Origin of the sequence: Isoptericola sp. F-RaC21 (assembly GCF_038593535.1) — a bacterium.
GTDB lineage: Bacteria > Actinomycetota > Actinomycetes > Actinomycetales > Cellulomonadaceae > Isoptericola.
The window spans coordinates 56788-284168 of sequence record NZ_JBCFYX010000001.1; the positions used below are offsets into that span (position 1 = coordinate 56788).

At 72.8% G+C, this 227381-nt stretch carries 204 protein-coding genes, 4 tRNA genes, 1 pseudogene and 1 riboswitch (2 of these 210 only partly in view); of the genes and pseudogenes, 122 read left to right on the plus strand and 87 right to left on the minus strand.

Going from position 1 to position 227381, the window contains the following annotated elements; genetic code table 11:
• The 3 genes in view from AAG589_RS00250 to murQ are tightly spaced (each overlapping or abutting the next) and all read left to right on the plus strand, a layout consistent with a single transcriptional unit that may run on beyond the window.
• Nucleotides 1-209 carry the 3' end of a glycoside hydrolase family 3 N-terminal domain-containing protein gene (locus AAG589_RS00250; protein ID WP_430565248.1) on the plus strand. The gene continues 1342 nt to the left of window position 1, outside the view, so the window shows 209 of its 1551 coding nt (coding positions 1343-1551); its start codon lies off the left edge, out of view; its stop codon occupies nt 207-209.
• A complete protein-coding gene (locus AAG589_RS00255; RefSeq protein WP_430565249.1) occupies nt 206-1474 on the plus strand; it encodes an anhydro-N-acetylmuramic acid kinase in 1269 nt (422 codons plus the stop codon). The genes AAG589_RS00250 and AAG589_RS00255 overlap by 4 nt, the downstream gene beginning before the upstream one ends.
• Nucleotides 1471-2430 carry an N-acetylmuramic acid 6-phosphate etherase gene (gene murQ, locus AAG589_RS00260; RefSeq protein ID WP_430565250.1) on the plus strand — a complete coding sequence of 320 codons (960 nt, stop codon included), beginning with the start codon at nt 1471-1473 and terminating at the stop codon, nt 2428-2430. The genes AAG589_RS00255 and murQ overlap by 4 nt, the downstream gene beginning before the upstream one ends.
• A gap of 153 nt (nt 2431-2583) precedes the next feature.
• Here the strand turns inward: murQ and AAG589_RS00265 are convergent, their stop codons facing one another.
• Nucleotides 2584-3357 (minus strand): YggS family pyridoxal phosphate-dependent enzyme, encoded by a 774-nt coding sequence (locus AAG589_RS00265; protein WP_430565251.1) that lies wholly within the window; start codon nt 3355-3357, stop codon nt 2584-2586.
• An 87-nt stretch (nt 3358-3444) separates the two neighbouring features.
• Between AAG589_RS00265 and AAG589_RS00270 the strand changes: the two genes are divergently transcribed.
• Complete coding sequence (locus AAG589_RS00270; protein WP_430565252.1) at nt 3445-3843, plus strand: YccF domain-containing protein; 399 nt, start codon at nt 3445-3447, stop codon at nt 3841-3843.
• 14 nt (nt 3844-3857) lie between these two features.
• On the opposite strand, the gene ybaK is transcribed toward AAG589_RS00270, so the two are convergent.
• Nucleotides 3858-4361, minus strand: coding sequence for a Cys-tRNA(Pro) deacylase (gene ybaK, locus AAG589_RS00275; RefSeq protein WP_430565253.1), 504 nt, complete (start codon nt 4359-4361; stop codon nt 3858-3860).
• Between the two features lie 31 nt (nt 4362-4392).
• Between ybaK and AAG589_RS00280 the strand changes: the two genes are divergently transcribed.
• Nucleotides 4393-5148: a sulfite exporter TauE/SafE family protein gene (locus AAG589_RS00280; RefSeq protein ID WP_430565254.1), complete on the plus strand. Its 756-nt coding sequence runs from the start codon at nt 4393-4395 to the stop codon at nt 5146-5148.
• Nucleotides 5149-5167: 19 nt separating this feature from the next.
• Here the strand turns inward: AAG589_RS00280 and AAG589_RS00285 are convergent, their stop codons facing one another.
• From AAG589_RS00285 to AAG589_RS00305, 5 genes are all read right to left on the minus strand, one after another.
• Nucleotides 5168-5611, minus strand: a complete 444-nt coding sequence (locus tag AAG589_RS00285) for a hypothetical protein (RefSeq protein ID WP_430565255.1) — start codon at nt 5609-5611, stop codon at nt 5168-5170.
• Nucleotides 5612-5696: 85 nt separating this feature from the next.
• On the minus strand, nt 5697-8453 hold the full coding sequence (locus AAG589_RS00290; protein WP_430565256.1) for a DEAD/DEAH box helicase: 2757 nt from the start codon (nt 8451-8453) through the stop codon (nt 5697-5699).
• Nucleotides 8454-8568: 115 nt separating this feature from the next.
• The gene (locus tag AAG589_RS00295; protein WP_430565257.1) at nt 8569-9297 is read right to left on the minus strand and encodes a lytic polysaccharide monooxygenase; all 729 of its coding nucleotides are present in this window, start codon (nt 9295-9297) and stop codon (nt 8569-8571) included.
• 140 nt (nt 9298-9437) lie between these two features.
• Nucleotides 9438-10208 carry an aminoglycoside 3'-phosphotransferase gene (locus AAG589_RS00300; protein ID WP_430565258.1) on the minus strand — a complete coding sequence of 257 codons (771 nt, stop codon included), beginning with the start codon at nt 10206-10208 and terminating at the stop codon, nt 9438-9440.
• Nucleotides 10209-10241: 33 nt separating this feature from the next.
• Nucleotides 10242-11264 (minus strand): EamA family transporter, encoded by a 1023-nt coding sequence (locus AAG589_RS00305; RefSeq protein ID WP_430565259.1) that lies wholly within the window; start codon nt 11262-11264, stop codon nt 10242-10244.
• 39 nt (nt 11265-11303) lie between these two features.
• Between AAG589_RS00305 and AAG589_RS00310 the strand changes: the two genes are divergently transcribed.
• Nucleotides 11304-11837, plus strand: a complete 534-nt coding sequence (locus AAG589_RS00310) for a CGNR zinc finger domain-containing protein (RefSeq protein ID WP_430565260.1) — start codon at nt 11304-11306, stop codon at nt 11835-11837.
• A 143-nt stretch (nt 11838-11980) separates the two neighbouring features.
• Complete coding sequence (locus AAG589_RS00315; protein ID WP_430565261.1) at nt 11981-12433, plus strand: peptidoglycan-binding domain-containing protein; 453 nt, start codon at nt 11981-11983, stop codon at nt 12431-12433.
• Here AAG589_RS00315 and AAG589_RS00320 read toward each other — a convergent pair.
• Nucleotides 12411-13382: a 3-methyladenine DNA glycosylase gene (locus AAG589_RS00320; RefSeq protein WP_446719659.1), complete on the minus strand. Its 972-nt coding sequence runs from the start codon at nt 13380-13382 to the stop codon at nt 12411-12413. The genes AAG589_RS00315 and AAG589_RS00320 overlap by 23 nt on opposite strands.
• A 55-nt stretch (nt 13383-13437) precedes the next feature.
• Here AAG589_RS00320 and AAG589_RS00325 point away from each other — a divergent pair, with 55 nt between their 5' ends.
• Both AAG589_RS00325 and AAG589_RS00330 read left to right on the plus strand, forming a co-directional pair.
• A complete protein-coding gene (locus tag AAG589_RS00325; protein ID WP_430565262.1) occupies nt 13438-14292 on the plus strand; it encodes a PhzF family phenazine biosynthesis protein in 855 nt (284 codons plus the stop codon).
• Nucleotides 14293-14305: 13 nt separating this feature from the next.
• Entirely contained in the window at nt 14306-14899 is a 594-nt protein-coding gene (locus tag AAG589_RS00330) for a GNAT family N-acetyltransferase (RefSeq protein ID WP_430565263.1), read from the plus strand.
• Between the two features lie 4 nt (nt 14900-14903).
• Here the strand turns inward: AAG589_RS00330 and AAG589_RS00335 are convergent, their stop codons facing one another.
• On the minus strand, nt 14904-16088 hold the full coding sequence (locus AAG589_RS00335) for a heparan-alpha-glucosaminide N-acetyltransferase domain-containing protein (protein ID WP_430565264.1): 1185 nt from the start codon (nt 16086-16088) through the stop codon (nt 14904-14906).
• Nucleotides 16089-16179: 91 nt separating this feature from the next.
• Between AAG589_RS00335 and AAG589_RS00340 the strand changes: the two genes are divergently transcribed.
• Genes AAG589_RS00340 through AAG589_RS00360 form a run of 5 tightly spaced genes read left to right on the plus strand, consistent with a single transcriptional unit; the run spans nt 16180 to nt 20670 of the window.
• Nucleotides 16180-17091, plus strand: a complete 912-nt coding sequence (locus tag AAG589_RS00340; RefSeq protein ID WP_430565265.1) for a methyltransferase domain-containing protein — start codon at nt 16180-16182, stop codon at nt 17089-17091.
• Between the two features lie 9 nt (nt 17092-17100).
• The gene (locus AAG589_RS00345) at nt 17101-17883 is read left to right on the plus strand and encodes a fumarylacetoacetate hydrolase family protein (RefSeq protein ID WP_430565266.1); all 783 of its coding nucleotides are present in this window, start codon (nt 17101-17103) and stop codon (nt 17881-17883) included.
• Between the two features lie 2 nt (nt 17884-17885).
• Nucleotides 17886-18434 carry an NUDIX hydrolase gene (locus AAG589_RS00350; protein ID WP_430565267.1) on the plus strand — a complete coding sequence of 183 codons (549 nt, stop codon included), beginning with the start codon at nt 17886-17888 and terminating at the stop codon, nt 18432-18434.
• 51 nt (nt 18435-18485) lie between these two features.
• Nucleotides 18486-19910: a glutamate--tRNA ligase gene (gene gltX, locus AAG589_RS00355; protein WP_430565268.1), complete on the plus strand. Its 1425-nt coding sequence runs from the start codon at nt 18486-18488 to the stop codon at nt 19908-19910.
• Complete coding sequence (locus tag AAG589_RS00360) at nt 19903-20670, plus strand: HAD family hydrolase (RefSeq protein WP_430565269.1); 768 nt, start codon at nt 19903-19905, stop codon at nt 20668-20670. Before gltX ends, AAG589_RS00360 begins: the two co-directional genes overlap by 8 nt.
• Nucleotides 20671-20731: 61 nt before the next feature.
• Here AAG589_RS00360 and AAG589_RS00365 read toward each other — a convergent pair whose 3' ends face one another.
• On the minus strand, nt 20732-21880 hold the full coding sequence (locus tag AAG589_RS00365; protein ID WP_430565270.1) for a YeiH family protein: 1149 nt from the start codon (nt 21878-21880) through the stop codon (nt 20732-20734).
• A 69-nt stretch (nt 21881-21949) separates the two neighbouring features.
• Here AAG589_RS00365 and AAG589_RS00370 point away from each other — a divergent pair, with 69 nt between their 5' ends.
• Nucleotides 21950-22858, plus strand: a complete 909-nt coding sequence (locus AAG589_RS00370; RefSeq protein WP_430565271.1) for a LysR substrate-binding domain-containing protein — start codon at nt 21950-21952, stop codon at nt 22856-22858.
• An 11-nt stretch (nt 22859-22869) separates the two neighbouring features.
• Here AAG589_RS00370 and AAG589_RS00375 read toward each other — a convergent pair whose 3' ends face one another.
• Nucleotides 22870-23067 (minus strand): hypothetical protein, encoded by a 198-nt coding sequence (locus tag AAG589_RS00375; RefSeq protein WP_430565272.1) that lies wholly within the window; start codon nt 23065-23067, stop codon nt 22870-22872.
• Nucleotides 23004-23678, minus strand: a complete 675-nt coding sequence (locus tag AAG589_RS00380) for a class I SAM-dependent methyltransferase (RefSeq protein ID WP_430565273.1) — start codon at nt 23676-23678, stop codon at nt 23004-23006. The genes AAG589_RS00375 and AAG589_RS00380 overlap by 64 nt, the downstream gene beginning before the upstream one ends.
• A 152-nt stretch (nt 23679-23830) precedes the next feature.
• On the opposite strand from AAG589_RS00380, the gene AAG589_RS00385 reads away from it, so the two are divergent.
• The 3 genes from AAG589_RS00385 (at nt 23831) to AAG589_RS00395 (ending at nt 24190) form a co-directional block, all read left to right on the plus strand.
• Nucleotides 23831-23902: transfer RNA gene (locus AAG589_RS00385), tRNA-Gln, on the plus strand.
• A 78-nt stretch (nt 23903-23980) separates the two neighbouring features.
• Nucleotides 23981-24053: transfer RNA gene (locus AAG589_RS00390), tRNA-Glu, on the plus strand.
• Between the two features lie 64 nt (nt 24054-24117).
• Nucleotides 24118-24190 (plus strand) — tRNA-Glu (locus AAG589_RS00395).
• 96 nt (nt 24191-24286) lie between these two features.
• On the opposite strand, the gene AAG589_RS00400 is transcribed toward AAG589_RS00395, so the two are convergent.
• From AAG589_RS00400 to AAG589_RS00410, 3 genes are all read right to left on the minus strand, one after another.
• Nucleotides 24287-25075, minus strand: a complete 789-nt coding sequence (locus AAG589_RS00400; protein WP_430565274.1) for a PH domain-containing protein — start codon at nt 25073-25075, stop codon at nt 24287-24289.
• Between the two features lie 19 nt (nt 25076-25094).
• Nucleotides 25095-25262 carry a hypothetical protein gene (locus AAG589_RS00405; RefSeq protein ID WP_430565275.1) on the minus strand — a complete coding sequence of 56 codons (168 nt, stop codon included), beginning with the start codon at nt 25260-25262 and terminating at the stop codon, nt 25095-25097.
• 166 nt (nt 25263-25428) lie between these two features.
• Entirely contained in the window at nt 25429-26148 is a 720-nt protein-coding gene (locus AAG589_RS00410) for an IclR family transcriptional regulator (protein ID WP_079574616.1), read from the minus strand.
• A gap of 176 nt (nt 26149-26324) precedes the next feature.
• Here AAG589_RS00410 and leuC point away from each other — a divergent pair, with 176 nt between their 5' ends.
• Together leuC and leuD are read left to right on the plus strand one after the other, a co-directional pair.
• Entirely contained in the window at nt 26325-27800 is a 1476-nt protein-coding gene (leuC, locus tag AAG589_RS00415) for a 3-isopropylmalate dehydratase large subunit (protein ID WP_430565276.1), read from the plus strand.
• 28 nt (nt 27801-27828) lie between these two features.
• Complete coding sequence (gene leuD / locus AAG589_RS00420) at nt 27829-28467, plus strand: 3-isopropylmalate dehydratase small subunit (protein ID WP_430565277.1); 639 nt, start codon at nt 27829-27831, stop codon at nt 28465-28467.
• 36 nt (nt 28468-28503) lie between these two features.
• Here the strand turns inward: leuD and AAG589_RS00425 are convergent, their stop codons facing one another.
• A complete protein-coding gene (locus AAG589_RS00425) occupies nt 28504-29376 on the minus strand; it encodes an LLM class flavin-dependent oxidoreductase (RefSeq protein ID WP_430565278.1) in 873 nt (290 codons plus the stop codon).
• Between the two features lie 83 nt (nt 29377-29459).
• Between AAG589_RS00425 and rnhA the strand changes: the two genes are divergently transcribed.
• The 3 genes from rnhA to AAG589_RS00440 all read left to right on the plus strand — a co-directional run bounded on the left by rnhA (nt 29460) and on the right by AAG589_RS00440 (nt 32038).
• Nucleotides 29460-29933, plus strand: a complete 474-nt coding sequence (rnhA, locus tag AAG589_RS00430) for a ribonuclease HI (RefSeq protein WP_446719660.1) — start codon at nt 29460-29462, stop codon at nt 29931-29933.
• A 67-nt stretch (nt 29934-30000) separates the two neighbouring features.
• Nucleotides 30001-31404 (plus strand): dihydrolipoyl dehydrogenase, encoded by a 1404-nt coding sequence (lpdA, locus tag AAG589_RS00435; protein ID WP_430565279.1) that lies wholly within the window; start codon nt 30001-30003, stop codon nt 31402-31404.
• A gap of 157 nt (nt 31405-31561) precedes the next feature.
• Nucleotides 31562-32038 carry a hypothetical protein gene (locus AAG589_RS00440; RefSeq protein WP_430565280.1) on the plus strand — a complete coding sequence of 159 codons (477 nt, stop codon included), beginning with the start codon at nt 31562-31564 and terminating at the stop codon, nt 32036-32038.
• A gap of 25 nt (nt 32039-32063) precedes the next feature.
• On the opposite strand, the gene AAG589_RS00445 is transcribed toward AAG589_RS00440, so the two are convergent.
• The gene (locus AAG589_RS00445) at nt 32064-32552 is read right to left on the minus strand and encodes a DUF4188 domain-containing protein (protein WP_430565281.1); all 489 of its coding nucleotides are present in this window, start codon (nt 32550-32552) and stop codon (nt 32064-32066) included.
• A 69-nt stretch (nt 32553-32621) separates the two neighbouring features.
• Between AAG589_RS00445 and AAG589_RS00450 the strand changes: the two genes are divergently transcribed.
• Nucleotides 32622-33287 (plus strand): MerR family transcriptional regulator, encoded by a 666-nt coding sequence (locus AAG589_RS00450; protein ID WP_430565282.1) that lies wholly within the window; start codon nt 32622-32624, stop codon nt 33285-33287.
• A 33-nt stretch (nt 33288-33320) separates the two neighbouring features.
• On the opposite strand, the gene AAG589_RS00455 is transcribed toward AAG589_RS00450, so the two are convergent.
• Nucleotides 33321-35126 carry a SpoIVB peptidase S55 domain-containing protein gene (locus tag AAG589_RS00455; protein ID WP_430565283.1) on the minus strand — a complete coding sequence of 602 codons (1806 nt, stop codon included), beginning with the start codon at nt 35124-35126 and terminating at the stop codon, nt 33321-33323.
• Between the two features lie 103 nt (nt 35127-35229).
• Entirely contained in the window at nt 35230-36021 is a 792-nt protein-coding gene (locus tag AAG589_RS00460; RefSeq protein ID WP_430565284.1) for a hypothetical protein, read from the minus strand.
• Between the two features lie 166 nt (nt 36022-36187).
• Between AAG589_RS00460 and AAG589_RS00465 the strand changes: the two genes are divergently transcribed.
• On the plus strand, nt 36188-39094 hold the full coding sequence (locus AAG589_RS00465; RefSeq protein WP_430565285.1) for an ATP-binding protein: 2907 nt from the start codon (nt 36188-36190) through the stop codon (nt 39092-39094).
• 14 nt (nt 39095-39108) lie between these two features.
• On the opposite strand, the gene AAG589_RS00470 is transcribed toward AAG589_RS00465, so the two are convergent.
• A complete protein-coding gene (locus tag AAG589_RS00470; RefSeq protein WP_430565286.1) occupies nt 39109-39381 on the minus strand; it encodes a DUF4242 domain-containing protein in 273 nt (90 codons plus the stop codon).
• Between the two features lie 165 nt (nt 39382-39546).
• Nucleotides 39547-40851 (minus strand): MFS transporter, encoded by a 1305-nt coding sequence (locus tag AAG589_RS00475; RefSeq protein ID WP_430565287.1) that lies wholly within the window; start codon nt 40849-40851, stop codon nt 39547-39549.
• A 205-nt stretch (nt 40852-41056) separates the two neighbouring features.
• On the opposite strand from AAG589_RS00475, the gene AAG589_RS00480 reads away from it, so the two are divergent.
• From AAG589_RS00480 to AAG589_RS00500, 5 genes are all read left to right on the plus strand, one after another.
• Nucleotides 41057-42403, plus strand: a complete 1347-nt coding sequence (locus AAG589_RS00480) for an MFS transporter (protein ID WP_430565288.1) — start codon at nt 41057-41059, stop codon at nt 42401-42403.
• A gap of 47 nt (nt 42404-42450) precedes the next feature.
• A complete protein-coding gene (locus AAG589_RS00485) occupies nt 42451-43290 on the plus strand; it encodes a class II fructose-bisphosphate aldolase (RefSeq protein WP_430565289.1) in 840 nt (279 codons plus the stop codon).
• A 10-nt stretch (nt 43291-43300) separates the two neighbouring features.
• Nucleotides 43301-44746: an FGGY-family carbohydrate kinase gene (locus tag AAG589_RS00490; RefSeq protein ID WP_430565290.1), complete on the plus strand. Its 1446-nt coding sequence runs from the start codon at nt 43301-43303 to the stop codon at nt 44744-44746.
• A 52-nt stretch (nt 44747-44798) separates the two neighbouring features.
• On the plus strand, nt 44799-46238 hold the full coding sequence (locus AAG589_RS00495) for an FGGY family carbohydrate kinase (protein WP_430565291.1): 1440 nt from the start codon (nt 44799-44801) through the stop codon (nt 46236-46238).
• Nucleotides 46239-46336: 98 nt separating this feature from the next.
• Entirely contained in the window at nt 46337-47662 is a 1326-nt protein-coding gene (locus AAG589_RS00500; RefSeq protein ID WP_430565292.1) for an FGGY-family carbohydrate kinase, read from the plus strand.
• Between the two features lie 42 nt (nt 47663-47704).
• Here AAG589_RS00500 and AAG589_RS00505 read toward each other — a convergent pair whose 3' ends face one another.
• The gene (locus AAG589_RS00505) at nt 47705-48457 is read right to left on the minus strand and encodes a GntR family transcriptional regulator (RefSeq protein WP_430565293.1); all 753 of its coding nucleotides are present in this window, start codon (nt 48455-48457) and stop codon (nt 47705-47707) included.
• Nucleotides 48458-48606: 149 nt separating this feature from the next.
• Between AAG589_RS00505 and AAG589_RS00510 the strand changes: the two genes are divergently transcribed.
• Nucleotides 48607-49608, plus strand: a complete 1002-nt coding sequence (locus AAG589_RS00510; protein ID WP_430565294.1) for an alcohol dehydrogenase catalytic domain-containing protein — start codon at nt 48607-48609, stop codon at nt 49606-49608.
• A gap of 52 nt (nt 49609-49660) precedes the next feature.
• On the opposite strand, the gene AAG589_RS00515 is transcribed toward AAG589_RS00510, so the two are convergent.
• Nucleotides 49661-50488: a DeoR/GlpR family DNA-binding transcription regulator gene (locus AAG589_RS00515; protein ID WP_430565295.1), complete on the minus strand. Its 828-nt coding sequence runs from the start codon at nt 50486-50488 to the stop codon at nt 49661-49663.
• A gap of 227 nt (nt 50489-50715) precedes the next feature.
• Here AAG589_RS00515 and AAG589_RS00520 point away from each other — a divergent pair, with 227 nt between their 5' ends.
• From AAG589_RS00520 to AAG589_RS00545, 6 genes are read left to right on the plus strand one after another with little or no spacing between them, the layout of a single operon-like run.
• Complete coding sequence (locus AAG589_RS00520; RefSeq protein WP_430565296.1) at nt 50716-51987, plus strand: ABC transporter substrate-binding protein; 1272 nt, start codon at nt 50716-50718, stop codon at nt 51985-51987.
• A 46-nt stretch (nt 51988-52033) separates the two neighbouring features.
• Complete coding sequence (locus tag AAG589_RS00525) at nt 52034-53002, plus strand: carbohydrate ABC transporter permease (RefSeq protein WP_430565297.1); 969 nt, start codon at nt 52034-52036, stop codon at nt 53000-53002.
• Between the two features lie 2 nt (nt 53003-53004).
• Complete coding sequence (locus AAG589_RS00530) at nt 53005-53904, plus strand: carbohydrate ABC transporter permease (protein WP_430565298.1); 900 nt, start codon at nt 53005-53007, stop codon at nt 53902-53904.
• 27 nt (nt 53905-53931) lie between these two features.
• Nucleotides 53932-54798 carry a ketose-bisphosphate aldolase gene (locus AAG589_RS00535; RefSeq protein WP_430565299.1) on the plus strand — a complete coding sequence of 289 codons (867 nt, stop codon included), beginning with the start codon at nt 53932-53934 and terminating at the stop codon, nt 54796-54798.
• 47 nt (nt 54799-54845) lie between these two features.
• A complete protein-coding gene (locus tag AAG589_RS00540) occupies nt 54846-56048 on the plus strand; it encodes an ADP-dependent glucokinase/phosphofructokinase (RefSeq protein ID WP_430565300.1) in 1203 nt (400 codons plus the stop codon).
• Entirely contained in the window at nt 56045-57073 is a 1029-nt protein-coding gene (locus AAG589_RS00545; protein WP_430565301.1) for a class I mannose-6-phosphate isomerase, read from the plus strand. Before AAG589_RS00540 ends, AAG589_RS00545 begins: the two co-directional genes overlap by 4 nt.
• A 43-nt stretch (nt 57074-57116) precedes the next feature.
• On the opposite strand, the gene AAG589_RS00550 is transcribed toward AAG589_RS00545, so the two are convergent.
• From AAG589_RS00550 to AAG589_RS00565, 4 genes are all read right to left on the minus strand, one after another.
• Nucleotides 57117-58568 (minus strand): MATE family efflux transporter, encoded by a 1452-nt coding sequence (locus AAG589_RS00550; RefSeq protein WP_430565302.1) that lies wholly within the window; start codon nt 58566-58568, stop codon nt 57117-57119.
• 134 nt (nt 58569-58702) lie between these two features.
• The gene (locus AAG589_RS00555) at nt 58703-59146 is read right to left on the minus strand and encodes a MarR family winged helix-turn-helix transcriptional regulator (RefSeq protein ID WP_430565303.1); all 444 of its coding nucleotides are present in this window, start codon (nt 59144-59146) and stop codon (nt 58703-58705) included.
• Between the two features lie 74 nt (nt 59147-59220).
• Complete coding sequence (locus tag AAG589_RS00560) at nt 59221-59676, minus strand: MarR family winged helix-turn-helix transcriptional regulator (RefSeq protein ID WP_430565304.1); 456 nt, start codon at nt 59674-59676, stop codon at nt 59221-59223.
• On the minus strand, nt 59673-60617 hold the full coding sequence (locus AAG589_RS00565) for an alpha/beta hydrolase family protein (RefSeq protein WP_430565305.1): 945 nt from the start codon (nt 60615-60617) through the stop codon (nt 59673-59675). The genes AAG589_RS00560 and AAG589_RS00565 overlap by 4 nt, the downstream gene beginning before the upstream one ends.
• 170 nt (nt 60618-60787) lie before the next feature.
• On the opposite strand from AAG589_RS00565, the gene AAG589_RS00570 reads away from it, so the two are divergent.
• From AAG589_RS00570 to AAG589_RS00595, 6 genes are read left to right on the plus strand one after another with little or no spacing between them, the layout of a single operon-like run.
• Nucleotides 60788-61870 (plus strand): LacI family DNA-binding transcriptional regulator, encoded by a 1083-nt coding sequence (locus AAG589_RS00570; RefSeq protein WP_430565306.1) that lies wholly within the window; start codon nt 60788-60790, stop codon nt 61868-61870.
• 52 nt (nt 61871-61922) lie between these two features.
• Nucleotides 61923-63257 (plus strand): ABC transporter substrate-binding protein, encoded by a 1335-nt coding sequence (locus AAG589_RS00575; protein ID WP_430565307.1) that lies wholly within the window; start codon nt 61923-61925, stop codon nt 63255-63257.
• Between the two features lie 9 nt (nt 63258-63266).
• Nucleotides 63267-63791 carry a carbohydrate ABC transporter permease gene (locus AAG589_RS00580; RefSeq protein ID WP_430565308.1) on the plus strand — a complete coding sequence of 175 codons (525 nt, stop codon included), beginning with the start codon at nt 63267-63269 and terminating at the stop codon, nt 63789-63791.
• Nucleotides 63792-64223: a carbohydrate ABC transporter permease gene (locus AAG589_RS00585; protein WP_430566198.1), complete on the plus strand. Its 432-nt coding sequence runs from the start codon at nt 63792-63794 to the stop codon at nt 64221-64223. It abuts the gene before it with no gap.
• Complete coding sequence (locus AAG589_RS00590; RefSeq protein WP_430565309.1) at nt 64220-65134, plus strand: carbohydrate ABC transporter permease; 915 nt, start codon at nt 64220-64222, stop codon at nt 65132-65134. Before AAG589_RS00585 ends, AAG589_RS00590 begins: the two co-directional genes overlap by 4 nt.
• A 48-nt stretch (nt 65135-65182) precedes the next feature.
• Nucleotides 65183-67339: a beta-galactosidase gene (locus AAG589_RS00595; protein WP_430565310.1), complete on the plus strand. Its 2157-nt coding sequence runs from the start codon at nt 65183-65185 to the stop codon at nt 67337-67339.
• A 103-nt stretch (nt 67340-67442) separates the two neighbouring features.
• Here the strand turns inward: AAG589_RS00595 and AAG589_RS00600 are convergent, their stop codons facing one another.
• Both AAG589_RS00600 and AAG589_RS00605 read right to left on the minus strand, forming a co-directional pair.
• Nucleotides 67443-68582 carry a tartrate dehydrogenase gene (locus AAG589_RS00600; RefSeq protein ID WP_430565311.1) on the minus strand — a complete coding sequence of 380 codons (1140 nt, stop codon included), beginning with the start codon at nt 68580-68582 and terminating at the stop codon, nt 67443-67445.
• A 99-nt stretch (nt 68583-68681) separates the two neighbouring features.
• Entirely contained in the window at nt 68682-69581 is a 900-nt protein-coding gene (locus tag AAG589_RS00605; RefSeq protein WP_430565312.1) for a LysR family transcriptional regulator, read from the minus strand.
• 121 nt (nt 69582-69702) lie between these two features.
• On the opposite strand from AAG589_RS00605, the gene AAG589_RS00610 reads away from it, so the two are divergent.
• Both AAG589_RS00610 and AAG589_RS00615 read left to right on the plus strand, forming a co-directional pair.
• Nucleotides 69703-71340, plus strand: coding sequence for an SLC13 family permease (locus tag AAG589_RS00610; RefSeq protein ID WP_430565313.1), 1638 nt, complete (start codon nt 69703-69705; stop codon nt 71338-71340).
• Nucleotides 71337-72554 carry a glycerate kinase gene (locus AAG589_RS00615; protein WP_430565314.1) on the plus strand — a complete coding sequence of 406 codons (1218 nt, stop codon included), beginning with the start codon at nt 71337-71339 and terminating at the stop codon, nt 72552-72554. Before AAG589_RS00610 ends, AAG589_RS00615 begins: the two co-directional genes overlap by 4 nt.
• Here AAG589_RS00615 and AAG589_RS00620 read toward each other — a convergent pair.
• Nucleotides 72476-73120, minus strand: coding sequence for a TetR/AcrR family transcriptional regulator (locus AAG589_RS00620; RefSeq protein ID WP_430565315.1), 645 nt, complete (start codon nt 73118-73120; stop codon nt 72476-72478). The genes AAG589_RS00615 and AAG589_RS00620 overlap by 79 nt on opposite strands.
• A 144-nt stretch (nt 73121-73264) precedes the next feature.
• On the opposite strand from AAG589_RS00620, the gene AAG589_RS00625 reads away from it, so the two are divergent.
• The 5 genes and pseudogenes from AAG589_RS00625 to AAG589_RS21225 all read left to right on the plus strand — a co-directional run bounded on the left by AAG589_RS00625 (nt 73265) and on the right by AAG589_RS21225 (nt 78644).
• Nucleotides 73265-74044, plus strand: coding sequence for a glucose 1-dehydrogenase (locus tag AAG589_RS00625; RefSeq protein ID WP_430565316.1), 780 nt, complete (start codon nt 73265-73267; stop codon nt 74042-74044).
• Nucleotides 74041-74517, plus strand: coding sequence for a nitroreductase/quinone reductase family protein (locus AAG589_RS00630; protein WP_430565317.1), 477 nt, complete (start codon nt 74041-74043; stop codon nt 74515-74517). The genes AAG589_RS00625 and AAG589_RS00630 overlap by 4 nt, the downstream gene beginning before the upstream one ends.
• A gap of 277 nt (nt 74518-74794) precedes the next feature.
• Nucleotides 74795-75199 carry a hypothetical protein gene (locus AAG589_RS00635; protein WP_430565318.1) on the plus strand — a complete coding sequence of 135 codons (405 nt, stop codon included), beginning with the start codon at nt 74795-74797 and terminating at the stop codon, nt 75197-75199.
• A 527-nt stretch (nt 75200-75726) separates the two neighbouring features.
• Nucleotides 75727-76364: pseudogene (gene mobF / locus AAG589_RS21220) on the plus strand (MobF family relaxase); the annotation flags it as partial.
• Nucleotides 76365-76820: 456 nt separating this feature from the next.
• Nucleotides 76821-78644, plus strand: a complete 1824-nt coding sequence (locus tag AAG589_RS21225) for an ATP-dependent DNA helicase (protein WP_446719678.1) — start codon at nt 76821-76823, stop codon at nt 78642-78644.
• Between the two features lie 111 nt (nt 78645-78755).
• Here AAG589_RS21225 and AAG589_RS00650 read toward each other — a convergent pair whose 3' ends face one another.
• Genes AAG589_RS00650 through AAG589_RS00660 form a run of 3 tightly spaced genes read right to left on the minus strand, consistent with a single transcriptional unit; the run spans nt 78756 to nt 84927 of the window.
• Nucleotides 78756-81842, minus strand: a complete 3087-nt coding sequence (locus AAG589_RS00650; RefSeq protein WP_430565321.1) for a helicase-related protein — start codon at nt 81840-81842, stop codon at nt 78756-78758.
• Nucleotides 81839-83632 carry a phospholipase D family protein gene (locus AAG589_RS00655; protein ID WP_430565322.1) on the minus strand — a complete coding sequence of 598 codons (1794 nt, stop codon included), beginning with the start codon at nt 83630-83632 and terminating at the stop codon, nt 81839-81841. Before AAG589_RS00655 ends, AAG589_RS00650 begins: the two co-directional genes overlap by 4 nt.
• Nucleotides 83632-84927: a DUF6361 family protein gene (locus AAG589_RS00660; protein ID WP_430565323.1), complete on the minus strand. Its 1296-nt coding sequence runs from the start codon at nt 84925-84927 to the stop codon at nt 83632-83634. Before AAG589_RS00660 ends, AAG589_RS00655 begins: the two co-directional genes overlap by 1 nt.
• A gap of 156 nt (nt 84928-85083) precedes the next feature.
• Here AAG589_RS00660 and AAG589_RS00665 point away from each other — a divergent pair, with 156 nt between their 5' ends.
• The gene (locus AAG589_RS00665) at nt 85084-85920 is read left to right on the plus strand and encodes a hypothetical protein (protein ID WP_430566199.1); all 837 of its coding nucleotides are present in this window, start codon (nt 85084-85086) and stop codon (nt 85918-85920) included.
• 59 nt (nt 85921-85979) lie between these two features.
• Here the strand turns inward: AAG589_RS00665 and AAG589_RS00670 are convergent, their stop codons facing one another.
• Together AAG589_RS00670 and AAG589_RS00675 are read right to left on the minus strand one after the other, a co-directional pair.
• Entirely contained in the window at nt 85980-87044 is a 1065-nt protein-coding gene (locus tag AAG589_RS00670) for a 5-methylcytosine restriction system specificity protein McrC (protein WP_430565324.1), read from the minus strand.
• Nucleotides 87045-87046: 2 nt separating this feature from the next.
• Nucleotides 87047-89221 (minus strand): AAA family ATPase, encoded by a 2175-nt coding sequence (locus tag AAG589_RS00675; protein ID WP_430565325.1) that lies wholly within the window; start codon nt 89219-89221, stop codon nt 87047-87049.
• A gap of 122 nt (nt 89222-89343) precedes the next feature.
• On the opposite strand from AAG589_RS00675, the gene AAG589_RS00680 reads away from it, so the two are divergent.
• From AAG589_RS00680 to AAG589_RS00695, 4 genes are all read left to right on the plus strand, one after another.
• Nucleotides 89344-92496 carry a PD-(D/E)XK nuclease family protein gene (locus AAG589_RS00680; protein WP_430565326.1) on the plus strand — a complete coding sequence of 1051 codons (3153 nt, stop codon included), beginning with the start codon at nt 89344-89346 and terminating at the stop codon, nt 92494-92496.
• A complete protein-coding gene (locus AAG589_RS00685; RefSeq protein WP_430565327.1) occupies nt 92493-95822 on the plus strand; it encodes a UvrD-helicase domain-containing protein in 3330 nt (1109 codons plus the stop codon). Before AAG589_RS00680 ends, AAG589_RS00685 begins: the two co-directional genes overlap by 4 nt.
• A gap of 274 nt (nt 95823-96096) precedes the next feature.
• Nucleotides 96097-96636, plus strand: coding sequence for a DUF4365 domain-containing protein (locus tag AAG589_RS00690; RefSeq protein ID WP_430565328.1), 540 nt, complete (start codon nt 96097-96099; stop codon nt 96634-96636).
• The gene (locus AAG589_RS00695) at nt 96633-97922 is read left to right on the plus strand and encodes a hypothetical protein (protein ID WP_430565329.1); all 1290 of its coding nucleotides are present in this window, start codon (nt 96633-96635) and stop codon (nt 97920-97922) included. Before AAG589_RS00690 ends, AAG589_RS00695 begins: the two co-directional genes overlap by 4 nt.
• A gap of 24 nt (nt 97923-97946) precedes the next feature.
• Here the strand turns inward: AAG589_RS00695 and AAG589_RS00700 are convergent, their stop codons facing one another.
• From AAG589_RS00700 to AAG589_RS00720, 5 genes are all read right to left on the minus strand, one after another.
• Entirely contained in the window at nt 97947-101078 is a 3132-nt protein-coding gene (locus AAG589_RS00700) for a restriction endonuclease (protein ID WP_430565330.1), read from the minus strand.
• The gene (locus AAG589_RS00705) at nt 101079-103079 is read right to left on the minus strand and encodes a site-specific DNA-methyltransferase (protein ID WP_430565331.1); all 2001 of its coding nucleotides are present in this window, start codon (nt 103077-103079) and stop codon (nt 101079-101081) included. It lies immediately after the preceding gene.
• On the minus strand, nt 103076-103840 hold the full coding sequence (locus AAG589_RS00710; protein ID WP_430565332.1) for a DUF4391 domain-containing protein: 765 nt from the start codon (nt 103838-103840) through the stop codon (nt 103076-103078). The genes AAG589_RS00705 and AAG589_RS00710 overlap by 4 nt, the downstream gene beginning before the upstream one ends.
• Nucleotides 103837-107019 carry a helicase-related protein gene (locus tag AAG589_RS00715; RefSeq protein WP_430565333.1) on the minus strand — a complete coding sequence of 1061 codons (3183 nt, stop codon included), beginning with the start codon at nt 107017-107019 and terminating at the stop codon, nt 103837-103839. Before AAG589_RS00715 ends, AAG589_RS00710 begins: the two co-directional genes overlap by 4 nt.
• A 105-nt stretch (nt 107020-107124) precedes the next feature.
• Nucleotides 107125-107637, minus strand: coding sequence for a hypothetical protein (locus AAG589_RS00720; RefSeq protein ID WP_430565334.1), 513 nt, complete (start codon nt 107635-107637; stop codon nt 107125-107127).
• Nucleotides 107638-108023: 386 nt separating this feature from the next.
• On the opposite strand from AAG589_RS00720, the gene AAG589_RS00725 reads away from it, so the two are divergent.
• Complete coding sequence (locus AAG589_RS00725) at nt 108024-108617, plus strand: hypothetical protein (RefSeq protein WP_430565335.1); 594 nt, start codon at nt 108024-108026, stop codon at nt 108615-108617.
• Nucleotides 108618-108786: 169 nt separating this feature from the next.
• On the opposite strand, the gene AAG589_RS00730 is transcribed toward AAG589_RS00725, so the two are convergent.
• Together AAG589_RS00730 and AAG589_RS00735 are read right to left on the minus strand one after the other, a co-directional pair.
• Nucleotides 108787-109194, minus strand: a complete 408-nt coding sequence (locus AAG589_RS00730; protein ID WP_430565336.1) for an ATP-binding cassette domain-containing protein — start codon at nt 109192-109194, stop codon at nt 108787-108789.
• Nucleotides 109195-109389: 195 nt separating this feature from the next.
• On the minus strand, nt 109390-109692 hold the full coding sequence (locus AAG589_RS00735) for an FtsX-like permease family protein (RefSeq protein ID WP_430565337.1): 303 nt from the start codon (nt 109690-109692) through the stop codon (nt 109390-109392).
• 205 nt (nt 109693-109897) lie between these two features.
• Here AAG589_RS00735 and AAG589_RS00740 point away from each other — a divergent pair, with 205 nt between their 5' ends.
• The 3 genes from AAG589_RS00740 to AAG589_RS00750 are packed head-to-tail and all read left to right on the plus strand — an operon-like array spanning nt 109898 to nt 112567.
• A complete protein-coding gene (locus AAG589_RS00740) occupies nt 109898-111028 on the plus strand; it encodes a 3-oxoacyl-[acyl-carrier-protein] synthase III C-terminal domain-containing protein (RefSeq protein WP_430565338.1) in 1131 nt (376 codons plus the stop codon).
• Nucleotides 111025-111729, plus strand: a complete 705-nt coding sequence (locus AAG589_RS00745; RefSeq protein WP_430565339.1) for an iron-containing redox enzyme family protein — start codon at nt 111025-111027, stop codon at nt 111727-111729. Before AAG589_RS00740 ends, AAG589_RS00745 begins: the two co-directional genes overlap by 4 nt.
• Before the next feature lie 10 nt (nt 111730-111739).
• Nucleotides 111740-112567 carry a DUF6999 family protein gene (locus tag AAG589_RS00750; RefSeq protein WP_430565340.1) on the plus strand — a complete coding sequence of 276 codons (828 nt, stop codon included), beginning with the start codon at nt 111740-111742 and terminating at the stop codon, nt 112565-112567.
• Between the two features lies 1 nt (nt 112568).
• Here the strand turns inward: AAG589_RS00750 and AAG589_RS00755 are convergent, their stop codons facing one another.
• Nucleotides 112569-113474, minus strand: coding sequence for a LysR family transcriptional regulator (locus AAG589_RS00755; protein ID WP_430565341.1), 906 nt, complete (start codon nt 113472-113474; stop codon nt 112569-112571).
• Nucleotides 113475-113604: 130 nt separating this feature from the next.
• Between AAG589_RS00755 and AAG589_RS00760 the strand changes: the two genes are divergently transcribed.
• Nucleotides 113605-114687, plus strand: coding sequence for a zinc-binding alcohol dehydrogenase family protein (locus AAG589_RS00760; protein WP_430565342.1), 1083 nt, complete (start codon nt 113605-113607; stop codon nt 114685-114687).
• A 139-nt stretch (nt 114688-114826) separates the two neighbouring features.
• Nucleotides 114827-114988: a hypothetical protein gene (locus AAG589_RS00765; RefSeq protein ID WP_430565343.1), complete on the plus strand. Its 162-nt coding sequence runs from the start codon at nt 114827-114829 to the stop codon at nt 114986-114988.
• A 22-nt stretch (nt 114989-115010) separates the two neighbouring features.
• Here the strand turns inward: AAG589_RS00765 and AAG589_RS00770 are convergent, their stop codons facing one another.
• From AAG589_RS00770 to AAG589_RS00785, 4 genes are all read right to left on the minus strand, one after another.
• Entirely contained in the window at nt 115011-115940 is a 930-nt protein-coding gene (locus tag AAG589_RS00770) for a D-isomer specific 2-hydroxyacid dehydrogenase family protein (RefSeq protein WP_430565344.1), read from the minus strand.
• A gap of 111 nt (nt 115941-116051) precedes the next feature.
• Nucleotides 116052-116546 carry a hypothetical protein gene (locus AAG589_RS00775; protein WP_430565345.1) on the minus strand — a complete coding sequence of 165 codons (495 nt, stop codon included), beginning with the start codon at nt 116544-116546 and terminating at the stop codon, nt 116052-116054.
• A 297-nt stretch (nt 116547-116843) separates the two neighbouring features.
• Nucleotides 116844-117623 (minus strand): hypothetical protein, encoded by a 780-nt coding sequence (locus AAG589_RS00780; RefSeq protein ID WP_430565346.1) that lies wholly within the window; start codon nt 117621-117623, stop codon nt 116844-116846.
• Nucleotides 117624-117859: 236 nt separating this feature from the next.
• Nucleotides 117860-118462: a DUF6318 family protein gene (locus AAG589_RS00785; RefSeq protein WP_430565347.1), complete on the minus strand. Its 603-nt coding sequence runs from the start codon at nt 118460-118462 to the stop codon at nt 117860-117862.
• Between the two features lie 390 nt (nt 118463-118852).
• Here AAG589_RS00785 and AAG589_RS00790 point away from each other — a divergent pair, with 390 nt between their 5' ends.
• Complete coding sequence (locus tag AAG589_RS00790; protein ID WP_430565348.1) at nt 118853-120769, plus strand: GmrSD restriction endonuclease domain-containing protein; 1917 nt, start codon at nt 118853-118855, stop codon at nt 120767-120769.
• Between the two features lie 36 nt (nt 120770-120805).
• Here the strand turns inward: AAG589_RS00790 and AAG589_RS00795 are convergent, their stop codons facing one another.
• Nucleotides 120806-121429, minus strand: a complete 624-nt coding sequence (locus AAG589_RS00795; protein WP_430565349.1) for a CGNR zinc finger domain-containing protein — start codon at nt 121427-121429, stop codon at nt 120806-120808.
• Between the two features lie 314 nt (nt 121430-121743).
• Between AAG589_RS00795 and AAG589_RS00800 the strand changes: the two genes are divergently transcribed.
• Complete coding sequence (locus tag AAG589_RS00800) at nt 121744-122256, plus strand: YybH family protein (protein ID WP_430565350.1); 513 nt, start codon at nt 121744-121746, stop codon at nt 122254-122256.
• Nucleotides 122253-123101 (plus strand): class I SAM-dependent methyltransferase, encoded by an 849-nt coding sequence (locus AAG589_RS00805; protein WP_430565351.1) that lies wholly within the window; start codon nt 122253-122255, stop codon nt 123099-123101. Before AAG589_RS00800 ends, AAG589_RS00805 begins: the two co-directional genes overlap by 4 nt.
• A 33-nt stretch (nt 123102-123134) precedes the next feature.
• On the opposite strand, the gene AAG589_RS00810 is transcribed toward AAG589_RS00805, so the two are convergent.
• Entirely contained in the window at nt 123135-123797 is a 663-nt protein-coding gene (locus tag AAG589_RS00810) for an SDR family NAD(P)-dependent oxidoreductase (protein ID WP_430565352.1), read from the minus strand.
• Nucleotides 123798-124054: 257 nt separating this feature from the next.
• Between AAG589_RS00810 and AAG589_RS00815 the strand changes: the two genes are divergently transcribed.
• A complete protein-coding gene (locus tag AAG589_RS00815) occupies nt 124055-124558 on the plus strand; it encodes a pyridoxamine 5'-phosphate oxidase family protein (RefSeq protein WP_430565353.1) in 504 nt (167 codons plus the stop codon).
• A 22-nt stretch (nt 124559-124580) separates the two neighbouring features.
• Here AAG589_RS00815 and AAG589_RS00820 read toward each other — a convergent pair whose 3' ends face one another.
• The 3 genes from AAG589_RS00820 to AAG589_RS00830 all read right to left on the minus strand — a co-directional run bounded on the left by AAG589_RS00820 (nt 124581) and on the right by AAG589_RS00830 (nt 127263).
• Nucleotides 124581-125984, minus strand: a complete 1404-nt coding sequence (locus AAG589_RS00820) for an MFS transporter (protein ID WP_430565354.1) — start codon at nt 125982-125984, stop codon at nt 124581-124583.
• A gap of 118 nt (nt 125985-126102) precedes the next feature.
• The gene (locus tag AAG589_RS00825) at nt 126103-126714 is read right to left on the minus strand and encodes a TetR/AcrR family transcriptional regulator (RefSeq protein WP_430565355.1); all 612 of its coding nucleotides are present in this window, start codon (nt 126712-126714) and stop codon (nt 126103-126105) included.
• A 33-nt stretch (nt 126715-126747) separates the two neighbouring features.
• Nucleotides 126748-127263 carry a GNAT family N-acetyltransferase gene (locus AAG589_RS00830; RefSeq protein WP_430565356.1) on the minus strand — a complete coding sequence of 172 codons (516 nt, stop codon included), beginning with the start codon at nt 127261-127263 and terminating at the stop codon, nt 126748-126750.
• A gap of 104 nt (nt 127264-127367) precedes the next feature.
• Here AAG589_RS00830 and AAG589_RS00835 point away from each other — a divergent pair, with 104 nt between their 5' ends.
• Nucleotides 127368-127949 carry a hypothetical protein gene (locus AAG589_RS00835; protein WP_430565357.1) on the plus strand — a complete coding sequence of 194 codons (582 nt, stop codon included), beginning with the start codon at nt 127368-127370 and terminating at the stop codon, nt 127947-127949.
• 16 nt (nt 127950-127965) lie between these two features.
• Here the strand turns inward: AAG589_RS00835 and AAG589_RS00840 are convergent, their stop codons facing one another.
• Nucleotides 127966-128445 carry a pyridoxamine 5'-phosphate oxidase family protein gene (locus AAG589_RS00840; protein WP_430565358.1) on the minus strand — a complete coding sequence of 160 codons (480 nt, stop codon included), beginning with the start codon at nt 128443-128445 and terminating at the stop codon, nt 127966-127968.
• Between the two features lie 144 nt (nt 128446-128589).
• On the opposite strand from AAG589_RS00840, the gene AAG589_RS00845 reads away from it, so the two are divergent.
• Nucleotides 128590-131265, plus strand: a complete 2676-nt coding sequence (locus AAG589_RS00845; RefSeq protein ID WP_430565359.1) for a right-handed parallel beta-helix repeat-containing protein — start codon at nt 128590-128592, stop codon at nt 131263-131265.
• A 101-nt stretch (nt 131266-131366) separates the two neighbouring features.
• Here AAG589_RS00845 and AAG589_RS00850 read toward each other — a convergent pair whose 3' ends face one another.
• The 4 genes from AAG589_RS00850 to AAG589_RS00865 all read right to left on the minus strand — a co-directional run bounded on the left by AAG589_RS00850 (nt 131367) and on the right by AAG589_RS00865 (nt 139355).
• The gene (locus AAG589_RS00850) at nt 131367-133856 is read right to left on the minus strand and encodes an amylo-alpha-1,6-glucosidase (protein WP_430565360.1); all 2490 of its coding nucleotides are present in this window, start codon (nt 133854-133856) and stop codon (nt 131367-131369) included.
• A gap of 88 nt (nt 133857-133944) precedes the next feature.
• Complete coding sequence (locus AAG589_RS00855; RefSeq protein ID WP_430565361.1) at nt 133945-135834, minus strand: right-handed parallel beta-helix repeat-containing protein; 1890 nt, start codon at nt 135832-135834, stop codon at nt 133945-133947.
• Between the two features lie 38 nt (nt 135835-135872).
• Nucleotides 135873-138314 carry a glycoside hydrolase family 95 protein gene (locus tag AAG589_RS00860; protein WP_430565362.1) on the minus strand — a complete coding sequence of 814 codons (2442 nt, stop codon included), beginning with the start codon at nt 138312-138314 and terminating at the stop codon, nt 135873-135875.
• Between the two features lie 303 nt (nt 138315-138617).
• A complete protein-coding gene (locus AAG589_RS00865) occupies nt 138618-139355 on the minus strand; it encodes a FadR/GntR family transcriptional regulator (protein WP_430565363.1) in 738 nt (245 codons plus the stop codon).
• A 201-nt stretch (nt 139356-139556) separates the two neighbouring features.
• On the opposite strand from AAG589_RS00865, the gene AAG589_RS00870 reads away from it, so the two are divergent.
• The 9 genes from AAG589_RS00870 (at nt 139557) to rbsD (ending at nt 148640) form a co-directional block, all read left to right on the plus strand.
• The gene (locus AAG589_RS00870) at nt 139557-140711 is read left to right on the plus strand and encodes a mandelate racemase/muconate lactonizing enzyme family protein (RefSeq protein ID WP_430565364.1); all 1155 of its coding nucleotides are present in this window, start codon (nt 139557-139559) and stop codon (nt 140709-140711) included.
• Entirely contained in the window at nt 140708-141727 is a 1020-nt protein-coding gene (locus tag AAG589_RS00875; protein ID WP_430565365.1) for a hydroxyacid dehydrogenase, read from the plus strand. Before AAG589_RS00870 ends, AAG589_RS00875 begins: the two co-directional genes overlap by 4 nt.
• A gap of 62 nt (nt 141728-141789) precedes the next feature.
• On the plus strand, nt 141790-143250 hold the full coding sequence (locus AAG589_RS00880; protein ID WP_430565366.1) for a hypothetical protein: 1461 nt from the start codon (nt 141790-141792) through the stop codon (nt 143248-143250).
• An 89-nt stretch (nt 143251-143339) separates the two neighbouring features.
• Nucleotides 143340-144614 (plus strand): ABC transporter substrate-binding protein, encoded by a 1275-nt coding sequence (locus AAG589_RS00885; protein ID WP_430565367.1) that lies wholly within the window; start codon nt 143340-143342, stop codon nt 144612-144614.
• 25 nt (nt 144615-144639) lie between these two features.
• Complete coding sequence (locus AAG589_RS00890) at nt 144640-145533, plus strand: carbohydrate ABC transporter permease (protein ID WP_430565368.1); 894 nt, start codon at nt 144640-144642, stop codon at nt 145531-145533.
• Nucleotides 145530-146384: a carbohydrate ABC transporter permease gene (locus tag AAG589_RS00895; protein WP_430565369.1), complete on the plus strand. Its 855-nt coding sequence runs from the start codon at nt 145530-145532 to the stop codon at nt 146382-146384. The genes AAG589_RS00890 and AAG589_RS00895 overlap by 4 nt, the downstream gene beginning before the upstream one ends.
• Before the next feature lie 42 nt (nt 146385-146426).
• Nucleotides 146427-147131 carry a deoxyribose-phosphate aldolase gene (deoC, locus tag AAG589_RS00900; protein WP_430565370.1) on the plus strand — a complete coding sequence of 235 codons (705 nt, stop codon included), beginning with the start codon at nt 146427-146429 and terminating at the stop codon, nt 147129-147131.
• A gap of 49 nt (nt 147132-147180) precedes the next feature.
• A complete protein-coding gene (locus AAG589_RS00905) occupies nt 147181-148146 on the plus strand; it encodes a ribokinase (RefSeq protein ID WP_430565371.1) in 966 nt (321 codons plus the stop codon).
• Nucleotides 148143-148640, plus strand: a complete 498-nt coding sequence (rbsD, locus tag AAG589_RS00910) for a D-ribose pyranase (protein ID WP_430565372.1) — start codon at nt 148143-148145, stop codon at nt 148638-148640. Before AAG589_RS00905 ends, rbsD begins: the two co-directional genes overlap by 4 nt.
• 29 nt (nt 148641-148669) lie before the next feature.
• Here rbsD and AAG589_RS00915 read toward each other — a convergent pair whose 3' ends face one another.
• Nucleotides 148670-149344, minus strand: a complete 675-nt coding sequence (locus AAG589_RS00915; RefSeq protein ID WP_430565373.1) for a DUF4287 domain-containing protein — start codon at nt 149342-149344, stop codon at nt 148670-148672.
• A gap of 239 nt (nt 149345-149583) precedes the next feature.
• On the opposite strand from AAG589_RS00915, the gene AAG589_RS00920 reads away from it, so the two are divergent.
• Nucleotides 149584-151224 (plus strand): DHA2 family efflux MFS transporter permease subunit, encoded by a 1641-nt coding sequence (locus tag AAG589_RS00920; RefSeq protein ID WP_430565374.1) that lies wholly within the window; start codon nt 149584-149586, stop codon nt 151222-151224.
• Nucleotides 151225-151287: 63 nt separating this feature from the next.
• Here AAG589_RS00920 and AAG589_RS00925 read toward each other — a convergent pair whose 3' ends face one another.
• A complete protein-coding gene (locus AAG589_RS00925; protein WP_430565375.1) occupies nt 151288-152640 on the minus strand; it encodes an MFS transporter in 1353 nt (450 codons plus the stop codon).
• Nucleotides 152641-152911: 271 nt separating this feature from the next.
• Here AAG589_RS00925 and murA point away from each other — a divergent pair, with 271 nt between their 5' ends.
• The 3 genes from murA to AAG589_RS00940 are packed head-to-tail and all read left to right on the plus strand — an operon-like array spanning nt 152912 to nt 156074.
• On the plus strand, nt 152912-154228 hold the full coding sequence (murA, locus tag AAG589_RS00930) for a UDP-N-acetylglucosamine 1-carboxyvinyltransferase (protein WP_430565376.1): 1317 nt from the start codon (nt 152912-152914) through the stop codon (nt 154226-154228).
• A 41-nt stretch (nt 154229-154269) separates the two neighbouring features.
• A complete protein-coding gene (locus AAG589_RS00935) occupies nt 154270-155028 on the plus strand; it encodes a lysophospholipid acyltransferase family protein (RefSeq protein WP_430565377.1) in 759 nt (252 codons plus the stop codon).
• Nucleotides 155025-156074 carry an NAD(P)H-dependent glycerol-3-phosphate dehydrogenase gene (locus AAG589_RS00940; protein WP_430565378.1) on the plus strand — a complete coding sequence of 350 codons (1050 nt, stop codon included), beginning with the start codon at nt 155025-155027 and terminating at the stop codon, nt 156072-156074. Before AAG589_RS00935 ends, AAG589_RS00940 begins: the two co-directional genes overlap by 4 nt.
• Nucleotides 156075-156101: 27 nt before the next feature.
• Here AAG589_RS00940 and AAG589_RS00945 read toward each other — a convergent pair whose 3' ends face one another.
• Nucleotides 156102-156806 carry an AMIN-like domain-containing (lipo)protein gene (locus AAG589_RS00945; RefSeq protein WP_430565379.1) on the minus strand — a complete coding sequence of 235 codons (705 nt, stop codon included), beginning with the start codon at nt 156804-156806 and terminating at the stop codon, nt 156102-156104.
• 83 nt (nt 156807-156889) lie between these two features.
• On the minus strand, nt 156890-158050 hold the full coding sequence (locus AAG589_RS00950) for a trans-sulfuration enzyme family protein (RefSeq protein WP_430565380.1): 1161 nt from the start codon (nt 158048-158050) through the stop codon (nt 156890-156892).
• Between the two features lie 115 nt (nt 158051-158165).
• Here AAG589_RS00950 and AAG589_RS00955 point away from each other — a divergent pair, with 115 nt between their 5' ends.
• On the plus strand, nt 158166-159125 hold the full coding sequence (locus AAG589_RS00955) for an aldo/keto reductase (RefSeq protein WP_430565381.1): 960 nt from the start codon (nt 158166-158168) through the stop codon (nt 159123-159125).
• 46 nt (nt 159126-159171) lie between these two features.
• Nucleotides 159172-159843, plus strand: a complete 672-nt coding sequence (locus AAG589_RS00960; protein ID WP_430565382.1) for an SHOCT domain-containing protein — start codon at nt 159172-159174, stop codon at nt 159841-159843.
• A 7-nt stretch (nt 159844-159850) separates the two neighbouring features.
• Here AAG589_RS00960 and AAG589_RS00965 read toward each other — a convergent pair whose 3' ends face one another.
• From AAG589_RS00965 to AAG589_RS00975, 3 genes are read right to left on the minus strand one after another with little or no spacing between them, the layout of a single operon-like run.
• Nucleotides 159851-161059, minus strand: coding sequence for an acyl-CoA dehydrogenase family protein (locus AAG589_RS00965; RefSeq protein ID WP_430565383.1), 1209 nt, complete (start codon nt 161057-161059; stop codon nt 159851-159853).
• 40 nt (nt 161060-161099) lie between these two features.
• Entirely contained in the window at nt 161100-162137 is a 1038-nt protein-coding gene (locus AAG589_RS00970) for a hemolysin family protein (protein ID WP_430565384.1), read from the minus strand.
• Nucleotides 162134-163552: a hemolysin family protein gene (locus tag AAG589_RS00975; protein ID WP_430565385.1), complete on the minus strand. Its 1419-nt coding sequence runs from the start codon at nt 163550-163552 to the stop codon at nt 162134-162136. Before AAG589_RS00975 ends, AAG589_RS00970 begins: the two co-directional genes overlap by 4 nt.
• A 231-nt stretch (nt 163553-163783) precedes the next feature.
• Here AAG589_RS00975 and AAG589_RS00980 point away from each other — a divergent pair, with 231 nt between their 5' ends.
• Together AAG589_RS00980 and AAG589_RS00985 are read left to right on the plus strand one after the other, a co-directional pair.
• Entirely contained in the window at nt 163784-165412 is a 1629-nt protein-coding gene (locus tag AAG589_RS00980) for an AMP-binding protein (RefSeq protein WP_430565386.1), read from the plus strand.
• A gap of 89 nt (nt 165413-165501) precedes the next feature.
• On the plus strand, nt 165502-166680 hold the full coding sequence (locus tag AAG589_RS00985; protein WP_430565387.1) for a D-alanine--D-alanine ligase family protein: 1179 nt from the start codon (nt 165502-165504) through the stop codon (nt 166678-166680).
• 27 nt (nt 166681-166707) lie between these two features.
• Here the strand turns inward: AAG589_RS00985 and AAG589_RS00990 are convergent, their stop codons facing one another.
• The gene (locus AAG589_RS00990) at nt 166708-167121 is read right to left on the minus strand and encodes a VOC family protein (protein ID WP_430565388.1); all 414 of its coding nucleotides are present in this window, start codon (nt 167119-167121) and stop codon (nt 166708-166710) included.
• A 44-nt stretch (nt 167122-167165) separates the two neighbouring features.
• On the minus strand, nt 167166-167651 hold the full coding sequence (locus AAG589_RS00995; RefSeq protein ID WP_430565389.1) for a DUF3515 family protein: 486 nt from the start codon (nt 167649-167651) through the stop codon (nt 167166-167168).
• Between the two features lie 53 nt (nt 167652-167704).
• On the opposite strand from AAG589_RS00995, the gene AAG589_RS01000 reads away from it, so the two are divergent.
• On the plus strand, nt 167705-168742 hold the full coding sequence (locus AAG589_RS01000; RefSeq protein WP_430565390.1) for a thiamine-phosphate kinase: 1038 nt from the start codon (nt 167705-167707) through the stop codon (nt 168740-168742).
• 18 nt (nt 168743-168760) lie between these two features.
• Here AAG589_RS01000 and AAG589_RS01005 read toward each other — a convergent pair whose 3' ends face one another.
• The gene (locus tag AAG589_RS01005) at nt 168761-169279 is read right to left on the minus strand and encodes a GNAT family N-acetyltransferase (protein WP_430565391.1); all 519 of its coding nucleotides are present in this window, start codon (nt 169277-169279) and stop codon (nt 168761-168763) included.
• 208 nt (nt 169280-169487) lie between these two features.
• Entirely contained in the window at nt 169488-169679 is a 192-nt protein-coding gene (gene rpmB / locus AAG589_RS01010) for a 50S ribosomal protein L28 (protein WP_069984843.1), read from the minus strand.
• A 157-nt stretch (nt 169680-169836) separates the two neighbouring features.
• Here rpmB and AAG589_RS01015 point away from each other — a divergent pair, with 157 nt between their 5' ends.
• The 3 genes from AAG589_RS01015 to rsmD are packed head-to-tail and all read left to right on the plus strand — an operon-like array spanning nt 169837 to nt 174458.
• The gene (locus AAG589_RS01015) at nt 169837-171558 is read left to right on the plus strand and encodes a DAK2 domain-containing protein (RefSeq protein WP_430565392.1); all 1722 of its coding nucleotides are present in this window, start codon (nt 169837-169839) and stop codon (nt 171556-171558) included.
• Nucleotides 171555-173810, plus strand: coding sequence for an ATP-dependent DNA helicase RecG (locus AAG589_RS01020; protein WP_430565393.1), 2256 nt, complete (start codon nt 171555-171557; stop codon nt 173808-173810). Before AAG589_RS01015 ends, AAG589_RS01020 begins: the two co-directional genes overlap by 4 nt.
• 27 nt (nt 173811-173837) lie before the next feature.
• Nucleotides 173838-174458: a 16S rRNA (guanine(966)-N(2))-methyltransferase RsmD gene (gene rsmD / locus AAG589_RS01025; RefSeq protein WP_430565394.1), complete on the plus strand. Its 621-nt coding sequence runs from the start codon at nt 173838-173840 to the stop codon at nt 174456-174458.
• Here the strand turns inward: rsmD and AAG589_RS01030 are convergent.
• Nucleotides 174398-175210 carry a GNAT family N-acetyltransferase gene (locus tag AAG589_RS01030; protein ID WP_430565395.1) on the minus strand — a complete coding sequence of 271 codons (813 nt, stop codon included), beginning with the start codon at nt 175208-175210 and terminating at the stop codon, nt 174398-174400. The genes rsmD and AAG589_RS01030 overlap by 61 nt on opposite strands.
• A 124-nt stretch (nt 175211-175334) precedes the next feature.
• Between AAG589_RS01030 and coaD the strand changes: the two genes are divergently transcribed.
• From coaD to mutM, 6 genes are all read left to right on the plus strand, one after another.
• Nucleotides 175335-175820 carry a pantetheine-phosphate adenylyltransferase gene (gene coaD, locus AAG589_RS01035; protein ID WP_430565396.1) on the plus strand — a complete coding sequence of 162 codons (486 nt, stop codon included), beginning with the start codon at nt 175335-175337 and terminating at the stop codon, nt 175818-175820.
• Nucleotides 175821-175868: 48 nt separating this feature from the next.
• On the plus strand, nt 175869-176438 hold the full coding sequence (locus tag AAG589_RS01040) for a hypothetical protein (protein WP_430565397.1): 570 nt from the start codon (nt 175869-175871) through the stop codon (nt 176436-176438).
• A gap of 173 nt (nt 176439-176611) precedes the next feature.
• Nucleotides 176612-177163 carry a YceD family protein gene (locus AAG589_RS01045; protein WP_430565398.1) on the plus strand — a complete coding sequence of 184 codons (552 nt, stop codon included), beginning with the start codon at nt 176612-176614 and terminating at the stop codon, nt 177161-177163.
• 2 nt (nt 177164-177165) lie between these two features.
• Nucleotides 177166-177360 (plus strand): 50S ribosomal protein L32, encoded by a 195-nt coding sequence (gene rpmF / locus AAG589_RS01050; protein ID WP_079574722.1) that lies wholly within the window; start codon nt 177166-177168, stop codon nt 177358-177360.
• A gap of 1 nt (nt 177361) precedes the next feature.
• The gene (rnc, locus tag AAG589_RS01055; RefSeq protein WP_430565399.1) at nt 177362-178105 is read left to right on the plus strand and encodes a ribonuclease III; all 744 of its coding nucleotides are present in this window, start codon (nt 177362-177364) and stop codon (nt 178103-178105) included.
• Nucleotides 178098-179069, plus strand: coding sequence for a bifunctional DNA-formamidopyrimidine glycosylase/DNA-(apurinic or apyrimidinic site) lyase (mutM, locus tag AAG589_RS01060; RefSeq protein WP_430565400.1), 972 nt, complete (start codon nt 178098-178100; stop codon nt 179067-179069). Before rnc ends, mutM begins: the two co-directional genes overlap by 8 nt.
• A gap of 61 nt (nt 179070-179130) precedes the next feature.
• Here the strand turns inward: mutM and AAG589_RS01065 are convergent, their stop codons facing one another.
• Together AAG589_RS01065 and AAG589_RS01070 are read right to left on the minus strand one after the other, a co-directional pair.
• Nucleotides 179131-179679: a hypothetical protein gene (locus tag AAG589_RS01065; protein WP_430565401.1), complete on the minus strand. Its 549-nt coding sequence runs from the start codon at nt 179677-179679 to the stop codon at nt 179131-179133.
• 108 nt (nt 179680-179787) lie between these two features.
• A complete protein-coding gene (locus AAG589_RS01070; RefSeq protein WP_430565402.1) occupies nt 179788-180726 on the minus strand; it encodes an NAD(P)-dependent oxidoreductase in 939 nt (312 codons plus the stop codon).
• 118 nt (nt 180727-180844) lie between these two features.
• Here AAG589_RS01070 and AAG589_RS01075 point away from each other — a divergent pair, with 118 nt between their 5' ends.
• From AAG589_RS01075 to AAG589_RS01085, 3 genes are read left to right on the plus strand one after another with little or no spacing between them, the layout of a single operon-like run.
• Nucleotides 180845-182323, plus strand: coding sequence for an APC family permease (locus AAG589_RS01075; protein WP_430565403.1), 1479 nt, complete (start codon nt 180845-180847; stop codon nt 182321-182323).
• 1 nt (nt 182324) lies between these two features.
• On the plus strand, nt 182325-182822 hold the full coding sequence (locus AAG589_RS01080; RefSeq protein WP_430565404.1) for a hypothetical protein: 498 nt from the start codon (nt 182325-182327) through the stop codon (nt 182820-182822).
• Nucleotides 182819-184219, plus strand: a complete 1401-nt coding sequence (locus AAG589_RS01085; protein WP_430565405.1) for a dipeptidase — start codon at nt 182819-182821, stop codon at nt 184217-184219. Before AAG589_RS01080 ends, AAG589_RS01085 begins: the two co-directional genes overlap by 4 nt.
• A gap of 28 nt (nt 184220-184247) precedes the next feature.
• Here AAG589_RS01085 and AAG589_RS01090 read toward each other — a convergent pair whose 3' ends face one another.
• The 6 genes from AAG589_RS01090 to AAG589_RS01115 are packed head-to-tail and all read right to left on the minus strand — an operon-like array spanning nt 184248 to nt 192116.
• Complete coding sequence (locus AAG589_RS01090; RefSeq protein ID WP_430565406.1) at nt 184248-185063, minus strand: ABC transporter permease; 816 nt, start codon at nt 185061-185063, stop codon at nt 184248-184250.
• Nucleotides 185060-185977, minus strand: a complete 918-nt coding sequence (locus tag AAG589_RS01095) for an ABC transporter ATP-binding protein (protein WP_430565407.1) — start codon at nt 185975-185977, stop codon at nt 185060-185062. The genes AAG589_RS01090 and AAG589_RS01095 overlap by 4 nt, the downstream gene beginning before the upstream one ends.
• Nucleotides 185978-186020: 43 nt before the next feature.
• Entirely contained in the window at nt 186021-187733 is a 1713-nt protein-coding gene (gene cydC, locus AAG589_RS01100) for a thiol reductant ABC exporter subunit CydC (protein ID WP_446719679.1), read from the minus strand.
• Between the two features lie 38 nt (nt 187734-187771).
• Nucleotides 187772-189526: a thiol reductant ABC exporter subunit CydD gene (gene cydD, locus AAG589_RS01105; RefSeq protein WP_430565409.1), complete on the minus strand. Its 1755-nt coding sequence runs from the start codon at nt 189524-189526 to the stop codon at nt 187772-187774.
• A gap of 16 nt (nt 189527-189542) precedes the next feature.
• Nucleotides 189543-190592, minus strand: a complete 1050-nt coding sequence (cydB, locus tag AAG589_RS01110; protein WP_430565410.1) for a cytochrome d ubiquinol oxidase subunit II — start codon at nt 190590-190592, stop codon at nt 189543-189545.
• A 24-nt stretch (nt 190593-190616) separates the two neighbouring features.
• Nucleotides 190617-192116, minus strand: a complete 1500-nt coding sequence (locus AAG589_RS01115) for a cytochrome ubiquinol oxidase subunit I (RefSeq protein ID WP_430565411.1) — start codon at nt 192114-192116, stop codon at nt 190617-190619.
• A gap of 457 nt (nt 192117-192573) precedes the next feature.
• On the opposite strand from AAG589_RS01115, the gene AAG589_RS01120 reads away from it, so the two are divergent.
• Together AAG589_RS01120 and AAG589_RS01125 are read left to right on the plus strand one after the other, a co-directional pair.
• Nucleotides 192574-196014 carry an Rne/Rng family ribonuclease gene (locus AAG589_RS01120; protein WP_430565412.1) on the plus strand — a complete coding sequence of 1147 codons (3441 nt, stop codon included), beginning with the start codon at nt 192574-192576 and terminating at the stop codon, nt 196012-196014.
• Between the two features lie 141 nt (nt 196015-196155).
• Complete coding sequence (locus AAG589_RS01125; RefSeq protein ID WP_430565413.1) at nt 196156-196740, plus strand: thymidine kinase; 585 nt, start codon at nt 196156-196158, stop codon at nt 196738-196740.
• A 15-nt stretch (nt 196741-196755) separates the two neighbouring features.
• Here the strand turns inward: AAG589_RS01125 and AAG589_RS01130 are convergent, their stop codons facing one another.
• The 3 genes from AAG589_RS01130 to AAG589_RS01140 all read right to left on the minus strand — a co-directional run bounded on the left by AAG589_RS01130 (nt 196756) and on the right by AAG589_RS01140 (nt 199463).
• Nucleotides 196756-197859 (minus strand): fatty acid desaturase family protein, encoded by a 1104-nt coding sequence (locus AAG589_RS01130; protein ID WP_430565414.1) that lies wholly within the window; start codon nt 197857-197859, stop codon nt 196756-196758.
• Between the two features lie 92 nt (nt 197860-197951).
• Nucleotides 197952-198794 carry an inositol monophosphatase family protein gene (locus tag AAG589_RS01135; protein WP_430565415.1) on the minus strand — a complete coding sequence of 281 codons (843 nt, stop codon included), beginning with the start codon at nt 198792-198794 and terminating at the stop codon, nt 197952-197954.
• Between the two features lie 51 nt (nt 198795-198845).
• The gene (locus tag AAG589_RS01140) at nt 198846-199463 is read right to left on the minus strand and encodes a protein-L-isoaspartate O-methyltransferase family protein (RefSeq protein WP_430565416.1); all 618 of its coding nucleotides are present in this window, start codon (nt 199461-199463) and stop codon (nt 198846-198848) included.
• Nucleotides 199464-199632: 169 nt separating this feature from the next.
• Here AAG589_RS01140 and AAG589_RS01145 point away from each other — a divergent pair, with 169 nt between their 5' ends.
• From AAG589_RS01145 to AAG589_RS01220, 16 genes are all read left to right on the plus strand, one after another.
• The gene (locus AAG589_RS01145) at nt 199633-199842 is read left to right on the plus strand and encodes a dodecin family protein (protein ID WP_430565417.1); all 210 of its coding nucleotides are present in this window, start codon (nt 199633-199635) and stop codon (nt 199840-199842) included.
• Nucleotides 199843-200063: 221 nt separating this feature from the next.
• On the plus strand, nt 200064-200372 hold the full coding sequence (rplU, locus tag AAG589_RS01150) for a 50S ribosomal protein L21 (protein WP_430566200.1): 309 nt from the start codon (nt 200064-200066) through the stop codon (nt 200370-200372).
• A gap of 84 nt (nt 200373-200456) precedes the next feature.
• A complete protein-coding gene (gene rpmA / locus AAG589_RS01155) occupies nt 200457-200714 on the plus strand; it encodes a 50S ribosomal protein L27 (RefSeq protein WP_430550177.1) in 258 nt (85 codons plus the stop codon).
• Nucleotides 200715-200809: 95 nt separating this feature from the next.
• Nucleotides 200810-202327 carry a GTPase ObgE gene (obgE, locus tag AAG589_RS01160; protein WP_430565418.1) on the plus strand — a complete coding sequence of 506 codons (1518 nt, stop codon included), beginning with the start codon at nt 200810-200812 and terminating at the stop codon, nt 202325-202327.
• Nucleotides 202328-202352: 25 nt separating this feature from the next.
• Nucleotides 202353-203480, plus strand: coding sequence for a glutamate 5-kinase (gene proB, locus AAG589_RS01165; RefSeq protein ID WP_430565419.1), 1128 nt, complete (start codon nt 202353-202355; stop codon nt 203478-203480).
• Nucleotides 203481-203575: 95 nt separating this feature from the next.
• Nucleotides 203576-205039, plus strand: coding sequence for an alpha/beta hydrolase family protein (locus tag AAG589_RS01170; protein ID WP_430565420.1), 1464 nt, complete (start codon nt 203576-203578; stop codon nt 205037-205039).
• Between the two features lie 43 nt (nt 205040-205082).
• Nucleotides 205083-206408 (plus strand): glutamate-5-semialdehyde dehydrogenase, encoded by a 1326-nt coding sequence (locus AAG589_RS01175; protein ID WP_430565421.1) that lies wholly within the window; start codon nt 205083-205085, stop codon nt 206406-206408.
• A 53-nt stretch (nt 206409-206461) separates the two neighbouring features.
• Nucleotides 206462-206617, plus strand: coding sequence for a hypothetical protein (locus AAG589_RS01180; RefSeq protein ID WP_430565422.1), 156 nt, complete (start codon nt 206462-206464; stop codon nt 206615-206617).
• 19 nt (nt 206618-206636) lie between these two features.
• Nucleotides 206637-207254, plus strand: a complete 618-nt coding sequence (gene nadD / locus AAG589_RS01185) for a nicotinate-nucleotide adenylyltransferase (protein WP_430565423.1) — start codon at nt 206637-206639, stop codon at nt 207252-207254.
• Nucleotides 207247-208362 (plus strand): hypothetical protein, encoded by a 1116-nt coding sequence (locus AAG589_RS01190; protein WP_430565424.1) that lies wholly within the window; start codon nt 207247-207249, stop codon nt 208360-208362. Before nadD ends, AAG589_RS01190 begins: the two co-directional genes overlap by 8 nt.
• Nucleotides 208359-208805 carry a ribosome silencing factor gene (rsfS, locus tag AAG589_RS01195; protein ID WP_430565425.1) on the plus strand — a complete coding sequence of 149 codons (447 nt, stop codon included), beginning with the start codon at nt 208359-208361 and terminating at the stop codon, nt 208803-208805. The genes AAG589_RS01190 and rsfS overlap by 4 nt, the downstream gene beginning before the upstream one ends.
• The gene (locus AAG589_RS01200) at nt 208802-209491 is read left to right on the plus strand and encodes a histidine phosphatase family protein (RefSeq protein WP_430565426.1); all 690 of its coding nucleotides are present in this window, start codon (nt 208802-208804) and stop codon (nt 209489-209491) included. The genes rsfS and AAG589_RS01200 overlap by 4 nt, the downstream gene beginning before the upstream one ends.
• A 92-nt stretch (nt 209492-209583) precedes the next feature.
• Nucleotides 209584-209656: transfer RNA gene (locus AAG589_RS01205), tRNA-Ala, on the plus strand.
• A gap of 169 nt (nt 209657-209825) precedes the next feature.
• Nucleotides 209826-209937: riboswitch (TPP riboswitch) on the plus strand.
• On the plus strand, nt 209931-210557 hold the full coding sequence (locus AAG589_RS01210) for an ECF transporter S component (RefSeq protein ID WP_430565427.1): 627 nt from the start codon (nt 209931-209933) through the stop codon (nt 210555-210557). It overlaps the preceding riboswitch by 7 nt.
• A 4-nt stretch (nt 210558-210561) precedes the next feature.
• Complete coding sequence (locus AAG589_RS01215) at nt 210562-212019, plus strand: ABC transporter ATP-binding protein (protein ID WP_430565428.1); 1458 nt, start codon at nt 210562-210564, stop codon at nt 212017-212019.
• A complete protein-coding gene (locus AAG589_RS01220) occupies nt 212016-212720 on the plus strand; it encodes an energy-coupling factor transporter transmembrane component T (RefSeq protein WP_430565429.1) in 705 nt (234 codons plus the stop codon). The genes AAG589_RS01215 and AAG589_RS01220 overlap by 4 nt, the downstream gene beginning before the upstream one ends.
• A 10-nt stretch (nt 212721-212730) precedes the next feature.
• Here the strand turns inward: AAG589_RS01220 and AAG589_RS01225 are convergent, their stop codons facing one another.
• The 3 genes from AAG589_RS01225 to AAG589_RS01235 all read right to left on the minus strand — a co-directional run bounded on the left by AAG589_RS01225 (nt 212731) and on the right by AAG589_RS01235 (nt 215572).
• On the minus strand, nt 212731-213492 hold the full coding sequence (locus AAG589_RS01225) for a DUF4389 domain-containing protein (RefSeq protein ID WP_430565430.1): 762 nt from the start codon (nt 213490-213492) through the stop codon (nt 212731-212733).
• Nucleotides 213489-214502, minus strand: coding sequence for an NAD(P)-dependent alcohol dehydrogenase (locus AAG589_RS01230; protein ID WP_430565431.1), 1014 nt, complete (start codon nt 214500-214502; stop codon nt 213489-213491). The genes AAG589_RS01225 and AAG589_RS01230 overlap by 4 nt, the downstream gene beginning before the upstream one ends.
• Nucleotides 214503-214627: 125 nt before the next feature.
• Nucleotides 214628-215572, minus strand: coding sequence for an NAD-dependent epimerase/dehydratase family protein (locus AAG589_RS01235; protein WP_430565432.1), 945 nt, complete (start codon nt 215570-215572; stop codon nt 214628-214630).
• Nucleotides 215573-215820: 248 nt separating this feature from the next.
• Between AAG589_RS01235 and AAG589_RS01240 the strand changes: the two genes are divergently transcribed.
• From AAG589_RS01240 to AAG589_RS01250, 3 genes are all read left to right on the plus strand, one after another.
• A complete protein-coding gene (locus tag AAG589_RS01240) occupies nt 215821-216558 on the plus strand; it encodes a TetR/AcrR family transcriptional regulator (RefSeq protein WP_430565433.1) in 738 nt (245 codons plus the stop codon).
• 61 nt (nt 216559-216619) lie between these two features.
• Nucleotides 216620-217228, plus strand: coding sequence for a class I SAM-dependent methyltransferase (locus AAG589_RS01245; protein WP_430565434.1), 609 nt, complete (start codon nt 216620-216622; stop codon nt 217226-217228).
• Between the two features lie 42 nt (nt 217229-217270).
• A complete protein-coding gene (locus tag AAG589_RS01250) occupies nt 217271-218485 on the plus strand; it encodes an MFS transporter (RefSeq protein WP_430565435.1) in 1215 nt (404 codons plus the stop codon).
• A gap of 24 nt (nt 218486-218509) precedes the next feature.
• Here the strand turns inward: AAG589_RS01250 and AAG589_RS01255 are convergent, their stop codons facing one another.
• Nucleotides 218510-219280 (minus strand): NAD(P)H-dependent oxidoreductase, encoded by a 771-nt coding sequence (locus tag AAG589_RS01255; protein WP_430565436.1) that lies wholly within the window; start codon nt 219278-219280, stop codon nt 218510-218512.
• Between the two features lie 115 nt (nt 219281-219395).
• Between AAG589_RS01255 and AAG589_RS01260 the strand changes: the two genes are divergently transcribed.
• Genes AAG589_RS01260 through AAG589_RS01275 form a run of 4 tightly spaced genes read left to right on the plus strand, consistent with a single transcriptional unit; the run spans nt 219396 to nt 224414 of the window.
• Nucleotides 219396-220451, plus strand: a complete 1056-nt coding sequence (locus AAG589_RS01260; protein ID WP_430565437.1) for a GlxA family transcriptional regulator — start codon at nt 219396-219398, stop codon at nt 220449-220451.
• 32 nt (nt 220452-220483) lie between these two features.
• Nucleotides 220484-221731, plus strand: a complete 1248-nt coding sequence (locus AAG589_RS01265; RefSeq protein WP_430565438.1) for an aspartate aminotransferase family protein — start codon at nt 220484-220486, stop codon at nt 221729-221731.
• A gap of 50 nt (nt 221732-221781) precedes the next feature.
• Nucleotides 221782-223029, plus strand: coding sequence for an ectoine hydrolase (gene doeA / locus AAG589_RS01270; RefSeq protein ID WP_430565439.1), 1248 nt, complete (start codon nt 221782-221784; stop codon nt 223027-223029).
• Complete coding sequence (locus AAG589_RS01275; protein WP_430565440.1) at nt 223026-224414, plus strand: aldehyde dehydrogenase family protein; 1389 nt, start codon at nt 223026-223028, stop codon at nt 224412-224414. Before doeA ends, AAG589_RS01275 begins: the two co-directional genes overlap by 4 nt.
• Nucleotides 224415-224428: 14 nt before the next feature.
• Here AAG589_RS01275 and AAG589_RS01280 read toward each other — a convergent pair whose 3' ends face one another.
• The 3 genes from AAG589_RS01280 to AAG589_RS01290 all read right to left on the minus strand — a co-directional run.
• Entirely contained in the window at nt 224429-226303 is a 1875-nt protein-coding gene (locus AAG589_RS01280; protein ID WP_430565441.1) for a rhamnogalacturonan lyase, read from the minus strand.
• 111 nt (nt 226304-226414) lie between these two features.
• Nucleotides 226415-226753, minus strand: a complete 339-nt coding sequence (locus AAG589_RS01285; protein WP_430565442.1) for a cupin — start codon at nt 226751-226753, stop codon at nt 226415-226417.
• A 29-nt stretch (nt 226754-226782) separates the two neighbouring features.
• Nucleotides 226783-227381, minus strand: the 3' portion of a protein-coding gene (locus AAG589_RS01290; protein ID WP_430565443.1) for an HAD family hydrolase. It continues 244 nt past the right edge of the window; only the last 599 of its 843 coding nucleotides appear in the window; the start codon falls outside the window, past its right edge; it ends in the stop codon at nt 226783-226785.

The following is a 227381-nucleotide window of genomic DNA, read 5'->3' on the forward strand; positions in this document are numbered from 1 at the left end:
CCCGCCTGGCGCGGCTGCAGCAGGGACGCCCGGATCTCGTCGTCGTGCACACGGGCACGCCGGCCGCGGGGGAGCGGTGGCTCGCCGCGCTCCCGGGCGGGCTGCCCGCGACCGTCCTGGCGTGCGGCACCGGCCGGGCCAACGCCGCGGCGGCCGTGGCGCTCCTCGCGGGAGAGCTCGAGCCAGAACCCACGGAGGCGGCACGGTGATCGTCATCGGCATCTCGTCCGGCACCAGCGTCGACGCGATCGACGCGGCGGCCGCGGACCTCGACCTGCGCCCGGACGGCACGCTGCACCTGCGGCCGCTCGGCCATGCCGAGTACGCCTGGCCCGACCACCTGCGCCGCCGGATCCTCGCCGCCCTGCCGCCCGCCCCCGTGGACCTGGGCGAGGTGTGCCAGCTCGACACGCTCGTCGGTCAGGAGCTCGGCGCCGCCGCCCGGCGCGCCGTCGACGACCTCGCGGGCGGCGACGCGGACCTCGTCGCGTCGCACGGGCAGACGCTGCACCACTGGGTGGTGGCCGGTCGCGCGCGCGGCACGCTGCAGCTCGGCAACCCGGCCTGGATCGCGGAGCGCACCCGGCGGCCGGTCGTGAACGACTTCCGGGTCGCCGACGTCGCGGCGGGCGGGCAGGGCGCGCCGCTGGTGAGCGTGCTCGACGCGCTCTGGCTCGGGCACGACGGGCCCGCGGGCACGGCGTACACCGCGGCGCTCAACGTGGGCGGCATCGCGAACGTGACGATCGTCGGCGCGCGCGACGAGCCCGTGCTCGGCTGGGACACCGGCCCCGGCAACTGCCTGCTCGACGCCGCCGTGCAGCGGCTCACCGGGCAGCCGTTCGACCGCGACGGGGAGCTCGCCGCCCGCGGCGTCGTCGACCGCGAGGCCCTCGACGTCCTGCTGGGCGACCCGTACTACGCCCTGCCCGTGCCGCGGTCCACCGGCCGCGAGCTCTACGACGCCGAGTACGTGTCGACGCGCCTCGCGGCCGCGGGCGTGCGGGCGGACCGGCTCAGCACCCCCGACCTGGTCGCCACGCTCACCGAGCTCACCGCCGCTACCGTGGCGCGGTCGCTCGCCGACCACGCGCCCGGCCCGGGGGTCGAGCGGGTCGTCATCTCCGGCGGCGGGGCGCGCAACCCGGTGCTCCGTGAGCGGCTGGGCGCGCTGCTCCCCGCCGGCACCGCGCTCGTGTCCGCCGACGACCTGGGCCTGCCCGCGGACGGCAAGGAGGCGTACCTGTTCGCGCTGCTCGGCTTCCTCGGCGTGCACGGCGTCCCCGGCACCGCGCCCGGCCCGCACCGGCGGCAGGCCACCGGCGCCCGCCGACCCGTCGTCCTGGGGTCGCTCACCCCGCCCACGCCGCTGCCCGTGGGCGCCGTCCGCGGCCCGGTGCGGCGCCTCGTGCTCACCACCGCGCCGAGCGCCCTGACCACTGCGCGCGACCTGACGAGAGGAAGCACCCGATGAGCGGAGCGACCGTCCCCGACCCCGCCGGCCCGCCGGACGACGTGCTCGCCGTCGCGCGCCTCGTCTCGCCGACGGAGGAGCGCAACCCGCGCACCACCGACATCGACCTGCTCCCCGCGGCCGACGTGGTGCGGCTGATCCTCGAGGAGGACGCGGGCGTCGCCAGCGTGGTGCGCGCCGAGCGGTTCCGCGTCACTCAGGCCGTGGAGCTGGCGGTCGAGGCGATCCGCGCCGGCGGGCGCGTGCACTACGCGGGGGCCGGCACGTCGGGGCGGCTGGGCGTGCTGGACGCCGTCGAGCTGCTGCCCACGTACGGCGTCGGCCCCGAGTGGTTCGACGCCCACCTCGCCGGCGGGCCCGACGCGATGACGCTCTCCGTGGAGGGCGCGGAGGACGACGCCGACGCCGGGCGCCGCGACCTCGACGACGTGGGCCCGCACGACCTCGTCGTCGGGCTCGCCGCCAGCGGGCGGACGCCCTACGTCGCGGGCGCGCTGGACCTCGCCCGCGAGCGCGGGGCGCGCACCGCGCTGGTCAGCGCCAACCCGGCCGCGCCGCTGGCCGACCGGGCCGACGTCGCGATCCTGCTCGACACCGGGCCCGAGGCGGTCACCGGTTCCACCCGGATGAAGGCCGCCACCGCGCAGAAGATCGTGCTCAACACGTTCTCGACCGCCACGATGATCCGGCTCGGCAAGACGTACTCGAACCTCATGGTCGACGTCCGGGCGTCGAACGCGAAGCTGCGCGCGCGCCTCGTGCGGCTGCTGAGCCAGGCGACCGGGCTCGCGCCGGAGGTCTGCGCGCCCGTGCTCGCCGACGCCGGCGGGGAGGTGCAGGTCGCGCTGGTCATGCTGCTGGCCGGGGTCGACGTCGAGCACGCGCGCGCCGCCCTCGACGGCGGCGACGGCGTCCGCGGCGCCCTGTCTCGCCTCGGCGCCGCCCCGCCGAGGTAGTCCATCTCTCCGCGAGGTAGTCCGGGCCCTGCCGAGATAGTTCAAAGTCCCGCGAGGTAGTTCACGGCTTGAACTACCTCGGCAGGATCCGGACTACCTCGCGGGACTTCGGACTACCTCGCGAGACTTCGAACTACCTCGCGGGGCTTCGGACTACCTCGCGGGGGTGGGGCGTGCGCCGAAGACGGCGGTGCCGACGCGGACGACGGTGGCACCCTCGGCCACGGCGAGCTCGAGGTCGCCGGTCATGCCCATGGAGAGCTCGCGGGCGTCGGAGGTGCCGGGCGCGCCGCTCGCGAGGACGTCGTCGCGGATCGCCCGCAGGCGGGCGAAGCCGGCCCGCACGAGCGCCTCGTCGCGCTGCTCGCTCAGGCGAGCGCCGATCGTCATGAACCCCGTGAGGCGCAAGCCCGGCAGGGCCGCGACGTCGACGGCGAGCGCGGCGGCGTCGTCGGGCGCGACGCCGGACTTGCTCTCCTCGCCGGAGACGTTGACCTGCACGAGCACGTCCAGCGTGCGGGCGTCGCGCTCGCAGCGGCTGGACAGGGCGCGGGCCAGGGCGAGGGAGTCCAGGGAGTCGACCGCGGTGGCGGCGCCGAGCACCTGGTTGACCTTGTTCTTCTGCAGGTGCCCGATGAGGTGCGCCTCGACCCGGCCTGCGGCGACGAGGCCCGCCAGGGCGGGGGCCTTGGCGACCAGCTCCTGGACGCGGTTCTCGCCCACCAGCACCGGGCGGTCGTCGCCTGCGGCCTCCGCGAGGTCGGCGGCGGCCCGCACGCCGGCGAGCACGGTCTCGGCGTCCTGGGTCTTGGTGGCCAGCAGCACGCGCACCTCCCGCGGGTCGCGTCCCGCGGCGCGGGCGGCGTCGGCGACGCGGTCGTGGACGGCGGCCAGGCGTGCGGGGATCCCGGGACGATCGGTGGGCATGGCGCCAGTCTACGAACCGGCCGACCAGGGTCGGCTCAGGGGTGTCCCGGGTGGTGCCGGGCTCGCGCGGCAGGGGAGGATGAGCGGGTGAAGGCCCTGCTCAACATCATCTGGCTCGTCTTCGGCGGCTTCTGGCTCGCGCTCGGCTACGCCGCGGCGGGCATCCTGTGCTGCATCACGATCGTCGCCATCCCGTGGGGCATCGCCTCGTTCCGGATCGCCGGCTACGCGCTGTGGCCGTTCGGCCGCACGGTCGTCGACAAGCCCGGCGCCGGCGGCTGGTCCGTGCTCGGCAACATCATCTGGATCATCTTCGCGGGCATCTGGCTCACCATCGGGCACATCACGACCGCCATCGCGCAGGCGATCACGATCATCGGCATCCCGCTGGCGATCGCCAACATCAAGATGATCCCGATCTCGCTGCTGCCGCTCGGCAAGGACATCGTCCCGAGCGACGCCCGGTACCCGACCTACCAGCACTGACGTCGGGCGCGGGCTCACGAGCGGGCGATGGGACCCGTCGTCCCGCCCGTGAGGCGCAGCAGGTCGTCGGGGGCGAGCGAGACGTCCAGCCCGCGCCGACCGCCCGACACGTAGACGACGTCGAACCCCGTGGCGGACGCGTCGAGCACCGTCGCGTGCCGCTGCTTCTGCCCGACCGGGGAGATGCCGCCCACCACGTACCCGGTGGCGCGCTGCGCCGCTGCCGGGTCGGCCATCGCGGCCCGCTTGCCGCCCACGGCGCGGGCCAGCGCCTTGAGGTCGAGGCTGCCGTCCACCGGCACGATGCCGACGACGAGCCGGCCGTCGACGTCGGCCAGGAGCGTCTTGAACACCTGTGCCGGGTCGGCCCCCAGCGCCTCGGCGGCCTCCATCCCGTAGCTCAGCTCCGACGCCGGGTCGTGCTCGTAGGTGTGCAGGCCGTAGGCGATCCCCGCCCGGTCGAGCGCGACGATCGCGGGCGTCCCGTGCGAGGCGTGCGGCTTTCTGTCCTTGGGCACGCCGCCGATTGTGCCTGAGTAGGGTGGTGCGGTGCTCCTCCTTCTCGTCCTCGCGATCCTGGTGGGAGGGGCTCTCCAGCGCGTCACGGGCATGGGCTTCGGCCTCGTCGCCGGCCCGTTCATCGTGCTCATCGCGGGTCCGCTCGAGGGCGTGCTGTTCGTCAACCTCGCCGGCGCCATCGCGGCCGGCCTCATCCTGGGGCGCGTCGCGCGCGACGTCGACTGGCGGCGGTACGCCTGGCTGGCCGCCACCTCGGTGGCGGTGATGATCCCCGCGGCCCTGCTGCTGCGCGGCGCCAGCACCGCGGCGCTGGAGATCGCGGTCGGCGCCTTCGTCGTCGTCGCGATGACGCTGGCGGTCGTCACGACCCGGCTGCGGCGCGGAGGCCACCACCCCGTGCGCCCCGAGGCGCGCGTGCCGCTCGTCGTCACCGGCGTCGCGAGCGGCGTCGGGAGCGTGGCCGCGGGCATCGGCGGGCCGCCGGTGGCGATCTACTCCGTGCTCAGCGGCTGGGACCCGCGGGGGTTCGCCGCCACGGCGCAGCCGTTCTTCGCGACCAACGCGCTCGCCGCGCTGGTCACGAAGCTGACCCTCACCGACGCGTCGTTCCCGCCGTTCGCCGTGTGGCAGTGGGCCGTGGTCCTCGGCGCGGTCGTCCTGGGCCTCGTCCTCGGCGACCTGCTGGCCCCGCGCGTCCCCGCCGCGGCCGTCCGGCGCGGGCTGATCGTGCTCGCCTACGTCGGCGGCGCCGCGACCCTCGTCCAGGGCCTGCTGCACCTCGGTTGAGCGGCCGGGGTCGCGAGCGTCAGGCCCGCTGCCCGCCCTCACCGCCGTGCCCCGGCGCGTCCGGCGGGCCGTCGGCACGGTGCTCCGGCGCGTGGGGGCCGTCGGGGTCCAGCTCGTCGGCGCGCCGGAGGCGTTCGTCGACGTCGGCCCGCCGCTCGTCGAGGCGCGCGTCCCGGGTGCGCGCCTCCTCCTGCAGCCGGGCGGCCTCGGCGGCCTTCCGGTCGGCCTCCGCCTGCGACATGCGTGCCTCGGCGTCGAGCTTGGCGGCGGCGGCCTCGTGCTCCTGCACGGCGATGCGGTCGTGCCCCGCCTCCCGCCGCAGCTCGGACGCCTCCTCGCGCCGCTCCTCGCGGCGGTGCGCCTCGGCGGCCCGGGACCGCCGCGCCAGCGCCGTGCCGATCAGCACCAGCAGCAGCACGACGACGACGGCGACGACGATCCAGACGATGGTCGTGGTGTCCATGACGGGCTCCTGACGTCGGGGGAGCCGGGATCGGCGCCCTGTCTCGATCACAGGGCGGGTCCGGGTTGCTTGCAACCGCCGCCGCTCAGATCCGCCCGACGTCCACCACGGTGAGGGCGACGGCCCCCGCCTCGTCGCTGGCGGCCAGGTCGACGACGGCGGTGATCGCCCAGTCGTGGTCGCCGTCGGCGTCGTCGAGCACCTGGCGCACCCACCACGTGCCCGCGGGCACCTCGGCGACCTCGACGCCGTCGCGCGTGGTCGTCGTGGCGCCGCCCGGGAGCTCGGCGCCCGCCTCGAGGATCGTCAGCAGGCCGGCCGCGCGGGCGGCGGGCCCGATCCCGACGGCGTCGTCGCCCTGCGCCTCGAACAGCGGGTCGAGCGCGGCGGCCCAGGCGTCGCCGTCCCAGCCGTGCGCGCCGTCGAGCGCGCCGAGCGCGTCGTAGTCCTCGCGGGCGGCGAGCTCGACGCGGCGGAACGTGGCGTTGCGGACCAGGCGGCGGAACGCGCGCGGGTTGCCCGTGACCGGGCGGGCCGGCGCCTCCGCCCCGGCCTCCGCGAGCTCACCCTCGACGATCGTGTCCGCGTCGTCGTCGACCGGGTTCTGCAGCCGCTCCCACTCGTCCAGCAGCGAGGAGTCGACGCCGCGCACCAGCTCGCCGAGCCACTCGACGACCTCCTGCACCTCCTCGGTGCGGTGCTCCTCGGGCACCACCTGGCGCAGCGCGCGGTAGGCGTCGGCGAGGTAGCGCAGCACGACGCCCTCCGTGCGCTCCAGCCCGTAGACGCTGACCAGCTCGCCGAACGTCATGGCCTGCTCGAGCATGTCGCGCACCACGGACTTGGGTGCGAGCTCGGCGTCGGCCACCCACGGGTTCGACCGCTTGTACGTGGCGAACGCGGGCTCGAGCAGGTCGGCGAGGGGCCGCGGCCACGTGACGTCCTCCAGCGCCTCCATGCGCTCCTCGTACTCCATGCCCTCGGCCTTCATCGCCGCGACGGCCTCGCCCTTCGCCTTGGACTGCTGGGCGTAGAGGATCTGCCGCGGGTCGTCGAGCGTCGCCTCGATGACGGAGACGACGTCGAGCACGTGCGTGGGGCTCTCGACGTCCAGCAGGTCCATCGCGGCGAGCGCGAACGGCGACAGCGGGGCGTTGAGCGCGAAGTCGCGCGGCAGGTCGACGACGAGCCGCACGCTGGGCCGGTACCCGGCCGGGCGCGACGGGTCGGGCACGCGGACCTTCTCGACGACGCCCGCGACGCGCAGCGAGCGGTAGATGCGGAACGTCTGGCGCACGTGCTTGGCCCGCTGCGTCTCGGTGTCGTGGTTGGCGACCAGCAGGTGACGCATGGCCTCGACGGGGTCGGCGTCCCGGCCGTCCGAGCCCGCGCGGGCGAGCACGTTGAGCACCATGGCGTGGTTGACGTGGAACTGGCTGGTCAGCGGCTCGGGGTCGGCGTCGCGCAGCCGCTCGAACGTGGAGTCGGTCCAGTTCACCGCGCCGGCGGGCGCCTTCTTGCGGACCACCTTCTTGAGCTTCTTCGGGTCGTCGCCGGCCTTGGCGAGCAGCTTGCGGTTCTCGATGACGTGCTCGGGCGCCATGACGAGCACCTCGCCCACGGTGTCGAAGCCCGCGCGCCCGGCCCGCCCGGAGATCTGGTGGAACTCGCGCGCGGTGAGGTGGCGCATGCGCTCGCCGTCGTACTTCACCAGCGACGTCATGAGGACGGTCCGGATGGGCACGTTGATGCCGACGCCGAGGGTGTCGGTGCCGCACACGACCTTGAGCAGGCCGCGCTGGGTGAGCCGCTCCACGAGCCGGCGGTACTTGGGGAGCATGCCCGCGTGGTGGACACCGATGCCCGCGCGCAGGAACTTGCTCAGCGTCTTGCCGAAGCCGGTGCCGAACCGGAAGGCGCCGATCTCGGCCGCGATGGCGGCCTTCTCGTCCTTGGAGGCGAGGCTCGTGGACAGCAGCGCCTGCGCGCGCTCGACGGCGTCCTTCTGCGTGAAGTGCACGACGTAGACGGGCGCGCGGTGCGTCGTGACGAGCTCGGCGATGACGTCCGTCAGCGGCTCGACGACGTAGGAGAACGTCAGCGGCACCGGCCGCTCGGCGCCCGCGACCTCCGCGACGGGGCGTCCGGAGCGCTCCTCGAGGTCCTCCCGCAGCCGGGTGGTGTCGCCCAGCGTGGCCGACATCAGCAGGAACTGCGTGCGCGGCAGCTCCAGCAGCGGCACCTGCCACGCCCAGCCGCGCTGCCGGTCGCCGTAGAAGTGGAACTCGTCCATGACGACCTGGGCGATGGCGTCGTCGTCGGCCGTGCCGTCCGCGCCGACGCCGTCGTCGTCGGCCCCGCGGCGCAGGGCCAGGTTCGCCAGGATCTCCGCGGTGCAGCAGATGATCGGGGCGTCGGCGTTGACGGCGGAGTCGCCGGTCATCATGCCGACGTTGCGCGACCCGAACGCGGCGACGAGGTCGAAGAACTTCTCGCTGACCAGCGCCTTGAGCGGCGCGGTGTAGAACGTGCGGCCGCCGCGGCCCGACCGGCGGTTCGCGAGCGCCGAGAACTGCGCGCCCATCGCGACCATCGACTTGCCCGACCCGGTGGGGGTCGCCAGCACCACGTGCGAGCCCGTCATGAGCTCGAGCAGCGCCTCCTCCTGGTGCGGGTACAGCGGTCGCCCGCCCGCCGCGGCCCACTCGCCGAAGCTCTCGAAGAGGACGTCGGGGTCCGGCGCGCCGCCCGTGGGCGCGGGCAGGTACGGCAGCAGGGTGCCCGCGGGACGCGGGGCGGGCGAGGTCGCGGGGGCGGAGCCGACGGAGGTGGGGGAAGTCATGGTCCGGCCATTGTCCCAGGCCGCGCCCGCGGGACCGGTACCCGCGGGTCGAGCCCGTCGAGACGCGGGTCTCGACGGGCTCGACCGGCAGGCTCCGGGCCGTCCCGGCCCGGTCTCAGCAGGCGCCGAGGTCGGTCCAGACCGCCCACTGGCCGGTCGAGGACGACGGCGTGTCGCCCTGCGTCCACCACTTGGCCTGGTAGGCCCGGCCGTCGTAGGAGACCTTCGTGCCTCCGGTGTAGGCCGACGACGGGTTCCAGGCCGCGTCCTCGCACTCACCGGGCTCGACCGGCGGGTCGGTGGGGTCGGGGTCCGGCGTCGTGCCGCCGCCCTCGCCGACGGTCACGTCGACGCAGGCGTAGAAGGCGTTGGCGGTGTCCGCCACGTTCCAGCGGGCGAGGATGGTGTGGTCGCCGGCCGGCAGGTTCTCGAGGGTGTGGCTGACCACGGCGTCGGGCTTGGCGCCGCCGTCGTCGAACGTGCGGTGCAGGACGCCGTCGACGAAGTACTCCCACGTGGACGTCGCATGCTGCGCGGTGAGCTTCCACTGCATCGTCACGCTGCTGCCGATCCGGGTGCGCGGCCACGGCTTGGAGTCGTCGTCGAGGACGGAGAACCCGCCGCCGCCCGAGCACTGCTTCGAGCCCTTCGGCGCCTCGACGCTCTGGGGCTCGTACTGGACGCCGCCGCAGTCGAAGGACACGGTGCCGGTGGCGCAGTGGTCCTGCCGGCTGGGCGGGTTGGTGACCCAGCCGTGGGCGGAGGCGGCGGGCGCCATGGCCACGGGCGCGAGGATCGCGGCGGCACCGACCGCCGCGGCGAGGAGGGTGGAACGCAGTCGCATCGTTGCTCTCCTGTGTTCGTGAGGGGACTGGACAAATTCGACGCTACGGCGTCGGTCCGGTCCGCACATCAGGGGAACCGCGTCATCCGGCCGTGATCGTCGCGGGCGTGCCTACGGGAATTCCCGTAGCCGCGGTGGGCTCAGCCGAGGTCCCACAGGTGCCGGTAGAACGCGATGCGCTCCGCGTCGGGCGCGATGCCGTAGGCGTCGAAGAAGGCGGGCTCGTAACCGTCGCCGTAGTTCCACTCCAGGCTGTAGCTCGCCACGGCGAGGTCGGCCCAGCGGTCGGCCACGCCGAGCGCGTCGAGGTCGACGTGCGCGGTCCAACGGCCGCCGTCGTCCAGCAGGGTGTTGGGGGCGCACGGGTCCCCGTGGCACACGACGAGCCGGTCGACGTCGGGCACGTCGCCCACCCGGGCGCGGGCGTCGGGGGAGAGGCGGGCGACCCGGTCGGCGACGCCCCACGAGAACGGGCAGTCGCCCACCGGAAGGGTGTCGTGCATCGCCCGCAGGCCGGCGCCGATCGCGCGCGCCGCCGTCTCCGGGTGGGCGAGCCAGCGCGGGTCGACGGCGGACGCGCCCGGGATGCCGGCGGTGAGCAGCCAGGCGCCGGCGTCGTCGGTGCCGCGGTCGAGCACCCGCGGGACGGGCGTGTACCGGACTGCCCACGCGAGCCGCTCCGCCTCGGCGTCGAGGTCCAGCTCGGGCGTGCCGGAGGGGACCCACTTCACGTACCGGTCGCCGCCGGCGATGCCGACCGGTGTCGCCGCCCCGGGCGGCGTCAGCCGGAAGGTCAGGCCCCCGAGCTCGTTGCGCCACACCGGCGTGACGTCGTCGTCGCCGGCGAGCCGGCGCACCCGCTCGGGCACGACGACGGGGTCGGACGGGGCGGCGGCGAGCACTCGGGACATGCCCAGATGGTCGCACCCGCCCGGCGCGGGGGGCTACGGCTTTCGTGCGGGGCCGGTCGACGGCGCGGCGGTGGGCTCGACGACGGGCTCGACGGTGGGCCCGTCCGTCGGCGTGCGTCGCGTCGCGGCCTCGCCCTGCTGCACCACGACGACCCCCGCCAGCACCAGGAGCCCGCCGAGCAGCTGGACGGGGCGCGGCAGCTCGCCCAGGAACACCCAGGCGAAGAACACGGCGCTGACCACCTCGAGCAGGCCGACGAACGACGCGGGCCGCGCGCCGAGCCGCCGCCCGGCGCCGACGCCGGTCACGTACGCGACGCCCGCGGTCACCACGCCCAGCGCCGCGAGCACCGCCCACGCGGGCACGACGCCGCCCGCGAGGGTCACGGGGTCGGCGGACGCGGTCAGCGGCATGACCCCGACGGCGCCGAGCAGCCCGAGCAGGACGGCGCCGACCACGAGACCGCCCGCCGCGAGGCTCAGGGGCGGCAGCCCGGTGTCCGTGCGGGCGTTGAGCAGGAAGTACGCGGAGACGCCCACCATCGCGCCGAGCGCCCACGCGACGCCGACGGGGTCGAGCCGGGCGCCGGCGAGGTCGAGCACGAGGACGAGTCCCGCGGCGGCGAGCGCGATGCCGGCGAGCGTCGTGCGGCCGGGGCGCTGGCCGCGGCGCAGCCACAACCAGGCGACGACGGCGGCGGGGGAGGAGTACTCGATGAGCAGCGCCGGGCCCACCTGCATGTGCTGCACGGCGGCGAAGTAGCAGAACTGCGTGGCGGCGACGCCCAGCGCCCCGTAGCCGAGCAGCAGCCGCAGGTTGCGGCGCACGGGCGACCAGTCGCCGCGCAGCGCGACGACGCCGAACGGCAGGACGACGACCGCCCCGACGGCGACGCGCACGAGGACGACGGCGCCCGGGCTCCAGCCGTTGGCGAACAGGCCGGCGGCCAGCGGGCCGGACAGGCTGAACGTCACCGCGGAGACGACGGCGAGCGCGAGGCCCGCGCCGAGCCCCGTGCGCGGCGTCGCGCGCGCGTCATGCGTCATCTCCGACATGGCTCATGACGCTACGGCCGCCTGGAGTAACGTGTCAACATGCCGTTCGCTCATGACACCGTGGCGGAGCTCCGGTCGGCCGTCGCCCTCGTGAACTCCGGCGAGCCGCCGGAGACGCTCGAGACCACGGCCGACCTCGACGCCTTCTTCCGCGAGCACGAGTACACGGGCCGCCACGACGGCACCACGCAGGAGCTCGACCAGGTGCGGGCGCTGCGCCCGCACCTGCGTGCCCTGCTCCTCGCGGACCGCGACGAGGCTGCCCGGCTGGTCAACGAGCTGCTCGCGGGCGTTCCGGTCCACCCGCGCCTCGTGCGGCACTCGGGCGAGGACTGGCACGTCCACGCCACCGCCGACGACGCCCCGTTCGCCACCCGTATCGTCGTCGAGACCGCGATGGCCATGATCGACGTCATCCGTGATGACGAGCACTCCCGGCTCGCGGTGTGCGCGGACGCCGACTGCCAGGGCCTCGTGCTGGACCTGTCGCGCAACCGCTCGCGGCGGTACTGCTCCACGGCGTGCACCAACCGCAACGCGCAGGCGGCGCTGCGAGCGCGCCGGTCTGCCTGAACGGCGGACGCGCCGGGCCGGCGTATCTGGCCGACCTATCTGCCCACGTATCTGGCCGCGGCCGGCGTGCTCCCTCCCCGCGAGGGTGCCAGGGCTTCCCGGGGCGACGACCCGCCCGGCCCGGACCCGCGAAGGAGGCGGCGATGTCCGTCACGACGAGCAAGGCCCTCGACCCCTGGCCGGTCGTCCGTCCCGGCGACCGGTTCCACCCCGTCGGCACGCTGCAGCACCTGCTCAACGAGCACGGCCACGACCTCGAGGTCGACGCCTCGTTCGGGTCGCTCACCGAGGCCGCGGTGCGCGCCTCCCAGCGCGACTTCGGCCTGGAGGTCGACGGCGTCGTGGGGCCCCGCACGTGGGGCGCGATCGTCGTCACCGTGCGCCACGGCAGCCGCGGCCACGCCGTCCGCGGCGTCCAGGCCGAGCTCGACACCCGCCCCGGCTTCGACCTCGTCGTCGACGGCGTCTTCGGGGCGCAGACGGAGGCCGCGGTGCGCGAGTTCCAGCAGGCCCTGTCGGCGTTCGGCGTCCTCGTGGACGGCGTCGCCGGTCCCGTGACCTGGCGGGCGCTGGTCAGCGGGATGGTCTCCCACTGACGCCGACGTCGCCCTCGCGGTCCGCGGGCAGCAGCAGGTCGCAGACGGCGACGAGCCGCGCGCGCAGCTCCTGGCCCCGCGCGGCGAACCCGCGCTGCCGTCGCACGTACTCCGCCTTGCCCTCCGGCGTCTCGATCGGCACGGCCTCGACGCCGTACGACGAGACGTCGTAGGGGGCGGCGGCCATGTCCGTGTACCGGATGTCGCGGGCCAGCTCGAACGCGTCCAGCAGCAGGTCGCCCGGCGCGGCCGGCCCGAGCTTGAGCGCCCACTTGTACAGGTCCATCCCGGCGTGCAGGCAGCCCGGCTGCTCCATGGCGGGCTGGCGCTCGCGGGTGGGGCGCAGCTGGTTGCGGCCGGAGGCCTCGGGCGTGAAGAACCGGTAGGCGTCGAAGTGCGAGCATCCGATGCGGTGCGACTCGACGACGGCGTCCGTGCCGTCGTGGCCCAGCCGCAGCGGCAGCGGGTGGCGGTGGTCGCGACCGGCGGCGCGGTCGCGGTACACCATCGCCCACTCGTGCAGGCCGAAGCAGCCGAAGGTGCCCGGGCGCCCCGCGGTGGCGGACACGAGCGCGCGGACGTAGCGGACGGTGTCGCCGCGGTCGGCGACGAAGGCCTCGACGTCGAGCGTCGCGCCCGTGCCGCCGTCCGGCACGTCCACCGCGCGGTACCAGCGCCACCCGGCGTGCTCGGCGGCGTCCGCGAGCACCACGCCCGGGCCGGGGTGCCAGCGGCGCAGGTGGCCGACCCGCGTCGGGTAGTAGGTGAACAGGAAGTCCTCGATCGCGTGCGTCGAACCCCGGTCGCGGGCGTCGCGCCAGACGGCGGTCAGCGCGTCGGCCCGCGCGGCGTGGGCGGTGGCTCGGGGCTCCCAGTCGGCGAGCGGGACCAGCGCGGGCGCGACGACGTCGGCGGGGGCCGCCGGGTCGTGGAGGGTCGTCGCGCGCACCCCACCAGGGTACGAGCGCGGCGAGCACGCCCCGTGCCGGGCTAGCGTGGGACTCGTGCCGCACACCCACGAGTTCCGTCAGGTCGACGTCTTCGCCACCGGCCCGCTCACCGGCAACCCCGTCGCCGTCGTGCACGACGCCGACGACCTCGACGACGCGCAGATGGCCGCCTTCGCGCGGTGGACCAACCTGTCCGAGACGACGTTCCTGCTGCGCCCCACGACGCCCGATGCCGACTACCGGCTGCGGATCTGGACGCCCGGGGGCGAGCTGCCGTTCGCCGGCCACCCGACGCTCGGCACCGCGCACGCGTGGCTCGAGGCCGGCGGGACGCCGCGCTCCGCGGAGCGCGTGGTGCAGGAGTGCGGCGTCGGGCTCGTCACCGTCCGGCGTGACACCGAGGACGGCACGAGCCGGCTCGCGTTCGCCGCGCCCCCTCTGCGGCGCTCCGGCGCCGTGGGCCCGGAGGACCTCGCGCACATCGCGCGCGGCCTGCGGGTCAGCGTGGCCGACATCGAGGACGCCGCGTGGGTGGACAACGGCCCGGGGTGGGTCGCGGCCCGCCTGCGCGACGCCGCGGCCGTGCTCGCCGTCGAGCCGGACCTCGGCGCGTTCGGCGGCCTGAAGATCGGCGTCGTCGGCACCTACGCGCCGGGCGAGTCGGACGCCGCCGTCGAGGTGCGCGCCTTCGTGCCCGACATCGGCGTCGCCGAGGACCCGGTGACCGGCAGCCTCAACGCCGGGCTCGGGCAGTGGCTGGCGGGCGGCCTGCTGCCCGCGTCGTACGTCGCCTCGCAGGGCACGGCCCTCGGCCGGCGCGGCCGCGTGCACGTCCGCCTCGACGCCGACGGCGCGGTGTGGGTCGGGGGCGCGGCGGTCACGACGGTCGCCGGCACCGTGGCGCTCTGAGCGGGGAGGGCCGATGACGTCCAAGGTCGTGCTCCGCGACGGCACCCCCGAGGCGGCCGCCGCGCTCGCCGCCGGCGCGCGGGTCGTCGCCCGGTCGTGGCGCGCCGGGCTGAACGTCGACGGGGGCGAGCCGCCGGTGTGGGGGCGGGCCCGGGCGGCGGTCGCGGACGTAGCGGTGCTGCGCGAGCTCACGCCCGACGACCGCGACGCGATCCTCCGGCTCGACCAGGACACGGCGACCGACTACCCGGGGGACGTGGCCACGACGCACCGCCCGCTGACCGCCGACGCCGCGACGCCGACGCCGTACCGGCGGGCGTTCGGGGCCGTCGTCGGGGCCGACCTGGTCGCGATGACGGTCGTCGACGTCGACGGCGACCGCGCGGAGACGGACTTCACCGTCGTGTCACGGTCGTGGCGCGGCCGTGGGCTCGCCGCGGCCGTCAAGGCGCTGTCCCTCGGCACGCTCGCCGCCGCGGGCGTGCGCCGGTTCCGCACCGGCGGGTCGTCGGAGAACCGGGCGATCATCGCGGTCAACGAGGCCCTGGGGTACGTCCGGGACGAGGAGTGGCTCACCCTCGTGCTCGACGCCGAGCAGACGGGCTGACGGATCACCGGGCAGGCGGTGTGCCCGCCGCCCGCTCCGCGACCGTCCCCACCAGCCGCTCCAGCGGCCCCCGACCGAGCAGGAACCGCCACGCCGTCGCCGCGGCGAGCGTGACCAGCACCATCACGACCAGCGGGCCGTTGGTCGTGGATCCCAGCAGGTCCCAGCGCCAGATCGCGACGATCTGCAGCGAGTACACGGTCAGCGCCATCGACCCGACGGCGGCCAGCGGGGCGAGCGCCCGGCGCCCCGCCCGGCCGACGTGCAGGCACAGGCCGACGACGGCCACCGCGAACCCGCCCGACGCGAACGCCTCGAAGGCGGTGTCGTCGTGCGGCCCGGCCAGGAGCAGGCCGGCCCCGCTCGGCCACGGGTCGTCCCACGCGAACGTCGCGCCGTCCACCGAGGTCGTCGCGTCGCGCTGGGCGACGACCGCGTCCTGACCGCCCGCGGCGTCCGTGAGCGCGCCGGAGGCGACGGAGAACGCCGCCCACGCCGCCAGCCCGCCGACGAGCAGCCCCGTGCGCAGCCGCTCGGAGCGCAGGTCGCAGCGGCCGATCGCCATCCCCGCCAGGACGTACGCCATCCACACGATGGCGGGGTACGCCCCGGTCAGCACGAAGTCCGTCGCGGCGCCGGAGCCGTCGCGCGGGAGGCGCAGCCCCGCCCGTGCGAGCGCCTCCGGCCCCCAGAACGCGAGCACCGGCCCCACCAGCGCGACCGTGACGGCGAGCGCGGCGAGCCGCCGGGGCCGCCAGCGCAGGAACGGCAGCGCGAGCACGAAGTAGCAGGCGTAGAAGCCGAGGATCAGCAGCACGCGCGTGCCGAGCAGGTCGAGCAGCGCGACGAGGGCGAGCAGCAGCACGGCGCGCACGAGCAGTCGGGTGCGGGCCCGGCGCAGGGGGTCGCCGTCCAGGGGACGCGGCCCGCCCGAGACGATCGCCACCGAGATCCCGGCCACCAGCGCGAACAGGATCGAGGACCGTCCGTGGGACAGGTCGAGCAGCCACCACGCCGGCCCGGCGTCGGGCGTCGTGACCCCGACGTGGGCGGTGAACATGCCCAGGACGGCGATCCCGCGGGCCACGTCGACGCCCGGGACGCGCTCCGGTCCGCCGACGAGACGGTGCAGGCCGGCGCGCAGGTCGGCGCGGAATCGAGAGGTCGGCACGCCGGTGGCCGCGGTCATGGCGCGATGATGCCACCGCGCGACGGCGCGCGTCGTCCCGGTGCGTGAGAACGCCACGGCCTGCGGGCCGCGCGGTCACTACGGTGGGAGCATGAGTGACCTCAGCGCGGAGCCCGCACCCCAGGGCGACCCCGAACCCGCAGGTGCCGACCTCAACGACGCGATCGAGGCACCGAGCACCCACCACACGGTGCCCAGCAAGGAGTCCGAGTCGTACACGCACGGCCACCACGAGTCCGTGCTGCGCTCGCACCGCAGCCGCACCGCCCAGAACTCCGCCGGCTTCCTGCTGCCGCACCTGCGCGACGACATGTCGCTGCTCGACGTGGGCTGCGGCCCCGGCACCGTGACCGCCGACCTCGGCCGGATCCTCGCCGGCGGCGAGGTCGTGGGCGTCGACGCGAGCCCCAAGGTGCTCGAGGCGGCGCGCGAGCACGCCGAGGCGCTTGGCTACGGCAACGTCCGCTTCGAGCAGGCCAACGCCTACGAGCTGCCGTTCGCGGACGACTCCTTCGACGTCGTGTACGCGCACCAGCTGCTGCAGCACCTGTCCGACCCGGTCGCCGCGCTGCGCGAGATGAAGCGCGTGGCCAAGCCGGGCGGCATGGTCGCCGTGCGCGACGCCGACTACGCGGGCATGGCCTGGTACCCCGAGACCCCGGGCCTCACCGAGTGGAACGAGCTGTACCACGAGGTGACGCACGCGTACGGCTTCGAGCCGGACGCCGGCCGCCGCCTCATGTCGTGGGTGCAGGAGGCCGGGCTGGACGGCATCGTGCCCTCGGCGTCGTCGTGGTGCTACGCCACCCCGACCGACCGGCAGTGGTGGGGCGAGCTGTGGGCCGAGCGCTGCGTGGAGTCCAACTTCGCGGTGCAGGCCAAGGAGTCCGGCCTCGCCGACGACGTCGCGCTCGAGCAGATCGCGCAGGACTGGCAGGCGTGGGCCCAGGCGCCCGACGGCTGGTTCGCCATCCTGCACGGCGAGGTCCTCGCCCGCGCGTAACCTGGGCGCGTGCGCATCGCGAGATTCACCACCGGAGACGACCCCCGCTTCGCCCTCGTCCAGCAGGAGGGGGAGAAGACGTTCCTCGCCGTCCTCGGCGGCGACCCGCTCTACATGCCGGCCATGCCGACGGGGGAGCGGATCGAGCTGGGCGACGGCGTGCGGCTGCTCGCCCCGGTGATCCCGCGCTCCAAGGTGGTCGCGGTCGGCAAGAACTACGTCGACCACGCCAAGGAGATGGGCGGCGAGGTGCCGGCCACGCCGCTGCTGTTCTTCAAGCCCAACACCGCCGTCGTCGGCCCCGACGACCCGGTCGTGCTGCCCGAGTTCACGCGGGAGGTGAGCTACGAGGCCGAGCTCGCGGTCGTGATCTCCAAGGTCACCAAGGACGTCGAGCCCGAGAACGTGCGGTCGTACATCCTCGGCTACACCGTCGCCAACGACGTCACCGCCCGCGACGCGCAGCGCACCGACGGCCAGTGGGCCCGCGCCAAGGGCTTCGACACGTCGTGCCCGCTGGGCCCGTGGATCGACACGGACCTCAACCCCGAGGACGTCGCCGTGCGCTCGCGCGTCAACGGCGAGCTCAAGCAGGACGGCCGCACGGCGGACATGGTCTTCGACGTGCCGTTCCTCGTGTCGTACATCAGCAGGGCGATGACCCTGCTGCCGGGCGACGTGATCCTCACCGGCACGCCCGCCGGCGTGGGGCGCATCGACCACGGCGACCGCGTCGAGTGCGAGGTCGACGGCATCGGCGTCCTCGCCAACCCCGTGTTCCGGCGCGACTGAGCGTGCCGCCCGACGGCGCGGGCGCCGACGCCCGCGAGGCGCTGCGGCGCATGCCCGTGGCCGGCGACGCGCAGCGCGCGCTGCGCGACCGGTTCGTCGCGCACCTGGACGCCCACCCGGACGGCGTGCTGCGCACCTGCCGCCCGGACCACCTCACCGCCTCCACGGTGGTGCTGTCCGCGGACGCGTCGCGCGTGCTGCTCACGCTGCACGCGAAGGCGGGGCGCTGGTTCCAGCTCGGCGGGCACCTCGAGCCGGGCGACCGCACGCTGGCCGGCGCCGCGCGGCGCGAGGCCGTCGAGGAGTCGGGCCTCGAGGTCGTCGTCGACCCGGTGCCCGTGCACCTGGACGAGCACGCCGTCCCGTTCTGCGGGCCCGACGGCGACGCGCACCACCTCGACGTGCGCTTCGTCGCCGTCGCGCCCGACGGCGCCCGGCACGCGGTGAGCGAGGAGTCGCTCGACGTGCGTTGGTGGCCGGTGGCCGGGCTGCCGAACCCCGACCTCGCCGACCCGGTGGCGCTCGCCGTCGCCCGGGTGCGGGGCCGCTGACGCCGCCGCCACCGGACGGCAGCACGCGCCCGGCCAACTAGGCTGTGCCCCGTGAATCCCGCTGCCGGCTCCGACGTCCGTGTCCGCTTCGCCCCGTCCCCGACGGGCATGTTCCACGTGGGCGGTGCCCGCTCCGCGCTGTTCAACTGGGCCGTCGCCAAGCAGCAGGGCGGCACCTTCGTGCTGCGGGTCGAGGACACCGACGCCGCGCGCAACAAGCCCGAGTGGGTGGACGGCATCCTCGACGCCCTGTCGGCGCTGGGCATGCACGCCGAGGACCCGACGTTCGAGGGCCCGTACTTCCAGTCGCAGAACGTCGAGAAGCACCGCGAGGCCTCGGCCCGCCTGTTCGAGGCCGGCCGCGCCTACTACTGCGACTGCACGCGCGACGACGTCGCAGCCCGCACCGGCAACGCGCACTCGGGCTACGACGGCTTCTGCCGTGACCGGGGCCTCGCCTACGAGCCGGGCCGGGCGCTGCGCTTCCGCACCCCCGACGAGGGCGAGACGCAGGTCGTCGACCTCATCCGCGGCAACCCGACCTTCCCGAACTCCGCGATGGAGGACTTCGTCGTCGCGCGCGGCGACGGGTCGCCCGTCTTCCTGCTCGCCAACGTGGTGGACGACCTCGACGAGGGCATCACGCACGTGATCCGCGGCGAGGAGCACCTGCCGAACACGCCCAAGCAGCAGCTGCTGTGGGAGGCGCTCGGCGCGCAGCCGCCGACGTGGGCGCACCTGCCGGTGATCGTCAACGAGAAGCGCCAGAAGCTGTCCAAGCGCCGCGACAAGGTGGCGCTCGAGGACTACCTCGCCGAGGGCTACCTGCCCGAGGCGATGGTCAACTACCTCATGCTGCTCGGCTGGGCGCCCGGCAACGACGAGGAGATCCTGCCGTTCGACGAGCTCGTCCGGCGGTTCCGCATCGAGGACGTCAACAGCGCGTCCGCGTTCTTCGACGTCAAGAAGCTCACCGCGTTCAACGGCGAGTACATCCGGGCGATGAGCGTCGACGACTTCACCGCCGCCGTCGACCCCTGGCTGCACGCCCCGAAGGCGCCGTGGACCGAGGAGCAGTACGACGCCGCCGCGTTCGCGAAGGTCGCGCCGCTCGCCCAGTCGCGCGTCGCGCTGCTGGCCGACATCACCGACAACGTCGACTTCCTCTTCCTCGACGAGCCCGTGGACGACGAGCGGTCGTGGGCCAAGGCGATGAAGCCCGGCGCCGCCGAGCTGCTCGCCGACGCCCGCGCGGCGCTCGCGGACCTCGCCACCTGGGAGGCGGAGCCGCTCAAGGACCTGGTGACCGCGGTGGGGGAGCAGCACGGCCTCAAGCTCGGCAAGGCGCAGGCGCCGGTGCGCGTCGCGGTCACGGGCCGCACGATCGGCCTCCCGCTCTTCGAGTCGCTCGAGGTGCTCGGCCGCGAGCGCACGCTGGCCCGCGTGGACGCGGCGCTGGTTCGCCTCGATGGTTGAGCCTGTCGAAACCCCGGTCACGTCCGGTGGCATCCATGGCGTCCTGCTCGACGTCGACGACACGCTCGTCGACACCAAGGGCGGGTTCGCCAAGGCGCTGACCGCCGTGGCCGTCGAGTACCTGCCGCACGTGCCGGCGGAGCGCTACCCGGAGCTGCTGGCGCACTGGCGCACCGACCCGGGCGGCTACTACAAGCGGTTCACGCGCGGCGAGACGGACGCCCTCACCCAGCGCCGGCTGCGCGCGGACCTGCTGCACCGGACGTTCGGCGGCGAGCCCGTCACCGAGGAGACGTTCGCCGACTGGGACGCCCTGTTCTGGGGCACGTTCGAGCGGTCGTGGGCGGCGTTCGACGACTCCGCGGCCGCCCTCGACGCGCTGCGGGCCTCCGGCGTCCGCATCGGCGTCGTGACGAACGCGTACACCGAGCTGCAGGAGCGCAAGCTGCGCGCCGCCGGGCTCGAGGACGTCCCGGTGCTGGTGGGGGTGGACACGCTCGGCTACGGCAAGCCGCACCCCGACGTCTTCGTCGAGGGCGCCCGCCGCCTGGGTACCGACGTCGCGCGCACGGCGTACGTGGGCGACGAGCCCACCACCGACGCCCGCGCCGCCCGCGACGCCGGCCTCGTCGGCGTCTGGCTCGACCGCCCCGGCGCCCGCCGCGACGACGAGCACCACGTGGACGCCGACGCCCTGCGCGCCGACGGCATCGTCGTGCTGCCCGGGCTCGCCGGGCTGCCTGCCGCCCTCGGCCTCTGACACCCCCGCGAGGTGTCAGAGCCACACGGGGGTATCGACCCGCCTGGCTCTGACAGGTCCGTCAGGGGGCGAGCAGCAGGACGGCGGCGAGCGCCAGTCCGGTCACGACGACGGTGCCCAGCGCGCCGAGCAGCAGCGGGCGACGCGCGGTGCGGGCCAGGCGCGGCACGTCGACGCCGGTGCCGAGGGCGAACATCGCGGCGACGAACAGGATCGTCGTGAGCTGCTGGGCGGTGTCGGTGACGACGTCGGGCAGCAGCCCCGTGCTGCGCACCAGCACCGCCGCGAGGAAGCCGAGCACGAAGCCGGGGACCAGCGGCGCGCGCCGCCCGGCAGCCGGCGCGGCGTCGTCCGGCGCGTCGTCGGCGGGGGCTGCGGTGAGCGCCGCGCGTCGCGAGAGCAGCGCGCCGGCGCCGGCGACGAGGGGTGCGAGCAGCACCACGCGCGCCAGCTTCGTCACCGTCGCCGTGGCCAGGGCGGCCGCCGAGACGGTGCCCGCGGCCGCGACGACCTGGGCGACCTCCTGGACGCTGGCGCCGATCCAGAGGCCCGCCTGGTGGTCGGTGAGGCCGAGGACGCCCGCGAGCCACGGCAGCACGAAGATGGCGACGGTCCCGTAGACGGTGACGAGGGCGAGCGCCGCGGCGACGTCGTCGCGCAGGCGGGCGGGGCCCGCCCCGCCGGCGCGCGGGTCGCGTTCGAGCACGCTCGTCATGGCGGAGACCGCCGCGGCGCCGCAGATCGAGAACCCGGTCGCGACCAGCAGGGAGGTCGCGCGCGGCACGCGCAGCAGGCGCCCGAGGCCGAGCACCGCCGCGAACGTGCCTGCCACGGTGACCACCACGACGGCGATCCCGCGCCAGCCGAGCGCCAGCACGTCGGGGATCGACAGCTGCAGGCCGAGCAGCACCACCCCGGCGCGCAGCACGGTCCGCGCCGTGCGGTCGGTGCCGGGCCCGACCCGCTCCGCGAACCGCGCCGCGCGCCCGCCCCGCGGGACGAACCGACCGAGCACGGAGCCGAGCACCGCGCCGGCCACGAGGGCGAGCACGAGCGGGGACAGTGCGCCCCCGGTGACGGGGGCGAGCAGGCGGGCGACGCCCAGGAGCACGACGGTCGCCGCGGCGGCCAGGGCGAGGCCGGGAACGAGACCGTGCGTGGCGCGGGCCGTCGAGGCGGTCGGGGCGGTGGTGGGGTGAGCAGCTGGCACCTGACCAGGCTCTCGGCCTGCCACGGTGCCCGGAAGCGCCAGGTGCCGATCGATCCATAGACTGACGCTATGGCAGAACGACCTCCGCTGGCCGCCCTCGAGCTCCTGGTCGCCCTCGACGCGCAGGGCTCGATCAGCGCCGCGGCCCGGGCGGCCGGGGTGTCGCAACCCACGGCGTCCGCCGGGCTGCACCGCCTGGAGCGCCGCCTCGGCCTCGAGCTCCTGGCCCGCGGGCCGCGCGGCACGGCCCTCACCGCCGTCGGGCGCCAGCTGGCGGAGGCGGCGCGCGCCGTGGTCGACGCCACGGACCGCTTCGAGGCCGCGGCCGCCGCCCTGCGGTCCGCGCCCGTCCCGGGGCTGCGCGTGGCCGCGAGCCTGACGATCGCCGAGTACCTGGCGCCGCGCTGGCTCGCCGCGTTCGGGCGCGGGGAGCGGGAGGCGAGCGGGGCGGCGCCCGACGTCGAGCTCGTCGTCCGCAACTCCCGCGAGGTCATGGAGCTCGTGCTCGACGGCGCGGTCGAGCTCGGGTTCGTGGAGAGCCCGACCGTGCGGCGCGGGCTGCGCTCGCGCACCGTGGCCCACGACGAGCTCGTGGCCGTCGTCGCGCCCGGTCACCCGTGGGCGCGACGCCGGTCCGTCGGCCCGGCGGCCCTCGCGGCGGGGCGGCTCGTGCTGCGCGAGTCGGGCTCGGGCACCCGCGACGTGCTCGAGGACGCGCTGGGCCAGGCGGGGGTGCGGCTGCCCGCCCACGTCACCGCCCTGGGCTCCACGGCGGCCGTGAAGTCCGCGGTGCGGCACGGGGACGGGGTGACCGTCCTGTCCGCGCTCACCGTGGCGGACGACGTGTCGGCGGGCCACCTCGTGACCGTGCCGATCGCCCAGCTCGACCTCTCGCGGCGTCTGCGCGTGGTGTGGCGCGACGGGGCGTCGCTGTCGGCGCCGGCGCGCCGGCTCGCCGCAGTGGCGGGCGCGCGCTGACGGTCGCGCGCTCAGCGCCGTCGGGCCCGGTACGCGTACGTGACGTAGGGCAGGTCCACCTCGGCGCGGCCGGCGAGGTCCGGGTGCGTGGCCGCCAGCGCGTCGACGTCGGCGAGCCGCGCGGCGCGCTCGTCGTCGGGGAGCGTCAGGAGGTAGCTGCGCGTGCCGGCGAGGGTGCGCAGCGCGCCGGCGGGAGCCGGTCGGACCACCGGAACGTGGCGCCCTCGACGGCGTCGAACGCCGCGCCGAGCTCCGGCCCGCGCGGCTCCGCCTCCACGGGCTCCAGGGCGTCCCCGCGGTGCAGGATGTCGCCGAACCGTGCGACCCAGTCCGCGGAGGTGTCCCGCACGTTCCAGACCACCCCGACCAGTCCACCCGGCCGCAGCACGCGGGCGATCTCCGTGGCGGCGGCCGCGGCGTCGAACCAGTGCCACGCCTGGCCCACGAGGACGGCGTCGACGGAGCCGTCGGGCAGAGGGATGCGCTCGGCGGTGCCCTCCCGGGTCGAGACGTCGGGCAGCCGCGCCGACAGCTCGCCCAGCATGGGCACCGACGGGTCGACGGCGACGACCTCCGTGCCTGCCGCGACCGCGCCGACGACGACCTCGGTGAGCTTGCCCGTCCCGGCGGCGAGGTCGAGGACCCGCCGCGCGCCCCGGGGCAGCAGCCACGCGACGGCGTCTCGCGGGTACGTGGGCCTGACCTGGGCGTACACGTCGGCGTCGCGGTCGAACGAGGCGGCGCGGACGGCGTGGTCGTGCGGGTCCTGCCCGGCGGGGGAGGGAGCGGACGAGGGCGGCGGAGGCGTCGGGGAGGTCATGCGGGGAGCCTGCCATGGCCGGCCGGCGGGCGTGACGCACGGCACCTCGCGCGCGTTTTGGCTGACGGGCACCCGTCCGGTAATGTTTTCCGACGTTGGGCCTGACGAGGGCGCTCCGACTGTGTCGGATTTGCCCGGAAGGTCTGATCCATTGGGGTATGGTGTAATTGGCAGCACGAGTGGTTCTGGTCCACTTAGTCTAGGTTCGAGTCCTGGTACCCCAGCGCAACGCTCTGCTCCCGCCTCAGGCGGTGTGTACAGTGTGCTCGGCACGGCGGTCCCTCGGGGCCGACGAGTCATAGGCCCCCATCGTCTAGCGGCCTAGGACGCCGCCCTCTCACGGCGGTAACGCGGGTTCAAATCCCGCTGGGGGTACGCAGGTCGTCCGTTCCGACGGGCGCCGCACGGTCCGGGCCTCGCGGCCCGCGACCAGTTCCAGGCCCCCATCGTCTAGCGGCCTAGGACGCCGCCCTCTCACGGCGGTAACGCGGGTTCAAATCCCGCTGGGGGTACACAGCAGGCAAGGCCCGGTCCACACGGACCGGGCCTTCGACGTTCCCGCGCCCGGTCTCGTCGCCGCGCCCGGTCGCGTCGTCGAGCGTCGGACGTCAGAGGAACGGGTCGGGCACGATCGCGCCGTCGCTGCGCGGCGGGTCGTAGCTCGCGCCGGTGGGCTTCCACGAGACCGGGTGCGCCCCGTCGCTGGGCTGAGCCTCAGGCGGGCGGGGCGCCGGGTTCGGCGGCTGCACGGCGATCGGCTGGGTGGTGGGGCGAGGGCCCTCGGAGGTCTCGCGGCCGGGCACCACGGTCGGCGCGCCGTCGGCCGGACGGGTGGGCCCGCCGCCCAGGTCGTCGTCATCGTCCAGGCGGGGCCCGCCCGGCGTGAACAGGGTGTCGCACAGCGTGCGGTACGTGGAGTCCGGGCGCGGGACGTACCTGATGGTGCGCAGGGCCTGGTCCTGGCCGGCGGACTCCATGTCGAAACGGCCGTAGCCGAGGACCTGGCCCGTGGGGCTGCGCGAGTACCCCATGTCGGTGACCTTTTTCATCGGCATCATCGCGACCTTGTGCACGACGAGCCCGTACAGCAGCAGCAGGCGCTTGTCGGTCGCGACGAACCACTCGTAGCGCCACGCGAGCCACTTCCAGGCGAGGCGGCCGGCCACGACGAACCAGGCCACCCACAGCCACCCCACGGTGGGGCGCACGTCGACCGGGGTGGACATGACGATCGTGCCGATCAGCAGGAACGCGGCGGCCGTCGTCGCGATCGGCTCGAGGAGCTGCGCCCAGTGGTGCCGCGTCGCGACGATCACCCGCTCGTTCGGCAGCACGTACCGGCGCAGGTGCGCGTGGGCACGCACGGCGTCGCGCTGGCGTCTCTCGTCGGTGATCACGTCGCGGTCCGGAGCGCCGTCAGTCGGTCAGGTTCGAGAAGAACTGCCCGAAGCTGGAGAAGGCGTTGGTGATGAAGTCCCAGATCGCCTCGACGATGTTTGCCGCACGCTCCGGGCTGCTCACGATCGCGTAGATCAGGAAGATCACGACGATCCAGATCAGCAGGGTCTTGGCCTTCGCGGGCATCAGGTCCTCACGCCTCTCGGGTCTCAGGGCAGGGCTGCCCCGTCAGCCAGGAGCGTACTGACCTGGGCGGGGGCCCGACAGCACCGGGCCCGGCGCGCCGCGTGGAGTCGCGGCGGGCCGGGCCCGGTGTCGGCGCTGGTGGTGCGCTTCGGGTGCTGATCGGCGCTCACTCGCCGGCGCGGCGCAGCACCTCGGTCAGTCGGTTGGCGGCGGAGACGACGGCGGCCGAGTGCAGGCGGCCCGGCTGACGGGTGAGGCGCTCGACCGGCCCGGACACGGAGACGGACGCCACGACGCGACCGGACGGCCCGCGCACGGGCGCCGAGACGGACGCGACGCCGAGCTCGCGCTCGGAGACCGACTGCGCCCACCCGCGGCGTCGGACGCCGGACAGGATCGTCGCGGTGAACACGGCCTCGCGCAGGCCGCGGTGCAGGCGGTCCGGCTCCTCCCAGGCGAGGAGGATCTGCGCCGCGGAGCCCGCGTGCATCGTGAGCGTGGCCCCGACAGGGATCGAGTCGCGCAGCCCGACCGGTCGCTCGGCGGCGGCCACGCAGACGCGGTGGTCGCCCTGGCGCCGGTAGAGCTGTGCGCTCTCGCCCGTGTGGTCGCGCAGCGCCGTGAGCACGGGATTGGCCGCGGCGAGCAGCCGGTCCTCGCCGGCCGCCGTCGCGAGCTCGTTGAGGCGCGGTCCGAGCACGAACCGGCCCTGCATGTCGCGGCCCACGAGGCGGTGGTGCTCGAGGGCGACGGCGAGGCGATGCGCCGTGGGGCGGGCGAGCCCGGTCGAGGAGACCAGCTGCGCCAGGGTGGCGGGACCTGCCTCCAGAGCGCCCAGCACGGACGCGGCCTTGTCGAGTACGCCGACTCCGCTAGTATCGTCCATAGGACGATATTGACGTCTCAGTCACTGAGATTGCAAGTCGAGGACCGCATCTCACGGGACGGAACCGTCTCACGGACCGGGCCCATCTGGGTTCGACTGACGGTATCGGCCCGGGATCGACCGGGACACAGCACACGCACGACGGCCGTGGGGACGCGGCGGACGAGGAGCACATGATGGCCGGCACGCTGGCGGAGAAGGTCTGGGAGGCGCACCTGGTGCGCCGTGGCAGCGACGGGGCACCCGACCTCCTCTACATCGACCTGCACCTCGTGCACGAGGTGACGAGCCCGCAGGCGTTCGAGGGCCTGCGGCTCGCCGGGCGTCCCGTCCGTCGTCCCGACCTGACGATCGCGACCGAGGACCACAACACCCCGACGCTCGACATCGACCTGCCGATCGCGGACCTCACGAGCCGCACGCAGATCGACACGCTGCGCAACAACGCCAAGGAGTTCGGCGTCCGCATCCACTCGCTGGGTGATGCGGACCAGGGCATCGTGCACCAGGTGGGCCCGCAGCTCGGCCTGACCATGCCCGGCCTGACCGTGGTGTGCGGCGACTCGCACACCTCGACGCACGGCGCGTTCGGCGCGCTGGCCTTCGGCATCGGCACCTCCGAGGTCGAGCACGTGCTCGCCACGCAGACCCTGCCGCTCGCCCCGTTCAAGACGATGGCGATCACGGTGAACGGCGAGCTCCCCCCGGGCGCCACCAGCAAGGACATCATCCTGGCGATCATCGCCAAGATCGGCACCGGCGGCGGCCAGGGCTACGTGCTCGAGTACCGCGGCGAGGCCATCCGCAAGCTCTCGATGGAGGCGCGGATGACCATCTGCAACATGTCCATCGAGGCGGGCGCCCGCGCGGGCATGATCGCCCCCGACGAGACGACGTTCGAGTACCTCAAGGGCCGCCCGCACGCGCCCGAGGGCGAGGACTGGGACGCCGCCGTCGAGTACTGGAAGACGCTGCGCAGCGACGACGACGCCGAGTTCGACGCCGAGGTCGTGCTGGAGGCCGCCGACCTCGAGCCGTTCGTCACCTGGGGCACGAACCCCGGCCAGGGCCTGCCCCTGTCGGCCTCCGTGCCGGTGCCGGCCGAGATCGCCGACGCGGGCGACCGCGTCGCGGCCGAGCGCGCCCTGGAGTACATGGGCCTGGAGGGCGGCACGCCGCTGCGCGACGTGAAGGTCGACACCGTCTTCATCGGCTCCTGCACCAACGGCCGCATCGAGGACCTGCGGTCCGTGGCCAAGGTGCTCCAGGGCCGGAAGAAGGCCGACGACGTCCGCGTGCTCGTGGTCCCGGCGTCGGCGCGCGTGCGCCTGCAGGCCGAGGCCGAGGGCCTGGACGTGATCTTCAAGGAGTTCGGCGCCGAGTGGCGCAACGCCGGGTGCTCGATGTGCCTGGGCATGAACCCCGACCAGCTCGCGCCGGGCGAGCGCGCGGCGTCCACGTCGAACCGCAACTTCGAGGGCCGGCAGGGCAAGGGCGGTCGGACGCACCTCGTGTCGCCGCTCGTCGCCGCCGCGACCGCCGTCCGCGGCACGCTGTCGTCCGTCTCGGACCTCGAGTTCGAGGGCGAGGTCGACCTCACGACGTTCGACGGCACCCCGCTGGCGCCGCTGTCCGCCCCGTCGTTCGTCTGAGCCCCGCGTCTTTCCGAGGAGTCCTGTCATGGAGAAGTTCACCACCCACACGGGCGTCGGGGTGCCGCTGCGCCGCAGCAACGTCGACACCGACCAGATCATCCCCGCCGTCTACCTCAAGCGCGTGACCCGCACGGGCTTCGAGGACGCGCTGTTCGCCGCCTGGCGCGGCGACCCGTCGTTCGTCCTCAACCAGGACGCGTACAAGGCGGGCTCCGTGCTCGTCGCGGGCCCCGACTTCGGCACGGGCTCGTCGCGCGAGCACGCGGTCTGGGCGCTCAAGGACTACGGCTTCCGCGTCGTCCTTGCGCCCCGGTTCGCGGACATCTTCCGTGGCAACTCGGGCAAGCAGGGCCTCGTGGCCGGCGTCGTCGCGCAGGAGGACATCGAGATCCTCTGGAAGATCCTCGAGACCAAGCCGGGCACCGAGGTGACCGTGGACCTCGAGGCGCGCACCGCGCACGCCGACGACGTCACCGTGCCGTTCCAGATCGACGACTACACCCGCTGGCGCCTCATGGAGGGCCTCGACGACATCGGCCTCACGATGCAGCACGAGGACGACATCCAGGCCTTCGAGGCGCAGCGCGCGTCCTGGCGGCCCAAGACGCTGCCGGCCAAGCACCTGCCGAGCGTCCCGATCGAGCCGGCGCGCCCGGTCGGCTGACCCGCTCGAACCGTCCGCGTCGGGGCCCGTCCATCCTCAGAGGGTGGGCGGGCCCTTGCGCGCCCGCTCGAGCAGCTGCTCGGGCGTCGCCGCTGCCGGGTCCCACCAGGAGTCGACGTACCACGTGGCGCCGGCGTCGGCGAAGGCGCGGGCCTGGTCGCGGGCCTCGCCCGCGTCGGAGGACAGCAGGCCGGACGCGACGACGTCGAACGGCCCGGCGTCGTCGTCCCGCTGCTCGGCGATCCACGCGGTGAGCTCGCGGACGGCGTCGGGCCCGGCCTCGGCCTCCTCGGGCGTGGCGCCGCGGGCCTGCACGACGATCCCGTCCCAGCGCAGGGTGCGGCGCAGGTTCTTCAGCGGGGGGTTCGTCGCGTCCCAGACGCCGACCGGCCACACGGGGATGCGGCCGTGCACCGGGGGAGCGGCGAACCGGAACGGCCCCGTGCGCACCTGCGCGCCGTCGGCCTCGAACTCCTCGCCCGACCACGAGCGCTCGAGCCAGGCGAGCGTCTCGTCGAGGCGCTGGGCGCGCTCGCGGAGGGCCGTCGGCTGGCCGGGGACGGAGGTGAAGCCCCGGTCGTCGAGCACCCCGACGCCCACCGGGAGCACGAGCCGCCCGCCGGACAGGTGGTCGACCGTCAGGGCGCGCTGGGCCAGCTCCCACGCCCGGTGCCGCGGCACCGCGAAGACCATGGCGCCGAGCGTGATGCGCTCGGTGACGGCCGCGGCGCCGGCGAGGACCGCGAAGGGGTCCCAGGTGGTGAGCGCGTCGCCGCCCCAGTCGGCCATGCTCATCCCGTCCCAGCTGAAGAACCCGTCCCAGCCGTGCTCCTCGCACTCGCGGGCCAGGGCGACGTTCTGCTGCGGGGTGCCGAAGCTCCCGACGAACCCGAACTTCATGCGCGACATCGCTGCGTCTCCTTCGCGTGGTGGGTGCCCGGTCGACGCTACGGGCGGCCACCGACACCGCGACCGAACCGTAGGGTGTGCACGTGCCTGCCGAGACGATCGAGACGCCCGTGACCGACGACCCGCCGCTGGTCGAGATGTGGACCGACGGGGCGTGCAAGGGCAACCCCGGGATCGGCGGGTGGGGCGCGCTGATGCGGTACGGCGAGCACACCAAGGAGCTCTACGGCGGCGAGACCGTCACGACGAACAACCGCATGGAGCTCACCGCCGTCGTCGAGGGCCTGCGCGCCCTCACGCGGCCCAGCACCGTGGTGATCCACGTGGACTCGTCGTACGTGATGAACGGCATGCGCACGTGGATCGCCGGCTGGAAGCGCAACGGCTGGACCACCGCGGCCAAGAAGCCCGTGAAGAACGTCGACCTGTGGCAGGCGCTCGACGCCGAGGTCACCAAGCACGACGTGCGCTGGGTGTGGGTCAAGGGCCACGCCGGCGACCCGGGGAACGAGCGCGCCGACGAGCTCGCGAACCTCGGCGTCGACTCCGTGCGCTAGCTTGCCGCGAGGAAGGTGCGACGGACGTCACGCCGCAACCGGTGGCGGGCGCTAATAGGCTGGGCCCATGGCTTCCCACTACGACGTCGTCCTCCTCGGGGCTGGCCCTGGCGGCTATGTCGCCGCGATCCGTGCGGCCCAGCTCGGCAAGTCCGTCGCCATCATCGAGGAGAAGTACTGGGGTGGTGTCTGCCTCAACGTGGGCTGCATCCCCTCCAAGGCGCTGCTGCGCAACGCGGAGCTCGCCCACATCTTCAACCACCAGGCCGACTTCTTCGGCATGTCCGGTGACGTGACGTTCGACTTCGGCAAGGCGTTCGACCGGTCCCGCGAGGTCGCGGACGGCCGCACCAAGGGCGTCCACTTCCTCATGAAGAAGAACAAGATCACCGAGTACGACGGCCGCGGCACCTTCCGCGACGCGAACACGATCGAGGTCGCGCTGAACTCCGGCGGCACCGAGACGGTGACGTTCGACAACGTCATCATCGCCACCGGCTCGCAGGTCAAGCTGCTCCCGGGCGTCGAGCTGTCCGAGAACGTCGTGACCTACGAGAAGCAGATCATGACGCGCGAGCTGCCGAAGTCGATCGCCATCGTCGGCGCCGGCGCCATCGGCATGGAGTTCGCCTACGTCCTGAAGAACTACGGCGTGGACGTCACGATCATCGAGTTCCTCGACCGTGCGCTGCCGAACGAGGACGCGGACGTCTCCAAGGAGATCGCTAAGCAGTACAAGAAGCTCGGCATCACGCTGCTGACCTCGACCGCCGTCCAGACCATCAAGGACAACGGCTCGTCCGTCACCGTCTCCTACAAGGGCGTCAAGGACGACAAGCCCGGCGAGATCGTCGTCGACAAGGTCCTGTCCGCCGTCGGCTTCGCGCCCAACGTCGAGGGCTTCGGCCTCGAGAACACCGGCGTCCAGCTCACCGAGCGCGGCGCCATCGCGATCGACGACCACATGCGCACCAACGTGCCGCACATCTTCGCCATCGGCGACGTCACCGCCAAGCTCATGCTGGCGCACGTCGCGGAGGCGCAGGGCGTCGTCGCCGCCGAGACCATCGGTGGCGCCGAGACCCAGACCCTCGGCGACTACCGCATGATGCCGCGCGCCACGTTCTGCTCCCCGCAGGTCGCGTCGTTCGGCCTCACCGAGCAGCAGGCCAAGGACGAGGGCTACGACGTCAAGGTCGCGAGCTTCCCGTTCATGGCCAACGGCAAGGCCCACGGCCTCGGCGACCCCACCGGGTTCGTCAAGATCGTCGCCGACGCCAAGTACAACGAGCTGCTCGGCGCCCACATGATCGGCCCGGACGTCTCCGAGATGCTGCCCGAGCTCACCCTGGCGCAGAAGTGGGACCTCACCGCCGACGAGGTCGCGCGCAACGTGCACACGCACCCGACGCTGTCCGAGGCGATCCAGGAGTCCATCCACGGCATCGTGGGGCACATGATCAACTTCTGACCGACAGCACCGTCGGTCGGGCGTCGACCGCCTGGCGAGGGGCCCGGGCCTGCGATCTTCCGCAGGCCCGGGCCCCTTCTCGTCTTCCGGCCGGGTGCAGGCAGGAGCGTCCGGCCCTGCGACATGATGAGAATGACGGGCCACCTGGGGAGCAGCGATGGAGCCATCGGACGGCGATCGACCACCGGCACCGGAGCGCTCGCGGCGTCTTGGGCTGCCGCTCTGGGTGGCCGTGGCGGCGCTGGGCATCGTCGCGCTCACCGTCGTCGCCGCCGTCGTGGGGCCGCGCTCGTTCGCCCCGCAGCAGGCGTGCCCGGCGATCGGCTACTCCAGCCTGCTCGAGGTGACGCTCGACGGAGCGACCTCCGAGGTGGCGGTCCTCCAGGTGCGCGACGGTGACCGGTGGCAGCCGCCGTATCCGCCGGACGCGGCGGTGCCCGCGATCCCGACGTCGCACGACGGCAACACCTGGACCTTCACGCTCTTCTCTCCACCGAACCCGATCGCGCTCCGCGCCCTGGACGACGACGGCGAGGTGCTCGAGCGGACGGAGGTGGACGTCGGCTGGGTGCGCGTGGGCGGCACCGCCGAGTGCGGCGGCCCGACGGAGGCGCACGTCGACTGGACGCTGTGACCGGTGCCTCGACCCGCGGCGGGCGCTACGCCGGCGCGACCGGGCCGCGCAGGCGCTCCTGCGCCGTGCGGCCGCGGCGGGAGCCGGGCACGCTCCCCGTGGCGCGGGCGAGCCCGAAGGGACGGGGCGCGTCGACGTAGAGGCTCTCGTGATGCCCCGCGGGGACGGCGTAGGACTCGTGCCAGACCTGGACGGCTCCGGGCACGCGGTGGGCGCGACGGTAGAACGCGAGCCAGGCGGGCCGGTGCTTGCGCTCGTCGGCGTTGGCGTAGCGGTAGATGTCCTCGATGCTGCGCCAGTACTGCACGACGGTGACGCCGCGCAGGTCGGCGTCGATCGTCGTGCGCGCGTGGAGGAGGCCGGCGTCGGGGTCGCGCGACAGCTCGGCGATCATCGGCCCCATGGCCGTGAACGCCGGGAGCCAGGCGTCCGGGCGCCAGAGCTTGACCGCCCGGGCGCCGATGAGAAAGACGGCGAGGCCGTCCTCGTGCTGGTGGGTCGTCAGCGCGGCCATGATGAGCTCCACTCAACTAGATAGTCTGACTCCCTAATATTGGGGAGTGCTACTCTCTAATGTCAAGAGGTGACGGACGGAGGACGCATGCGGATCTCGGGGCTCGCGGAACGGACCGGCGTGCCGGTCGCGACGCTGAAGTACTACCTGCGCGAGGGCTTGTTGCACGCCGGCACGGCCACGGCCCGCACCCAGGCGGTCTACGACACGACGCACGTCGAGCGTGTGCGGCTCGTGCGGGCGCTCACGGACTCGGCGGGCCTGAACCTGGGCGCGGTGCGGGAGGTCCTCGCCGTGCTGGACGACCCGCCACGCACCCGGCACGAGCTGCTCGGCGCCGCGCAGAAGGTCATGCTCGCGCGCGAGGAGGGCCGGCGGCCCCCTCAGGCGGACGCCGAGGGGGAGCCGCCGGCGCCCGACCTGTGGGTGGCCCGCGTCGCCGGCCTGGCCACAGACCGCGGCTGGTGCGACGCGGACGACCCCCTCGTCCCTCGCCTCGCCGGCCAGCTCCGGGCCGCCGAGGCCGCGGGCATCACCCTGACCGACGCGCACCTCGCCGCCCTCGCCGACGCCGCCGCCGTCGTCGCCGCCGCGGACGTGGCGTCCGTGCCCGCGGAGCGCGCCGGGGCCGTCCGGCAGGTCGTCGCCGGGACGCTCCTCACCGACCCCGTGCTGCTCACGCTCCGCCGCATGGCGCAGCAGGGTGCGAGCGCGGCGGTCGAGCCCGCGGGCTGACCGCCGGCGTGCCTCGCCAGGGGGTCGAACGGGTCAGGAGGTCACGCGGATCCGCAGGTACTTCTGCCCGTACAGGACGCGGGTCGTCGGGTCGGACCTGCGGGTCTGCTCGAACGCGGTCTTGCCCTCGCCGATGACGAGGCCCAGCTCGGCCTCGTCGTTGCGCAGGTTGCCTTGCAGGAGCTTCTGGACCCCGTCGAACGACGTCGGGCCGTAGAACTCCTCCTGGTCGTTGTTCCCGCCCACGACCGTGACCGTCCCGCTCGCGCCCTTGAGGCGCTTGGGGATCGTGAACTCCTCGCGGAAGAACGACCGCGTGACCCCCTCCGAGCCGACCACCTGGGTCCGGAGCACGAGGGTCTTGCCGGCGCGGATCTTCACGGTCTTGCCGGTCACGTCGACCCAGCGACCGCCCGTCCGCTGCTGGATCTTCGCCACCCTGTACCGGCGCCCGTTGTCGCCCACCTTGACGGCGTTGGTCACCCCGGTGACCTTGACGCTCGACAGGGACGAGAGCGTGGCCACGACGGTCGCGAGGTCGAAGGCCCCCGCGGAGCCGACGTCGTCGGCCGACTGGTACCGGTCGGCGTACCGCAGCCGGAACGGGGTCCCGCTACGGGTGCCGGTGATCGTCCAGGCCTGGATCTCCGCGCCGCCGATGACGCCGTCCACCACCCGGTCGTGGTTCGCCACGCCGGCGAGGAGGGTGACGTCGCCGAGGGCGGACGGGTCCAGCACCTGCGTCGTTCCCGTGCGCGACCTGCCGTGGTAGGACACCGTCGACCGGACCGGCGCCGACGTGGGGGAGGCGCCGAAGGTGCCCGCGATCCCGGCGAGACGGTCGTCGGTGATGGTGCCGCCGAGCGCGCCGAGGTTCGCCACCTTGAACGGCACGCCCAGCGGGTCCTCCTGGACGTAGACGGCGTCGGCGGCAGCCAGACCCAGCCGCGACCTGCCCGTGAAGGACATCGGGTGGCCGAACGCGACCACCCGGTTGCCGCACACCGAGGTCGCCGTGCCGATGCCCGCGAGGGTGATGTCGCCGTGCGAGAGCACCGCCGCGACGTTGCCGCCGGCGACCACGGTGTCGATGCCGGCGGCCGCCGTGCCGCTGGACCGCCCGATCCGGTAGGAGTCCGCGGTGACCAGCTCGCTACCGCCGGCGGCCTTGACGGTCGTGCGGGCGCGGGCCAGGTCCACCCCGCCGACGCCCATCGGCATCGGCAGCTGACGCAGGCCCTGGGCGGCCTCGGTCCGCGTCACGTCCGTCTCCGCGGCGATCCGCGTCGCCATCCGCGAACCCACCGCCACCTCGGGCGCCGCCTTCGCGGCGCCGAGGTAGCCCTGCATGTCCTCGTACGGCGTGATGCCGGCCACCGGAGAGCTCCCGAAGGCCAGGCCGTACGCCACCGCGCCGATCAGCCGACCGTCCTCCGCGTACACCGGGGACCCCGACATGCCCTGCCAGATGCCGCCCGCCGCGTCGATCGCGGGGGAGTGGAGCTCGGCGACGATCATGTCCAGGTCGGGGCCGATGCCGTCCGACAGCACGCCGAGCACCTCGCCGGTGAACGCCTGCGGGGTGGTGCCCTTGCTCACGGTCAGCCCGTTCACCGGTGCCCCGCTCGCTACGTCGGCGACCGGGAACGGCGCCGCGCAGTCGGGGGTGGGCGCCGCCGACGCGGCGGGGCCGACCGCCACCAGGCCCGCCAGCACCAGCGCGCCGGCCGCGCTCGATGCCGTCAGGCCGGCCGCGCGACGACCGCGAGCCGCAGGGTGTCCTTCGAGGGGGGAAGTGGGCGCCGTCGCCCGGCCGTTCCCCGCGGCAGTGTTCGACATGGCGACAGCATCGTCGACCGCGCGGTTCGGCGTTCTGGTGAACGCGGGTGAAATCTCCGCGCCGGTGCCCGGCACCGGGTGCCGGACACCGTCACGACGTCGCTCATCGGTTCGCGTACTCGAGCGGCGACAGGTTGTCGTCGATCCGTGCACCGGCCGGAACCAGCGACATCACCAGGTCGTCCATGGTGGCCAGGGACTCCCGGCCGTCGTCGGTGCCTCGCGGGGCCTGCGCCTCGATGAGGAAGTTGCCCCTGCCACGGGCGACGACGTAGACGCGCTCGACGGTGCAGGGCGTGCCCAGCACCACCTTCGCGTCGCCCTCGCCTGTCAGCGTGGCGCCGTTCGTCTTCGCTCCGGGCCACGGCAACGCCGTGCAGCCGGACGCCGTCGACCCCGGCCACGTCTCCTTCTGTCCCAGGGTGAAGGTCGACGACGGGTCGGCGTCGAAGACGACGAAGACGCCGGCCGGCCGCGTCACGTACCTCGCCGCAGCCGTTCCCGGGGTGTCGGCCAGTGCCGCCACGAGCACGGCTCTGCGGGGATCGCCGGCGTTGGCGCCGAGCGCGGCGTCGACGACGACGCGGACACGCGCGGGCCCTGCGACGAGCACGAGCCGGTCCGTCATGTCGGTGACGATCGACCACCCGCCGTCGCCCAGCTCGGCGCGGGACAGCGAGGCGCGGCCGTCGAGCACGGACCTCGGTCCGTCGCGCTCCTCGTCGTCGAACGGCCGCGCCCCGGCCGGGCCGGCCAGCGCGACCGACGTCCCGCACGCCGCCGCCAGGAGGCCGACGAGGGCCCCTCGGACGCCGTGCCTGGTCTTCCTGCTCCGCCTGCCCGACCTCGCTGCCGCGCCGAGGGTCGTGACCTGAGGCGGGTGCCTTCCGTACATGATCCGCTCCTTCGTGGTCGGGCCCGTCTCTGCGGGCGCCCTTACCAGCGACGCTAGGAGCGGAGCGGGGGCGGATCATGACCGGAACCGATCATCTTCCGGAGCCGTCGGGCATGGTCAGAACTGACCATCGCGGGTCACGAGCGCCGGGCGTAGCGTTGTTGGCGTGTCCGGGTGGACGGCTCGTGGGCGAGGGCGCCGGGGCGAGGCGACACAGAGCTGCTTCGTCGGACGTCGGGCCGAGCGAGCCCAGCTCCTCCAGGCATGGGACGGGGCCCGCGACGGAGCGCGCCAGGTCCGGTTCGTGGGAGGCGAGCCCGGGGCGGGCAAGTCGCGACTCCTGGCACAGCTCGCGGACGACCTGCCGTCCGACGCGGCCACCGTGCTCGCCGGCCGATGCCCGAGCACGCTCGCGTCGCCCTACGAGCCGTTCGTCGCACCGGCCGCCGCGCTGCGCACGGCGATCGCCGACGGTGAGCTCGCGCTGATGGCCAGGCCACCCGATGAGGGCGCCCGGGCCCGGACGGTGGCCCTTCTCGACACCGTCACGGGCGAGCGTGCGGCGGGCCGGGCGTCCCGGCGCGACCTGCTCGACGCCGTCGTCACGTCCGTGCGCTCGGCAGCCGCCGTCGAACCACTCGTCCTGCTGCTTGACGACGTGCACTGGGCGGGGGAGACGGCGTGGGAGCTCCTGTCGTATCTGGTGGAGCAGACGGCGGACCTCCGGCTGCTCCTCGTGGCGACCCAGCGCACGACCGCGACGGACCGGACCGACCGCCTCGTCGACCACGTCGCGAGCCTCTGCAGGGTCGACGGGGTGCAGCGCGTCGACCTGCCCCCGCTGGCCGCGGGCGACGTCGCGGAGTACCTCGTGCGGGAGGCGAGGGTGCCCGCGGCGCTGGCACGGGCCGTCGCCCCGGACCTGCGTGCCCGGACCGGCGGAAACGCGTACTTCGTGCGCGAGCTCGTGCAGACGCTGGGCGCTCGCGGCCCGGTCGGGTTCGTGCACCCTTCCGGGCGTGCTCCGCCGTCGGTCCAGGACGCGGTCGAGTCCCGCCTCGCCGCGCTGAGCACCGGGGTGCGCGCGACCGTCGAGCTCGCGGCCGTGATCGGCGACTCCTTCGACGCGGACCTGCTGGTCGCCACGGGAGGGACCACACCCGAGGAGACGCTCGGTCACCTCGACGCCGCGCACGACGCGCACCTGCTCGAGCCCGGCGACGACATGCCGACCGCGGTCCGGTTCCGGCACGCCATCGCCCGGGAGGTCGTCCTCGGCGCGATCCCGACCGCCCGCCGCGCCGCCCTCCACCTGCGCGTCGCCCGAGCGCTCGAAGCGCGCGGCGGCCGCAGCGCGGCGCACATGGCCCAGGTGGCCCACCATTTCGAGGCGGCCCACGTGCTGGGGTACCGGGACGAGGCGGCCCGCTACCTGCGTCTCGCCGGTGACGTGGCGGCCGACGGCCTGGCCCACGACGAGGCCGCCGACCTCTACGAGCGTGCCGCCGCGGTCGAGGACGACCGGGAGCGTGCCGACGACGTCGTCCTGCTCGCCGCCCAGGAACGCCTGCTCGTCGGCGCGTTCGTCCGATCGCGGGCGCTCGCGGAGCCGATCGCGGACGATGCGGCGTCGCCCCACCGGCTCCGGGCCGCCGTCCTCTTCGAGGAGGCCAACTGGCACACCAGCCTCGTCGCGGGCAGGGCGGTCGTGCTGCTGCAGGCCGCGCTCGACTCGGCGGCCGGCGACCGGGACGACGAGCTCCAGGTGCGCGCGCTGGCCGGCCTGGGCCGCGCGCTCGTCTTCGACGGCGACGACGACCAGGGACGCTTGCTGGTGGAGCAGGCGATCGAGCGCGCCCGAGAGCTCGGCGACGACGACCTGCTCCGGGAGACGCTCGTCGCCTCGCTCGTCCTCGGCAGCTCGGTCACCGACGCCGACACCAAGCTCGCGCGGGCGGGCGAGCTCACCGAGCTCTGCCTGCGGACGCACGACCTGTGGCGGCTGGGCCCGGCGGGCTCCTTCCGCACGCTGCTGGGCTATCAGCGCGGGGACCAGGTCGTCCTCCACGCCGGGCTCACCGACCTGCGCCAGGCGGTCGAAGGCACCCATCAGCCGTACTTCGGTTACCTCGCGGGCTGCGTCGAGTTCTCCCGACACGTCGCGGCCGGCCGCCTGGCACGAGCCGCCCAGGTCTCGGAGTCGCTGCTCGAGCTCGGCTCCTCCGTCGAGCTCGACGAGCACGTGGGTTCCGAGGGTGTGTACGGGGTGCAGCAGTTCGTGCTCCGCCGGGAGACCGGCGAGCTCGAGGCCGCCCGCGCCCTGCTCGGCGACGACGACTTCGGCGAACGATGGGTGCCCGGGCTGCTCGCGCTGTACACCGCGCTCGGCATGCACGACGCCGCCCACCGGGCCCTGTGGTGGGTGCTCGAGTCCGGAGCGACCGACGTCTCACCGGGCACCCGGGCGGGGGTCCTGGCCATCCTGTCCGACGCCGCGGTGGCCCTCGGCGACGTGGACGCGGCCAGGCTGGTGCGCACCGCCCTCGCCCCGTACACGGGTCTCAACCTCATGTTCGGCTCCCTCGTCAGCGCGATGGGAAGCGCCGACCGCTACCTGGGCTCCCTCGACGCCCTGCTCGGCTCGGCGGAGTGGGAGGAGGGCTTCGCGCGGGCGGAGGCGATGGACCGCCGGATGGGGGCGCACCTGCACGTCGCGCACACCCTCGCCGCGCACGCGACGGCGCACCTCACCACCGGCGCGGACGGCTGCGACGTCGGCGCGCTCGCGGCCGAGGCGCGGCGCATCGCCACGTCCCTCGGGTCGCAACGTGTCCTGCGCGCGCTCGACGTCGTCGACGGCGCACGAGCGCCACGCGCCGACGGGCTCACCGAGCGCGAGGTCGAGGTGCTCCGCCTCGTGGCGCAGGGGCTGAGCAACCGCGAGGTCGCGCGCTCGCTCGTCATCAGCGCGAACACCGCGGCCAACCATGTGCGCAGCATCCTGCTCAAGACGGGCTGCGAGAACCGCACCCGTGCCGCGCGGTACGCCGCGGACCAGGGGCTGCTCGACTGAATCGCGGCGTCCCGTCAGACGACCGGCTCGAGGGCGCCGGACGGCAGGATCCGGCCGACCACCTCGGTCACCCGGTCCGCGGGGAGGCCCGCGGCCGCTGCCGCGCTCAGGATCATCTCCGCCGACGGCGCCTCGTACAGGCAGTAGGACTTGCGGCGGTCGAGCGACAGGAAGGAGTACAGCCAGCGGATGCCCTCGTCGGCGTTGATCTCGTTGATCTCGTCGAAGGCGCCCAGGTACGGGTCGACGCGCTCCGCGTACTCGCGCTCGATGATGAAAAGCGGCACGTCGGACCCCCTTCGGTCCCCTCCCATTGTCACACCGCGTCCGGCCGGTCGTCGGGCGGGCGTGGGTGATTCCTGGGCGGCCCGCTGCGCAAGGCACCAGCCCGGCGTCGATCGTCCGATGACGGTCGACACCGGGCTGGGTTCGTGGGCACGGTCGTGGACGGCTCAGCGCTGCACGGCGGGTTCGGTCGCGAGGGCTTCTTCGGTCGCTTGTCCCGGGTCCTCGCTGCTGCGGAGGAACTGGCAGATCAGCGCACCCACGAGGTAGAGCGCGACGAAGACCCAGACGAGCACGGACATGCTGGCGGCACCACCGAGGACTCCGACCAGGACCGGACCGACGAACGAGGAGAGTCCCGCTGCGAGCGTGTACACGGCCAAGGCGCTGCCGCGATCGCGCGTGGGCACCATGGACGGGACGAGCGCGGTCAGCGGCACGAACCCGGCCAGGCCGATGCCGAACACCGCCCAGCAGAGGACGGTCACGGCGAAGTTCGGCCCGATGATCTGCGGGACGTAGAACAGCAGCAGCAGTCCGACGGCGCACATCACGCAGCCGAACCACGTGACGGTCCGCTTCCAGCCGAACCGGTCGCCGATGACGCCGAAGGCGAGGTTGGCGAAGATGTTCGCGGTGTAGACGATCGTCACGATCTGCAGGTACTGGCTCTGGCTGAAGCCGACCGTCTCGGTGAAGAAGAACGGCGCCACGACGAAGAGCGCGAAGTTCGGTGTCGTGTTGATCAGGCGGACGACCGCGCCCGCCGTGACCCGCGGGCGCAGCCAGATGATCGTGAGCCCCTTGCCGAGCTCGGCCCACCCGGCCGCGTCGGGCTCCGGGCCGGCGTGGCGCCGGTCGCGCACCCCGAAGATCGCCACGGCCGCGCCCACCATCACCAGAGCGGTGGCGAGCCAGAACGTTCCCACCTCGCCGATGACGGGGATCGTCGCGCTCGCGATGAGCGACCCGAGGGTCGGCAGGCCGGCGCCGAACACGAACCAGAACCAGCCGACCGAGGTGCCGCGCTGGTGGGGCGGGGTCGCCGTGTTGATCCAGACCAGGAACGCGTACGCGAAGAACGGGTAGCCGATGCCCCGCACGGTGTACGCGAGGACCGCGACCCAGTGGACGTCCAGGCCCACGCCGACGATCAGGAACAGCGCCTCGAAGGCCACCCAGTTGACTGCGCCCAGGGCCATGACCTTGCGAGGCCCGAGGACGGCGCTGAGAGTCCCGGCAAGCCATGAACCGATGGCCACGAACACGCCGTAGAGGCTGATGGTGAGGGCAGCGGCCTGCTCGCCGAAGCCCTCCTGGTCGACCAGGAACGGCGAGAGGTAGTTGGACTCGACGCCGTCGCCGATCATGAACAGCAGCACCCCGACGAAGCCGAGGAAGAGCGGGGCCGGCAGTCCCAGGCGGTCGAGCAACCGTGCTCCCGCGCTGGTGCCGGTGGCGGGATGACTCATGCGCATTCTCCTTCGAACTGCGGACGCGTGACTCGTCGCGACTGCGGCGAAGCAGGTGGCATCGTGGCACGGCCTGTACGTACTGTCCAGCGCGTCCGAACATCTGATTGACAGGCTGGTGCGGCCGGTCCAGACTGTCCGTACCAAACGCAGCGTCATGCGCAGATCGGCAAGGACGCATCACTCACAGGAACGAGGGGTTCGCGTGTCAGCGACGACAAACGTCCGCGCCTCCGGCTCGGCGAGCCAGGGCATCATCGAGAAGCTGGGGCTGCCTCGGCCGCTCATCTGGGGCTTCGTCGGCCTGCTGATCTTCATGATCGGCGACGGTGTGGAGTCCGGTTACATCGCCCCGTACCTGGCCGATCATGGCGCGGGGACGGAGACGAACGCCGCCGTCATCATCTCCGTCTACGGGCTGCTGGTGACGCTCGGGTCGTGGCTCTCCGGCGCACTGTCGGACGTGTGGGGCCCGCGGCGAGTCATGCTCATCGGGCTGGTCGTGTGGGTGGTGCTGCAGGTCCTCTTCCTCAGCGTGGCCCTCCCGACCGAGAACTTCATGCTCATGCTGGTCGTGTACGGGCTCCGCGGGATCGCGTACCCGTTCTTCGCCTACGGGTTCCTCGTCTGGGTGCTCGGCGCGAGCCCGGCGCACCGGCTCGGTTCGGCGGTCGGCTGGTTCTACTTCGCCTTCACCGGCGGACTTCCCACGCTGGGCTCCCTCGTGGCCAGCGGCACCGAGCCGATCATCGGCCAGTACGCCACGTTCTGGGTGGCGCTGGGCCTCGTGGTCCTGGGCGGGGTCGTCACGCTCGTGGGCCTGCGGAACGCCCAGGGCGGAGGGCGCCAGGCCCCGCCCGAGATCACGACCGGACGCAGCCTCGTGAACAGCGTGTCGATCGCCTTCACCAGCCCTCGGGTGGGCCTCGGTTGCCTCGTGCGCGTCGTCAACACGGCGCCGCAGTTCGGCCTCTTCGTCTTCTTCCCGACCGTGTTCGCCGTCGACCTCGGCTTCGGCACCTCGGGGTGGCTCCGGCTGGTCTTCATCCTCGGCGCCGCGAACATCTTCGCCAACCTGTTCTTCGGTGTCCTGAGCGACCGGCTTGGCTGGCACCGGACGCTGCGCTGGTTCGGCTGCATCGGGTCCGCCGTCGCCGTCCTGCTCTTCTACTTCCTGCCGCAGTACGTCGGCGACCAGTACTGGGTCTCCGCGGTCTGCGCCGCACTGTTCGGGATCACCCTCGCGGGCTTCACCCCGATCTCCGTCCTGATGTCCCTCATGGCCCCCGGTCAGAAGGGCGCCTCCATCGCGGTGCTCAACCTCGGCGCCGGCGCGGCGACCTTCGTCGGCCCTCTGATCGTCGCGATCTTCCTCGCCCCGCTGGGTGCCGGCGGGGTGACCGTCATCTTCGCCGCGCTGTACGTCCTGGCAGGCGTCGCGGTCCGCTGGCTGCAGGTGCCCGAGGAGGCGCAGCAGGCGGTCGAGGCGGGTGTAGCGCTCCAGACGCTCGTCGAGGACGAGACCACCACCGCGCCGCACCCCGGCCGCTGACTCCGAGCAGCGAACCCCTTCTAGCGCTCCAACCGAAAGGACACCTCATGCCTCTGGTCAGTGGCATCGACGTCATCGAAGCCTGCACCTCGCGGGGCCTCGTGGCCGGTGCGTTCAACACCACGAACATCGAGACGACGATGGGCATCGTCGACGCGATCGAGCGTGTCGGGGTGCCGACGTTCATCCAGGTCGCACCGACGAACGTGTCCTTGTCCGGGTACGAGTACATCTACGACATGGTCAGCCGCCGCCTGGCGACCACGGACGTCCCAGTCGCGCTCCACCTCGACCACGGCAAGTCGCTGGACGCGGTCGAGGCGGCGCTGGCCGCCCGGTTCACGTCGATCATGATCGACGCCTCCGAGGAGTCGTACGACGACAACGTCAAGACGTCGGCGCGCGCTTGCGAGATGTGCCCGGCCGGCATCGCCCTCGAGGCAGAGCTGGGCAGCATCGGCGGCAAGGAGGACGACGTCGAGCCGGAGTACGCCGACACGACCGACCCCCGCCAGGTGGGGCACTTCGTCGGCGAGGTCGGCTGCGACATGCTCGCGGTCTCGGTCGGCAACGTGCACGGGTACGCGCCGAACGCTCGGATCGACTTCGACCTGCTGTCCGACGTCCGTGACGCGAGCCCCGTCCCGCTCGTCGTGCACGGAGGCTCCGGCCTGCCGGCGGACCAGCTCGGCCGGCTGAACGAGTTCGGCGTGGTCAAGGTGAACGTCGCGAGCGACCTGCGCAACGCGATGATCCGTGCCTTCGGCGAGGCCTACGTGGCGAACCGGAACGAGACCTCGCTCATCCGCGTGTCCAAGTCGGCCGTCGTGGCCATCGCCGAGGTCGTGGAGCGGCGGATCCGCGTCCTGAACCCCTCGGTCGCGTAGCGAGGCCACGATGCTCCCCACCGTTACCGTCGACATCGGCACGACCAGCGTCAAGCTGTGCCTGTTCAGCGCCGAGGGCGAACCCCTCGACTCTGCGCGCCACCCCACCCCGACCCTGAAGGACGAGTGGGGCGACGTGTACGACCTGGGCGCTCTGACCGGCGTCGTCCTGCGGTACGTCCAGGACCTGGAGCCCGGCCTGCGAGCAACCGTGAAGCGCCTGGCGATCACAGGCGTCGGAGAGTCCGGTGGCCTGGTCCGCGAGGACCTCTCCTTGGCGTCGCCGATGATCCTGTGGCACGACCACCGCGGGGCAGACCACATCGCGTCGTTGAGCGAGGCGGGCCGCAGGCGGGTCTACGAGGTCACCGGCCTGCCGGTGAACGCCAACTACGGCCTCTCGAAGGCCGCATGGGCCGTGGAGCACGCTGACGGGGCGGCCGACGGTGCGCAGTGGTTGAACGTCGCCGAGTACCTCGCGGCCTGGATGACGGGGCGGCGCTGGTCGGAGCCCTCGCTCGCGAGCCGGACGATGGCTCTGGATCTCCGCCGCGGCGCGTGGTCCGCCGAGGTGTGCGGACTGGTCGGGCTCGACACCAGCCTCTTTCCGGAGCTGCGTCCGGCGTCGGAGGGATCGACGATCTCGCCCGGCTTCGCGACCGACGCGGGACTGGCCCCTGACGTTCGGGTGCACGTGGCCGGGCATGACCACATGGTCGGCGCCGTCGGTGCGGGGACGGGCCGGGGTGAGCTGCTGAACTCGACCGGCACCACCGAGGGGCTGCTCTTCCTGCGTGCCGCTCCGAGCCTGGACGTGGACGCCGAGAAGTCGAAGCTGGCGAACGGCCTGGCCTGTGCGGGGGAGGACTTCACGCTGTTCGCCTCCATCCCCACGGGAGGCGCCGCTTTCGCGGCACTGCAGGGGATGCTGGGGCTGACCGCCGACCGTCTCGCCGCCTGCATCGACCAGCTGCACGAGCGATACCTCCTGGGCCAGATCGACCTGACCAGGATTCCTCTGGTGCTTCCGCAGTTCCGCGGCAGCCCTCCGCCGACGAAGCACGCCTCGGCACGCGGTGTGATCTCCGGGATCGGCACCGACACGAGCATGGAGGACATCGTCTTCGGCTGCTTCGCCGGGATGGTCCTGCAGTTCCGCGACGTGCTCGAGCTCTTCCCGGTGGACGCGAAGGCCGTCAAGGTCATCGGGCCGGCGAGCCGCAACGAGCTGTGGCTGCAGCTCAAGGCGGACCTGCTGGGCGCCCCGCTGAGCGTCTCGCACTTCCCGGAGGTCGTGTCCCGAGGAGCGCAGGCGCTGGCCTCGCAGGCGCGTCTCGACTGGGAGGCGTGCCGACCCCGGGAGGTGCCGGCCGACGACCGGCGGGCCGACGACCTGAACCAGTGGGCCGCCGAGATGCGGCCGCAGTGGGACAGCCTCAAGAGCGTGGCCGGATGAGCGGCCGACGCCAGGGCGCACGATCCCCGCAGCGCAAGACAGGAGAGAGCGCATGACGCTCGTCGCAGGAATCGATTCGTCCACCCAGACCTGCAAGGTGACGGTGCGCGACCTGGCCACGGGCGTGCCGGTCCGGGAGGGCAAGGCTTCGCACCCGCCCCAGACCGTCGTGGATCCGGAGGCGTGGTGGGACGCGTTGCTCACGGCGGTTCGCCGCGCCGGAGGACTGGACGACGTGGCCGCACTCTCCGTGAGCGGCCAGCAGCACACACCGATCTTCCTCGGCCCGGACGGCGAGGTGGTGTGCGACTCCCCGCTGTGGAATGACACGGGCTCCCACCCGCACATGGTCGCCCTGAACGACGAGCTCGGCCGGGACGAGTGGATCCGGCGCACAGGGCTCCCGCTGACCCTCTCGGACACCGTCACGAAGCTGCGATGGCTGCGCGACGAGCGCCCGGACAGCGCGCGACGCACCGCCGCGGTCGCGATCGTCCACGACTGGCTCACGTGGCGGCTGATGGGGTTCGGCCCCGGCAACGCGGACCTCGACGAGCTGGTCACCGACCGTTCGGAGGCGAGCGGCACCGGCTACTGGTCGGGGGAGACCGGCGAGTACTGCCCCGACCTGGTGGAGCACGCGCTGGGGCACGGCGCGCACCTCCCGCGCATCCTGAAGCCGCTCGAGCGTGCCGGCGTCACAGGGCCGGGGATCCCGGGCGTCCCCGAGGGCATCCCCGTGGGGGTCGGCAGCGGTGACAACGCGGCGGCCGCGCTCGCGCTCGGTCTCGCGGAGGGCGACGCGGTGCTCTCCCTCGGCACCTCCGGCGTCGTGTACGCGCGGTCCGCCCGTCCGGTCCACGACTACGCCGGCTACGTGTGCAGCTACGCGGACGCCACCGGGGACCACCTGCCGATCGTGGCGACCCTGAACGCCGCCCGGAACCTCGACCTCGGCGCTGCGCTGCTGGGCTGCACTCACGCCGAGCTGTCCGAGCTCGCGCTGCAGGCGCCTCCCGGCGCGGACGGCCTCACCCTGCTGCCGTACTTCGAGGGGGAGCGGACGCCGGATCTTCCCCGTGCCCGCGGGTCCCTGCTCGAGGCGTCGCTGTCGAACTTCACGCGACCCAACTTCGCTCGTGCCGTCGTCGAGGGGACGCTGGCCAGCCAGGTCGCGATGCTCGACGCGCTCCGGGCGTGCGACGTGCGGCCCGGGCGCCTGATCCTCATCGGCGGAGCCGCGCAGAGCCCGGCCATCCGGCAGATCCTGACGCAGATGGTGGAGCTCCCCGTCGCCGTCCCCGACCTGGACGAGTACGTGACCAAGGGAGCCGCGATGCAGGCCGCGTCGGCACTCACCGGCGCCTTCCCCGACTGGCCGGTCGAGATGATCGACCTTCCGTCGGCGCCGCTCGAGGCGCGGATCGCCCGGCAGCACGAGGCAGGGAAGGCTGCGATGGGCTACCAGGAGGGCGCATCCGCCGGTCGATGACGCCCCCGTCGCGGGTCGCGACCGCAGGTCTTCGGCGGGGACACTCGCACTTAGGATGACGGTGCTCGAATCGCGAGGTATCGAAAGGGGTAGCGCGCGTGCGCAGCCCGAGGCGGCGTCCCGTCGTGTGCGGCATCGACATCGGGAGCACCAACTCCAAGGTCGTGGCCGTCGACGCTGACGGCGACGTCGTCGCTCGCGCCGCGCGGCCGACCGCACGCGACACCCCGGGGCGCTCGATCGACGTCCACGCCCTGGTCGGCACGATCGAGGAGATGATCCTCGAGGTCTGCGAGGACGGATACGAGGTCCACGCGCTCTGCTCGGCCGGCATCGGTGAGGACGGGGTCCTCGTCGACACCGCGCTCCGCCTGCTCACCCCCGCCCTCGCATGGTTCGACCCACGTCGACAAGGCGTCTTCGCGGCGCTGCGTCCGCGGCTGCACGACGACGAGACCTTCGACGTCGAGACCGACCCCGCGCGGGCCCTGGTCGGGTGGGCGTGGTCGCGCCGGCATGCCTTGTCGGGGGAGCCGAGCGCCTGGATCGCGGTCGCGGACCTCGCTACGGTGCAGTGGACGCGCCGCCCGTTCATCAGCGACACGCTGGCCTCGCGCACCGCCGCATGGCGTTCGGGTGACAGGTCGTGGGCGAGCGATCGTGTCGAGCTCACGCTCGGCTCGGCGGGCCTGCTGCCCGCGGTAGCGCGCGCCGGCGACGTCGTCGGCGAGGTGGAGTCGCCACGGTTGCGATCGGCCGGCGTCCTCGCCCCTGGCGCTGTGGCGGTCGCCGGCGGTCATGATCACCCGATCGGCGGCTGGGGAGTGCAGCAGCTCGTGCCTGGGGCCGTGGTGGACTCGATGGGCACGGCCGAGGTGGTGGTCGCGCAGTCGGCGCGCCGCGAGGCCGCCCGACAGGGCGCGATCGACGTCGCACCCGGGATCCTCTCGCACGGTTCCACCCTGCTGCGTGTCGAAGAGCTGGCCCGCAACGTCGCGTGGGCGTCTCAGGACGTCGAGGTCGGTCGGCGCATCCAAGGGATCCTGTCGGGCGCGCTCGAGCCGAGGCGTGTTCTCGACGCCGGGTTCTTCCTCCCCGGTCATCGCGGTGGCGGGAGCCCGTCCTACTCCTCGGACGCGCCGCGCGACCCGCACGTGCGCGCCTCCGCAGTGCTCGGGGCGCTCGCCCACACGGGGCGGCAGGCTGTCGACGCCGTGCAGGCCTGCCTCTCCGAGCCCGGCGCGCTTCGCCTCGTCGGCGGGTGGGCGCGCTCGCCCGGGTGGCTGCGGATCAAGAGCGAGGTGCACGGCTTTCGGGTCGTGCCCATCGTCGAGCCGGAGGTCACGGCGGTGAGCGCTGCCCTGCTCGCCGCGGCGGCGTGCGGATGGGCGGTGGACCCGGCGCGGGCCGTAGGAGGCGCCTGACCAGCCGGCCGGGCGGGGAGCTGGCCACCCTGGCCGCGAGTGTCAGCTCGCGGAGACGTCGACCTCGAGAGGCACGACGTCCGTGAGCACCCACGTCTCGTAGTAGTCGAACCGGAAGCCGCGGTGGTCCCACGACTCGGAGCGGACGCGCAGCACGGGCTGGTCCGGCCCGATCTGGAGGTGCGTGGCGACAGCCTCGGGGGCACGCATGGCTCGGATGACGCGGTGGGCGCCGCTCGTGACGAAGCCCGCCCCGCGGAGCGTGCTGTTCACCGAGCCGGTCCCGGCCAGCACGTCCTCGGCGGTGGACATCATCCGCCCGACGTCCTTGGGGAACCAGTTCGTGCTGAACATCGCGATCTTGCCGTCGAGCGAACGCACGCGCTGGAGCGCGAAGACCTCGTCGTTCCCCTCCACGCGAAGGGCCTCGGCGACGTGCTCCGGAGGAGTGATGAAACGCCCGTCGACGACCTTGGTGGTGATGCCCGTCCGGCCATGGCTGACCTGTGACTCGAGGAACCCCTGGGTGTCGTGGATGACCCATCCCGACGCCTCCCCCGGCGCGGAGGCGAAGACGCCTCGCCGGGCGACCCGACGGGCATAGCCCTCCTGCTCGAGCTTGGACAAGGTCTGGCGCACCGTCGCGCGCGACAGTCCGAACTCGCGGCACAGCTCGAGCTCGCTGGGGAACCGCTCGTCGGTCGGGATGGTCCCGTCGACGACGCGGTCCCGCAGGATGCCGAACAGCTGCTCGTAGTAGGGGACGGGGGACTCCCGCTCGATGGTCTGCGACACAGGTCACACTCCCTTCCGCGCGTCATCGTACAGGCTGCCTGTCCAGTCTTGCATGAGCAGTCTGTCCGTACAGCCTGGACATGCCGAACAGTGCGGGCTACGGTGTGCACCGAGGCAGGGTTGCCAGCAGTCGTGATTGGAGCCGTCAGATGACCAAGACCATGCGTGCCGCAGTCGCCGATGGGCGGGGGGACGTGGAGATCCGCGAGCTTGCGGTCCCGGAGGCGAGGAACGGGTGGGTCGTCATCGCGCCGGTCGGGACCGGCGTCTGCGGCACCGACCTCCACCTCGTGGAGGGGGACTATCCGCACGGTCGGTTCCCCGTCGTGCCGGGGCACGAGTTCGCTGGCTATGTCACCGAGGTCGGTCCCGGCGTCGCCGGCATCGCGGAGGGCGACTACGTCGGCGTCAACCCCAACATCTCCTGCCAGAAGTGCGCCTGGTGCGGCGTCGGCGCGACCAACCTGTGCGTGAACCTGCTCCCTGTCGGTGTCGCGGTCGACGGGTCGTGCGCCGAGTTCGTCGCGGTGCCCGCGCGGATCGTCCATGCGCTCGACCGTTCCATCGAGCACCGAGCCGCCCCGCTCATCGAGCCGTTCGCCTGCGTGCTGCACGCGCTCGAGCGCGTACCCGGCTGGCGCGACGAGGAGATGGTCGTCTTCGGTGCCGGATCGATCGGCCTGATGGCGATCATCCTCGGACGCGCCGAGGGCGCCGCGGGGGTGCGCGTCGTCGAGCCGAACGCCACGCGCCGTGCCGCAGCGCTCGAGCTCGGGGCCTTGGAGGCCGTGGCCTCGCCCGACGATCTGGACCGCTCGGTGTTCGACCTCGCCCTCGACGCCAGCGGGCACCCGGTCGCGATCGAGCAGGCGGTCGTCGCGCTCGGGCCGCGGGGTCGGCTCATCCAGATGGGCGTCGCGTCGCCCGCGGCGCAGGTCCCGGTGAGCCCGTACGAGGTGTTCGCCAAGGAGCTCAGCATCATCGGGTCGAACTCGCTGGCCGAGAAGTACCCCGAGTCGGCCGAGCGGATGGTCGACCTGCAGGGCCAGCTCAGCAGCCTCGTCACGGCGACGTACTCGCTCGAGGACTATGCGGAGGCTCTCGCGGCGGCCAAGAGCCCTGATCACATCAAGGTCCAGGTCGTGGCGTGATGACGCGCCGGTATGTCTTCAGTGGCACCGTCGCCGTGTCCACGGACGAGCTCTAGCGCCGAGCAATCATGAGCTCGACGCCCTCGGAGTCCAGCGCCTGCCGCAGCTCCGTCGGGGGCTCGGCATCGGTCACGAGGTAGTCGGCACGCCCGAGGCCGGCGATCGTCGCGAACAACCTCCGTCCGAACTTCGACTGGTCCGCGAGGATCGCGACCTTGTCGGCGCGGTCCATCATGTCGCTCATCATCGAGGCCTCGGCGACGTTGCTGGTCGAGTAGCCGGACTCGACCGAGACGGCGCCGACGCCGATCAGTGCGACGTCGCAACGGATGTCGATCTCGGGGCCGTCGGCGGTCGCGGGGATGCGAACCGGGCCGACGGTCGCCTGAGCGCTGTGGCGCAGGTTGCCGCCGAAGACGTAGAGGTCCCGGTAGACGGCGGGAGACAGCTCGGCCGCCAGGCGCAGGTTGTTGGTCGCGATCGTGAGGTTGCGACGCTCCGACAGCGTCCGGGTGAGGGTGAGCGCGGTCGTGCCCGCGTTGACGATGACGGCGTCGTCGTCGTGGACGAGCGTGGCGGCCAGGACGCCGATGCGCTCCTTGTTCTCGGCCTGCAGCCGCACGCGGACGTCGACACCCGTGTCGGGCTTGGGGATCGCGTCGATGCTGACCGCCCCGCCGTGGGTGCGGACGAGGACCCCCTCGGCGTCGAGGGAGTCCAGGTCCCGTCGGATCGTGTCCGTCGATACCTCGAACCGGTCCGCAAGATCGGCGACAGTGACCTCGCCCGTCTGTGCGACGAAGGCCGCGAGCTCCGCCTTGCGGCCTGCGGGCAGGCGCCGCAGGGAACTCCCGCTGACCTGCGTGGGTGTGGTCGTCATGCCAACAGATCTAGCACATATTTGCATTTTCGTGCCAGAACTTGCCGCGGAACGCGAGCCAAGCGCGCGCCTGACACGTGGTCCAAACAGCTGCGGTGCCCCGATGTCGCCGCGAAGGTCGCGGTTGACGATCCCGGGCGTGCCGCAGTAACTTGAGCGAAATCGCAGAGACGCGCATAAAGCCGCACGATGCGGCACTGGAGGGTTACATGGGCAACGGTGCTCGGATGAGACGAGGACTTGCCGCTGGCGTGGCGGCCGCGGCCATCGCCGCGGCCTCCGGCTGCGCCGGCGCGCTGCCGGGCGGCAGCGACGACGAGGATGGCGACGTCGTCATCGAATTCTCGCAGTGGTGGGAGTCGGAGCTTCCGGACGGCAAGCTCCGCGCCCTGATGGACGAGTTCGAGGCACGCAACCCGGGCATCCAGGTCGAGCTCCTCTCGGGGCCCTATGCCTCGATGAAGGAGCAGGTGATAGCCGGTGCCGCGGCCCGCATGGCCCCGGACGTCGTCGGTCTCGACGGGGCCTGGGTCAACGACTTCGCCCAGAAGGGCGTCATCGCCGACCTCTCGGAGCTGATGGACGATGCGGGGTACGACGACTCGAATCTCGTCAGCCAGACCAAGGTCGACGGGTCGACCTACATGATTCCCGCGGTGAACTTCGTGTACCCGATGTTCACCAACGACGACCTGCTGGCGAAGGCGGGCGTGGACACGCCGCCTCGCGACCGGTCGGAGTTCATGCGGGCGGCGAAGAGGGTCACGGCCCTGGGCGGCGAGACCCACGGGTGGACGCTGCCGCTGTCGCTCGAGGCGCCCAACGGTGTGCAGAACGACGTGATGTCGTGGGTGTGGGCGTCCGGCGGGTCGATGCTCGACGGCGAGCAGCCGAACCTGGTCGGCAACCCGGACGTCTCCAGCGGGATGTCCTTCGTCCAAGACATGTGGGATGCGGGGGTCGTCGCTCCCGGCTCCTTCACGATGAAGGAGCAGGACAAGGTCGAGGAGTTCTCGAACGGCCGCGTCGGGATGATGATCGACTCGCTCGCCCACGTGGACACCATCCGCGAGGCCAACCCGGATCTCGACTTCAGCGTCTCGGCGATCCCGGCCGCCGACGGCTACTCGGGCAAGCGGGGGATCCCGTACGCGTCTTGGGGCCTGGGTGTCTCCGACTCCTCGGAGCACAAGGCTGCCGCGTTCAAGCTGGTTCAGTTCCTCATGGGCAAGCAGGTGAACGCCGACCTGGCGTCGGCGGCGCATGCCTTCCCGGGCAACAACGAGTCCGTGCCGGACTTCGTCAAGGAGGACGAGGTCTTCAGCGCCGCGTTCGACATCTATCGGCAGGGGCGGCCCGAGAACGAGTTCACGGGGATGCCGGTCGCGGAACAGCTGATGCGTGACTTCAGCGAGGAGCTCCAGCGTTCGCTCGACGGCCAGCAGTCGATGGACGAGGCGCTCGAGGCGGCACAGGAGAGATGGGAGGAGGAGTTCTAGTCCTTCGGTCCGTCCGATACGGGAGGAGAAACCTGTGTCTACCACTGTGCACGCCGAGACCCCGACGCTGCCGTCGGAGGCCTCGCAACCCGCGGGCCCACCGCCCCCGACTTCATCAGTACCGAGGAGTCGAAGCGTCGCCCGGATCCGGGAGCGGCTCGCCCCCTACGGCTTCCTGAGCCCCGCAGGCGTCCTGCTCGTCGTCCTCATGGTCACGCCGGTCCTGATGGTCGTCTGGTACTCGCTGATGGACAGCGTGATCACCAACATGGACCCCCAGTTCGTCGGGTTCGACAACTACGCCGAGGTGCTGACGGACCCGGTCTTCTACGTCGCGGTACGCAACACCCTGGTGTTTACCGGCGCCTCGGTGGCCGCGCACTTCGCCATCGGGCTCGCCTTCGCGCTGATGCTCAACTCCCCGCTGCTGGGCAACCGGGGCAAGGCCCTGTTCCGGGTCCTGTACGTCCTGCCGTGGCTATTCACCGTCGCGATCGTCGCCGTGCTCTGGCGGCTGCTGCTCAACCCCAACGGCGTCGTCAACTATGTCCTCGGAGCACTCGGGCTCGGCAGCGGTCAGACCGAGTGGCTGTCCGACCCGTCCACGGCGCTGTTCGCCGTCACGCTGATCAACGTCTGGTGCGGATATCCGTTCTTCATGATCAGTCTGCTCGCCGGCCTTCAGGGGATACCCCGCGATCTGTACGAGGCCGCGAAGGTGGACGGGGCCTCCATCTGGCAGCAGTTCCTGAACGTCACAGTCCCGCAACTGCGACCGATCATCATCTCGATGACCCTCCTCGACTTCATCTGGACCACTCAGCAGTTCGCGCTGATCTGGATGACGACAGGCGGTGGTCCCATCACGTCGACCGAGATGCTCTCCACGTACACCTACAAGCTGGCGTTCACGACGTATGACTTCTCGGTCGCGTCGGCCGCCGCCGTCATCGTGCTGCTGCTGTCGATGATCCTCGGCGTCATCTACGTGCGTCACCAGAAGGGGAGGGACTGACGATGGCCGTGCTCACGCCGTCGGTCACGACGACCGCCACGCCCGCGGCAGGGGCTCTGCGGACAATGAAACCACCCCGCCGCACGCTCCAGAAGACCATGCTGCTCGTGGCGCTGTGCCTCGGGGCGTGCTTCTCGGCCCTCCCGGTCCTCTGGATGCTCGCAAGCTCCTTCAAGGCAAACTCGGAGATCTTCGCCCTTCCTCCCCGGCTCGTCACCGCCGGCTTCTCGCTGGACGCCTATACGACGGTGCTCACGGACCCGGTCAAGCTCCGGTTCTTCGCGAACAGTTACATCGTCGCGTTGTCGGTGACGGCGCTGACGCTCGTGGTGGCGGTGCTGGCGGCGTACGCGTTCAGCAGGTACGAGTTTGCGGGGAAGAAGTCCGTCAACGTCATCATCGTCGCGGTCCAGGCCGTGCCGCCGATCACGCTGCTGATCCCGTACTTCGGTCTCGTGGTCATTCTGCGGCTGTACAACACGTACCCCGGGCTGATCCTCACGTACATGATGTTCACGCTGCCTTACGCGATCATCATGCTGACGGGGTATTTCAACACCTTGCCGCGCGAGCTGGACGAGGCCGTCAAGGTGGACGGAGCCGGCCCCATGACTGCTCTCTGGAAAATCCTCGTCCCTATCTCAGTCCCCGGTCTCGTCTCGGTCGGCGTGTACACGTTCATGATCGCGTGGAACGAGTTCCTGTTCGCCCTCACGCTCACTCGTACCGACGAGATGCGGACCGTGCCCATCGGTATCCAGCTCCTGATGGGGCAGCACTCCTACGAGTGGAACGAGATGATGGCGATGAGCATTCTCGGATCGATTCCCGTGCTCGTGCTCTTCCTTTTCTTTCAAAAGTTCTTCATCGGCGGCATGACCGCCGGTGCGGTCAAGATCTGATCACCCACACCACGAAGGAGTAATTTCATGCTGATCGACGGGCGCGCCATTCTCGAGGTGGCCAACGCGAACGACTTCGCCGTGCCGGCGTTCAACATCAGTGACTGGGCGATGGGCAAGGGTGTCTTCGAGATCTCGGAGGAGCGCGGGGCCCCGCTCATCGTCGCCATCCACCCGGACGAGGTGAGCCACGTCGGCCACGACCTCCTCCCGGCGCTGGTGCAGCGCGCTCACCGCTCGAGCGTCCCCGTGGCGATCCACTGGGACCACGGCGGTAGCTACGAGCAGATGCTGACCGCGATCCAGACCGGGTTCACCTCGGTGATGATCGACGGGTCGCTGCTGCCCTTCGAGGAGAACGTGGCGCTCACGCGGCGCGTCGTCGAAGCAGCGCACGCCGTCGGCGTCTCCGTCGAGGGGGAGCTCGGGACGATCGGCAAGCTGGACGAGCACGCCGAGGAAGGTGTCGCGATGTCGGACATCGCCTACACCGTGCCCGCGGAGGCGGTCGAGTTCGTCGAGAGGACGGGCGTCGACAGCCTGGCGGTGGCGATCGGGACGGCGCACGGGCTCTACCCCAAGCACGTGAAGCCGGAGCTGCGGCTGGACCTGCTGGGCGAGCTCAAGGAGCTGCTGCCGATCCCGCTCGTCCTGCACGGCGGCTCGGGCAACCCGGACGAGGAGATCGGTCAGGCGGTCAAGCGGGGCATCAACAAGATCAACATCTCCAGCGACATCAAGGTCGTCTACCACCAGACGATGCGGCGAGTGCTGCAGGACCAGGGGCTGCGCGAGCCGAACGAGATCCAGCCCGCGTGCGTGGCCGCCATGAAGGAGGTCGCGGCGCAGAAGATCGAACTGTTCGACGCCGCGGGCAAGGCCTCGCTGTACTGATTCGTCACCGCCGGCGACGCCGTCGAGACAAGGAAGGAGCTGAAGGCATGGGTGCACGCTGCGTGCTCGGGCTGGGAGGAACGGTCGACTACGAGGTCGTGTGGGACACCGCGGTCGTGGAGAAGCTGGTGGCCGAGCACGGCATCGTGTGCGCCGACCTGGACGCTGGTCGGCCGATCGCGGACGAGCGCGACCTGCTGTGCACGATGCTCGCCTTCGCGCGAGACGGTGTCGGAGGCGAGCGCTTCGTCGCGTCCTCCGACACCGTGACGGCGTTCGCCCGCCACTTCGACGTACGGGTCACCCTGGGCGGCACCTGCGTCCGCGCGGCCATCGCGATGGACCGCGTGGGGCTTCCCAGCACCGTGCACCTCGTGAGCATCGACGACACGGTGCGCCGGCTGCTGCCGGCGTCCACCGACTACGTGTGCAGTGCGGACGAGGACTCGCTGGACCCGCACCTCGTGGTCCAGTTCCCCGCGGGCGAGCGGGTAGCGCTCGCCGACGGGGAGATCACCACGCCGCACGCCAACCGGATCATCTACGTCAACGACCCGCCCAACCGGGAGCTGGTGATCGACGAGGGACTCGGGGACGAGATCGCGGAGGCCGACCTCGTCATGCTCTCCGGGTTCAACGTCATCCAGGACCGTGACGTGCTCGAGTCCCGGTTGGCAGACGTTCGGCGCCACCTCGCCCGGAGGACGGAGGATTCGCTCGTCTACTTCGAGGACGCCGGGTACCACGTCCACGAGTTCTCAGCGCGCGTCCGCGACGCGCTCGCGGGCGCCGTCGACGTCTGGGCCATGAACGAGGACGAGCTGCAAGGCTGGCTCGGACGAGACGTCGACCTGCTGGATGCCGGTGGCGTGGCGGCCGCGCTGTACGAGCTCGCGGAGATCGTGCCCAGCCGGGTACGGATGGTGCATACCAAGCACTGGGCGATCGCGCACGGTGACGGCGCCGCCGACCTGCGTGCCGCGCTGCGCGGCGGTATCACGATGGCCGCGGCCCGCTACGTGCACGGTGACGTCTTCACCGTGCGCGAGCTCGAGGCGATGCGGGCGGAGTCGCCCGGCCCCAAAGCCGCAGCGTTCGCGGAGAGGCTTGCGGACGTCGATCCGGACCTGGTGTGCGAGGCGGCGCTCAGCCTGGCGGCGCCGTCCCCGACGACCATCGGGCTCGGCGACACCTTCGTCGGCGGGGTCCTCACCGAGCTGGCCCGCGGCGTCGGGGGAGGCCGGCGATGACGCGCGTCGCGGTAGACCTGGCGCGTCCGGTCGTTCTCGGGCCGAACCAGCCACCCGAACGGTTCTATCGCGGCGGCGACCGGATCGCCGCGTTCCGGGGGCGGCAGGCCGGTGCCGAGCGGGTGCCCGAGGACTGGGTCGGTTCGACCACCGCGTTGTTCGGCGACACCGGCCTGGGCCTCAGCACGCTGCCCGACGGGCGGCTGCTCGCCGAGGCGGTCGAGGCGGACGCGGTGCACTGGCTCGGCGCCGGGCACGTCGGTCGGTTCGGAGCCGACATCGGGCTCCTGGTCAAGCTCCTCGACGCGGGGGAGCGATTGCCCGTGCACGCCCACCCCGACGTCGCCTTCGCCCACGATGCGCTCGGACTGGGGCACGGGAAGACCGAGGCCTGGATCGTCCTCGAACCGGGCGACGTGCACCTCGGGTTCGCCCGCGACGTCGGGCGGGCCGAGCTCGGGGACTGGGTGGAGCGCCAGGACGTGCCCGCGATGCTCGGCGCGATGCACCGCCTCACGCTCTCTCGCGGTGATGCCGTGCTGGTCCCCGCCGGTATCCCGCACGCGATCGGCGACGGCCTGCTCGTCGTCGAGCTGCAGGAGCCCACTGACCTCTCGATCCTGCTCGAGTGGGACGGGTACGGCATCGACGGACGGCGTGACGGCCATCTCGGCCTGGGGCACCCCGCGGCGCTCGACGCCGTCGATACCCACGGGTGGTCGGCGGCGGAGGTCCGTGGACTTGTCCGGGCGACCGCAGGGACCGACGGGCCGCTGCTTCCCGGCGGTGAGCCGTTCTTCCGTGCCGAGCGATGGCGCGCCCCGGGCGCCTGGGATGCGGGATTCGCCGTCGTCGTGGTGATCGATGGCACGGGCGAGCTCGTGGACCGGGACGGCCGGACGACCGACCTACGACGCGGGTCGACGGTGCTGGTACCGCACGCCGCGGGCGAGCTCGACCTCGTCGCAGGCCCGCGGCTCGAGGTAGTCCGCTGCCGACCACCGGCGCCCAGCCAGACGGGGTGAGCAGCGAAGAGCTGACCTTGAGGAGACTGGCCAGGCGCCGTGATCATGCCTCCGCCTGCTCCAGCATCGCCTCGGCGCGCTCGGGGCTGCCGTCGGCGAGGCCGTCCTCGATCCGGCGCCGCGAGGCGACCAGCAGCCCGGCGCCGATCAGGCACACGAGGACCTCGCTGACGGTGAGCGCCCAGATGATGCCGGCCAGCCCGAACCAGAGGTTGCCGAGGATCACGATGGGGATGAACAGCACGCCCTGCGACACGGACATGACGATCGCCGGCGTGGCCCGCCCGGTCGCCTGGAACAGCGACGTCATGAGCCCGGCGAATCCGTTGGCGATCATCGCCACGAGCTGGGCGGTGAGGATCGTGGCGCCGATCGTCAGGACGCCGGGGTCGGAGACGAACGCGGAGAACACCTGGTCGCGGAACACGATCACGACCGCGGAGAACAGCACCCCGAGGCCGCCCACGGTGATCGCGGAGACCCGCAGGGCCGCGACGAGGCGGCTGCGGTCGCCCTTGCCGTAGGCGTAGGCGAGCAGCGGCAGGATGCCGAGCGTCACGCCCATGAGCAGGAACTCGGGCACCTGCGCGATGCGGACGGCGACGCCCATCGCGGCGAGCGGGCCGTCGCCGTACGCGGCGGCGAGGTTGTTGAGCACCAGCGAGGTGACGATGAGGAACGACGCCTGCAGCAGCTCGCCGACCCCGACGCCGAAGACGGGCTTAAGCACCGCGGGGGAGAGGGTGAACCAGCGCGGCGCGAGGCTCATGTGCTCGCTGTGCCGGGTCAGCCAGGCGGCGAAGTAGACGACGACGCCGAGGTTCGCCAGCCCGGTCGCGAGGGCCACGCCCGCCACGCCCCAGTGCAGGACGAGGATGAACAGCACGTCGAGCAGCAGGTTCGCCACCGTGGAGGCGACGAGGCCGACCATGACCTGGCGCGAGGCGCCCTCGGCGCGGACGAGCTGCTCGAGGCAGAACGCCGCGGTGAGCACCGGGACGAAAGCGAGCATGACGGCGACGTAGGTCGTGGTGGCCGACGTCGCGGCGGCGTCCGCGCCGAGCAGCGAGACGAGCGGGCCGAGGAAGATCAGCCCGAGAACGCCGAGCACGACGCCGGTGATCACCACGCCCCAGACGGCGAACGACGAGACGTGCCTGACCTGGGCGGCCTGCGCGGGATCCTTCTCGGCCGCGCCCAGGAGGCGCGAGACGAGCGACCCTCCGCCGACGCCGAACACGCCGCCGACGGCCATGACGAGGCCGAGGATCGGGGTGCCGAGCGTGACCGCGGCGAGCAGCGCGTTGTCGTGCAGCGAGCCGATGAAGCCGGCGTTGATGACGTTGTAGACGGCGCCGACGATCATGGCCGCCGCCATCGGCACGCACAGGTGCACGAGGGCGCGGACGATCGGCGCGGAGGCGAGGTACCAGCGGTTGGTGCCGACGGCGTCCGCGGACGACGGGGCCGGGGCAGTGAGGTCTGTGGTGGTCATGGCGGCTGCTCCTTGTGGGCAGGCTCCAGCGCACGCCGACGGGACGCCGGCGCGGCGGAGCGGAACAGGGTGTGGGGGAGCGGCCGACGCGCGGTGCGCGGGTCGGTCGGGTCGGTCAGGTCAGGACGGTCGGGTCAGTCCCGGGTGGGCTGCGGCAGCTCCGCGACGATCTTGGTGAGGAGTTGCTGCAGGGTGGCGCGTTCTGCCGTGTCGAGAGGGGCGAGGATCGTCTCGTCGACGGCGACCATCGCCTCGGGGAAGCCGGCGACGAGCTCGGCGCCGGCCGGGGTGGCATGGACGCGCTTGACGCGCGCGTTGTCGGGTGCCGGGCGGCGCTCGACGAGACCGCGCTGCTCGAGCCCCTTGAGGAGGCTCGTGACGCTCGCGGCGCTGGTGCGGCTCACCGCGGCGATGTCGCGCTGGATTGCGCCGGGGTTCTGCACCAGGTAGCCGAGCACGAAGGCCTGCTCGTGGCTGAGCTCGCGCTCGCGGATCCAGTCCTCGCCGGCCTTGCGTTGCGCCCACGCGATCCAGCGGAAGAGCTCGAGGCTGCTGGTGGGCATGGGCTGCTCGGTCATGATGAGAACCCTAACCATTAGAGATCTAACTGTCAACGACTGGCGCACGCCCTGGGAGGAGCGAGGCCGCGGGGCTATCGCAGGGCGTCCGTGACGTGCTCGAGCCAGCGGGCCACGACGGCCAGCTCGTCGGGGCTGAATCCGTCGGTGAGGCGGTCGTTCAGGTCGTCCAGCGCGGCGCGGGCGTCGTGCAGCGCGGCGGCGCCGGCGGGGGTGAGGTCCAGGCGGACGGTGCGCCGGTCGTCGGGGTCGGCGTGACGGCGCACGAGGTCGGCGCGCTCCATGCGGGCCAGCAGGCCGCTGGCGCCGGCGGGGGAGGCCTGCAGCGCCGTCGTCACCTCGCCGATCGTCGCGCCCGGGTGGTCGGCGAGGTGGAGCAGCACCCCGGCGGCCGGGGCGCCGATGCCGTGCCCGTTCCCGGCGTCGCCGTCGTGCCTGCCGCCGCGCCGCGCGATCCATCGCCGCATCTGGCGCTCCGCCGCGGTGACGAGGAACACCAGCCGCGGCGGGCGACGTCGGGCATCCGTCATCGGCGCGGCTTCCTGGCACGGAGGCTGACGTTCCCGTCCTGCTGCGCCGGGGCGGCCTCGGCTCGGGCGTCGAGCCAGGCGAGGAGCTCGGGCCACAGCGTGTCGCGCAGGCCGCGGCGGAAGAAGCCCATGTGCCCGATCGTCTGCACGCCGCCGTCGGCGGGGCTCCAGGTACGTCGCTCGACGTGCGCAGCCGTCAGGTGGTCGGTGATCGCCTCGATCTGCGCGGGCGTGGCCCACGGGTCGTCGGTGAAGCCGACGGCGAGCACGTCGCCCGTCACGCGCGCGGCGTCCGCGGCGGCGTTCATCGTCGGGTCGTCGAAGAAGTACCCGGGCAGCCGTGACCAGCGGCTCCACTCCAGCATCGCGGCGGCGGGCATGTCCTCCCCGAGGCCCATCCGACGGCCGGGCACGAACCCGAGCAGTCGCGCCGTCGCGGGCCCCAGTGCCCGCAGGATCAGCGCGACGCGCGCCCGCTCGGCGCGGTCGGGGACGGTGGCCGTCACGCCGGCGTGCGACGCGACCGTCACGAACCCGGCCAGGCCCCGCGACCCATGACCCAGAGCCAGCGCGTGGCCGCCGATGCTGTGCCCGACGGCGAGCTGCGGCACGTCGCCGAACCGCGGGCGAGCCCACGCGGCGACCGCCGGGACGTCGTCGGCCATCCAGTCCCGCATGCGCAGGCCGCGATGCTCCCGGGTGCTGCCCGACCGGCCCGTGCCGCGGTAGTCGTACGTGACGGCGACGTACCCGCGGGAGGCGAGGAACTCCGCGAACCCCGTGTACAGGCGCTCGGGGACCGCCGTCGCGGGGTGGATCACGACGACGCCGCGCGGCGACTCGTCGGCGGGCTTCCGCACCGTGCCGACGACCCAGCCGCCCGCCGGGATCTGGATCCGCAGGTCCTCGGAGTCGACCGTCGTCGCGTCGTCACTTCGCATGCGAAATACCTTAGCGGCCGGCGCGGCGTCCTGCGACGAACCGCGGCCGGCTCCGCGGCGAGAGCGGTCGAGGACGACCCGACCTCTTGACTACGTAGTCAGTCGGTGCGAGGCTCCTTCACGACCACGAGGTGACTACGTAGTCAGACCGTCCGGCGAAGGAGCCAGGGATGCCCGAGAGAGCACGACGCGGCGCGCACCGCCCGCCGGCGATGGTCGACGTCGCGCAGCACGCGGGGGTCTCGCAGAAGACCGTGTCGCGCGTGGTGAACGGCGAGCCCAACGTCTCGCCTGCGGTCCGCGAGCGCGTGCTCGCCGCGATCGACGAGCTGGGCTTCCGCCCGAACAGCGCCGCGCGCGCCCTGGTCACCGCCCGGTCCCGCGTCATCGGCTTCGTGTCCACCGGCAGCGCGCTGTACGGGCCGAGCCAGATGGCCGTGGGCGTCGAGCAGGCGGCCCGCGCGGCCGGGTACACGGTCGTCGTCGTGCACACCCGCTCGGGCGACCCGGGGGAGGTGGGCGCGGCGCTGGACGAGCTCGCGGGCCGCGGCGTCGACGGCATCGTCGTGTCCGAGCCGGCCGACAGCCTGCGCCCGCTCGGCCACGCCCCGGCGGGCGTCCCCGTGCTCGCCCTCGAGCACCGCCCCGACGAGCCCGACGACTGGCTCCTGGTCGGGGCGGACGTCCGCTCGGGGGCGCGGGCCGCGGTGGAGCACCTGCTCGAGCTGGGCCACGAGACGGTCTGGCACGTGGCCGGGCCGGAGGGGTGGGGCACCACCCGCGACCGGCGGCTCGGCTGGGCCGACGCCCTCGCCGCGGCCGGCCGGCCGCTGCCCGACGTGCTGCGCGGCGACTGGAGCCCGGCCTCCGGCTTCGAGGCCGGCAGCGCCCTGGCGGACGTGCCGGGCCTGACCGCCGTCTTCGTCGCCAACGACGAGATGGCCGTCGGCGTCGTCCGCGCGCTCGAGACGTGCGGCCTCACCGTGCCGCACGACGTGAGCGTGGTCGGCTTCGACGACGTGGCCACCGCCGCGTATCAGCACGTGCCGCTCACCACCGTGCGGCAGGACTTCGCCGAGATCACGAGCCAGGGCATGGCCCTGCTGTTCGCCACGATCGAGGGTCGCCCCGTGCCCGAGCGGCGGGCCGCCGTGCCGCTCCAGCTCGTGGTGCGCGAGTCGACGGCCCCGCCGCACCCGGCCCGTGCCGCCGCTCCCGGCGGCCGGGGAGGGGAGGGCGACCCCACGACCTAGCACCACGAGCGGTACCCCCATCGCACGGCAGCCTCAACGAGGAGGACTCCCCATGACGATCTCCCGGCGCGACCTGCTCCGCAGCGCGCTCGTCCTCGGCTCCGCGGCCGCACTCGGCCCGGCCCTGGGCGGCTGCGCGACGAGCTCCGTCGCCGCCCCACCGGTCCGGTCCGGCGACGTCGACCTCTTGTTCTGGACCCACGACCAGGGCTACATCGACTTCTTCTCCGGCGCGGTCGGGCTCGCCGACCGCGCGACCTCGTACCACTACACGCTCAGGCCGTTGCAGATCGCGGCGGACGACCTCGTCACCAAGCTCATCGCGCAGGCCGTCGCCGGCCGCGGGACGCCCGACGTCGCCGGCCTCGAGATCGGCAACTTCGCCCGCCTGCTGCGCGGCGACCTCGCCCCCGAGCTCCTGGAGCCGCTGGACGACGCCGTCGCCGACGTGCGCGACGACCTCATCGAGGCCCGCCTCGCCCCGTTCTCGCGCGACGGCCACCTGTACGCCCTCGACTCCGACGTGCCGATGACCGTGTACTACCGCCGCGACGACCTGTTCACCGAGCTCGGCATCCCCACGGAGGTCGAGTCGTGGGAGGAGCTCGCCCGGATCGGCGCGAAGGTCCACGACAAGACGGGGCGGTCGCTCGGCACGGTCGTGACCGGGACCGACCTCGGCCAGGTCGTGCAGCAGTTCTGGATCCCGCTGCTCCAGCGTGGCGGCGGGCTGTTCGACGCCGACGGCGAGCTGAGCATCGAGACGCCGGAGGCGGAGGAGGTGCTGAGGTTCCTCGTCGACGGCGTGCAGTCGGGCTTCCTGTCGACCGTCTCGGACGTCTACGGGCCGGCCATGCAGGCGGCTCTCAAGCAGGGCAAGATCATCGGGCTCGCGATGCCCAGCTGGTACGAGTCGTACGGCCTCAAGCCCAACGTCCCCGAGCAGGCGGGCGCCTGGCGCATCGGCGCGCTGCCGCCCTTCGAGGGCGGCGGCGGGCGGACCAGCGTGGGCGGCGGCACCGGCTTCGCGGCGGTCGCCGGGTCGCCGCGCACGGCCGCGTCCGCGGACTTCGTCGCCGCCGCCTACCTCGACCCCGACCAGCAGGTGCGCCGCTTCACCGACCTCGGTTACCTGCCCACCCGCCGGTCGGCGTACCAGGACCAGCGGCTGCTCCGGCTCGAGGATGACTACCTGGGCGGGCAGCGGGCCTTCGAGGTCTTCGCCGACCTCGTCGACGAGGCGCCCGCCGTCTACCTCAGCCCGGACATCCAGATCCTCAACACCGTCCTCGCCGGAGCCCTCGTCGACGCCTACCGCGGCCGCAGCACGCCGGCGCAGGCGCTGACCCAGGCGGCCGAGACGTTCCGCAGCCAGGCCGACCGATAGGGGACACCGATGTCGTCTCTCGCTTCCGCAGTACCGACCGCCGTCGTCCGCGGCACGACGACGCCGCCCGGCGCCGCCCCGCGGCGCACCCTGCCGTCCGCCGCGACCCAGCGGGCGCCCTACCTGTTCATCGCCCCCTTCTACCTGCTGTACGTGCTGTTCATGATCGTGCCGATCGTGGCCGCGCTGTTCCTCAGCCTGACCTCCTGGGTCGGGCTCGGGACGCCGGAGTTCGTGGGGCTGGCCAACTACGGGAACCTGCTCGGTGACTCCAGCTTCTGGACCGCGGCCGGCAACTCCGGCCTCTACGTGCTGGTCGCCGTCGTCCTCGTCGTCCCGTGCTCGCTGCTCATCGCCCAGGCGCTCAACGCCCGGGGGCTGCGGGCCCGCGACCTGTTCCGGGTCACGTACTTCGTGCCGATGGTCGTCTCGCCCATCGTCGTCGCGCTGATCTTCTCGATGCTGCTCGACACCGAGTACGGGCTGCTCAACAGCTTCCTGCACGCGGCCTTCGGCCTGCCCGGCGTGGACTGACTGACCGACCCGAGCTGGGCCAGGGCGTCGGTGAGCTTCGTGCTCCTGTGGCGCTGGGTCGGCTACCTCACCATCTTCTTCCTCGCCGGGCTGCAGGCCGTGCCGCGCGAGCTCTACGAGGCGGCAGAGCTCGACGGCGCCGGGCCGGTGCGCAGCTTCACCACCGTCACGCTCCCGGCGATCAAGCCGGTCACCGCGTTCGTCGTCGTCACGTCGTTCATCAGCGCGGCCCAGCTCTTCGACGAGCCGTACCTGCTCACCGGCGGCGGCCCGGGGGAGTCGACCCTCTCGCTCGCGATGTTCGTCTACCGCGCCGCCTTCGAGCGCCAGCAGTTCGGGTACGCCGCGGCCGCCGGCGTCCTGCTGTTCGTCCTCGTGTTCGCCGTCAGCCAGCTGCTCAACCGGGCGCTGCAGATCGGGAGGGCCGCATGACCGCCGCCACCGTCACCAGCCCCGCCCGTCCGGCGACGCCCGCCGGAGCGCCGTCGTCGGCCCGTCGGCGCCGGCCGCGAGGCACCAGCCGCCTCACCCCGGGCCGCGTCGCGCTGTACGGCGTCCTCGTCGTGCTGCTCGCGGTGTTCGTGCTGCCGCTGCTGTTCGCGCTGTCGGGGTCCTTCAAGCCGCGGGCCGACATCTTCGGCGAGCCGTTGCGACTGATCCCGTCGTCCGTGACGCTCGAGAACTACACGAACCTGCTGAGCAGCCAGCCGTTCTGGAGCTGGTTCGGCATGAGCGTGGGCGTCGCCACCGTGGCCACCGTCGTCTCCGTCTTCGTGTGCGCCCTGGCCGGGTTCGGCTTCGCCAAGTACCGGTTCCGCGGCAAGCAGGTGCTGTTCTCCGTGATGTTCAGCTCGCTGGCCGTGCCGTTCGCCGTCATCCTCGTGCCGCTGTTCGTGCTGCTCGTCAAGACGGGGCTCGGCACGCCGTGGTTCGCGCTGGTGGTGCCCTGGGTGGCGCCGGCCTTCGGCATCTTCATGATGCAGCAGTACATCGTGCAGTCCGTGCCCGACGAGATCCTCGAGGCCGCGCGGATCGACGGCTGCTCGGAGTTCCGCACGTTCCTCAGCGTGGTGCTGCCGTTGCTGCGTCCGTCGCTCGGGGCGCTCGCCGTCTGGAGCTTCCTGCAGTCGTACAACAGCTTCCTGTGGCCGCTGGTCATCGTCTCCGACGTGAACCACTACACGCTGCCGCTCGGGCTGAACATCCTGTTCTCGTCCGAGAACCGCGCGATCGATCTCGTGCTGCCCGGCGCCGTGCTGGCGTCGGTGCCGATGATCATCGTCTTCCTCCTGCTGCGCAAGCAGCTGTTGGAGGGCCTGTCCGCCGGGGCGGTCAAGGGCTGAGGCCCCCGCTCCTGCCGTTCCACCGCACATCCCGACCCGAAGGACACCATGCCTGACCACGTGCCCGACCAGCAGACCGACTACCTGCCCCCGAAGGTCCTCTTCGGCGCCGCCTACTACCTCGAGTACCAGCGCACCCCGCGGCTGGAGGAGGATCTCGACCTCATGGTCGAGGCCGGCTTCTCCGTCATCCGCGTGGGGGAGTCCGTCTGGTCGACGTGGGAGCCCGAGGACGGCCGGTTCGACGTCGACTGGCTGCAGCCGGTGCTCGACGGCGCGCACGAGCGCGGCATCTCCGTCATCCTCGGCACCCCCACCTACGCCGTGCCGATGTGGCTCGCCCGCAAGTACCCGGAGATCGCGGGGGAGCGGTCCACCGGCGACCGCATCGGCTGGGGCGCGCGGCAGGAGGCCGACTTCACGCACCCGGCGTTCCGCTTCCACGCCGAGCGCGTGGTGCGCCGCGTCGTCGAGCGGTACGCCGACCACCCCGCCGTCATCGGCTACCAGGTGGACAACGAGCCCGGCAATGAGCTGTTCCACAACCACGGCGTCTTCCAGCGGTTCGTCGACGAGCTGCGCCGCGAGTACGGCACCGTCGAGCGGCTGAACTCCGAGTGGGGCCTGACCTACTGGTCGCACCGCCTGTCCACCTGGGCCGACCTGTGGACGCCCGACAACAACGCCCAGCCGCAGTACGACCTCGCCTGGCGCCGCTTCCAGGCGAGCCTGACCACGGAGCTCATCGCGTGGCAGGCCGACGTCGTGCGCGAGTACGCGCGCCCCGACCAGTTCGTCACGACCTGCATGGCGTACGCCCGGCCGGCGCTCGAGGACGACGCGCTCGCCGACGTGCTCGACGTGACGGCGGGCAACCCCTACTACCGGATGCAGCACCACCTCGCGCTGCCCGACCAGGCGCACGCCCGCACCGACCAGGAGTGGTTCACCACCGGCGCCTGGTCGGTGTACCGGTCGGCCGACCGCATGTGGTCGTCGCGGCAGGCGCCGTTCCTCGTCACCGAGACGGACGCATCGTCGATCTGGGGCTCGAGCCTCAACGAGACCGCGTACGACGGCCAGTGGCGCCAGGCCGCCTGGGCCCTGGTCGCCCGCGGCGCGTGCGCCATCGAGTACTGGCACTGGCACACCCTCCCGTACGGCACGGAGACCTACTGGGGCGGCGTGCTGCCGCACAGCAACAAGCCCGGCCGCGTGTACCACCAGATCGCCGAGCTCGGCGAGGACCTGAAGCGCGCGGGGGACGACGTCGTCGGGCTGACCCCCGAGGCCGACCTCGGCATCCTCTACGCCAACGACTCCAAGTGGGCGCTCGCGTTCCAGCCGCCGTTCGGCGGCACCCAGCCCGACCGCGGCTCCTACGAGCGCATCGTCGACGCCTGGTACCGCGCGGCCTTCGACGCCCGGCGCCAGGCGCGCGTCATCCACCCGCGGCACCTGTTCACGCGGACGCCCGCCGACGTCGTCGCGGACCTGCCCGTGCTGGTGGTGCCCGGGTTCTACGTGGCCTCCGACGAGCAGCTCGACTGGCTGCGGGACTACGCCGCCGCCGGCGGGCACCTGGTGCTCGGCATCCGCACCGGGTACGCGGACACCGAGGCGCGCGCCCGCGAGGACCGCCAGCCCGCGCGGCTCGCCGCCGCGGCGGGCGTCTCGTACGACGAGTTCTCCACCGTCGACGCGCTGCCCGTGACCAGCGCTGTGCTCGACCTGCCCGAGGGCGCGTCCGCCACCTGGTGGATCGACGGTCTCGTGGTCGACGACGGCACCGAGGTGCTGGCGTCGTACGAGCACCCGCACTTCGGCCGCTGGCCCGCCGCGACGACCCACGCGCACGGCGAGGGGCGGATCACCGTGGTCGGCACGCACCCGGACCCCGCGCTCGGCGAGGCGCTCGTGCGCTGGGCCGTGCCGACCGGGGCCGCCGACGCGTGGGTGGCCGCGACCGACCGGCCCGAGTCCGTGACCGTCACCGGCGGCCGCGACCCCGAGGGTGCGCACGGACCCGTGCGGTTCGTGCACCACTGGGCGTGGGGGGCGGCGACCGTCACCCTGCCCGTCGACGTCGAGGACCTCCTCGCCGAGCGCGGGGCCGGCGGCAAGCGGCCCGTCCTCGCCGCCGGCACCGAACTGACGCTCGGCGACTGGGACGTGCGCGTGCTGCGCGAGGTGACGGGGGCGTAGTCCCTCAGGTCCTTCGGCCGCTGCACGCAGCGTGCGTGAGCCGGTCACGGCGAAGGCGGATCGCGCGGGTGCAGGGCCCGCGCGATCCGCCTTTCAGTCCGGCTCAGACGGTCGCGGTGGTCGGCTGCCGGGTCTCGACGTCTGCGTCGTCCTGCCCCAGGTGGGCGATGACGGCGGCGGTGACGTCGTCGGTGGTGGCCGACCCGCCGACGTCGGCGGTCAGGGCTCCGGACGCCGTGGTGAGCTCGATCGCCCGCTCGAGGGCGCCGGCCTCGGCCTCGAGCCCGAAGTGGCGCAGCATGAGCGCGGCGCTGCCGATAGCGCCGATCGGGTTGCAGGTGCCGGTGCCCGCGATGTCGGGGGCGGAGCCGTGCACCGGCTCGAACATGCTGGGGTAGCGACGCTCGGGGTTGAGGTTCGCGCTGGCCGCGAGGCCGAGGCTGCCGGCGAGGGCGCTGCCCAGGTCGGACAAGATGTCGGCGTTGAGGTTCGAGGCCACGACGACGGACAGGTCCTCAGGCTTGAGCACGAACTTGGCCGACATGGCGTCGACGAGGACGCTCTCGGTCTCCACGTCGGGGTAGTCCTTGGCGACGCGCTTGAAGACGTCGTCCCACAGGACCATGCCGTACTGCTGGGCGTTGCTCTTGGTGACGCTGGAGACCTTCTTGCGCGGCCGGGTGCGGGCGAGGTCGAACGCGAACCGCATGATGCGCTCGCAGCCGGTCTCGGTGAACAGGGCGGACTGGATCGCGACCTCGCCGCCCTGGCCGCGTGCGGCCAGGTTGCGGCCGCCGAGGCCGGCGTACTCGCCCTCGGAGTTCTCCCGGACGACGACCCAGTCGAGGTCGGTGGAGTCGGCCTTGCGCAGCGGGCTCTGCACGCCGGGCAGGAAGTGCACGGGGCGCACGTTGGCCCACTGGTCGAAGCCCTGGCAGATCTTGAGGCGCAGGCCCCACAGGCTGACGTGGTCCGGGACGGTGGGCCAGCCCACGGCGCCGAAGTAGAGGGCGTCGAAGTCCTTGAGCTGGTCGAGGCCGTCGGCGGGCATCATCTCGCCGGTGCGCGCGTAGTAGTCCGAGCCCCAGTCGAACTCCTCCCACGCGAACGCGATCCGGCCGCCGGACCGGGCCGCGACGGCGTCGAGCACCTCGCGCCCGGCGGCGACGACCTCGGTTCCGACGCCGTCGCCGGGGATCGCGGCGATGCGGAAGGTCTGGGTGGTGGGCTGGGTGGGGGGCATGGACGGCTCCTTTGCTGCACGGGTGGTTCGTCATCGAGTGAACCCACCGGCGGGGTGCGCCGTCCAAGACCGGAATCTGATCCGGTCGATAGGCCGTCCCTATGAAGCGGCGGCCTCGGCGGCGTACTCCGTGACAGCGCGGTGGAACGCCCGGGCCGCCGGCGTGAGGGACGCCTTGCGCACCACGGCCGCGACGCGCAGGGCCGAGGTGGGCTCGATCTGGTGCACGACGGCGCCCGCGCGGCGCGCCAGCGGCGTCCACGACGACGGCATGACGGCATGGCCGAAGCCGGACAGCACCAGCGGGAGGATCGACGTGCGGTGCGCCACCTCGGCGACGATGCGCGCGTCGATGCCGGCCGCGAGGATCTCGTCGACGAGCCGGCGCATGAGGCTGCCCCGCTGCGAGACCACCATCCGCCGGCCGGCGAGGTCGGTGTGGTGCACCACCTCGCCGTCGGGCAGGCCCTCGGCGTCCGGGGGAGAGAGGAGGATGAGCGGCTGCTCCTCGATCGGGACGAGCACCAGCCCGGTCGTGTCGAGGCCGGCAGCGTAGCCGAGCAGTCCGATCTCCCGGGTGCCCGACCGGACGGCGTGGACCACCTCGTCCGGCGTGAACGCGGCGTCGACGTCGAGCACCACCCCGGGGTGCACCTCGCCGAACCGCGCCATGATCGTGGTCAGGGGCTCGATGCCGGGGCTCGGCATCGTCACGAGGTCGACGGTGCCGCGCAGCACCCCCTTGACGGACTGCACGATCGACCGGGCGGCGTCGAGGTCGCGGAGCACCTGCCGGGCGGGCTCGACGAGCTCGGCCCCGGCCTCGCTCAGCACCACCCCGCGCCCGACCCGGTGGAACAGCGGCACCCCGAGCTCGCGCTCCAGGCCCGACATCGCCTGCGACAGCGACGGCTGCGCGAGGTGCAGGTGCTCGGCGGCGCGGCCGAACCCGCCGTGGTCCACGACCGCGAGGAAGTACTTCAGCTGCCGGGCGTCCACGTCGACGCCTCCCCATCACTCATAGCCGCACCCTATGACGATCGTCGTCAAGGCGTCTTGGACGCCCGGCCAGCCGCGGGAGCATCGTTCTGGGCGAGCACACGTCGTCAAAGGAGATGTCATGGCTTTGAGCAGCCCACGGCTGTCCGCCGCCGAAGCACCCGCCCCCGGGCCGCGCCGCACCGACGTCGCGAAGGCCCTGCTGGGGAACAAGACCTACCGCAGCCTCAGCGAGCAGAAGCTGTCCCCGGCGGAGGAGAGGTTCGAGCGCGCCCGCCGCACCGCCGGCTTCGTCCTCGCACCCGTCGTCGCGATCGTCTTCGGGGTGCTTCCCCTCGGGATGGACGGCACTCAGCAGACCCTCGGGGCGGTGCTGCTCGGCGTCATCGTGATGTGGGTCTGCGAGCCCGTCCCCATCCCGATCGGCGGCCTCATCGGCGTGGCCGCCATCGTGCTGCTCGGCGTCGCACCCGCCGGCGACGTCCTGTCGTACTTCGGGTCGACGACGCTCTTCACGTTCATCGGCGCGTTCATCCTGGCGGCGGCGATGCTCAAGCACGGCGTCGCCCAGCGGCTCGCGTTCTTCGTGCTCGGGCTGCCCGGCGTCGGCCGCTCGACGCTGCGGATCGTCCTCGCGTTCGGCGCCGTGACCGCGGTCCTGTCCGCGTTCGTCTCCAACACGGCGACCGTCGCGATGCTCATGCCCACGGCCCTGGGCATCCTCGCCGTCATCGCGAAGCTCCTGCAGGAGCGCGGCGTCGTGAAGCCCGACTTCGACCCGACGCGCCTCAAGGTCGGCACCGCCCTCATGCTGATGCTCGCCTACGGCGCGAGCGTGGGCGGCCTGCTCACCCCGGTCGGGGCGCCGCCGAACCTCATCGGGCGCGGCCTCATCGAGGAGGCCACCGGCGAGCGGATCTCCTTCGCGCAGTGGACGTCGATGGCGGCGCCGATCTGCGCGGCCATGTTCGTGGTGCTCGGCGTCGTCGTGCTGCTGCTCAACCGCCCCGAGGTGCGCCGCATCGAGGGCGTGTCCGAGTACATCCGCGAACGGCGGGCCGAGATCGGCCGGATGTCCGCGGCCGAGCGCAACACCGTCATCGCGTTCTCCGTGACCGTCACGCTGTGGCTGGTGCCCGCCGTCGTCGGCCTCGTGGCCGGGACCGAGTCCGCCGCCTACGAGCTCGTCGACAACCGGCTCGACGAGGGGATCGTCGCCGTCATCGGCGCCTCCCTGCTCTACGTGCTGCCCACGAGCTGGCGCAAGCGCGAGTTCACGATGACCTGGGGCGACGCCGCCACCATCGACTGGGGCACCATCCTGCTGTTCGGTACGGGCATCATCTTCGGGGGCCTGCTGGCCGCCACCGGACTGGCCGAGACCATCGGTACCGCCGCCGCGGACGGCCTCGGCATCACCAGTGCGTTCGCGATCACCGCGTTCGCCGTCGTCCTGGCGATCCTGATCTCGGAGACCACCAGCAACACCGCCTCGGCCGCCGTCGTGGTGCCGATCGTCATCCCGCTGGCCACGGCCGCCGGCGTCGACCCGTTCGTCCCGGCGATCGCCGCGACCTTCGCCGCGTCGTTCGGCTTCATGCTGCCCGTCGCGACGCCGCAGAACGCCATCGTGTACGGCTCCGGCACCGTGCCGATCACCCGGATGATCCGCACCGGTGCGTCGTTCGACCTCCTCGGCGCCGTGCTGATCATCACGCTCATCCCCGTGATGGCCGGGCTCGTCGGGATCGGCGGATGACCCGGGTCCTCGTCGCCCCCGACAAGTTCAAGGGCTCGCTCGACGCCGCCGGCGTCGCGGCGGCCCTGGCCCGGGGGATCGCGGCCGCCGCGCCCGACGTCGAGGTCGCCTGCGCGCCCGTGGCCGACGGCGGCGACGGCACCCTCGAGGTGCTCGCGAACGCCGGGTTCGTGCCCGTCCCCGTCAGGGTGGACGGACCCACCGGTGTACGTCTGGACTCGGCCTACGCCCGGCGCGGCGACGTCGCCGTCGTCGAGCTCGCGCGGCTCGTGGGTCTGCAGGTCCTTCCCGGCGGTGAGCTCGCACCCCTGGACGCGTCCACCGTCGGGCTCGGGCAGGCGATCGCGCGGGCCGTCGAGGACGGGTGCCGCACCGTGCTCGTCGCCCTCGGCGGCAGCGCGGGCACCGACGGCGGCGCCGGGATGCTCCAGGCCCTCGGCGCGCAGGTGGTCGACGACGGCGGCGCGCCCGTGCCGCGGGGCGCTCGCTGTCTGGCGGGGGTGCGCCGGGCGGACCTCGCGGGCGCGTCGGAACTCTTGGACGGCGTCGAGGTGCACGCGCTGTGCGACGTCGACAACCCGCTGCTCGGGCCCCGCGGCGCGGCCGCCGTCTTCGGCCCGCAGAAGGGTGTGGCGTCGGACGACGTCGCCCGCGTCGACGGGTGGCTGGCCCGCTGGGCCGACGTCGTGGCGGCGAGTGTGGGGCGGGACCTGCGTGACGTTCCCGGGGCGGGCGCGGCCGGCGGCACGGCGTTCGCGCTGCTCGCGCTCCGGGCCCGGGTGCGGTCCGGCGCCGAGGCCGTGCTCGAGCTGCTGGGGCTCCCGGACGCGGTGCGCGACGCCGACCTCGTCGTCGTCGGCGAGGGCAGCCTCGACGAGCAGACGCTCGGCGGCAAGGCGCCGGCCGCCGTCGCGGCGCTGGCGCGGTCGGCCGGCGTGCCGGTCGTCGCCGTCGCGGGGCGAGCGACCCTCACGCCAGCGCAGGTCGAGGCGGCGGGGATCGCCGGCGTCCACCAGCTCGCCGAGCTCGAGCCCGACCCCGTGCGCAGCCACCGGCACGCGGCGGAGCTGCTCGAGCGGGTAGGGCGGCGGATCGGGACGGAGCGGTCTGTGCTCAGATCCGTTGGTGGCGGAACTCAGTCGTCGGTGGACGCCCCGGGTCCGGCCACGGCGTACCGGGCGGCGATGGTGCGGACAGCCTCGTCGACCACCTGAGCGGCGCGTTCGGCGCTCACCTCCCAGCCCGGCACGAGGAGCGTCGGCCAGATGACGTAGTTGGAGATCATGCCCAGGAACTGGGTGGCCGCGAGGTCCACGTCCTCGACCCGCACGGTGCCCGCCTCGTGCTCGGCCTGGAGGTAGCTGCGCACGGACTCGAAGTAGGGCATCTTCCCGTGTGAGAACTGCGCCTGGGCCAGCTCGGGGAACCGCGGCAGCTCGGCGATGACGATCCGGAAGAGGTCGGACATCTGCGGGCGGCCTAGTAGCGCGGCGTAACGGCGTCCGATGGCGGTGAGCCCGTCGACGACGTCGCCCGCCGGCGGAGGATCCTCCTCGTCACCGGTCGCCCAGGACTCGGTGACGATGGCGTCGAACAGGGCGGCCTTGGTCGGGAACTGCTTGAACAGGGTGGCCCGCGAGACGCCCGAGCGCTCGGCGATCCGCGCCAGCGACGTCCGGTCGTACCCCAGCTCGAGGAACAGTGCGGTCGCGGCCGTCACGATCGACGCGCGCTTCTCCTGGGCGACGCGCTGGTGATACGTCGTCACGACCTTGCTCATGGGCCATGAGCCTACGAGGTGAGTGGCTTGACTCACCACTGTTGCCGATCTAACGTCGAGGAGATGGTGAGTCGACCGGCTCACCACTGGCCGCGGGTCATCACGGCGATCCGGGTCAGTCCCCCCGTGCCGAAGGATCAACTGATGCCTCGCTTCGACAACCAGACCGTGCTCGTGACCGGTGGGAGCGGCGGCCAGGGCTCGAGTCACGTGCGTGCCTTCCACGCGGAGGGGGCGAACGTGGTCATCGGCGGCCTCGACGCCGACCGTGGCGCCGCCCTGGTCGACGAGCTCGGGTCTCGTGCTCGCTTCGCTCGCCTCGACGTCAGGGACGAGAGCTCGTGGTCCGACGCCGTGCACGCCGCCGAGAGCGCCTTCGGCGCCCTGAACGTGCTCGTCAACAACGCGGGCGTGCAGAACCCGCCGGCGACGATCGAGGACACGGACCGGGCCACGTGGTCGCGCATCCTCGACGTCAACCTCACGGGGACCTTCCTCGGGATCAAGGTCGCCGCGCCCGCTCTGCGCCGCGCGGCAGGGGGTGCCATCGTCAACATCGCCTCGACCATGGCCCTCGGCGGCACAGCACACTACGCGCCGTACGTCGCCAGCAAGTGGGCCGTGCGAGGACTCACCCGCACGGCAGCGCTCGAGCTCGGCCGCGACAACATCCGGGTGAACACCATCCACCCCGGGGTGATCGCAACCCCCTTCATCCACGAACCAGCGGCCGGCGCGACCGCGGCGATCGCCGACTTCTACTCACCCGAGCCGTTCGCCGTCCCGCGGCTCGGGGAGCCGGCCGACGTCACCCGGCTCCTCCTGTTCCTCGCGTCCTCGGACGCATCGTTCGTCACCGGGTCGGAGTACGTCATCGACGGTGGGCTCGCCCTCGGCCCCGCCCTCCAGGCCGAGCCCGCATGAGCCCCGCGGCCTCGACCGGGGCGAGCGACTCCGCATGGGAGACGTCCCTGTCCCACCTGCCCGACCACATCCGACGTGCCATCGCGATCGCCCCCGCCGCGGGCACCAGGGAACGGATCATCGACATCACGACGCGGGGGCGCCGCACCGGCCGGCCGCGCCGCATCGAGATCTTCTTCTACCGAGCTGCTGGCGCCACCTACCTGTGCAGCGGCGCCGGCGGCGCCGCGACGGACTGGCACGCGAACCTTCTCGCCGATCCCCGCTTCACGTTCCACCTCAAGAACGGTGTCCGCGCAGACCTGCCTGCACGGGCCACGCCGGTCACCGACCCCGCTGAACGCCAGGCCGTGCTGGCGGAGATCGTCGCGGACCTCAATCAGCCCCACGACCCCGGCGCCATCCGGCTGACCCGGCTCGACGACTGGGCTGACAGCCGGCTGATGCGTGTCAGTTTCCGCCAGCGGCCGTGATCGCCGATCCCTCGACAGATGACCTACAAGGAAGGATTCCGCGTGTACACGTCTGGCACCCAAGGCGGGACGTGGTGACGTAGATGAGGCGACTGTCGCGTGCCGGGCCAAAGGTGCTGACCCTGACTGCCGCCTTGGACGACCGGAGCGGCAGTGCTGTGGAGGTCAACAACCGACGCACAGCGACCCGAGATCCCAGGTTGGCTTCGGCGTGGCTACCCGGTCCGCCGTTCTAGCGAGGCGATTATGGATCGTGGATCTGACTCCAGTCTGGGCCGTGATCGGCGCACTCATCGGCGCGGCAGGCACGTTCCTCGGTGTCGTCGTGACCCAACGCGAGACGCTACGTCGAGAGCGTGAACTGCACCTCTGGAAGCAGCGAGCCGAGGCGTACGTCGACCTCGTGCGGTGGACTGCGTGGGTCCAGCACTGGTACCTCGTCGGTGCTCCAGACCCGTATGAGCGCCCTCGAACCGTGGAGATGGCGCGCACTGCAGCGAGAATCCGCGCCTTTGGTGACGACGAGACTGGCACAAAGGCGTTCAAACTCCTCGACCTGCTCCGGCCGCACGTGAGCGCGCAGGAGATCAAGGGCAAGCGCCCTCCACCTCCCGAAATCGAGACACTTACCGACGAACTTGCGGACCTGGCACGCGAGCGACTGTCACACGGCCCGCGGTAGTGGGCGCGCCCGTTGGGCCACCGGTTAACTTCGACCATCCCATCGCCCAGAAGGTTGCCGTCGGCTGGAGGCTTGCTCCCACCTGTCAGGTGTGACGGTATCGATGCGGGTGATCTCGGCTGGGCAGGGGTATGCCGACCTGCTGCGATCAGTCGTGATCGGCGACGGGAACGAGCCGCAGGCATCGGCGTGCACGCGGTACTTCACCGAGGCGGGCACGCCGCCGGGTGTGTGGATGGGGCGCGGTTCGAGCACCTGGGTGACGGCACGCTGCAGCCGGGGATGACGGTGACGCCGGCGCAGTTGCAGGCGTTGCTGGGCCACGGGGTAGATCCCGTCACTGGCGTGCCGCTGGGCCGCCCGTTCCGTGAGTACCCGACCGCGGCGGAGCGAGCCCCACGACGGGCCAAGGCCGTGATCGCACGCTTCCCGCGGCGGAGTTCGATGCCGAGGTGGCGCGGTTCCAGGCGCAGGAGGCGGCGCGCGGGAGTCAGGCTGCGACCGCGGGGTTCGATCTGACGTTCTCGGTGCCGAAGTCGGTGTCGGTGCCGTGGGGTTGGCGGACGCGACGACGCATGAGCTGATCGTCGCCGCCCACCACGATGCGGTCGCGCAGGTGCTGGACCTCCTCGAGCGGGAGGTCGCCGCGACACGGACGGGTCATGGGGGAGTGGCGCAGGTTCCGGTGGTGGGGGGGGTGGCGGCGACGGCGTACGACCACTGGGACTCCCGGTCGAACGATCCGCAGCTGCACACGCACCTGGTGATCTCGAACAAGGTGAAGGCCGCCCATGACTGGCGGTGGCGCACCCTGGACTCCCGCGCCCTACACCACGCCGTGGTCGCCCTGTCCGAGCACTACAACGCAGTCATGGCCGACCGGCTCACCAACACGTCCGGCATCGGGTGGGAGCGTCGTAGCCGTGGGGCCGATCGCTCGCCGCAGTGGGAGATCGCCGGCGTCTCCGAGGACCTGGTCGCGGAGTTCTCCTCGCGCAGCCGCGACATCGAGGTCGTCAAGGACCGGCTCATCGACGAGTCCGTCGCGACGCACGGGCGCCGGCCGTCGGCGCGGCAGATCGTGAAGCTGCGCGCGCAGGCGACGCTCGAGACACGACCCGAGAAGACCATCCACTCCCTGGCGGAGCTGACCTCGGACTGGCGGCGACGTGCCGAGATGTTGCTCGGCTCCGAGCCGACGGCGTGGACCCGGCGCGTGGCTCTCGGCTGCGTCGCGGGGGTCCTGAGCACGGATGCCGTCCCGCCGGACCTGGTCGACGGCGTCGCCGCTCAGGTCGTCGACGTCGTCTCGCAGAAGCGCGCCACCTGGACGCACTGGAACCTGTGGGCCGAGGCGTCTCGGCAGACAATGGGATGGCGGATGGCGACCGCCTCCGACCGCGAACAGGTCGTGGCGCTCGTGGTGGACGCCGCCACGCGCCGCTCCGTCCAGCTCACGCCCGGCGAGCTGGCCAGCACTCCCGCGGCGATGCGTCGGCCCGACGGGACGAGCACCCTGCGCCCGCTGCACAGCGAGAAGTTCACCACCCACGAGCTGCTGGCCATGGAGGACCGACTTCTTCATCTCGCAGACGACGCCCGCGGAGGGGTCGTCGACCGTATGAGGGCGTCGCGCGTCGTTGCTGGCCGTACCCACGGCGGTGGGCAGATCGACACTGAGCAGGCGCGCGCCGTCGCGCAGCTCCTGGCCTCGGGGCGGCGGCTGGACCTGCTCGTCGGCCCGGCCGGCACGGGCAAGACGACGACGATGCGGGCTCTGGCAGGCGGATGGACAGAGGCCTACGGGCAGGGCAGTGTCGTCGGGCTGGCACCGTCGGCCGCGGCGGCCCAGGTGCTGGCGGAGGATCTCGGCATCCGCTGTGACAACACGGCGAAGTGGATCTACGACCACCGTCGCGGGCGGGCGGATTTCGCGCCGGACCAGCTGGTCATCGTCGACGAGGCCACGCTCGCCTCAACCCAGGCCCGGGACATGATCGCGGCTCGCGCCGCGCAGGTCGGCGCGAAGGTGGTGCTCGTCGGCGACCCGGCACAGCTGCAGTCCGTCGACGCCGGCGGAGCGTTCGCCATGCTGTCCGCCGCGCGTGGCGACGACGTGCCACGGCTGACCGAGGTGCACCGATTCGTACACGACTGGGAGAAGACGGCGTCGCTGCGCTTGCGGGACGGCGACACGGCAGCCATCGACCAGTACGAGACGCACGGCCGCATCCGGGAGGGCAGCACCGACGAGATGACCGACGCCGCCTACACAGCCTGGCGCCGCGACATCGCAACCGGCCGCGCGAGCATCCTCGTCACCGAATCGGCGGAGAATGTCCGACACCTCAACGACCGTGCCCGCGCCGAACGCATCCGCACCGGCCTGACCTCGGCCGGTCGTGACGTCGTTCTGCGCGACGACGCCCGAGCGTCGGCGGGCGACGTGATCATCACCCGCCGCAACGATCGCCGCCTGCGCGCGGGGCCACACGGCTGGGTGCGCAACGGCGACCGCTGGATCGTCACTCACGTTCGGCGCGATGGTGGCCTCGAAGTCAGTCCCGAAGGGCGACGGCGGGGGAGCGTGGCGCTGCCATCGAGCTACGTGGCCGAGCATGTTGACCTCGGCTACGCCGTGACCGCCCACCGCGCGCAGGGACTGACCGTCGACACCGCGCACGTCGCCGTCTCGCCGTCGAGCACCCGCGAGAACCTCTACGTCTCGATGACCCGAGGCCGCCACGCGAACACCGCCTACGTGGCGTTGGACGAGCCGGACCCGCTGCACGCCACTCCGGCCGCCCCGGACGTCACCGCGTGCAGCATCCTGTTCGGAGTGCTGAACCACACCGGCGCCGAGCTCTCGGCACATCAGGTGATCGACGACGAGCAGAATCAGTGGGCGAGCGTCCGCCAGCTCGCCGCTGAGTACGAGACCATCGCCATCGCCGCCCAGCGTGGCCGTTGGACCCGGCTCGTTCGCCGCGCCCTACGTGATGCCGGAGGTCTTTCGCAGAAGGAGGCGGACCAGGCGGTTCGATCGGAGGCGTTCGACGTTCTCGCGGCGGGGCTGCGTCGTGCCGAGGCTTTCGGGCATGACGTCGACACCCCCCTGCCGCGGATCGTCGCCCAACGCAGCATGCTCGACGCCGACGATGTCGCCGCGGCCCTGGCCGCGCGCCTGGCTCGTGCGAGTGCTCGACCGAACCATGGTGCTGAGCCCGACCTCATCGCCGGCCGCATTCCCGCCGCCCGTGGTCCCATGCCGGAGGAGACAGTCCGCGCCTTGGCAGAGCGTCGGGGACTCATCGAGGCGCAAGCGCACGCTGTCCGCCCCCGTCCAATTGCCCGCCGCCACGGTCTCAAGACGAGCAGATCGCTGTCGGCAGGCCCGGGTCTTCGCAGAGCCGGTCGCACCGGACCTGGCGTGACGGTCCGGTGAGGAGTTCCGCTCCACCGACGAGGGCAGGGCACCGAAGGCAGGGGGCAGATCCGCCGTTGTCGCGGCCTGCGCGTGCGGGTAATTCGTGGTGCCGTGCGGAGCTGCCGCCCATCATCTGGCCGATGGAGCGAGATCAATCGAGATCGCATCGCGGACACGTTGTTGTTCCGCAGGGGACAGGCCCGCAAGAACTTCGAGCAGTTCGGACTGCCTGGGCTGGCCAAGAGTCATCCGGTAGAGGCTGGTGGCCCTGACGAGTTCCTGAAGGCGTGCGACCTCGGCGCTGAGAGGCAAGGTCGGGACAAGCCGTTCGATCGCAGCGTCGCCGGTGTACACCCACCATGGACGCATGTCGCCGGCGCCGTCGTCGGCGAGCTCGAAGAGCCGGGTCCACGGATCGTCCGACTCGACCACTTCTGCGGCGGCTCCGTGCGCGGCGGCGATGTTCTTCCGTACGGCGTGGTTCTTGTAACGGTGGACGCGGCCTTCCCGCTGCTCGAGGTCGACGGGGTTTTGGGGGAGATTCCAGTGGACGATCGCGTGCGCGTAGTGGTGGAAGTCGAGGCCTTCCTGCCCGACCGACGTCGAGGCGAGAACGAAGGGGCGTAAGGGTGAGTTGAATGCGTTGCGGACGTCGACCGGGTTCTCGCCGTCGGCCGTCTGGCCCTGTGCTTGGCCGAAGCGCATCGCGAAGTGCGTTCGGAGGTACTCGCGTTCCGGCTCGGCTCCGGGCTCGCCGGCTCCGAAGAAATCGGCCGAAACGCGGCCGTCTTGGAGGCGAAGCACCCGCACAATCGCTTCGACAAGCTTCCGGAGGACGCCTTCTGACGACGGCCCGAGCCGGCATTGGTCAGGCACGAGATGGAACCACTCGTCGACGACGCTGCCCAGGCCTCCGTCGAGGCTATGACGAAGGATCTGTGTCCAGTAGTCCCCGTGCGGGGACGAGCTTGTGATGAGTGCGTGGCTGGTGGCGGTGTCGAAGAAGCTCCGAAAACCCCAGCCGATGGCAGCGGCGCTGCTGCGAACGGCGACGTCATCGAACCCGCCCTGAAAGCGCCCTCGCAGGCGCGACAGGCCTCTCGCCGCCAGAACCGAAGGGCTACCAAGCGCCAAGTCGGTCAGCCTCTCGATCAGGTCGGCGGGAGCGGGGCCCCATCCGGTCGGGTCGCCCATCGCCGCCCGAAGCCCGTCGAGGTGGTCGGCGAGGCCGCGGCTGCCTTCGGGTGCCTCACCGAAGAAGGCCTCCGGACGGAGGTCGACCAATCCCGGGTCCAAGAATGCGAGTGCCGAGGCATACCAGATGTTCAGCGGGCGTCCGCTGGTCGGCGCTCGGTCGAGCAGTGGGCGCAGCTCTGCCTCGATGTCCGCGGAGACGTGCTCGCGCAACTGATCAACCGGGACGGGCAACGCCAGGCCACGGTCACGAGCGACGCGGAGCGGGTCGCCTAGCTCGGCGAGTTTCAAGCACGGCAGCAGGAGAGCGAGAGTGGTGTAGCGCTCGCTGGTCGCTTCGGAGAACACGGGAAGCGTGAGGCGCGAAACGTGCGGTTGGCGATAGGTCGCGTTGGCGCCGTGGTGGCGCCGTTCGAACTCGTAGGACACGAGTCCGGCAACGGCCTTGGGCACGACACCCCAACCGGAGAAGATCAGCCGCTTGGTGAACCTGACCGAGTCGGCGTATGCGCCGCGGAGCTCAGTCTGTGGCAGGGCGGGAGGCAGCCAGAGCCGATCAAAAGCCTTGTGCCGTTGAAGGTCGTCGATCAGCCATCGCGCGCGCCCGTTGCGAGGGTCTACCGCGCCGTACTGGGACAGCGTCGGCCAATCGAGCATGTGCTTGCCGTCGAGTGCCTTGACCACCTTGGCGTCGCCGTTCGCCCATGCTGCTTTCACCTCGGACTTGATCTTGTACTCGTCCATGAAGTTGAGCAGGTACGGTGCGGACTTCCAGTACTCGACGATGGAGGGCACCCGGTCGAGGACCTGCGTGATGCGGTCGGTCGCGATGAAGGCGTGGACATCGGCCTTCGTCACGGGGCAGGCGGGCTTGGTGCTGGTATCGAGCATGCCGTCGTGCTCGCGAGCCACCGCGAGGCGCTCGGTGCGGACCATCACCGACCGCAAGATCGATTCCGCCTCGCCCTTCGCCTGAGCAAGGCGGGCGGGGTCGCGGTGGCTGAGTACTCCCCGACGCATCTCGCCCAGTGCCGCGCGCAGGCGCTCGGCCTGATGCTCCTGCCCGGGGCCGAGCAGGAAGTTGACCGTCTTCTCGAAGCCCTCGAAGTGGCTCTCGTCATCGTGGGCGTTGGTCAGCATCTTGTAGGGCGTGGCTGAGAGCAGCAGCACCTTGGTGGTGGGCTGCTCGAAGAGCAGGCGAGCCAGTTCGGCATCCTCGCCGTGACCATGCATGATCTCGGTGAACCGTTGGAACTCGTCGAGGATTATCAGGTCCGGGGTGAGGAGCTGGATGCAGGCCTCCGCCAAGGCGCGGCGCAATCTTCCGACGAACGTTCCGAGCTCCGTCGTGTCGAAGTTGCGGCGGCCGTCAGAGTAGTAGTCGAGCTTCTCCAGCAGGGAGTCACGTTCGAGGATCGTGCGATATGCGGCGGCGACATGGTCCGGGAAGTGGACCCTGCGGGCCCAGGCATACTCGCCGTCGAAGCTCTTCTTCGCGTACAGCTCGAAGATTCGTGTCGCGCCGGAGCGCGACATCATCGAGCCTGCTGCTTTCGGGTGTGAAAGGAGGTGGAGCAGCATCGCCCGCTCTCCCACGCGTCCGCCAGCCTGCCCGAACTTCAGAGAGGTGTGCGGCGAGAACGCGACCACGTTGACAGGTGCCTTGGCCAGGTCGGCAAGTGCGCTGGGCAGCATCGTGATGCGGTCGACGCTGCGGGCGGTGGTGCCGATCACCCGAAGATCCTCGATGTTCTGACGCGCGATCTGGCTGTTCGAACAGATGTAGACGATGTCGATCCGGTCGATGTCGGCACGGTTCCACAGCCGACTGATCGTCTCTGTGACGACGCCCCTGGCGATCTTAGTCTTGCCGAGGCCCACCTCATCGGCGACCAGGAACCGCGGTCTGCCCTGCTCGTAGAGGGCTTCGACGACCGTTCGTATGGTCGCGTGCTGGAACTCCTTCAGGCCAGCGGTGGCCGCGTCGAGCTCTCGATCAGGGAGGGTTCCGCGCTTGCTCATCCGATCGCCCCCTTGCGGACGGCGTAGACGGCGTCCCAGAGCTGATGGAAGTCCTCCGGGACGATCTCGGCAACGTCGGAACGGTCACGGAGCTGCTTCAACGTCTGATCGAGCGATGCCAACCGGTCGGGGTTGCGTGACGCCGTGACGAGGAGGTTCTCAAGGACCCGGCTCGATCCGCCGCCGATCCAGCCGCCGGTGAACAGTCCTTCGCCCATCCCTGCGGAGCCGAACCCCTGCTCGGCCCCGAGGAGCGCGGCAAGGTAGCGAAAAAAGTCGTCTCGAGAAGCGATGGCGTTGGCGATCACGCTACGTCGACGGTCCTCGGGGTCGCCGACGAGTTGGGCGCGCACGAGCACGTGTCGTACCTGGCCGCCAACACGAGCCTCCAGCACGACGAATGGAGTAATCAGCGACAGCGGGATGGCAGGCCAGAAGGCACTTCCTTGGACCACCTCGACGCCCTGGTCTGTGCCGAGGGACAGCAGCCGGGCACGGACGGACACGCCTGCCGGGAGCTGCCACGGCGTGATGCCCAGCTCGGCATCCCAGTGTTCTCCGGCTGAAGTAAGGGTCAGCGTGACTTGGCCGGAGGCGACGTCGAAGGCGTGGCCCTCGAGCTCGCTGAGGCCCTCCTCGGCGTCGGAGTCCTTGCTGGTCTCCGGCAATGGATGCTCCTCGACGAACCACGACAGGTTGTTCTTCTGCGGGCTGGGCGAGAGGAGGGAATCCACCCCGACGTCTCCTACTGGTCCCGTCAATCGCACCAGCATCTCGACGTTCGTCGAGAACGCCCCGGCTGTCAGGTTGGCCGAGCCGATCCAGCACGATGCGAAATCGCCATGGTCCTGGACATACGTCTTCGCATGCAGGCCGCGCAGTTGCAGCATTGCTCCGCTGCCAGAGTCATCCGTGGCCGTTGTGTCGAAGGTGTCATCGATCGTGCGCTCAGCGTCGAGCACTGCGTCCTTCATGCGGAGCACGCGGTGGGCACCCCGCACCCCGTCGGCGGATGCGTCGAGTGCTGCTGGCCGCGCAATCACCACCGCTCGGTTGGTAGCCGTGTCGACGAACGACCGTGCGGCGTCTTCCGAGAGAAAGGGGGAGACGGCGAGGGCGTGGTCGCAAGTGCCGCGGAACGGTTGGCCGTCTCTGCGGCTCAGGAGGGGGGCGAAGGACCCAGATTCGAACGGAGTCGGGACGGCAAGCGTCGCGGTCGCCAGGGTGCTGCTGAGATCTGCCACCAGATTCGATTGGACCTCGGTGACGTCGCGCGCCGCGAAGGAGGGGAGCGCGCGGACGAACTCGACGACGCCCCCGTTGTCCATGGTTCGCACTGCGTCGGGTTCTTCATCGAGCCGGACAACCACGTCCCACGACCGGTCGAAGGTCAGGTTCCGGCTCATCACCAGGACCCGGTGGCTGTAGACGCCAGCCCTCGAAAAGCGGACCACCCAGATCTTCGGATGGAAGATCCCGCCGGGTGGCTTGCGGGCCTCCACCACGCTCTGCTCGACGAAGGTCAGTGCGGCGCGATACTTCGGAGGAACCGAGATCGCTCCGGCCTGACAGAACAGAACTGTGCGATCGGCGTGGCGTCGAACGACTTCCAACAGGTCTGCACTGTCGGCGCCGTCCTGTTCGCCGGAGGCGAGAGTGGCCGCGACCGGGATCGCCAGGAGCGCCGTGAGGTCGAGGGTGAACGTGGTTCCCACTGCGGCGTCGATCTCCATGCCGGCCGGCGGCTTCAATCCGTCCAGCAGGAGGGCGGTCTGATCGAGGCCCAGCATCAGGCAACCTCGTCTCTCATGCGTCGGGCGGTCCCGAGGCCGTCATCCTTGCCGTGACCGTGGATATCACCGCAGATCAGCATGGCGATCGACCAGTTGTAGTCGAGATGGAAATAGCCCGAATCGCCGGCCCAGGCACGCAGCAGCTCGGGGTTTCCGAGTCGCGCTCGGCTCTGCTTGAGCCAGGACTCGCGTTCTGTGAGCACGGCAGCAGCTTTCGGACTTGTGAGGACATTGCTGGTGCCGGTCACGGCTGCGAGCCACTTGCGGAGGAAGGCATTGGTGAGATCCCAGCGCTGGTGAGCCGCGGCCGGAGCCCGTGCGGCGGAGAGTGCCTGTCTTGCCCAGGTGTCGAGCTCCTTGAGCCGTGTGGGGGTGAAGAGGTGGGCCTGGATGGAGGCCCGCCAGTCGTCCATCGCTGCTTCGTACTTGGCGATCAGGTCATCGCGCTTCTCGCTCTGGTCCGGCCGGCCCAATGCACACAGGTAGTTGTAGGTGATCCGAGCGCTGTGGATGAAGGCGTCAAGGTCGCGCCCGAGGTACATGGCCTCAGCCGTGGCGACCGGAAACCTGTCCCGATCGGGGTGCTCCCAGGCGTTCGCGACGTCCGTCCACCAAACGTCACGTGCGGGGTCGAGCAGCCAGGACACCAGGGAACGCCGGTCGTCGGAACGGTCCTCGGAGGCGAGGAACCGGTGTCGGAGCCACTCCGCTTCGTCACGGCTGAGCGCGAAGCCGTCGAGCTCTCCTGAGGGCAGCTCCGCCCAAGGACCGGTATCAGCCTCGAGCACCTCGCCCTCCTCGTGCAGGGCGCTGCGTGCGGCGTGGTGCTTGGCCGCGTCGACCCGGCGACGGCAGTAGTCGGCGAGCGAGCCCGGCTCGCGCAGGATCCCCAACTGGCGTAGGAGGCTCCAGTACATGGCGCTCGGGAGTTGCTGGGTGAGCTCTCCCTGACGCCGGCCGATGATGCCAAAGTCGTCGCCGTCGTTCGGCTGGCCGCGGTAGTGATCGACGAGGGCCCTCATCGTTCGCGCCTCGGCGCGTCTGCCCTCGGCCAACATCTTCTCGACCGACGTTGCAGGAAGGCGCTGGTAGTCGCGGGGGATGAAGAGGAGGTACTTGGCCCGACGGTGCAGCACGGTCAATCCCGGATGGAGGGCGCGAGCGATCAGGTCTCGAATGATGCCCAATCCGAGCTCGTCTACCGTGCCCTGGCTTGAGAGAGCAGCGAGCATCAGCTGGGTACGACGCTGCTGCTCTGCATCGAAACTCAGCCACGCTACGCCGCTCGCCATAGTTCGGAGGCTACGAGACTCTGCCGCGAGATTCGCGCGGGAGCCTGCATCCGCGACGCCTGCCGCGATGACAGTTCACAGATCCCGCCGCCACCAATGGACACCGTTGCGAGGGCACGTCACGATCGAGGCGTGCTGACGATCATGTCGTGGAACATGAACCAGCGGGACAGCGCATGGCCGAGGTTGAACGCGCTTGCCGCCGAGCAGGATGTTTCGGTGGCCCTGCTCCAGGAGGCCCGCCGACCGACCTCCGCTCTCGACGGGTGGCAGGTGCACCCGCCCATCGGTGAGCAGGAGAGATGGCGCATCACGGTCCCGGGGCGGTACCGGGCGGCGGACGGCACGCTGAAGCCGACCCGGCGGAACTTCGCGTCCGCTCTCGCCAGCCGGGACGGTGTGGTGGTCCCGCGCGAACCCACGGAGCTCCACGACGTGGTCGACGGTGAGTTCGCCTGCAGCCACCCGGGACAGTTCGCCGTCGGAGACGTCGCGATCGACGGCGGTCCGCGAGTCACGGTGATCAGCCTCTACGGGATCTGGGACCGGATGCTCGACAGCGGCACGATGTTCCCGGAGGCGACGCTTCATCGCGCGATCTCCGACCTCACGCCGGTCTTCCAGGAGCGCGCGAACGACTACGTGCTCGTCGCCGGCGACCTCAACCTCTACTCCTACTCGGACGGCACCGTCTGGGGCCGCCGCGGGATGACCGTCTTCGAGCGGCTCGCCGCCTACGGGCTGGAGACGTGCGGACCCTTTCGTCGCGACGACGAGCCGCGCCTCGCACGGTGTCCGTGCCCGGACCCTGCCTGTCGGCACGTCCACACGTTTCTCTACCAGTCGAAGCCCACCAACCGCCCGCACCAGCTGGACTTCTTCCTCGCCACGCCGGCGCTGCGCGAGAGGCTCCGGGACTGCTGGGCCGACCCCGACCCGCACTGGCCACTGCACAGCGACCACCGCCCGATCTTCGCGGCCTTCGACCTGTAGGGAAACGTGCGCTCGAACAGGGCTCTCAGATGTTCGACCCGAGGCGTCGTTGCACCGCGTCAGCCGGCGGACAGGGCGGTGACAAAGCCCTCGGCGAGCGTGTGCGGATCCGCCGCGAGGTCCACGGTCGCAAACCGGATGCGGTGCCCCTGGACGACGACCTCCTCGTCCACGTGCTCGCCGACGGCGGGATGCAGCATGAGGCCCTCGGTGGCGACGTCGGGCTCCAGGCCCTCCTGAGACATGAGGTACGCGTAGATCTGGTAGACGTAGCCGCTACGCAGCGTCATCGCGCCGAAGTTTCCGGGCTTTGTGATGGACGTGAACTTCGTGTCGATGACGATGCGGCGCCGAGACTCGCCCGGCGTCATCGGAGCATCGAGCACCACGTCGAGCTGCATTCCCGGCAGGATCGCCGAGATGCCCGGAGAGGGCGACGACGTCTGCCACTTCAGCCTCGTCCCGTGAGAGACCTTCCAGCCCGCGGGTGAGAGGCGGTGCCGGTAGAAGCCGAACGCCGCATGCTCGAAGAGCCTTCGCAGGTAGGCGTCGTCGAGCAGCGGGGCGGGCAACAGTTTGTCGCCGGCGTGCGTGGAGGGGATCGTCAGGGTCAGCAGGAGCTCGGCCGCGGCGATCATGAGCCGGTCATGGGCCAGGAGTCGCTGACGTCGCATCGAGGGCACCGACCCGAGCGGTGGGCACGGGCCGACCACGCCGGCCGACCTGAGGCGAAGGGCCAGCGAGCGGTACCTGGGTTCGTCGGGGACCAGCCTGGCCGCCGTCTCCAGCGCGGCCCGGGCGAGCCGGTTGACCGGCACGTCGTGGACCACCTCGTCGAAGGTGCAGTTGATCTGGCCACGTCGCAACAGCTGGCGGCGCTCTGTGGTCAGCAGGTTGATCCGCCCGCGCACGCGGCGCACGTTGCGACCGGCAGCCCGGAATCCGACGGTGAGCCCCGTGTGGAGGCGGCGCTCCACCTCTTCGGCGAGGATCTGGGCGACGAGCCGAGGCAGATCCTCGGGGTTGTCCTCCGCCGCGACCACGTCGCTGCCAGCACTCCGGTACAGCGAGGACGCGAAGAGCTGGAGCAGCCACACGTTCCGGATCGGGATCGGGACCGGCATGGCTACCCGCCCAGGAGCTGCGTGACCCCGCTGGCGGCGAGGTCCGGGCGGTCGAACCAGTACTCCTCGAGCAGCGGCTGCACGGCTGTCTTCACGACGCGGCTCCACCACTCCTGCGTGGTCAGACCTGTCTCGTCGAGACGCGTTGCGGGGGTGAAGTAGCTGTGGCCGACGGCGTACTGCCGCCCGAGTGCGTTGTCGGCGGCGATCGAGTCGTTCAGCTTCAGGACCCGTGCGCCATAGACCTCCAGCAGGTCGCGGTCGTAACCCAGGCCGCTGACGTGCTCGACCCAGTCCTCGCCGAAGGACGGTGCCAGATCGACGAAGGCGAACCGGCGACGCAGCGCCATGTCCACGATGGCGAGCGACCGGTCCGCGACGTTCATCGTCCCGACGACGTGGAGGTTCGGCGGGACGAAGAACTGTTCGTCGCCGCGCGGGTACGCCAGCCGCATCGCGTAGTCGGGCGAGCGCTTGTCCGCCTCCATGAGGGTGAGCAGCTCCCCGAAGATCTGCGCGGGGTTGCCGCGGTTGATCTCCTCGATGACGAGGACGTACGGGTGCTCCGGGTCGAGGGCTGCTTGCCCGCACATGTCCAGGAACGGCCCGTCGGCGAGTTCGAGGCCTGTGGCAGAGGGGCGCCAGCCCCGGACGAAGTCCTCGTACGACAGCGACGGGTGGAACTGGACGACCTGCACTCGGGTGCTGCCGCGCTCGTCGCACAGCGCCCACGCGAGCCGTCGCGCCAGCCAGGTCTTCCCGGTACCCGGAGGGCCTTGCAGGATGATGTTCTTCTTCGTACGCAACCGTTCGAGCATCGTCTCCAGGTCGCTCGCCGTGACGAACCCTCCGTCCTCACGGATGGAGTCGATGCCGTAGGACTCTCCGGTGGTGGTGCTCGGGGCCGAGGGTTGCTCGACGGCCTCCGTTTCGCCGGGAGTCGACGTCTCGGCATTCCCAGGGGGCACGGACGCTGCCTCGAACGCCGCGTTCGAGAACTCGGCGAACGTCGAGAACGGGGTTCCCGGCTCGACGAGCCATGCAGCGAACGCCTCCGTGTTCGCCAGGAAGCTCTCGCCGTCGATGCGCGACCCGAGCGAGAGCCGGGCGGCCAGTTCGGGGAACTCCTGCTTCAGCAGTGAGGTGTTCAGCGAGTCGTATGCCCCGAAGCTCTCGGGCCTGGACCAGAAGATCCCCATGGTGAGCTTCCGGGTGCTGCCCGTGGCGCAGGCGTCGAACGCCGAGACCAGCCGTTCACGCGAATGTTCCGTCGCGGCTGCTGCGTACTCTGTGGCCGCGACGCAGAGCTCCCACAGGGCGGGAATCGCGTGCTCGTCGCGTTCGTCCTCCGGGAGGAAGAACCAGGATGCCAAGTTGTTGACCAGAGGCACACCCGGGAACGTCGTGGGCGACGGCGCTTGAACGCCGAATTCGTCCCCGAGAGCGCGCGCGATGTCGGAGCGAGCCTCCGGACGGATGCCGCGATTGAACGTGCCGAGGATGGTGAACGGGTCGACGTCGCGGATCGGGCCTCTCGTGCCGTCAACGTAGTGATCGGACCGGAGATACTTGAACAGCTCCTGACGTCCCGACGCCTGCGCCGCGTTCCACAACTTTTCCAGCAGCGTCGTCCGGTCATCTCGATAGGTGAGGAGCGCGTCGACCAGCGGCGCGTAGAACCGCGTCCACGCGAAGTCGGGCTCGTCGTCGTGCGCGGGTGCGCTCATCAGGTGCCCGATCTCGTCCGCACCGGTGCGGATGGTGAAGAGCGTGGTCGCGGAACCGAGCTCGTTCTGAGCCGCCGTCGACAGCTCCGTGCGGGGGACACCGGTGCGCACCCAGGACACCGGGCGCCAGTGCTGATGGACAGCGCTCTCGGGGTGGTGCTGGTAGGCACCGGTGACGGTGCCGATGTCGAGGGTGCTCGTCTTCCTGTTCGGGCACACCACGACGTCGCCGTCGTGCAGCTCGTGGACGAAGCGGTAGAGGGTCCCGGCAGCTGAGGGGATCTGAGGTTCGCCGACCTCGGGCATGCGGGCCGCGACGGCTGCCTTGAAGGCGTCGCGACTCGGCTCGATCAGCGTGAGGTCCCCGACCTCGTCCCAGCCGATCCGGACGGCGCCGTCCGCGATTGGGTCGATCTCCGGGCGATCGTTGTGCACACCCCACGTCGTCATGTCTCCCGAGAGTAGAGGTGACCGCACGAGAGCTCTCGACGACCGGTGTCCTGAACCATTCCCCGAGCAATCAGCACACCCCCGTGCTTGCATGACCTGGAGATCGACGCGAGGGAGGTCGCGTGCTCCGCACAGTCCGCACGCCGCACGGTGCGCCGGCGCTCGACGCGCTGAGAACGGTGGTCTCGGAGCTCAAGCACCACGACCCGATGACGCAGGTCGTGGTGGTGGCGCCGACGCATCTGGCAGGGACGGTCGCTCGCCGCCACCTGGCCCGCTACGGCATCGCCCGTCCCGGCGCACCATCCAGGCCCGGCATTGCCGGCCTCGAGGTCACGACCCTCACGCGGCTGGCCGAGCGACTCGCCGCCCCGTCGCTGGCGCCACGACGCCCAGCCACCGGGCCAGTGGTCGCGGCAGCATGGCGAGCAGCACTCACCCGTGACCCCGGCCTGTTCCACGAGGTCGCCGACCACACCGCCACGGTCGAGGCGCTCACCGCCGCGCATCGCGAACTGCGCGACGTCGACCCCGCGGACCTCGATGCCCTCGAGGCCGACGGCCCCGCAACCACCCGCGACCTCGTGCGGCTGCACCGCGACGTCACCGCCTTGCTCGCTTCGGACTGGTACGACGCCCGCGACCTCCTCGACGCCGCCACCGCCGGCGTCGGTGCGATCACCGAGCCCGTCGTTCTGTATCTGCCGCAGGACCTGACGCTGCCGGAGCGCCGGTTCGTCGACGCGCTCGCGGCCGCCACCGACGTCGTCGTCATCGCGGGGGAGACGGGCACGAAGCGCGGCGACGCCCACCTCACCCGCCTCGCGGTGGCTCAGCTCGCGGCCGACACCGAAGACGCGCCACACGTCCCTACCGCCACCCGCATCGCCAACGCCTCGGACTCGGACGATGAGGTTCGCGGCGCGGTGCGCGAGGTCGTCGCGGCCCTCCGGCGCAACAACGCACGCGCCGACCGCATCGCCGTCCTCTACACCGCCCGCGACCCGTACGCCCGACTGCTCCACGAGCACCTGGCCGAGGCGGGCATCCGTGTCAACGGCCCGGGCTCGCGTCCGGTCGTTGATCGGGCGCTGGCCCGCACTGTGCTGGACCTGCTCGCGCTCGGCCCGGCGGATGTCCCCCGCGCGGACCTCTTCCGCGCCCTGGCGGGCGCGCCGGTCCGTGACTTTGCCGGCGCGCGCATCCCGGTCTCGCGGTGGGAGCGGCTGTCGCGTGAGGCGGGGATCGTCGGCGGGCCGGACTGGGGCGGGCGGCTCGCGGACTTCGTCGCCGCCGCGGAGCGAATCGCCGCGGCCGACGAGGACGACGCCCGGCCCGGCGCAGTCGAGCGAGCGCGCCGACGCGCCGAGACCGGCGCCGAGCTGCTCGCGTTCACTACCCGCCTGCGCGACGAGCTCGCCCGCGGCGCTGAGATCGCGTCGTGGCGCGAGCTGTCGGTGTGGGCGCTCAACCTGGTCACCACCCTCATCGGCGACGGGCCAGCACTCCAGAAGCTCCCGCCCGAGGAGCAGTACGCCGCCACGGCGGTGACCAGCGTGCTGCGCGGACTCGTCGTGCTCGACGACGTCGGCGCCGACGCGTCGCTCGAGGCCCTCGCCGACGTGTTGCGCGCCGAGCTGGAGAACACGCGCCCCCGCGTCGGCGAGGCCGGTGACGGCGTGCTCGTCGCGCCACCGTCGTCCGCCGTCGGGCTGGACCTGGACACCGTCGTCGTGGTCGGCCTCAGCGAGGATCTGTATCCGGGTCGCCCCCGCACCGACGCGCTGCTCCCGGAGGTTGTGCGCACCGCCGTCGAACCGCTGCGCGCCCCGCGCGACCGACTCAACACGCAGTTCCGGCACCTCCTCGCAGCGTTCGCGTCCGCCCCGGACGCCGTTGCGTCGTTCCCGCGCGGCGACCTGCGGTCGTCCAGCCAGCGGCTGCCCAGCCGGTGGCTGCTCGCCTCACTGCGCGCCCTCGCCGACGACCCCACGCTGCCCGCGACCGGCTGGGAGGACGCCGACTACGGCGGCGCCATGGCGACCGCGCCGTCGTTCGCCGGCGGGCTCCGCGCGACGCCACGCCTCGCCACCGGCGGCGAGTGGCGGGTCCGCGCCGCACTTGCTGGCGGTCTCGACGACGACGTCGCTACCGCGGCGCGCGAGCTCCTGGCCGCGCGCCGGTCGCCCGCCCTCACCCGGTTCGACGGCAACCTCACGGGGGTCTCCGGCCTGCCGGACTACACGGCCCAGGAGCAGACGATCTCGCCCACCACCCTCGAGAAGTACGCCACCTGCCCGCACGCATTCTTTGTCGAGCGGCTGCTGAGCGTCCGCCCGATCGAGCAGCCGGAAGAGATCGTCACCGTCCGCTCGCTCGACGTCGGGAACATCGTGCACGGCGCGTACGAGCGCCTCGTCGCCGAGTGCCGAGACGCCGGCGACCTGCCCGGCCCCGGCGCGCCATGGCCCGAGCCGGCCCGCCGACGCCTCGCCGAGATCACGCGCGACCTGTGCGACGACGTCGAGCGTCGCGGCCTGTCCGGCCACCCGCGGATGTGGGACGACGAGCGCACCCGCATCGAGGCCGACGTCCTCGCTCTGCTGGACGCCGACGACGCCTGGCGCGCCGACCTCGGCGCCCGCCCGGTGGCCAGCGAGCAGCGGTTCGGGTTCGACGACGGTGACTCGGCGCCCGCGGTGGAGGTCGCAGTGACCGGGCCGGACGACGGTGCTCGAGGCCGCGTCCGGCTTCGGGGCAGCATCGACAAGGTCGACGTCGGCGCGGGCGGCATCGTCTACGTCACGGATATCAAGACCGGCTCTCGCACGAAATTCAAGGACATCAGGCCGGGCGACGAGCTCGTGGGCGGCAGCAAGCTGCAGCTGCCGGTGTACGGGATGGCGGCGCGCGACGCGTTCGGCGACGGGACGGCGGGCGTGGCGGCGTCGTACTGGTTCGTGCGCAAGGACCCGGGACGTATCGAGGTGCCGCTCACGCCCGAGCTCGAGGACCGGTTCGCCACCACGATCGGCGTGCTGACCCGGTCCATCGCGGCCGGCCTGTTCCCGCTCCGCCCGCCGGCCGCACCCGACTTCGCGTACACCCAGTGCCCCTACTGCAACCCCGACAGCATCGGCCATGGCGAGGCCCGCGGCCGGTGGGAGGGCAAGCGCCTCGCGCCGGAGCTGGCGGAGCTCGTGGGTCTCCTCGAACCCGACGCGCTGCCCGCGCCCGGCACGCCGGACGGCACGCCGGACGGAGGCGACACATGACCACCGCACCTGCCGTCGTCGACCAGGGCGCCCGCGACCTCATCGCCGACGCCACCGACCGCACGCTGTTCGTCAACGCCGGTGCGGGCTCCGGCAAGACGACGGCGCTGGTGCAGCGGGTGCGCACCCTCGTGCTGCGCGACGGTGTGCGGCTGCGGAACGTCGCGGCCGTCACCTTCACCGAGAAGGCGGGCGCCGAGCTGCGTGACCGGCTGCGGGTAGAGCTCGAGAAGGCGCGCCGCGATGCGGACGAGTCCGACGACTCCGAGCTCCGCCGTCGCGCCGACGACGCCCTCGACGACCTGGACGCCGCCGCCATCGGCACGCTGCACTCGTTCGCGCAGCGCATCCTCACCGAGCACGCGATCGCGGCCGGGCTGCCGCCGCTGCTGGAGGGGATGGACGAGGTCGGGTCGTCGGTGGCGTTCGAGGAGCAGTGGTCGGCGCTGCGGATCGCGCTGCTGGACGACGACGAGATCGCTCCGGCGCTGCTGCTGGCGCTCGCGGGCGGGGTCAAGCTCGACGACGTGCGGGCGCTGGCGAAGGCGCTCGGCTCCGACTGGGACCTCATCGACGAGCGCGTGCTGGTGGGGGAGCCGGAAGCGGTGGTGCGTCCGGTGGTGGACGACGTCACGCGTCGGGCGCGGGCGCTGCTCGCGCTGCGGGAGCACTGCACGAAGCCTGACGACAAGCTGCTCGCGAAGCTGGGCCAGCTGGAGGCGTTGCTGGGTGCGCTCGACGCCGCGGTGGACGACGGCGGCCGGCTCGCGGCGCTGCAGAAGATCAAGGAGCTGAAGTTCGGGCTCGGCGCCAAGGGGAACTGGGCGATCCCGGTCGACGAGGTGCGTGAGGCCGGGAGGGAGGTCGCCGGCGTTGCCGCCGTGGAGGCGAAGCGCGTCGTCGACCGGACGCTGCGCATCCTCACCCGCTGGACGGCCGAGCAGGTACTCGCCGCGGCGGAGGACCGCCGCCGGGAGGGGCGGCTGGAGTTTCACGACCTGCTGGTGCTCGCGCGTCGCCTGCTGCGCCGCGACCCCGAGGTGCGGGCGGCGTTGCACGACACGTACACGCACCTGCTGCTGGACGAGTTCCAGGACACCGACCCCATCCAGATCGAGCTCGCCACGCGCATCGCCGGGGGCCGTGACGCGTCGGCGGAGCGCTGGCAGGACGTCGTCGTCCCGCCGGGCCGGCTGTTCGTCGTCGGCGACGCGAAGCAGTCCATCTACCGGTTCCGGCGCGCGAACATCGCCACCTACCTGTCGGCACAGGAGAGGTTGGGGGAGCGGGTCAGCCTCACCACCAACTTCCGCACCGTGCCGGCGGTGCTCGACTGGGTCAACGAGGTGTTCGGGCATGTCATCGTCCCGGATGCTGACCGGCAGCCGGAGTACGAGCCGCTGGCGCACCACCGCCGGTTGAGCTTGTCGAAACCAAGCATGTCGAGACCCAGCGGCGTCGTCGTCCTCGGCGTGGAGGCGCACGCCGACAAACCGTCCGCGACCGTGCTGCGCGAGCGTGAGGCGGCGGACGTCGCGGGCGTCGTGCGCCGGGCGATCGACGAGGGCTGGCAGGTGCAGGACCGGTCCACTGGCGCGCACGGCAACGGCTGGCGGCCGGTGAAGCCGGGCGATATCGCCATCCTGGTGCCGGCGCGCACGTCGCTGCCGCAGCTCGAGGATGCGCTCGACCACGCGGGCGTGCCGTACCGGGCGGAGGCGAGCTCGCTGGTCTACGAGGCGGCGGAGGTGCGCGACCTGCTCGCGTGCGCCCGCGCCGTCGCGGACACGAGCGACGAGCTGTCGCTGGTCACGGCGCTGCGCTCGCCGCTGTTCGGGTGCGGCGACGACGACCTGTGGCGGTGGAAGCACGCCGGCGGGCGGTTCACGGTGTTCTCGACGCTGAAGGGCACGACGGCGCCCGGCGTCTCGGACGGGCCGGTGGCCAACGCGCTGGCATGGCTGCGCGACCTGTACTTCCGGTCGCGGTGGGCGACGCCGTCGGAGGTGCTGGGCGCGATCGTCGACGGGCGGCGGATGCTGGAGGTCGCGGCGCCCGATCCTCGGTCCCGAGACGTGTGGCGGCGGCTGCGGTTCGTCGTCGACCAGGCGCGGGCTTGGGGCGAGGTGTCGCACGGCGGGCTGCGCGCGTACCTCGCATGGGCGGCGCACCAGGGCACGGAGACCACACGGGTGGCCGAGTCCGTGCTCCCGGAAACCGACGTCGACGCCGTGCGCGTCATGACCGTGCACGCCGCCAAGGGCCTGGAGTTCCCGATGGTGGTGCTGTCCGGGATGACGTCGCGGTCCGGCGGGCGGCGCGGGTTGAAGCTGCTGTGGCCCGACGGCGGCGGGTTCGCGGTGCGGTTCCGCGCGGGCGTGGAGACGGACGACTTCGACGTGGTCCAGCCTGTCGACGAGCAGATGGACGAGCTGGAGAAGCGGCGCCTGCTGTATGTCGCGGCGACGCGGACGCGCGACCACCTGGTGGTGTCGCTGCATCGGGCCGACGGGAAGACGCGGTCGGCCGCGAAGTTGCTCGCCGACGAAGGCGGTGCCGGATCGCTGGGGGAGGAGCGGTTCGCGTCGGCGTCGGACGGCGGTGCCTCCGGCGGCGGGGGCGCTTGCGGTGCGCGAGAGGACGGCGGCGTCGGGCCCCTGCCGCCGTACGAGGAGTGGCTGGCGGGCGTGACCGAAGCGCAGGCGAGCAGCGAGCGGGACGCCGCGGTGAGCGCGTCCGGTCTGGAGGGTACGGAGCCGGCGCTGGTGCTCGCCGAGCCCGACGACGTGGCCGAGGGGCAGGCGAAGGGCGGCCGCGACCTGGAACTGCCGCCATGGTCGAAGGGCCGGTACGGGTCGGCGATCGGCCGGGCCGTGCACGCCGTGTTGCAGGCGGTGGACCTTGCCACCGGCGACGGCGTCGAGGAGGCCGTGGCAGCGCAGTGCGTAGTCGAGGGCGTGTTGGGCACCGAGGACCTGGTCGCCGCGCTGGTGCGGTCCGCGCTGGCCTGCGATCTGGTGCAGCGCGCGGCGCAGCGTGAGCACTGGAGGGAGACGTACGTCGGGACGGTCGATGATGACGGCGTCGTGCTGGAGGGGTACGTGGACCTCGTCTTCCACGACGACGACGGCACCTTGGCCGTCGTGGACTATAAGACCGACGCCGTGCCTGTGGGCGCGTACCCCAGCCGGGTGGAGTACTACGGCCCGCAGCTGCGGGCGTACGCCCGGTGCCTGGGCGACGCGACCGGCGCCGACGTGCGAGCGGAACTATTGTTCCTGCACCCGCGGCAGGCGGTGCTGGTAAGCGTGCCGCACGGCAGATAGCCGTCCTCAAGTGACCGGTTCGCGCCGACGTCAGAACCGGAGCCGGCGCACCGACAAGACGGGAGGTCGGGGTGCGACCAAGAAGAGATCAAGCGACAGCCTTGGCAGCCGTGCCCTCGATCGGGGAATCACCCGGCAACTCCGAGCCGCTGTCTGCGTGACAACGGGCGTCACCAGTAGCATGCCGAGGAGCGCGACGACCTTGAACGACCCGGGTGGCGGTGCCACGACGTGGCAGTTGATCGACTCGCGCACAGCACACGAAGGAGACTGGGTGTTGCCGCAGTCCGAGCTGGTCAAAGTCGTACCCAGGACGTTCACTGACGCGATGGAGCAGTTGCAGGAGGGGTACGTTACGTCCGTGGCAGCGACGGCGGGTGTGACGGTCCAGCACACCGACCGGGACATGCACAAGTACGACCTCGAACTAGTGCGGCAGCCTTCGGTAGATCAGGAGGAAGTGTCGGTTCGGCTCCAGCTCAAGTCGACCACGACGATCAGCGTGCAGCCGGGCGCGACGCACTTCAACTACAGGTTCGACTCTCGTGCCTCGTTCGACTCTCTGGCGATGCAACGCTCGACCGTGAAGCACATCCTGGTCGTGATGCTGGTCCATCCGGACCAGAATCGGTGGAGCTTCGTGCACCACCGGGCGATGCTGACTCGGCAGGCGTGCTACTGGGCATACCTGGAGGGACGGGCAGCTCTCGAGCGACCCCTGCGGCCGGTCGTGTCGGTGCCTCTTGGCAACATCTTTGACGCTAGAGCCCTCACAGGGATCCTCGACCGCATCGAAGTTGGAGGCACGCCATGACCTCCGAGCCGCAGGACGCGGGGAGTGTGAGTTCCGCTCGTCTCGTGCGGCTGCTTGAAGAAGCCCAGTGGATCCGTACAGGTGGGCGTGAAGGGCTGTACGTCCGGTACGCGCCGCCAGAGGCTGGGGACCTCGCAAGGCGGACTTCGCCGGTCATCGTCGGCCAGGGAATGGGTTCCGAGGCGCACGGGACACCGTCCATTCGTCGGACAGTTGTCGTGCCCCTTGACCCGAGCGCTCCTGACTACGCCGAACTCCTTGGCGATGCTGTCAACGTCCTCGGTCGCATCCCTGGTCCTTCCGGCGGCAACACGTGGCTCAGCCGTCTTACCGCGTCACCCACGGACCAGTTCTCCTTTTCCAAGGAGACTCAGGCGCCGAAGGGTTGGATCCAATGGGATGAAGGCGAGTCTTTGATATCCGCAGCGCGAGGTGTACTGGTCGCCGGCGCAAAGTCTGCACGTGAACGTCTCGCATACTTCGGAAATAAACATGGACAATTCGCCAATCGGTATCTTGGCGAGGTCATGATGGGGCAGACTGCAGTTGGAAGTTACGTGGTGCGAGCCTACGTCCCAACGAGCACGGAGATTCCGCTGAAGGGTAGCAGAGAAGCTTTGGAGGGTGTGCATTTTTCGGGAGTTGACGCATTGAGTAGTCGTGCGGTCTCGAAGGCTGTCGTTACCGGATTGTCTAACACGGTGGAAGCATTGGATCACTTTCGCTCGACGGCGAGCTTGTCTGCCTTCAGGGACCCCGAGCTTGGGATTTCATACGAAGCAGTGTCGGCTGTCAAGAAGCTCGCTGAAAACGCTGAGATGGCGAACGTCAACGTGTCATGGGATTCAGGATTGGCTGAATCTCTGCCAAGCGCTACGGAATTTAACTTCTCCGCAAGTCAGGTGCCTGTGCTGGAGCGCGCAGCGCATGAACTCGTGGCGCCGCAGCCGCAGCGTGAAGTGTCGCTGGAGGGGGTGGTTCACCTCCTGAGTCGTGAGGACGTTGACGGGCCGGGCGTCGTCGGAGTCACGACGGTCAGCGGTGCGCCGGCAAGGAAACTAAGGGTTCACCTGGATCCCGAGGATTACCATCGTGCCCTAGGCGCACATGATCGTGGCTCGATTATCCGAGTTGCTGGAAATCTCGAGCGCGAAGGCAATCTTTCGCACCTATACCAGGCGAGGATTACAGCCGTATCCGCGTCGAGCGAGACCGATCCGGCTCGCCTCAACGGGCCGGATTACGAAACTGGCGGCGAGGGCCGTCGCCCCGATGGCTTGTGGTAGTGGGCTTCTCGAGATTGCTTGCGCTCAGACCACAGTCCCATCTATGTAGGCACCGAGGTCCGCGACAGAGACGACGGGGTGTGTCGGGTAAACGAGGTCGGCGTAGGAGTTGGCAACTCTGACTGCCTCGAAGTGTTTGGTTGCGGAGTCGATCTTTTGCCGCTCGCTCGCACGCAGCTTGCTCTTGTCTGTCGTTCCCTTGGTCTCGACGACGAAGTAGAGGCTCTCTTCGCCCTCTCGGTCGATGACGGCCGCCCAGTCGGGGTTGTAGCTGCCGAGCGGAGTGGGGATCTGGAACCGCGACGGGAGCTTGACGAAGAGCTTGACCTCGGTCTGGTCCTCGAGTTGCTTGGCAAAGGCGCGCTCGACGTCTGAATCCGTCACGAGCGACTCGAAGACCGACTTGGCGAACTTTCTCGGCTCCCCATGCTCGTCGACGATGATGTTCCCGCCGTCGCCGACGTACCCGGCGAGGTCGTCGTCAGTGAAGATCTCCTGGGAGTACCACCGCTCGTCGTCGGGGCGGTCGGCGAGGATCGGCTCGTACTTCACGCCATCAACGAGGACCTTCTCCTTCGCGGTAGTGAGCGCGGCGCCTACCTCGTCGATGAACTTCTGGGGGTTGTGCCGGAACTGGTCGAGCTTCCCCGACTCGGTGAGGACGTGCGCCAGCGTGGCACGCGTGAGCTGCGTCCGGTCCGCGAGCACCGACAGGATGTCCGGCAGGTCGTTCGCATCGGCGTACTCGACCTTGGCGCGGGACTGTTGAGCGGAGCCCTCGGCGACACCCATCTGGTCGAGTTTGACCTTGGTGCTCACCCAGGATGCCTTGCGGCGCGGGACCGGAGGCATATCCACGACTGCCTGCACCAGGGCGGCGCGCAGATCGCCCTCGTCGACCTCGACCGAGTAGACCGTGCGGTGCTTGATCCGGTCCCACAAGGCGCGGAACTCGGGGCTTTCGAGCCGTTCCTTGACGAGTGGGACGTCGCGGCGTTCGCGAGCCTTCTTGATGTCGATCGGTCTGGCGACGCGGCGGATGGCGTCGAAGACCATCTTCACCGCAGCCTCGGGAACAGCAGACGCGATGGTCTCGACGAGTTTGTCGGGCTCGCTGCGGACCATCTCGCGCAGGGAGTCTTGGACATTGCCCTTGGCGTCGACATGGCCGGCGTCGCGCAGCGTTTTTACGAGATCCTTCGCGGTCTCCGCGCCGAGGGGTACCACCGCAGCACCTTCAGCGTCGCTCTCCTTGAACTTGAGTGCAGCAAGGGCGTCGACTGCGATGAGCCCGAACACCATACCGAGGTCTTCGGCGAGCTCCTTCTGCAGGCCGTCGGCGAACGTCGCGTAGTCCTCGTTCGCGATGACCGTGAGCCGGTTGATCATCTGGCCGTGGACGCGTTCGAGGTGCCCGTCAGGGTGAAGTTCCATCGCCAGGCGCAGGCCACGCCCGATCGACTGGCGACGCCACCGCTCGGTGCCCATGTTCCGCAGCACACAGATCTGGAAGACGTTCGGGTTGTCCCAGCCCTCCTGGAGCGCGGAGTGGCTGAAGACGAAGCGGATGGGAGTGCCCGGAGTGGTGAGCCACTCCTTGTTCTTCATGATCTGTTCGTAGGCCAGGGAGGCTTGCTGGCGGCCCTTGTCGGTCGTCTCCGCGGTGTCGACTAAGACATCCCCGCCCTTTTTGCTCCTGTCGATGGAGAAGTAGCCCTGGTGTGCCTCGGCGGCAACCTCCTGAGGAGACCTCACGGTGCGGAGGATTTGGTACTTCGACTCGGCCGTGATCTTCGCGTACTCCTCCTCGAAGATCCGCGCATACTCGCCGAGTTGAGCCTGGCCCTCCTCGTAGACGCGGTACTTGGAGACGGAGTCGACGAAGAACAGGCTGAGCACCTTGATCTTGGGAGCACCGGCCTTGGCGCGCTCGGCGAACTCGACCTCCTTAGCCAGGTGCTGGCGGATGGTCCGGGCGATCATCTGCCGGGCCCGCTCCTCAGCCGTCAGGTCGTCGCCGAGCGTCTCGCCGGCCCGTAGGGGCTTGGCAAGCGTGGATAGTTCGATCCACTGGTCGTCGCCAGCCCTGATGTTCTCGACGTCGAGGTGCCGGTAGCGCTCCAGGCCTGCCTCGTCAGCGAGGTTGTCGCCGACCTCGACGGTGATCGTCCTGCGCTTGGCACCCGAGGGGGGATCGACCTCGATCTTGGCGCGGAAATTGCCGCCCGTGCGAGACGTCGAGATCAGCTTGACGTAGGCCGAGGTCCCGGACGCCTCTGTCTCCAGGGAGTCGACCTCGATCTGCTTGACGAGCTGCTGGTCGTACGCGGCGATGGCGTTGAGCCGGTACACGAGGTTCGCCTTGTCACCCTTGGGGTGCGTGGCCGAGTACCGGACTGTGGCCAGCGCGTTGAACTCCTCCAGCGCCTTGCGGCCGGCACCCTTGCGCTTGCCAAAGCCGGCGTCCCCGTAGACCGACTGCGGTTCGTCGACGATGATGATCGGCCGCGTCGCCCTGATGAGGTCGATGGCGGCCTCCCCGCCAAGGGCTTCGGCGTTCTTGTAGATGTTGTTCGTCGTCTTGTTGATCGCCGCCACCGTCACGATCATGATCTGAATCGAGTCCGCGACGGCGAAGGACCTGATGCGCGACAGGTTCCCCGAGTCGTACTGGAAATGCTCCATCGCCGGGTTGCCGTGCAGCGAGCCGAGGTGTTCGCGCAGCTGGGAGATCGAGGTCTCAACGCCCTCCTTGATCGCGACCGACGGCACGACGATGACGAACTTGGTGAACCCGTATTTCTCATTGAGTTCGTAAATGGTCCGCAGGTAGACGTACGTCTTGCCGGTCCCGGTCTCCATCTCGACGGTGAAGTTCAACGACTCCAGGGAGTCTTCGGGCACAAGGCCGGTCGCGTCCTGGACCTTGTGAAGGTTGCCGAGGATGGACTCGTCGTCGAGGCGGAGCCGGTTGCCGACACCGAGGTCGGTCAGCTCATCGAAACGGGCCTGGACACCGGCGTTCGCGAGCACGGTGAAGTTCGAGACCATCGACTCCTGGCCTTTGAACAGGCCGGTGACGGCGTCGATGGCCTGGCGCTGGTACTCGAGGTCGGACTCGAACTTCCAGGAGCTCGACGATGCTGTAGTTGCCACTCAGATGCTCCGGAGATTGGTGATGCCAGCCTGGTTGAGCGCGGCCGCGAGGTTGAGCTTGGCGGCGGAGTCGGCGAAGCCGGTGTCGCGGACAACGACGGCGGCCTCGGTGACCGGGCCCTCCTCGTCGCGCCAGGTGCGGATCGCTTGAGCGATCTGCTTCGACTCTTCGACGGTGATGTCGGTCCCGAAGTAGGCGAACATCGTGCCGGCGCCCAGGTTGTACAGCGGAGATCCAGCGACATCCTGCTGCTCGACGGGCGTAGTCAACTCCAGGCCAAGGCGCAGCATCATCTCGACCAGAAGATCGTCGGTGGTGCGACCGGGCAGAAGGTTGTCGACGGCGGACGCAACGGCATCCTCAAGAGACTGCTCGCCGGTCGTGCCGTCCCACTTGCGAGTGTTGGACTCAGCAAGGCGGTAGGCGCGAAAGCCCAGATCGAGGTCACCCGCGTTCAGCCCCTGCGTATCCGCGATGGCCTTGCCCGCACGGCGGAGACGCTCCCGGGTGATGTCGGCGATGGTGGTGTACTCCGGGTGATCGACAGACTCGTCAAGTTGGACAAGCACGTACTGGCGATCGCCGCCGTCGGCCACGTTCAGGTCCATGACCGCATGTCCGGTTGAACCCGAGCCGGCAAAGAAGTCCAGCACCACCGCATCTCGGTTGCCGGAGCTTACAAGGTCGATCCATCGCGCCAAGACGTTGACATCCTTCGGGGCTGTGAAGGGGGCATTTCCGTCGAAAAGTGTGTTGAGAGCGACTGTCGCGACATTGCGGTCGCGCTCGAATACGGAGACTGCAACCTGGCGATCTAGCTCTTCGAGTCGATTCACCATTCCGGGCTGCGTCGTGTGATCCACTCCGAACGCGACGTTGCCTGCCAGGATTTCTCGCTGCATTGTCGCCGGGTCCGGGTATCTCCACCCAGGCGCGGGAACTACTACAGGCTTCTTCGTCACAGGGTGAAGGACGTCGTAGCGTGGGCCACCGCCCCCGGGCCACGAAATGTTGCCGTCATTGCGGACTGGGCGTCCGGTGCCGTCCAGCGTTGTGTACCTCGTCACTGCGTCCGTCGGAACACCGCTTGCCTTGAACTCCTTGAGCCACTTGCGCCAGCGCTTCTGCGCGTTCGCATGGTCCGCATTCTCCTCATCCCAGATGTGCTGTGCCATCTCAAGCGCTTCTTGTACGCCAGGCTTTCGCTCGCGCCAACGGACACTGTTCGCAGCGAGGATAGCCTCGTTCTTGGCGTAGATGAGCATGTAGTCCGCCCCGTTCGAGACGTATCGTGAGTCGTTCTTGCGTCCGCCCTGCCAGACCACGTCAGAGATAAAGTTCTCGGCACCGAATACCTGCTCGAGAAGCATGCGGAGGTGTGCGTGCTCGTCATCGCCGATAGCTGCGATGACGACTCCGGTGTCCTTGAGCAGGTCGCGCGCCGCCCACAGTCGGGGGTGCATCATGTCGAGCCACGCGGCGTGGCGTCGACCCGAGGCGTCAGTGTTCTTTACGAGCCGGCCTTCGCCATCGCGCTCGCCGACCTGGGTCTCGAACTCGTCCTTTGGCGTCACTCGAGAGTCGTGGTAGACGAGATCGCTGCCGGTGTTGTACGGCGGGTCGATGTAGATGACGTCGACCTTGCCCGCATACCCGCGGCGGAGCAGGCGGAGCACTTCGAGGTTGTCACCCTCGATGACGATGTTCTTGGTCGCGTCCCACTCGACGGACTCCTCGGGTCGCGGTAACAGCGTTCCCGTCGGAGGGAGCAGGGCGAGACGCCTCGATGCCGCCTTGCCCGGCCACGAGAGGCCGAACTTCTCGGCCGTCGACGGGAGTGCTTCCTCACCAACCAGTTGCTTCAGAGCCTCGAAGTCGATTCCGCTTTCGGTGACGGCTTCGGGGAACACCTCGCTCAGGATGCGTGCCAGAGTCTGTGCGTTGGCCTTTGCTTCGCCGGGCCCTGCGACGGTGTTGATGGGTTCGAACGGCTCTGTCATGATCCGGCTCTCGGTTCTGCTAGCGGCGGTTGTTGCTGGTGGTGAGCGTAGAGGAGGCCCCTGACATCCTCGATCTCGGCGCGCAGCGTCTTGGCCCGTGTGTTCAGGTCGATGCGCTTCGGAAGGGACTTTTCCTTCTGAGCCTGACGTGCGACTGTGGCGAGATCAGCTTCGAGGCCGTTCAGGCGGTGCCGATCGGCGATGGCGTGCGCGGCGTTCAGGTCGGGAGCCCCGTTGCCGTCGGTCGCGATCGCCTTCGCGAGATCCTGGTAGTACGCCCAGAGATCGGTGCGGACAAGCTGGCCGACGTTGAGTGAGCCCTCGGGTAGCGAGGCGAGGTCTCCGGCGATGGATGCCTCGACGACGGAGCGTGAGTCGTCGGTCTGGCTGACCCGGGTCAGTGCGGCGGAGATCGTCGCTCCGCCATCGGGTGCTTTGAGCAGGACGATTACGAGGCGTGGCATCGAGCGGTGCACGAGGCCGAGGACGCGCGCCTGGTCCTTCTTACTGACCTGGCCTGCGAGGATGAGCGAGATCACCGCGACGTCCTGAACACGCCGCCCGGGTTCGCGATGTTCGGCGATGCCCGTGGTGGCGGGGGTGAGCACCGCTTCGACGGTCGCGCTGGCGATGGCGTTGGTGATGAGTTTTCGGTCGCTGGCGGTCTCGGCGGCCATGTCGAGCAGGAGCTTCTTGGTGAGCCGCTCGCGGACGAGCGCGCGCTCGGGGAGCCCAAGGGAGTGGGCGGGGTCGGATGTCACGGGACGAGCGCCATCCACGCAATGAGGTCGACCGACGCCCGCCCGGCAGAGGCGCCGCCTTGACCGAGGAGCGAGGGGCCTGCGGTGAAGAGCGATGCCACGCGGTTCTCGGTGCCCTTGCCAGTCGCCGCGGTGATCGCGGCGTCGAGCAGGCCGCGGTAGTGGTCCATCCGCTCGCCGCCTCGTGTCCGCTTGGCAAAGTTCGCGACCGCTTCGGCATCGACTGAGGGCGCGTCCATGCCGTGTCGCCGCAGGACGTCGAGGGCGAACTTGGGCTCGTCGACCGCGTGGGCGACAGTGCCGTCGTCGGTGACGTAGAGCAGCAAGAAGGGGGCGAGCGGATAGGCCGGCGGGAGCGAGATCTCCTCGTCGCGGACGCGGAGCAAGAACACGGCCCCTGGGCCGAGGCCCTCGGCGTCGAGGGTGGCGTCGAACCGCGCGACTCCATGGAGGGCCTGGGGCCACTGTGCCAGTTCGGCGAGAGCGTTGGCGTCGCGGGCGGCAGCGTCCATGCGGAAGTCGGAGAGGGTGAGATCGGTGATGCTCAGCCCGCCGGCGAGATCCTCCATCGTCGGGGCGGCGGTCTGCATCTGCTCCAGCTGTTTGCGCCGGTACTCGAGGTCGTTCATCGCCTTCTGCTCGGCCTCGGTGAGGAGATTCTCCTCGCCAGTAGCGGACACGTCGAGCAGCGCCATGCGGCCCGAGACACGCTTCTCGAGGTTGATGTACGACTCCAGGTCGAGGTCCGGCCAGAAGTTCACGAGCTGCACGCTGGTGTTCTGGGTGCCGAGGCGGTCCACGCGGCCGAAACGCTGGACGATCCGAACCGGGTTCCAGTGGATGTCGTAGTTGACGACGGTGTCGCAGTCCTGGAGGTTCTGGCCCTCGGAGATCGCATCCGTGGCGATGACGAGATCGATCTGGTCGGCGGCCGGGTCCCCGGACTTCGACAGTGGCGAGAATGCTGTCAGGACGCCGAGCATGTCCGTTCGCGGCATCTTCAGCGTGGCCTTGGCCGTTGAACCCGTCACGAGCCCGACGTGGATGTCGAACTCCTTCTGCGCCCACAGAGCGATGTGCTCGTACAGGTACTCCGCGGTGTCGGAGAAGGCCGTGAAGATGAGGGCCTTGCGGTTGCCGGTGTTGTAGGGGCTCTCGATCTTCTCGCGCAGATAGTCCTTGAGCTTTGCGAGCTTGAGGTCGCGGGCAGGGGTGACGACCGAGATCTCGACGAGAAGCTCGCGGAGTGCGTCGCGGTCCTCTTCGAGCTCCTGGCGCCAGCGGGGGCGGTCGATGTCCGGCACGAGGACCTTCACGTTCGAGCCGACGACGGCGTCCTCGAACATTGGGTCGTCGAAGTTGAGGTCGTCCCAGTCGCGGCCCTCGATCTCCGCGAGCGAGATGGCGCGGGAGTGGTCGGCCTCGTAGGCGTCGAGCTTGTCGATCGTCGCCTGGACCGTGTGGAGCATCTTGCCGACGGTCAGCGCCATCGAGTTCACCGAAGACTCGAGCCGCTTGAGCAGGTTGACCCGCAGAAGGTGGACGACGTTGTTGTCGCGGTGCTCCTGGCGGAAGATGCGCTCGCCCGAGCCTGCGATCTTGTGATCGTAGAGCTGGGCGTACCGGTCACGATGGTTGGTCAAGACGTATGACATGGGCTTGTAAGAGGCGAGATTGAGCGCCAAGATCTTGCGGTTGATCTCGGCGAGCGCCATGAGTTGGTCGCGAGCGTCGATGGCCGACTTGATGTTCACCGGCTGGCGGCGATCGGGGAACTTCCCGACGTCGGAAGTGCCGTAGTACTTCTCGATGTGCTTGCGTGACCGGGCGATCGTGACGAGGTCGAGGAGCCTGATGTAGTCCAGGCCAAGGTGGCTCACGAGCGACTGGGCGGAGCGCTGTGCTTCGGGGGTGTCCTGCCAGGCGCGGAACCGGGTCTGAGCTTGCCGCAGGGTGGCTTCGATGCTCTTGATTCCCTCGCCGACCAGGGCGTCGTCGTTGCCCTCGGTGGCGAACAGCACCTGGTTCTTCAGGTCCGCCAGGCGTGTGTTCACCGGGGTCGCCGAGAGCATCAGGACCTTTGTCTTCACGCCTGCTTTGAAGACGTCCTCCATCAGCTTCTGGTAGCGCGTCTTCGTGTCGCGTTGAAGTTGAGGGTTGTTGCGGAAGTTGTGCGACTCGTCGATGACGACGAGGTCGTAATTGCCCCAGTTGATGTGGGCGAGGTCGATGTCTCCTGAGAACCCGTTGTCGCGGCTCAAATCGGTGTGGTTCAGGACGTCGTAGTTGAACCGGTCGTCGACCAGAGGGTTGCGCACGTCGTTGCTCTGGTAGATCGTCCAGTTCTCCCGCAACCGCTTCGGGGCGAGGACGAGGATGCGGTCGTTGCGCAGCTCGTAGTACTTGATGACCGCCAGGGCCTCAAACGTCTTACCGAGGCCGACACTGTCGGCGATAATGCAGCCGTTGTGGCGCTCGAGCTTCTGGATTGCGCCCAGGACGCCGTCGCGCTGGAACTCGTAGAGCTTCTTCCACACCTGCGTGTCGTAGAAGCCAGTCAGGCCGCGTCGGCGGGTGTCGTCCGCTGAGTCGTTGAGGAAGTCCTCGAACAGGGCCGTGATGATCCGCAGATACACCGACTCGGGGTCGTTGTCCCGGACGAGCTCGCGCAGCCGGTCGAGGAATTTGTCGGTCACGGGCGCGCCTACGGCACGGTCTCCCCACAGTTGCGCCATCTGCTTGGCGATGGGCGTGACCGCCTCGGCGCCCGTGTGCTCTTGGAGCAGATGGACGCTCTCAGCGGCGACGACACCCATGCTTTCGGCGTCGAACCCAGCACCCGTGAGTGCATACGGCGTCGGGCCATCGATCTGCACCCACGTCTCACGCGTCCTCCGCTTGAGCTCTCGCACTTCTAGATGTCGCTCGGCCCAGGTGAGGCACCGCTGTGCGACATGGTGCTGGTCGAGTCGTGACCGGAGCAGGTGTTCGCCATCGAATCCGTTGAGCGGCTCCTCGAGCGCACCGCGCCACAGAAGGAGCCGTGTGTCGGTGTCGGCGAGCAGGTCTTCGAAGGCCTCGAAAGCGAAGATCGAGAAGGACTCCGAGAGCGATGCGATCTCGCCGGCACCGGTCAGGTGCGCGCGGAGCCGTCCGATCGCGTCGTCGTCCTCCGTCACGAGTACCCCCCGCAGAGCTGAAGCGTCTGGGCCGTGTGTGATTTGCGTGCCCGTGAGAATGCTACCGATCGTGGGCGCTCGGGGCCGATCGTCAAGTGGCATGCCTCAGGCCGTTGTCTTGGTTCGGGCTCGGTACCAGCGCGTGTACGGATCGAGGTCGGTTGAAGTCGAGACGTGCGGGGTGAGTTCCTTCCAGAGGAGTTCGGCGTCACGCTCGGGGAGGTGCACGAGGGGGCGGCGGAGCCGCGTGGACCAGGCGGCCTCGACACCAAGAAACGACTCGAGCCTGGGCACGAGGGAGTGCAACTCGACGCCTGCACCCCAGGGTGCGAGCGGCCCGAAGCTTAGTTCGCAACCGACCGGGAACTCGCGGTCGCCGAACCGGACTGGCTCTGCCAGACGCTCGACCTGTGTACGGACAGTTGCAGCGCCGATGACGCGACCGCGGTCCCGCGTCGGGTTCTTGTACGCGCCGCGCGTCGTGTAGAGGAAGAGGTGGTCTCCCACGTCGAGCGCGGCCACCTCCCGGCGAGATGCGGTCGGGAACGCCATCCGCTCGGCGCTCAGGATCCAGCCGAGGGCCTCGCGGTCGCCGATAACGAGGAGGTAGGAGGGCATACGCCTACTTTGCCAGGCGGCGACGCCGCCGGCGAGCAATCCATCGCCTCTCTGTGAGGCGGCCTGAACCTTGCGACGATCGCGCTTGCGAAGCTGCAAGGGGCTGGTGGCGTGAGGGATGCGCGAGGAGGCCGACTGCCGCTGTGACGTCTACGCGAGTGCTGGCTATGGATCCTTCAGCACTCGCCCCTTCTTGTTCGCGTGTCTACATTGGGTATGTGAAGCGAGTCGACATGCGAACTGACGTCCCCTACGCGGTTGTCACAGCTCCCAGCTACCGCCCGGGTGAGCGGCCTCATCCGGGGGACGTTCGCCCATGTTGGGTGCTGGACCGGGACACATCGCAAGTGTCACAAGAACGCCTTGGGTACGTTGCAGATGCTTACGTGCCGAACACGCCTGCAGCCGTGATGTACCTTCGCGAGAATGCCGAGATATCAGTAATGGAATTTATCGGCGAAAGGAATCATTTCGCGACGTCCATTCTCGCGCCCACACTACTCGCTTTCCATACTGACGCCGAGCGACGCAATGCGTTCGAACGTCTAGATGCACAAGTTATGGAAAGTTGGCAACGGCGACTCAATGGGGAGAATGAGACCCTTCGCAAGGCTGCAGAGAAGCGCCTGAAGCGCATTGCCAGCGGTGAGTCAAAGGGCAATCTGCAGAGCTATGAAAGGCATCGCAAGTTCATTGAGTCCTGCGTGTTCACTACTAGGCCACTGTATGCGATACTTGCACCGTGGGCCAAATATCTTGATGCTCAAGTCGAGCGGGCGCGCATGAATCTGCTCCTGGCTGAAGCGTCTGATGTATCCGCTGACAGTGAGCCAAACTCGATTCGAGCGCTGCGACTGTTCGCGCAGAGGGGTGTCGCGCTCGACCCCTCCCGCACCTTCGAAAGTGAAATCGTGATCACCTACGACGAACTGTTCGCCGCGTTTGGGGGCGATGAGGGCTCAGTTGAGGGAGAGCTCTGAACTCGCAATCCCGCAGCTATCGATCGTGACTCTGGTTTGCGGTGGGCGCCCCGGACGGACGCTTGCGCGCCGTCGATCAATCGCACCGCGGTGTCGACGGAGGAGAGCGTCGAGGCGTCGTGCGACACCAGCAGCGTGGCCACCGACATCTCCCGCGCCAGCCGGGTGATCAGTTCCACCACCTGCGTGCTGCGCTCGTGATCCAGAGCGGACGTGGGCTCGTCGACCAGCAGCACCTCGGGCCGACCGACCAATGCCTGTGCGATTGCCACGGCTGTCGCTGGCCGCCGGACAGCTGCGCGGGCCGCTTGTGCGCGTGGTTGGCCATGCCGACGGGGTCGCGCAGATGCATGGCCCGCCCGCGCACGCTGGATGGCTGGCGCCCGCGCTCATGGGCGTGCAGCTCCAGCTGCTCCATGGCGATCAGCGATCCGAACAGCTGCGGCGACTGGAGCACCATACCGATGCGCTCGAGCCGCACGCGGGTCGCCTGCGCCACCGTGGTGTCGGACGTGAAGACGGCGTCGCCGCCGATGCGGACAGTGCCGCGTGTCGGCCGGGTCAGGCCGGCCGCCACGGCCAGGAGGCTGGACCTGCCGGGCCCCCGACGGGCCGAGCAGGGCAGTGGTGGTCCCCGCGGGGACGGCGAGGTCGACGTCGTCGACGGCGGTGAGGGTGCCGTCGCCGTCGGGGTAGACGAGGGTGATGTGCTCCAGGTGCAGGTCCACAGCAGTTCCTTCCGGAAGGTCAGCGGGCAGGGTCAGCGAGCAGGTCAGCGAGCAGAGAGCGCCGCGTGCGGGTCGATGCGGGTGATGCGTGTGACGGAGACGCCGGCGCCCACCAGGCCGAGCAGCACGAGGCCCGCGGCGGGCAGCAGCGTGGTGGCGGTGGTGACGACGACGGGGACGGCGTCGGGCAGCAGCGCTGCGGCCGCCGCGGACAGCCTGGCGCCGACGGCGACGCCGCCCACCAGCAGCACCGCCGCCTGCCCGAGTGCATCGCGCAGCAGGCACCGGGTCGAGGCGCCGAGCGCCTTGAGCGTCGCGATGTCGCCGGTGCGGCTAATGGTCCACACGGTGAAGGGCGCGCCATCACCAGAGCGGAGATCACCAGCAGGACCGCCCGCTCGGCACGCCGTCGCGCACCGAGGCGGCCGCCGTCGCCCGCGAGCGCGGGATGCTGTGAGGCGCTGCGATGTCGCGAAGACGTCGCGGGAATTCGCACCGAGCCGACTGGTGCGTCCCCGCGACGTGAGTGCGGAGGTGTGGCTGAATACCCCCATGCCAGCGACCGCGTACGTGACCGGCCTGGGCCGGTATCTCCCCGGCGAGCCGGTGTCCAACGACGACGTGGCCAGGCGCCTCGGCGGCGTCGACAAGCGCACGGACGGTCTGCGGGCCCGCATCCAGCGCGCCAACGGCATCCGGCAGCGCTACTACGCGCTGGACGACGAGGGCCGCACCACGGAGCTGAACGAGGAGCTCGCCGTCCACGCGATCGAGGACGCGCTGGCCGACCGGGGGATCACCGCCGCCGACCTGGGCATGCTCGCCTGCGCCACGACGCAGGGCGACCTGCTGGTGCCGGGTTTCGCGTCGATGGTGCATGGGCGCCTCGGCGGCGGCCCGATGCAGGTGCTGACGGCGAGCGGCGTGTGCGCGTCGAGCATCGCCGCGCTCGACGCGGCGGTGAGCAAGGTGCGGCTGGGCGACCACCCGCGGGCGGCGGTGGTGGGGTCGGAGCTGTCCAGCCGGTGGCTGCACCAGAGGCGCTTCGAGGGCGTCGAGGACCATCTGGACGCGCACTTCCTGCGGTGGATGCTGTCCGACGGCGCGGGCGCGGCCATCGTGGAGTTCCAGCCGCGACCGGATCGGCCGTCGCTGCGGGTGGACTGGGTGCGGCAGGTCTCGCTCGCGCACGAGCACGAGGTCTGTATGCGCGCCGGCCTCGACGGGCCCACCGCCGTCGCGGGCCGCACCTGGCAGGACTACGACGACGTCGCCACCGCCGAGAAGGCGGGGCTGCTGCAGATCCGGCAGGAGACGGCGGTGCTCGACGAGCTCGCCGCGGCCGGGCTGGCGCAGTTCGAGGAGCTCGTGGACCGCGGCCTGGTAGACCTGAAGAAGCTCGACCACGTGCTGTGCCACTACAGCACCAACGCCTTCCGCGACGTCGTGTTCGACGCGCTCAGCGCGCGCGTCCCCGGCATGGACACGAGCCGCTGGTTCTCCAACCTGGAGACCTGCGGCAACACCGGCGCCGCGAGCATCTTCATCGCGCTGGAGGAGGCCTGGCGCACCGGGCGCTTCGCGCCGGGGGACACGATCCTCCTCGCCGTTCCCGAGTCCGGACGGTTCTCGTTCGGCTTCGCCCACCTGACCGTCGTCGAACCGCGAAGGAGCACGAAATGACGACAGAGACCGTCGAGGGCTACCGCCCGCCCCAGCCGGACCGCACGTCCGGGCTGCTCGCCCGGCTCGCCGACGTCTGGACGGACTTCGAGGCCCGGCTGGCCGACGTCCCGATCCTGCGGGCGCTCGACGACGGCGACGTGACGGTGGCGGACTACCAGCGCCTGCTGCACAACCTGCGCCAGCAGGTGGTGGACGGGTCGCTGTGGATCGCGCGGGCGGCGTCCAACTTCGACGTGGACCACTTCGACCTGCGCTCGGCGGCCATCTCGCACGCGCTGGAGGAGCACCGCGACCACCTGCTCCTGGAGCGCGACTACGTCGCCGTCGGCGGCTCCCTCGAGGCGCTGCGCGCGGGCCGGAAGAACCTTGGCTCGCAGGCGTTGTCGGGGTACATGTTCCACGAGGCGAGCCGGCCGAACCCGGTCGGGTGCCTCGGCGCGATGTTCATCATCGAGGGCCTCGGCGCGCAGAAGGCGGGGGCGTGGGCCCGGCGGTTCCAGGAGGTGCTCGGGCTGGCGGACAACCAGGTGCACTTCATGGCCTACCACCAGGACGCCGACACCGAGCACACCGGCACGCTGGACGCCATCCTCACGTCCGACCGGATCGACGACGACGCGGCCGACGCCATCGTCACCTGCGCGCGGGTGGTGGCCCGGCTCTACGTCATGCAGCTGACCGAGCTCGACGAGATCTGAGGGCGCCGCCGTGGCTGTGAGGTCCGACCCGAGCATGTGGGAGGCGATCTACGCCGACCCCTCCGTCCCGCTCGACAAGCCGCTGGTGCGGATGATCATCGAGGACCAGCAGCGGCCCTCCCGGCGGCTGCTGTACCCGGTGGCGCGGATCGTCTCCCGCGTGCTGGTGGCGGTGCTCTCGGTGGTGAAGCGGGCAGTGCCGCGCCGGTGGATGTCGCTGACCACGATGGACGCGCTGTGCCTGTGGTTCCTGCGCCGCTTCGTGGCGCCGGACGCCGTCGAGCTGCTGATCCGCCACTTCGTGGTGGAGACGAACCTCGTGAACTTCATCCTCCGCAACACCCCGGCCGCCATGGAGCCGGTCACGCTGCGGCCGACGACGCTGTCCGGGCTGGGCGACAACGCGGTGGTCGAGCACGACGTCAACGTCTACGACGTGCTCATCGCGCTGGAGGGGGTGGACATCGCCGCGCCCGAGCGCCTGAACTTCGCCCAGCTCGACGTGCCGGCCATCGACCCCGAACGCCGTCGTCGCCGGCTGCTGAACCTCGACATCCAGACCGCCCTGTGCCTGATGAACATCCCGTTCTGCATCGCACTGAGCCTCGAGGAGTTCCGCCGCGCGATCCACTCGCTGCGCTTCGACGACTCCTTCCTGAGCATCCTCGCCGTGCTGACCGACGACGAGACGTTCGAGCACTGGAAGATGGGTGCCCTGAGCCTGTGGATGGACACCAACGTGGACGTCCCGCAGCTCGTCTACCGGCACGCGCTGGTGTGCGAGTACGCGCACGCCCACCTGGTCTCGATCGCCCAGGAGCGGACCGAGGGGGAGTAGGTCAGACGGCCGAGGCGCCGGTCGCACGCAGCGCGGCGCACACGGCCTGGACGGCGGGGGAGGGCCGGCCGGGCAGCCGCGCCACCACGCGGCGGCGGACCTCCGGCGGCACACCCTCGACGCGGACGAGCGCGACGTCGGGCACGAGCTGCGCGGCGACGGGAGACCCGACCGTGGTGACACCGTGGCCGGCGGCGACGAGGCGCAGCTTCGTGAGCCAGTCGCGCACGCTGTGGGTGACGCGCGGGGGTCCGGACAGGCCGGGCCAGACGCCGAGGAGCGGCTCGCCCGCCCGCGACGGGCTCGCGATCCAGTCGACGTCGGCGAGCTCGTCGGCGTGCACGGCGTCCCGCCCCGCGAACCGTCCGGTGCGCGCCACCGCGACGCGCAGCTCGCCCTCGTCGATCGTCTCGACGTGCAGCGGAGGAGCCTCGTCGTCGGGGGAGCGGTGTGGGGGGCGCGAGGTCAGGACGGCGACGTCGAGCGACCCGGACCGCAGCGCCCGCGCCAGCGCCGGCGTCGTGCCCTCCCGGGACGTGACGCCGACGAGCGGGTCCGTGTCGGCGAGGCGGGCGAGCACCTCGGGCAGCAGGTCGAACCCGCCGCTGACGTAGACCCCGAGCCGCACCTGCTCCACGGCCGCCGGCCGCCCCGCGAGCTCGCCGGCCGCGGCATCGAGCGCGTCGAGGGCCAACCGGGCCCGGCCGAGCAGGACCAGCCCGGCGCTCGTCAGCCTGACGCCGTCGTGGCCGCGCTCGAACAGGTCGGCGGCGGCGGCGCGCTCGAGCGCCGCGGCCTGGCGTGACACCGCCGACTGCGTGTACCCCAGCCGCTGCGCCGCGGCGCTGAAGCTGCCGGTCTCCGCCACCTCGCGGAGCGTGCGCAGCCCGACCGTGGTCACGTCCATGCGGCCGGAGCATACCCATGCTGCTCAACTGTCGCTTCACGCATGGCCGGGCGGTCGCTAGCGTCGCACGGGACCCCACGGAAGGAACGATGTGCGAGCAGCAGTCTTGGAACGGTTCGGAAGTCCCCTCGTGGTCCGTGAGCAGGACGACCCGGTGGCGCACGGCGGCGAGGTGCTGGTGCGGGTGCTGGCGACGTGCATCCTGCCGTACACGGCCGAGGTGTTCAGCGGCCGACGCCGGTACCCGTTGGTGCCGCCGGTCGTGCCGGGGGCCGGCGCCGTCGCACGCGTCGTGACCGTCGGGCGCGACGCGACCCGGCTGCGTCCCGGCGACCTCGTCTGGTGCGACCCGACGGTGCGGTCGCGCGACGACGCCCGGACCCCCGACATCGCGCTGCAGGGGCTGAGCTCGCGCGGCGAGGGCGGAGCCAGGCTCGCCGAGCACCTGCACGACGGCGCGTTCGCGGAGCTGATGCGCGTGCCCACCGAGAACGTCTACCCCCTGCCCGAGGCCGCCGCCCAGGACCCGGCGCGCTGGGCCGCCCTCACGGTGCACCTCGTCCCGTACGGCGGGCTGCACGCCGCCGGCCTCGAGGCCGGCGAGACCGTCGTGGTCAGCGGCGCGTCCGGGAACCTCGGCGGCGCGGCGGTCGCCGTCGCGCTCGCGATGGGGGCGGCGCAGGTCGTGACCCCGGGCCGGAACCGGGCCGCGCTGGACGCGCTGGTCGCTCGGTTCGGCGACCGGGTGCGACCCGTCGTCCTGACGGGGGACGAGGACGCCGACCGGGTGGCGATCGTCGCGGCCGCCGACCATCCGGTCGACGTCGTGATCGATCTGCTGCCGCCCTGGGCGCCCAGCACGGTCGTCCGCACGGCGGCGATGACCGTGCGGGAGCACGGCCGGGTGGTGCTCATGGGCGGGGTGGGCATGCTCGGCGGTCCCGACCTCGCCCTGCCCTACCCCTGGCTCATGCGGAACTCGGTGACGGTGCGTGGGCAGTGGCTCTCCGGCCGCGCGGACAACGTCGCGATGATCCGCCTGATCGCCTCCGGCGCCCTGGACCTGGCTCCCGAGATGGTCACGACCTTCGGGCTCGACGACGTGAACGACGCCGTCGCTTTCGCGGCGGACCACGGCGGCGCGTTCGACCGGACCGTGCTCGTTCCGGGCGGAGCGGCGGGCCGACAGCCCTCCCGGCCGCCGGTGGGGTAACCATCGGGCCCGTCGGAGGCCGGCCTCATGGCCGAGCCCGGCGCGGGGCCACGACGGTGGAGCCATCTCTCGTCAGCCCCGGGGGCGACCGGGCCTCGTTCGGAGCCCTGACCGTCGCGCGCTCTCGTGGATCCAGTGGATGCTCGACGTCGCGCTGTTCCTGGCCGAGCGGCTGCGGGGCGGGGTCGTGTCCGCGGTGCTGCTGCACGCCGCCTGGAACGTGGCCGACGCGCTGATGCCGCCGACCGGAGCCGCGGGCGCCGCCGTCCAGGTCGTGGTGATGGCCGCGACGGCCAGGTGACGTCGTCGCTCACGGGGTCACGTCAGTACCCGGCGACCGGGTCGACGACGGCGTCGAGCGGCCGGCCCGCGACGAACCGGCCGAGGTTCTCCTCGACCCGCGCGCGCAGCAACGGCTCGACCATCTCCGCGGTGTCCGCGGTGTGCGGGGTGATCAGCGCGGTGGGCAGGTCCCACAGCGGGTGGCCGTCGGGCAGGGGCTCCGGGTCGGTGACGTCGAGCGCCGCGCCGCCCAGGTGGCCGGAGTCGAGCGCCGCCACGAGGGCGTCGGTGTCGACGAGCCCACCGCGCGCGATGTTGACTAGCACGGCGCCGGGCTTCATGACGGCGAGCTCGGCGGCGCCCAGCAGCGCGCGGGTCTGCGTCGTCAGCGCCGCGGCGACCATGACGACGTCGGCCCGGGCGAGCTCGGCCGTCAGGTGCTCGGTGGTGACGGTGCGCTCCGCGCCGGGCACGGGCTCTGCCCGACGACGGACGACGACGTTGCGCGTGCCGAACGGCGCCAGGAGGTCGAGGTACGTGCGGGCGATGCCGCCGGCGCCGAGGACGAGCACGCGGGCGCCGAACAGCGACGTCCCGGCGGACCTGCCCCACGACCGGGCACGGGCGCGCTCCGGCAGGTGTCGCAGCGTCGCCAGGGTCAGCGCGAGGGCGTGCTCGGCCACCGGCCGCGCGAAGGAGCCCTTCGCGGAGGTCCAGGTGATGCCGGGCGCCTCGAGCAGCCCGGCGTCGGCGTAGGAGTCGACCCCGGCCGACGGGAGCTGGACCCAGCGGGTTCCCGGCGCGGACGCCAGCGCCGCCCGCAGGTCGGCGAGGTCGCCGCCGAACCAGAGCAGCCCCGCCGTCTCCGGCCCGGTCGGGACCAGCCTGGCGTCGGCCGCCGCTACGGCCTCCGCCACCCATGCGGGGCCTTGGCGGGCGACGCTCACGCCGGGGGACAGCTCGCTCATCATCAGTTCGGCCTCACCTTCACCTCTGGTGCGGACCTCGCGCCCAGCACCCTCGACATCTTTGACCATCCGCCGGCCGACGTGCCGAGCTGCCCGCGGTGTGACCGCGCCGCCTCACCCGAGAGCCGCCGTCCAGAGGTCGTTGCTCGCGTAGAACTCGGCGACCTCCTCGAGGTCGACAGACGGGGCGACGTCGCCCGCACCGACGGCCGACGCCACCCACCAGTCCGCGCCGGGCAACCCGGCCGAAGTGTAGGCGCGCACGCCCGGGTCGAGGCGGCGACAGCCGGGCCGCCGGCGTGCGAGGACCTCGCCGTGCGCCGGCTCCCACAGGCGCACCGACCCGTCGGCCTCCTCGCCGAGGACGACGGCGTCGTACCACCGCCACACCACGACGTCGGGCCCGGCATCGCGCCCGGCGATCGCGACGAGGTGGCCGGGGGAGACCCGTTCGGTGCGCGGCACGGGCACGGTCGGGGCGAACGCGACGGCGGCGACGGCACCGTCGCTCCAGACATCGCACGTCTCCTCCGTGACACGCAGCACCCGCGCGGTGCGGAGGAAGGGGGTCGTGCCGGGCACGTCGTCCCGGCTGTCGTCGGATGTCATGTCCGGGAGTCTGGCAGGGCGGCCCGACCTGGGCGAAGGGATACTCCGCGGGCCACTTCGCCCCGGTCGAGCAGCGCACCGGCGAATCCGACGAGGAGTCGGCGGCCGAGACTCGTCCACTAGACGAGCCGCTGCGGGGCGAGCCCGTCACGGCCGAGAAGGGATCCGATGACGTGCTACTCGTGATCAGCCGCGCGTTCTTCCCGCGAGCTGAGCAGGGCGCACCGGGGCACCGGCGCGGGGGCTCGGCGCCGTCGTATCGACCTCGGGCGTCGCATCGACCTCGACGGCCAGAGCTCAGCAGGTTGCGGCGCCCCCGAGGTCCTCGCAGACCAGGCGGGTGCGGGCCTCCGTGACGGTCGTGGGGTCGGTGGTGCTGGTGGTCGAGATGGTGCCGGCGATGTCGGTCCACGTGCTGGTGCCCTGGACGCGGAAGCGGCCCTGCCACGTCGTGGTGAGCGAGACGGCGACGCCGGTGCGGTAGGCGTTGCCCTTGTCATCGACGGCGGTGCCCGCGTCCTGACCGGGTGTGCCGAGGCGGCTGTAGGTGTGCCCGACCCAGCTCGTGTCCGGGGTCGGGTCGCCCTCGTGCCACGGGCGGCCGGGGTCGGTGGTCATCAGCGTGCTGCCGCCGGGGGAGTACGGGTCGTCGAAGTCCCACGTGTACTCGGTGGGCTCCGCGCGGATGACGACCGGGACGCCCAGGAGCGAGACCGTGCGGTCCTGCGTCGTGGCCGTCGTGTAGGCGGGGTAGTGGACGTTGACCACCATTGGCGGGTTGCCCTGCACCGTCGCCTCGGGTGCTCGGATCTTCATCGACTTGAACTCCCGCTGCGCCTCGGCGGCGATGTCGGCGGGCGTGATGCACTCGTCGTCCGTGACCTGCTCCGGGTCGCCGTAGGTGCCGTCGTCCTGGACGCGCTGGACCCAGAGCGCGTCGAGGGCGTACTCACCATCGTCGCACTCCATCGTGATCTCGGCGACGTCCTTGCCCTCGGGGCACGCGCCGGGTGCGGTGACGAACCCGCTGATGGCATCGATGCTCTCGCCCAGCGTCGCGCAAGTCACCGCGTCCATACGGGCGTAGCGGTCCTTCGGCTTGCCGTCGTCGGCGGGTTCGCGACCACCCGATCCTTGCTTCCAAGCGCTGCCAATGCCTTCCGTCCCGATCGAATCGCGCCCATCGTCGGCCGCTCCGGCGATCGATACGGGCGGTTCCGTACTAGCCGACGGTGCCCGAGTTGAGCTCTCGATTGAACTAGAAAACGCCACAACAATTGCAATTGCGGCAGCGAGACCGGTTTGGATGGCAATCATGACTTCGGTTGATCCGCGACGCCAACGACCTGCCACTTACCCTTGGCTTTGGCGATCTCAACTCGGTACTTAGTGCGAGTCTGTGGATCCGCGAATACCTCATCGCCCGAAGGGTCGGTTACCGATACGGCGGAGATGACCGCATCAATGTCGATTGGCCAGATACCCGTGACGGCGTCTTGCTCATAGGTGTGCGTGACCTCTGCCGTGACGGTTCCTCCATCCCACGTCAGGTTTTCATCTGAAAGTTCCTTAGCTTGGTCCAGCCTGTTGGCGCAGAACTCGCAACTCTTGAGCGACATCGCCTTGTACTCGGTGGTGTCGCCGGTTCCCATGATGTACGGGTCGAGCTCGAGGAAGTACACGGCCGCGGCTTCGGCGCCGGCGGGCCCGTCGTCGTCCATGGCCTTGGGGCGCTCGGGCGCGACGACCACGGAGCTGGCGCTGGGCGACGCGGACGGCGAGGCGTCGGAGCCGGTGCTGCTGGCGCTGGGCTCGGGTGACGGTGTCGCTGGCGGGTCGTCGTCGCAGCCGGCGACGAGGAGCGCGGCGGCAGCGGCGATGGAGGTGGCGGCGAGAATGGCCCGGCTTCGGGTCATGACGGGGCTCCCTGTCGGCGGTGACGTCGGCGTCACTGTAGAGCAGAACGTCAGACAGTTGCCCGGGTGTCTGTGGACGACGGCGTCGGTGCAGGTCACGGCTTCGCCGGGCGCACCTGACACCGCGAGGTGACCGAGCGTCGTGTCGGACGTCAAATGGATCCGGCGCCGTGGTGACTGGAAAATAAATGACGGATCGCTGGTCGACGTCGCCAAAAGTCTACCTGGCGAGACGTCGACCGTCGCCGCCGCGACGAGCGCCCTCCGTCCTCGGGTGAGTTCGTCGGGGAGCGCGGGTGAATCGTTCCGTCGAGCGTTCCGGCAGGCGCGTCGGCCCACCACGATGAGCACCACCCGATCCGGACACCCCAGCACAGGAGAAGCAGCACGATGGCACGAGGTTCGAACCAGAGCTCCAGCGGCGCGGCCGTCTTCGGGGTGCTCCTGTTGATCGTCCTGCTCCTGTTCGCCGTGACGCTGCCCTACACGATCGGGGCGTCGCTGGCCGAGGCGATGGGCGCGGCGTCCCCGTCCGGCCCGCGCTCGGCACTGGGGTGGACGTTCGAGCTGCTGTTCCTCGCGCTCGTCGGCTGGGCCCTGCAGCGGGGGCTGGTCCGCCGCGCGAACAGGGCGCCCGTGGTGCCGCCGTTCGACAGGCGTGCGGCGCTGCGCGCGCTGGCCGTCATGGAGGGGAACGAGCGCGGTAACGCGGACGCGAGGATCCCGGCGACGGAGCGTGCGCTGATCCAGTTCCCGGGCGTGGCCCTGGTCGAGCCGCGGTCGCGCAACGGGGCCAGGGTGCCGACGCGGATCGAGGTGGGGGACCTGGTCGTCACGGACCGGGGCGCGCGGTTCCTCGGCCCGTCGAGGTCGAAGGTGTGGCGGTGGGACGCCGTCACGGGGATCAGGCACGACGGTGACACCGTGCACGTCGCCGTCTCGACCCGCCAGATGGTGTGCGGGATGGCGTTCCCCGCCGAGACGGCTGAGGTCGCGCGGGCGACGGTCGACTGGGCGGCGAACCGCGCCCGGTGCACCGTGCAGGAGGCGGCCTCCTACCCGGCGTACGTGCGGGGGAGGCTCGCGGAGGCGGACGCCGTCGCCTCGGCCGCGGCCGAGCACCCCGCCCCGCCACGGCTGCCCCGCAAGGTCGTCGCATGGGCGGCGGCGTCGGTGGCGGGCGTGCTGGTCGTGTCGACCGGGGTCACGGGCGTGGCGATCGGCACCGCACCCGAGCAGGCGAGCGTCGCGCAGTCCGCCGCTCCGTCGGTCGCGGCGCGGTCGGCCGACGAGCAGACGGTGAAGGAGCAGCCGACCGAGGACTCCGCCGCGGCCGCCACCGAGCCCGAGGCCGAGACCCCGACGCCGGAGGCGACGGCGTCTGCTGAGCCTCGTAGGCCCCAGAAGGACCTTCCGGCGGCAGCCGTCCTGGCCGGGGCGGGCGACGGCGACGACGACCAGGCCGTGCGGATCAAGGCCGGCAAGGGCACCGCGCTGGCGGCGCTCGCGGACCTCAAGGTCAAGGGCCGTGCCCCGAAGACCGGATACGACCGCGAGCTGTTCGGTGCTGCCTGGTCCGACGTCGACCGCAACGGCTGCGACACGCGCAACGACATCCTGGCGCGCGACCTGGTCGACGAGACCTTCAAGCCCGGCACCCACCGGTGCCTCGTGCTCACGGGCACCCTTGCCGACCCGTACACCGCGACCTCCATCGCGTTCCAGCGCGGGCAGACGACCAGCACAGCCGTCCAGATCGACCATGTCGTCGCGCTCTCGGACGCCTGGCAGAAGGGTGCCCAGCAGATCAGCGCCGACGACCGCCGGTCGTTCGCGAACGACCCGCTCAACCTGCTCGCGGTCGACGGCCCCGCCAACATGCAGAAGGGCGACGGCGACGCCGCGACCTGGCTGCCACGGAACAAGGCGTTCCGATGCCAGTACGTCGCGCGACAGATCGCGGTGAAGAAGACCTACAAGCTGTGGGTCACCAGGGCCGAGAAGGACGCCATGGAGCGCATCCTCGCCACGTGCCCCGACGAGCGGTTGCCGAAGGGTGGCCTCGCGCCCGCCGTCGCCGTCGTCGCGCACCAGGGCGACGACACCACGAAGAAGGCGACCGAGAAGTCCTCGTCGTCGTCCTCGTCTTCCAGCTCCGGCGGCGACTCCGTCGGCTCCGGCGGCGGCTCCGTCTACTACGAGAACTGTTCCGCGGCCCGCGCTGCCGGCGCGGCGCCGGTGCACTCGGGCGATCCGGGCTACGGCAGCCACCTCGACCGCGACGGCGACGGCACGGGCTGCGAATAGGCGCGGCCTCGACGGCGCCCGGAGCGCGTCGCCCGGTCAGCGTGGTGACGCGGCGTCGCCGTTCTCCGACTTGTGCCGCAGGTAGTACCGAGCGACGCGGGCGCGGTTGCCGCAGACGTCGGGCGTGCACCAGCGGCGCCGGGGGTTGCGGGGCAGGAACAGCATCACGCAGGCGGGGGCGTCGCAGCGGCGGACGTCGACGATGTCGGGCCCGCTGAGGAGCTGGACGGTGGCGTCGGCGAAGGCGGCCGCGAGGCGCTCGGCCGGGTTGCCGTCCCGACGCGCTCTCGTCACCACGGAACTGCCGCCCCACCGCGCGTGCGTGGTCACCGGTGCCGCGCGCAGGGCGTCGTTGAGCCCGGCCAGCGCGCGTGCTGGCGGCCGCTTGCCGTGGCGTGCGGGCTCGATGGCGGCCGCGGCGTGCTCGCGGACGCCCTTCAGCGCGGCTGCGGCGTCGTCGGTGAGGGTGGCGGTCTCGCGGCCGTCGGCGTCGAGCCGCGGGGCGATGGTGCGCAGCCACTCGTCGCGGTCGTCGCGACTGTCGAGGAGGTCGACCCAGGTCTCGGCGAGGTACATGTGCGTGTTGACCAGGTCGATCGGCAGCGGCTCGTCGAGCAGCACCCTGGCGATGCGCCGGGTCAGCGGTTCGGTCGATGTCACACCACTGATGGTAGGCGCTCCCTCGTTGGCGTGTGACTAATGGGTAGCAAGGGTCTTGACGTATTAGACGTGCTGTGGTGGCGTGGATGGCTACCAGTGCATCGGCGAGCGCCCGGGGCGGGCGCTCGGAATCGACGACGATGGGTCCAGACGATGACGACGATGACGGTGAGCACGAGGCGGCGGATCGGCACGGCAGCGTGCGTACTCGAGACCCCGGACGGCACCGGCGACTTCGCCGAGGGGCGCTGGGTCGCCTTGCGCGTCCTCCGCCAGGGCCTCTGCGGGGCCCCGTGGGTCCTCGGCAGGGCCTGATGGTGACGCGGACCGAGGGGCAGGTCGCCGAGTGGGCCGAATTCCAGGCCGCGCAGCGGTCGGCGCTGGCCGCGCTGGTGGCGGGCGACCCGCACGACTTCCAGCGGCTGTGGGACCACACCCCGGGCGTCTCGCTGCTCGGGGCGTTCGGGGGAGTGGCGCGCGGCTGGGACCAGGTGCGCGACCGCCTGGCGGCCGTGGCCGTCACGTACGGCAACGGCGTCTACCAGCGGCTCGACCAGCTCGACGAGCACGTGCACGGCGACATGGCGTACACGGTGCACGTCGAGGAGATCCACTCCCGACCGTCGGGTGGGGAGCGGGTGGTCCGCGAGCGCCGCGTCACCAAGGTGTACCGCCGCACCGGCGCCGGGTGGCGGATCGTGCACATGCACGCCGACCCGCTGGTGACCACTGCCTTCCCGGACGACACCGGAATCAACGACATCAACGACATCAACATCAACGACATCAACGAGATCGACGGAGACGACGAGAGGAACGTCCCATGACCACGCAGCCCGCGACGATCACGAGATACCCGTTCACGACAGGCGCGGTCGCTACCGACTACCTGTTCGACACGGCGTCGGACGCCGGCCAGGTGCAGGTGGACTGCCTCTCGCGCATGCTCGACGGCACGACGAGGGGCATCCTCGACGACGTCGGCGTGAGCGAGGGCTGGCGCTGCCTGGAGCTGGGCGCGGGCAACGGGTCGGTGGCCCGCTGGCTGTCGGGGCGGGCAGGCCCGACGGGGACGGTCGACGCCGTCGACATCGACGTCACGCACCTCGATCCCGGCCCGGGCGTGACCGTCCACCGGCACGACGTCGACGACGGCCTGCCCGTGGACGGCCCGTTCGACGTCATCCACGCCCGGCTGCTCCTCATGCACGTGGCACGGCGCGCGGAGATCCTCCGCCGGCTGGTGGATGCGCTGGCGCCCGGCGGGTGGTTGGTCGTCACGGACATCTCCGACCGGGTCCCCTTCACCTCGCTGTCGGCCGACCCTGACGACGGCGCGGTGTTCGACCACGTGCTCGAGGTCGGCACGACCCGCGTGACCCGCGCCGCCGGGATCGACATCGGGTGGGCGCGCGAGGTGGGCCGGCACATGCGAGACGCCGGGCTGGAGGACGTCCACGGCCTGGAGGACGTCTTCACCGCCCGCGGCGGCTCGCCGGCGCTCCAGTACTACGGCAGCCTGGTCTCGCAGATCGAGGGGCCGCTGCGGGCGGAGGGCGTCACGGACGCCGAGCTCCGGCGTTTCGGCGACCTGATGTCGGACCCGGGGTTCAGCGCCTGGTCCTACGAGTTCGTCTCCACCTGGGGCCGCCGCCCGGCGGCGCGGCACTGACCGCCGGGACGACGGCGCGCCGCCGCGGCGGCGTCAGTCCAGCGGCCGCACGAAGGTGCGGAACTCGCCGCGACCCGTGTGCAGCTCCCACAGCCGCTGGGCGAGGGCGTCGGGATCGTGGTCGGGCTCCCCGCCACCGATGCCGAGCGGGATGATCAGCTGCGCGACGTGGATGCCCTCCGGCGCCAGCGCGTCGTGCAGCAGCCGGGCGTAGGCGCTCTCGGCGGCGAACGCGACGGACGTGCCGGTGACGGCGTCCCGCGGCCGGACGGCGCTGCCTCCGTTGGGGAACAGCACGGTGCCGCGGCCGAGCTCGCGCATGCCGGGCAGCACGTGCTGGACGGCGGCGGCGGGGCCGAGCACGGACATCTCGAGCGGTCCGACGAGGTCGTCGGCGGTGGTCTCGAGCGTGGGCTTCATGAACTCGCGCGCGGGCACGGGGCTGTACTGGAGCACCTCGACGGGGCCGAGCTCGGCGGCCGCCCGGTCGAGGGCCGCGGTCAGCGCGCCGCGGTCGCGGGCGTCGGCGACGAACCCGGCGGCGGTGACGCCGTCGTCGCGCAGGCCTGACGCGAGGCGCTCCAGCTTCGCGGCGTCCCGGGCGACGAGCGCGACGGAGAAGCCCTCGCGGCCGAAGCGGCGTGCGACGGACAGCCCCAGCCCGGGGCCGGCGCCGATGATGGCGAGCGTCGTCATGTGATTCCCTCCCACGTGGCGGTCGGCGCCCGGACCGGCGCCGCTCGGTCTCAGTCAACGCCCCCGGACGCGCACGGGCGAGTCCCTGCCATGAGGTGTACCGCCAGGGCACCCCCGCGACTCCCGGCATGCCACCGGGCGCGGAGCGCGCCGCTGCGGTTCGATGTCGGGAGCGCGCGGATGTCGAGATGGCGTGGCCCGCTCCGTCCCCGGGGCGAGGCAGCGACCGGCGCCGCCACCGACGGAGGGACACCGTGATGGACCAGCAGGACATCGACAGCGAGCTGGCGGACGCGAGGGAGCTGCTCGACTCCCCGTCGGCGCTGCACCTCGCCTACACGGCGCTGGACGGCACGCCGCGGGTCGTCCCCGCGGGCTTCCTCTGGACGGGCGGGCAGGTCGTGGTCGCGACGGCGGCCACGGCGCCGAAGGTCGCCGCACTGCGGGCGCACCCCGACGTCGCCCTGACGATCGACGCGAGCGACGGGCCCGCGGGCGCCCACCAGCTGTCGGTGCGCGGGCGGGCCGAGGTGACGATCGTCGACGGCGTCGTCGAGGAGTACCTCGCCGCCTCCCGCAAGGGCATGGACGGCGCCGCCGCGGAGGAGTTCGAACGGGCCTGCCGCGAGTTGTACGACCGGATGGCGCGCATCGCGATCACGCCCCGCTGGGCGCGGTATTACGACTTCGGCACCGGCCGGATCCCGGCGTTCTTGCAGGAGCTCGCCGCGCAGCAGGCGGCCCGCGCCACCGGCCGGTAGACGTCCCGGAGCGACCCGGGCGTCACGCGGCGGGCCGCGCCGGGGCGAGCGATGCCAGCGCGGCGACGAGCGCGACGGCGGCGGCGAACCAGTACCCGGTGGCGAAGGTGTCGAACGCCGGCGCCACCAGGGCGGCGGCGGCGACGCTGGACACCGCGGACACGCCCGTCGCGGCGCCGAACTCGTGGAACGTGCTGAGCGCGCCGGAGGCGACGCCGGCCTCGTGCGGCCGCGCGGCGGAGAAGAGGCTCGCGGAGGCCGCGACGAACACGGCACCGACGCCGAAGCCGGCGACGGTGATGCCGGCCACCAGCACCGTCATCGAGAAGATCCCGGCGGCCGCGGCCAGCCCGACGGCGGCGACGAGCAGCCCGGCGACGGACACGGCGCGCACGCCGAGGCGGGGGAGGACGCGCCCGGCCACCGTCGAGCCGAGGACCGTGCCGACGGCGACGGGCAGGAACGTCAGCCCCGTGTCCAGCGGGCTGAAGCCGTGCAGCTGCTGCAGCGTGAACGAGCCGAGGAAGAACACCGAGATCATCAGCGCCGTGGCGACGAAGATCAGCCCGAGCCCGCGCAGCACCGGCCGCCGGGTCAGCAGCGCCGGGTCCACGAGGGGCGTGGCGGACGAGCGCAGGTGCCGCGCCAGCAGCGCGTAGCCGGCGATGCCCACGAGCAGGGCGACCAGCGTCGGGGCGCTGAGCCAGCCGTCGTCGCCGGCGGTGACCAGCCCGTACACGACGGCGGCGGTCGAGAGCGTGGCGAGCGCGGCGCCGAGCACGTCGAGCCGGCCGCCCGAGCCGGGCCACGGCCGCACCCACCGGAACAGGGCCAGGAGCAGCAGCGCCCCGACGGGGACGTTGACGAAGAACACCCACGGCCAGCCCGGCCCCGACGTGAGGACTCCGCCCACCAGGACGCCGACGGCGGCGCCCGCGCCGCCGAGCGCGGACCAGACGCCGAGGGCGCGCGACAGCTCGGGCCCGCTGAACGTGCGGACGATGACCGACAGCGCGGCGGGTGACATCGCCGCGGCGCCGACGCCCTGCAGCCCGCGGGCCACCAGCAGCAGCTCCGCGGAGCCCGCCAGCCCCGCCAGCAGCGAGGCGAGCGTGAACAGCGCGAGGCCGGCGAGCACGACGCGCCGGGGTCCGACGACGTCGGCGGCCTTGCCGCCGAGCAGCATCAGGCCGCCGAAGACGAGGGCGTAGACGCTGGCCACCCAGGTCAGCCCCGAGCGGTCGAGGCCGAGGTCCGCGCCCATCTCGGGGAGCGCGATCGCGACGACCGTGACGTCGACGATGAGCATGAGCTGGGCGACGCCGAGCAGCGCGAGGACGCGCCAGCGCCGGGGGTCGGGCGTGGGGTCCTGGGTCTGCTGTGCGGGGGTGGAGGTCTCCCGGTCGTTCTTCTCCGGAGTGGTCATGGCACGGTCCCTCGATGAGTCGAGCACGAATAAGTCGAACATGCCTGTTCGAGTAAATTAACTCGAACAGGCATGTTCGACAAGAGGAACGTGCGGGTGACTTTCCGGAGCGCCCGAGTCAGGCGGTCAGGGCGGCGAGGGCGGTGTCACGCACGAGCGCCGGGGCCTCGTCCGCGGTGATCTCGCCGCGGTGCACCGCGGCGGAGGCGCCGTGGATGATCGCCTGGATCACGCTGAGCTGCCATTCCAGCGGCATGTCGGCGCGCAGCTCGCCCGCTGCGCGCCCGCGCTCCAGCACGCTGCGCGTCCGCGACATCGGGCCCTCGTGGGCGCGCCGCAGCTCCTCAGGCGGCAGCACCTGGGTCCCGGCGATCACGATCGCGCCGAACCGGTGCGTGAGGTGCCAGGTCGTCTCGAGCAGCCGGCCGAGCGCGGCGCGCGGGTCGCCGTCGAGGTCCAGGTCGGCCAGTGCCGCGTCGGTCTGGGCCATGGCCCGGTCGACCACCTCCCGCACGAGTGTCGCCCGCGAGTCGAAGTGCCCGTAGAGCGTGACCCGCCCGACGCCCGCGGCCTTGGCGATGTCGTTGATGCTCGCGTCGGGATCCGCCGCCAGCACCCGGGTGGCCGCGGCCACGATCGCCTCGACGTTGCGGACGGCGTCGGCGCGCTTGGCCCGGTCCCGGCCGCCCCTGGCCGTCGTCTCCGTCGTCTGCGCGGGTGTCGTGGCCACGGGCTCCTCCAAGGTTGTACAGGGATGTCCAGGTTAACGGGCCGGGCTCACGAACCGATGGCAGTCCACCTCGACGTCGCCATCGGGCACGGGCGCCCGGTGCGCGAACCGGCCCTCGTCGACCCAGCCCTGCCGCGCGTAGAAGAGGCGGCCGGCCGCGTTCCCCGTCGCGACGGCGAGCCAGGCCCGCTCGTGGCCGACGGCCCGGATCGAGGCCTCGGCGTGACGCAGCAGCGCGCCGCCGACGTCGCCCCCGCGTGCGGTGCGGTCGACGTAGAGCTGGTCCACCTCGTCGCCGGCGACCATGACGAACCCGACGACGACGCCCCGGCGCGCCGCGACGGTCGTGTCCGCGACGCGCTCGCGGGCGCGCTCCGCGAACGAGCCCGGGGTGCGTGCCGCCGCGAGCGCGTCGGGCACGTGGCCCAGGTGCGCGTCCGCCCAGCCCTCCCGCCAGATCCGCGCGACGGCGGCCGCGTCGTCGCGCGTCGCGGGACGGAGCTCGACGGGCTCTGCGTGGCCGGTCGGGGGTGCGGTGGTCTGCGGCATCGTCGTTCACCCTTCCGCTAACTCGAACAGGTGTGTACAGTTTATCTCGCTCGATCGTCAGCGGTTCACCTCACGCGGTTCGCACGCACGAGAGCGAGAAGACCATGGCCCAGGATCAGGTGTCCGGCACGACGACGGCCGGGGGTGCCCGGCGGTCGACCTTCAGCAAGGTGTGGCCCGCGGCCCTGGGCGTGCTCGTCGCCGCGGGCACGATGTACGGGCTCGCCGACGCGCGCGACGTCGCGCCCGTGCTCGCCGCCTCCGGGTTCGTCTACCTGGCGGCCGCGGCGCTCGGCCGGCCGGGCGCCGCGTGGCCCGCGTTCGGCGTGACCTTCGTGCTGATCGGCGCCGCCAAGCTCACCGACCTCGACCCGGTGCCGTGGATGCTCGGCCTCGCCGTCGTGCTGGCGGTCGTCGGACTGGTGGCCGGTCGCGGCCGGCCGGCCTGGTCGCTGCCGCTGCAGGCCGCGGCCATGCTCGTGCTCGCCGCGGCGGCGCTGCTCGCCGTCCGGGCGGACCCGACCGTGGGCGGGCTGGTGGTGGCCGTCGGGCTGCTCGCGCACGCCGGCTGGGACCTCTACCACCACCGCACCCGCCGGGTGGTCAGCCTGACACTGGCCGAGTTCTGCATGGTGCTCGACGTGCTCCTCGCCGTCCTGCTCGGGGTGCTGGTGCTGACCGCGTGACGTGGTCGCCGCACGGCTACAGGTCGAGCTCGACCTCGCGCCGGACGTCACGGTCGGGCTCGAGCACGAAGAACCGCGACACGACGGCGTGGAAGAGGCGCAGCTCGGCGGGCGCGACCACCCGGTCCAGGGTCCACGGGCTCATGCCCTCGGCGCGGGAGCGGCGGTCGAAGATCGCGAGACAGCGGTCGCGGTCGGCCTCCGGCACCTCGCCGGCCGTGGCCTCGGCGTAGACCGCGCGCGGCCGCCCGTCGACAGGCACGGGGGTCTCGAAGATCACGATGCCCACCGTGGACCGCCCCGCGACGTTGGCCGAGTGCCGCGTGCCGAGGCGGGAGACCCACACGAGCTCGCGACCCTCGCGGGCGAACCAGACGGGGGTGGCCCACGGGTTGCCGTCGGCGTCGGCCGACGCGAGGACCAGGTAGCGGCCGTCGTCCAGGACGCTGCGGGCGAGCTCGGCGTCGTGCGCCGGGTCGTCGGGACGGGGCGTCATGGGGGTCTCCTTGCGTCGTGGGCGACGGTGCCACTCCGTGTGTACACCTGCGGGCCGACATCGGCGCGGCATCGCCCCCTTGCGGGCGTCCACCACGCTCCGCCACTATGAACATGTCATATGTCTGATCATTGGGGATCTCACATGCATGCTGGCAGGACGCTCAAGGGACTGGCCGCGGCGGCCGCGACCGCCGCCATGGTGGCGACGACGGCGGGAGGAGCGGTCGCGGCTCCGCTCGCCTCGGCGGCGGGCCGGGGGCCCGTCGTGTACGTCGCGCCGGACGGTGACGACGCCGCGGCAGGAACGAAGGACGCGCCGCTGCGCACGATCGAGGCCGGCCGCGACGCGCTCGCCGGCCGCACCAGCGCGGCCCGACCGGGCACGGTCGAGATCCGCGGCGGCGAGTACGTGCTCGACGACGCGATCGACCTCGAGGGCCGGGCGAACTCGTGGGTCACGTACGAGGCGTACGGCGACGAGGACGTCCGCGTGACGGGGGCGCACGAGCTGCCGGCGGACGGCTGGCAGCGGCTGTCCGACCTCACCGCGGACGAGCTGGCCGACCCGGCGCTCTCGTCGAACGCCCGTCTCGACACGCCCGGGCTGCGCGACGGCGTGTGGGTCTACGACCTGGGTGCCGCCGGCGTCGACCCGGGCACTCTCTACAAGAACGGGTTCAACTGGCTGCCGCAGCCGTTCGCCCCGGAGCTCGTCGTGGACGGCGAGACGCAGACGCTCGCCGAGTACCCCAACGGTGACGGGTGCACCGGCGCCGACGACGGCTGCTACCTGTACGGCAACGGCGCCAAGTGGAAGGTCGACGGGCAGGGCGACCTCACGCAGCCGGACCTGGTGGAGCGGTTCGGCGAGGAGAGCGACTGGGCCGGCAGCGGCACGACGCCGCGGGCGCAGTTCGAGGACAAGAAGCAGCAGCTGCCCGACCCGGAGCAGCGCGACACCTGGTCGCAGGACGAGATGCGGGCGATGACGCCGCCGCTGTACGAGGTGGGCGGCCGCCTGCTCGACGGCGACCGGTACCAGAGGTGGGCGCCGGAGGCCGTGCCGACGGTCGAGGACCGTGGCACGCGCGGGTTCGGCGAGTACTCCGACGTCCCGGTCCAGGCGGACCCGGCGTGGATCGACGACATCGACAACACCCGGTACGAGACCGAGGGCTGGCTCTCGGGCTACCTCGGCAACAACTACGCGAACGACATGGTGCGGATGCTCTCGTGGAGCGGCACCACGATGTACGCGAAGTACCCGTCGATGTACTGGCCGCGCGACGACTACACGAAGGTCAAGGCCGTGAACGTGCTGTCGGAGCTGGACGCGGAGGGCGAGTACTACGACGACCGCTACGACGACAACGACGTCCTGTACTTCAAGCCGGCCGGGGACTCCGTCGAGGGCAAGCAGATCATGCTGCGCGCCTTCGACGACAACCTGTTCCGCCTCGAGGGCACCACCGGCGTGACGATCCGCGGGCTCGGGCTGTCCGACTCGCTGGTCAGCGGCGTCCAGCTGCTCGACGCCGAGCAGACGCTGATCGACGACGTGGAGATCTCGAACGTCAGCATGGACGCCGTCCGGATCGGCGAGACCACCGAGTCGATCACCGCGCTGCCCGACTACGAGACGGTGCGCGGCGGGCACGCGAACGTCGTGCAGAACTCGTACCTCCACGACCTCGGCGGCGGCGGCGTGCTGCTCGGCGGCGGCGACCGCAGCACCCTGGAGCGCGGCGACAACGTGGCCCGGCACAACGAGATCGCCCGCTTCTCCCAGCTCGCGACGTACACGCCCGCCGGCTACCTCTACGGCGTCGGGAACAGCTTCGAGAAGAACTCCGTCCACGACGCGCCGCACATGGCGGTGCAGATCATGGGCAACGACATGAAGGTCAACGGCAACTACTTCGCCGACCTCGTGACGAACGCCGGCGACCAGGGCGTGGTGTACACCGGGCGCGACTACACCTACCTGGGCAACGAGGTGGCGTACAACTTCTTCGAGCGGATCGGCGGCTCCAACGACGCGTTCTACATGGACGACGGCGTCTCCGGCATGCGGTTCCACCACAACGTGGTGAAGGACGCGCACTCCGGCGTGTTCTTCCAGTCCGGCCACAGCAACACGGCCACGGACAACGTGTTCGTCGACGTCGACCGCACCGGCGACGACCAGCTCTACCACCGCAACGGCGAGCCCGGCCTGCCGGTGCCGAACGGGTGGGTGGTGCAGAGCCGCTTCAACGCCTTCCTCGACGTCCGCGAGGGGGAGAAGTACAGCGCCACGCCCGAGGACGTGGCCCGCTGGCACCGGCACTACACGGACGGCAAGGCCCGGTACTCCGACGGCACGCCGATGGTCTTCCCCGAGATCGACGACTGGTACGTGCCGCGCGTGGCGGCGACCGGCGTCGACTGCCAGGCGGCGGACTACGGCGTCGCGGAGGGCTGCGACCGTGCCACGGTCTGGGAGGACCCGGACTCGGTCTACGTGCCGGCGCGCAACGTCCTCGACCGTTCGGTGATCATCGGGGGCGGCGAGTACGAGTTCGGCCAGAGCTCGTTCTCGGACCCCGACGCCACCTACCGCCTGGACACCTGGAGCGACCGGATCAACACGAACCTCAGCAAGCCCGGCTCGGTCGAGGCAGCAGGCCTCGACCTGGCGACGCTGACGTTCTCGCCCCGGGGCGAGGTGGCGCGGACGCTCGGCCGCGACTGGGTCGCGACCTGGAACCGGCTCGTCTCGTTCGACGACGTCGGCCGACCCGGTCAGGACGTCAGGAAGACCAGCACGTCGCGGTAGCGCGCGCTCTCCACGGCGCCGCGGACGTCGTCGACCGCCTGGTAGGCGACGGCGCCCGGCCGTGACGGGTGGTCACGACCGGGCGCCGAGGTGCCGTGGCGTCACAGGCAGACGTGCGAGCTGCCCTCCCGCACCGTGGCGCGCAGGGTGGTGCCGGGGCGCGGCGTCACCTGCAGGCGCGCGGCGTCGGTGGCGTTGACGTCGAAGCACGCGCCGTCGCGGGTGAGGGCGAAGTCGCGCACGACGACGCGCCCGCCGGTCGCCCGGAACACCGTCCGCCCGTCCCGCTCGAGCGTGGTCGCGGCGGGGCTGACCGTCGCCGCGTAGGTGTGGTCGCCCACGCGGACGTCGTCCACGGTGTTGCGGCCCGGCAGGGCGTGCGAGCCGAAGGTCACCGACCCAGGGCTGCCCCACGCGTCCTCGGCGACCAGCTCGTGCACCGCCATCAGGGGCATGACGTTCGACCACGTGTAGTAGCGCCACGCGCTGTCCACCGCCGAGGCGTTGATGACCTGGCCCGGCTCGGGGTCGAAGTACTCGGGGAAGAAGCCGTTCTCGTCCCAGCTGTCGAGGTACATGCTCGTGCTCTTCGTGGCGAGCTCGCCCGCGGCCTCGTCGAGCCCGTACCGCTTGAGGCCGTCGTAGACGGTGGCGTTCATCGGCGGCCAGACGGCGCCGCGCCACTGCTCGCAGGTGTTCTCCTCGCCCCAGCCGACGTAGTAGGTGTACTCCGGGGACGAGGTCGCGGAGACGTCGCCGTTCGCGCAGTACTCCGGGTCGTCGCGGCTGATGCTCGGGATCGCGTGCTCGCCCCAGAACTGCTCCGGGTCGAGCAGGTTCTCCTCGACCGTCCGCCGGGCCCGCTCGGGCGTGGCCAGGCCGCCGAACAGGGGGTAGAAGATCGTCGGCGTGACGACGTTCCCCCACGTGCCGTCGAGGTTGCGGTCGAGGTACATGCCGCGCTCGTCGTCCCACAGCGTGTCGTTCGCGGCCCGCTTGGTCCGCTCCAGGACGGCGGCGAACCGGCGGGCGTCGTCGGGCCGGTCGAGGGCGGTGGCGAGCTCGGTCAGCGAGTCGGCCATCAGGGCGTAGTAGGAGGTCAGCGCGACGTCGGTGAGGTCGCTGTTGTCCCGTTCGTCGTCGCTGCCGCCCTCCTTGGCGATGCGGTCGGCCGCGAGGTACACGGGCAGGTCGTCGAGCCCGAGGTGGTTGCCCACCTTGCTCGGGTCCCCGTCGTACGGCGCCTCGAGCAGGCCGTCGTCGTTGACGTCCCACTCGGGCAGCTTGTCGAAGAACTCCACGAGCGCCGGGTACGCCTGCTCGACGAGCTCGCGGTCGCCCGTGGCGTCGTAGATGCGCTTGACGGCGTAGGCGTGCATCGGGCCCGCGTGGAGCTGGTCGTAGCGCGGCCCGCCGGAGGCGAAGAGCACGCGCTCGTGCTGGCGGGCCAGGTCCGGGTCCACCGTGAGCGCCGTGATCGCGTCCCAGGCGGAGTCCCAGCCGGTGAAGATCGTGTCGTTCTCCGACCCGCCCCGGCCCCAGCCCCACACGAGGAAGCTCTGGCGCGACTGCTCGTCGTAGTTCGCGTTGAGGGCCATGGCGCTGCGCATCGCGGTCGCCGCCCGCCCGGCCGGCCCGCTCCCGCTGAGGGTGCCGTCGTCGGCCTTCGCCCCGGCGCGGGCGAGGGTGCCGAGGATGCTGCCGCGGCCGGGGCGCGCCGTCGGCGGCTCGTCGTCCACGCTGGTGGTGAAGGTGATCGTCTCGCCCTCCTCCAGGTCGTACCGCAGGGCCGCCGCGGCGTCGCCCGGGTTGCCCGCGTCGCCCTGCATGGCGGCGACCAGGTCGTCCTCGGACGCGTAGGCCGCGGCGTCGTCCGGCGCCTGGTCCGGGAGCAGCGCGAAGTGGCCGACGGCGGACGGGTCGTCGAGCCCGGCGCCGGTGGCGCGGACGCCGCCGTCGGACAGCGCGTAGGAGTTCTCCTCCTCCCACGGGGGCGAGGCCTCGAGGAAGACGGTCGCGTCGGCGTCGCGCGCGGTGACCGACCCGACCAGGGTGTTCTGCGCGGTGCGCGCGAACCGGAGGAGGATCGTCTGCTTGTCGCGCTGCGTCTGGTCGTAGCGGTCCTGCAGGGCGGGCAGCTGCTCGCGTGCCTCCGCCACCTGCTCGGCGGACCACTCGTCGGGGTGGGCGAGGATCTCGCGCAGCGCCCCGAGGCGGTCGGGGGTGATCGTGCGGTCGTCGCTGCTGATCTCCACCTCGTAGTACGAGCCGTCGACGGTCACGGGTCCGACGTGGGCGACGTTGCCCAGCAGGCCCTGGTTCTCTCGCACGAGCTTGCCGGCGGACGTCAGCAGGTCGACGCGGAGGGCGAACCGGCTCTCGCCCTCGCCGACCAGGAGGGCGCCGTTGTCGTCCCGCTCGACGTAGCCGGGCAGGGCGAAGGGGCGCTGGAGCCCGACGTCGTCGGGTGGCCCGCCTGCGGCCGTGGCGCCCCCGGCGGGGAGGGCGACGGACGCGAGCATCGCGGCCGCGGCGCCGAGGACGACGGGCGCCCGGCGCAGAGTTCGGGTGGTGCGTGGACGGTCGATCATGGCGTGCTCCTTGGTGTGAGCGCTCACATGGATGGGGAGAGAAGGGCCGTGCCGCGCACGACGAGGTGCGCGGCACGGCCCTGGGGCGCTACTCGACGTCGAACGGGAACTCGTCGGTGACGCCGATCTGGTCGTACTTCATCCGGGAGGCGTCGAAGTCGTCCTCCCAGTTGGCGTTGGTGACCTCGTTGCACTGGTAGGACTGGTACGACTGGTCGGTGGTCTTGCCGACCTCGACGTTGCTGAACGCGAAGCCGCAGCCGCCGGCGTCCATGTGCACCCCGCGGGTGCCGCTGTCGGGCATGGCGCCGGCGGGGTCGGGGATGACGTCGCCGATGACCATCTGGTCCACGGTGTTCTGCACCGGGTGGGGTTCCTGGTTCTCGACGCCGTAGGTGTAGAAGGCGCCCATGTCGCCGGAGTCCAGGCCGACCTCGTCGATGCGGATGTAGCGGAACGTGTTGTTGTCGGTGTACTGGTCGCCGTCGACGACCTCGGGCCGGGACTCGAGGCTGATGCCGTAGCGGGCGGAGTGCTTGACGTTGACGTGCTCGACGAGGTTGTCCCCGGTGTCCATGAGCTCGATGCCGGATGCGTCGCCGGGCACGAGCTCCCCGACGTGGTCGATGTAGAGGTTGCGGAACGTGTGGTGGTGGGTCAGGTCGCCCTCCCCGGGCCAGCCGCCCTCGACCTTGATGCCGTCGGCGCCGAGGTTCTCCAGGAGCGAGTCCTCGACGGTCAGGTGGTCGTTCGCGAACAGGGCGTAGACGCCGGTGAAGCCGGTGTCGCGCAGGTGCATGCCGGTGAGCGTGATGTTCGAGGTGTTCTCGAGCGTGACGGCGCCGAACCGGTTGCGCGGCATCTCGATCTGGCGGTCGTACTGCGGGTACTTGTGCGGCTCGCCGGAGTCGCCCGCGCTGACCCAGCCCGCGCGGTACCAGTCGACGAAGTCGGAGTACTGCACGCCGATGCCGTCGAACGTGATGTCGTGGGCGCGGTCCTCGGCGGAGGTGCCCTTGACGTCGATGACGCGGTCCACGGTGGGCTTCATGATCGTGACGTCGTCGATGTCGCCGCGCGGCTTGTAATAGAGGTCGCCCGAGTCGCGGTCGATGTAGTACTCACCGGCCTTGTCGAGCAGCGGCAGCGCGTTCTGGATGAAGTACCGCGAGCCGCTGCGGCTGTTCATGAGCGCGTACCGCGGCCAGTACTTGAACGTGGTGAAGTTCTTGCGGTAGTCCGCGCCGCCGATCGGGATGGTGTCGGTGAACCAGCTCCACGAGCCGCCCGACCACACGGTGAGCTGCGCGTCCTTGAGCGGGTTGCTGTCCTCGGTGTCGTCCCAGGCGGGGTCCCAGTCACCGTCCTTCCAGTAGAGCCACTCGCGGACGCCCTCCTTCTCCGGCTCGCCGAGCACGGAGAAGAGGTACGGCGCCTGCGTGTCCTCGGACGTGCGGTTGGGGTGGCGCGCCAGCTCCGACCGCTCGCCGTCCTCGAACAGCGTGTAGAACTGGTCGCTCGGGTCCACCTTCGTCCTGTAGATGCCGTCCTTGTAGGGCTCCCAGCCCGTGACCGGCTCGGCGCCGACCAGGTTGGCCTTCCCCGGGCCGTCGGCGCTGCGGTAGATCACCTGGTGACCGTTGTTGCCCGAGTCCTTCTCGGTGAACTCGATGGTCTCGTCGACGGCGTACTCGCCCTCGGCGAGGTTCACCGTGATGTCGCACCGCATCTTCTGCGGATAGTTGAGCGCGCGGTCCTGGATGTACTGGCGGGCGTGGTCGACCGTGGCCCACGGTGCGTCGGCGGTGCCCTTCGCGGAGTCGTCGCCGTCGGGCGAGACGTAGAACTGCGGGCACTTGCCGGCGCCCTGCGTGACGGCCGCGTACGGGTCGGAGGCGGTGGCCCCCACCCCGAGCGCGGCGACGGCGCTGACCGCGACGACCGCCGCGGTGCCGGTCCTGATCCATCGTCTGGACATCGGTGTCCTCTCCTCGTGGGTGGTGCGGTGTGGGTGGTTCAGGCCGTCGGGTGGACGACGTAGGTGGCGCCGCGGCGCGTGGCGAACACGGCCAGGCCGTCCTCGGGATGCTCGACGGCGACCGGCCCGCCCGGTCCGGTGACGCGCACCGGTCCGTCGGTGCGCAGGCGCACGGTGCGGCCGAGCAGCGAGCGCACGCGTGCCTGCTCCAGCCGGCCGGCGGACCACTGCATCGTGATCTCGAATCCGCCGCGGGCGCGCAGGCCGCGCACGCGGCCCTCGGGCCACGACTCCGGCAGGCACGGCAGCAGCCAGACCTCTCCGGAGTGGGACTGCAGCAGCATCTCGTTGATCGCCGACGTGCCGCCGAAGTTGCCGTCGATCTGGAACGGCGGGTGCAGGTCGAACAGGTTGGGCGCCGTGCGGCCGGGGGAGAGGAGCTGCGTGAGGTGGGTGTACGCGGCCTCCTGCTGCAGCAGGCGGGCGCGGATGTTCATCTTCCAGGCCAGCGACCACCCGGCGGTCACGGCCGGGCCGCGCAGCTCGAGCGAGCGGTCGGCGGCGGCCGCGAGCTCCGGGGTGCGGCGCGGGGTGATCTGGTCGCTCGGGAACACGCCCCACAGGTGGGACACGTGCCGGCTGGTCTCGGTGGCCGCCTCCTCCCAGTCGATCAGCCACTCCTGGATCTGGCCGAGGTAGCCGATCTGGTTGGGGGGCAGCTTCTCGCGGGCGGCCAGGGCCGCGACCGCCGTCTCCCGGTCGACGCCGCCGAGCTCCTTCGAGGCCTTGTCGAACGCGGTGAACAGGTCGCGCAGGATCTGGCAGTCCATCGTCGGGCCGGCGCAGAGGCTCACGCCCTCGTTGTCGATGTCGTGGTGCTTGAGCTCCGGGGAGTGCGACGGGCTGGTCACCAGGTAGCCGGTCGCGTCGTCGACCACGAGGGTGTCGAGGAAGAACTCCACCGCGCCCCGGAGCACGGGGAAGTACTCGCGCAGCGTGTCGAGGTCGCCCGTGTACTCGTAGTGCTCCCAGAAGAGCAGCGAGAGCCAGGCACCGCCGGTCGGCCACACCCCGTAGAAGGCGTGGTCGACGGGCGCGGACCCGCGCCACAGGTCGGTGTTGTGGTGGGCCACCCAGCTGCGGGCGCCCCACATCTTCTGCGCGGTGCGCGCCCCCGACTCCGCGAGCTCCTCGATCATGGCGAACAGCGGCCGCCAGCACTCCGCGAGGTTCGACGGGCCGGCGGGCCAGTAGTTCATCTCGCAGTTGATGTTGAGCGTGTACTTCGACTGCCAGGCCGGCAGCATCTCCGCGTTCCAGAGGCCCTGCAGGTTGGCCGGCTGCCCCGGCGTCCGGGAGCTCGAGATCAGCAGGTAGCGGCCGAACTGGTAGTACAGCGCGGCCAGCTGTGGGTCGCCGCCGTCGCGGAACGCCGCGACGCGTTCGTCGGTCGGCAGGTCGACGGACGGCGACGTGCCGAGGTCGAGGTCCACGCGCCCGAACAGCTCCCGGTGGTCGCGCACGTGGGCCTTGCGCAGGACGCCGACCCCGCGGACCGTCGCGCGCTCGAGCGGCGGCCCGGCCTGCTCGAGCGGGTCGCCGCCGACGTCGAGGTAGCTGCGGTGGCTCGTGCCCATGGTGACGAGCAGCGTCACCGCGTCGGCGCCCCGCACCCGCAGCGACGACTCGTCGCACACGACGGACCCGCCCTCGGCGACGGCGCGTGCCAGGGCGACGAACCGCACCTCGCCCTCGAGGCCCTCGGCGTCGCCGGACCGCCCCTCGAGGGCGAGCGTGCGCCCGTCGTGGGCCAGGGTGGTCGTCTCCTGCAGCGAGGCGAACGTGGCGTCGAACGAGACGGCGCCGGGGGTGTCGGCGCGCAGCCGGACGACGACCACCTGGTCGGCGTGGCTGACGAACACCTCCCGCGTGTGCCGGACGCCGTCGGCGACGAACGCCGTCGTGGTCACGGCGGTGGTGAGGTCGAGCGACCGGCGGTACTCCGCGACGTCGTCGGTCAGTCCCGGGAAGGCGAGGTGCAGGTCGCCGACGGGCTGGTACTGCATCTGCTCGGTGGGGCGGCCCATGAAGCGCTCGTCGGCGAGCCGCTGGGCCTCGACCCAGCGCTCTTCGGCGAGGAGCCGCCGGATCTCCGGCAGGGCCTCGGCGCCGCCCGGGTCGGCGTAGTCGTGCGGGCCGCCCGCCCACACCGTGTCCTCGTTGAGCATGAGCGTCTCGGCCGCGACGCCGCCGAAGACCATCGCGCCGAGCCGTCCGTTGCCGACCGCGAGCGCCTCCAACCACTCGGCGGCGGGGCGGGAGTACCAGAGGCGCAGCGGGTTGGTCTCGGGTTCGTCGTCGGTGCCTGCGGCGGTGTCGGCCCGGGCCTCGCCCGGGCGCGCTCCTCCCGCCAGCACGACCGCACCGGCCGCCGCGGCGCCCGTCGATCTCAACAGGTCCCGTCGGGTGAACGAGGTCATCGCATCCATCCCTCTCGTCGTCCGTCTCGTCGTCGAGGTCACGAAAGGTCGAACGGCTGCCCGTGCGGCCGGGCGTCGTCGCCTTCGGTACCGGAACTGCAGGGTGTCGCTGGAGTGCTGTCGCGGCCGGTGGGGGCCGGGCTGCTCTGCCCGGCCGCCCTCGCGCCCCGAGGTGCTCAGGAGCGTGGTGCCGCGATGGATCGAATGTAGTACATCACATGTAGTACAAGTCAACAGGTCGAGAAGAGGCCCGGCGCTCCCGGTGGCGGTGCCACCACCGGGAGGGCCGGGCCTCTGCGGTCGCTACTCCCGAGGGCGCCGTCGCGCCCAGGACGACGTGATGTGCTCGCGCATCGCGGCGTCCGCGCCGGCCGCGTCCCCGGCGACGAGCGCCTCGAGGATCCGCGTGTGGCCCTCGTGCGTCGAGCGGACGTCGTCGACGCTGGGGGAGCCGCTGTACTGCGGGGTGTGCAGCGCCTTGCCCTGCACGCTGGACACGATCGCGCGGCCGAACGCGTCGCGCGACGCGCGGTGGATCAGCTCGTGGAACTCGACGTCGACCCGGGCGTAGGCGGTCGGGTCGTCGACCAGGTCGGCCAGCTCGTCGAGCTTGGCCGTGAGCGCGGCGCGCTGCTCGGCGTCGAGCAGACCGGCCGCCCGTCGCGCCATCGCGCACTCGAGGGTGGTCCGGATCTCGATGAGGTTGTCCAGGTAGACGAGCCGGTCCTCGCGCTGGAAGAGGGCGTCGAGGACGAGCGGGTCCAGCAGGCTCCACTGGTCCTGGTCGAGCACGATCGTGCCCCACCCCTGCCGGGAGGCGACGAGGCCCTTCTCCGCCAGGGCGGTGGTGGCCTCGCGGATCACGGTGCGGCTGACCTCGTACCGCTCGCACAGGGCGCCCGCCGGGGGGAGGGCGGTGCCCGGGGGGTACTCGCCGACGACGATCGCCGTGACGAGGCTCTTCACCACCGCGGCGGCGAGCGGCGGGCGGTGTCGCTGGGGGCGGGGCACCGCTCCGGCGGTCGAGGGCGTCGTTGTCATGTCGTCCGGGCTCCGTTCTGCGTCGCGGCCTGCGCTGACGGCCACCCCGAGCGTAGCCGAGGCTTGCGCACTCATCACTCGTATCATAAGTTATGACTCAGCCGTCAGGCTCAGCGAGGCGCGGGCACCCAGCCGTTGCACCTCCCACGACCGGCCTCGAGACGCGCGCCGACGGCGGCGCGCGCGGATCAGGAGCAGCGGATGCGCATCACGGGATACCGGACCCTCACCACCGTCCACCGATGGGGACGTCCGGTCGGTGACGTCAACGGCGTCGTCGCGGACGGGGTGACCGAGGTGCCGCTCGTGCTCCTCGAGACGGACGCCGGGGTCACCGGCGTCGGCCTCGGCGCGAGCGGCGATCTCGACCTCGTCTTCGGCGCCCTCGAGGGGCAGGACCCGCGCGCGGTGACCGCGCTCTACGACCGGATGCTCGCGTTCGTCTTCAAGTCCGGGCACGCGGGCAGCACCTTCGGCACCATCGGCGCCTTCGACATGGCCCTGTGGGACCTCAAGGCCAAGCTCGCCGAGGAGCCCCTGTGGCGCACCCTCGGCGCGTCCGACCGCTTCGTGCCCGCCTACGCCTCCGGCCTCGAGTACGCGCTGCCCGACGACGCGCTCGTGGAGCTCTACGAGCCCTGGGCCGAGCGCGGCTTCACCGGCGCCAAGGTCAAGGGCGGCCTCGACGTCGACCGCGACGTCAAGCGGCTCGCCATCGTGCGCGACGTCCTGCGCGAGAACACCGACCATCCCGACCTCATGTACGACGTCAACGAGGCGTGGGGGCGCCATCAGGCCGTCCGGTTCGCGCGCCGCGTGGAGGACCAGGTCGACATCATGTGGATCGAGGAGCCGGTGCGCCGGTGGGACGTGGCCGGGCACCGGGCCGTGGCCTCGGAGCTGCGCGCTGCGGTCGCCACGGGGGAGAACCTCACCGGGCTGGAGCAGTACGGGCCGCTGCTCGACCGGGACGCCGTGGGCGTCGTGCAGGCGGGCAGCGTCTGGGGCATCACGCACTTCCTGCGCGTCTCGGTGCTGGCGCTCGGCCGGGACCTGCCCGTGAGCCCGGTGGGCTACAACGCCAACCCGGTCGCGCACGCGTCGGCCGCCGTGCCCAACCACCTCGTCACCGAGGTGCAGGACCTGTCGTTGCCCGTGGGGCTGCACGTCGACCAGGAGATCCAGGACGGCGGGATCGTGCTGGGCGACGCGCCCGGCCTCGGCATCGAGGTCGACGAGGGGCTCATCGCCGCCAACCGGGAGTCGGGCACCTGGGCGGTGCCCTCCGGCCCGCACGTGCGGCCCGTCGACGCGGGGCTGCGCCTCGCGCGCCGTCGAGCGGGCGAGCGCCCGTGACCGGGACCCCCGAGCGGCCCGGCGCGCGGCCGCGCGCCGTCCTGGCCTTCGACCCGCCCGAGCTCGTGGAGCAGATCTTCGGGGCCGAGGGCCTCGCGCGCCTCGGCAGGGCGGTCGACATCGACCCGGAGGTGGTCTCCGAGGCGGCGACCCCCGGCGCCCGACGCCGGCTGGCCGCCGCCGAGCTCCTGGTCGCCGGCTGGGGCGCCCCGCCCGTGCCGGCGGACCTCGTGCCGGGGCTGCGGGCGGTCGCCTACGCGGGCGGCGTCGCGCGCACGTGCCTCGCCGACCCGGCGGCGCTCGCGGCCCGCGGCGTGACGGCGTCGAACGCCCGGGCCGCCAATGCCGTCCCGGTCGCCGAGTACGCGCTCGCCATGATCCTGCTCGCCAACAAGAGGGCGCACGCGGCCGAGCGTGCCTACCGCGAGCGGCGGACCGCGCCCGACGCCGAGCGCCTGCTCACCGGCGCCGGGAACTACCGGCGCACCGTGGGGATCGTCGGGGCCTCGCTGGTCGGCCGCCGCGTCGTCGATCTGCTGCGACCGTTCGACCTCGAGGTGCTGCTGTACAGCCCGGAGCTGGCGCCCGGCCCGGTGCCGGGCCTGCCCGGGGCTCGGGCGGCGGGCCTCGACGAGGTCGCCGCGCGCAGCGACGTCCTGTCCCTGCACCAGCCGCTCACGCCCGAGACGGCGGGGCAGATCGACGCGCGGGTCCTGGCGCTGATGCCCGACGGCGCCACGCTGGTCAACACCGCCCGCGGCGGCGTCGTCGACGGCGACGCCCTGCTGGCCGCGCTGCGCACGGGGCGGATCGACGCGGTGCTCGACGTCACCGACCCGGAGCCGCCCCCGCCGGACGGCGAGCTGTGGGACCTGCCGAACGTGGTGCTCACGCCGCACCTCGCGGGCTCCACGGGTGCGGAGCTGCGCCGGATCGGCGACTCCGTCGTGGCCGAGGTGGAGCGGTTCGCCCGCGGGCTGCCGTTCGCGCACCCGGAGGAGCTGGTGGCGGCGTGACGAGCACGGTGCGCGAGGATGCGACCCGCAGCAACGAGGCGAGCGACCCGGCAGGAGGACGCATGGTGGCAGGACACGCAGGACCCGACGTCGCGGCGCTCGCGCGCTGGATGCGCACGTGGGTGGGCGACGAGGGGCAGATCCGCGGGTTCCACAACCACAGCGTGTGGGGCACCAACCCGGCGACGTTCATCGACTTCACCAGCGGCCACCAGGCGTTCTCCGCCCCGGCCACCGCGGCGTTCGGCGAGGTGCTCGGCCGGTTCCCCGACGACCGCGGGCTCGACCTGTGGCGCCGGATGATGCTCTTCCAGGCGCGGACCGTGCAGGACGACGGGCAGTTCCGCCACATCGGGTTCCAGGTGGGGGAGTCGGCCACCGCGGGCCTCATCCACAACATGGTGGGCTGCCTCGGCCTGGTCGAGGGGCTGCGGCACGCGGGCCACCTGCTGCCCGACGGCGAGCGCGCCGAGGTGCTGACGTCCGTGCGCCGCAACCTCGACGCGTGCCGGGCGTACGGCGGCGGCCGCCCGACCCCCGACGGCACGGTGAACCAGGAGTACGCGCGGGTCTGGGCGAAGCTCCGGTACACGGAGCTGAGCGGTGACGACGTCTACGCCGCCGAGCTCGAGGACGACCTCGACGCCCTGGTGCGCCTCAGCCACGTGCGCGGCGTGCCCGACGAGGAGTCCGTGGGCGTGTTCCGCCAACCGACCGACCGCGACGGCGGCGGCATCCTCGAGCCCGCCGAGTACTACGGGCTGATGGTGGTGCCGCTGGTGCTGGGCGCTCGCCGGTTCGGCCGGCCCGACCTCCTCGAGGAGGCCGTCGCGATCTGCCGGCACGTCGCGCGCTCCGCCTGGTCCGACGACGCGGGCTGCACGCGGTTCCACCGCTACTGGTACGTGCGGGGCGACGCGCACCTGCTCTCGACCACGCCGATGCTGATCGCGGGGATGGGGCTGAGCCTGTACGGGATCGAGGAGGTGCTGGCCGAGGCCGACGTGCCCGAGCTGGGCGCGTTCCGCGACGCGTGCCTGCGGACCTACGCGCACTACCAGTCGCCCGCGGGCCCGTTCGTGTCCGCCACGGGCTGGCACCACGAGGCCGACGTCGCGCCGAGCACGGCGTGGCACGCGCACGACCTGCTGTTCCTGGCCCGGCACGCGCTGGCCCGGGGCGACGTCGACGCGTCGTTCTGGGACGAGGTCTTCGCCGAGCCCGAACGGCAGGCGGTGATCCTGTCGGACCGGGCGTTCTGGGCCGAGGACGGCGTGCACTGGTGCATCCTCAGCCCGTACACGGCCGGGGACCTCAGCATCTTCGGCCGCAAGGACCGCGACACGTTCGCCCGGTCGTACTTCTCCTGGACGGACAAGGAACCGCTGCCGGCCGAGCTGGAGTACCCCGGGGCGCCGGCGTTCTTCGTGGCGGACGACGGCATCTTCCGGATCGACGACGCCGACCGCCCCGCGGACGTGACCGTCGTCGGCCCCGTCCCATACCGAGGTCGGCTCGACTAGGGGCTGGCGACCCGCCACCTCTCACATGTAGCATGTATGACAAGTGGTCCTCGTGGTCGAGGACGACGCACCCACCCAGGGAGACAACGATGTCAGCAAGGTTTCGGCGCGGCGCGATCGGCGCCTCCGCGCTCGGGCTCGTCCCCGTCCTGGCCCTCACGGCCTGCAGCTCCGGCGACGGCGGTGGGTCGGGCGGCGGCGACCAGGTCCGCATGCTCGTGAACATCACGGACAACCTCACGCAGGCCAAGTGGGACGAGCTCGTCGCCCCCTTCGAGGAGGAGACGGGCATCGACGTCAAGATCGAGGGGCCGAGCGGCCAGTCGGTCGCCGAGACGTTCCCCACGCAGCTCGCGGCGGGCACGGCCCCCGACGTCATCCAGTCGATCTTCCCCACCGAGGACACGGCCCCCGAGATCCTCGACCTCTCGGACCAGGACTGGGCGCAGGACACCCCGATGGCCGACCTGTACTCCACGGACGGCACGATCAACGTGGTCGGCGTGGGCATGCAGGCCCAGTCGCTCCTGTACTACAACAAGGACCTCTTCGCGAAGGCCGGCATCACCGAGCCGCCCGCCACCTGGGAGGAGATGGACGCCGCCCTCAAGGCCCTCCAGGACGAGGGCGTGAAGAAGCCGATCGGGTTCGCCTCCGAGTGGGCCACCGGCGTCCAGGTGCAGGAGATCTGGCACCCGCAGCAGAACCTCACCACCCCCGGGTGGCAGCAGGCCGTGGCGGGCGGGTCCTCGACCCTCGGCGACCAGTTCCAGCCGATGTTCGAGCACGTGGCCGACTGGATCGACGCCGGCTACACCACGCCCGACGACGTCGCCACGGACAGCGGCACCCAGGAGGCGAACTTCATCGCCGGCGACGTCGGCATCTACCCGATGGGGTCGTGGTTCACCACGACGCTCGCCGCGTCGCCGCCCGACTTCGAGGTCGGCGTCTTCGCGCCGCCGGTCGACGACGCCGCCGACCAGCCCGGGCCGATGGGCGCCACGATGGCGTTCCCGTACATGGTGTGGAACGGGACGCAGGCCAAGGACGCGGCCACGCAGCTCGTGGAGTACCTCGTGACGGACGAGGACGCGATCGCCGCGCAGGCCCAGATGGACAACTTCAACCGCGAGGGCCTGGACACCGGCGACAACCCGTACGCGGGTCAGGTCCAGGAGCTGCTCGACGCCGCGCCGTCGCTCGTCGTGCCCGGCAACCAGACCGTGGGCGACTTCGCGCTGCCGGTGGCCGGGTTCAACGAGAAGTTCACCGAGGTCGCGCAGGGGCTGTGGCAGGGCACGTCGCCGGCGGACGCCGCCGCCCAGCTCACGTCCTGGTACGACGCGGAGGCAGCGGGCTGACATGGCTCGAGCGAGGACGGCACGCGTGCTGGGAAGGCGAGGCGCGCTGGGCCGGGGCCTGATGACGGTCCCGGCGGCGCTGATCTACATCGGGCTCATGGTGGTGCCGGTCGGGTACGCGGTCTACTACTCGTTCACCGAGTACAACGGCATCCCGAGCCAGTCGCCCGAGTGGGTGGGGCTGGAGAACTACACGCGGATCTTCGCCGACCCGACGGGCGACATGCACTCGTCCCTGTGGGTCACGGGGGTCATCGCGGTGGTGGGGGCGTTCGCCGTCAACGCGATCGCTCTGGGTCTGGCGCTGCTGCTGCGGCGGACCACGCCGTTCACCGCGTTCGCGCGGGTCGTGATGTTCTACCCGCACGTGCTGTCCGCGCTCATCGTGGGCTTCCTGTGGCAGGCGATCCTCGGCCCGCAGGGGGCGGTGAACAACCTGCTCACCGGCTCCGGCCGGTCGGCCCTGCCGTTCCTGTCCGACCCGGGCTGGGCGCTCGCGACGATGATCGCCGTCATCGTGTGGGCCCAGCTCGGCGTCCAGCTCGTGCTGTACCTGGCCGGGCTGCAGGCCGTGCCGGCGGACCTCCAGGAGGCGGCGACGCTCGACGGCGCCGGCAAGGTGCAGGTCTTCCAGCACGTCACGTGGCCGGCGCTCGCGCCCACCGTGACGGTGACGATCGTGACGTCGGTGCTGTCGCTGCTGAAGACCTACGAGGTGGTGCTGGGCCTCACGAACGGCGGGCCCGGCGACGCCACGCAGACCTGGGCCTACGAGATCCTCGCCGTCTCCTTCGCCAACAACAAGGTGGGGCTGGCGTGCGCGCAGGCGATGCTGCTCATCGTCGTCGCCGGGATCCTGTCGTTCACGATCATCGCGCTGCGCAGGCGCGCCGAAGAAGGAGCGGAGGCGCTGTCATGAGCGTGTCGGGCAGCCGGACGGCGAGGTCGCGCGCGACCGTGCGCACCGTGGCGATCGCGGTGCTGTCGGTGGCCATGCTCGTGCCGCTGTACATCGTCGTCGTCAACGCGTTCAAGCCGCAGCAGGAGATCCTGCTGTCCCCGCTCGGGCTGGACCTGGGCACCGCCACGACGCAGTTCCTCCAGGACGCGTGGACCAACCCGAACTTCCCGGTCGTCTCGGGCTACGCCGTGACGCTGTTCCTCGTCGTCGCGTGCAACGTCGTGGCGATCGGGGTCTCCGTCCCCACCGCGTACGTGATCGCCCGCACCCCGACCGTGCTGTTCCGGGTGCTGCTGATGTTCTTCGTCGCGGGCATGTTCATCCCGGCGCAGATCATCCTGGTGCCCGCGATCTTCGTGCTCAAGGCCCTGCACCTCATGGGGACGCTGCCGGGGCTGGTGCTCTTCATGTCGTCGACGATGATCCCGTTCACCCTGTTCATCTTCACCGGGTACATCCGCATGCTGCCGCGCTCGCTGGACGAGGCGGCGGCGATCGACGGCGCGAGCCAGCAGCGCGTGCTGTGGCGGATCGTGTTCCCGCTCATGAAGCCGATCGTCGCGACGGCGTTCATCCTCAACGCGCTCAGCGCGTGGAACGACTTCGTCAGCCCGCAGCTCATCCTCGGGCCCGGGTCGTCGTTCCGGACCATCACCACCGGCGTGTACGCGGCCGTGTCCTCGTACACCACCAACTACGAGATCGTGTTCCCCACCCTGCTGCTGGCGGTGGTGCCGATCCTGCTCATCTTCGTCCTCATGCAGCGGCACGTCATGAGCGGCCTGTCCGCCGGCGCGGTCAAGGGCTGACCCGCGCACCCCACCCGTCCCACACTCGTCCAGGAGGACCGCATGACCCTCGACTTCACCGACCCGGCGCAGGTCGCCCGCGCGATCCAGTACACGAACGTCAACCCCGACCTCACCCGCGACGGCGTGACGAAGCACCTCGAGACGTGCGCGGCCTACGGCTTCGACGCCGCGATGATCGCGCCCTACTGGGTGCCGCTGGCGAAGGACGTGCTCGCGGGCACCGGGGTCAAGGTCGCGTCCACGCTGAACTTCCCCATGGCCAACGACACGCCCGAGATGCGGCTGGCGGCGCTGCGGGTGCTGGTCGCCACCGGCGTGGACGAGTTCGACTTCCCGCCGCACCCGGGCCTGCTGCTCGGCGGCGACGAGGACCTCTACGCCCGCGACGTCGAGGACGTCGTCCGGCTCGCGCACGCGGAGGGCGTGGCCGTGAAGGTCATGCTCGAGTTCGGCTTCCTGCCCACGGACGACCTCAAGGTCCGCGCCACGCGGATCGCGTACGAGGCCGGCGTCGACTGGGTGAAGCAGTCGTCGGGCTGGGGCAAGGGTGGCCTGGAGGCCACCGAGCACGACGTGCGCCTGCTCGCCGCGACCATCGAGCCGCCGTGCAGGGTCAAGGTCTCCGGCAAGGTCAACTCGCTCGAGAAGATGCGGCGCCTGTTCGAGGCGGGGGCCGAGCTGGTCGGCACCAGCTCCGGCCCGGCCATCGTCGACGGGCTCGTCGGCGACCCGGACGCCTACTGACGCACGGCACGCACCGACGACACGGCACGGCACGACACGGAGGAGAGCGATGAGGCTCACGGTGGTGGGGAGCTACGCCAAGGCTCTCGTGATGACGGTCGACCGGCTGCCCGAGGCGGGGGAGACGCTGCTCGGGCGCGAGTACCGGGAGACGTACGGGGGCAAGGGCTCCGACATGGCCGTCCAGGCCGCGCGGCTCGGTGCCGAGGTGACGTACGTCGGGGCGGTGGGCGACGACGCGCGCGGCGCGGAGTTCCGCGCCCTGCTCGCGGCCGAGGGCATCGACGGCAGCCGGGTGACGGTCGACCCTGCGGCGCCCACCGGCGTGGGGTTCATCGTCAAGGACACCGCGGGACGCAACCTCATCGTCGTCGACAAGGGCGCCAACGACCGGCTCCTGCCGGCGCTCCTGGACGCGTCGGCCGACGCGCTGCGCGGCGCGGACGTCGTCCTCGCCCAGCTCGAGGTCCCGCTCGGCTCGGCGCTGCACGCGCTGGGCGTCGCGCGGTCCGCGGGCGTCACGACCGTGCTCAACCCGGCGCCCGCCGTCGACCTGCGCGGCGCCGACCTCTCGGCGGTGGACGTGCTGACCCCCAACGAGCACGAGGCCCGGGTCGCGCTGGGTCTGCCGCCCGGCGACCCGACGCCCGTCGAGGAGCTCGCCCGGCGGCTGCTCGCCCTCGGGCCGCGGGCCGTCGTCGTCACCCGCGGCGAGGACGGCGCGCTCGTGGTCGACGCCGCGGGCCCGACGGCGGTGGCGACCGCGGCGGTCGACGTCGTCGACTCCAACGGCGCGGGCGACAGCTTCAACGCGGCGCTCGCCGTCGCGCTGGGGGAGGGGCGCGACCTGCGCACGGGCGCCGCCTTCGCGAGCGTCGTGGCAGCGCTGTGCTGCGAGCACTGGGAGACGGTGCCGTCCTACCGGACGCGCGCCGAGGTCGAGGAGTTCCTCGACCGCACCGACGACCGTGCGAACAGGGCCGCGGAGCCGGCCGGGACGAAGGAGAGCGCATGAGAAGCGGACGGATCCTGCACCCCGGGCTCGCCGGGGCGCTGGCCACCCTGGGGCACACCGACGTCGTGCTGGTCACCGACGCCGGGTTCCCCATCCCGCGGGACGCGTACCGCGTCGACCTCGCGCTCACGCGCGGGCACCTCGACGTGCGGACGATCCTGCGGGTGCTGCTGGAGGAGGTCTTCGTCGAGGAGGTGCACCTCGCCACCGAGGTGAAGACGCACCACCCGCGGCTGTACGGCGACGTGCAGGACCTCTTCACCGGTTCGGGCGCCACGTTCCACGGCACGACGCACGAGCACCTCATCGAGCACTGGGCGCCGCGCGCCAAGGTCATCGTGCGCTCGGGCTCGTTCGAGCCGTGGGCCAACTTCGCGCTCGTCGCGTCGACCGCGCCGTTCGAGTGGTTCGCCGACGACGACGTGACGATCCTGCCCGAGTACGTCGAGCGGCGGCGGCTGATCACCGAGGGCGTGCGACCCGAGCTCGCGTAGCACGCCCCCGGCGACCGGCCGGGTGACCGTCAGGCGTCGCCGAGCGCCGCCAGCCAGTCGGCCCAGTAGGCCTTCCAGGTCTCGGCCTCGGCCGCGGACCCCAGCCGTTCGTGGGTGACCGTCAGCCGCAGCCGCGAGCCGGCCGGGTCCATGGAGAACATCGCGACGCCGTGCCCGCCGCCGTCGTCGGCCACCCCGAACCGCGGCCGCTGCACGCCCGGCCGCGACCGGGGCGTGAGGGTGAGGCCGGGCACGAGGTCGGCGCGGTCGGCGTCGTCGTCGAGCAGCGCCCGCAGCGCGGCGGGGTCGACGTCGAGCAGCCGCGAACGGCTGACCGAGAACGTGCCGTCCGGCCGCTGGCCCGGCACCCGCAGACCGGTGATGCGCTCGTAGCCGACCGTGACGGACTGGGCCCACCAGCCGGAGACCCCGTGCTCGTCGACGACCCAGGCGGCGATGGCGGTGTGCCCGGCGTCGCGGCCCGGCCCGGCGTCGACGAGCGCGACCCACTCGTCCCACCCGCGGCCGGTGTTCTCGCGGATCGCGTCGTCGGAGACGTCGGGCTCCGAGACCCAGGCGCGGGCGGGGGTGGTGCCGGGAGGTCCGGCCTGGGTGAGGAGGGTGCGGCGCGCGGCGCCGTACTTCTCGCCGGTGGTGGCCATGCGCGCGCGGACGCGCTTCTTGAACGACTCCTGCGTGGTCATGAGGACTCCTGCGTGCTCGCTCGGTGCGCCGCCCGCGGCTCGCGCCCGCCGGCCGGGCACCTTCGAACACGGTGTCCTGGCCACGTCGAGCACTCGAGGTCCCCTCTGCCCCCACCGCTCGCGCGGTCCCGGCGGCGCGAGCGCCGGTCCGGGGGTCGGGCGGGACGCGCCGCCCTGCCTGCCACGATAGAGGCTGCCCCTGACCGGCGCGCGTCGGCGGCCCGTGCGACTCTCGTCGCATGTCCACCTCTCCCGGGCGCGCCCCGGTGACCCCGCTCGTCGACCTGCACGGCCGGTCGGCGTGGAGCGTGCTCCCGCCGCTCATCCTCGGCTTCTTCATGATCATGGTCGACACGACGATCGTGAACATCGCCATCCCGACCCTGACCGAGCAGTTCTCCGCGTCCCTCATCGAGGTCGGCTGGGTCAACAGCGCCTACCTGCTGTCGTACGCGGTGCTGATGCTCCTCGCCGGCCGGCTCGGGGACCGTTACGGGCAGAAGGCGGTGTTCATCACCGGCCTGATCGTGTTCACGACCTTCTCGTTCCTGTGCGGGTTCTCCGGCAACATCGGCTCGGAGCCGGAGATCGGCTGGCTCATCGGCTTCCGGGTGCTCCAGGGCATCGGCGCGGCGCTGATGACCCCGCAGACGATGTCGATGATCACGCGCGTCTTCCCGCCCACCCAGCGCGGCGCCGCGATGGGGCTCTGGGGCGCGACGGCGGGCGTCGCGACGCTCGTCGGCCCGCTGCTCGGCGGCGTCTTCGTCGAGACGATCGGCTGGGAGTGGATCTTCTACGTCAACATCCCGGTGGGCGTCGCGGCCCTGTGGTTCGCGGTCGCGCGGCTGCCGCACCTGCCGTCGCACGGCACGACGATGGACCCGCTGGGCGTGGTCCTGTCCGTGGTGGGCCTCGCGGCCCTGGTGTTCGGCCTGCAGGAGGGCGAGAACTTCGACTGGGGGCACATCTGGGGGCCGTTCTCGGTGTGGACCGTCGTGGGCCTCGGGGTCCTCGTGCTGGCGGTGTTCGTCTGGTGGCAGCACCGGCAGGGCCCGCGGGCGCTGCTGCCGCTGCGGCTGTTCCGCTCGCGCAACTTCTCGCTCGCGAACGTGGACGGCATGGTCGTCACGTTCGCGATGATCGGCATCTTCTTCCCGCTGACGATCTTCCTGCAGTCGATCCTCGGCCTGACGCCGATCAACGCGGCGCTCGTGATGATGCCGGGGTCGCTCGTGTCCGGCGTCGTCGCGCCGTTCGCGGGCCGGCTGTCCGACCGGGTGCCCGCCAAGTGGGTGGTCGCGGCCGGGTTCGCCGCCATCGCCGGCGCGGTGCTGTGGCTCGCCGCGGTGATCGACCGCGACCTGTCCCCGTACGCGCTGCTGTGGCCCATGGCGCTGTTCGGCGTCGGCACCGGGCTCACGTTCTCCCCGCTGTCCAACCTGGCCACGTCGGGGCTCGACGCCCGCACGGCCGGCGCGGGCGCGGGGGCGTTCAACACCAACCGTCAGGTGGGCGGCGTCATCGGGTCCGCCGTCGTGGTCGCGACCCTCTCGGCGCGCCTCGGCGTCACCGTCCCGGCGGCCGCGCAGGACGTCGCCGCGCAGCTGCCCGAGCAGTACCGGCAGGCGTTCGTCGACGGCATCACGCAGGCGAGCGGCGGCCTGGGCACGACGGCGGTCGGGTCGGTGCAGCTGCCCGACTCGGTGCCGGCGTCGGTCGCCGAGCAGGTCGGGGCCGCGGCCCAGCAGGCGTTCTTCACCGGCTTCGCCGAGGCGGCGGCGCAGACGCTGCTGCTCGTGGGCGTGGTGCTCGTCGTCGGGGTGCTCTGCGCGGCGGCGATGTCGCCCGTGCAGCACCGCGAGCAGGAGGGTGCCTGATCGCTGGTTGAGCCTGTCGAAACCTGGCTCGCCGGGTGTCGACAGGCTCAACCAGCGGAGGTGTCAGGCCTTGATGTCGCCCGCGAAGTCGACGTCCTTGGTCTCCTTCTGCAGCCACAGCGCGACGAAGGTGACGATGCCCATCACCGACAGGTAGACGCCGACCAGGACGGGGGAGCCCGCCTTCTCCCACAGCCACACCGCGACGAACGGCGCGACGGCGGCGCCGAGGATCGACGCGAGGTTGTACGCCACGGAGGCGCCCGTGTAGCGCACGTTCGCGGGGAACAGCTCGGGCAGCAGCGCCGCCATCGGGCCGAAGGTCAGGCCCATCAGCATGAAGCCCAGGATGAGGAGCGACTGCACGCCCACGGTGCCCCCGGCGAACAGCGGCACGAAGAGCAGGCCGAACACGACGATCGCGCCCGTCACGACGAGCAGGAAGGGCCGCCGGCCGAACCGCTCGGTGAGCGGGCCGGACGCGAGGGTGAAGAGGCCGAAGAACACGCAGCCCACGATGAGCATCCAGAGGAAGTCGATCTTCTCGTAGCCCAGGCCGGCGGGGGCGGCGTCGGTCGGCGCGATGCCGTAGTTCAGCGTGAACGTGGTCATCAGGTAGAAGAGCCCGTAGGTCGCGAGCATGATGAACGTGCCCGAGACGATCTTGCGCCACGAGGTGCGGAAGACCTCGGCCACCGGCACCTTCGCCACGGCCTTGGCCTCGACCACCTTGGTGAAGGCGGGCGTCTCGATCAGCTTGAGGCGCACCCACAGGCCGACGATGACGAGGATCGAGCTCGCGAGGAACGGCACCCGCCAGCCCCACGACGTGAACTGCGCGTCGCTCAGCGTCTGGGACAGCCCGATGAACACGAGGTTGGCCAGGATGAAGCCGATCGGCGCGCCCAGCTGCGGGAACGTGCCCCAGATCGCGCGCTTGCCCGCGGGCGCGTTCTCGGTGGCGAGCAGCGCGGCGCCGCCCCACTCGCCGCCCAGGCCGAGGCCCTGGCAGAACCGGCACAGCACCAGGACGAGCGGCGCGAGGACGGCCCAGCCCGGGTTCGTGGCGGCGGGGATGAGGCCGATGACCACCGTCGCGATCCCCATCGTGAGGAGCGACGCGACGAGCGTCGTCTTGCGCCCCACGCGGTCGCCGAAGTGGCCGAAGAGCACCGAGCCGAGCGGGCGGGCGACGAACGCGACGCCGAACGCGGCGAACGACGCGAGCAGCGCCGTCGTCCCGTCCTGGTTCGGGAAGAACAGCGCCGGGAACACGAGCGAGGCCGCGGTCGCGTAGGCGTAGAAGTCGTAGAACTCGATGGAGGTGCCGATGAGCGACGCGACGATGACGCGGCCGCGCGAGTTGACGGCCGGCGTCGGCGTGCTGGGGGCGCCCGACGTGACGGAGGTGGTCATGGTCACCGACGGTACGACCGACGTCCCGCATCATGAACAGTTGTCTCAGGATACGGATCCGGCCCCGCTGCGTGCCGGTGCCCGCGGCGTGAAGGTGTGGTGAACGTGAATAAGGCCGCGGGGGCGGGTGTTGGCACCACCGTGCCGGGCGAGGCAGGATCGACGGCGCGCTGGGACGACGACCTCCGGTCGGCACCGACGGCACGCGAGATGGACGGCATCGGGCATCCCAGGACCACTGCATCCGTAACGACGGGACGAACACGACGACATGAACGATCTGCTGCACGTCAACGGCGGGACGCCTCTCGAGGGCACGATCACGGTGCGGGGGGCGAAGAACTTCGTCTCGAAGGCGATGGTGGCGTCGCTGTTGGGGGAGTCGGCGAGCGTGCTGCGGAACGTGCCGCAGATCCGTGACGTGGGGGTGGTCACGGGGTTGTTGGAGCTGCACGGGGTGACGGTGAAGTCGGACCCGGATGCGGGGATCCTGGACCTGGATCCGTCGAACGTGGAGTCGGCGCACGTGGCGGACATCGATGCGCACGCGGGCTCGAGCCGGATCCCGATCTTGTTCTGCGGGCCGCTCCTGCACCGGTTGGGGGAGGCGTTCATCCCGGACCTGGGCGGCTGCCGCATCGGTGACCGGCCGATCAACTACCACCTGGACATCCTGCGCCAGTTCGGTGCGGTGGTGGACAAGATGCCGAACGGGATCCAGCTGCGTGCGCCGCGCCGGCTGCAGGGCACGAAGATCTCGCTGCCGTACCCGTCGGTGGGTGCCACGGAGCAGCTGCTGTTGACGGCGGTGCGTGCGGAGGGCATCACGGAGCTGACGGGTGCGGCGATCGAGCCGGAGATCATGGATCTGATCGCGGTGCTGCAGAAGATGGGCGCGATCATCTCGGTGGATACCGACCGGGTGATCCGGATCGAGGGTGTGGATCGCCTGGAGGGCTACTCGCACACGGCGTTGGGTGATCGGATCGAGACGGCGTCGTGGGCGTCGGCCGCGTTGGCCACGGGCGGGGACGTGACGATCAAGGGTGCGACGCAGCCGGAGATGATGACGTTCTTGAACACGTTCCGGAAGGTGGGCGGCCGGTTCGACGTCGCCGAGGACGGGATCCGGTTCTGGCATCCGGGTGGGGATCTGGACTCGATCGTGCTGGAGACGGACGTGCATCCGGGGTTCATGACGGACTGGCAGCAGCCGCTGGTCGTGGCGTTGACGCAGGCGAAGGGTCTGTCGATCGTGCACGAGACGGTGTATGAGAACCGGTTCGGGTTCACCGAGGCGTTGCGGAAGATGGGTGCGACGATCCAGGTGTACAAGGAGTGCTTGGGGGGTCGGGACTGCCGGTTCGGGCAGCGCAACTTCCATCACTCGGCGGTGGTCTCGGGTCCGACGCCGTTGTCTGCGGCGGACATCGTGGTGCCGGACCTGCGGGGCGGGTTCTCGCACCTGATCGCGGCGCTGGCGGCGCAGGGGACGTCCACGGTGCGGGGGATCAGCCTGATCGATCGTGGATACGAGTCGTTCCAGGACAAGCTCGTCGCGCTCGGCGCGGACGTCACCCGCGGCTGAGGAGCATCGGCTCCCGGGACCGGGAGGTAGGCTCTGGCCCCGTGCCGATCGCCCGTCCTGACTCCCGTGGTTACCGCGTCGTCGCGCGCATCGTGCGGCCCCTGCTGTTCTCGATGGTCCGCTACGACTGGGACGGCGGCGAGGAGAACCTGCCCCGCGACGGCGGGTTCATCGCGGCGGCCAACCACGTCACCGAGTTCGACGCCCTGACGCTGGCGCACTACCTCTTCGACAAGGGCTTCGAGCCGCGGATCCTCGCGAAGCGCGGCCTGTTCACCGCCCCGGTCGTCGGCTCGGTGCTGCGCGCCACCCGGATGATCCCGGTGGACCGCGGCACCGCCGCGGCGGCCCGGTCGCTCGAGGACGCGGGCAGCCAGCTCGGCAGCGGCGCCTGCGTGGCGATCCTGCCGGAGGGCACCCTCACGCGGGACCCCGACCTGTGGCCGATGGAGGGCAAGACCGGCCTGGCGCGCATGGCGCTGGCCAGCCGGCTGCCGGTGGTGCCCGTGGCGCAGTGGGGCGCGCACAAGATCCTGCACCGGTACGGGCGCCTGCTGCGCCCGTTCCCGCGCAAGCGGGTGACGATCGTCGCGGGGCCGCCGGTGGACCTCTCCGACCTGTACGAGCGGCCGATCGACACGCAGACCCTGCGCGAGGCCACGAACCGGGTCATGGACGCGCTCACCGCGCACCTCGCGGAGATCCGGGGCGAGGCGGCCCCGCCCGTCCGCTTCGACCTGCGCAAGCATCCCGAGTACGAACGCAAGCAGACCGTCTACCCGCCCGTGGAGCGCCCATGACGAACCCGACCACCGCACCGTCGCCCGCGAAGCCGGGGGCACCGACCCGTGTCGCCGTCCTGGGCTCGGGGTCCTGGGGGACGACCTTCGCGATGGTCCTCGCCGACGCGGGCTGCGACGTCCGGCTGTGGGGCCGCGACCCCGCCGTCGCCGACGAGGTCACGACGCAACGCACCAACCGCAAGTACCTGCCCGACGTCGAGCTGCCCGCGATGACCGGCACCACGGACGCGGCCGCGGCGCTGGCCGGCGCGCAGATCGTCGTCGTGGCCGTGCCGTCCCAGGTGTCGCGCGCCACGCTGACCGGCCTCCGCGACCTGGTCGAGCCCGACGCCGTGATCGTCTCCCTGATGAAGGGCGTGGAGCTCGGCACCGACGAGCGCATGACCCAGGTCATCGTCGAGGCGCTGGACGTGCCGCTGTCGCGCGTGGCCGTGGTCTCGGGCCCGAACCTCGCGGCCGAGATCGCCCGCCGGCAGCCCACCGCCACCGTGGTCGCCTGCTCCGACGAGTCCGCCGCGCGGTTCGTCGCCGACGCCTGCTCGAACGCCTACTTCCGCCCGTACACCAACGACGACGTGGTCGGCGTGGAGCTGTGCGGCGCGGTGAAGAACGTCATCGCGCTGGCCGTCGGCATGGCCCAGGGACGCGGCTTCGGGTCGAACACGGTCGCGACCGTCATCACGCGCGGCCTCGTCGAGATCACCCGGCTCGGCCTCGAGCTCGGCGCGGACGCGGCGACCTTCGCCGGGCTCGCGGGCATGGGCGACCTGGTGGCGACCTGCACCTCGCCGCTGTCGCGCAACAACACCCTCGGCCGCCACATCGGCGAGGGGATGACGCTGGAGGAGGCGGTCGTCGCCACCGGCACGACGGCGGAGGGCGCCAAGTCCTGCCGCTCGGTGCTCGACCTCGCCGCCAAGCACGGCGTCGACATGCCGATCACCGCGGGTGTCGTCGCGGTGCTCTACGAGGGCCTCCCGGTGGAGGAGATGGCCCGCGGCCTGCTCTCGCGGCCGCAGAAGTCGGAGGGCGTCGACGGCTGACGGCCGGCTCCCGGCGGCGCGCGACGATCAGTCGTCGGCCGGGTCCTGCACGTCGACGACGACGCGTGCCGGGTCGTCCAGCGCGAACACGCGGAACGGCAGGCCCGGCTCGTCGACGCCCACGAACGCCGTCGTGTACCCCTCGAACCAGAACCGGTAGACGACCTCCTCGACCGACTCGGTCCCGTCCGGCTCGATCGGGTCGCCGGCGTACTCGGTGATGTCCGGCTCCGCGCCGGGCGTCGCCATCCCGGACAGGCGCACCTGCAGGACGCCGTCGCCGTCGACGCGCACCGGGTCGCCGCTGCCGTCGTCGGCGGCCGCGTCCACGTACTCCACGCGCCAGCCGGGGGCGCCCTCCCCCTCGAGGTCGAAGACCACGCGGTCGAAGCCGCTGTGCCGCCCGACCCGGACGTCCGTGACCACGAGCGCGGCGTCGGCGCTCGGGTCGGCGGTGTCCGGGGTGGGGTCGCCCAGGAACGGCTCGTCGGTCGCAGGCTCGTCGCCGGTGGTGTCGTCGAGTGGCACGTCGCTCGGGGACGCGGCCGGGGACGTTTCCGGCGAGGCAGACCCCTCGTCGGCCGGTGAGGGGGCGGGGGACGGGGTCTGCCCGGACCCGGGGCCGTCGATCTCGGGGCCGTTGTCGGCGCACCCCGCGAGCGCGAGGGCGAGCAGCCCTGCCGCGGCCGCCCCGGCGACGCGGCGACCGGCGGTGGTCCTGGTGCTGGTCACGGCGCCCTCCCGGTGCTCGGCCGCGGTGCGGCGGTGGCACGACGGTACGCACGCGCGCCCGAGCCTGCACCGCGTGGCGCCGGTCAGCCGGCGGCGGGGTGGGCCGCGGAGCGCAGCGCCTGGTCCAGCGCCTGATCGAGGTCGGCCCAGAGGTCCTCGACGTCCTCCACGCCCACGGACAGCCGCAGCAGGTCCTCGGGCACGGTGGGCGACTCGGTCGCGAACCTCCGGCGCCGCTCCAGCGTGGACTCGACCCCGCCGAGGGACGTGGCGGGCACCCAGAGGCGCACGGCGGCCACGACGGCGTCGGCCGCGGCGGCGCCGCCGTGCGGCCGGACGCCGAGGATCGCGCCGAAGCCGTTCATCAGGCCCGCCGCGCGCTCGTGCCCCGGGTCGGTGGGCAGCGACGGGTGCCGTACCTCGGCCACGGCGGGGTGCGCGGCGAGCCGGCGGGCGAGCTCCGCGGCCGAGGCGTTCGCGCGCTCCACGCGCAGGTGCAGCGTGCGCAGGCCGCGCAGGGCCAGCCACACCTCCAGGGGGCCGGGGATGGCGCCGTGCAGCGTGCGGTAGGCGCGCAGACCCGCGGCGAGGTCGTCGTCGCGCGTGACGGCGGCGCCGAGCACGACGTCGGAGTGGCCGGCCAGGTACTTGGTCACGGAGTGCACGACGACGTCGGCGCCCAGGTCCAGCGGTTGCTGGCCCAGCGGCGTCGCGAACGTGTTGTCGACGACGGACCGCACCCCGCGCTCGCGCGCCGCCGCGAGGATCGCGGGCAGGTCCGCCACCTCGAGCATGGGGTTCGTGGGCGACTCCGCCAGCAGCACGTCGGCGCCGTCGAGGGCCGCGACGACCTGGGCGGTGTCCGCGATGTCCACGCGGCGCACGTCGACGCGATGCTTCGCGGCCAGGTCGTCGAGGTAGCCCAGCGACACCTGGTAGGCGTGCCGCGGCACGACGACGGCGCCGCCGTCCGGCACGTCGCCGATCGCGGCGATCACGGCCGCCATGCCGGAGCCGAAGACGACGCCGTGCGCCGCGCCCTCGAGCGCCGCCAGCGCCTCCTCGAACGGGTGCCAGGTCTCCGTGTCCATGCGGGTGTAGAGCAGCTCGCCCGGGGCGGTCACCCCCTGGTTGACGTACGTGGAGCTGAGCACGACCGGCGGGTTCACCGGCCCGCCCTGGACGCGGGGCGGGCGGCCCGCCGTGACGGCGAGGGTGGCGGGGGAGAGCTGGTCGTGCGTCATGGGCGCAGGTTACGACGTGCGATCCCGCAGGCGCGCGGCCGGCTCGACCCGCAGACACCACGATCGGCGCCGGCGCCCCGGGAATGAACCTCCGGCCCGATCGCTTGTGCGACGTGTGACCCAGGCGACGAACTCTCCCCAGGCCGGCCCCGCGCTCGGCTCTCTCGACCTCGCCGGAGCGCCGCTGGTGCTCGGCGGCAACGTGTTCGGCTGGACGGCCGACGACCCGGCGTCGTTCGCCGTCCTCGACGCGTTCGCCGACGCGGGCGGCCGGCTCGTCGACACCGCCGACGTCTACTCGGCCTGGGTGCCCGGCAACTCCGGAGGCGAGAGCGAGCACACCATCGGCCGCTGGCTGGCCCGCACGGGCCGCCGGGACGACGTGCTGATCGCCACCAAGGTCTCGCAGCACCCGGACTTCCGCGGGCTCGCGGCGGGGACCGTGCGCGCCGCGGCGGAGGCGTCGCTCGAGCGGCTCGGCACCGACCGCATCGACCTGTACTACGCGCACTACGACGACGGCGCGACGCCGGTGGAGGAGGTCGCCGCCGCGTTCTCGGCGCTCGTCGACGACGGGCTGGTGCGCGAGATCGGCATCTCGAACTCGACGCCGGAGCGCATCGACGCCTGGTTCGCCGCCGCCGAGCGCGACGGCCTGCACCGGCCCGTGGCCCTGCAGCCGCACTACAACCTCGTGGAGCGCGGCTTCGAGCAGGACCTGCGGCCGGCCGCCGAGCGGCACGGTCTCGGCGTGCTGCCCTACTACGCGCTCGCCTCCGGGTTCCTCGCCGGCACCTACCGCGACGGCGAGTCGCCCGACAGCCCGCGGGCGGGCAAGGCCGCCACCTACCTCGACGACCGCGGCCGCCGCGTGCTCGCGGCGCTCGACGACGTCGCCGCCGCGCACGACGTGCCGGTCGCGTCCGTGTCGCTGGCCTGGCTGCGCGCCCAGCCCACCGTCGTCGCGCCCATCGCCAGCGCGCGGCACGTGGGCCAGCTCGACGCGCTGCTGCGCTCGATGACGCTGGAGCTCACCGCGGACGAGGTGGCCCGCCTGGACGGCGCCTCCGCCTGAGGCTCGGGCGGCGCCCGGCGCCGCCGCGCGCGGGGAGAATGGACCCATGCCCGAGCAGACCGACCCGTCGTCGCGCGCCCGCCCGCACGCCCTGGCCGACCCGCTGTTCGCCTCGCTGGGTCGGCGGTTCCGCTGGACGAACGACGGCCTCGCGGCGTTGCTCGCGCTGCTCCCCGCCGTCGGCGCCGTCCTGCTGCTGCACTACGGGGCCCGCGAGTGGAACCTCGTACGGTGGGAGTGCGCCGCCGCGAGCTGCGCCTCCGACGACTTCGCGGCCGGGACCCCGCTGCTGGGCGGCGGCATGCTGCTGGTCGCCGCCCTGATGAGCCGCCGCGCCACCCGGCGCGCGTCCTTCGGGCTGGCGCTCGTGGCCGGTGCCGGCGCCCTGCTGTGGGGCTGGCACGAGGCCGTCGCGCAGCACCTCGCGACGCCGGAGCAGGTGCACCTGCGGGTGGTCCTGGCCTGGGCGGCCGTGGGCGTCGGGCTCGTCGGCGCGGTGGTGGGGCTCGCACGGGGGCCGATGCCGGCCCGGCCCGAGCCCGCCGCGTCCCCGGAGGCACCGCAGCCGGCCGCGCCCCCGCGGGCGGCGGACGAGCCTCGGAGCAGTCGGGACGACGTCGTCGACCGGCTGGAGCGCCTGGACGCCCTGCACGCCGCCGGGTCCCTCACCGACGCCGAGTACGCGAGCGCCAAGGCGCGGGTGCTGGCGGACGGCTGACGGCTCGTCAGTCGTCGAGGGGACCGAGCACCGCCTGCGCGACGGTGGAGTGCGCGGACTCGTCGTCGCTGGGGTGGAAGATGCCGGCCAGCACGTCGCGGTAGAGCCGGCCGAGCTCGGACCGGTTGAAGTACGTGGACCCGCCGGAGCAGCGGATCGCCTCGTCCACCACCTGCCGCGCCGTCTCCGTGACGCGCACCTTGAGCCCCGCCGTCGAGCGGAAGAAGCCGGCGCCCTTCTCGACCTGGGCGTCGACCTCGCCCGCCACCAGGTCGAGCTGCGGCCACAGGCCGTCCAGCGCGAGCGCGGCGGTGCCGATGCGCCAGCGGATGTCCGGGTCCTGGGAGTACGCCTTGCCCGTCTTCATCGAGCGCCGCTTGTTCACGGTCTCGACGGCGAGCGCCAGCGCGCGGTCGGCGATGCCCAGGTACACGCTCGCCAGCAGGATCTCGAAGCTGGTGAAGATCCCCAGCACGTACGGGTCGATGCTGGGGCCGGGCGCGATGCGGCGCAGCACGCGGTCGGCGGGGGCGTGCGCGCCGTCGAGCACCGTGGTGCACGACTGCGACGCCCGCATGCCGAGCGTGTCCCAGTCGTCCTTGATCTCGACGCCGCCGCCGTCGCGCGTGACGAAGGCGTGCACGATGCGCGGGTCGTCCGGGTCGGTCGTGTCGTCGAGGCCCATGACGCCGAGGCGCGTCCAGCCGGGGGAGTTGGACGTGAAGATCTTGGTGCCGTGGAACGAGTACCCGCCCTCCGCGTCGGGGCGCGCCTCGGTGCGCGAGCCGAGCAGCACCAGGTCGTTGCCGGCCTCGGAGTAGCCGAAGCCGAACACCTCGCCGCGCGCCGTCTCCTCGAGCAGCCAGTCCAGGGAGTGGTCGCCGCGCTCGTGCAGGAACCGGGCGACGCCCACCCACACGTGGTGCATGTTGACGGCCAGCGCGGTCGCGGGCGCCGCGCCCGCGAGCCGGGCCTGCTCGCGCGCCGCCTCCCGCAGGGTCAGGCCGGCGCCGCCCAGGTGCTGCGGCACCATCGCCTGCAGGTACCCCGCGGCCTGGAGGTCGGCGAGGTCGTCCGCGAAGAACGAGTTCTCCCGGTCGTGCGTCGCCGCGCGGCCGCGGATGGTCTCCAGCAGCTCGTCGGTGAGGATCTGGCGGGGCTCGTCGAGGGGCGAGGGGAAGGGCGACGGCGCGGCGTCCGGCGAGGTCACAGGCATGGCCTCACCGTACGCCGCGCCGCCGCCCGGGCGCCCGCGCTCAGCCGGCGGTCGCCGCTGCCGGCTCCTCCGGCTGGGGCAGCAGGCGGCGCAGCACGTCCGCCAGCGTGACGACGCCCAGCGTGCGCCCGTCGCGGCGCACCAGCGCCAGCTGCTCGCCCGCCTCGCGCAGCCGGGCGATCGCCGCGTGCACGGTGGTGGACGCGTCCAGCACGAACGGCGCGCGCGCCACCGGCGCCACCGGGGCGTCGTCGTCGAGCGGCAGCGTGTCGCGGACGTGCACGACGCCGGTCACCTCGCCGTCGTCGCCGCCATCCCGCAGCAGGATGCGCAGGTGGCCGGAGGTCACGGACGCCGCCCGGACGTCGGCGGCGGTCGCGCCCGCCGGGACGGCCGTCGGGCGCGCACCGGGGGCCACGAGCGTGTCGACCGTGAGCGTCTCGAGCTCCAGCGCGCCCGCGATCTGCGCGGAGTACGCCGCGTCGAGGGCGCCGACGTTCGCCGAGTGCTCCACGAGGTGCCGCAGCGTGGTCGGGTCGTGACCCGCCTCGATGTGGTCCACCGGTTCGACGCCGACGGCGCGCAGGCACCAGTTGGCCAGGGCGTTGAGCCACCGCAGCACGGGCCGCGTGAGCCACATGAACGCCCGCATGGGCAGGGCGAGCAGCGTGGCGGAGGCCTCGGGGTGCGCGATGGTCCACGACTTGGGTGCCATCTCGCCCACCACGAGGTGCAGGAACGTGACGAGGACCAGCGCGAGCACGAAGCCCGCGACGTCGGCGGCCCAGTAGGGGGCGCCCCACGCCGCGAACAGCGGCGTGAGCCAGTGGTGCACCGCCGGCTTGGTCACGGCGCCGAGCGCGAGCGTGCAGGCCGTGATGCCCAGCTGCGACCCGGCGAGCAGCAGCGTCAGCTCGGACGAGCTGCGCAGGGCGGCCCGCGCCGACCGGCTGGTGGGCGCGGCGTCCTCCAGCCGGTGGCGGCGCGCCCCGAGCAGGGCGAACTCCACGGCCACGAAGAACGCGCTGAGCGCGATGATGACGACGGTCGCGGCGAGCACGACCCAGGGGCTGCTCATCGGTCGTCCTCCTTCGACGTCGCGAGGGTGCCGGGGGCGCCGGCGGCGGTCCCGGCGGTGCCCTCCGCGGCGCCCTCGAGCAGGCGCACGCGGACCAGGTGGGGCACGTGCCGCTCGACCGAGAGGACGTCGGCCTCGAGCCGCCGGGAGACGGGCTCGTCGTGGACGAGGTCCGCCGGGTCGGGCGGCAGCTCGACGACGACCGTGTCGCCCGCGCGGGGCAGCGCGCCGGTCTGCGCGATGAGCAGCCCGGCGACGGTCTCGTGGTCGCCGCGCGGCAGGTCGTGCCCGATGGCCCGTTCCGCCTCGTCCAGGTGCACGTCGCCGCCCATCACCCAGGCGCCGTCCTCCTCGGCCGTCACGGTGACGGGCTGGGCGGGGTCGTGCTCGTCGGTGATCTCGCCGACGAGCTCCTCGGCGAGGTCCTCGAGCGTGAGCACGCCCGCGAGGCCGCCGTACTCGTCCACGACGACGGCGAGCTGGTTGTGCGCGCGGTTCAGCTCGGTCAGCGCGTCCGGCAGCGACATGACGGTGGGCAGCACCACGACCGGTCGCATGAGGTCGGTGACGGGCGCGTCGTCGTCGAGCCCGGTCCGCAGCAGGTCGGTGAGCTGCACGACGCCGAGGGCGCGGTCCTCGTCGTCCACCACGGGGTAGCGGGAGTGCCCGCCCGCCATGAGGGTGCGCAGCTCGCCCACGGTGAGGGCGGGGTCGACCGTGCCGACCCGGGAGCGCGGGATCATCGCGTGCTCGACGTCGCGGGCCGGGAAGTCGAGGATGCGGTCGAGCAGCACCGACAGGTCGTCGGGCAGGTCGCCGCTGGAGCGCGAGTCCGCGACGATGTGCTCCAGGTCGCGGGCGGTGGCGGAGTGCTCGACGTCGTGCACGGGCTCGATGCGCAGCACGCGCAGCAGGGCGTTCGACGCCTTGTCGAAGACGGCGATGAGCCAGCCGAGCACGGTGAGGTACGCGGTCGTCGAGCCGGCCAGCCGCAGGGCGGTGGGCTCGGGGCGCGCGATGGCGAGGTTCTTCGGGAACAGCTCGCCGAAGAGCATCTGCACCAGCGTCGAGACGACGAGCGCCGCGACGGTGCCGACGGCCACGCCGACGCCGGTCGGGACGCCCACGCCGCCCAGCAGGGTGCCCAGCGCGTCGCCCACCAGGGGCTCGGCGACGTACCCGACCAGCAGTCCGGTCACGGTGATGCCGAGCTGGGCGCCCGAGAGCACGAAGGACGTGCGGCGCGTGACGGCGAGGGCCCGCTGCGCGGTCGCGTCACCGGCCTCCGCGCGGGCGGCGAGCCGGGAGCGGTCCACGGTCATGTAGGCGAACTCCTGGGCGACGAAGTACGCCGTCGCCGCCGTGATCACGAGGATCACGAGGATGCCGAGGAGGAGGGAGAGCGCGGCGGTCATCGGTGACGCACCGCCTCAGGGGCGAGAGGGGCGGGGGGCTGCGGGGAGCCCGGACTATGACTGGGGTCGTCGGCGGGCGCGGCGGCGTCGTCGGCCGCGGGGGCCGGGACGTCGAGCGTCGTCAGAGAGTTGTCCACGTCCGCCCCAACGTCGCCGCCACGCCGAGGGTTCCCGGCGCTACGCTCCGGTGCACACGGTCGACGAGGACCGTGCCGCACGAAGGGACCGCCCATGCCTGACACGCCGTCCGACACCAGCGCCGGCAGCGCCGCCGACCGCAGCCTCATCCGCAGCCCGCTCCCCGACGTCGAGATCCCCGACGTCAGCCTCCACGAGTTCCTGTTCGCCGCGCTCTCCGGCGCCGACCTCGACCGGGTCGCGCTGGTCGACGGCCCGAGCGGGGCCACGACCACGTACGGCGAGCTGCGCGCGCAGGTGGACGCGATCGCGGGCGCGTTCGCGGCCCGCGGGCTCGGCGTCGGGGACGTCGTGGCCCTGCACAGCCCCAACGTGCCGGCGTTCGTCGCCGTCTTCCACGGCCTGCTGCGGGCCGGGATCACCGTGACCACGATCAACGCGCTCGCGTCCGGGCGCGAGGTCGCCAAGCAGCTCGGGTCGTCGGGGGCGAAGGCGCTCGTGACGGTCTCGGCCCTGCTGGCCGCGGCCGAGGCCGGCGCCGACGCCGTCGGGATGGCGCCGGGCGACGTCGTCGTGCTCGACGGCGCGGACGGCCACCTGTCGCTCGGCGAGCTGCTCGCGGGCGGCCACCCGGCGCCCGACGTCGCGTTCGACCCCCGCACCCACCTCGCCGTCCTGCCCTACTCGTCCGGCACCACCGGGCTGCCGAAGGGCGTGATGCTCACGCACCGCAACCTCGTGGCGAACGTGGTGCAGACCGAGGCCTTCCTCCCGCTCGCGCCCGACGACGTCATCCCCGCCGTGCTGCCGTTCTTCCACATCTACGGCATGACGGTGCTGATGAACGGCGCGATCTACCAGCGCTCCTCGCTCGTCACGCTGCCGCGGTTCGACCTCGCCGAGTACCTGCGCATCGTCGAGCAGCACCGGGCCACCGTGCTGTTCGTCGCGCCGCCCATCGCGCTCGCGCTGGCCAAGCACCCCGCGGCGGCCGGCCGGGACCTGTCCAGCGTGCGGATCCTCATGTCGGGGGCGGCGCCGTTCGACGAGCACCTGGCCGAGGCGGTGGGCCGCCGGCTGCCGGGCGCGCGGGTGCTGCAGGGGTACGGGATGTCGGAGATGTCGCCGGTCTCGCACGTCGTGCCGGTCGACCGGACCGACATCTCGCCGGGGACCGTCGGCCTGCTGGTGCCGAACATGCTCGCCAGGATCGTCGACCCCGCGACCGGCGAGGCGATCGGGCAGCCCGCGGAGGGCGTCAGCGCGCCCGGCGAGCTGCTGTGCGCCGGCCCGAACGTCATGGTCGGCTACCTCGCTGACGAGCAGGCCACCCGCGACACGCTCGAGCCGGACGGCTTCCTGCACACCGGCGACATCGTGACCGTCGACGCCGACGGCGCCTTCACCGTCGTCGACCGGCTCAAGGAGCTCATCAAGCACAAGGGCTACCAGGTGGCGCCCGCCGAGCTGGAGGCGCTGCTGCTCACCCACCCCGGGATCGCGGACGTGGCGGTGATCGGGGTGCCCGACCCCGAGTCGGGGGAGGTGCCGAAGGCGTTCGTCGTCCGCGCGGAGGGCAGCACGCTGACCGGTGATGACGTGCAGGCCTTCGTCGCCGAGCAGGTCGCCCCGTACAAGAAGGTGCGGGCCGTGGAGTTCGTCGACGCGGTGCCGAAGTCCGCGGCGGGCAAGATCCTGCGCAAGGAGCTCCGCGCCCGCTGAGCCCGTCGCTGGTCGAGCTGTCGAGACCCGCCGGCGGTCTCGACAGGCTCGACCGCCGAGGGGGCGTTCCTCCGGTAGGTTGGGCGGCGATGTCCGACACCGCCGCTCTGTCCACGAGCCCCGTTCCTGTCGTCCCCGCCGCGGGCGACGGTGCCCCGCGCAAGACCCGCGTCGCCGTGCTGTTCGGCGGCCGGTCGGGGGAGCACGCCATCTCCGCCGCGACCGCCTCCGGCGTCCTGCGCGCCATCGACCGGGAGCGCTACGACGTCGTCCCCGTGGGCATCACCCGCGAGGGCCGCTGGGTGATCGCCGCCGACGACCCGGAACGCTGGCAGATCGCCGACGGGCGGCTGCCGGAGGTCACGGCCGACTCCGGCGCCGAGGTGGTGCTGTCCCTCACCCAGGGCGAGCGGACGCTGCGCGTGCTCGAGGCCGGGCAGGTGCCCGCGCTGCTCGGCGAGGTGGACGTCGTCTTCCCGCTGCTGCACGGCCCGTTCGGCGAGGACGGCACGCTGCAGGGCCTGCTCGAGCTCGCGGACGTGCACTACGTCGGTGCGGGCGTGCTCGCGTCGGCGGTCGGCATGGACAAGCACTTCATGAAGCTCGTGCTCGCCGGCCAGGGCCTCGCCGTCGGCCCCTACGTCGTCGTCCGTCCCCGGGACTGGGAGCGGGACCCCGCGGCCTGCGTCGCCGCGGTCGAGCCGCTCGGCCTGCCCGTGTTCGTCAAGCCCGCCCGCGCCGGGTCCTCCCTCGGCATCACGCGCGTCGACGACCTGGCCGACCTGCCCGCCGCCGTCGAGGCCGCGCGCCGGCACGACCCGAAGGTGATCGTCGAGGCCGGGATCGACGGCCGCGAGATCGAGTGCGCCGTGCTCGGCGGGCGCGACGGCGAGCCGGCGCGCGCGTCGCTGCCCGGCGAGATCGTGGTGGACCACGACAGCCACGCGTTCTACGACTTCGAGGCGAAGTACCTCGACGAGGCGCACGTCGACCTGCGGTGCCCCGCCGACCTGCCGCAGGCCGTCGCCGAGGAGATCCGCGACGTCGCCGTGCGGACCTTCGAGGCCGTCGAGGCCGAGGGGCTCTCGCGCGTGGACGTGTTCGTCACGCCCGACGAGCGGGTCGTCGTCAACGAGATCAACACCATGCCCGGGTTCACGCCGTTCTCGATGTACCCGCGGATGTGGGAGGCCTCGGGCGTGAGCTACCCGGAGCTCGTCGACGAGCTCATCCAGCTCGCGCTGCAGCGGCCCACCGGCCTGCGCTGACCCTCGCCGGCCGAGCCGGTCGAGACCTCAGGGCACCACCAGCTCGCCGAGCGGGCCGGGCGCGTGCGCCACCTCCCACAGGAACCCGTCCGGGTCGGTGAAGTAGCCGGAGTAGCCGCCCCACTCCCGCTGGACGCCGTCGCGCACGGTGGGCGCCCCGGCGCGCCGGGCGTCCTCGAGCACGGCGTCCACGTCGGCGGGGGCGCCGACGTTGTGCGCGAGGGTCAGCGGCGCGGTGCCGCCCCGCACCACGGGGCCGATCTCCTCGGTGGCGTGCGCCTCGTCCCACATCGACAGCACGACGTGCTGGCCCACCTGGACCATCAGCACCTCGCCGGGCGCCTCGAGCAGCGGTTCCCAGCCCAGGCCGTCCACGTAGAACCGCCGGGTGGCGGCGAGGTCGGCGACGACGAGGGTGACGAGGCTCAGGCGCTGATCCATCCCGTCACCGTGCCACGAGGCTCCGACATCCGCCTCGCCAGGGGTCAGCTGCACTCCGCGGTCGCCGGCACGTTGCTCACGGCCTGGGCGAGGTCGCCGACGAACGACGTCGAGTGGTCCTCGGTGACCGACGGCGGCACCAGGACCTCGACGGCGGGCTCGCGCCCGTAGGTGGTGAACCGCCAGGTGCCGTCCTCGCCGGCCTCGACGATCCAGTCCACGGCCCCCGCCGCCGACTCGACCCGCTGGCAGTCGGGCGACGGCCCGGGCGGCGTGACGCCGCAGCGCAGGGTCACGGCGGCCCCCGGCTCGCCCCAGGCGGCGGTGGCCTGGGCGTTCGTCTTCGCCTTGTCGAGGTCGCCCGCGAGCACGTCGGGCAGGGCCAGCATCACCGGAGCGCAGTCCGGGTTCGCGGCGTCCTCGGCGGGCGTGGCGCCGATGGTCGTGGCGCAGGCCGTCAGCGGGACGACGAGGACGCCCAGCGCGACGGCGCGGGCAGCACGGGACGACAGCGGATGACGACGGAGCACGGCGACCACGCTACCGGCCGGGAGCGGCCCGACGACCGCCTACAGTCGTCCCCGTGACCGACGCCACCCGCCCCCTCGTGCGCGACCTGTCCGAGGAGGACCTGCTCGCCCGCATCTTCCCCCTGCTGCCCGCCGGGTCGGCGACCGTCCTCGGCCCGGGCGACGACGCGGCGGTGGTCGCGGCCCCGGACGGGCGGTTCGTCGTCACGACCGACGTGCTGGTCGAGGACCGACACTTCCGCCGACGCTGGTCGGGCGGCGACGACGTCGGGGCGCGGGCCGCCACGGCGAACCTCGCGGACGTCGCCGCCATGGGCGCGCGCCCGACGTCCCTGGTCGTCTCGCTGGTGGTGCCCGGCGACCTCCCGGTCGACTGGGTGACCGGCCTGGCCCGCGGGCTGGCCGGCGCGTGCGCCCCGGTCGGCGCGGGCGTGGTGGGCGGTGACCTGTCCGGCGGGGACGCCGTCGTCGTGGCCGTCACCGCGCACGGCGACCTGGAGGGGCGCGCGGCCGTCACGCGCGCCGGCGCGCGGCCGGGCGACCTGCTCGCGTACGCGGGGCACCGCGGCCTGTCGGCGGCGGGCCTGGCGCTGCTCGACGCCGGTGCGGCGACCGCCGCGGACGCGACCACGGTCGACGACGCCGTGGATGCCGTGGGCGCGTGCGTCGCCGGCTACCTGCGACCGGTGGCGCCGCTGACCGCCGGCCCGGCGGCGGCGCGCGCGGGCGCCACCGCGATGCTCGACGTCTCGGACGGCCTCCTGCGCGACGCGGGCCGGCTGGCTCGCGCGAGCGGCGTCGGGGTGGACGTCGAGGCGGAGGCGCTCGCGCCGGACGTCGAGCGGCTGCTGCCCGCCGCCCGGGCGCTGGGCCCCGGGCGTCACGTCCACGCCGACGCCGCTCGGGAGGCCGCGCTGGGTTGGGCGCTCACCGGGGGAGAGGACCACGGCCTGCTCGCCGCGTTCCCGGGTGACGCGGCGTTGCCGGAGGGGTTCCGGCGGATCGGTCGCGTGCTCCCGGGACCTGCCGGCGTCACCGTCGACGGCGCCGAGCCCGGCGTCCGCGGCGGGTGGGACCACTTCGGCGGCTGAGCCCGCCGGGACCCGCGGTCAGCCGCGGCGGTAGCGCACCTCGGTGACGGGGGTGTCGCCGATGTCGTCCATGCGCTCGACGCCGTCGGCCTGGAAGCCGTGGCGGCGGTAGAAGTGCTGGGCGCGCTCGTTCTGCGCGAGCACCCACAGCGACATCGGCACGCCGTCGGGGACGTCCGAGAGCACGGTGCGCATGAGGTCGCGCGCCACGCCACGCCCCCAGGACTCGGGGTCGAGGTAGATCGCGTAGAGCTCGAGGTCGCCGTCCTCGGCGTCCTCGTCGCGCGAGGGGCCGTAGCTCGCGAAGCCCAGGAGCCGCCCGTCGCCCTCGGCGACGAGGGTCGTGCGCTTGCCCTCGCCGAGGATCTGCTGCCACTGCGCGGCGCGCTCGGCGGCGTCGAGGGAGTCGAGGTACTCGGCCGGCAGCACGCTGGCGTAGGCGCCCTTCCACGAGATGAGGTGCACCTGAGCGATCCGCCCGGCGTCGGTCACGGCGGCGGGCCGGATCTCCACGTCGCTGTCGGTCTGCACGATCATCTGCTCAGACTGCCACGTCCGCACCGCGCCGGCCAAGGCGGTTTGGTGAATCCTTCACGAATTCTTTGCCGCTGGCCCGGCGACCGGTCCGCGGGACCGCGCGGGTGGCCATGCGGGCGGCGACGGGGACGACGAGACGCCCGCCGGGAAGATCCCGACGGGCGTCTCGTGGAAGCGTCGATGCACCGAGCGCGCCCGGTGCGCAGGCTCAGGCCTGGCGCGTGACCTTGCCCGCCTTGAGGCAGGAGGTGCAGACGTTGACACGCTTGGGGGTGCCCGCGACCACGGCACGGACGCGCTGGATGTTGGGGTTCCAACGGCGCTTCGTGCGGATGTGGGAGTGCGAGATGCTGTGCCCGAAGCCCGGGCCCTTGCCGCAGACGTCGCAGTTGGCAGCCACGGTCTCTCCTGAATCGTCGTGACACGACCCGCGCCAGGGCAGCAGGACGTGAAGCTTGGTGGTTGGGGGAGCCCGGAACCAACCGGGCAACCACACGAGGATAGCCGATCGGGGGAGTGCTCCTCAACGTGGGGTGCCTCACCGCTACCGTGGGGGCGTGCACCAGCCCGAGCTCCTCGACGCCGCCGTCGTCCGCGCCTGGGTGGGCACCGCCGCCCGCGCACTGGCCGAGGCCCGCGTCGAGATCGACCGCGTGAACGTCTTTCCCGTGGCCGACGGTGACACCGGCACCAACATGTACCTCACGATCCGGGACGCCGCGGCCGCCGTCCGGTCCGCGCCCGAGGACGCCGGCGGGGCGCGGCTGCTGCGGCTGGCCGCGCGGGCCGCGCTGCTCGGCGCCCGCGGGAACTCCGGGGTGATCCTCAGCGAGTGGCTGCGCGGACTCACCGTCGCGGCCACGCGCGGCGACAGCCTCGCCATCGCGCTCGACGTCGCGGCCCGGACCGCGCGCCGGGCCGTCGCGCACCCCGCGCCCGGCACCATCCTCACCGCCGCTGAGTCGGCCGCGGCCGCGGCCCGGCAGGCCGAGGCGGGCGGCATGGTCGGTCCCGCCGGCGCGGCGGCGCGGCTGTCCACGACGGACGCGGCGTGCCGCGGGGCGCGGGAGGCGGCGCTGCGCAGCGTGGGCGCCCTGGAACCGCTGCGCACCGCGGGCGTGCTCGACGCCGGCGCGTGCGGGCTGGTGCTCGTGCTGCGCTCCCTCGCGGCGGCCCAGCGGGCCGTGTCGGACCGGGGGCGCGAGGGCGTGTCGGAGGCGGACGGCAGCATCGGCCCCGTGCTGCTGGACATCGACCTGCACGGCCACGCGCCGGACGCCGCGAGCGACGTCGACGACGCGCCGGTCGACCCGGGCGTCCCCCCCGACGGCGCCCTCGACGCGGGCCGGCACGAGCACGGCGGCGTGGCGACCGACGACGTCGAGCTCATGTTCGTGCTGGAGCGGTCGGCGTCCGCCGACGACTTCAGCCCTGGCGCGGTGGCGGACGCCCTGCGCGCGGACCTGGACGACGTCGGCAGCTCCGTCGTCGTCGTGGGCGGCGGCGCGGACGGGTCGGCCGGGCCCGCCGGCGACGACGCCGACCGGGCCCTGTGGCAGGCGCACGTGCACACCGCCGACCTCGACGCCGCGCTCGGCGTGGCGCGGCGCTGGGCGTCCCGCGGGGCGGTGTCGCGGGTGTCCGTGCGGCACCTCGCCGTCCCGCCGGACCGGTGGGCCGTGGTCGTCACGACCGCGGCGCCGGCGCTCGCCGCGGAACTCGCGCGCGGCGGCGCGGTCGTGGTCCTGGACCTCGACGTACCGCCCACCGCCGACGACCTCGCGGCCGCGGCCGTCGGCGCGGGGGCGCCGCGGGTGCTCGTGCTGGCGCCCGAGGCGCTGCAGGAGGAGCCCGCCGTCCCGGCGTCCGCGGACGGCGCCGACGAGGCGCCGGAGATCGTGCGGGTGACGGCCCCCGGGGACGTGCACCTCGTGGCCGGGATGTCCGCGCTGGCCGCGACGCTCGACGACCCGGGGGAGCAGGACGCGGGGGTCCCGGCGGCCGTCGGCGCGGTCGTCGCCGGGCTGCGTGTCGGCGGCGGACCGGCCGTCACCGTCGGCGCGATCGTCAAGCGGCTCGTGGCGGGCAGCCCGACCGCGATCGTCACGCTGCTGCCCGACGACGACGTCCCCGACGCCACGGTCGAGGTGCTGGCGTCTCGGGCGGCCGCCGTCTCGGGCGGCGCGGACGTCGTCGTCATGCGCACCGGCCGGCGCGGCGACCACGTGGCGATCGGGGTGGAGCCGCTCGTCACCGACCCGGCGGAGGAGCCCGCATGACCGGCCGCGAGGACGAGGCGCTGACCAAGGTGCTGGGGGCGCGCAGCGCGGGCCCGCTGGCCAAGCTGGGCCTGACCACCGTCGGCGACCTGCTGCGGCACTACCCGCGCCGGTACGGCGACCCGGGCACCCTCACGGACATGGACCGGCTGGCGCTCGGGGAGCACGTCACCGTGATGGCGCGTGTGGCCCGCGCCACCGTGCGGACGATGCGCTCTCGCGCGGGCGCCATGCTCCAGGCGGTCGTCACGGACGGCCGGCACGAGCTGGCGCTGACGTTCTTCGCCAAGCGCGCCGGGGCCCTGCGCCCGCACGAGGAGAAGCTGCAGCCCGGGCGCGTGGGCCTGTTCACCGGGGTGGTCAGCGAGTACCGGGGCACCCGCCAGCTCACGCACCCGGACTACGTCCTCGTGGGCGTCGACGCGGACGACGCCGAGGCGGCGATGTTCGAGGCGAGCCGCCCCATCCCCATCTACCCCGCGTCGTCGTCGGTGCCCTCCTGGCGCATCCAGCGCGCCGTGCGCACGGTCCTGGACCCGCTCACCGAGGGCGACGTCGACGACCCGGTGCCGCCCGAGGTCCGGGCCCGGCACGGGCTGCCGAGCCGGCTCGACGCGCTGCGCGCGATCCACCAGCCCGTCGACCAGCGCTCGTGGCAGCAGGCGCGCCACCGCTTCCGGTTCGAGGAGGCCTTCGTGCTGCAGGCCGCGCTCGCGCAGCGCCGCGCGCACGCCGCCGAGCAGGAGGCCACGGCGCGCCCGCTGCGGGGGCCCGGGGAGGCGAGCCTGCTCGCCGACTTCGACGCGGCCCTGCCGTTCACGCTGACGGACGGGCAGCGGTCGGTGGGCGAGGACCTGGCGCACGAGCTCGCGCAGGCCCGGCCCATGCAGCGGCTGCTGCAGGGCGAGGTGGGCTCCGGCAAGACGGTCGTCGCGCTGCGGGCGATGCTGCAGGTGGTCGACGCCGGCGGCCAGGCCGCGCTGCTGGCGCCCACGGAGGTGCTCGCGGCGCAGCACGCCCGCACGCTGCGTCAGCTCCTGGGGCCGCTCGCCGAGGGCGGGTTGCTCGGCGGCGCCGCGCACGGCACCCGGGTCGCCCTGCTCACGGGCTCGCTCGGCGCCGCCGCCCGCAAGGAGGCCCTGCTGCAGGCGGCGAGCGGGGAGGCGGGGATCGTCGTGGGCACGCACGCCCTGCTGGGCGACCAGGTGCAGTTCGCCGACCTGGGCCTCGTCGTGGTCGACGAGCAGCACCGGTTCGGCGTCGAGCAGCGGGACGCCCTGCGCGCCAAGGGGCGGGTGGCGCCGCACGTGCTCGTCATGACCGCAACACCCATCCCGCGCACGGTCGCGATGACGGTGTTCGGGGACCTCGAGACGTCGTCGCTCACCCAGGTGCCCGCCGGCCGCGCCGGGATCACGTCGCACGTGGTGCCGGCCGGCAATCCTCGGTGGATGGAGCGCACCTGGGCGCGGGTGCGCGAGGAGGTCGACAAGGGGCACCGTGCGTACGTCGTGTGCCCGCGCATCCACCCCGACGACGACCTCCCGGCCGGAGGCGGCGGCGCCGCCAAGGACTTCGACGACGTCCCCGACCTGCTCGAGCTCGTGGACGGCGAGGGGGCGGGCGACGGACGCCCGCCGCTGCGCGCGGTGCTCGAGGTGGCGGACATGCTGCGCGAGACGCCGGCGCTCGCGGGCCTCGACGTGGGCGTGCTGCACGGCCAGATGGCGTCCGCGGACAAGGAGTCCGCGATGGCGCGCTTCGCGGCCGGGGACCTGCAGGTGCTGGTCTCCACCACCGTGATCGAGGTGGGCGTCGACGTGCCCGAAGCCACGGTGATGGTCGTCTTCGACGCCGACCGGTTCGGCCTGTCGCAGCTGCACCAGCTGCGCGGCCGGGTGGGGCGCGGCACCGCGCCGGGGCTGTGCCTCCTGGTCTCGACGGCGCAGCCCGGCACCCCCGCCGCGACCCGGGTCGAGGCGCTCGCGGAGACGACGGACGGCTTCCGGCTCGCCACCCTCGACCTCGAGCTGCGCTCGGAGGGCGACGTGCTCGGGGCCGCCCAGTCCGGCCGCTCCAGCTCGCTGCGCCTGCTGCGCGTCGTGCAGGACGCCGACCTCATCGCCGACGCGCGGCGGGAGGCGACCGCCGTCGTCGACGCCGACCTCGAGCTCGGCTCCCACCCCGAGCTGCGCGCGGCGATCGCGGCGCAGCTCGACGACGAGCAGGAGGAGTTCCTCGAGCGGGCGTGACCCGTCGACTGGTTAGGCTCGGGGCCCATGACGAGGATCGTGGCCGGCCGGTTCGGCGGGCGCTCGCTGCAGGTGCCGCCGAAGGGCACGCGACCCACCAGCGACCGGGTGCGCGAGGCGATCTTCTCCCGGCTGGACCACCTCGACGTGCTCGACGGCGCGCGGGTGCTCGACCTCTACGCGGGCTCCGGTGCGCTCGGGCTGGAGGCCGCGAGCCGCGGCGCCGCCGAGGTCGTGCTGGTGGACGCGAACCGGCGGGCGGCGGACGTCGCCCGCCGCAACGTGGCGACCCTGGGGCTGCAGCGCGAGGTGCGGGTCGTGGCCGACTCCGCGGAGCGGTTCGCCGCGGGGGCCGTCCCGGCGCCCGGCGCGAGCACGGCGCGGGGGTTCGACGTCGTCTTCCTCGACCCGCCCTACGACCTGGCCGAGGACGCGCTCACGGCCGTCCTCGCGCACCTCGCCGCGCCCGGGGTGCTGGCCGCGGACGCCGTCGTCGTGGTCGAGCGATCCACCCGCAGCCCCGAGCCCGCCTGGCCCGACGGGCTGGCGGCGTTCGTCCGCAAGGACTACGGGGAGACGGCGGTGCACTACGCCGAGCCCGTGGAGGCCGCTGCGCCCGTGGGGCCGGTCGAGGCCGGCGGGGCGTAGCGCTCCGGGCCGTCGAGGACCGCGACGGGCACCGCGGCGAGCGCGTCCGCGTCGGCGGGGTCGACCAGCGGGACGCGGTCGCCGCCTGCCGCGTCGAGCAGCCGGCGCGTCGCCGGCTCGTCGGCCAGCGCCCCCTCGCAGGCGACCAGGTGCTCGACGAGGAAGCGGCGCACCGGGTCCGCCGGCAGCGACGCCGGGGCCGGCGGCGGCACGGTGCCCTCGGCCGGCGCGTCGCCGACGGCGAGCGCGACGAGCAGCATCGCGGGCACGCGCGGCGAGCCGGTCCCGCCCATCCCGGGCTGGAAGTAGGGCAGGGCGAGGACGCGCGCCCCGTGCCGGGCGTAGAAGCGCAGGCGGGCCGCCGGGTCGCCGTGCTGCGGGTGGGGTGCGTGGTGGCCGGGGTGCTCGACCTCGGCGAGCACCACGGCCGGCCGCAGCCGGGCCCGCCAGGCGGCGACCGACCGGTCCAGGAGGCGGCCGCCGACGCCCCCGCCGCGACCGCCCGGCGCGATGGCGAGGTAGTCGACGAGCAGCACCCGGGTGTCCGGCGACCACGAGGCGACGACGCCGGCGGTCACGCGCCCGTCGCGCTGCACGCCGTAGGCGGTCTGCTGCCCGGAGCGGCACCCGGCGCGCAGGTCCTCGAGGGACATCAGCTCCTCGGGCGGGAACGACGGCGCCAGCACGTCGCGCCACAGCGACGCGAGCTGGGCGTCGGACGTGAGGGGTGCGACGGCGGGTTCGTCGGTCATGTCCCCATGGTGCCGCGGGACGGGCCGACGGGCTCGGGACAGGCCGGGGCGGGCCCGCGACGGGCCCGCGACGGGCCCGCGTCGGCTCCCCGGGATCGCGGCAGCGCTGTACTAGCGTGACCGCGTGAGCATCGCCGTCTGCCCCGGGTCGTTCGACCCGATCACGCTCGGCCACCTCGACATCGTGCGGCGCACGCGCCGGATGTTCGACGTCGTGGTGGTCGGGGTCGCCCGCAACGCCGCCAAGAACGCGCTGCTGGGGCCCGAGGAACGGGTGGGGCTCGCCCGGGCCGCGCTCGCGGCCGACCCGGAGACCGCCGACGTGCGGGTCGAGGTGGTGCCCGGCCTCCTCGTCGACTTCTGCCGGGAGATCGGGGCGGTCGCGGTGGTCAAGGGCCTGCGCGGGGGCGCGGACTTCGACGCCGAGCTGCCGATGGCCCTCATGAACCGGCACCTGACCGGGATCGAGACGGTCTTCGTGCCGGGGGAGCAGCGGTACGCGCACGTCGCGTCGTCGCTGGTCAAGGACGTGGCCCGCTACGGCGGGCCGATCGACGACCTGGTGCCGGACGGCGTCGCGGACGCGGTACGAGCGGCCCTCGGCAGATGACGCCGGGCTGACGGGCCGGGCCAGACGAGCAGGATCGAGGAGCAGGGGATGAGCGAGACGACCGAGACCACCACCGGGAGCGAGCAGGGCGACAACCCCGCCGCCGGGCTCCTGGACATCCTGGAGGACCTGGCGGCGCTGGTCGAGAACGCGCGCTCGGTGCCGCTGTCGACCAACGTGAAGGTGGACCGCGACCAGGCGCTCGCGCTCGTCGACGAGCTGCGCGACGCGCTGCCCACGCAGGTGGCCCGCGCCGACGAGGTGCTCGCGGCCGCCCGCGACACCCTCGACGACGCGCACCGCCAGGCGGAGGAGATCGTGGCCGCCGCCCGCGCCCGCGCGATCGAGCTGGTGCAGGCCGAGCAGGTGGTGGTCCAGGCGCAGTCGCGCGCCGCGGAGATCGTCGCCGAGGCGGAGACCCGGGCGGCGGCGCTGCGCACCGACGCGGACGCGTACTGCGACGGCCGCCTCGCCGACTTCCAGCAGGACCTGGACGCCCTGTCGAACCAGGTGCGCGCCGGACGGGACAAGCTGGCCGAGCGCCTCGAGCGGGGGGCGCCGCGGGTGCGGTGGGACGCCGTCGCCGACCCGCGCTGGCCGCAGGAGCAGCGGTCCTGACCGGCGCGGCGACCGCCGCGTGAGAGACGGGTCACTCCCGGGCGGGCTGCACCCGGCCGCCGGGATGGCCTAGACTAGGTCGCTGGCCCGGCTACGGGCCGCCCCCTTTCCTGCCTCTCGGCCCACGTCTGTCATCGGAGCCTGCCATCGCCACCGCGAAGTCCTCGCCGCTCGTGCTCGACACGCACGAGCTGTCTCGGCGACCCGGTTCGATGGAGGAGGTCGCGCGCGTCGTGCCCGCTCCCGCGGACATGGGGACCGCCGTGATCGGCGTGCCCGAGGGTGACGACCTCACCCTGGGCCTGCGGCTCGAGTCGGTCATGGAGGGGGTGCTGGTGTCCGGCGTCGTGCGCGGCACGGCGGTGGGGGAGTGCGTGCGCTGCCTCGACCCGGTCTCCCAGCAGGTGACGGTGCGCGTCCAGGAGCTCTTCGCCTACCCCGAGAGGGCGCAGGCGGCGGAGGATTCCGGCGACGAGGACGCCGAGGACGAGGCCGTCCTGGTCGACGACCAGGCCGACATCGAGCCGGCGGTTCGGGATTCCCTCGTGACTGCACTACCATTTCAACCGCTGTGCCGTCCGGACTGCCCCGGCCTGTGCTCCGTCTGCGGAGCCCGGCTGGCGGACGACCCGGACCACCATCACGACCTCGTCGACCCCCGGTGGTCGGCGCTGCAGACCATGCTCGACGATTCGAGCGTGTCCGACGAGACGAAAGAGAGCTAGCCGTGGCTGTTCCGAAGCGCAAGATGTCGCGCAGCAACACCCGTGCGCGCCGTTCGCAGTGGAAGACCACCGCGGCGGTTCTCACGACGTGCCCGAGCTGCAAGGGGCAGAAGCTGTCCCACGCCGCGTGCCCCACCTGCGGTGCCTACAAGGGCCGCCAGTACGCCGAGGCGCTGCGCACCGAGCACGCGGGCTGACATGCCTGCACCCGGCACCCGGCAGCGTCCGGAGCCGACCGCTCTTCTCGAGAAGCTCGGGGTCCACCTGGACCCCGAGCTTCTCGTGCTTGCCCTGACGCACCGCTCGTTCGCGCACGAGGCCGGGGGCATCCCGACCAACGAGCGGCTCGAGTTCCTGGGCGACACCGTGCTGGGGCTGGTCGTGACCGAGGCGCTGTACCGCCGCCACCCCGACCAGTCCGAGGGCGAGCTGGCGAAGATGCGCGCGGCGACGGTGTCGCAGCGCGCCCTCGCCGCGATCGCCCGCCGCCTCGACCTGGGTGGCTACGTGCTGCTCGGCAAGGGCGAGATCCGCACGCGCGGCTTCGACAAGGACTCCATCCTGTCGGACACGGTGGAGGCGCTGATCGGCGCCACCTACCTCTCGCACGGCCTGGAGACGGCGCGCGAGCTGGTGCACCGGCTTGTGGACACGACGCTCGACGCGGCCGCCGGCCTGGGCGCCGGCCTCGACTGGAAGACGTCGCTGCAGGAGGCCGCCGCCGTGCGCGGCTTCGGCGCCCCCGTCTACGAGGTGACCGGCGAGGGCCCCGAGCACGCCCGCGTCTTCCACGCCCAGGTGACCGCCGGCCCGGTGCTGGGCCTCGGCACCGGCTCGGCCAAGAAGCACGCCGAGCAGGCCGCCGCCGAGGAGGCGTACCGCGCCCTGCAGCAGCTCCCCGTGCCCGGGCCCGACGGCGCGGACAGCACCGCCGGTGCCTGAGCTCCCCGAGGTCGAGACCGTCCGCGACGGCCTCGACCGCCTGGTCGTGGGCGCCGTCGTGCGCGACGTCGAGGTGTTCCGCGACTACTCCGTGCGGAGGCACGACGGCGGCCCCGCCGGGTTCGCGGACCAGCTCCGGGGGCGGCGCCTGGCCGCCGCCGTGCGCCGCGGCAAGTTCCTCTGGCTCCCGCTGGACGAACCCGCCGACCCCTCGCTGGTTGAGCTTGTCGAAACCCCGACCGACTCACCCGGCGGGGGCGCCGCTCTGCTCGCCCACCTGGGCATGTCCGGTCAGCTCCTGGTGCGCGACCCCGCCGTGGCGGGGGACTGGGCGCACCCGCACCTGCGCGCGCGGCTGCACCTGACCGGCGCCCCCAGCGGGGCGCAGTACCTCGACTTCGTCGACCAGCGCACGTTCGGGCACCTGTCCGTCGTGGACCTGGAGCCCACGCCGGACGGCGCGCCCGGCGGCCTGGGCAGCGACCTGCCGGCGGTCCCCGAGCCGGTGGCGCACATCGGTCGCGACCCGCTCGACCCGGCGTTCGACGCCGACGCCGTCGTCGCCGCCATCCGGCGCCGGCGCACCGGGATCAAGCGCGCGCTGCTCGACCAGACGCTGCTGTCCGGCGTCGGGAACATCTACGCCGACGAGGCGCTGTGGCGCGCGAAGCTGCACTTCGCGCGCGCCACGGACCGGCTGCGGCCGGTCGAGGTGCGCCGCGCCCTGGACGCGGCCGCCGAGGTGATGGCCGAGTCGCTGGTGCAGGGCGGCACGAGCTTCGACGCGCTGTACGTGAACGTCAACGGCGAGTCCGGCTACTTCGCGCGCGGCCTCGCCGTCTACGGGCGCGAGGGCGAGCCGTGCCCGCGCTGCGGAGCCCTCGTGCGGCGCGACGCGTTCATGAACCGCTCGTCGTACACGTGCCCGGTCTGCCAGCCGCGGCCGCGGCACGGTCGGTGGTGACTCGGTGGTGACTCGGCGGTGACTCGGTGGTGACACCGCGCGCTGGTAGCGGGCCCCGTCCCTACGTCGGCTTCGACCGGTGCTCGAGCTCGACGGGGATCCCCCGGCGCTCGAAGTCCGCGACCATCGAGTCGTACAGGTCGCGGTACTCGATCGCGGGGTAGGGGTTCAGCCGGACGGTCAGGCACGGCTCGCCGCGCCCCGTCGTGACCCGTGGCAGGTCCACCGGCCGCTCGAGCTGAAGGACGACAGCGCGGTTGAGGTCCGCCCGCTCCCACAGCGGCCGGATGTTGGCGGCGTTGCGGTAGTGGACGGCCACGACCCGGGAGACGGCGTCCCACGGGATCGTGCGACCCCCTCGCACCGTGAGGCCGTCGGCAGAGACCTTCAGGTCGATCGCCTCGTCGCCGCGTCGTCGCATGCCGGCGGCGGCGGTGACCACACCCACGACGCCGAAGCCCGCGAGGATCCCGCCGAGGAGCGTGGGCAGCCCGCTGAGCGTGATCTGCGCCAGGTAGCTCGATGTCTCCGGCAGGTCGTGGACGATCAGGTAGAGGCCCGGCCCGAGTGCGGCCAGCCCGAACAGGATGGCGTTGATGCCCTTGTCCATCCGGGGGTGGTGGTGCGTGCTCGTGCTGACGAACGCCCTCGGGGTCGGGCCGTGGCCCCGGGGCTCGACGGGTTGCGCTTCATGGGTCTTCTCGCGTTCGTCGGCGGCTCAGCGCGGGACGACGTTGCGCAGCCCGGCCGCGCCGTCGGCCAGCCACGCCCGCAGCTGCTCGCTGACGAAGCCGGCGGCGCCCTGCGGCCTCCCGCCCGCGATGTGCGGGGTGAGGATGAGGTGCGGGGCGTCCCACAGCGGAGAGTCCTCGGGCAGGGGCTCGGTCTCCGTGACGTCGAGCGCCGCGCCGGCGATCGTGCCGTCGCGCAGGGCGGCGACCAGCGCGTCCTCGTCGACGGTGGCGCCGCGGCCGACGTTGACGAACCGGGCGTGGGCGGGCAGCAGCCCGAGCAGCCGCGCGTCGAGGGCGTGGTGGGTCGCGTCGGTGGCCGGCAGCAGGGAGATCAGCACGTCCGTGTCGGGCGCCACCTCCTCGATCGACGCCACCACGGGGAAGCCGTACCGCTCGCCGGCGGACGACGCGACGCCGGTCACGCGCGCGCCGAGCGCCGCCAGGAGCGGGGCCAGGACGGCGGCGATGGAGCCGAAGCCCCAGATCGTGACCCGGGCGCCGTGCAGGGTGAACTGCGGCTCGTGGTTCGCCTGCTCCTTGCCGAGCTCGCGGTCCCAGACGTGCTCGCGCTGGGCGGCGAGCGTGCGGTCGAGGCGTCGCACGGACGCGAGGACCAGCGCGAGGGTGTGCTCGGCGACGGTCGCGTCGTGCAGGGAGCGGCCCGACGAGATGACGACGTCGGGCGCGAACCCGGCGGCGAGCGCCTGGTCGGGGCCGGCGTTGAGGGTCTGCACCCACCGCAGGTGCGTCATCCGAACGGCGGCGTCCTCCATGACGCGCTGCGGGCTCGACCAGGTGACGAGGGCGTCGGCGTCCGTGTGCTCCTCGGGCACCGGGTCGCGCATGACGTAGCGCGCCACCTCCACGCCGGGGACGTCGATCGTCAGGTCGAAGGGCACGTTGCCGGGCACGAGGATCTTCACGCCTCGCGACGCTATCAGCCCGGCCCCGCCGGCTCCGTCGTTCGCCGTGCGGTCCGTGACCTGCCCTCTTATCGTGCGAAGGGCCGGCGTCCGCCGGGTGGGTGTCGAGGAGGTCGGCATGACGACGTCGGGGACGGGGACGGCGCCGCCGACCCGCGAGCAGGTGCGGCAGGCGATGACCGCGCGCACGCCGCGCAACTACATCACGTGGCTCACGCTCGCGTTCATGATCACGTCGTCGGTGGCGAGCCTGCGCGCCGCGCCGACGATGGCGGTCTACGGGCTCGCGGCCGTGTTCCTGTACGTCGTGCCGGCGCTCGTCTTCCTGCTGCCGACGTCGCTGGTGTCGGCGGAGCTGGCGTCCGGCTGGTCGGGCGGCGTCTACCGGTGGGTGGCGGAGGGGCTGTCCAAGCCGCTCGGTTTCCTGGCCGTGTGGTGCCAGTTCGCGATGACGATCTTCTACTACCCGAGCCTGCTGGGGTACGTGGCCAGCACGCTCGCCTACGTCATCAACCCGGCGCTGGCGTCCAACGGCGTGTACGTGGCGATCGTCATCATCGTCATCTACTGGTCCGGGGTCTGGGTGTCGTCCCAGGGCACCAAGACGGTGGCCGGGCTGTCCAGCGCGGGGCTGATCATCGGCACGCTCGTCCCGGCCGTGATCCTCGTGGTGCTCGGCATGGTGTTCCTCGGGCAGGGCCACACCTCCGCCGCGCCGATGGACGCCTCCCACCTGCTGCCGCAGTGGACGGGCATCGCGTCGCTGGTGCTCATCGTCAACAACTTCCTGTCCTACGCGGGCATGGAGATGAACGCGGTGCACGTGACCACGCTGCGCCACCCGGCACGCGAGTTCCCACGCTCGATGTTCCTGGCGATCGGCCTGGTGCTGCTGATCTTCATCCTCCCGGCCGTGGCGATCAGCTGGGTGATCCCGGCCGACCAGCTGAGCCTCACCGCGGGCGTGATGCAGGCGTTCGACGCGTTCTTCGCCAACTTCGGGGTGTCGTGGCTGACCCCGATCCTCGGCCTCATGCTCATCGCGGCGTCGATCGGGGGCATGCTCACGTGGCTCGCCGGGCCATCGAAGGGCCTGCTCACCGTGGCGCGCGAGGAGGGCTACATGCCGCCCTTCCTGCAGCGGCTGAACAAGCACGGAGTGCAGCAGAACATCCTCGTCGCGCAGGGCGTGTTCACCACGGTCATCGCGCTGCTGTACGCGTTCATCCCCGACGTCTCCAGCGCGTACTGGATCCTGTCGGTGATCACCACGCAGGTGTACCTGATCATGTACCTGCTGCTGTTCGTCGCGGCGATGCGGCTGCGCCGCACGGCGCCCGACCACCCGCGCGGGTACCGCGCCCCGGCCCTCGGCGTCCTGTGCGTGGTGGGCTTCCTCGCCTCGGTCGCGGCGATGATCATCGGGTTCGTGCCGCCCGCGCAGTTCTCCAGCGGCTCGGTGGGGGTCTACATCCTCATCGTCGGCGGCGGCCTCGGCGTCATCGGGCTGCTGATCCCCTGGCTCTTCCTCGCGCTGCGCAAGCCGTCGTGGCGGCAGCCGGCGGAGAGCGGGGCCACGACGGACGAGGGGGAGTGACATGGCCACGACGACGCCGTCCCACGAGCCCGTGGCGCCGGCCCGCCGCCGGTGGATCACGTACGCCGCCGCCGCCGTCCTGCTCCTGGTGCTCGGCGCGATCATGATGATCCAGTTCGCCGGCTACCAGGACCGGCAGGACGAGCGCGAGGCGGAGCAGAAGGCCGCGACCCTGCACGCCGCGTTCGCCGACATCGGCATCACGGCGTTCTCCCAGGAGACCATCGCGCGCGTGCTCGGGTCGGACGGCGGCGGGTTCTGCACCGATCCCGCCGCGCTCGTGGACGCCACCGCGAACCTGGGGTCCGCCAACGGGGCCGCCGGGCCGGGGATCCGCCCGTCCGTGCTGGACGAGCGGCGCCTCGAGGGCGACCGCCTGGTGATCGAGACCTACTGCCCCGACCAGCTCGCCGCGTTCGACGAGTACGTCGACTCCCTCAACCTCGACGACACCACCACCCAGCCCTCGAGCGAGTCCACCACCGAGGAGGCCTCATGACCGCCACCGACACCGGGGCGGGCAGTGCGCCGGACGCCGAGGCCGTGCGGGCCGCCGTCGCCCCGCTGCTGCCGCGCGCGCTGGACGACCTGCGCACGCTCGTCGCCATCCCGTCGGTCGCCGACGAGCGGCTGTACCCGCGCGCCGAGTGCGAGCGCGCCGCGCAGTGGGTCGTCGACGCGTTCCGCGCCGAGGGCATCGACGACGCGCGCCGCGAGCGCACGCCGGACGGCTCGGACGTCGTCGTCGGGTACCGGCCCGGCCCGCCCGGGGCGCCGACCGTGCTGCTCTATGCGCACTACGACGTGCAGCCGCCCCTCGACGACGCGGCCTGGACCACGCCGCCGTTCGAGCTCACGGAGCGCGACGGCCGGTACTACGGCCGCGGGGCGGCGGACTGCAAGGGGAACGTCGTCACGCACCTCACGGCGCTGCGGGCGCTGCGGTCGCTGGTCGGCGACGACCTGCCGGTGGGCGTGCGGATCGTGATCGAGGGGTCCGAGGAGCAGGGGACGGGCGGACTCGACGGCTGGGTGGAGGCGAACCCGGGTGCGCTCGCGGCCGACGCGATGCTCATCCAGGACACCGGCAACGCGACGCTCGGCCTGCCCACGCTCACGGTGTCGCTGCGCGGCGCGACGAGCCTGGTCGTGCGGGTGGAGGCGCTCGAGGGCGAGATCCACTCCGGCATGTTCGGCGGCGCCGCCCCGGACGCGCTCGCCGCGCTGGTCGCCGTCCTCGCCTCGCTGCGCGACGCGGAGGGCAACACCACGATCGACGGCGTCGACGCCTCGGGCACGTGGCCGGGCGTCGGGTACGACGAGGAGCAGTTCCGCGCCGACGCGGGCGCGCTGCCGGGCACGCGGCTGCTCGGCGCCGGCACCGTGGCCGACATGCTGTGGGCGCGTCCCGTCGTGACGATCCTCGGTATCGACGCGCCGTCCGTCGTCGGTTCGGCGGCGGCGATCCAGCCGCGCGCCGCGGCCCGCCTCAACCTGCGCGTGCCGCCCGGGGCGGACGCCCGCGAGCTGCAGGACAGGCTGGCCGCGCACCTGGAGGCGCACGCACCCTGGGGCGTGCGCGTCACCGTGGAGCGCGACTCCCCGGGCCAGCCCTTCGCCGCCCGCACCGACGGCCACGTCTTCGACACGCTGTCGGCGGCGCTCGCGGACGCGTACGGCCAGGCCACCGTGACCGCCGGGCAGGGCGGGTCGATCCCGCTGTGCAACATCCTCGCGAGCCAGTACCCCGACGCCGCGATCGTGCTGCTCGGCGTCGAGGAGCCCGCCTGCCTCATCCACGCGCCGAACGAGAGCGTGCACCCGAGCGAGATCGAGAACCTGGCCGTCGGCGAGGCGCTGTTCCTCGCGCGGCTCGGGGCGAGCCCTGCGGACTGACCCCGCGGACCGACCTCGCGGCGAGCGGCTACCGGATCTCGGTGCGCAGCAGCCCGCGGAGCCCGACCGCCAGCGGGACGCCGACCCACAGGAGCGTCGACGTGCCGAGCTGGGCCCAGGTCTCGCCGGTCACCTGGGGCGCCGCGAGCATCTGCAGCGTGGTGCTCAGGTCGAGCCAGGCGCCGTGCTGGGCCCACCAGGCGAGGTACGACGCGGCGATCCCCGACAGCATCGGCAGCACCAGCACGAACCCGAGGTAGGCCACCAGCGCCGGCGCCGACGACCGGATCAGCACGCCGAGCGCGAAGCCCACGGCGACGGAGAGCACGTTGATCAGCAGGGCGCGGGCCGCCTGGTCGGCGGTGAGGTCCCAGGCGACCGGGACGTCGTGGACGGCGCCGCCCACGAGCACGCCGACGGCCGCCACGGCGACGGACAGGGCGGTGGCCGCGAGCGTCACGAGGAGCACCGCGAGCGCCTTCGCGGCGACGACGCGGCCCCGGCGCGGGACCAGGGCGAACGTGGTGAGCGCGCCGCGCTGGCTCCACTCCCCGGTGATGCCGAGGACGGCGACCATCGGCAGCAGCAGCTGCATCGGCATCGCCTGCACGGACACGAACGACCCGAGGGACGCGCTGCTGTTCACCCCCCAGGCCGTGCCGGCGGCGATCATCGCGACGACGACCGCCGCGATCGTGACGAGCAGCCACGCCCCGGCCCGGGTGTCGCGGAGCTTGCGGAGCTCGACGCCGACGAGGCGCCCCAGCGGGGGAGCCGTCGTGCCGCGGAGCGTGGGGAGACCGGAGGTCTCGGCGGGGCGGGAGGTCGTGTCGACGGCGGTCATGCGGCTGCTCCGGTGCTCGCGCGCGGGGCGTCGCGCTGGGTGTCGGTGGTGAGCGCCAGGAAGGTCTCCTCGAGGCTCGCGCCGTCGGCGGCGCGCAGCTCGGTGACGGCGATCCCGGCGGTGAAGGCCGTCGCTCCCGCGGCGGCGAGGTCGGCGTCCGTCGTCACGGCGCCGTCGGTGGTGCGCGCTGCGGTGAACCCGGCGCCGGTGAGGGCGGCGGCGAGGGCGGCAGGATCGTCGGCCCGCACGAGCGTGCCGTGCCCGGCGAGCAGCTCGTCCTGGGTGCCCTGCGCCACGACGCGCCCGTTCCCGATGACGACGATGTCGTCCGCGATCATCTGGATCTCGGCGAGCAGGTGGGACGACAGCAGCACCGTGCCGCCGTCGTCGGCGAAGGAGCGCAGCAGGTCGCGCATCCAGCGGATGCCGGCCGGGTCGAGGCCGTTCGCGGGCTCGTCGAGCACGAGCACCTGCGGCTCGCCGACGAGAGCGGTCGCGACGCCCAGGCGCTGCCGCATCCCGAGGGAGTAGTCGCGCACGCGCCGGTGCGCCTCCGCCCTGGTGAGCGACACGAGGTCCAGGACCGCGTCCACGCGGCGGGCGGGCAGGCCCAGCGTGCGCTGCGCGAGGGTCAGGGTCTCGAGGCCCGTGCGGCCGCCGTGCTGCGCCGAGGCGTCGAGCAGCACGCCGACGTCGAGGCCCGGGTTCGGCAGGTCGGCGTAGCGCCGCCCCAGGACGCGGGCGCTGCCCGACGTCGGCTCGCCCAGCCCGGTGAGCATCCGCAGTGTGGTCGACTTGCCGGCCCCGTTCGGGCCGAGGAAGCCGGTCACCCGGCCGGGGCGGGCGGTGAAGGTGACGTCGTCGACGGCGGTGACCCCGCGATATCTCTTCGTCAGGGCCTCGATGGTGATCATGCGGCGACCCTACGGGCCCCTGGCCGGGGCCCGGCATCAGGCATCACCCTGGAAGGACCCTGGCTTCCCCGGTCCGTTCCTGGTCGGCGGCCCACGCGTAGGCCGGCTCGTCGTGCAGCAGCGCGGCGTGCGGGCCACGGGCCACGACCCGTGCTGCGCCGCCCCCGTCACCGGGGGAGGCGCCGAGCAGCAGCACCTCGTCGGCGACGGCGAGCGGCGTGAGGCGGTGCGACGCGACGACGACCGCGCGCCCGGTGTCGCGGGCGTGCGCCGCGAGGGTGGCGACCAGGGCGTCGGCGGTGGCGGCGTCGAGGTGCTCGGCGGGCTCGTCGACGAGCAGCACGCGGGCGGGCGCGAGCAGCGCCCGGGCGGCCAGCAGCCGCCGGCGCTCGCCACCGGAGACGTCGGCGCCGTCCGGGCCGAGCATCGCGTCGAGGCCGTCGGGCAGGCCGGCGAGCCAGCCGTCGAGGCCGACCGCGGCCAGCGAGGCGCGGGCGTCGTCCTCGGTCACGTCGTGCCGTGCCACGCGGAGGTTCTCCAGCACGGTGGTGCCGAACAGGTGCCCGTCCTCGGCGACGAACAGCGCCCCGCCGCCCCCGGCGCGGACGGCGCCGGAGCGCGCCGGCAGCAGGCCCGCCGCCGTGAGCAGCAGCGTCGTCTTGCCCACTCCGGACGGCCCGGCCAGCGCGACGACGGAGCCCGGCCGGAGCGCGAGGTCGACGCCCGCGACCACGGTGCGGTCCGCCCAGCCGGCGTCGACGCGGTCGAGCTCGAGCAGGGCGTCGGAGCCCGGGCGCACCGGCTCGGGCACGGGTTCGCGCACGGCCTCGGGCGCGTCGGGGAGCAGGGCGACGAGCCGCCGCGCGGCCTCCCGTGACCGCCGCAGCTGGACTGCGGCGGCGGGCAGCGTCGAGGTGGCCTCGAAGACGGCGAGCGGCGTGAGCACGACGACCGCCAGCTCGACGGGCGCGAGCGTGCCCGCCGCGACGGCGGGGATGCCGAGCAGCAGCGAGCACAGCACGGCGAGCGTCTGCGCCCCGGCGTCGATCGCGGCCGAGGTGCCGGAGATGCGGGCGCCGTCGTCGGTGGAGCGCGTGAGCCGGGCGTCGGCGGCGCGCAGCCCGGCCAGCCGGTCGTCGAGCCGGCCGGCGACGCGCAGCTGCTGGCCGTCCTCGAGGAGCTCCAGGGCGCGCCCGGTCACCTCGGCCCGGGCGGCCGCACCGCGGCGCTCGACCGACGCCGCGGCCCGCGAGGCGAGCCACGGCGCGAGCACGCCCGTGAGCAGCAGGCAGCCGAGCAGGGTGGCTCCGGCGGCGGGCAGGAACACCCCCACCAGGACCACGGAGCCCAGCCCCACGCACGCCGCCACCCCGGCGGGGATCAGCGCCCGCACGACGACGTCGCCCACCGCGTCGACGTCCGTGCCCACGCGGGCGAGCAGGTCGCCGCGGCGCAGGGCGATCACGCGCGTGACGGGGCCGCGGGCCAGCGCGTCGTACAGGTTGGTGCGCAGGGCGGCCATGCCGCGCAGGGCCACGTCGTGGGACGCGAGGCGCTCGAGGTAGCGCAGCACGCCGCGGCCGGTGCCGAACGCCCGCACCGCCACGACCGCCACCGACAGCTGCAGCACGGGTGGCATCTGCGACGCGCGGGCGATGAGCCACGCCGCCGCGGCGGCCAGGCCCACCGAGAACCCGAGGGCGAGGGTGCCGAGCGCGACGGCGCGCGCCACCCGCGTCCAGCGCACCTCGAGCATCGGCAGCACCCGGCGCAGCGGGTCGGCCGGCCGGCGGCTCACGACGTCACCGCCTCGGCCGGGCCCACGGCGCGCGAGGCGACGTCCACCACCTGGTCCGCGAGCGCCAGCAGCGACGCGCGGTGCGCGACGACCACGACGGTGCGCCCGGCGTCGCGCCAGGCGCGGACGGTGTCGAGCACCACCTGCTCGCCGCGGGCGTCGAGGTGAGCCGTGGGCTCGTCGAGGAGCACGAGGGGCGGGGGAGCGCCGTCGCCCCCCGCCTCCCCGTCGAGCAGCGCGGCGGCGAGCGCCACGCGCTGCCGCTGGCCGACGCTCAGCCCGGTGCCGCCGAGCCCGACCGGGGTGTCCCAGCCCTGCGGCAGCCCGGCGACGACGTCGTCCAGCCCGGTGGTCCGTGCGGCTGCGGCCAGGTCGGCGTCGATCACGGGGCGCCCGCCGGTGACGGCGTCGCGCACGGTGCCGGGGGCCAGGGTGGGGCGCTGGGGCACCCACGTGACCTGGGGCCACCAGGTGGCCGGGTCGACGGCGGCGAAGTTCACGGGCTCGGCCGGGGCCGTGCCGGCCGGCTCGACGAGCACCCGGCCCTCGTCCGGCCGCAGCAGGCCCAGCAGGACGAGCGCCGTCGTCGACTTGCCCGCGCCGCTGGGGCCGCGCAGCGCGACGACGCGGCCGCCGCCGGGGCGGCCGGTGCCCAGGGGGACGCGCGCCGTGAGCCCGGCGGGGGCGAGGAGGGCGCGGTCGCCCGCGCGCACACCCACGCCGTCGAGCACCAGCGTCGCGCCGGCCAGGGCCGGGGCCGGCACGGTGCCCGCGGCGGGCAGCGGCCGCTCCAGCACGGCGAACGCGCGTTCGGCGGCGGCCAGGCCGTCGGTGGAGGCGTGGAACTCCGAGCCCACGCGCCGCAGGGGCAGGTAGACCTCGGGCGCGAGCACCAGCACGGCGATGGCCGGCACGAGCGCGATCATCCCCTCGACCAGGCGGAGCCCGACGCCGACGGCGACGATCGCGACGGACAGCGTGGTGAGGAGCTCCAGCACCATCCCGGACAAGAACGCGATCCGCAGCGTGCCCATCGTGGCGCGCCGCGACGCGTCCCCGAGGACCCGCACGCGGGCGCCGGGACCGATCTCTCGGCCGAAGGCCCGCAGGGTGGGCAGGCCGGCGAGCAGGTCGAGCACCTGCGCCCCGAGGCGCTCGATGGTGCGCAGCCGGCGCTCGGACGCCCCCGCCGTCATCACTCCCACCAGCCACATGAACAGCGGCACGAGTGGCAGCGTCACGACGCAGATCAGCGCGGAGATCCAGTCCAGCCCGAGCACGACCAGCACCAGCGCCGGCGTGAGGATCGCCGTGAGCAGCAGCTGCGGCAGGTACCGCACGAGGTACGGGCCCAGGTCGTCCAGACCGCGCGTGGCGAGCGTGGCCGTGGCGGCGGCGCCGTCCTCCCCGCCGGGCCGCGGCCCCTGCGCCACCGTGTGCGCGACGACCTGCTCGCGCAGCTCGGCGACGACGTCGGCCGCGGCCTTCTGCGCGTAGCGCTCCTGCGCCCACGCGATCGCGGCCCGGGCGGCGAGCGCGGCCACCAGGGCGCCGAGCCACGGCGCGACGTCGGCCAGGGCGAGCGGCGTGCCCGCGCTGCCCGCCGTGACGGCCGGGCCGAGGGTGTGCGCGACGGCGAACGCCTGGAGCACGACGGCGCCGGCGGCCGCGACGCCCAGCGCCGCGGTGAGGACGACGTACCAGCGGGCGGCGCGCGCACGCCGCAGGAGGCGGGGGTCGAGGGGTCTCACGGTGTCAGGATGCCGGTCAGAACGCCGCGTCCTTGATCTTCTGCCACGACAGCCCGGCAGGGGCGGGGATGTCCTTGCTGGACAGCCGGCGCCGGAACACCCAGTAGGTCCACGACTGGTAGGCGATGACGAGCGGCGTGAGCACCACCGCCACCCAGGACATCACCGTGAGGGTGTAGGGGGTGGAGGAGGCCTCGGCCACCGTGAGCGGCACGCCGCCGTCGAGCGCGGGGATGACGTCGGGGTACATCGAGCCGAAGATCAGCACCACGGCGCTCGCGATGGCGACCGCGGACAGGGTGAAGGCCACGCCCTCGCGGCGCGCCCGCGCCGCGACGACGACGCCCACCAGCGCCAGGGCGGCGACGGCGACCGGGACCCAGGTCCACGTCACGGAGTAGGCGAGCTGCGCCCAGATCGCCCAGCCGCCGGCCACGACGAGCGCGACCACGGACAGCACGGAGGCCAGCCGGCCCGCGCGCTCGCGCACGTCACCGTCGGTCTTGAGGGCCACGAACACGCTGCCGTGCAGCAGGAAGAGGACGAGGGTGGTGAGGCCGCCCGCGAGGGCGAACGGGTTGAGCAGCGCCCAGAACCCGCCCACGTACTGGAAGTCGGCGTCGAGCAGCAGCCCGCGCACCAGGTTGCCGAACGCGACGCCCCACATGATCGCGGGGATCCACGACCCGGCCTGGATGGCGAGGTCGCAGCGCCGCGCCCACCGGGCGTCGGAGATCTTGCCGCGGTACTCGAAGGCGACGCCGCGCGCGACGAGCCCGAGCAGGATGATCAGCAGCGGGACGTAGAAGCCGGAGAACATGGTGGCGTACCACTCGGGGAACGCGGCGAAGGTCGCGCCGCCCGCGGTGAGCAGCCACACCTCGTTGCCGTCCCACACCGGGCCGATCGTGTTGATCAGCACCCGACGTTCCTTGTCGCGCTGCTCCTTGTTCCCGCGCGGCAGGATCGACAGCAGCATCCCGACGCCGAAGTCGAAGCCCTCGAGCACGAGGTAGCCGGTCCACAGGACGGCGATGATGACGAACCAGAGGATCGCGAGGTCCACGGGGGTCTCCCAGTCTCGGGGTGCTCAGTAGGCGAAGGACAGCGGGCGGTCGGCGTCGTCGGGGTCCTGCGCCTCCGGCGACTCGTCGCGGACCGTGTCCGGGACGCCCTCGACCGTGTACCGGTGCATGAGGCGGTACCAGATCACCGCGAGCACCGCGTAGACCAGCGTGAGGACGATCATCGACCCGAGGATCACGCCCGCCGGCACCGCGGTGGACACGCCGCGCTCGGTGAGCAGGCGCACCTGGTCGATGCCCGACGGGTTGGGTGCCACGACCCACGGCTGGCGTCCGACCTCGGTGAAGATCCACCCGAACGAGCAGGCGAGGAACGGCATGGGGAGGGCGAGGATGCCGAGCCGGCCGAGCCACACGTTGTCGCTCACCCTGCCCCTGCGGGTGGCCCACAGCGCCGTCAGCGCGAGCGCCAGGGAGAAGACGGCGAGGCCGATCATGAGCCGGAACGACCAGTACGTGATGGCCAGCGGCGGGGTGTAGGTGACCGGGTCGCCGGACGCCGTCGTGTCGCCGTAGCGCTCGGTGTACTGCTCCTGCACGTCGTAGACGCCGGGCAGGTACGACTCGGGGCCGGAGAAGTGACCGGTGCCGAGGAAGCTGGTGACGCCCGGCACGGAGATGAGGTGGTCGACGTCCTCGCAGCCGGCGTACAGAGGGCCGACGGCGAGGATGGAGAACTCCGCGGCCTCGGTGCCCTCGCACAGGGCCTCGGCGGACGACATCTTGCCGGGCTGCTGCTCGTACATGAGCTTGCCCTGCAGGTCGCCGGACCAGATCACCCCGGCGCCGGCGATGATCATGGTCCACACGCCGACGAGGACCGCCGGCCGGTAGACGGTCCGGGCCTTCTCCACGTTCTCGGGCCGCTTGCTGCGCGCCAGCCGCACCATCCACCACGTGGCGATGCCGCAGACGAACGTGCCGGCGGTGAGGAACGCCGCGGTGATGGTGTGCGGGAACGCCGCCCACAGCGTGTTGTTGGTGAGCACCGCGCCGATGGACTCCATCTCGGCGCGCCCGGTTTCCTCGTTGAAGATCGTCCCGACGGGGTGCTGCATCCACGAGTTGGCGGCGAGGATGAAGAACGCCGAGAGGTTCGTGGCGAGCGCGAAGAGCCAGATGGACGCGAGGTGCACCTTCTTCGACACCCGGTCCCAGCCGAAGATCCACAGGCCCAGGAAGACGGACTCGACGAAGAAGGCGGCGAGGGCCTCCATCGCCAGCGGCGCGCCGAAGACGTCGCCGACGAACCGGGAGTACTCGCTCCACGCCATGCCGAACTGGAACTCCTGCCAGATGCCGGTCACGACGCCGAGCGCGAAGTTGATGAGCAGCAGCTTGCCGAAGAACTTCGTCAGCCGGAGCCAGCGCTCCTTCTTGGTGACGACCCACGCCGTCTGCATCCCGGCGACGAGCGGCGCGAGGCCGATCGTCAGGGGCACGAAGATGAAGTGGTAGACGGTGGTGATGGCGAACTGCCACCGGGCCAGTGCGAGGGGGTCCACGGGTTCTCCTGGGCTCGACCGGGTCGTCTTCCGACGGTAGGACCCCCGGCCCGGAAGCGCACGACCAGGGCGATCACCGCCGCGGGACGGGGTTCGTGAAGACTTTCACGATCTAAGTCGTGAAGGTCTTCACAAGTCAAGCCGGGCGGCGCCCCGGGAGCGACGTGCCGCGACGTGCGGTGTCGGGTCACGCGGTGGGGCGCGCAGGATGCGATACTGGTCCGAAGCCGTCCGGGCCCACATCCCGGGGCGGCCCACGAGCTCGCAGCACTCGCGATCCGCACGCGATGCCGCCGCCAGGCACGAGGCCGGGCGGCGGGCGTCCGCGAAGAGCGCGGTGCCGCAGCCGGAACCGAGACTTCCGTCGGCCGGCGCGCTGAGCAGCGCGCCCGTCCGACGACGACCACCGGTGGCCCGCACGTGTGGGGGCGGGGCCGCCGGAGCTGGAGCGCCTTCCGTGACGTCCGACAACCCGACCGACGCCGCAGCCCGCAAGCCCGCCCGCCGTCGGGCCACCCGGCCCACGGCCGCCCCGAAGGGGGTGGCAGCCGAGCAGGCCGCCGCCACGCCTCCGGAGCCCGCCGCACCCGCCCGCGCCGCGTCCTCGCTGAACGACCTCGTGCTCCCGGAGCGTGCCGACGCTCGCACCGACGCCCCGGCCGCTCCCGCCTCGTCCCTCGCGGACATCGTCCTGCCGGAGGGTCCCGCCGGGCGCGCCGCCGACGACGCCCCCGCCGAGAAGCCCGCGCGGACCCGTCGCCGCGCGACCCGCACCGTCGGCGCCGAGCGCCCGGCGGACGAGCAGGCCACCGCGACGCCCGCCGCCGAGGCGGCGGCCCCCGAGCCCGAGGCCGCACCGGCCCGCAAGGCGAGCGCCGCCTCCGGCAGCACGCGGACCCGCCGCGCCGCCGCCGCGAAGACTGCCGCCCCGAAGACCGAGGCTGCCGAGCCGGCTGCCGAGCCCACCGCCGAGGTGGCGGACGCCGCCGGCGCCGCGGAGCAGGCTCCCGCGAAGAAGAGCGCCGCGAAGAAGGCCCCGGCGAAGAAGAAGGCCGCCACGCGGAAGACCGCCGCTGCGGACGCGACCGCGGAGCAGCCCGCCGAGCAGCCCACCGAGAAGCCCGCGGCCGAGGCGTCCGCGCCCCGGTCGCCCGCCGCGACCGGCGGCGGGTCGGTCACCCCGCGCCTCGCGACGACGGCGGTGCTGTTCCAAGCCCCCGACCTGTCGTCGTCGCGTCGGTCGCGCCGCGCCCAGGCTCCTGCCGGCCCGCCGCGCCCGCACGACGCCCCGCCGACGGCACCGGCCTTCGCGACGCCGACGCCGGAAGCCGCCACCGAGCGTTCCACGAGCACGAGCACGAGCACTGGCACGAGCACCGAGGCGGCCCCGGCCGCCGAGGCGCCGAAGGACGAGACGACGCGCCCCCGGTCGCGTCGCGCCACGCGCGGGACCCGCGCGGCCCGGGCCGCGCAGGCGCCGGAGGCCCCGGCCGAGGCGCCGGCCGCCGGCGTCGAGCCCGGTGCCGCGTCGTCGGCCGCCGAGGAGACTGCCGTCGAGCAGCCGACGGTGGAGGCCGAGCTCAGCGAGGACGAGGCCGCCGCGGTCGAGGAGGTCGGCGCGATCGAGTCCGAGCTCGTGGCCGAGGGCGTCGAGCTCGTCGACCTGGGCCCGGAGGACCTGAGCGACGAGGACGGCGAGGACGACGAGATCCGCCCGCGCCGGCGTCGCCGCCGTGGTGGCCGCGGCCGTCGCGGCGGGCGCCGGCCCGAGGGCGACGAGGACGGCTCGGACGAGGACGACGAGCGCCCCGCGGACTCCGACGAGGCCGAGCAGGCCGACGCGAGCGGCGAGGACCACGCCGACGAGCAGGGCGAGGACGAGGAGGGCGGGGAGTCCGCCTCGAGCCGTCGGCGCCGTCGTCGTCGCCGGGGCACCCGCGCCGAGCGTGCCGAGGCCGCCGTGGCGCGCACCCGCGACCGTGACGAGGTCACGGCGCTCAAGGGCTCGACGCGCCTCGAGGCCAAGCGTCAGCGCCGCCGCGAGGGGCGCGACGCCGGCCGGCGCCGCCAGATCATCACCGAGGCCGAGTTCCTCGCGCGCCGCGAGTCCGTGACGCGGTCGATGGTCGTGCGCGAGCGCGACGGCCGCACGCAGATCGCGGTGCTCGAGGACGGCGTGCTCGTGGAGCACTACGTCTCGCAGCAGTCGCAGGCGTCGATGGTGGGCAACGTCTACCTCGGCCGCGTGCAGAACGTGCTGCCCAGCATGGAGGCCGCGTTCGTCGATGTCGGCAAGGGGCGCAACGCCGTCCTGTACGCCGGCGAGGTGAACTGGGACGCCGCGGGCCTCGAGGGGGGCCAGCCGCGCCGCATCGAGGAGGCCCTGAAGTCGGGCGACTCGGTGCTGGTGCAGGTCACCAAGGACCCGATCGGCCACAAGGGCGCCCGCCTGACCTCGCAGGTCACGCTCGCCGGCCGCTACCTGGTGTTCGTGCCGGGCGGTGGCATGACCGGCATCAGCCGCAAGCTCCCCGACACGGAGCGCAGCCGGCTCAAGAAGATCCTGCGCGACGTCGTGCCCGAGGGCGCGGGCGTCATCGTCCGCACCGCCGCCGAGGGGGCCAGCGAGGCGGAGCTGCGCGCCGACGTCGAGCGGCTCGAGTCGCAGTGGGCCGCGATCCAGAAGAAGTCCGCGTCCGCCAGCGCCCCGGCGCTGCTGCAGGGCGAGCCCGACCTCGCGATCCGCGTGGTCCGCGACATCTTCAACGACGACTTCTCGTCGCTGCAGATCCAGGGCCAGGGCGCGTGGGACGAGATCGCGCAGTACGTCGAGGAGCTCGCTCCCGACCTGCGCGACCGCGTCACGAAGTGGACCGAGAACACCGACGTGTTCGCCGTGCACCGCGTGGACGAGCAGCTCGCCAAGGGCATGGACCGCAAGGTCTGGCTGCCGTCCGGCGGGTCGTTGGTCATCGACCGCACCGAGGCCATGACGGTCATCGACGTCAACACCGGCAAGTTCACCGGCGCCGGCGGCACCCTCGAGGAGACCGTCACGCGGAACAACCTCGAGGCGGCCGAGGAGATCGTGCGCCAGCTGCGGCTGCGCGACATCGGCGGCATCGTCGTCATCGACTTCATCGACATGGTGCTCGAGTCGAACCGCGACCTGGTGCTGCGCCGCCTGGTCGAGTGCCTGGGCCGCGACCGCACCAAGCACCAGGTGGCGGAGGTCACCTCGCTCGGCCTGGTGCAGATGACCCGCAAGCGCGTGGGCCAGGGCCTGGTCGAGGCGTTCTCCGAGACCTGCGAGCACTGCAAGGGTCGCGGGTTCATCGTCCACAGCGAGCCGATCGAGAAGAACGGTGCCCACCAGCACCACGACGGCGACCAGGGCGAGGGTTCGAAGCGATCGCGCCGCAAGCGCGGCGGCAAGCAGGCCGAGCCTGCCACGCCGTCGCCCGCGGCCGAGGTGCCGACGCTGCCCGAGGACCGGTCCGAGGCGCGAGAGGCCGTCAAGGCCACGCTCGCCACGATCGCGGCCGCGGCGGCCCATGCCCACGAGCACGAGGGCAAGGACGACGCGACGGACGACGCCGCCCCGGCGGCCGAGCCTGCCGCGGAGGCCCCTGCCGCCGAGGCGCCTGCACCGGTCGTGCTGCCCGAGCCCGTCGGGGCCGCGGCCGTGACGCCGGTCGCGCCGGAGACCGTCATCGACCTGCCGGAGCGCAAGCCCGAGCCGGCGGCCGCCGAGCAGTCGGTCGAGCAGGCCGAGCAGCCCGCCGAGAAGCCCGTGAAGAAGGCGCCGCGCCGGGCGCGCAAAGGAGCAGGAGCCCCGAAGCCTGCTCGGTCGGGTGCTGGGGAGGCTGCGGCCACGGACGTGACCGGCACCGAGTGACCGGCACCGAGTGACCGGCACCGGGTGACCTGCACCGGGTGAGCTGACCGCGAGGTCGGAGCGAGGGCCCGAGGCCGATGGACATCGGCCTCGGGCCCTTCATTTCGGCCTCGTGCCGTGCGCTCGTGCGATGCTCGGGCCATGGCGACGTGGGACGACCGCACCGGTGGGCGGCTCGAGGTGATCGCCGGCCCGATGTTCGCCGGCAAGACGGAGGAGCTGGTGCGCCGGGTGCACCGGGCGCAGGTCGCGCGCCGCGGCGTGCTCGTCGTCGCGCACGAGCTCGACACGCGCAGCGGCCCGGGCCGGGTCGCGTCGCACTCCGGGCTCGAGGTGGCGTCGCGCAGCGTGGAGTCGGCGGCCCGGATCCCGGCGCTCGTCGGCGACGACACCGAGCTGGTGGCCGTCGACGAGGCGCAGTTCTTCGGCGTGGACCTCGTGCCCGTCGTGACGGGGCTGGCCGACGCGGGGCTCGTCGTCGTGGTGGCGGGGCTGTCGGTGACGTTCGACGGCCGGGCGTTCGCGCCGCTCCCCGAGCTGATGGCGCTCGCCGAGCAGGTCACGAAGCTCACCGCAGTGTGCGCGGTCTGCGGGCGCGACGCGGCGTTCCACGTCCGCCTCGATGCGGCGCCCGCCGACGTGGACGACGCGCTGGCCCCGACGTCGGGGCACGTGGGCGGGTCCGAGTCCTACGAGGCGCGCTGCCGGCAGCACCGCGCGGGCTGACGGGAGCTCGGACGCTCAGCGGCGCCCGAGCTGCTGTCGCATGGGGCAGTCGAACGGGTCGCGGGCGGCGAGTCCGACCTCGTTGAGGTACCGCACGACGATCGCGTAGGAGCGCAGCAGCGACGTCTCGGTGTAGGGCATCCCGAGCTGCGCGCAGTGCTCGCGGACGATCACCCGCGCCTTGGCCAGGTGCGGCCGCGGCATGCTCGGGAACAGGTGGTGCTCGACCTGCAGGTTGAGGCCGCCCATGAGCACGCTCATCCACGCGCCGCCGCGTACGTTGCGCGACGTCAGGACCTGCTTCGACAGGAAGTCGATGCGGCTGCCCTCGGGGATCATCGTCATGCCCTTGTGGTTGGGGGCGAACGTCGCGCCCATGTAGACGCCGAAGACGGCGAGCTGCACGCCGAGGAACGCGAGCCCGAGCCCGAGGGGCAGCCACCAGAGCACCACGGCGACGTACACGGTCAGCCGCACGACGATGGTCACGAGCTCGCGCCGCCGCGACGCGCGGTCCTCCGGCGGGCCGGTGAGCAGCGACCGGACGGCGGTCACGTGCAGGTTGATCCCCTCGAGGGTGAGCAGCGGGAAGAAGAGCCACCCCTGGCGGCGGGTGATCGCGCCGAGGAACCCGCGGTGGTCGGCGGCGGCCTCGGGCGTGAAGGAGATGACGCCGGGTGCGACGTCCGGGTCCTTGCCCACCTGGTTGGGGTTGGCGTGGTGGCGGGTGTGCTTCGTCATCCACCACGAGTAGCTGATGCCGACGACGGCGTTGGCCAGGAGGCGGCCGACGCGGTCGTTGAGCGGCCCGGACGCGAAGACCTGGCGGTGCGCCGTCTCGTGGGTGACGAACGCCAACTGGGTGAGCACGACGCCCAGCGCGGCGGCGATCAGGAGCTGGAACCACGAGTCGCCCAGCAGCACGAACCCGGTCGCCACGCCGCCGAGCGCCGCGAGGAGGACCAGCCCGTTGACGAGGTAGTACCCGTACGCCCGGCGCAGCAGCCCGGCGTCGCGCACCTCCCGGGACAGCGAGCCGTACGTGCTGGTGAAGCGGGTCGCGGCACCGCCGCGGGGGACGGCGGCGGCCTCGGGGGCGGCCGGGACGACTGTGGGCATGCGTGCCTCGCAGGGGTCGGGGTCGACTTCCCAGCCGAGGGATGAGCGGACGCTCGATCGTGCGGATTCCTCGAGCCTACGGAGCCGTAGCTTCAGGACAAGGGGGATGTCCCCCGCACTGCGCGGAGCCGGTCGAGCACCTGCCGCGACGTCGCGGCGTCGGCGGCGGCGACGATCCCCGTCCCGCCGCGGACGGGCCCGCCGTCGAGGTCGGTGACCACGCAGCCGGCCGCCTCGCAGAGCGCGACGCCGGGCAGGAAGTGGACGCTGCCGTCGACGTCCGCCCCGGTCACGTACGCGGCGTGACGGCCCGCGGCCACCCAGGCCAGCGCGAGCGACGTGGACGCCACCCGGACGGCGAACGCGCCGCGCACGACGGCGTCCGCCACGAGCGCGGGCGCTCCGCCGCCGTTGTCCACGTCCACGTTGACGAGGCGGGTCACGGGCGTGGGCGAGGCGGGCACGTCGAGGGCGCCCGCCCCGCGCACCCGGGCGCGATCGCCGTCGGCCCATGTCACCTCTCCGGTCAGAGGATCGGCGACGGCCGCCGCCAGGACGCGCTCGACACCGTCGCGTCGTTCCGCGAGCGCGACGTTGACGCCGAACGCCGGGACCCCGGCGGCGAAGTTGAGCGTGCCGCACAGCGGGTCGACGTACCACCGACGGGCGCCGTCGCCGCCGGAGGCGCCGAGTTCCTCGCCGACGACGGCGTCACCCGGCCGTGCCGCGGCCAGGACGGCGCGGATCGCCCGCTCGGCCGCCACGTCCGTGTCGGTGGCGAAGTCCAGGCCCGACTTCGCGTGGCGGGTCACGGGGCGCCGGAACGCCTCGACGACCGCTGCTGCGCCGGCGAGGGCGGCGGCGACCGTAATCTCGGCGTCGCTCGCGCCTGCAGGCGGGGCTGCGGGTGAGCGACGGGGCTCGGCGGTGGTCACGACCGGCATCCTGGCACGTCGGGGGACCGCGCGACCCCGCTGCGTGACCAGCTAGTCCTCGACGAGCGGGACGAAGGAATACGTGCCGTGCTCGGAGGTGCGCACGGCGCCGCCCTCGTCGCGCGTGACGAGCACCATCACGTGCCGCACGGGGATCACCATCCGGCCGCCGCGCGCCACCTGGTCGACCAGCTCGTCGGGCAGCCGGGTGGGTGCGGCGGACACCAGCACCCGGTCCCAGCCGCCGGGCCGCGGGGCGCCGAGCCGACCTGGAACGGCCAGGGCGACCCGTGCCCACGTCATGCCGGTGCGCCGCACGTTGGCCGCGCCCCGGGCGGCGAGGTCGGCGTGCCGCTCCAGCCCCAGCACCGACCCGGTGGGGCCGACGAGGCGGGCGAGCAGCGCCGTCGTCCACCCGGAGCCGGAGCCGACGTCGAGCACGTCCGCGCCCACCGGCACGTCCAGGAGGCGGAGCATCGCCGCGACGGTCGACGGCTGCGAGCACGTCTGTCCGCGGCCGATCTCGACGGGGCTGTCGGCGTCCGCCCAGCGGGCGGCGGCGCGGGGGAGGAACCCGCGGCGGTCGACGGCGCGCAGCGCCGCGGTCACCGCGTCGTCGACGCCCCCGGCGCCCGTCGGCACGCCGGCGCGTCCCGTCCGTCCCGTCATGCCCTCATCCTCGCGCGGGCGCACGTCCGACACCGGGCGAGCGACACCGGGCGAGCGACACCGGGCGAGCGACACCGGGCGAGCGACACCGGGCGAGCGACACCGGACGGGCCGACGATCGAGGGAGCGGCCGGTGGACGGCGCCGGTCCCGGGACATCGGAGGACGACATGGCAGGCACGGTCGCGCGCGTCACGGAGATCACGGCCCGGTCGGACACGAGCTTCGAGGACGCGATCCGCGTCGGCCTCGAGCGCGCCGGCAGCACGGTCCGCCACATCACGGGCGCCTGGGTCAAGGAGCAGAAGGTGGAGGTGTCCGAGGGCGCCATCGTCGCGTGGCAGGTGGACCTGCAGGTGACGTTCGTGCTCGAGGAATGACGAGGGCCCCGCGAGGTGGGGCACGTCACGGCGGCGGGCGACCGAGGTCGTTTGAACCGATCGGTGCCGTGACGTAGTCTTGGACGTCGGCGCGCCTGTGGCGTGCCAGTCCCGTGTGTCCACGACGCACCGCACTCGACCGCCGCGGCGGGCCGAGTTGCAGACCAAGTCGGTGAAGAACGTCGTGCGACATGCCCAGACCAGGAGAGATGAGCAGCAACGTGGTGTACGCGATCGTCAAGGCCGGTGGCCGACAGGAGAAGGTGTCCGTCGGGGACATCGTCGTCATGAACCGTGTCAAGGCCCAGGCCGGGGACACGGTGGAGCTGCCCGCTCTGCTTCTGGTGGACGGGGAGAAGGTGACCTCCGACGCCGCGAAGCTGGCGAAGGTCAAGGTCACCGCGGAGGTCGTGCGGGACGAGAAGGGCCCGAAGATCACGATCCTCAAGTACAAGAACAAGACCGGCTACCGCAAGCGCCAGGGTCACCGTCAGTCGCTGACCCGCCTCAAGGTCACCGGCATCAAGTGACTCACCGCCGGGCCGAGCGCGACACCCCGCAGCACGGCCCGCGGCACTGATCCCCTCGTTCTTCGCAGAAAGCAGGTCTGACAGATGGCACACAAGAAGGGCGCGAGCTCCTCGCGCAACGGTCGTGACTCGAACTCGCAGCGCCTCGGCGTCAAGCGCTACGGCGGTCAGGTCGTCAAGGCCGGCGAGATCATCGTCCGCCAGCGCGGCACCCACTTCCACCCCGGCGACAACGTCGGCCGCGGCGGCGACGACACGCTGTTCGCGCTGACCGCCGGCTCGGTGGCCTTCGCGACGCGTCGTGGCCGCAAGGTCATCGACATCGTCGCGGCCGAGGTCTGAGCCGCACACACTTCCCCGGCTCCCACCCGAGCCGACGACGAGGGGCGCACCGTCGCGGTGCGCCCCTCGTCGCTTTTGCCTGAGAGGATCTGACCATGGCCAGCTTCGTCGATCGCGTGGTGCTGCACGCCGTGGGCGGTGACGGCGGCCACGGCGTCGCGTCGATCCGCCGCGAGAAGTTCAAGCCCCTCGCGGGCCCCGACGGCGGCAACGGCGGTGACGGCGGCACGGTGAAGCTCGTCGTGGACCCGCAGGTGACGACGCTGCTCGAGTACCACCACTCGCCGCACCGCCGCGCCACCAACGGCACGCAGGGCATGGGCGACGACCGCGACGGCGCCAACGGTGGCGACCTCGTGCTGGGCGTGCCGGACGGCACGGTCGTCAAGGACCGCGACGGGAACGTGCTCGCCGACCTCGTCGGCGCGGGCGCGGAGTACGTCGTCGCGCAGGGTGGCCGCGGCGGGCTGGGCAACCGCGCCCTCGCCTCCCCGAAGCGCAAGGCGCCGGGCTTCGCCCTCCTCGGCGAGCCGGGCGAGGAGCACGAGGTCGTCCTCGAGCTCAAGACGATCGCCGACGTCGCGCTGGTCGGGTACCCGAGCGCCGGCAAGTCCTCGCTGGTCGCGGCGATCTCCGCGGCGCGGCCCAAGATCGCGGACTACCCGTTCACGACCCTGGTGCCGAACCTCGGCGTCGTGCAGGCGGGGGAGACCCGCTACACGGTGGCCGACGTGCCCGGGCTCATCCCCGGCGCCAGCGAGGGCAAGGGGCTCGGGCTGGAGTTCCTGCGCCACGTCGAGCGCACCGCCGTGCTGGTGCACGTGCTCGACTGCGCCACCCTCGAGCCGGGCCGCGACCCGCTGAGCGACCTCGAGGTCATCGAGGCGGAGCTGGCCGCGTATGCGGGCGACCTCGGCATCGAGGGCGGCCGGGTGCCGCTCACCGAGCGCCCGCGCCTCGTCGTCCTCAACAAGATCGACGTGCCCGAGGCCCGCGAGCTCGCCGAGCTGGTGCGCCCCGACCTCGAGGCGCGCGGCCTGCGGGTCTTCGAGGTCTCGACCGCCAGCCACGAGGGGCTGCGCCCGCTGACCTTCGCCCTCGGCGAGCTGGTCGAGCGCGCCCGGGCCGCCGCGCCCGCGCCGGAGCCGACGCGCGTCGTCCTGCGCCCGCGGGCCGTCGACGAGGCGGGCTTCACCGTCACGGCGAAGAAGGACCACGAGGGCGTCTACTACGAGGTGCGCGGCTCCAAGCCCGAGCGCTGGGTGCGCCAGACGGACTTCAACAACGACGAGGCCGTCGGCTTCCTCGCCGACCGGCTCGCGAAGCTCGGCGTCGAGGACAAGCTCCTCAAGGCCGGCGCCGTCGCGGGCGACGAGGTGCGCATCGGGGACCCGCGCAACGCCGTCGTCTTCGACTGGGAGCCCACGCTCACCACCGGCCCCGAGCTGCTGGGCGCGCGCGGCACCGACCTGCGCCTCGACGAGAGCGCCCGCCCGACGCGCGGGGAGAAGCGCCGCGAGCACCAGGAGCGCATGGACGCCAAGACCGAGGCGCGGCGCGAGCTGTGGACCGAGCGCGAGTCGGGTCACTGGACGGACCCCGACGACGCCTGACCGCCGACCCGGCGAGAATGCAGACGTGAACGCCGCCACCTCCCGCGCCAGCCTGCCCACGGCACGTCGGATCGTCGTCAAGATCGGCTCGTCGTCGCTCACCGGACCGGACGGCCACCTCGACCTGCAGGCGCTGCGCGCCCTCGTCGACGTGCTCGCCGCGCGGGTGGCGGGCGGCGGCCAGGTCGTGCTCGTGTCCTCCGGCGCGATCGCGGCCGGCATCGGGCCGCTCGGGCTCAGCTCCCGGCCGCGCGACGTCGCGACCATGCAGGCCGCCGCGATGCTGGGTCAGGGGCAGCTCGTGGCCCGGTACACCGAGGCGTTCGCGGCGCACGGCCTGCAGATCGGCCAGGTGCTGCTCACCGCGGAGGACACGGTGCGCCGGTCGCGGTACCGCAACGCGCAGCGCTCGCTGGAGCGGCTGCTCGCGCTCGGCGTCGTGCCCGTCGTCAACGAGAACGACGCCGTGACCACCGACGAGCTCACCTTCGGCGACAACGACCGCCTCGCGGCGCTCGTCTCGCACCTCGTGCGCGCGGACGCGATGGTGCTGCTCACCGACGTCGACGGCCTGCACGACGCCCCGCCGTCGCGGCCGGGCGCCCGGCGCATCGCGCACGTGGCCGACCTGGCGGACCTCGCCGGCGTGGAGGTCACCGCGCGCGGCAGCGCCGTGGGCACCGGGGGGATGGTCACCAAGCTCGAGTCGGCGCGCATCGCGACGGGCGCCGGCGTGCCGGTCGTGCTCACCAGCGCGCGGCACGTCGCCGAGGCGCTGGCGGGCGACGACGTCGGCACCTTCTTCGCCGTCACGGGCCGGCGCACGTCGGCGCGGCGGCTGTGGATCGCGCACGCGGCCCAGTCGCACGGCCGCCTCCACCTGGACGACGGCGCCGCGCGCGCCGTGCTCGGCGGCCGGGCGTCCCTGCTGCCGGCGGGGGTCACGCGGGTCGAGGGCACGTTCGAGGCCGGCGACCCGGTGGAGCTGGTGGGTCCCGACGGCGCCGTCCTGGCGCGCGGGCTCGTGGCGTTCGACTCGGGCGAGCTCCCGGGGCTGCTGGGCCGCTCGACGTTCGACCTCCGGGCGGAGCTGGGGGAGGGGTACGACCGCGAGGTCGTGCACCGCGACGACCTGGTGCTCGCCGGCCGATGACGCGGCCGCGCGGTCGGCGATGAGTTCCGTCGCCCGCCGCCGTCCGTAGGTGCAGCGGCACGCGTCGGAGCGTGCCACCGGACCGGGAGGCCGCCATGCGCCGTCCGCAGCACGCCACCACCGCCGCAATCGCGGGCGTCGTGGCCCTCGCCGCCACGCTCGGCACCACGGTCGTCACCGCGCCTGCGGCGTCCGCCGACGCGCCCGCGCCCGGCTGCCCGCCCCGGGGCGAGGACCTGACGGAGTACTGCGGGGAGCTGGCGGGCGCGCGGTACCGCGTGCTCGTCCCGGACGACTGGAACGGCACGCTCGTGCTGTTCAGCCACGGGCACTACCCGTCGGAGTTCTTCGGGGACTTCCCCGCCCCGCACCTGCTGGGGAACCAGGAGCTGAGCGAGGGCACGCTCACCGACCACGGGTACGCCGTCGCCGGGTCGCTGTTCCAGGGCGACGGCCTGGACTTCACGGTGCCGACGGCGGTGGCCGACCAGTCGCGGGTGCTGGACTGGTTCGAGGAGCACGTGGGCGAGCCGGAGCGCACGATCACGTACGGGCAGTCGATGGGCGCGGTCACGGCGGTGAAGCACGCCGAGGCGGAGCCCGACCGGATCGACGGCGTGCTCACGGTGGGCGGCGTCCTGGACTGGGTGGGCCAGTTCGACGCGATCCTCGACATGAACGCCGCGACCCGCGCGCTGCTCACGGACGGCACCGACGCGCACGGCGACCCGATCGAGCTCGTCGACCCCGACGACCCGGTGGCGAGCCGGGACGCCCTGGTGGCCGCGCTGACGCAGGCCCAGGAGACGCCCGAGGGCCGGGCGCGGATCGCGCTCGTCGCCTCCCTCAACACGGTGACCGGCTGGTACTGGATGAACGAGGAGCGGCCGCGGACCCTCGAGGACCGCGCCCGCGCCCAGGCGCAGTGGCTGATCGGCGCCTACACGCTCAGCCTGGGGCCCACCGGGAGGGCGGGGCTGGAGGAGACGCTGGGCGGCAACCCGAGCCGCACCGGCCTCGACCACCTGCGCGCCCGGCTCGCCCGGTCGGGCGCCGCGGGCGAGGTGGCGGCCGCGTACGCGCGGGCCGGCCTCGACCTGCGGGCCGACCTGGCGGCGCTGGAGGCCGTGGAGCCGATCGAGGCCGACCCGGGCGCCCGGGCGGCGATGGTGGAGCACCGTCCCGAGGGCACGACGCCGTCCCCGGTGCTCACGCTGCACACCACGGGCGACGGCGGGGCGCCGCCGTCGGGCGAGCGGTCCTTCGCTCACCGGGTGCGGCAGGTGGGCCACCCGGAGCGGTTCCGGAGCCTGTACGTGGAGCGCGGGGCGCACCTGTCGGTGAGCCTCGGCGAGGAGCTCGTGGCCCTCCGGGCGCTGGAGCGTCGCCTCGACACCGGGCGGTGGCCGTCGCTGGCCCCGCGGGCGCTGAACCGGGCGGCGGACGCCCTGGGCCCGGACTACCGCGCGACGTTCGAGGTCGTCACCCTGCAGACCTTCGACCACGCCCCGGCGTTCACCCGGTTCGTGCCGCCGCCGGCGCCCCGTCCCTCCTGGTGAGAGGGGCCTGCCGCCGCGCGCGCCGGCGTCGTACTCTCGGGGGATGACCACGACCCTCACGGAGGACCTGACCGCGGGCGGCTCGGGCGCCGGCACCGGCGACGACGTCACGGCCGCCGTGCGCGACGTCGCCCGACGGTCCCAGGTCGCGTCGCGGACGCTCGCCACCGCCACGCGCGCGACCAAGGACGCGGCGCTGCACGCGCTCGCGGACGCGCTGGAGGCCGCGGCAGACGAGATCGTGACGGCGAACGACGAGGACCTCGCCCGCGGGCGCGAGCGCGGGCTGAGCGACGGGCTTCTCGACCGGCTCGCGCTCACCCCGGCGCGCATCGGCGCCATCACGGGCGCGCTGCGCGAGCTCGCCGGCCTGCCCGACCCGGTGGGCGAGGTGGTGCGCGGCCAGACGCTGCCGAACGGCCTGCGCCTGCGCCAGCTCCGCGTGCCGATGGGCGTGGTCGGGATGATCTACGAGGCGCGGCCCAACGTCACCGTCGACGCCGCCGGCCTGGCGTTGAAGTCGGGCAACGCGGTGATCCTGCGCGGCGGCAGCGCGGCCGCCTCGTCCAACGCGGTGATCGTCGACGTGCTGCGCCGCGCGCTGGAGGCCCAGGGGCTGCCCGCCGACCTCGTGCAGACCATCGACGCGTACGGCCGGCCCGGCGGGGTCGCGCTCATGCAGGCGCGCGGCCTGGTGGACGTGCTCGTCCCGCGCGGCGGCGCCGACCTCATCCGCACGGTCGTCGAGTCGTCGACCGTGCCGGTCATCGAGACCGGGGTCGGCAACGTGCACGTGTACGTGGACGCCACCGCCGACGTCGCGACGGCCGTCGAGATCGTGATGAACGCCAAGACGCAGCGGGTCGGGGTGTGCAACGCGGCCGAGACGCTGCTGGTGCACGCGGACGCCGCCGAGGCGTTCCTCCCGGCGGCCCTCGCCGCCCTGGGGGGCGCGGGCGTGGTGCTGCACGGCGACGCGCGCACGGTCGCGCTGGCGCCGGAGTCGGTCGAGGTGCTCCCCGCGACCGACGTCGACTGGGCCACGGAGTACCACGCCCTGGAGCTCGCGGTGCGGGTCGTCGACTCGCTCGACGACGCGATCGAGCACATCCGCACCTGGTCGTCGGGGCACACGGAGGCGATCCTCACCCGCGACCTGGCCGCGTCGGAGCGCTTCGTCGCCGAGGTCGACTCGGCCGCCGTGATGGTGAACGCGTCGACCCGCTTCACCGACGGCGGCGAGCTGGGCCTGGGCGCCGAGATCGGCATCTCGACGCAGAAGCTGCACGCCCGCGGGCCGATGGGACTGGCCGAACTCACGACCACCAAGTGGGTCGTGCACGGCGACGGCCACGTCCGGCCCGCGTGAGAGACTGACCCCCGACCGCACCCGCAGTCCACGACCGCACACAGGAGGAACCCGTGCTGCAGACCGTCATCCAGCTCGCCCAGGAGGCACCCGAGCAGTCCGTCGGCGCGATCCCGCCGGTGGGGATGGGCCTGCTCGCGTTCGGCGGACTGGTCGCCGCGCTCGTGGTGACGTACGCGTTCCGCAACGTGTCCAACCGCCACCACTGACGGCCCCCGTCCGGTCAGCGTGAACGAGCCGTCGTCGCAGCCGCGCCGTCCGCGCCTGGGCGTGATGGGCGGCACCTTCGACCCCATCCACCACGGGCACCTGGTCGCCGCCAGCGAGGCGGCGGCGCTGCTCGACCTCGACGAGGTCGTCTTCGTGCCCACGGGCAAGCCGACCTTCAAGCAGCACCAGCAGGTGTCCCCGGCGGAGCACCGCTACCTCATGACGGTGATCGCGACCGCGTCGAACCCGCGCTTCACCGTGAGCCGCGTCGACATCGACCGGCCCGGGCTCACGTACACCGTCGACACGCTGCGGGACCTGCGCGAGGCGCGGCCCGACGCCGACCTGTTCTTCATCAGCGGCGCCGACGCGATCGAGCAGATCCTCACCTGGAAGGATGCCGCGCTCCTGTGGGAGATGGCACACTTCGTGGCTGTCACGCGGCCGGGGCACCAGCTCACGGTGGACGGACTGCCCCACGACGGGGTCACGACGCTGGAGGTCCCGGCGCTCGCGATCTCGTCGAGCGACTGCCGTCGCCGGGCGCAGGCCGGTCAACCGGTGTGGTACCTGGTGCCGGACGGCGTGGTCCAGTACATCGCCAAGCACGGTCTGTATCGAGGTCTCGATGAGTGACAACAACCCGTCCCGCCCGCTGACCCGCCGCGAGATCCGCGAGCGGGAGCAGGCGGCCGCCGCCGCGCAGGGGAGCGCCGGGCACCCGGCACCGTCCGGGCCGGAGTACGGCGCACCCGCGGCGGCACGGTCGCCGTTCGGCCCGCCCGCCGGTCAGCCGTCCGCCTCGCGGTTCGCCGCGCCGTCGCCCGGCGCTCCGGCCGCCGCCGCGCCGTCGCGGCGCTCGCTGCGCGAGCAGAGCCCGGCGCCGGCCGCTCCCGCCCCCGCGCCGATGGTGCGCCCGCCGTCCGCCTCCGCCGGCGTGCGCGGCCTGGACGAGACGGGCCGCCTGGCCCCGATCCAGCGACCCACCGGCGAGATGTCCCGGGCCGTCGCGCCGGCGCCCACGGTGCGCCCGGCGGCGCCCGCCGCCCCCGCAGCGCCGCCCGCGCGCCCGTCGTCGCGTCGGGACCTCGGTGCGACCGCCGTCGGCGGAGCCGCCACCGGCCTGTCGTTGCCCCCGCTGGCGACCCCGCCGAGCGCGGCGCCCGCGGCCACGCCGCCCGCCACGGTCGCCCCGCGCCCCGACGGACCGGCGCGCCGCTCGCCGTTCGCGACGACGGGCACCTCCTCGCCGTTCGGCACGACCGCGGCGTCGGCGTCCTCCGCCCAGGCCGCCGCGTCGGCCCCGCCTGCTCAGGCCGCCCCGTCGGCCCCGTCCGCCGCCCCGGCGCCCGCCGCGGCGCCGCCGCTGCCCTGGGCGAGCCCGAGCACGGAGCGGCCCGCGTCGGTGCCGCCGTCGCGCCCGGGGCCGGCGGCCGCGCAGCCGTCGGCGCCCGAGCGCCCCGCGGCGTCCCCGTTCGACGCGCTGGTCGCGTCGGAACAGCCGGTCCGCGCGCGGTCGGCCGCCCCGCAGGTCGAGGAGGACGACGACGAGGACTGGGACGAGCCCGAGGCGTCGTACACCTGGCTGCACTACATCGTCCTCGTGGTCGTCGCGTTCGTCCTGGGCCTGCTCGTCTGGAAGCTGCTGCTCGAGGGCCCGGACACCAACGACTTCTCGACCGACGGCGCCGCGCCCGCGGCCGGCGTCGCCCTCACGTACGAGCACCCTGGAGCCGCTGCATGACCGCCAGCCCCCGTGCCGTCGAGCTGGCGGTCGCCGCCGCCCGGGCCGCGTCCGACCGCAAGGCGCAGGAGATCATCGCGCTCGACGTGAGCGAGCAGCTCGTGCTCACCGACGTGTTCCTCATCGCGTCCGGCACGAACGAGCGCCAGGTCGCCGCGATCGTGGACGCCGTCGAGGAGGCGATGTTCCGCGCCGGGTCCAAGCCGATCCGCCGCGAGGGCAAGGCGCAGGCGCGCTGGGTGCTGCTGGACTTCGGCGAGGTCGTCGTCCACGTGCAGCACGCCGAGGACCGCGTCTACTACGCGCTCGAGCGCCTGTGGAAGGACTGCCCGGCCGTCGAGCTGCCGGAGGACGCGCGCGGCGGCGACGGCGCGGCGGCGGCCGCCGAGTACGGGGACAGCCAGGGCGACGGCGCGATCCGCCTCGCGGGCGACGAGCGGTGACGGCCGGCACCGTCGTCCTGCTGCGGCACGCCCGCACCGCGTACAACGCCTCGCTGCGGCTGCAGGGCCAGATCGACATCCCGCTGGACGAGGTCGGCCGCTGGCAGGCGGCCGAGGGCGGCTCCGCGCTCGCGTCGTCGCACCGCGCGACGCGCATCGTGTCCTCCGACCTGGGCCGCGCCGTCGAGACGGCGACCGCCTACGCGGACGCGCTCGGGGGAGCGCCCGTCGCCACGGACGCCCGCCTGCGCGAGCGGGGCTTCGGCGCGTGGGAGGGCCTCACCGGCGCGGAGCTGCAGGAGCGCTGGCCTGCCGAGTACGCGGCCTGGCGCCGCGGCGCCGAGCCGACGGGCGCGGGTGCCGAGACGAAGGCGGCGGTCGCGGCGCGGACCACGGAGGCCGTGGCGGAGCACGCGGCCGACCTGGACGACGACGCCACCCTGGTCGTCGTCTCGCACGGGGCGGCCATCTCGCTGGCCGTGACGGCGCTGCTCGGGCTCGACCCCGCCACCTGGCGCGGGCTGACGGGCATGCACAACGTGCACTGGTCGCACCTGCACCGCGCGGGCGAGGGGGCCGTGCCCGCCTGGCGCCTCGTGGCGCACAACGTGGGCGCGGGCTACCCGCTCGACCAGTGGCAGGCGGGCCCGGACTGGAATTTGGAACCTGGCCCGAAGTCTGCCTAAGATATCGACGTTCCCGAGGGGCGCAAGCCCGGAGGAACGCACCGAATCAGACGAATCGCCTGGTCGCCCGTCGGCCGCGAGAGTCGGTTCTCGGGGCTGTGGCGCAGCTGGTAGCGCACCTGCATGGCATGCAGGGGGTCAGGGGTTCGAGTCCCCTCAGCTCCACCCCGACGAGAAGGCCCGGAACCCATGGTTCCGGGCCTTCTCGCATGTCCAGGGGTGTGACGTCCAAGGGGTTCACGGTGCGGGACGCCCCTTGCGCCGGCGCCGTGGTCGCCTAGGGTCGGACCTGCGGCCGCGTCGTCGGCCGCCACACTGAAGTCACATCTGAAGACACCCATGACAGGGGAGCGCCGTCGAAGGGGCGCTGAGAGTGCGGGCACAGCCGCAGACCCTTGGAACCTGCTCCGGTTAGCACCGGCGAAGGGAGTTACCTGGAATGTCCGCGCCCATAGCTCTGCGCAGCGCGTCCCTGCGGTACCGCACCGTCGACCTCGTCACCGTGGCCATGCTCGGCGTCGCCGTCGGCGTCGTCTTCTGGGGCTGGACGCAGCTCTACCACCTGCTCTCCGCCGGTCTGGCCGTCGCGTTCCCGCCGGCCACCGGGCTGCTCGGCGGCGGCTGGCTGCTCGGCGGCGTGCTGGGCGGCCTGATCGTCCGCCGGCCCGGCGCGGCGCTGCTCACCGAGGTCGTCGCGGCGAGCGTCGAGGCCCTGCTCGGCGCCGGCTGGGGCTTCTCGGCGATCGTCTCCGGCGTCGTCCAGGGCTTCGGCGCCGAGCTCGTGCTCGCGCTGTTCCTGTACCGCCGCTTCGGGGCCGCGGTCGCCGCGCTGGCGGGCGCGGCGGCCGGCGCGTGCGGCGCGGTGTACGAGTGGTTCGCCTACTACCCCGACTGGGCGTGGGGCTTCCGGCTGGCGTACCTCGGCCTCTTCGCGCTGTCCGGCGCGCTGCTCGCGGGGCTCGGGGGAGCGGCGCTCGTGCGCGCCCTGGCGCGGGCCGGCGTGCTCGACGCCTTCGGGCCGGGCCGCGACCTCGCCGACCGTGCCGCCGACCCCGCCAAGGCCTGACGGCGTGGCGCGCGACGGCGTCCGGGCGAGCCTGCGGGGGCTCACCTGGCGGCCCACCGGGCGGGGCGCACCGACCGTGACCGACCTCGACCTCGCCGTCGGCGTGGGGGAGCGCGTCGGGCTCGTCGGCCCCAGCGGGGCCGGCAAGTCGACCGTGCTGCACGCCCTGGCGGGGGTGCTCGGCGACCCGCTGCCGGGCGACCTGTCCGGCGCGGTCGAGGTGGCCGGCGGGGTGGGGCTCGTCCCGCAGGACCCGGGCTCGGCGGTCGTCGCGGCGCGCATCGGCCGGGACGTCGCCTTCGGGCCCGAGAACGCCGGCCTGCCGCGGGCGGAGATCTGGCGTCGCACCCACCACGCGCTGGAGCGGGTCGGGCTGCGGTACCCGGTCGACCGCCCGACGTCGGCCCTCTCGGGCGGGGAGCTGCAGCGGCTGGCCCTCGCGGGGGCGCTGGCCCGCGAGCCAGGCCTGCTGCTGCTCGACGAGCCCACCGCGATGCTCGACCCGGACGCCGCGGCCGAGGTGCGCGCGGCGGTGGTGGAGGCGCTCGCGGGCAGCGACACCGCGCTCGTGGTCGTCGACCACCACGTCGGGCCCTGGCTCGAGCACCTGGACCGCGTGGTCGTGCTCGGCCCCGGCGGCCGGGTCACGCACGAGGTCGCGCCCGCCGCGCTGCGCGACGGCACCGCGACGGCGGGGCTGCGCGACGAGCTGACCCGCGCCGGCGTCTGGCTGCCCGGCGTGCCCGCGCCGCCGCCGCTGCCGGTGCCCGCCGCCCTGGTGGCGCCGGACCTGCCCGGGCCGGACGTCGTCGTCGCCGGCCTCCGCGTCGACCTGGTCACCCGCGGCCTGCGCGGCCGCACCACGACGCGCGCCCTGGACGGCGTGGACGCGCGGCTGCCTGCGGCGCGGCTCACCGCCGTCACCGGGCCCTCGGGCGCGGGGAAGTCCACGCTCGTCGCCACGCTCGCCGGGCACCTGCGGCCGGCGTCCGGCGACGTGCGCGGCACCCCCGGGCACTCCGCGCGCTCGCGGGACCTCGCGCGGGCCTGCGGCTGGGTGCCGCAGCACCCGGAGCACGGGCTGCTCGCGCTGCGCGTGCGGGACGAGGTCGAGCTCACCGGCCGGCGGCTCGGCGTCCCGGTGGACGTGGACGAGGCGCTCGCCGTGCTGCGCCTCGACCACCTCGCCGACGCGCACCCGTTCCGGCTCTCGGGCGGCGAGCAGCGGCGGCTCGCGCTGGCCGCCGCGCTCGCGCACCGCCCCGGGACGGTGCTGCTCGACGAGCCCACGGTCGGCCAGGACCGGCTGACGTGGGCCGCCGTGGCGGGGTGGGCCGTGGCGGCGGCCCGGCACGGCGCCACGGTCGTGACCAGCACCCACGACGAGCACCTCGTCGCGCTCGCCGACCACCGGGTCGCGCTCGGCGCGCACGACGCCGCGCTGCAGGGGGCGGTGGCATGATCGGCGCTCTCGCGCGGGTGAACGCGCTCGTGCTCGTCGCCCTCGGGCTGCTCGGGCTGGTCGCGTCCCTGGGGGTGCGCGACGTCGCGAGCGCCGCCGTCGCCCTGGTGGCCTGCGTGGCGTTCGGGCTGGTGCTCCTGCCGCGCGGGGCCGGGTCGCCGGTCCGGTACCTCGCGGTGCTCCTCGCCGTCGTCTCGGTGGCGTGGTCGACCTGGCTGCTGGGTGGCCGCGACCTGGTGGTCGCCGCCGTCGCGGGCGCCCGCATCGCGGTGCTCGCGCTGCCCGGCGTGGCGCTCGCCCCGCTGGTCGACCCGAGCGGGCTGGCCGACCAGCTCGGCCAGCGGCTGCGGCTGCCCGCGCGGTTCGTCGTCGGCGTGGCCGCGGCGCTGCAGCGGTTCGAGCGGCTCGGCACCGTCTGGGAGCAGGCGTCGCGGGTACGCCGCTCGCGCGGCGTCGGGCCCGGGAGAGGCCCGCTCTCCCGGGCGCGCCACGCGTCCTCGGTGACGTTCGCCGTGCTGGCCGGGACGCTGCGCGACGCGGCCGCCATGTCCGTCGCGATGGACGCCCGCGGCTTCGCGGGCGCCCATCGGCGGACGTGGGCGGAGCCGGCGCCGTGGTCGCGGACGGATTCCGCCGTGCTCGCCGTCGGCGCGGTCGTGGCGGCCCTGCCGTTCGCCGTCCTCGTGGCGCGCCAGCTGTGACGTCCGCGCGTCAGCCCGTCGGGGCCGGGGGCGCGTCCGGCGAGAACGCGACCGGTGCGGCGGACGGCGTGCGCGGGTCGGGCCGTTCCGGTCGGCCGCCGGGCTCGATGCCGCCCTGGTCGAGGCGGAGCGGCGGGTACCGGTCCGTCATCAGGCAGGTGTACGCGGCGACGCGCTGCCCCCAGCGGTTCATCCCGACCACGAAGTCGTACACCGACCGGGGGTAGCTGCCGGTGAACAGCAGCGCGATCGCGGAGATCATGACCAGCAGGGCGATCAGGCCGACGGAGTTGGTGCCGCCGTCCCAGGCGTCCTTCGCACCGGAGGTGTCTCCGAGCCAGAGCGCTCCGCCCGCGAAGACCGACAGCACGAGGAGGTGCGGGATCGCGAGGAACCACTTCACGAAGATGAGCCCGCGCGACAGGCGCTCCGGGTACTCGACGGACAGGTGCGCCGGGTAGTCGGGCACGTCCGCGAGCGTGAACGGCGGGTAGCGGTCGGTGCCCAACACCCCGTAGCCGTAGTAGCTCACCCGCCAGCCCCAGCGCAGGACGCCGACGTTGAAGTCGAACAGGCCGCGCGGGTAGCGCGCCGTGAACAGGATCGCGAAGAACGCGATCACGGTCACCACGGCGAAGGCGATCCACAGGAAGAAGAGCACGACGAGGTGCGGCACCAGCAGCAGCCACTTCACCAACCACAGGCCGCGGGAGGCGGAGGCTCGGGGTGCCGCGTCGAGGCGGAGGGGATAGGCGGCGGGGTTCTCGGTCATGGCGTGCTCCTCGGGGTGACGGGCCGGGCGTCGTCGAGCACGGTGACGACGACCTTGCCCCGCGCCCTCCCGTCCAGCAGGTGGCGGATCGCCGGGACGACGTCCGCGAGCGGGTAGGTGCGGTCGACGACGGGCGTGACCGCGCCGTCCTCGGCGAGGCCGCGAAGGGTCTCGAGGTCGGCGGAGTTCTCCGACGCCACGAACGTGCCGAGGCGCTGGCCGACGAACGGCGAGAGGACCTTGGCGCGCAGCTGGCGGTCGCTGCCGCCCAGCCAGCGCCCGTCGGTCTCGCCGCCGACGATGACCAGCCGCCCGCGCGGCGTGAGCGCACGCCGCAGGCGGGAGAGCGAGGCGTTGCCGCCGATGTCGAGGACGAGGTCGAACGGGCCGGCGTCGACGAAGTCCTCGCGGGTGTAGTCGACCACGGCGTCGACGCCGAGCGCCCGGACCATGCTCGCCTTGCCGGCGCTGCACACCGCGGTGACGGCTGCGCCGTCGGCGACGGCGATCTGGACGGCGAAGCTGCCGACGCCGCCCGACGCCCCGACGACGAGGACCCGCTGGCCGGCCCGGACGCGTCCGTGCTCGCGGACGGCCTGCAGGGCGGTGAGCCCGGAGACCGGCACCGCGGCGGCCTGGTCGAACGACAGGTTCGCGGGCTTCGGCGCGAGCTGGTCGGCGGGGGCGACGGCGTGCTCGGCGAAGGTGCTGGTGCCCGTGCCGTAGACGGCGTAGCCGCGCGCGAGGCCCGAGACGGCGGCGCCGACGGCCTCGACGGTGCCGGCCAGGGCGCGGCCGGGATTGAGGTACTTCGGCCGGCGCGCGCCGAAGCCGGCGAGCCGGATGGGGTAGGGCAGCCCGGACATGATGTGCCAGGTGCCCCGGTCGATGCTGCTGGCGTGCGTCCGCACGAGCACCTCGTCGTCGGCGACCGTAGGGACCTCGACCCGGGCGAGGCGCAGGAGACCCTCGGGCGCCGGGCCGTAGCGGTCCTGCACGACCGCGGTCATGGTCCCCTCGCCGACCGACCGAGGCGGCGGGGCCCGCAGGGTGCCGGGCCGTGCGTCGGTGCCGGGCTGTGCGTCATGGTGCTGCGGGGTGGGCACGGTGGCCTCCGGTGGTGGGTTCGGGCGGGTCAGTCGTCGCGGTAGCTGCGGAGCGTGGCGAGGACGGCCTGCTCGACGGGGGTGGCGGTGGCGCCAAGCTTGTCGGCGATCGTCGTGCTGTCGACGACGAACGGCTCGGTGAACAGGTACTGCATCTCCACCAGCTCCCGCATCGACGCGTTGACCACGCCGAGCGCACGCACCAGCCAGCCGGGTGTAGCGCGCAGGCGGGTGCGGGCCTGGCCGGCGCCCCGGTAGGCCGTCTCGACGAGCTCGCGGGTGGTGCGCGTGTCGGGGTCGTTCGGCAGGTGCCACACCCGGCCCGGGGCGTCGGGGTGCTCTCCGAGGACCACGAGACCCTCGCCGATGTCGGGGATGTACGTGTAGGTGTGCGGCTGGTCGGGATCGCCCAGCACGGTGGCGGTCCGCCCCGCGATCGCGGCGGGGAAGAGCCGGTCGCCGAGGTTGGACTGGGCGCCCCCGCGCGGCCCGAAGTAGTCCGAGGCGCGACCGATCGCCACCTGCACGCGGCCCGCGGCGTGCGCGGCCAGCAGCTCCCGGGACATCTGCCCGCGCAGCCGCCCCTTCGTGGTGTGCGCGTGGTCGCCGCTGTCCTCGGTGAGCGGCATGCCGCCCGGCCGCCCGTACATGTAGACGTTCTCCATGCTGACGAGCCGCGCCCCCGCGGCCTCCGCGGCGGCCAGCACCCCGGCCTGCAGCCGGGGGAACTGCGCGCTCCACTCGGCGTACGGCGGGTTCAGCGTCTGGTAGACGACGGCGGCACCCTCGGCAACCTCGGTCGTGAACGCGGCGTCGCGCGCGTCGCCGGCGACGACCTCGACGCCGTGCGGCACGCGCGCGTGCCCCGAGCGGTTGACCAGCCGGACGGTCTCGCCGCGACGCAGGAGCGCGTCGAGCGTGGCCAGGCCGACGGCGCCGGTGCCGAAGACGACGTGGCGCGGGGCGGTGCTCATGTGCGCGCGCCGTGCGGCGTGGCCGCCGCCGCGGCGCCTGCCACGGCGACAGCGAGGAACCCGGCGGTCCAGAGCAGCCAGCCTCGCCACGGTGAGGCCGGGACGGTGACCATGGCGATCCTTTCCGGGCGCCTGCCCGCGGGATGCGGGAGGAGCGGTCCGACATCTTGGACGATGTACAAACTTTGGACGCCGTACAGCAACGGTGTACCCTGCAGGGGGTCGACGTCAAGGGGGTGCGCTCGCAGATGTCCACATCGACCGCCCCGCGCCGTCGTGGTCCTCGGCGCGCGGTGACCGAGGCGAAGATCCTCGACGCGGCCCTGCGGCTGCTCGACCAGGGCGGGCCCGCCGCCGCGTCCGTCCGGCGCATCGCCGCCGAGGTCGGCGTGGCGCCCAACGCGATCTACACGTACTTCCCCGACAAGGCCGCCGTCCTCCGCGCCCTCGCCGAGCGGCTGCTCGGCGGCGTCGACCACGACGTCTTCGCCGACCTCGAGCAGCACTGGCGTATCCGCGTGGAGGCGCTCGCCCTCGAGCTGCGGGTCACCCTGACCGCGCACCCCGGGGCGGTCGGCCTGCTGGTCGGGGGGCCGCTGGACGGGCCCAGCTCGATGGCGCTCAACGAGCGGCTCCTGCAGCTGTTCGCGGACGCCGGGCTCGGGCCGGACGCCGCGGCACAGGCGTCCTACCTGCTCATGGTGTACGTCTTCGGGTCGGTGTCCCGCGAGGTCGCCGGGGTGCACGGGGGCGGCCCGCTGCCGCCCGAGCAGGAGCGCGTCGCCGCCCGCCGGGCCGAGCTCTCGGCCGTGCCGTCCGACCGGTTCCCCCTCACGGCCGCGGCGGCGGTGACGATGGCCGGCTCCACCTCGACCGAGCAGTACGTCTGGGGGCTGCGCAGGATCCTCGCCGGCCTGTCCGCCCTGAGCGACGGGGACGACGGGCCCGACGGGGTCGACGGCGCGCCGGAGGCCGCGGCGCCCTGAGCCGTCGGCCCGGAGGCGAGGCCCACGCCGCGGGAGCAGGCTCGAGCCAGGAGGTGCCAGCATGACTCGCCGGCCGCACGACTTCGACGCCCTGTACGCGGCGGACGTCCCGCCCCCGTGGGAGATCGGGCGTCCGCAGCCTGCGCTGCTGGCGCTGGTGCGGCGGTCGGTGCTCGCGGACCCGGTGCTCGACGTCGGGTGCGGCACGGGCGTCCTGGCGCTCGCCGTCGCGCGCGCCGGCCACCGGGTCGTGGGGGTGGATGCCGCGGCGCACGCGATCTCGCGCGCACGGGAGCGGGTCGCGGAGGCGATCCTCGAGGGGCCGGGCAGTGTGCGCTTCGAGGTGGCGGACGCGCGCGGGCTCGACCACCTGGACGTGCGCCCCGGGACCGTCCTGGACTCCGGCCTGCTGCACTCGCTGGACGACGCCGGTCGCGCCGCCTACGTGGCCGGGCTCGAGGCGATCTGCGGGCCCGGCGCGCTCGTCGCCGTGCTCGCGATGTCCGTGGCGGCCGGCCTCGGCTGGGGCACGACGAGCGAGGTGCTGCAGGGCGCGTTCGCCGGGCCGGCGTGGACGTCGACCGCGGTCTCGGACGCCGAGATCGTCGCCCGCCCCGCGGAGGACGAGCTGCACCTGCCCGCGCTGCTCCTCACGACCCGGCGGGCGTGAGCATCCCTGCGACCCGCGAGCCGTGTGCGATAGGAATGGCGCGTGCCGTCCCCACCCCTGTTCCCGATGCGGAGCGTCGTCCTCGGGGCGTTCCTCCCCACCCTGGTGCTGGAGATCGGCATCGGCGCGCTGCTGCCGGTCGTCGCGGTCACGGCCACCGGCCGCGGCGCGAGCCTCACCGTCGCCGGCCTGGTGGCCGCGCTGCTGCCGCTCGGGAAGATCGCCTTCGACCTGCCCGCGGGCGCGCTCTCGCAGCGCCTCGGCGACCGGGTGGCGATGCTGGTCGCCGGCAGCGTCGCCGTCCTCGCGTTCACGACGATCGCGCTCTCCTCGGCACTGTGGGGCCTGGCGGCCGGGGTGCTCGCGCTCGGCGCGGCGAACGCCGTCTTCAACCTCGCCCGGCAGGCGTACCTCACGGAGATCACGCCGCCGCTGCGTCGGGCGCGGGTCCTGTCGACCCTCGCCGGCGTGCATCGCATCGGGCTGTTCCTGGGCCCGTTCGCGGGTGCCGCGGTGATCGCGGCGACCTCGCTGCACGGGGCGTTCTGGCTCGGGGTCGGCTCGGCGCTGGTCGCCGTGCTGGTGATCGCCGTCGTGCGCCCGGAGCCCCAGGCCGACGCCCCGCTGCCGCGCACCGCCGGTGGGCCGCGCGTGTCCATCGCGGCCGTCGCGCGCGAGCACCGGCAGCTGTTCGCCACGCTCGGCGTTGCGATCCTGCTGGTCAGCGCCGTGCGCGGCGCGCGGCAGACCGTCATCCCGCTGTGGGGCGAGCACCTCGGCCTGGACGCCGAGGTGACGTCCCTCGTCTTCGGCGTCTCCGGCGCCCTGGACATGCTGCTCTTCTACCCGGCGGGCAAGGTGATGGACCGGTTCGGCCGGCTGTGGGTGGCCGTGCCGTCCATGCTCACGATGGCCCTCGGGCTGGCCGTGCTGCCGTTCGCGCACACCGCCGGCGCGCTCGCGGTGGTCGCCGCGCTGCTCGGCGTCGGCAACGGCATGGGGTCGGGCATCGTCATGACGCTGGGCGCCGACGTCGCGCCCGCGGCGGTGCGCCCCACGTTCCTCAGCGTGTGGCGGCTCTTCCAGGACACGGGTGACGCGCTGGGGCCGCTGATCCTGTCGGCCGGCGCCGCGCTGGGCTCCCTCGCGGCGGGGGTGTGGGCCACCGCGACGCTCGGGGCGGCCTCCGCGGGGGCGCTCGCGCGCTGGGTGCCGCGCTACTCCCCGCTGGCGAACCTCGTGCGCCGGCGGCCCTGACGGCGGGCGGTGCGGCGGCGGGCGTCAACCGCGCACGTGCACGCCGAGCCCGGCGCGACCGGGCGCCACCGCGTCGCACAGCTCCCCGCGCACGTCGTAGTCCCCGCCGTCCTGGTGCCGGTAGGGCACGAAGGGGCCGTCGGGCAGGGCCAGCAGCCGCTCCCTCAGGTTCGCCGCGGCCGTCGCGAAGCCGGCGTCGTCCAGGCGGTTGGCGCCGGGCACGAGGACCGGCTCGGCCACCTCCATGCCGGTGTACCAGAACGTGCCGTGCAGCAGCGGGAACAGCACCTCGGTGAGGTCGCCGTGCAGCCCGCGCGGCCCGAGCCCGGTGCCCGCCCCGACCGTGACCACGGCCAGCGCGCGCCGCCCGGCCAGGCCGCCGTCGCCGTACCGGCGGGTGCGCCCGGTCGTGTCGCGCACGCCGTACGCGTAGCCCTGCACCAGCACCCGGTCGAGCCAGCCCTTGAGGATGGCGGGCACGCCGTGCCACCACAGCGGGAACTGGAGGACGACGGTGTCGGCCCGCGCGAGCTTGTCGTGCTCGGCGCGGATGTCGGGGGCGAGCGTGCCGCCGCGCAGCGCGCGCTCCGAGGCGGCCGCGACGTCGAGCCGGTCGCCCTCGCCCTCGGCCTCGCCGAAGTCGGCGGCCGAGACCACCGGGTTCCACCCCATCGCGTACAGGTCCGACTGGACCACCTCGTGCCCGGCCCCGCGCAGCGCGCGCACCCCCTCGTCCCGCAGCCGCGCCGTGAGCGACCGTGGCTCCGGGTGGGCGAGTACCCACAGCACCCGCATCGGACGTCCCTTCCGTCGAGGGCTGCCGCCGACCGGCCGCCCGTCCCTCCACGGTGCCCGCGCGCTGCCACGATCGACCAGTGGCCGGAGGGCCATGATGTGCAAGGATCGAGCCATGCCTGCCGGACGCAAGCGAGCCAGCGGTGCTGCGGTCCGCCGTCGCCACCTGGTCGCGGTGCTCGTGCGCGACGGCGTGATGCCGCTCGAGCTCGGCGCGGTGCACCAGCTCTTCGGCGTGGCACGAGGGTCCGACGGCGAGCGGCTCTACGACGTGCGCACCTGTGCGGCCGTGCCGGGACCGGTGCGCACGGACGCCGACTTCTCGATCGACGTCCCGCACGGCCCGCAGGTCCTCGCGCGCGCCGACACCGTCGTGGTGCCGGCCTCCCACGCGCTGGACGACACCGGCACCGGCACCGACACCGTCGCGGCCGGGGGCGACGTCGCGGGCCTGCTGTCCACGGTCCGCCCGGAGGCGCGCGTCGCGTCCATCTGCACCGGTGCGTTCGCGCTCGCCCGCGCCGGGCTCCTCGACGGGCGCCGCGCGACGACGCACTGGCTCTCCGCCGAGCGGTTCCGGCGGGAGTTCCCGGCGGTCGAGCTGGACCCGGACGTGCTGTTCACCGAGGACGGCCGGGTGTTCACGTCGGCCGGCGAGGCGGCCGGGATCGACCTGTGCCTGCACCTCATCCGCTCCGACCACGGCGCGGCGGTCGCGAACGACGTCGCGCGGCGGACGGTCGTGCCGCCGTTCCGCGACGGCGGCCAGGCGCAGTTCGTGGACGTCCCGGTACCTGCGCCGACCGGAGGCCACACCGGGCCCGCGCGGTCGTGGGCGCTCGAGCACCTCGACGAGACACTCTCGCTGGACGATCTCGCCCGGCACGCGTCGATGAGCACCCGCACGTTCACGCGCCGGTTCCGCCGCGAGGTCGGCGTCTCGCCCGGCGCCTGGCTGCTCCAGCAGCGCCTGCTGCGCGCCCGTGACCTGCTGGAACGATCCGAGCTCCCGGTCGACGCCGTCGCGCGCCGCGCCGGGTTCGGTACCGGGGCGTCGCTGCGTCAGCACTTCGCCCGGGCACTGGGCACGTCGCCCGCGGCCTACCGGGCGACGTTCGGTCAGGACCTGCGAAATCAGAACGTTACGAGCCGACTCCCGCGTCATCCTTGACGGGGCCCGGTCCGGGCACCTAGACCTGGCTGATGGAGGTCTTTGAGAAGTGGGAGTCCGAGATCCGCGGGTACAGCCGGACGTACCCGACGGTCTTCGCCTCGGCGTCGAACGCGCGTCAGGTGGACGAGGCCGGCCGTAGTTACGTCGACTTCTTCGCCGGCGCAGGAGTGCTCAACTTCGGGCACAACAACCCCCGCATGAAACGCGCCATGATCGAGTTCCTCGAGGCCGACGGCGTCGCGCACAGCCTCGATATGGCGACCACCACCAAGCGGGACTTCATCTCCAAGTTCGTCTCCACGGTGCTCGAGCCGCGGGGCATGACGATGCGGCTGCAGTTCATGGGGCCGACGGGCAGCAACGCCGTGGAGGCGGCGCTCAAGCTCGCCCGCAAGGTGACCGGGCGGCGCGAGGTGGTCGCCTTCACGCACGGGTTCCACGGCATGACCCTCGGGTCGCTCGCGCTCACGGGCAACGACGTCTTCCGCCGGGCCGCCGGCGTGCCGCTGGAGAACGTGCACCGGCTGCCGTTCGAGACCGCCCCCGGGGGCGGTCTCGCGTCGCTCGAGGCGTACCGGGCGCAGCTCGCCGACGTGTCGAGCGGGCTGCTGCCCCCCGCCGCGTTCGTCGTCGAGACCATCCAGGCCGAGGGCGGCGTCAACGTGGCGAGCCCCGAGTGGCTGCACGCCGTGCAGCAGCTGGCCCGGGACGTCGGGGCGCTGTTCGTCATCGACGAGATCCAGGTGGGCTGCGGCCGCACCGGCAGCTACTTCAGCTTCGACGGCATGGGGCTGGACCCGGACGTCGTGTGCCTCGCCAAGGGGATCGGGGGTTACGGGACGCCGCTGGCGATGAACCTCAACCGGCCCGAGCTGGACGCGCACTGGGCGCCGGGGGAGCACACCGGCACCTTCCGCGGCCAGGGGCTGTCGTTCGTGGCCGGGCGCGAGGCCCTGACCTACTTCGACGACGACGAGCTGATGACCCAGGTGCACGCCAAGGCCGAGCGCATGGTGTCGGTGCTGGACGGGCTGGCGGCCGAGGCGGCCGACCGCGGTTTCGCCGTGCGCGGCCGCGGCATGATCCAGGGCCTCGACGTGGTCGACGGCGCGTTCGCGAAGGCGGTCGCCGCCGAGTGCTTCGCCCGCGGGCTGCTCATCGGGCCGTGCGGCAGCGGCGGCCGCGTGCTCAAGCTCATCCCACCGCTCACCATCCCCGACGACGACCTCGACGAGGGCCTGGAGATCCTCACGGGGGCGGTGCGCGACACCCTCTAGCGCCCTCGATCCACCCGGGCGGGGGCGTCCGACAGCAGAAGGAGGCCGGCATGCGGCAGCGCGACGACATGACGTTCCCGTTCGAGGAGTACGCGAGACGCCTCGGCGACCTGCGCCGCCGCATGGCGGAGCGGATGCTCGACGCCGTGGTCATCACGGATCCCGAGAACCTCATGTACCTCACGGACTACCAGACCACGGGGTACTCCTTCTTCCAGGCGCTGGTCGTGCCGCTCGAGGACGAGCCGTTCATGATCACGCGCGCCATGGAGGAGTCCAACGTGCACGCGCGCACCTGGGTGGAGCTGACCCGGCCCTACCCGGACACGGGCGACGCGATCCAGAGCCTGGTGCAGTCCCTGCGCGAGTTCGGCCTCGACACCAAGGACGTCGGGTACGAGCGCAACAGCTACTACTTCCCGGCCTACCACCAGGACTACATCCACAACTCGTTCACCGACGGCCGCCTGCTGGACTGCTTCGGCATCGTGGAGGAGGGGCGGGTGACGAAGTCCGACGCGGAGATCGCGATCATGCGGCGGGCGGCGCACGCCACGGAGGTCGGCATGGCGGCCGGGATCGAGGCGGTCGCCGCCGGCGTGACCGAGAACGACGTCGCGGCGGCGATCGCGTCGGCCATGTTCCGTTCCGGCGGGGAGTTCCCCGCGGTGATGCCCTACGTGACCTCCGGGCCGCGCAGCATGATCGGGCACGCGACCTGGGAGGGCCGCACCGTGCAGCCGGGGGAGCACGTCTTCCTCGAGGTGGGCGGCTGCTTCCGGCGGTACCACACGGCGATGATGCGCACCGTCGTGCTCGACGACCTGTCGCGCAGCATGCTGGTGGCGCAGGAGCGGATGAAGCTCGCGCTCGCCGAGGTGAAGGCGGCGATCCGGCCCGGGCTCACGGTGTCCGACGCCGACAACATCGTGCGGAACATCATCTCGGACAACGGCGTCGGGGCGCGGCTGGTCACCCGGTCGGGCTACTCCATCGGCATCGCGTTCCCGCCCAGCTGGGACGAGGGCTACATCGTCAGCCTCAACCAGGGCGACCCGCGCGTGCTGCGCGAGGGGATGACGTTCCACATCATCCCGTGGATGTGGGGGGTCGACGGCGACAAGACGGTCGGCATCTCCGACACGGTGCGCGTGACGGCGGACGGCTGCGAGTCGTTCTTCACGCTGGCCGAGGACTTCACCTGCAAGCCCGAGCACGCGGCCGAGCGGACGGACGGCGAGCCCCTCGCGCTCGTGCCCGACGCGACCGCCGACCTGACCGAGGAGGAGACCGCATGACGATGCTGATCGCGACCGACCCGAGCACGGGCGAGGTGGTCCGCGAGGTCCCGGCGGCGTCGCCGGGGGAGGTCGACGCGACCCTCGCGGCCGCCGAGGCGGCGCGGGCGGCCTGGCGCGACCGGGGTCTCGACGGGCGCGCCGAGGTGCTGCGTGCCGTCGCGGCCGACCTGCGCGCCCGCGCCGACGAGCTGGCGCCCCTGATGACGCAGGAGATGGGCAAGCCGATCACGGAGGCGCTCGGGGAGGTCGAGAAGGCGGCGTGGTGCGCCGAGCACTACGCCGAGCACGCGGCCGCGTACCTGGCGACGCAGGAGATCGCCTCGGACGCCACCCGCAGCTACGTGCAGCACCTGCCGCTGGGCACGGTCCTCGGCATCCTGCCGTGGAACGCGCCGTTCTGGCTCGCGCTGCGCTTCGCGGCGCCGGCCCTCATGGCGGGCAACACCGGCGTGCTCAAGCACGACCCGCACGTGCCCGGCTGCGCGGAGGCGATCGGCGAGGTCTTCGCGCGGGCCTTGTCGGCGTCCGGCGCTCCGGCCGGGGTGTTCCGGAACCTGCCCCTGGCCACTGCGGACGTCGCCGCCGTGATCCGCGACCGGCGGGTCCAGGCGGTGTCCTTCACCGGGTCGTCGCGCGGCGGCTCGGCGGTGGCGAGCGTCGCCGCCGCCGAGATCAAGCCCGCCGTGCTCGAGCTGGGCGGCTCCGACCCGTGCGTCGTGCTGGCCGACGCCGACCTCGACGCCGCGGCGGACACCATCGCCCTGTCGCGCATCATCAACGCGGGCCAGTCGTGCATCGCCGCGAAGCGGATCATCGTGGAGGAGCCGGTGCACGGGGCGCTGGTCGAGCGCCTGCGGGACCGGCTCGCGGCGCTCAAGGTGGGCGACCCGCGCGACCCCGCCACACAGGTGGGGCCGATCGCCCGCGCCGACCTGCGCGAGAACCTGCACCGTCAGGTCACCGAGACGGCTGCGGCGGGAGCCCGGGTGCTGCTCGGCGGCGAGCTGCCCGACGGCCCGGGGTACTACTACCCGCCCACCCTGCTGGACGGCGTCACCGACGACATGACCGCCGCCTGCGAGGAGACCTTCGGGCCGGTGATGGCGGTGCTCCCCGCGCGTGACGCCGACGCCGCGCTCGCGGCCGCGAACGCCACCGAGTACGGCCTGGCGGCGAGCGTGTGGACGACGCCGGAGCGCGGCGAGGCGATGGCCCGCGAGATCGAGGCCGGCCAGGTGTCCGTCAACGGGATCGTGAAGACGGACCCCCGGCTGCCCAGCGGCGGGGTGAAGCGCTCCGGGTACGGGCGCGAGCTCGGCCCGCACGGCATCCTGGAGTTCGTCAACGTGCAGCAGGTGTGGGTGGGGCCGAAGAAGTCCTAGCTCACTCCACCTCGTCACTCGACCGTCGCGAAGCTCGGGTGCGGGGGCTGGTTGTACCCCGTGTTCTGCCACGCCACGGCGAGCCGGTACTGCCGGTCCTCCATGAGCGACGGGTGCGCGATGTCGGTCGGGATGTCCGTGGAGTAGATCCGCAGCGCGCTGGAGTCCGTCGTGCGCCACACGACCTCCTCGCGCCAGTCGCCGAGGATGTCGGCCTGCAGCGCCGGCGTCGCCTTGGTGCCGTTGTTCGACGCGACGCCCTCACCGGTGAGCAGCCGGGTGTCGCCGTCCGACCCGTACTTGTCGATGTGCGTGTCGTCCAGCAGCTCGCGCTGCCCGTCGCCGTCCCACCAGATCACGAAGTTGGTGGAGCCGGGCTTGCGACCCACCTCGGAGCCGTCGGTCGCGCTGCGCAGGCCGGAGACCTTGGACGACCAGACCTCGGCGCCGGGGTTGTCCGCGGTGACGTCAGCGGCCACCCCGCGCCCGTTGTCGGAGCCGGCGGCGGGCGCGCTGGACAGGATCTTCCCGGTGGCGGCGTCGGCCACCCAGTGCGCCGGGTCGGTGCCGGACTCCGACGGCTTGAACACCTCGAGCCCGGGGTTCGACGGCACCAGGTCGCTCACGTGGTACGCGTCGCCGTGGTGGGTGCCGTTCTGCCACAGCCCGGACCCGTCGTCGTCGATCGCCATCGAGCCGTAGAGGATCTCGTCGCGGCCGTCGTCGTCCACGTCCGCGATCGACAGCTGGTGGTTGCCGCGGCCCGTCCAGTCGGGCCCGTTGGTCGACGAGCTCGAGTCGAACGTCCAGCGGCGGGTGAGCTCCCCGTCGCGGAAGTCCCAGGCGGCCACGGCGGACTTGGCGTAGTAGCCGCGCCCCATGACGATGCTCGGCCGCGAGCCGTCGAGGTACGCGGTCCCGGCGAGGAAGCGGTCCACGCGGTTGCCGTAGGTGTCGCCCCAGTCGCCGACGTTCCCGCGCGCGGGGCGGAAGTCGACGGTGTCGAGCTCGGCGCCGTCGGTGCCCCGGAAGACCGTGAGGAACTCGGGGCCGCTGAGCACGTACCCGTCCGAGTTGCGGTGGTCGGCGTCGGCGTCGCCGATCACCTGGCCGGTGCCGGAGACGGTGCCGTCGCCCGTCTTCACGGCGACCTCCGCGGCACCGTCGCCGTCGTAGTCGTACACCTGGAACTGCGTGTAGTGGGCGCCGGCGCGGATGTTGCGGCCGAGGTCGATCCGCCACAGCCGCTCGCCGTCGAGCTCGTAGGCGTCGAGGTAGACGTCGCCCGTGACGCCGGCCTGCGAGTTGTCCTTGGCGTTGCTCGGGTCCCACTTGAGGACGATCTCGTACTCGCCGTCGCCGTCGACGTCGCCCACCGACGCGTCGTTCGCGGAGTACGTGTAGCCGTCGCCCGCGGGCGGCACGTCGAGCGGGACGTCGAGCGCGCTCGCCTCGGCGCCTGCGACGGGCTCGAGGGTCAGGGACTCGCCGGCCGCCTGGCCGGTGGTCCGGGCCGCGGCGGCGCGCGCGGCGCCGTCGCCGACGGCGACCACGGAGTACCGGGCGTCGGTCGGGGCGCCGCGGTCGAGGTAGGACGTCGCGCCGGTCACGGCGGGTCCGGGCACGCGGACGCCGTCGCGGTAGACGTGGAACGCCGCGTCCTCGCCGTCGGCGGCCAGGAGGCGCCAGCTCACGCGGTTGCCGTCGGGCGTGGGCGTGCTGATCACCGCTCGCCCGCTGGGCGACGAGGCGGCGGGCGCCGTCGGGGACGCGCCTGCCGGGGGGTCGCCGGCGGCGAGGGCGGGGGAGGCGAGGGTGAGCGCACAGAGCGCGCCCACCGCGGTCGTGAGCGTGGTGGTGATGGCAGTGGTGCGGAGTGTCGGCAGCATCGTTGCTCCGTTCCGGTTGAGACGATTCACACCGTTCGCGACCGAGGCTGCCAGAAACCGGTTGCTCGCGTCACCCTAGGTCTCACGACGTGGGACGCGTCGGACGAGGGCTCAGGCGTCCTCGGGCTTGGGGATGCTCGTCACCGTGGTGAGCAGGAAGACGGCGTCCTCGAGCGCCAGCACCGCGTGCCGCTCGTGGGTCAGCACGCGCAGCTGCCCGGCCCCGACCTCCTCGTCCCCCTCGGGGGCGGTGACACGCACCCGCCCGTGCAGCACCAGGATGGACGCGGCGGGCGGGGAGTTGTGCTCGCCCAGCTCGACGCCGGCGACCACGGCGATCACCGTCTGGCGCAGCGGGCCGTCGTGCACCACGATCTCGGCGCTGCGCCCGTTCTCGGCCGCACGGGCCTTCTCGAGCTGGTGGATGGTGCGGGCGTCCAGGTTGGCCATGAGGGCTCCGTCGGTCGGCGGGGCGGGCGTCAGTACCCGTCGGTCGGGATGCTATCGCCGTCGATCAGCCCCAGCCGGGCGAACGCCTCCGCCACGCCGCCGCGGGCGGGCCCCGGCACGACGAGGTCGGCCTCGGCGAGGACGGCGGGCGGCGCGCCCTCGACGGCGACGGCGGTGCCCGCGTACTGGAGCATCTCGACGTCGTTGTAGCCGTCGCCGACGCCGACCGCCTGCGCGGCGGTCAGCCCCAGGTGCTCCATCACGGCCGCCATCCCGACGGCCTTGTGCACGCCGGCCAGGTGGATCTCCCCGGCGTTGTCGCCCGTGTTCGCGTACGACGACGGCAGGATGCCGACCTCCGGGCCGAGCTCGGTGCGCAGCGCCGCGATCGGGACGGGGGAGTCGAAGTAGCTGATCTTCGCGTAGCGGACGCCCGCGAGGTCGCCCGGCATGCGCAGCACGTCGAGGATCTCACGCGGGGCGGCGTCGCCGCGGCGCTCGAGGCGCGCGTCGAGCCCCACCGGGCCGTACACGGCGTCCGGCGTCTCCAGCAGGTAGGCGACGTCGTGGGTGTCGAGCACGTGCCGCACCCGGTCGGCCAGTGCCTCGGGGAAGCGCAGGTCCGAGA

Bases quoted from the DNA above. Each gene is read 5' to 3' on its own strand.
- AAG589_RS01220 (WP_430565429.1), top strand. From the start codon at position 212,016: ATGATCGGCGCTCTCGCGCGGGTGAACGCGCTCGTGCTCGTCGCCCTC.
- AAG589_RS00590 (WP_430565309.1), top strand. From the start codon at position 64,220: ATGACCGCCGCCACCGTCACCAGCCCCGCCCGTCCGGCGACGCCCGCC.
- AAG589_RS00950 (WP_430565380.1), bottom strand. From the start codon at position 158,050: ATGACGCACGACCAGCTCTCCCCCGCCACCCTCGCCGTCACGGCGGGC.
- AAG589_RS00265 (WP_430565251.1), bottom strand. From the start codon at position 3,357: ATGCCCACCGATCGTCCCGGGATCCCCGCACGCCTGGCCGCCGTCCAC.
- AAG589_RS00880 (WP_430565366.1), top strand. From the start codon at position 141,790: ATGGTGGCAGGACACGCAGGACCCGACGTCGCGGCGCTCGCGCGCTGG.
- AAG589_RS00770 (WP_430565344.1), bottom strand. From the start codon at position 115,940: ATGATGAGCGAGCTGTCCCCCGGCGTGAGCGTCGCCCGCCAAGGCCCC.
- lpdA (WP_430565279.1), top strand. From the start codon at position 30,001: ATGGCTTCCCACTACGACGTCGTCCTCCTCGGGGCTGGCCCTGGCGGC.
- AAG589_RS00830 (WP_430565356.1), bottom strand. From the start codon at position 127,263: ATGCCGCAGACCACCGCACCCCCGACCGGCCACGCAGAGCCCGTCGAG.
- AAG589_RS00855 (WP_430565361.1), bottom strand. From the start codon at position 135,834: ATGTCCAGACGATGGATCAGGACCGGCACCGCGGCGGTCGTCGCGGTC.
- AAG589_RS00550 (WP_430565302.1), bottom strand. From the start codon at position 58,568: ATGACCACCACAGACCTCACTGCCCCGGCCCCGTCGTCCGCGGACGCC.
- AAG589_RS00800 (WP_430565350.1), top strand. From the start codon at position 121,744: ATGGTGACGCGGACCGAGGGGCAGGTCGCCGAGTGGGCCGAATTCCAG.
- AAG589_RS00845 (WP_430565359.1), top strand. From the start codon at position 128,590: ATGCATGCTGGCAGGACGCTCAAGGGACTGGCCGCGGCGGCCGCGACC.
- AAG589_RS00490 (WP_430565290.1), top strand. From the start codon at position 43,301: ATGCTCCCCACCGTTACCGTCGACATCGGCACGACCAGCGTCAAGCTG.
- AAG589_RS00535 (WP_430565299.1), top strand. From the start codon at position 53,932: ATGCTGATCGACGGGCGCGCCATTCTCGAGGTGGCCAACGCGAACGAC.
- AAG589_RS00335 (WP_430565264.1), bottom strand. From the start codon at position 16,088: ATGACCGCGGCCACCGGCGTGCCGACCTCTCGATTCCGCGCCGACCTG.
- AAG589_RS00445 (WP_430565281.1), bottom strand. From the start codon at position 32,552: ATGGCCGCGCTGACGACCCACCAGCACGAGGACGGCCTCGCCGTCTTT.
- AAG589_RS00975 (WP_430565385.1), bottom strand. From the start codon at position 163,552: ATGACCGCCGCGCTCTCCCTCCTCCTCGGCATCCTCGTGATCCTCGTG.
- AAG589_RS00850 (WP_430565360.1), bottom strand. From the start codon at position 133,856: ATGATCGACCGTCCACGCACCACCCGAACTCTGCGCCGGGCGCCCGTC.
- AAG589_RS00755 (WP_430565341.1), bottom strand. From the start codon at position 113,474: ATGGACGTGACCACGGTCGGGCTGCGCACGCTCCGCGAGGTGGCGGAG.
- AAG589_RS00565 (WP_430565305.1), bottom strand. From the start codon at position 60,617: ATGCGAAGTGACGACGCGACGACGGTCGACTCCGAGGACCTGCGGATC.
- AAG589_RS00780 (WP_430565346.1), bottom strand. From the start codon at position 117,623: ATGGACGCGGTGACTTGCGCGACGCTGGGCGAGAGCATCGATGCCATC.
- AAG589_RS01255 (WP_430565436.1), bottom strand. From the start codon at position 219,280: ATGCGGGTGCTGTGGGTACTCGCCCACCCGGAGCCACGGTCGCTCACG.
- AAG589_RS00305 (WP_430565259.1), bottom strand. From the start codon at position 11,264: ATGTCGGAGATGACGCATGACGCGCGCGCGACGCCGCGCACGGGGCTC.
- AAG589_RS01030 (WP_430565395.1), bottom strand. From the start codon at position 175,210: ATGACCGACGAACCCGCCGTCGCACCCCTCACGTCCGACGCCCAGCTC.
- AAG589_RS00520 (WP_430565296.1), top strand. From the start codon at position 50,716: ATGAGACGAGGACTTGCCGCTGGCGTGGCGGCCGCGGCCATCGCCGCG.
- AAG589_RS00555 (WP_430565303.1), bottom strand. From the start codon at position 59,146: ATGACCGAGCAGCCCATGCCCACCAGCAGCCTCGAGCTCTTCCGCTGG.
- AAG589_RS01065 (WP_430565401.1), bottom strand. From the start codon at position 179,679: ATGGACAAGGGCATCAACGCCATCCTGTTCGGGCTGGCCGCACTCGGG.
- AAG589_RS00815 (WP_430565353.1), top strand. From the start codon at position 124,055: ATGGACCAGCAGGACATCGACAGCGAGCTGGCGGACGCGAGGGAGCTG.
- AAG589_RS00460 (WP_430565284.1), bottom strand. From the start codon at position 36,021: ATGTACGGAAGGCACCCGCCTCAGGTCACGACCCTCGGCGCGGCAGCG.
- AAG589_RS00285 (WP_430565255.1), bottom strand. From the start codon at position 5,611: ATGGACACCACGACCATCGTCTGGATCGTCGTCGCCGTCGTCGTCGTG.
- AAG589_RS00810 (WP_430565352.1), bottom strand. From the start codon at position 123,797: ATGACGACGCTCGCCATCATCGGCGCCGGCCCCGGGCTGGGGCTGTCC.
- AAG589_RS01190 (WP_430565424.1), top strand. From the start codon at position 207,247: ATGAGTGACAACAACCCGTCCCGCCCGCTGACCCGCCGCGAGATCCGC.
- AAG589_RS00805 (WP_430565351.1), top strand. From the start codon at position 122,253: ATGACCACGCAGCCCGCGACGATCACGAGATACCCGTTCACGACAGGC.
- AAG589_RS00295 (WP_430565257.1), bottom strand. From the start codon at position 9,297: ATGCGACTGCGTTCCACCCTCCTCGCCGCGGCGGTCGGTGCCGCCGCG.
- AAG589_RS00425 (WP_430565278.1), bottom strand. From the start codon at position 29,376: ATGTCGCGCATGAAGTTCGGGTTCGTCGGGAGCTTCGGCACCCCGCAG.
- AAG589_RS00835 (WP_430565357.1), top strand. From the start codon at position 127,368: ATGGCCCAGGATCAGGTGTCCGGCACGACGACGGCCGGGGGTGCCCGG.
- AAG589_RS01020 (WP_430565393.1), top strand. From the start codon at position 171,555: ATGACCGGCCGCGAGGACGAGGCGCTGACCAAGGTGCTGGGGGCGCGC.
- AAG589_RS01235 (WP_430565432.1), bottom strand. From the start codon at position 215,572: ATGAGCACCGCCCCGCGCCACGTCGTCTTCGGCACCGGCGCCGTCGGC.
- rsmD (WP_430565394.1), top strand. From the start codon at position 173,838: ATGACGAGGATCGTGGCCGGCCGGTTCGGCGGGCGCTCGCTGCAGGTG.
- AAG589_RS00515 (WP_430565295.1), bottom strand. From the start codon at position 50,488: ATGACGACCACACCCACGCAGGTCAGCGGGAGTTCCCTGCGGCGCCTG.
- AAG589_RS01140 (WP_430565416.1), bottom strand. From the start codon at position 199,463: ATGACGGGACGGACGGGACGCGCCGGCGTGCCGACGGGCGCCGGGGGC.
- AAG589_RS00895 (WP_430565369.1), top strand. From the start codon at position 145,530: ATGAGCGTGTCGGGCAGCCGGACGGCGAGGTCGCGCGCGACCGTGCGC.
- AAG589_RS21225 (WP_446719678.1), top strand. From the start codon at position 76,821: ATGAGGGCGTCGCGCGTCGTTGCTGGCCGTACCCACGGCGGTGGGCAG.
- AAG589_RS00990 (WP_430565388.1), bottom strand. From the start codon at position 167,121: ATGGATCAGCGCCTGAGCCTCGTCACCCTCGTCGTCGCCGACCTCGCC.
- AAG589_RS00925 (WP_430565375.1), bottom strand. From the start codon at position 152,640: ATGACCACCTCCGTCACGTCGGGCGCCCCCAGCACGCCGACGCCGGCC.
- AAG589_RS00965 (WP_430565383.1), bottom strand. From the start codon at position 161,059: ATGCCTGTGACCTCGCCGGACGCCGCGCCGTCGCCCTTCCCCTCGCCC.
- leuC (WP_430565276.1), top strand. From the start codon at position 26,325: ATGGCCGGCACGCTGGCGGAGAAGGTCTGGGAGGCGCACCTGGTGCGC.
- AAG589_RS00915 (WP_430565373.1), bottom strand. From the start codon at position 149,344: ATGACCACGCAGGAGTCGTTCAAGAAGCGCGTCCGCGCGCGCATGGCC.
- obgE (WP_430565418.1), top strand. From the start codon at position 200,810: ATGGCCAGCTTCGTCGATCGCGTGGTGCTGCACGCCGTGGGCGGTGAC.
- AAG589_RS01230 (WP_430565431.1), bottom strand. From the start codon at position 214,502: ATGACCGCGGTCGTGCAGGACCGCTACGGCCCGGCGCCCGAGGGTCTC.
- AAG589_RS00300 (WP_430565258.1), bottom strand. From the start codon at position 10,208: ATGTCCCGAGTGCTCGCCGCCGCCCCGTCCGACCCCGTCGTCGTGCCC.
- AAG589_RS00685 (WP_430565327.1), top strand. From the start codon at position 92,493: ATGACCACCGCACCTGCCGTCGTCGACCAGGGCGCCCGCGACCTCATC.
- AAG589_RS01125 (WP_430565413.1), top strand. From the start codon at position 196,156: ATGGCGACGTGGGACGACCGCACCGGTGGGCGGCTCGAGGTGATCGCC.
- AAG589_RS00940 (WP_430565378.1), top strand. From the start codon at position 155,025: ATGACGAACCCGACCACCGCACCGTCGCCCGCGAAGCCGGGGGCACCG.
- AAG589_RS00410 (WP_079574616.1), bottom strand. From the start codon at position 26,148: ATGGACGATACTAGCGGAGTCGGCGTACTCGACAAGGCCGCGTCCGTG.
- AAG589_RS00740 (WP_430565338.1), top strand. From the start codon at position 109,898: ATGCCAGCGACCGCGTACGTGACCGGCCTGGGCCGGTATCTCCCCGGC.
- AAG589_RS00905 (WP_430565371.1), top strand. From the start codon at position 147,181: ATGAGGCTCACGGTGGTGGGGAGCTACGCCAAGGCTCTCGTGATGACG.
- AAG589_RS00595 (WP_430565310.1), top strand. From the start codon at position 65,183: ATGCCTGACCACGTGCCCGACCAGCAGACCGACTACCTGCCCCCGAAG.
- AAG589_RS00380 (WP_430565273.1), bottom strand. From the start codon at position 23,678: ATGACCTCCCCGACGCCTCCGCCGCCCTCGTCCGCTCCCTCCCCCGCC.
- AAG589_RS00615 (WP_430565314.1), top strand. From the start codon at position 71,337: ATGACCCGGGTCCTCGTCGCCCCCGACAAGTTCAAGGGCTCGCTCGAC.
- AAG589_RS00670 (WP_430565324.1), bottom strand. From the start codon at position 87,044: ATGCCGGTCCCGATCCCGATCCGGAACGTGTGGCTGCTCCAGCTCTTC.
- AAG589_RS00885 (WP_430565367.1), top strand. From the start codon at position 143,340: ATGTCAGCAAGGTTTCGGCGCGGCGCGATCGGCGCCTCCGCGCTCGGG.
- AAG589_RS00510 (WP_430565294.1), top strand. From the start codon at position 48,607: ATGACCAAGACCATGCGTGCCGCAGTCGCCGATGGGCGGGGGGACGTG.
- AAG589_RS00290 (WP_430565256.1), bottom strand. From the start codon at position 8,453: ATGACTTCCCCCACCTCCGTCGGCTCCGCCCCCGCGACCTCGCCCGCC.
- cydC (WP_446719679.1), bottom strand. From the start codon at position 187,733: ATGCTCGAGGTGCGCTGGACGCGGGTGGCGCGCGCCGTCGCGCTCGGC.
- AAG589_RS00580 (WP_430565308.1), top strand. From the start codon at position 63,267: ATGTCGTCTCTCGCTTCCGCAGTACCGACCGCCGTCGTCCGCGGCACG.
- AAG589_RS01090 (WP_430565406.1), bottom strand. From the start codon at position 185,063: ATGACCGCCGTCGACACGACCTCCCGCCCCGCCGAGACCTCCGGTCTC.
- AAG589_RS01280 (WP_430565441.1), bottom strand. From the start codon at position 226,303: ATGCTGCCGACACTCCGCACCACTGCCATCACCACCACGCTCACGACC.
- AAG589_RS00860 (WP_430565362.1), bottom strand. From the start codon at position 138,314: ATGACCTCGTTCACCCGACGGGACCTGTTGAGATCGACGGGCGCCGCG.
- AAG589_RS01260 (WP_430565437.1), top strand. From the start codon at position 219,396: ATGCCTGCCGGACGCAAGCGAGCCAGCGGTGCTGCGGTCCGCCGTCGC.
- AAG589_RS00440 (WP_430565280.1), top strand. From the start codon at position 31,562: ATGGAGCCATCGGACGGCGATCGACCACCGGCACCGGAGCGCTCGCGG.
- AAG589_RS00970 (WP_430565384.1), bottom strand. From the start codon at position 162,137: ATGAGCAGCCCCTGGGTCGTGCTCGCCGCGACCGTCGTCATCATCGCG.
- AAG589_RS00600 (WP_430565311.1), bottom strand. From the start codon at position 68,582: ATGCCCCCCACCCAGCCCACCACCCAGACCTTCCGCATCGCCGCGATC.
- rpmA (WP_430550177.1), top strand. From the start codon at position 200,457: ATGGCACACAAGAAGGGCGCGAGCTCCTCGCGCAACGGTCGTGACTCG.
- AAG589_RS00765 (WP_430565343.1), top strand. From the start codon at position 114,827: ATGCTCGACGTCGCGCTGTTCCTGGCCGAGCGGCTGCGGGGCGGGGTC.
- AAG589_RS00315 (WP_430565261.1), top strand. From the start codon at position 11,981: ATGTCCGTCACGACGAGCAAGGCCCTCGACCCCTGGCCGGTCGTCCGT.
- rsfS (WP_430565425.1), top strand. From the start codon at position 208,359: ATGACCGCCAGCCCCCGTGCCGTCGAGCTGGCGGTCGCCGCCGCCCGG.
- AAG589_RS01210 (WP_430565427.1), top strand. From the start codon at position 209,931: ATGTCCGCGCCCATAGCTCTGCGCAGCGCGTCCCTGCGGTACCGCACC.
- AAG589_RS00775 (WP_430565345.1), bottom strand. From the start codon at position 116,546: ATGACATCCGACGACAGCCGGGACGACGTGCCCGGCACGACCCCCTTC.
- AAG589_RS00370 (WP_430565271.1), top strand. From the start codon at position 21,950: ATGGCAGAACGACCTCCGCTGGCCGCCCTCGAGCTCCTGGTCGCCCTC.
- deoC (WP_430565370.1), top strand. From the start codon at position 146,427: ATGACCCTCGACTTCACCGACCCGGCGCAGGTCGCCCGCGCGATCCAG.
- AAG589_RS00455 (WP_430565283.1), bottom strand. From the start codon at position 35,126: ATGTCGAACACTGCCGCGGGGAACGGCCGGGCGACGGCGCCCACTTCC.
- AAG589_RS01130 (WP_430565414.1), bottom strand. From the start codon at position 197,859: ATGCCCACAGTCGTCCCGGCCGCCCCCGAGGCCGCCGCCGTCCCCCGC.
- AAG589_RS00870 (WP_430565364.1), top strand. From the start codon at position 139,557: ATGCGCATCACGGGATACCGGACCCTCACCACCGTCCACCGATGGGGA.
- AAG589_RS00310 (WP_430565260.1), top strand. From the start codon at position 11,304: ATGCCGTTCGCTCATGACACCGTGGCGGAGCTCCGGTCGGCCGTCGCC.
- AAG589_RS00840 (WP_430565358.1), bottom strand. From the start codon at position 128,445: ATGACGCCCCGTCCCGACGACCCGGCGCACGACGCCGAGCTCGCCCGC.
- AAG589_RS00360 (WP_430565269.1), top strand. From the start codon at position 19,903: ATGGTTGAGCCTGTCGAAACCCCGGTCACGTCCGGTGGCATCCATGGC.
- AAG589_RS00980 (WP_430565386.1), top strand. From the start codon at position 163,784: ATGCCTGACACGCCGTCCGACACCAGCGCCGGCAGCGCCGCCGACCGC.
- AAG589_RS00695 (WP_430565329.1), top strand. From the start codon at position 96,633: ATGACCTCCGAGCCGCAGGACGCGGGGAGTGTGAGTTCCGCTCGTCTC.
- AAG589_RS01075 (WP_430565403.1), top strand. From the start codon at position 180,845: ATGACGACGTCGGGGACGGGGACGGCGCCGCCGACCCGCGAGCAGGTG.
- AAG589_RS00665 (WP_430566199.1), top strand. From the start codon at position 85,084: ATGAACCAGCGGGACAGCGCATGGCCGAGGTTGAACGCGCTTGCCGCC.
- AAG589_RS00785 (WP_430565347.1), bottom strand. From the start codon at position 118,462: ATGACCCGAAGCCGGGCCATTCTCGCCGCCACCTCCATCGCCGCTGCC.
- AAG589_RS01275 (WP_430565440.1), top strand. From the start codon at position 223,026: ATGACGATGCTGATCGCGACCGACCCGAGCACGGGCGAGGTGGTCCGC.
- AAG589_RS01080 (WP_430565404.1), top strand. From the start codon at position 182,325: ATGGCCACGACGACGCCGTCCCACGAGCCCGTGGCGCCGGCCCGCCGC.
- AAG589_RS00865 (WP_430565363.1), bottom strand. From the start codon at position 139,355: ATGACAACGACGCCCTCGACCGCCGGAGCGGTGCCCCGCCCCCAGCGA.
- leuD (WP_430565277.1), top strand. From the start codon at position 27,829: ATGGAGAAGTTCACCACCCACACGGGCGTCGGGGTGCCGCTGCGCCGC.
- AAG589_RS01240 (WP_430565433.1), top strand. From the start codon at position 215,821: ATGTCCACATCGACCGCCCCGCGCCGTCGTGGTCCTCGGCGCGCGGTG.
- AAG589_RS00495 (WP_430565291.1), top strand. From the start codon at position 44,799: ATGACGCTCGTCGCAGGAATCGATTCGTCCACCCAGACCTGCAAGGTG.
- AAG589_RS00485 (WP_430565289.1), top strand. From the start codon at position 42,451: ATGCCTCTGGTCAGTGGCATCGACGTCATCGAAGCCTGCACCTCGCGG.
- AAG589_RS01170 (WP_430565420.1), top strand. From the start codon at position 203,576: ATGCGCCGTCCGCAGCACGCCACCACCGCCGCAATCGCGGGCGTCGTG.
- AAG589_RS00960 (WP_430565382.1), top strand. From the start codon at position 159,172: ATGCCCGAGCAGACCGACCCGTCGTCGCGCGCCCGCCCGCACGCCCTG.
- AAG589_RS00655 (WP_430565322.1), bottom strand. From the start codon at position 83,632: ATGCTGGGCCTCGATCAGACCGCCCTCCTGCTGGACGGATTGAAGCCG.
- AAG589_RS00675 (WP_430565325.1), bottom strand. From the start codon at position 89,221: ATGACGACGTGGGGTGTGCACAACGATCGCCCGGAGATCGACCCAATC.
- AAG589_RS01265 (WP_430565438.1), top strand. From the start codon at position 220,484: ATGGAGGTCTTTGAGAAGTGGGAGTCCGAGATCCGCGGGTACAGCCGG.
- murQ (WP_430565250.1), top strand. From the start codon at position 1,471: ATGAGCGGAGCGACCGTCCCCGACCCCGCCGGCCCGCCGGACGACGTG.
- AAG589_RS00705 (WP_430565331.1), bottom strand. From the start codon at position 103,079: ATGACAGAGCCGTTCGAACCCATCAACACCGTCGCAGGGCCCGGCGAA.
- rnc (WP_430565399.1), top strand. From the start codon at position 177,362: ATGCCTGCACCCGGCACCCGGCAGCGTCCGGAGCCGACCGCTCTTCTC.
- AAG589_RS00620 (WP_430565315.1), bottom strand. From the start codon at position 73,120: ATGAGCAAGGTCGTGACGACGTATCACCAGCGCGTCGCCCAGGAGAAG.
- doeA (WP_430565439.1), top strand. From the start codon at position 221,782: ATGCGGCAGCGCGACGACATGACGTTCCCGTTCGAGGAGTACGCGAGA.
- AAG589_RS00405 (WP_430565275.1), bottom strand. From the start codon at position 25,262: ATGCCCGCGAAGGCCAAGACCCTGCTGATCTGGATCGTCGTGATCTTC.
- AAG589_RS01175 (WP_430565421.1), top strand. From the start codon at position 205,083: ATGACCACGACCCTCACGGAGGACCTGACCGCGGGCGGCTCGGGCGCC.
- AAG589_RS00630 (WP_430565317.1), top strand. From the start codon at position 74,041: ATGAGCCCCGCGGCCTCGACCGGGGCGAGCGACTCCGCATGGGAGACG.
- AAG589_RS00475 (WP_430565287.1), bottom strand. From the start codon at position 40,851: ATGAGTCATCCCGCCACCGGCACCAGCGCGGGAGCACGGTTGCTCGAC.
- AAG589_RS01245 (WP_430565434.1), top strand. From the start codon at position 216,620: ATGACTCGCCGGCCGCACGACTTCGACGCCCTGTACGCGGCGGACGTC.
- AAG589_RS00660 (WP_430565323.1), bottom strand. From the start codon at position 84,927: ATGGCGAGCGGCGTAGCGTGGCTGAGTTTCGATGCAGAGCAGCAGCGT.
- AAG589_RS01225 (WP_430565430.1), bottom strand. From the start codon at position 213,492: ATGACCGAGAACCCCGCCGCCTATCCCCTCCGCCTCGACGCGGCACCC.
- AAG589_RS01005 (WP_430565391.1), bottom strand. From the start codon at position 169,279: ATGATCGTGCAGACCGACAGCGACGTGGAGATCCGGCCCGCCGCCGTG.
- murA (WP_430565376.1), top strand. From the start codon at position 152,912: ATGAACGATCTGCTGCACGTCAACGGCGGGACGCCTCTCGAGGGCACG.
- AAG589_RS00330 (WP_430565263.1), top strand. From the start codon at position 14,306: ATGACGTCCAAGGTCGTGCTCCGCGACGGCACCCCCGAGGCGGCCGCC.
- AAG589_RS00985 (WP_430565387.1), top strand. From the start codon at position 165,502: ATGTCCGACACCGCCGCTCTGTCCACGAGCCCCGTTCCTGTCGTCCCC.
- AAG589_RS00610 (WP_430565313.1), top strand. From the start codon at position 69,703: ATGGCTTTGAGCAGCCCACGGCTGTCCGCCGCCGAAGCACCCGCCCCC.
- AAG589_RS01285 (WP_430565442.1), bottom strand. From the start codon at position 226,753: ATGGCCAACCTGGACGCCCGCACCATCCACCAGCTCGAGAAGGCCCGT.
- AAG589_RS00340 (WP_430565265.1), top strand. From the start codon at position 16,180: ATGAGTGACCTCAGCGCGGAGCCCGCACCCCAGGGCGACCCCGAACCC.
- AAG589_RS00650 (WP_430565321.1), bottom strand. From the start codon at position 81,842: ATGAGCAAGCGCGGAACCCTCCCTGATCGAGAGCTCGACGCGGCCACC.
- AAG589_RS01040 (WP_430565397.1), top strand. From the start codon at position 175,869: ATGAGCGAGACGACCGAGACCACCACCGGGAGCGAGCAGGGCGACAAC.
- AAG589_RS00625 (WP_430565316.1), top strand. From the start codon at position 73,265: ATGCCTCGCTTCGACAACCAGACCGTGCTCGTGACCGGTGGGAGCGGC.
- AAG589_RS00540 (WP_430565300.1), top strand. From the start codon at position 54,846: ATGGGTGCACGCTGCGTGCTCGGGCTGGGAGGAACGGTCGACTACGAG.
- AAG589_RS00560 (WP_430565304.1), bottom strand. From the start codon at position 59,676: ATGACGGATGCCCGACGTCGCCCGCCGCGGCTGGTGTTCCTCGTCACC.
- AAG589_RS00575 (WP_430565307.1), top strand. From the start codon at position 61,923: ATGACGATCTCCCGGCGCGACCTGCTCCGCAGCGCGCTCGTCCTCGGC.
- AAG589_RS00920 (WP_430565374.1), top strand. From the start codon at position 149,584: ATGTCCACCTCTCCCGGGCGCGCCCCGGTGACCCCGCTCGTCGACCTG.
- AAG589_RS01145 (WP_430565417.1), top strand. From the start codon at position 199,633: ATGGCAGGCACGGTCGCGCGCGTCACGGAGATCACGGCCCGGTCGGAC.
- AAG589_RS01095 (WP_430565407.1), bottom strand. From the start codon at position 185,977: ATGATCACCATCGAGGCCCTGACGAAGAGATATCGCGGGGTCACCGCC.
- AAG589_RS00790 (WP_430565348.1), top strand. From the start codon at position 118,853: ATGGCACGAGGTTCGAACCAGAGCTCCAGCGGCGCGGCCGTCTTCGGG.
- AAG589_RS00570 (WP_430565306.1), top strand. From the start codon at position 60,788: ATGCCCGAGAGAGCACGACGCGGCGCGCACCGCCCGCCGGCGATGGTC.
- AAG589_RS00745 (WP_430565339.1), top strand. From the start codon at position 111,025: ATGACGACAGAGACCGTCGAGGGCTACCGCCCGCCCCAGCCGGACCGC.
- AAG589_RS00820 (WP_430565354.1), bottom strand. From the start codon at position 125,984: ATGACCACTCCGGAGAAGAACGACCGGGAGACCTCCACCCCCGCACAG.
- AAG589_RS01085 (WP_430565405.1), top strand. From the start codon at position 182,819: ATGACCGCCACCGACACCGGGGCGGGCAGTGCGCCGGACGCCGAGGCC.
- rbsD (WP_430565372.1), top strand. From the start codon at position 148,143: ATGAGAAGCGGACGGATCCTGCACCCCGGGCTCGCCGGGGCGCTGGCC.
- AAG589_RS00545 (WP_430565301.1), top strand. From the start codon at position 56,045: ATGACGCGCGTCGCGGTAGACCTGGCGCGTCCGGTCGTTCTCGGGCCG.
- AAG589_RS00720 (WP_430565334.1), bottom strand. From the start codon at position 107,637: ATGCCCTCCTACCTCCTCGTTATCGGCGACCGCGAGGCCCTCGGCTGG.
- AAG589_RS00530 (WP_430565298.1), top strand. From the start codon at position 53,005: ATGGCCGTGCTCACGCCGTCGGTCACGACGACCGCCACGCCCGCGGCA.